Source organism: Microbacterium sp. bgisy203, assembly GCF_965345155.1.
In the GTDB taxonomy this organism is placed as follows: Bacteria; Actinomycetota; Actinomycetes; order Actinomycetales; family Microbacteriaceae; genus Microbacterium.
The window spans coordinates 114,607-339,964 of the sequence record NZ_CBDRLZ010000001.1 but is presented as its reverse complement, the minus strand read 5'-3'; the positions used below and the strand labels follow the sequence as shown (position 1 = coordinate 339,964).

General features: G+C 70.4%; 208 protein-coding genes, 10 tRNA genes, 1 other RNA gene and 7 pseudogenes (2 of these 226 running past the window's edge). 152 read left to right on the top strand and 74 right to left on the bottom strand.

Translation table 11 applies throughout. The features are described from left to right. From ACRVYW_RS01650 to ACRVYW_RS01635, 4 genes and pseudogenes are all read right to left on the bottom strand, one after another. Positions 1-531, bottom strand: the 5' portion of a protein-coding gene (locus ACRVYW_RS01650) for an N-acyl-D-amino-acid deacylase family protein (RefSeq protein ID WP_431801054.1). The gene continues 1,044 nt to the left of window position 1, outside the view; the window shows 531 of its 1,575 coding nt (coding positions 1-531); its start codon is at positions 529-531; the stop codon falls past the left edge of the window. 135 nt (positions 532-666) lie between these two features. Beyond that, positions 667-816: pseudogene (locus ACRVYW_RS01645) on the bottom strand (SDR family oxidoreductase); the annotation flags it as partial. Between the two features lie 15 nt (positions 817-831). Further along, complete coding sequence (locus tag ACRVYW_RS01640; protein ID WP_431801052.1) at positions 832-2,109, bottom strand: DUF222 domain-containing protein; 1,278 nt, start codon at positions 2,107-2,109, stop codon at positions 832-834. Between the two features lie 51 nt (positions 2,110-2,160). Next, entirely contained in the window at positions 2,161-3,216 is a 1,056-nt protein-coding gene (locus ACRVYW_RS01635) for an aminotransferase class V-fold PLP-dependent enzyme (RefSeq protein WP_431801050.1), read from the bottom strand. A gap of 79 nt (positions 3,217-3,295) precedes the next feature. Here ACRVYW_RS01635 and ACRVYW_RS01630 point away from each other — a divergent pair, with 79 nt between their 5' ends. The 4 genes from ACRVYW_RS01630 (at position 3,296) to gltX (ending at position 6,620) form a co-directional block, all read left to right on the top strand. After that, positions 3,296-4,228 (top strand): LysR family transcriptional regulator, encoded by a 933-nt coding sequence (locus ACRVYW_RS01630; protein WP_431801049.1) that lies wholly within the window; start codon positions 3,296-3,298, stop codon positions 4,226-4,228. A gap of 35 nt (positions 4,229-4,263) precedes the next feature. Continuing rightward, entirely contained in the window at positions 4,264-4,410 is a 147-nt protein-coding gene (locus ACRVYW_RS01625) for a hypothetical protein (protein WP_431801047.1), read from the top strand. After that, positions 4,404-5,042: a class I SAM-dependent methyltransferase gene (locus ACRVYW_RS01620; RefSeq protein WP_431801045.1), complete on the top strand. Its 639-nt coding sequence runs from the start codon at positions 4,404-4,406 to the stop codon at positions 5,040-5,042. Before ACRVYW_RS01625 ends, ACRVYW_RS01620 begins: the two co-directional genes overlap by 7 nt. Positions 5,043-5,105: 63 nt before the next feature. Further along, positions 5,106-6,620 (top strand): glutamate--tRNA ligase, encoded by a 1,515-nt coding sequence (gene gltX, locus ACRVYW_RS01615; protein ID WP_431801043.1) that lies wholly within the window; start codon positions 5,106-5,108, stop codon positions 6,618-6,620. A gap of 49 nt (positions 6,621-6,669) precedes the next feature. Here the strand turns inward: gltX and ACRVYW_RS01610 are convergent, their stop codons facing one another. Beyond that, entirely contained in the window at positions 6,670-7,209 is a 540-nt protein-coding gene (locus ACRVYW_RS01610) for a hypothetical protein (RefSeq protein WP_431801041.1), read from the bottom strand. A 160-nt stretch (positions 7,210-7,369) separates the two neighbouring features. On the opposite strand from ACRVYW_RS01610, the gene ACRVYW_RS01605 reads away from it, so the two are divergent. Beyond that, positions 7,370-7,441: transfer RNA gene (locus tag ACRVYW_RS01605), tRNA-Gln, on the top strand. A 49-nt stretch (positions 7,442-7,490) separates the two neighbouring features. On the opposite strand, the gene ACRVYW_RS01600 is transcribed toward ACRVYW_RS01605, so the two are convergent. Together ACRVYW_RS01600 and ACRVYW_RS01595 are read right to left on the bottom strand one after the other, a co-directional pair. Next, on the bottom strand, positions 7,491-7,844 hold the full coding sequence (locus tag ACRVYW_RS01600; protein ID WP_431801727.1) for an acyl-CoA dehydrogenase C-terminal domain-containing protein: 354 nt from the start codon (positions 7,842-7,844) through the stop codon (positions 7,491-7,493). A gap of 118 nt (positions 7,845-7,962) precedes the next feature. Continuing rightward, positions 7,963-9,273, bottom strand: a pseudogene (locus tag ACRVYW_RS01595) (acyl-CoA dehydrogenase family protein); the annotation flags it as partial. An 84-nt stretch (positions 9,274-9,357) separates the two neighbouring features. Between ACRVYW_RS01595 and ACRVYW_RS01590 the strand changes: the two are divergent. Continuing rightward, a complete protein-coding gene (locus ACRVYW_RS01590; RefSeq protein WP_431801039.1) occupies positions 9,358-10,056 on the top strand; it encodes a phosphatase PAP2 family protein in 699 nt (232 codons plus the stop codon). Here the strand turns inward: ACRVYW_RS01590 and ACRVYW_RS01585 are convergent. Together ACRVYW_RS01585 and ACRVYW_RS01580 are read right to left on the bottom strand one after the other, a co-directional pair. Beyond that, a complete protein-coding gene (locus ACRVYW_RS01585) occupies positions 10,028-11,575 on the bottom strand; it encodes a diacylglycerol kinase family protein (protein ID WP_431801037.1) in 1,548 nt (515 codons plus the stop codon). The two genes, ACRVYW_RS01590 and ACRVYW_RS01585, sit on opposite strands and share 29 nt — an antisense overlap. Positions 11,576-11,625: 50 nt before the next feature. Further along, on the bottom strand, positions 11,626-13,659 hold the full coding sequence (locus ACRVYW_RS01580; RefSeq protein WP_431801035.1) for a DUF262 domain-containing protein: 2,034 nt from the start codon (positions 13,657-13,659) through the stop codon (positions 11,626-11,628). A gap of 123 nt (positions 13,660-13,782) precedes the next feature. Between ACRVYW_RS01580 and ACRVYW_RS01575 the strand changes: the two genes are divergently transcribed. Then, a complete protein-coding gene (locus ACRVYW_RS01575; protein WP_431801033.1) occupies positions 13,783-14,556 on the top strand; it encodes a hypothetical protein in 774 nt (257 codons plus the stop codon). Between the two features lie 95 nt (positions 14,557-14,651). Here the strand turns inward: ACRVYW_RS01575 and ACRVYW_RS01570 are convergent, their stop codons facing one another. Continuing rightward, a complete protein-coding gene (locus tag ACRVYW_RS01570) occupies positions 14,652-16,202 on the bottom strand; it encodes a hypothetical protein (protein ID WP_431801031.1) in 1,551 nt (516 codons plus the stop codon). Between the two features lie 357 nt (positions 16,203-16,559). Between ACRVYW_RS01570 and ACRVYW_RS01565 the strand changes: the two genes are divergently transcribed. The 4 genes from ACRVYW_RS01565 to ACRVYW_RS01550 all read left to right on the top strand — a co-directional run bounded on the left by ACRVYW_RS01565 (position 16,560) and on the right by ACRVYW_RS01550 (position 20,736). Further along, positions 16,560-17,342: a DeoR/GlpR family DNA-binding transcription regulator gene (locus ACRVYW_RS01565; protein ID WP_431801029.1), complete on the top strand. Its 783-nt coding sequence runs from the start codon at positions 16,560-16,562 to the stop codon at positions 17,340-17,342. After that, positions 17,339-18,301: a 1-phosphofructokinase family hexose kinase gene (locus tag ACRVYW_RS01560; protein ID WP_431801725.1), complete on the top strand. Its 963-nt coding sequence runs from the start codon at positions 17,339-17,341 to the stop codon at positions 18,299-18,301. Before ACRVYW_RS01565 ends, ACRVYW_RS01560 begins: the two co-directional genes overlap by 4 nt. A gap of 34 nt (positions 18,302-18,335) precedes the next feature. Continuing rightward, entirely contained in the window at positions 18,336-20,402 is a 2,067-nt protein-coding gene (locus ACRVYW_RS01555; protein ID WP_431801027.1) for a PTS fructose transporter subunit IIABC, read from the top strand. A 61-nt stretch (positions 20,403-20,463) separates the two neighbouring features. Then, complete coding sequence (locus tag ACRVYW_RS01550; protein ID WP_431801025.1) at positions 20,464-20,736, top strand: HPr family phosphocarrier protein; 273 nt, start codon at positions 20,464-20,466, stop codon at positions 20,734-20,736. Between the two features lie 86 nt (positions 20,737-20,822). Here ACRVYW_RS01550 and ACRVYW_RS01545 read toward each other — a convergent pair whose 3' ends face one another. Beyond that, positions 20,823-21,455, bottom strand: coding sequence for an MBL fold metallo-hydrolase (locus ACRVYW_RS01545; protein ID WP_431801023.1), 633 nt, complete (start codon positions 21,453-21,455; stop codon positions 20,823-20,825). Between the two features lie 123 nt (positions 21,456-21,578). On the opposite strand from ACRVYW_RS01545, the gene ACRVYW_RS01540 reads away from it, so the two are divergent. After that, positions 21,579-21,654, top strand: a tRNA-Glu gene (locus tag ACRVYW_RS01540). 41 nt (positions 21,655-21,695) lie between these two features. Here ACRVYW_RS01540 and ACRVYW_RS01535 read toward each other — a convergent pair. Both ACRVYW_RS01535 and ACRVYW_RS01530 read right to left on the bottom strand, forming a co-directional pair. Further along, positions 21,696-22,826, bottom strand: coding sequence for a DUF4349 domain-containing protein (locus ACRVYW_RS01535; RefSeq protein ID WP_431801021.1), 1,131 nt, complete (start codon positions 22,824-22,826; stop codon positions 21,696-21,698). Continuing rightward, on the bottom strand, positions 22,823-23,383 hold the full coding sequence (locus ACRVYW_RS01530) for an RNA polymerase sigma factor (RefSeq protein ID WP_431801019.1): 561 nt from the start codon (positions 23,381-23,383) through the stop codon (positions 22,823-22,825). The genes ACRVYW_RS01535 and ACRVYW_RS01530 overlap by 4 nt, the downstream gene beginning before the upstream one ends. Positions 23,384-23,647: 264 nt before the next feature. Here ACRVYW_RS01530 and ACRVYW_RS01525 point away from each other — a divergent pair, with 264 nt between their 5' ends. The 7 genes from ACRVYW_RS01525 (at position 23,648) to ACRVYW_RS01495 (ending at position 31,403) form a co-directional block, all read left to right on the top strand. Next, positions 23,648-24,718, top strand: a complete 1,071-nt coding sequence (locus ACRVYW_RS01525; RefSeq protein ID WP_431801017.1) for a TerC family protein — start codon at positions 23,648-23,650, stop codon at positions 24,716-24,718. A gap of 277 nt (positions 24,719-24,995) precedes the next feature. After that, positions 24,996-26,459 carry a 3-isopropylmalate dehydratase large subunit gene (gene leuC, locus ACRVYW_RS01520; protein WP_431801015.1) on the top strand — a complete coding sequence of 488 codons (1,464 nt, stop codon included), beginning with the start codon at positions 24,996-24,998 and terminating at the stop codon, positions 26,457-26,459. Position 26,460: 1 nt separating this feature from the next. Continuing rightward, positions 26,461-27,057 carry a 3-isopropylmalate dehydratase small subunit gene (leuD, locus tag ACRVYW_RS01515; protein ID WP_431801013.1) on the top strand — a complete coding sequence of 199 codons (597 nt, stop codon included), beginning with the start codon at positions 26,461-26,463 and terminating at the stop codon, positions 27,055-27,057. A gap of 71 nt (positions 27,058-27,128) precedes the next feature. Next, positions 27,129-28,499, top strand: coding sequence for a UDP-N-acetylglucosamine 1-carboxyvinyltransferase (gene murA, locus ACRVYW_RS01510; protein WP_431801011.1), 1,371 nt, complete (start codon positions 27,129-27,131; stop codon positions 28,497-28,499). After that, on the top strand, positions 28,486-29,289 hold the full coding sequence (locus ACRVYW_RS01505) for a lysophospholipid acyltransferase family protein (protein ID WP_431801009.1): 804 nt from the start codon (positions 28,486-28,488) through the stop codon (positions 29,287-29,289). Before murA ends, ACRVYW_RS01505 begins: the two co-directional genes overlap by 14 nt. Before the next feature lie 13 nt (positions 29,290-29,302). Then, positions 29,303-30,409 (top strand): NAD(P)H-dependent glycerol-3-phosphate dehydrogenase, encoded by a 1,107-nt coding sequence (locus tag ACRVYW_RS01500; protein ID WP_431801007.1) that lies wholly within the window; start codon positions 29,303-29,305, stop codon positions 30,407-30,409. Next, the gene (locus ACRVYW_RS01495; protein WP_431801005.1) at positions 30,315-31,403 is read left to right on the top strand and encodes a D-alanine--D-alanine ligase family protein; all 1,089 of its coding nucleotides are present in this window, start codon (positions 30,315-30,317) and stop codon (positions 31,401-31,403) included. The genes ACRVYW_RS01500 and ACRVYW_RS01495 overlap by 95 nt, the downstream gene beginning before the upstream one ends. A gap of 25 nt (positions 31,404-31,428) precedes the next feature. On the opposite strand, the gene ACRVYW_RS01490 is transcribed toward ACRVYW_RS01495, so the two are convergent. After that, positions 31,429-31,911 carry a DUF3515 family protein gene (locus tag ACRVYW_RS01490; RefSeq protein ID WP_431801003.1) on the bottom strand — a complete coding sequence of 161 codons (483 nt, stop codon included), beginning with the start codon at positions 31,909-31,911 and terminating at the stop codon, positions 31,429-31,431. Positions 31,912-31,933: 22 nt separating this feature from the next. On the opposite strand from ACRVYW_RS01490, the gene thiL reads away from it, so the two are divergent. Further along, positions 31,934-32,917 carry a thiamine-phosphate kinase gene (thiL, locus tag ACRVYW_RS01485; RefSeq protein ID WP_431801001.1) on the top strand — a complete coding sequence of 328 codons (984 nt, stop codon included), beginning with the start codon at positions 31,934-31,936 and terminating at the stop codon, positions 32,915-32,917. A gap of 12 nt (positions 32,918-32,929) precedes the next feature. On the opposite strand, the gene rsmD is transcribed toward thiL, so the two are convergent. Together rsmD and ACRVYW_RS01475 are read right to left on the bottom strand one after the other, a co-directional pair. Next, entirely contained in the window at positions 32,930-33,493 is a 564-nt protein-coding gene (rsmD, locus tag ACRVYW_RS01480) for a 16S rRNA (guanine(966)-N(2))-methyltransferase RsmD (protein WP_431800999.1), read from the bottom strand. Between the two features lie 74 nt (positions 33,494-33,567). Beyond that, positions 33,568-34,146 carry a 1-acyl-sn-glycerol-3-phosphate acyltransferase gene (locus tag ACRVYW_RS01475; RefSeq protein ID WP_431800997.1) on the bottom strand — a complete coding sequence of 193 codons (579 nt, stop codon included), beginning with the start codon at positions 34,144-34,146 and terminating at the stop codon, positions 33,568-33,570. Positions 34,147-34,247: 101 nt separating this feature from the next. Between ACRVYW_RS01475 and ACRVYW_RS01470 the strand changes: the two genes are divergently transcribed. The 8 genes from ACRVYW_RS01470 (at position 34,248) to ACRVYW_RS01435 (ending at position 40,532) form a co-directional block, all read left to right on the top strand. Next, entirely contained in the window at positions 34,248-36,410 is a 2,163-nt protein-coding gene (locus tag ACRVYW_RS01470) for an ATP-dependent DNA helicase RecG (RefSeq protein ID WP_431800995.1), read from the top strand. A gap of 28 nt (positions 36,411-36,438) precedes the next feature. Further along, positions 36,439-36,945, top strand: a complete 507-nt coding sequence (coaD, locus tag ACRVYW_RS01465) for a pantetheine-phosphate adenylyltransferase (RefSeq protein WP_431800993.1) — start codon at positions 36,439-36,441, stop codon at positions 36,943-36,945. 83 nt (positions 36,946-37,028) lie between these two features. Next, on the top strand, positions 37,029-37,589 hold the full coding sequence (locus ACRVYW_RS01460; RefSeq protein ID WP_431801723.1) for a YceD family protein: 561 nt from the start codon (positions 37,029-37,031) through the stop codon (positions 37,587-37,589). Between the two features lie 2 nt (positions 37,590-37,591). After that, positions 37,592-37,801 (top strand): 50S ribosomal protein L32, encoded by a 210-nt coding sequence (rpmF, locus tag ACRVYW_RS01455; protein ID WP_040165203.1) that lies wholly within the window; start codon positions 37,592-37,594, stop codon positions 37,799-37,801. 49 nt (positions 37,802-37,850) lie between these two features. Further along, positions 37,851-38,564: a ribonuclease III gene (gene rnc / locus ACRVYW_RS01450; protein WP_431801721.1), complete on the top strand. Its 714-nt coding sequence runs from the start codon at positions 37,851-37,853 to the stop codon at positions 38,562-38,564. Positions 38,565-38,570: 6 nt separating this feature from the next. Beyond that, the gene (gene mutM / locus ACRVYW_RS01445) at positions 38,571-39,533 is read left to right on the top strand and encodes a bifunctional DNA-formamidopyrimidine glycosylase/DNA-(apurinic or apyrimidinic site) lyase (RefSeq protein WP_431800990.1); all 963 of its coding nucleotides are present in this window, start codon (positions 38,571-38,573) and stop codon (positions 39,531-39,533) included. A 36-nt stretch (positions 39,534-39,569) separates the two neighbouring features. Continuing rightward, positions 39,570-40,181 (top strand): hypothetical protein, encoded by a 612-nt coding sequence (locus tag ACRVYW_RS01440; protein WP_431800988.1) that lies wholly within the window; start codon positions 39,570-39,572, stop codon positions 40,179-40,181. Positions 40,182-40,190: 9 nt separating this feature from the next. Further along, positions 40,191-40,532 carry a hypothetical protein gene (locus ACRVYW_RS01435; RefSeq protein ID WP_431800986.1) on the top strand — a complete coding sequence of 114 codons (342 nt, stop codon included), beginning with the start codon at positions 40,191-40,193 and terminating at the stop codon, positions 40,530-40,532. Here ACRVYW_RS01435 and ACRVYW_RS01430 read toward each other — a convergent pair. The 3 genes from ACRVYW_RS01430 to ACRVYW_RS01420 all read right to left on the bottom strand — a co-directional run bounded on the left by ACRVYW_RS01430 (position 40,479) and on the right by ACRVYW_RS01420 (position 42,943). Beyond that, entirely contained in the window at positions 40,479-41,609 is a 1,131-nt protein-coding gene (locus ACRVYW_RS01430) for an N-acetyltransferase family protein (RefSeq protein WP_431800984.1), read from the bottom strand. The two genes, ACRVYW_RS01435 and ACRVYW_RS01430, sit on opposite strands and share 54 nt — an antisense overlap. Continuing rightward, positions 41,606-42,709 carry an N-acetyltransferase family protein gene (locus ACRVYW_RS01425; RefSeq protein WP_431800982.1) on the bottom strand — a complete coding sequence of 368 codons (1,104 nt, stop codon included), beginning with the start codon at positions 42,707-42,709 and terminating at the stop codon, positions 41,606-41,608. Before ACRVYW_RS01425 ends, ACRVYW_RS01430 begins: the two co-directional genes overlap by 4 nt. A gap of 99 nt (positions 42,710-42,808) precedes the next feature. Further along, positions 42,809-42,943, bottom strand: coding sequence for a hypothetical protein (locus ACRVYW_RS01420; protein WP_431800980.1), 135 nt, complete (start codon positions 42,941-42,943; stop codon positions 42,809-42,811). Between the two features lie 484 nt (positions 42,944-43,427). Between ACRVYW_RS01420 and smc the strand changes: the two genes are divergently transcribed. Genes smc through ACRVYW_RS01405 form a run of 3 tightly spaced genes read left to right on the top strand, consistent with a single transcriptional unit; the run spans position 43,428 to position 48,420 of the window. Next, positions 43,428-46,940: a chromosome segregation protein SMC gene (gene smc / locus ACRVYW_RS01415; RefSeq protein WP_431800978.1), complete on the top strand. Its 3,513-nt coding sequence runs from the start codon at positions 43,428-43,430 to the stop codon at positions 46,938-46,940. Positions 46,941-46,996: 56 nt separating this feature from the next. Then, a complete protein-coding gene (ftsY, locus tag ACRVYW_RS01410) occupies positions 46,997-47,869 on the top strand; it encodes a signal recognition particle-docking protein FtsY (protein WP_431800976.1) in 873 nt (290 codons plus the stop codon). A gap of 50 nt (positions 47,870-47,919) precedes the next feature. Next, a complete protein-coding gene (locus tag ACRVYW_RS01405; RefSeq protein WP_431800974.1) occupies positions 47,920-48,420 on the top strand; it encodes a DUF2004 domain-containing protein in 501 nt (166 codons plus the stop codon). A gap of 38 nt (positions 48,421-48,458) precedes the next feature. Here ACRVYW_RS01405 and lipA read toward each other — a convergent pair whose 3' ends face one another. Both lipA and lipB read right to left on the bottom strand, forming a co-directional pair. Beyond that, positions 48,459-49,481 (bottom strand): lipoyl synthase, encoded by a 1,023-nt coding sequence (gene lipA, locus ACRVYW_RS01400; protein WP_431800972.1) that lies wholly within the window; start codon positions 49,479-49,481, stop codon positions 48,459-48,461. Next, the gene (lipB, locus tag ACRVYW_RS01395) at positions 49,478-50,143 is read right to left on the bottom strand and encodes a lipoyl(octanoyl) transferase LipB (RefSeq protein WP_431800971.1); all 666 of its coding nucleotides are present in this window, start codon (positions 50,141-50,143) and stop codon (positions 49,478-49,480) included. Before lipB ends, lipA begins: the two co-directional genes overlap by 4 nt. A 76-nt stretch (positions 50,144-50,219) precedes the next feature. Here lipB and ACRVYW_RS01390 point away from each other — a divergent pair, with 76 nt between their 5' ends. Together ACRVYW_RS01390 and ffh are read left to right on the top strand one after the other, a co-directional pair. Beyond that, the gene (locus tag ACRVYW_RS01390) at positions 50,220-50,771 is read left to right on the top strand and encodes a TetR/AcrR family transcriptional regulator (protein WP_431800969.1); all 552 of its coding nucleotides are present in this window, start codon (positions 50,220-50,222) and stop codon (positions 50,769-50,771) included. 130 nt (positions 50,772-50,901) lie between these two features. After that, the gene (ffh, locus tag ACRVYW_RS01385) at positions 50,902-52,467 is read left to right on the top strand and encodes a signal recognition particle protein (protein WP_431800967.1); all 1,566 of its coding nucleotides are present in this window, start codon (positions 50,902-50,904) and stop codon (positions 52,465-52,467) included. A gap of 80 nt (positions 52,468-52,547) precedes the next feature. On the opposite strand, the gene ACRVYW_RS01380 is transcribed toward ffh, so the two are convergent. Next, complete coding sequence (locus ACRVYW_RS01380) at positions 52,548-53,708, bottom strand: glutamate--cysteine ligase (protein ID WP_431800965.1); 1,161 nt, start codon at positions 53,706-53,708, stop codon at positions 52,548-52,550. 208 nt (positions 53,709-53,916) lie between these two features. Between ACRVYW_RS01380 and rpsP the strand changes: the two genes are divergently transcribed. From rpsP to trmD, 4 genes are read left to right on the top strand one after another with little or no spacing between them, the layout of a single operon-like run. Beyond that, positions 53,917-54,348 (top strand): 30S ribosomal protein S16, encoded by a 432-nt coding sequence (gene rpsP / locus ACRVYW_RS01375; protein WP_431800963.1) that lies wholly within the window; start codon positions 53,917-53,919, stop codon positions 54,346-54,348. Between the two features lie 5 nt (positions 54,349-54,353). After that, positions 54,354-54,584: an RNA-binding protein gene (locus ACRVYW_RS01370; protein WP_431800962.1), complete on the top strand. Its 231-nt coding sequence runs from the start codon at positions 54,354-54,356 to the stop codon at positions 54,582-54,584. Position 54,585: 1 nt separating this feature from the next. After that, positions 54,586-55,227 carry a ribosome maturation factor RimM gene (gene rimM / locus ACRVYW_RS01365; RefSeq protein ID WP_431800960.1) on the top strand — a complete coding sequence of 214 codons (642 nt, stop codon included), beginning with the start codon at positions 54,586-54,588 and terminating at the stop codon, positions 55,225-55,227. A gap of 1 nt (position 55,228) precedes the next feature. Beyond that, positions 55,229-55,924 carry a tRNA (guanosine(37)-N1)-methyltransferase TrmD gene (gene trmD / locus ACRVYW_RS01360; protein ID WP_431800958.1) on the top strand — a complete coding sequence of 232 codons (696 nt, stop codon included), beginning with the start codon at positions 55,229-55,231 and terminating at the stop codon, positions 55,922-55,924. 32 nt (positions 55,925-55,956) lie between these two features. On the opposite strand, the gene map is transcribed toward trmD, so the two are convergent. After that, the gene (map, locus tag ACRVYW_RS01355) at positions 55,957-56,739 is read right to left on the bottom strand and encodes a type I methionyl aminopeptidase (RefSeq protein ID WP_431800956.1); all 783 of its coding nucleotides are present in this window, start codon (positions 56,737-56,739) and stop codon (positions 55,957-55,959) included. Positions 56,740-56,791: 52 nt separating this feature from the next. On the opposite strand from map, the gene ACRVYW_RS01350 reads away from it, so the two are divergent. The 10 genes from ACRVYW_RS01350 (at position 56,792) to ACRVYW_RS01305 (ending at position 64,570) form a co-directional block, all read left to right on the top strand. Then, positions 56,792-57,289, top strand: coding sequence for an MFS transporter permease (locus ACRVYW_RS01350; RefSeq protein ID WP_431800954.1), 498 nt, complete (start codon positions 56,792-56,794; stop codon positions 57,287-57,289). Positions 57,290-57,474: 185 nt separating this feature from the next. Beyond that, positions 57,475-57,822, top strand: coding sequence for a 50S ribosomal protein L19 (rplS, locus tag ACRVYW_RS01345; protein ID WP_431800952.1), 348 nt, complete (start codon positions 57,475-57,477; stop codon positions 57,820-57,822). A gap of 159 nt (positions 57,823-57,981) precedes the next feature. Continuing rightward, on the top strand, positions 57,982-58,746 hold the full coding sequence (gene lepB, locus ACRVYW_RS01340; protein ID WP_431800950.1) for a signal peptidase I: 765 nt from the start codon (positions 57,982-57,984) through the stop codon (positions 58,744-58,746). Then, positions 58,743-59,402: a ribonuclease HII gene (locus ACRVYW_RS01335; RefSeq protein WP_431800948.1), complete on the top strand. Its 660-nt coding sequence runs from the start codon at positions 58,743-58,745 to the stop codon at positions 59,400-59,402. Before lepB ends, ACRVYW_RS01335 begins: the two co-directional genes overlap by 4 nt. Positions 59,403-59,444: 42 nt before the next feature. Beyond that, the gene (locus tag ACRVYW_RS01330) at positions 59,445-59,768 is read left to right on the top strand and encodes a DUF2469 family protein (protein ID WP_431800946.1); all 324 of its coding nucleotides are present in this window, start codon (positions 59,445-59,447) and stop codon (positions 59,766-59,768) included. A gap of 115 nt (positions 59,769-59,883) precedes the next feature. Next, the gene (locus tag ACRVYW_RS01325) at positions 59,884-60,246 is read left to right on the top strand and encodes a YraN family protein (protein ID WP_431800944.1); all 363 of its coding nucleotides are present in this window, start codon (positions 59,884-59,886) and stop codon (positions 60,244-60,246) included. Beyond that, positions 60,243-61,787: a YifB family Mg chelatase-like AAA ATPase gene (locus ACRVYW_RS01320; RefSeq protein WP_431800942.1), complete on the top strand. Its 1,545-nt coding sequence runs from the start codon at positions 60,243-60,245 to the stop codon at positions 61,785-61,787. Before ACRVYW_RS01325 ends, ACRVYW_RS01320 begins: the two co-directional genes overlap by 4 nt. Then, positions 61,784-63,040: a DNA-processing protein DprA gene (gene dprA, locus ACRVYW_RS01315; protein WP_431800940.1), complete on the top strand. Its 1,257-nt coding sequence runs from the start codon at positions 61,784-61,786 to the stop codon at positions 63,038-63,040. The genes ACRVYW_RS01320 and dprA overlap by 4 nt, the downstream gene beginning before the upstream one ends. A 40-nt stretch (positions 63,041-63,080) precedes the next feature. Beyond that, positions 63,081-63,980: a tyrosine-type recombinase/integrase gene (locus ACRVYW_RS01310; protein ID WP_431800938.1), complete on the top strand. Its 900-nt coding sequence runs from the start codon at positions 63,081-63,083 to the stop codon at positions 63,978-63,980. 173 nt (positions 63,981-64,153) lie between these two features. After that, on the top strand, positions 64,154-64,570 hold the full coding sequence (locus ACRVYW_RS01305; RefSeq protein ID WP_431800936.1) for a DUF3060 domain-containing protein: 417 nt from the start codon (positions 64,154-64,156) through the stop codon (positions 64,568-64,570). Between the two features lie 20 nt (positions 64,571-64,590). Here the strand turns inward: ACRVYW_RS01305 and ACRVYW_RS01300 are convergent, their stop codons facing one another. Next, positions 64,591-65,151, bottom strand: coding sequence for a murein hydrolase activator EnvC family protein (locus ACRVYW_RS01300; protein ID WP_431800934.1), 561 nt, complete (start codon positions 65,149-65,151; stop codon positions 64,591-64,593). Positions 65,152-65,469: 318 nt separating this feature from the next. Here ACRVYW_RS01300 and rpsB point away from each other — a divergent pair, with 318 nt between their 5' ends. The 9 genes from rpsB to ACRVYW_RS01255 all read left to right on the top strand — a co-directional run bounded on the left by rpsB (position 65,470) and on the right by ACRVYW_RS01255 (position 72,175). After that, on the top strand, positions 65,470-66,351 hold the full coding sequence (gene rpsB, locus ACRVYW_RS01295; protein WP_431800932.1) for a 30S ribosomal protein S2: 882 nt from the start codon (positions 65,470-65,472) through the stop codon (positions 66,349-66,351). A 124-nt stretch (positions 66,352-66,475) separates the two neighbouring features. Next, positions 66,476-67,303, top strand: coding sequence for a translation elongation factor Ts (gene tsf, locus ACRVYW_RS01290; protein ID WP_431800930.1), 828 nt, complete (start codon positions 66,476-66,478; stop codon positions 67,301-67,303). A gap of 90 nt (positions 67,304-67,393) precedes the next feature. Then, complete coding sequence (gene pyrH, locus ACRVYW_RS01285; RefSeq protein ID WP_431800928.1) at positions 67,394-68,113, top strand: UMP kinase; 720 nt, start codon at positions 67,394-67,396, stop codon at positions 68,111-68,113. 94 nt (positions 68,114-68,207) lie between these two features. Next, a complete protein-coding gene (gene frr / locus ACRVYW_RS01280; protein WP_431800926.1) occupies positions 68,208-68,762 on the top strand; it encodes a ribosome recycling factor in 555 nt (184 codons plus the stop codon). 3 nt (positions 68,763-68,765) lie between these two features. Further along, positions 68,766-69,782 carry a phosphatidate cytidylyltransferase gene (locus tag ACRVYW_RS01275; protein ID WP_431800924.1) on the top strand — a complete coding sequence of 339 codons (1,017 nt, stop codon included), beginning with the start codon at positions 68,766-68,768 and terminating at the stop codon, positions 69,780-69,782. A 12-nt stretch (positions 69,783-69,794) separates the two neighbouring features. Continuing rightward, positions 69,795-70,364 carry a DivIVA domain-containing protein gene (locus tag ACRVYW_RS01270; protein ID WP_431800922.1) on the top strand — a complete coding sequence of 190 codons (570 nt, stop codon included), beginning with the start codon at positions 69,795-69,797 and terminating at the stop codon, positions 70,362-70,364. A 30-nt stretch (positions 70,365-70,394) separates the two neighbouring features. Further along, positions 70,395-71,123: a lytic transglycosylase domain-containing protein gene (locus tag ACRVYW_RS01265; protein WP_431800920.1), complete on the top strand. Its 729-nt coding sequence runs from the start codon at positions 70,395-70,397 to the stop codon at positions 71,121-71,123. 4 nt (positions 71,124-71,127) lie between these two features. After that, on the top strand, positions 71,128-71,409 hold the full coding sequence (locus ACRVYW_RS01260) for a hypothetical protein (RefSeq protein ID WP_431800918.1): 282 nt from the start codon (positions 71,128-71,130) through the stop codon (positions 71,407-71,409). A gap of 1 nt (position 71,410) precedes the next feature. Then, entirely contained in the window at positions 71,411-72,175 is a 765-nt protein-coding gene (locus ACRVYW_RS01255; protein WP_431800917.1) for an alpha/beta hydrolase, read from the top strand. Here ACRVYW_RS01255 and ACRVYW_RS01250 read toward each other — a convergent pair. Then, a complete protein-coding gene (locus tag ACRVYW_RS01250; protein ID WP_431800915.1) occupies positions 72,160-73,239 on the bottom strand; it encodes an AI-2E family transporter in 1,080 nt (359 codons plus the stop codon). The two genes, ACRVYW_RS01255 and ACRVYW_RS01250, sit on opposite strands and share 16 nt — an antisense overlap. A gap of 190 nt (positions 73,240-73,429) precedes the next feature. Here ACRVYW_RS01250 and ACRVYW_RS01245 point away from each other — a divergent pair, with 190 nt between their 5' ends. Then, complete coding sequence (locus tag ACRVYW_RS01245; RefSeq protein WP_431800913.1) at positions 73,430-75,205, top strand: glycosyl transferase; 1,776 nt, start codon at positions 73,430-73,432, stop codon at positions 75,203-75,205. Next, the gene (locus tag ACRVYW_RS01240) at positions 75,205-76,149 is read left to right on the top strand and encodes a tetratricopeptide repeat protein (protein ID WP_431800911.1); all 945 of its coding nucleotides are present in this window, start codon (positions 75,205-75,207) and stop codon (positions 76,147-76,149) included. The genes ACRVYW_RS01245 and ACRVYW_RS01240 overlap by 1 nt, the downstream gene beginning before the upstream one ends. A gap of 67 nt (positions 76,150-76,216) precedes the next feature. Here the strand turns inward: ACRVYW_RS01240 and glgB are convergent, their stop codons facing one another. The 3 genes from glgB to glgX are packed head-to-tail and all read right to left on the bottom strand — an operon-like array spanning position 76,217 to position 82,557. Beyond that, a complete protein-coding gene (gene glgB, locus ACRVYW_RS01235) occupies positions 76,217-78,355 on the bottom strand; it encodes a 1,4-alpha-glucan branching protein GlgB (RefSeq protein WP_431800910.1) in 2,139 nt (712 codons plus the stop codon). Continuing rightward, a complete protein-coding gene (locus tag ACRVYW_RS01230) occupies positions 78,352-80,457 on the bottom strand; it encodes a maltotransferase domain-containing protein (protein WP_431800908.1) in 2,106 nt (701 codons plus the stop codon). The genes glgB and ACRVYW_RS01230 overlap by 4 nt, the downstream gene beginning before the upstream one ends. 9 nt (positions 80,458-80,466) lie before the next feature. Further along, positions 80,467-82,557, bottom strand: a complete 2,091-nt coding sequence (glgX, locus tag ACRVYW_RS01225; RefSeq protein ID WP_431800907.1) for a glycogen debranching protein GlgX — start codon at positions 82,555-82,557, stop codon at positions 80,467-80,469. A 76-nt stretch (positions 82,558-82,633) separates the two neighbouring features. Between glgX and ACRVYW_RS01220 the strand changes: the two genes are divergently transcribed. Genes ACRVYW_RS01220 through ligA form a run of 3 tightly spaced genes read left to right on the top strand, consistent with a single transcriptional unit; the run spans position 82,634 to position 87,316 of the window. Beyond that, positions 82,634-83,833, top strand: a complete 1,200-nt coding sequence (locus ACRVYW_RS01220; RefSeq protein WP_431800905.1) for a cysteine desulfurase family protein — start codon at positions 82,634-82,636, stop codon at positions 83,831-83,833. Between the two features lie 9 nt (positions 83,834-83,842). Further along, on the top strand, positions 83,843-84,940 hold the full coding sequence (mnmA, locus tag ACRVYW_RS01215) for a tRNA 2-thiouridine(34) synthase MnmA (protein WP_431800903.1): 1,098 nt from the start codon (positions 83,843-83,845) through the stop codon (positions 84,938-84,940). A gap of 51 nt (positions 84,941-84,991) precedes the next feature. Further along, complete coding sequence (gene ligA, locus ACRVYW_RS01210; protein WP_431800901.1) at positions 84,992-87,316, top strand: NAD-dependent DNA ligase LigA; 2,325 nt, start codon at positions 84,992-84,994, stop codon at positions 87,314-87,316. A 15-nt stretch (positions 87,317-87,331) separates the two neighbouring features. Here ligA and ACRVYW_RS01205 read toward each other — a convergent pair whose 3' ends face one another. Continuing rightward, complete coding sequence (locus tag ACRVYW_RS01205; protein ID WP_431800900.1) at positions 87,332-89,035, bottom strand: long-chain-fatty-acid--CoA ligase; 1,704 nt, start codon at positions 89,033-89,035, stop codon at positions 87,332-87,334. A 91-nt stretch (positions 89,036-89,126) separates the two neighbouring features. On the opposite strand from ACRVYW_RS01205, the gene gatC reads away from it, so the two are divergent. The 6 genes from gatC (at position 89,127) to ACRVYW_RS01175 (ending at position 94,840) form a co-directional block, all read left to right on the top strand. Next, positions 89,127-89,426 carry an Asp-tRNA(Asn)/Glu-tRNA(Gln) amidotransferase subunit GatC gene (gene gatC, locus ACRVYW_RS01200; RefSeq protein WP_431800898.1) on the top strand — a complete coding sequence of 100 codons (300 nt, stop codon included), beginning with the start codon at positions 89,127-89,129 and terminating at the stop codon, positions 89,424-89,426. Further along, positions 89,423-90,979 (top strand): Asp-tRNA(Asn)/Glu-tRNA(Gln) amidotransferase subunit GatA, encoded by a 1,557-nt coding sequence (gene gatA / locus ACRVYW_RS01195; protein WP_431800896.1) that lies wholly within the window; start codon positions 89,423-89,425, stop codon positions 90,977-90,979. Before gatC ends, gatA begins: the two co-directional genes overlap by 4 nt. Next, positions 90,979-92,493 (top strand): Asp-tRNA(Asn)/Glu-tRNA(Gln) amidotransferase subunit GatB, encoded by a 1,515-nt coding sequence (gene gatB, locus ACRVYW_RS01190; protein ID WP_431800894.1) that lies wholly within the window; start codon positions 90,979-90,981, stop codon positions 92,491-92,493. The genes gatA and gatB overlap by 1 nt, the downstream gene beginning before the upstream one ends. A gap of 185 nt (positions 92,494-92,678) precedes the next feature. After that, positions 92,679-93,938: a DNA polymerase IV gene (locus tag ACRVYW_RS01185; RefSeq protein ID WP_431800892.1), complete on the top strand. Its 1,260-nt coding sequence runs from the start codon at positions 92,679-92,681 to the stop codon at positions 93,936-93,938. 22 nt (positions 93,939-93,960) lie between these two features. Beyond that, entirely contained in the window at positions 93,961-94,278 is a 318-nt protein-coding gene (locus ACRVYW_RS01180) for a hypothetical protein (protein WP_431800890.1), read from the top strand. After that, positions 94,262-94,840 carry a zeta toxin family protein gene (locus tag ACRVYW_RS01175; RefSeq protein ID WP_431800888.1) on the top strand — a complete coding sequence of 193 codons (579 nt, stop codon included), beginning with the start codon at positions 94,262-94,264 and terminating at the stop codon, positions 94,838-94,840. The genes ACRVYW_RS01180 and ACRVYW_RS01175 overlap by 17 nt, the downstream gene beginning before the upstream one ends. Positions 94,841-94,878: 38 nt before the next feature. Here the strand turns inward: ACRVYW_RS01175 and ACRVYW_RS01170 are convergent, their stop codons facing one another. The 5 genes from ACRVYW_RS01170 to orn all read right to left on the bottom strand — a co-directional run bounded on the left by ACRVYW_RS01170 (position 94,879) and on the right by orn (position 96,775). Next, positions 94,879-95,370 carry a DUF2017 family protein gene (locus ACRVYW_RS01170; RefSeq protein WP_431800886.1) on the bottom strand — a complete coding sequence of 164 codons (492 nt, stop codon included), beginning with the start codon at positions 95,368-95,370 and terminating at the stop codon, positions 94,879-94,881. Next, positions 95,367-95,669, bottom strand: a complete 303-nt coding sequence (gene clpS, locus ACRVYW_RS01165; protein WP_431800884.1) for an ATP-dependent Clp protease adapter ClpS — start codon at positions 95,667-95,669, stop codon at positions 95,367-95,369. Before clpS ends, ACRVYW_RS01170 begins: the two co-directional genes overlap by 4 nt. Further along, entirely contained in the window at positions 95,666-96,016 is a 351-nt protein-coding gene (locus ACRVYW_RS01160; protein WP_431800882.1) for a metallopeptidase family protein, read from the bottom strand. The genes clpS and ACRVYW_RS01160 overlap by 4 nt, the downstream gene beginning before the upstream one ends. A gap of 25 nt (positions 96,017-96,041) precedes the next feature. After that, a tRNA-His gene (locus tag ACRVYW_RS01155) sits at positions 96,042-96,117 on the bottom strand. Between the two features lie 34 nt (positions 96,118-96,151). Continuing rightward, on the bottom strand, positions 96,152-96,775 hold the full coding sequence (gene orn, locus ACRVYW_RS01150; RefSeq protein WP_431800881.1) for an oligoribonuclease: 624 nt from the start codon (positions 96,773-96,775) through the stop codon (positions 96,152-96,154). A gap of 59 nt (positions 96,776-96,834) precedes the next feature. Between orn and ACRVYW_RS01145 the strand changes: the two genes are divergently transcribed. Beyond that, positions 96,835-96,906: transfer RNA gene (locus ACRVYW_RS01145), tRNA-Arg, on the top strand. 107 nt (positions 96,907-97,013) lie between these two features. Beyond that, on the top strand, positions 97,014-97,223 hold the full coding sequence (locus ACRVYW_RS01140; RefSeq protein ID WP_431800879.1) for a methyltransferase: 210 nt from the start codon (positions 97,014-97,016) through the stop codon (positions 97,221-97,223). On the opposite strand, the gene ACRVYW_RS01135 is transcribed toward ACRVYW_RS01140, so the two are convergent. After that, positions 97,210-97,830: a YczE/YyaS/YitT family protein gene (locus tag ACRVYW_RS01135; protein ID WP_431800877.1), complete on the bottom strand. Its 621-nt coding sequence runs from the start codon at positions 97,828-97,830 to the stop codon at positions 97,210-97,212. The two genes, ACRVYW_RS01140 and ACRVYW_RS01135, sit on opposite strands and share 14 nt — an antisense overlap. Before the next feature lie 62 nt (positions 97,831-97,892). Between ACRVYW_RS01135 and ACRVYW_RS01130 the strand changes: the two genes are divergently transcribed. Next, entirely contained in the window at positions 97,893-99,323 is a 1,431-nt protein-coding gene (locus tag ACRVYW_RS01130) for a PLP-dependent aminotransferase family protein (RefSeq protein WP_431800875.1), read from the top strand. 42 nt (positions 99,324-99,365) lie between these two features. Here the strand turns inward: ACRVYW_RS01130 and ACRVYW_RS01125 are convergent, their stop codons facing one another. Further along, on the bottom strand, positions 99,366-99,608 hold the full coding sequence (locus tag ACRVYW_RS01125) for a DNA mismatch repair protein (protein ID WP_431800874.1): 243 nt from the start codon (positions 99,606-99,608) through the stop codon (positions 99,366-99,368). A 258-nt stretch (positions 99,609-99,866) separates the two neighbouring features. Between ACRVYW_RS01125 and ssb the strand changes: the two genes are divergently transcribed. From ssb to ACRVYW_RS01105, 4 genes are all read left to right on the top strand, one after another. After that, a complete protein-coding gene (ssb, locus tag ACRVYW_RS01120) occupies positions 99,867-100,442 on the top strand; it encodes a single-stranded DNA-binding protein (protein ID WP_431800872.1) in 576 nt (191 codons plus the stop codon). 73 nt (positions 100,443-100,515) lie between these two features. Further along, positions 100,516-101,010: a DUF6993 domain-containing protein gene (locus tag ACRVYW_RS01115; protein WP_431800870.1), complete on the top strand. Its 495-nt coding sequence runs from the start codon at positions 100,516-100,518 to the stop codon at positions 101,008-101,010. 30 nt (positions 101,011-101,040) lie between these two features. After that, positions 101,041-102,720, top strand: a complete 1,680-nt coding sequence (ettA, locus tag ACRVYW_RS01110; RefSeq protein ID WP_431800868.1) for an energy-dependent translational throttle protein EttA — start codon at positions 101,041-101,043, stop codon at positions 102,718-102,720. A 49-nt stretch (positions 102,721-102,769) separates the two neighbouring features. Further along, the gene (locus tag ACRVYW_RS01105) at positions 102,770-103,231 is read left to right on the top strand and encodes an acyl-CoA thioesterase (RefSeq protein WP_431801720.1); all 462 of its coding nucleotides are present in this window, start codon (positions 102,770-102,772) and stop codon (positions 103,229-103,231) included. 51 nt (positions 103,232-103,282) lie between these two features. Here ACRVYW_RS01105 and ACRVYW_RS01100 read toward each other — a convergent pair whose 3' ends face one another. After that, positions 103,283-104,128 carry an acyl-CoA thioesterase gene (locus ACRVYW_RS01100; protein WP_431801719.1) on the bottom strand — a complete coding sequence of 282 codons (846 nt, stop codon included), beginning with the start codon at positions 104,126-104,128 and terminating at the stop codon, positions 103,283-103,285. A gap of 124 nt (positions 104,129-104,252) precedes the next feature. On the opposite strand from ACRVYW_RS01100, the gene ACRVYW_RS01095 reads away from it, so the two are divergent. Continuing rightward, complete coding sequence (locus tag ACRVYW_RS01095) at positions 104,253-104,921, top strand: hypothetical protein (RefSeq protein WP_431800866.1); 669 nt, start codon at positions 104,253-104,255, stop codon at positions 104,919-104,921. A 19-nt stretch (positions 104,922-104,940) separates the two neighbouring features. Here ACRVYW_RS01095 and ACRVYW_RS01090 read toward each other — a convergent pair. The 6 genes and pseudogenes from ACRVYW_RS01090 to ACRVYW_RS01065 all read right to left on the bottom strand — a co-directional run bounded on the left by ACRVYW_RS01090 (position 104,941) and on the right by ACRVYW_RS01065 (position 113,040). Continuing rightward, positions 104,941-106,620, bottom strand: a pseudogene (locus ACRVYW_RS01090) (FAD-binding dehydrogenase). Positions 106,621-106,668: 48 nt separating this feature from the next. Beyond that, the gene (locus tag ACRVYW_RS01085) at positions 106,669-107,073 is read right to left on the bottom strand and encodes a globin (protein WP_431800864.1); all 405 of its coding nucleotides are present in this window, start codon (positions 107,071-107,073) and stop codon (positions 106,669-106,671) included. Beyond that, the gene (locus ACRVYW_RS01080) at positions 107,070-108,284 is read right to left on the bottom strand and encodes a mechanosensitive ion channel family protein (RefSeq protein WP_431800862.1); all 1,215 of its coding nucleotides are present in this window, start codon (positions 108,282-108,284) and stop codon (positions 107,070-107,072) included. The genes ACRVYW_RS01085 and ACRVYW_RS01080 overlap by 4 nt, the downstream gene beginning before the upstream one ends. Positions 108,285-108,341: 57 nt before the next feature. After that, on the bottom strand, positions 108,342-110,936 hold the full coding sequence (gene pepN / locus ACRVYW_RS01075) for an aminopeptidase N (protein ID WP_431800860.1): 2,595 nt from the start codon (positions 110,934-110,936) through the stop codon (positions 108,342-108,344). Between the two features lie 83 nt (positions 110,937-111,019). Continuing rightward, the gene (locus ACRVYW_RS01070) at positions 111,020-112,669 is read right to left on the bottom strand and encodes a SulP family inorganic anion transporter (protein ID WP_431800858.1); all 1,650 of its coding nucleotides are present in this window, start codon (positions 112,667-112,669) and stop codon (positions 111,020-111,022) included. Next, positions 112,666-113,040, bottom strand: coding sequence for an ArsR/SmtB family transcription factor (locus tag ACRVYW_RS01065; protein ID WP_431800856.1), 375 nt, complete (start codon positions 113,038-113,040; stop codon positions 112,666-112,668). The genes ACRVYW_RS01070 and ACRVYW_RS01065 overlap by 4 nt, the downstream gene beginning before the upstream one ends. A gap of 77 nt (positions 113,041-113,117) precedes the next feature. Between ACRVYW_RS01065 and ACRVYW_RS01060 the strand changes: the two genes are divergently transcribed. From ACRVYW_RS01060 to ACRVYW_RS01045, 4 genes and pseudogenes are all read left to right on the top strand, one after another. Then, positions 113,118-113,663 carry a ribose-5-phosphate isomerase gene (locus ACRVYW_RS01060; protein ID WP_431800854.1) on the top strand — a complete coding sequence of 182 codons (546 nt, stop codon included), beginning with the start codon at positions 113,118-113,120 and terminating at the stop codon, positions 113,661-113,663. Positions 113,664-113,693: 30 nt separating this feature from the next. Next, positions 113,694-114,731 carry an Fpg/Nei family DNA glycosylase gene (locus ACRVYW_RS01055; RefSeq protein ID WP_431800852.1) on the top strand — a complete coding sequence of 346 codons (1,038 nt, stop codon included), beginning with the start codon at positions 113,694-113,696 and terminating at the stop codon, positions 114,729-114,731. A gap of 37 nt (positions 114,732-114,768) precedes the next feature. Continuing rightward, positions 114,769-115,407, top strand: a pseudogene (locus ACRVYW_RS01050) (FMN-binding negative transcriptional regulator); the annotation flags it as partial. 140 nt (positions 115,408-115,547) lie between these two features. Next, positions 115,548-117,056, top strand: a complete 1,509-nt coding sequence (locus tag ACRVYW_RS01045) for an amidohydrolase (protein WP_431800850.1) — start codon at positions 115,548-115,550, stop codon at positions 117,054-117,056. 92 nt (positions 117,057-117,148) lie between these two features. Here the strand turns inward: ACRVYW_RS01045 and ACRVYW_RS01040 are convergent, their stop codons facing one another. Continuing rightward, entirely contained in the window at positions 117,149-117,634 is a 486-nt protein-coding gene (locus tag ACRVYW_RS01040) for a Dps family protein (RefSeq protein ID WP_431800848.1), read from the bottom strand. Between the two features lie 145 nt (positions 117,635-117,779). On the opposite strand from ACRVYW_RS01040, the gene ACRVYW_RS01035 reads away from it, so the two are divergent. Next, on the top strand, positions 117,780-118,319 hold the full coding sequence (locus ACRVYW_RS01035) for a gamma carbonic anhydrase family protein (RefSeq protein WP_431800846.1): 540 nt from the start codon (positions 117,780-117,782) through the stop codon (positions 118,317-118,319). A gap of 204 nt (positions 118,320-118,523) precedes the next feature. Here ACRVYW_RS01035 and ACRVYW_RS01030 read toward each other — a convergent pair. After that, a tRNA-Gly gene (locus tag ACRVYW_RS01030) sits at positions 118,524-118,594 on the bottom strand. Positions 118,595-118,688: 94 nt separating this feature from the next. Here ACRVYW_RS01030 and ACRVYW_RS01025 point away from each other — a divergent pair. From ACRVYW_RS01025 to ACRVYW_RS00985, 9 genes and pseudogenes are all read left to right on the top strand, one after another. Beyond that, positions 118,689-118,765 (top strand) — tRNA-Pro (locus ACRVYW_RS01025). A gap of 73 nt (positions 118,766-118,838) precedes the next feature. Next, positions 118,839-120,335 (top strand): trigger factor, encoded by a 1,497-nt coding sequence (gene tig / locus ACRVYW_RS01020; RefSeq protein WP_431800845.1) that lies wholly within the window; start codon positions 118,839-118,841, stop codon positions 120,333-120,335. 198 nt (positions 120,336-120,533) lie between these two features. Beyond that, positions 120,534-121,127, top strand: coding sequence for an ATP-dependent Clp protease proteolytic subunit (locus ACRVYW_RS01015; protein WP_431800843.1), 594 nt, complete (start codon positions 120,534-120,536; stop codon positions 121,125-121,127). Positions 121,128-121,152: 25 nt separating this feature from the next. Beyond that, positions 121,153-121,842 (top strand): ATP-dependent Clp protease proteolytic subunit, encoded by a 690-nt coding sequence (locus ACRVYW_RS01010; protein WP_431800841.1) that lies wholly within the window; start codon positions 121,153-121,155, stop codon positions 121,840-121,842. A gap of 150 nt (positions 121,843-121,992) precedes the next feature. Beyond that, entirely contained in the window at positions 121,993-123,261 is a 1,269-nt protein-coding gene (gene clpX, locus ACRVYW_RS01005; protein ID WP_431800839.1) for an ATP-dependent Clp protease ATP-binding subunit ClpX, read from the top strand. A gap of 3 nt (positions 123,262-123,264) precedes the next feature. Beyond that, a complete protein-coding gene (locus ACRVYW_RS01000) occupies positions 123,265-123,780 on the top strand; it encodes a GrpB family protein (protein ID WP_431800837.1) in 516 nt (171 codons plus the stop codon). Positions 123,781-123,925: 145 nt separating this feature from the next. Beyond that, positions 123,926-124,522, top strand: coding sequence for a dihydrofolate reductase family protein (locus tag ACRVYW_RS00995; RefSeq protein ID WP_431800836.1), 597 nt, complete (start codon positions 123,926-123,928; stop codon positions 124,520-124,522). Positions 124,523-124,531: 9 nt separating this feature from the next. Next, positions 124,532-124,778 (top strand): annotated as a pseudogene (locus tag ACRVYW_RS00990) (epoxide hydrolase N-terminal domain-containing protein); the annotation flags it as partial. Between the two features lie 36 nt (positions 124,779-124,814). Further along, positions 124,815-125,696: an alpha/beta hydrolase gene (locus tag ACRVYW_RS00985; RefSeq protein WP_431801717.1), complete on the top strand. Its 882-nt coding sequence runs from the start codon at positions 124,815-124,817 to the stop codon at positions 125,694-125,696. On the opposite strand, the gene ACRVYW_RS00980 is transcribed toward ACRVYW_RS00985, so the two are convergent. Continuing rightward, positions 125,671-127,743 carry a M3 family metallopeptidase gene (locus tag ACRVYW_RS00980; protein ID WP_431800834.1) on the bottom strand — a complete coding sequence of 691 codons (2,073 nt, stop codon included), beginning with the start codon at positions 127,741-127,743 and terminating at the stop codon, positions 125,671-125,673. The genes ACRVYW_RS00985 and ACRVYW_RS00980 overlap by 26 nt on opposite strands. 111 nt (positions 127,744-127,854) lie before the next feature. Here ACRVYW_RS00980 and ACRVYW_RS00975 point away from each other — a divergent pair, with 111 nt between their 5' ends. Both ACRVYW_RS00975 and ACRVYW_RS00970 read left to right on the top strand, forming a co-directional pair. Beyond that, positions 127,855-128,487 (top strand): helix-turn-helix domain-containing protein, encoded by a 633-nt coding sequence (locus ACRVYW_RS00975; RefSeq protein ID WP_431800832.1) that lies wholly within the window; start codon positions 127,855-127,857, stop codon positions 128,485-128,487. A gap of 136 nt (positions 128,488-128,623) precedes the next feature. After that, complete coding sequence (locus tag ACRVYW_RS00970; RefSeq protein WP_431800830.1) at positions 128,624-129,922, top strand: MFS transporter; 1,299 nt, start codon at positions 128,624-128,626, stop codon at positions 129,920-129,922. Positions 129,923-129,947: 25 nt separating this feature from the next. On the opposite strand, the gene ACRVYW_RS00965 is transcribed toward ACRVYW_RS00970, so the two are convergent. Together ACRVYW_RS00965 and valS are read right to left on the bottom strand one after the other, a co-directional pair. Next, a complete protein-coding gene (locus ACRVYW_RS00965; RefSeq protein WP_431800828.1) occupies positions 129,948-130,196 on the bottom strand; it encodes a hypothetical protein in 249 nt (82 codons plus the stop codon). Between the two features lies 1 nt (position 130,197). Then, positions 130,198-132,789, bottom strand: a complete 2,592-nt coding sequence (valS, locus tag ACRVYW_RS00960; RefSeq protein ID WP_431801715.1) for a valine--tRNA ligase — start codon at positions 132,787-132,789, stop codon at positions 130,198-130,200. Between the two features lie 393 nt (positions 132,790-133,182). Here valS and ACRVYW_RS00955 point away from each other — a divergent pair, with 393 nt between their 5' ends. Next, on the top strand, positions 133,183-133,344 hold the full coding sequence (locus ACRVYW_RS00955; protein ID WP_431800826.1) for a CopG family transcriptional regulator: 162 nt from the start codon (positions 133,183-133,185) through the stop codon (positions 133,342-133,344). Continuing rightward, on the top strand, positions 133,341-134,048 hold the full coding sequence (locus tag ACRVYW_RS00950; protein WP_431800824.1) for a hypothetical protein: 708 nt from the start codon (positions 133,341-133,343) through the stop codon (positions 134,046-134,048). Before ACRVYW_RS00955 ends, ACRVYW_RS00950 begins: the two co-directional genes overlap by 4 nt. Here ACRVYW_RS00950 and ACRVYW_RS00945 read toward each other — a convergent pair. Together ACRVYW_RS00945 and ACRVYW_RS00940 are read right to left on the bottom strand one after the other, a co-directional pair. Next, on the bottom strand, positions 134,035-134,571 hold the full coding sequence (locus ACRVYW_RS00945; RefSeq protein WP_431800822.1) for a GNAT family N-acetyltransferase: 537 nt from the start codon (positions 134,569-134,571) through the stop codon (positions 134,035-134,037). The two genes, ACRVYW_RS00950 and ACRVYW_RS00945, sit on opposite strands and share 14 nt — an antisense overlap. Next, complete coding sequence (locus ACRVYW_RS00940) at positions 134,568-135,248, bottom strand: pentapeptide repeat-containing protein (protein WP_431800820.1); 681 nt, start codon at positions 135,246-135,248, stop codon at positions 134,568-134,570. The genes ACRVYW_RS00945 and ACRVYW_RS00940 overlap by 4 nt, the downstream gene beginning before the upstream one ends. Positions 135,249-135,500: 252 nt before the next feature. Between ACRVYW_RS00940 and ileS the strand changes: the two genes are divergently transcribed. From ileS to ndk, 4 genes are read left to right on the top strand one after another with little or no spacing between them, the layout of a single operon-like run. Beyond that, positions 135,501-138,896, top strand: a complete 3,396-nt coding sequence (gene ileS / locus ACRVYW_RS00935) for an isoleucine--tRNA ligase (protein WP_431800818.1) — start codon at positions 135,501-135,503, stop codon at positions 138,894-138,896. Further along, positions 138,893-140,251 (top strand): bifunctional folylpolyglutamate synthase/dihydrofolate synthase, encoded by a 1,359-nt coding sequence (locus ACRVYW_RS00930; RefSeq protein WP_431800816.1) that lies wholly within the window; start codon positions 138,893-138,895, stop codon positions 140,249-140,251. Before ileS ends, ACRVYW_RS00930 begins: the two co-directional genes overlap by 4 nt. Further along, positions 140,248-140,688 carry a DUF4233 domain-containing protein gene (locus ACRVYW_RS00925; RefSeq protein ID WP_431800814.1) on the top strand — a complete coding sequence of 147 codons (441 nt, stop codon included), beginning with the start codon at positions 140,248-140,250 and terminating at the stop codon, positions 140,686-140,688. The genes ACRVYW_RS00930 and ACRVYW_RS00925 overlap by 4 nt, the downstream gene beginning before the upstream one ends. A gap of 3 nt (positions 140,689-140,691) precedes the next feature. Then, a complete protein-coding gene (ndk, locus tag ACRVYW_RS00920; RefSeq protein ID WP_431800813.1) occupies positions 140,692-141,105 on the top strand; it encodes a nucleoside-diphosphate kinase in 414 nt (137 codons plus the stop codon). 141 nt (positions 141,106-141,246) lie between these two features. Here the strand turns inward: ndk and ACRVYW_RS00915 are convergent, their stop codons facing one another. Further along, positions 141,247-141,864, bottom strand: a complete 618-nt coding sequence (locus ACRVYW_RS00915; protein WP_431800811.1) for a vitamin K epoxide reductase family protein — start codon at positions 141,862-141,864, stop codon at positions 141,247-141,249. A gap of 283 nt (positions 141,865-142,147) precedes the next feature. Between ACRVYW_RS00915 and ACRVYW_RS00910 the strand changes: the two genes are divergently transcribed. Beyond that, positions 142,148-144,589 (top strand): Rne/Rng family ribonuclease, encoded by a 2,442-nt coding sequence (locus ACRVYW_RS00910; protein WP_431800809.1) that lies wholly within the window; start codon positions 142,148-142,150, stop codon positions 144,587-144,589. Between the two features lie 57 nt (positions 144,590-144,646). Here ACRVYW_RS00910 and ACRVYW_RS00905 read toward each other — a convergent pair whose 3' ends face one another. Further along, entirely contained in the window at positions 144,647-144,925 is a 279-nt protein-coding gene (locus tag ACRVYW_RS00905; protein ID WP_431800807.1) for a DUF4031 domain-containing protein, read from the bottom strand. A gap of 179 nt (positions 144,926-145,104) precedes the next feature. On the opposite strand from ACRVYW_RS00905, the gene rplU reads away from it, so the two are divergent. The 13 genes and pseudogenes from rplU to ACRVYW_RS00840 all read left to right on the top strand — a co-directional run bounded on the left by rplU (position 145,105) and on the right by ACRVYW_RS00840 (position 154,066). Continuing rightward, positions 145,105-145,413 (top strand): 50S ribosomal protein L21, encoded by a 309-nt coding sequence (gene rplU, locus ACRVYW_RS00900; RefSeq protein WP_431800805.1) that lies wholly within the window; start codon positions 145,105-145,107, stop codon positions 145,411-145,413. Between the two features lie 18 nt (positions 145,414-145,431). Next, positions 145,432-145,686: a 50S ribosomal protein L27 gene (gene rpmA / locus ACRVYW_RS00895; protein WP_431800803.1), complete on the top strand. Its 255-nt coding sequence runs from the start codon at positions 145,432-145,434 to the stop codon at positions 145,684-145,686. 166 nt (positions 145,687-145,852) lie between these two features. Beyond that, on the top strand, positions 145,853-147,376 hold the full coding sequence (obgE, locus tag ACRVYW_RS00890) for a GTPase ObgE (protein WP_431800801.1): 1,524 nt from the start codon (positions 145,853-145,855) through the stop codon (positions 147,374-147,376). After that, positions 147,373-148,209 (top strand): glutamate 5-kinase, encoded by an 837-nt coding sequence (gene proB / locus ACRVYW_RS00885; protein WP_431800799.1) that lies wholly within the window; start codon positions 147,373-147,375, stop codon positions 148,207-148,209. The genes obgE and proB overlap by 4 nt, the downstream gene beginning before the upstream one ends. Before the next feature lie 46 nt (positions 148,210-148,255). Continuing rightward, complete coding sequence (locus ACRVYW_RS00880; protein ID WP_431800797.1) at positions 148,256-149,515, top strand: glutamate-5-semialdehyde dehydrogenase; 1,260 nt, start codon at positions 148,256-148,258, stop codon at positions 149,513-149,515. A gap of 40 nt (positions 149,516-149,555) precedes the next feature. Next, positions 149,556-149,783: a hypothetical protein gene (locus ACRVYW_RS00875; RefSeq protein WP_431800795.1), complete on the top strand. Its 228-nt coding sequence runs from the start codon at positions 149,556-149,558 to the stop codon at positions 149,781-149,783. 10 nt (positions 149,784-149,793) lie between these two features. Beyond that, positions 149,794-150,390, top strand: coding sequence for a nicotinate-nucleotide adenylyltransferase (nadD, locus tag ACRVYW_RS00870; RefSeq protein ID WP_431800793.1), 597 nt, complete (start codon positions 149,794-149,796; stop codon positions 150,388-150,390). Then, complete coding sequence (locus ACRVYW_RS00865) at positions 150,387-151,553, top strand: hypothetical protein (RefSeq protein WP_431800791.1); 1,167 nt, start codon at positions 150,387-150,389, stop codon at positions 151,551-151,553. Before nadD ends, ACRVYW_RS00865 begins: the two co-directional genes overlap by 4 nt. After that, the gene (gene rsfS, locus ACRVYW_RS00860; RefSeq protein WP_431800789.1) at positions 151,550-151,924 is read left to right on the top strand and encodes a ribosome silencing factor; all 375 of its coding nucleotides are present in this window, start codon (positions 151,550-151,552) and stop codon (positions 151,922-151,924) included. Before ACRVYW_RS00865 ends, rsfS begins: the two co-directional genes overlap by 4 nt. 75 nt (positions 151,925-151,999) lie before the next feature. Beyond that, positions 152,000-152,072 (top strand) — tRNA-Ala (locus ACRVYW_RS00855). Between the two features lie 315 nt (positions 152,073-152,387). Next, positions 152,388-153,353, top strand: a pseudogene (gene chrA / locus ACRVYW_RS00850) (chromate efflux transporter); the annotation flags it as partial. Positions 153,354-153,420: 67 nt separating this feature from the next. After that, positions 153,421-153,615: a hypothetical protein gene (locus ACRVYW_RS00845; protein ID WP_431800787.1), complete on the top strand. Its 195-nt coding sequence runs from the start codon at positions 153,421-153,423 to the stop codon at positions 153,613-153,615. Positions 153,616-153,631: 16 nt separating this feature from the next. Further along, positions 153,632-154,066: an arsenate reductase ArsC gene (locus tag ACRVYW_RS00840; protein WP_431800785.1), complete on the top strand. Its 435-nt coding sequence runs from the start codon at positions 153,632-153,634 to the stop codon at positions 154,064-154,066. A 342-nt stretch (positions 154,067-154,408) separates the two neighbouring features. Here ACRVYW_RS00840 and ACRVYW_RS00835 read toward each other — a convergent pair whose 3' ends face one another. Continuing rightward, positions 154,409-154,777 carry an ATP-binding protein gene (locus tag ACRVYW_RS00835; RefSeq protein ID WP_431800783.1) on the bottom strand — a complete coding sequence of 123 codons (369 nt, stop codon included), beginning with the start codon at positions 154,775-154,777 and terminating at the stop codon, positions 154,409-154,411. Next, entirely contained in the window at positions 154,725-155,036 is a 312-nt protein-coding gene (locus ACRVYW_RS00830; RefSeq protein WP_431801714.1) for a hypothetical protein, read from the bottom strand. The genes ACRVYW_RS00835 and ACRVYW_RS00830 overlap by 53 nt, the downstream gene beginning before the upstream one ends. A 150-nt stretch (positions 155,037-155,186) precedes the next feature. Between ACRVYW_RS00830 and ACRVYW_RS00825 the strand changes: the two genes are divergently transcribed. Beyond that, a complete protein-coding gene (locus ACRVYW_RS00825) occupies positions 155,187-155,996 on the top strand; it encodes an ABC transporter permease (RefSeq protein WP_431800781.1) in 810 nt (269 codons plus the stop codon). Between the two features lie 141 nt (positions 155,997-156,137). After that, on the top strand, positions 156,138-158,174 hold the full coding sequence (gene nagE, locus ACRVYW_RS00820; protein WP_431800779.1) for an N-acetylglucosamine-specific PTS transporter subunit IIBC: 2,037 nt from the start codon (positions 156,138-156,140) through the stop codon (positions 158,172-158,174). Positions 158,175-158,293: 119 nt separating this feature from the next. Here nagE and ACRVYW_RS00815 read toward each other — a convergent pair whose 3' ends face one another. Genes ACRVYW_RS00815 through ACRVYW_RS00805 form a run of 3 tightly spaced genes read right to left on the bottom strand, consistent with a single transcriptional unit; the run spans position 158,294 to position 160,777 of the window. Next, positions 158,294-159,022: an SOS response-associated peptidase gene (locus tag ACRVYW_RS00815; protein ID WP_431800777.1), complete on the bottom strand. Its 729-nt coding sequence runs from the start codon at positions 159,020-159,022 to the stop codon at positions 158,294-158,296. 41 nt (positions 159,023-159,063) lie between these two features. Next, entirely contained in the window at positions 159,064-160,098 is a 1,035-nt protein-coding gene (locus tag ACRVYW_RS00810) for an App1 family protein (RefSeq protein WP_431800775.1), read from the bottom strand. Positions 160,099-160,102: 4 nt separating this feature from the next. Further along, positions 160,103-160,777, bottom strand: coding sequence for a DedA family protein (locus tag ACRVYW_RS00805; RefSeq protein WP_431800773.1), 675 nt, complete (start codon positions 160,775-160,777; stop codon positions 160,103-160,105). A gap of 35 nt (positions 160,778-160,812) precedes the next feature. Here ACRVYW_RS00805 and ACRVYW_RS00800 point away from each other — a divergent pair, with 35 nt between their 5' ends. The 5 genes from ACRVYW_RS00800 (at position 160,813) to holA (ending at position 169,071) form a co-directional block, all read left to right on the top strand. Then, on the top strand, positions 160,813-162,159 hold the full coding sequence (locus tag ACRVYW_RS00800; protein WP_431800771.1) for an anthranilate synthase component I family protein: 1,347 nt from the start codon (positions 160,813-160,815) through the stop codon (positions 162,157-162,159). 74 nt (positions 162,160-162,233) lie between these two features. Continuing rightward, positions 162,234-164,819: a leucine--tRNA ligase gene (gene leuS, locus ACRVYW_RS00795; RefSeq protein WP_431800769.1), complete on the top strand. Its 2,586-nt coding sequence runs from the start codon at positions 162,234-162,236 to the stop codon at positions 164,817-164,819. Between the two features lie 212 nt (positions 164,820-165,031). Beyond that, the gene (locus ACRVYW_RS00790) at positions 165,032-165,619 is read left to right on the top strand and encodes a helix-hairpin-helix domain-containing protein (protein ID WP_431801712.1); all 588 of its coding nucleotides are present in this window, start codon (positions 165,032-165,034) and stop codon (positions 165,617-165,619) included. Between the two features lies 1 nt (position 165,620). Next, complete coding sequence (locus ACRVYW_RS00785) at positions 165,621-168,005, top strand: ComEC/Rec2 family competence protein (RefSeq protein ID WP_431800767.1); 2,385 nt, start codon at positions 165,621-165,623, stop codon at positions 168,003-168,005. A 10-nt stretch (positions 168,006-168,015) separates the two neighbouring features. Then, a complete protein-coding gene (gene holA / locus ACRVYW_RS00780) occupies positions 168,016-169,071 on the top strand; it encodes a DNA polymerase III subunit delta (RefSeq protein WP_431800765.1) in 1,056 nt (351 codons plus the stop codon). 69 nt (positions 169,072-169,140) lie between these two features. Here the strand turns inward: holA and rpsT are convergent, their stop codons facing one another. Beyond that, a complete protein-coding gene (gene rpsT / locus ACRVYW_RS00775; protein ID WP_431800763.1) occupies positions 169,141-169,401 on the bottom strand; it encodes a 30S ribosomal protein S20 in 261 nt (86 codons plus the stop codon). 256 nt (positions 169,402-169,657) lie between these two features. Between rpsT and ACRVYW_RS00770 the strand changes: the two genes are divergently transcribed. After that, positions 169,658-170,911 carry an MFS transporter gene (locus tag ACRVYW_RS00770; RefSeq protein ID WP_431800761.1) on the top strand — a complete coding sequence of 418 codons (1,254 nt, stop codon included), beginning with the start codon at positions 169,658-169,660 and terminating at the stop codon, positions 170,909-170,911. Between the two features lie 25 nt (positions 170,912-170,936). Here the strand turns inward: ACRVYW_RS00770 and ACRVYW_RS00765 are convergent, their stop codons facing one another. Next, complete coding sequence (locus tag ACRVYW_RS00765; RefSeq protein WP_431800759.1) at positions 170,937-171,662, bottom strand: alpha/beta fold hydrolase; 726 nt, start codon at positions 171,660-171,662, stop codon at positions 170,937-170,939. 113 nt (positions 171,663-171,775) lie between these two features. Continuing rightward, entirely contained in the window at positions 171,776-176,539 is a 4,764-nt protein-coding gene (locus ACRVYW_RS00760; RefSeq protein ID WP_431800757.1) for an ExeM/NucH family extracellular endonuclease, read from the bottom strand. A gap of 239 nt (positions 176,540-176,778) precedes the next feature. Here ACRVYW_RS00760 and lepA point away from each other — a divergent pair, with 239 nt between their 5' ends. From lepA to hemW, 3 genes are read left to right on the top strand one after another with little or no spacing between them, the layout of a single operon-like run. Next, positions 176,779-178,623 (top strand): translation elongation factor 4, encoded by a 1,845-nt coding sequence (lepA, locus tag ACRVYW_RS00755; RefSeq protein ID WP_431800755.1) that lies wholly within the window; start codon positions 176,779-176,781, stop codon positions 178,621-178,623. A 59-nt stretch (positions 178,624-178,682) separates the two neighbouring features. Continuing rightward, the gene (locus ACRVYW_RS00750) at positions 178,683-179,333 is read left to right on the top strand and encodes a DUF1990 family protein (RefSeq protein ID WP_431800753.1); all 651 of its coding nucleotides are present in this window, start codon (positions 178,683-178,685) and stop codon (positions 179,331-179,333) included. 31 nt (positions 179,334-179,364) lie between these two features. After that, positions 179,365-180,582, top strand: coding sequence for a radical SAM family heme chaperone HemW (gene hemW / locus ACRVYW_RS00745; RefSeq protein WP_431800751.1), 1,218 nt, complete (start codon positions 179,365-179,367; stop codon positions 180,580-180,582). A gap of 39 nt (positions 180,583-180,621) precedes the next feature. On the opposite strand, the gene ACRVYW_RS00740 is transcribed toward hemW, so the two are convergent. Together ACRVYW_RS00740 and ACRVYW_RS00735 are read right to left on the bottom strand one after the other, a co-directional pair. Then, positions 180,622-181,494, bottom strand: coding sequence for a carboxylesterase family protein (locus ACRVYW_RS00740; RefSeq protein ID WP_431800749.1), 873 nt, complete (start codon positions 181,492-181,494; stop codon positions 180,622-180,624). Positions 181,495-181,582: 88 nt separating this feature from the next. Then, positions 181,583-182,059: pseudogene (locus tag ACRVYW_RS00735) on the bottom strand (carboxylesterase family protein); the annotation flags it as partial. A gap of 91 nt (positions 182,060-182,150) precedes the next feature. Between ACRVYW_RS00735 and hrcA the strand changes: the two are divergent. From hrcA to leuA, 10 genes are all read left to right on the top strand, one after another. Next, positions 182,151-183,188: a heat-inducible transcriptional repressor HrcA gene (hrcA, locus tag ACRVYW_RS00730; protein WP_431800747.1), complete on the top strand. Its 1,038-nt coding sequence runs from the start codon at positions 182,151-182,153 to the stop codon at positions 183,186-183,188. A gap of 52 nt (positions 183,189-183,240) precedes the next feature. Beyond that, positions 183,241-184,353, top strand: a complete 1,113-nt coding sequence (dnaJ, locus tag ACRVYW_RS00725; RefSeq protein WP_431801710.1) for a molecular chaperone DnaJ — start codon at positions 183,241-183,243, stop codon at positions 184,351-184,353. A 14-nt stretch (positions 184,354-184,367) separates the two neighbouring features. Further along, positions 184,368-185,114 (top strand): 16S rRNA (uracil(1498)-N(3))-methyltransferase, encoded by a 747-nt coding sequence (locus tag ACRVYW_RS00720; protein ID WP_431800745.1) that lies wholly within the window; start codon positions 184,368-184,370, stop codon positions 185,112-185,114. Between the two features lie 71 nt (positions 185,115-185,185). Next, complete coding sequence (locus tag ACRVYW_RS00715; protein WP_431800743.1) at positions 185,186-185,533, top strand: histidine triad nucleotide-binding protein; 348 nt, start codon at positions 185,186-185,188, stop codon at positions 185,531-185,533. Between the two features lie 64 nt (positions 185,534-185,597). Beyond that, a complete protein-coding gene (locus ACRVYW_RS00710; protein ID WP_431801708.1) occupies positions 185,598-186,641 on the top strand; it encodes a PhoH family protein in 1,044 nt (347 codons plus the stop codon). After that, positions 186,638-187,105: an rRNA maturation RNase YbeY gene (gene ybeY / locus ACRVYW_RS00705; protein ID WP_431800741.1), complete on the top strand. Its 468-nt coding sequence runs from the start codon at positions 186,638-186,640 to the stop codon at positions 187,103-187,105. The genes ACRVYW_RS00710 and ybeY overlap by 4 nt, the downstream gene beginning before the upstream one ends. Then, on the top strand, positions 187,102-188,442 hold the full coding sequence (locus ACRVYW_RS00700; protein WP_431800739.1) for a hemolysin family protein: 1,341 nt from the start codon (positions 187,102-187,104) through the stop codon (positions 188,440-188,442). Before ybeY ends, ACRVYW_RS00700 begins: the two co-directional genes overlap by 4 nt. After that, the gene (gene era / locus ACRVYW_RS00695) at positions 188,439-189,332 is read left to right on the top strand and encodes a GTPase Era (RefSeq protein WP_431800737.1); all 894 of its coding nucleotides are present in this window, start codon (positions 188,439-188,441) and stop codon (positions 189,330-189,332) included. The genes ACRVYW_RS00700 and era overlap by 4 nt, the downstream gene beginning before the upstream one ends. A 77-nt stretch (positions 189,333-189,409) precedes the next feature. After that, on the top strand, positions 189,410-190,027 hold the full coding sequence (locus ACRVYW_RS00690; RefSeq protein WP_431800735.1) for a hypothetical protein: 618 nt from the start codon (positions 189,410-189,412) through the stop codon (positions 190,025-190,027). A 174-nt stretch (positions 190,028-190,201) separates the two neighbouring features. Then, positions 190,202-191,962: a 2-isopropylmalate synthase gene (gene leuA, locus ACRVYW_RS00685; protein WP_431800733.1), complete on the top strand. Its 1,761-nt coding sequence runs from the start codon at positions 190,202-190,204 to the stop codon at positions 191,960-191,962. Between the two features lie 199 nt (positions 191,963-192,161). Here the strand turns inward: leuA and ACRVYW_RS00680 are convergent, their stop codons facing one another. Next, positions 192,162-192,857 (bottom strand): trimeric intracellular cation channel family protein, encoded by a 696-nt coding sequence (locus ACRVYW_RS00680; protein ID WP_431800731.1) that lies wholly within the window; start codon positions 192,855-192,857, stop codon positions 192,162-192,164. Positions 192,858-192,934: 77 nt separating this feature from the next. Between ACRVYW_RS00680 and recO the strand changes: the two genes are divergently transcribed. From recO to ACRVYW_RS00660, 4 genes are all read left to right on the top strand, one after another. Then, the gene (recO, locus tag ACRVYW_RS00675; RefSeq protein ID WP_431800729.1) at positions 192,935-193,675 is read left to right on the top strand and encodes a DNA repair protein RecO; all 741 of its coding nucleotides are present in this window, start codon (positions 192,935-192,937) and stop codon (positions 193,673-193,675) included. Beyond that, positions 193,672-194,475, top strand: coding sequence for an isoprenyl transferase (locus tag ACRVYW_RS00670; protein WP_431800727.1), 804 nt, complete (start codon positions 193,672-193,674; stop codon positions 194,473-194,475). The genes recO and ACRVYW_RS00670 overlap by 4 nt, the downstream gene beginning before the upstream one ends. A gap of 40 nt (positions 194,476-194,515) precedes the next feature. Next, positions 194,516-195,202: a DsbA family oxidoreductase gene (locus tag ACRVYW_RS00665; protein ID WP_431800725.1), complete on the top strand. Its 687-nt coding sequence runs from the start codon at positions 194,516-194,518 to the stop codon at positions 195,200-195,202. 115 nt (positions 195,203-195,317) lie between these two features. Next, positions 195,318-196,487 (top strand): hypothetical protein, encoded by a 1,170-nt coding sequence (locus ACRVYW_RS00660; protein ID WP_431800723.1) that lies wholly within the window; start codon positions 195,318-195,320, stop codon positions 196,485-196,487. A gap of 73 nt (positions 196,488-196,560) precedes the next feature. Here ACRVYW_RS00660 and ACRVYW_RS00655 read toward each other — a convergent pair whose 3' ends face one another. Further along, positions 196,561-197,064, bottom strand: coding sequence for a glutathione peroxidase (locus ACRVYW_RS00655; RefSeq protein WP_431800721.1), 504 nt, complete (start codon positions 197,062-197,064; stop codon positions 196,561-196,563). A 62-nt stretch (positions 197,065-197,126) separates the two neighbouring features. Between ACRVYW_RS00655 and dusB the strand changes: the two genes are divergently transcribed. The 5 genes from dusB (at position 197,127) to ACRVYW_RS00630 (ending at position 202,578) form a co-directional block, all read left to right on the top strand. Then, complete coding sequence (gene dusB, locus ACRVYW_RS00650) at positions 197,127-198,347, top strand: tRNA dihydrouridine synthase DusB (RefSeq protein ID WP_431800720.1); 1,221 nt, start codon at positions 197,127-197,129, stop codon at positions 198,345-198,347. Beyond that, on the top strand, positions 198,337-199,725 hold the full coding sequence (locus ACRVYW_RS00645; RefSeq protein WP_431800718.1) for a deoxyguanosinetriphosphate triphosphohydrolase: 1,389 nt from the start codon (positions 198,337-198,339) through the stop codon (positions 199,723-199,725). The genes dusB and ACRVYW_RS00645 overlap by 11 nt, the downstream gene beginning before the upstream one ends. Beyond that, on the top strand, positions 199,725-201,593 hold the full coding sequence (gene dnaG / locus ACRVYW_RS00640) for a DNA primase (protein ID WP_431800716.1): 1,869 nt from the start codon (positions 199,725-199,727) through the stop codon (positions 201,591-201,593). Before ACRVYW_RS00645 ends, dnaG begins: the two co-directional genes overlap by 1 nt. 62 nt (positions 201,594-201,655) lie before the next feature. Beyond that, positions 201,656-202,420 carry an ATP-binding cassette domain-containing protein gene (locus ACRVYW_RS00635; protein WP_431800714.1) on the top strand — a complete coding sequence of 255 codons (765 nt, stop codon included), beginning with the start codon at positions 201,656-201,658 and terminating at the stop codon, positions 202,418-202,420. A gap of 85 nt (positions 202,421-202,505) precedes the next feature. After that, a tRNA-Asn gene (locus ACRVYW_RS00630) sits at positions 202,506-202,578 on the top strand. Here the strand turns inward: ACRVYW_RS00630 and ACRVYW_RS00625 are convergent. Further along, positions 202,540-203,406, bottom strand: coding sequence for a helix-turn-helix domain-containing protein (locus tag ACRVYW_RS00625; protein WP_431801706.1), 867 nt, complete (start codon positions 203,404-203,406; stop codon positions 202,540-202,542). The genes ACRVYW_RS00630 and ACRVYW_RS00625 overlap by 39 nt on opposite strands. Before the next feature lie 353 nt (positions 203,407-203,759). Here ACRVYW_RS00625 and ACRVYW_RS00620 point away from each other — a divergent pair, with 353 nt between their 5' ends. Continuing rightward, positions 203,760-207,101 carry a hypothetical protein gene (locus tag ACRVYW_RS00620; protein WP_431800712.1) on the top strand — a complete coding sequence of 1,114 codons (3,342 nt, stop codon included), beginning with the start codon at positions 203,760-203,762 and terminating at the stop codon, positions 207,099-207,101. A gap of 474 nt (positions 207,102-207,575) precedes the next feature. On the opposite strand, the gene def is transcribed toward ACRVYW_RS00620, so the two are convergent. Next, positions 207,576-208,142: a peptide deformylase gene (gene def, locus ACRVYW_RS00615; RefSeq protein WP_431800710.1), complete on the bottom strand. Its 567-nt coding sequence runs from the start codon at positions 208,140-208,142 to the stop codon at positions 207,576-207,578. A 41-nt stretch (positions 208,143-208,183) separates the two neighbouring features. Between def and ACRVYW_RS00610 the strand changes: the two genes are divergently transcribed. The 5 genes from ACRVYW_RS00610 (at position 208,184) to ACRVYW_RS00590 (ending at position 212,221) form a co-directional block, all read left to right on the top strand. Beyond that, entirely contained in the window at positions 208,184-209,293 is a 1,110-nt protein-coding gene (locus tag ACRVYW_RS00610; RefSeq protein WP_431800709.1) for a DMT family transporter, read from the top strand. 26 nt (positions 209,294-209,319) lie between these two features. Then, a tRNA-Ile gene (locus tag ACRVYW_RS00605) sits at positions 209,320-209,393 on the top strand. A gap of 226 nt (positions 209,394-209,619) precedes the next feature. Further along, positions 209,620-209,835 (top strand): helix-turn-helix domain-containing protein, encoded by a 216-nt coding sequence (locus tag ACRVYW_RS00600; protein WP_431800707.1) that lies wholly within the window; start codon positions 209,620-209,622, stop codon positions 209,833-209,835. Next, positions 209,832-211,241: a type II toxin-antitoxin system HipA family toxin gene (locus ACRVYW_RS00595; protein WP_431800705.1), complete on the top strand. Its 1,410-nt coding sequence runs from the start codon at positions 209,832-209,834 to the stop codon at positions 211,239-211,241. Before ACRVYW_RS00600 ends, ACRVYW_RS00595 begins: the two co-directional genes overlap by 4 nt. A gap of 467 nt (positions 211,242-211,708) precedes the next feature. Beyond that, positions 211,709-212,221, top strand: a complete 513-nt coding sequence (locus tag ACRVYW_RS00590; RefSeq protein ID WP_431800703.1) for a DUF3145 domain-containing protein — start codon at positions 211,709-211,711, stop codon at positions 212,219-212,221. A gap of 177 nt (positions 212,222-212,398) precedes the next feature. On the opposite strand, the gene ACRVYW_RS00585 is transcribed toward ACRVYW_RS00590, so the two are convergent. The 7 genes from ACRVYW_RS00585 to ACRVYW_RS00555 all read right to left on the bottom strand — a co-directional run bounded on the left by ACRVYW_RS00585 (position 212,399) and on the right by ACRVYW_RS00555 (position 220,218). After that, positions 212,399-213,637, bottom strand: a complete 1,239-nt coding sequence (locus tag ACRVYW_RS00585; protein ID WP_431800701.1) for a beta-ketoacyl-[acyl-carrier-protein] synthase family protein — start codon at positions 213,635-213,637, stop codon at positions 212,399-212,401. 70 nt (positions 213,638-213,707) lie between these two features. Then, entirely contained in the window at positions 213,708-213,956 is a 249-nt protein-coding gene (locus tag ACRVYW_RS00580; protein WP_005049448.1) for an acyl carrier protein, read from the bottom strand. Between the two features lie 90 nt (positions 213,957-214,046). Beyond that, entirely contained in the window at positions 214,047-215,048 is a 1,002-nt protein-coding gene (locus ACRVYW_RS00575; RefSeq protein ID WP_431800698.1) for a beta-ketoacyl-ACP synthase III, read from the bottom strand. After that, positions 215,045-215,968 carry an ACP S-malonyltransferase gene (locus ACRVYW_RS00570; RefSeq protein ID WP_431800696.1) on the bottom strand — a complete coding sequence of 308 codons (924 nt, stop codon included), beginning with the start codon at positions 215,966-215,968 and terminating at the stop codon, positions 215,045-215,047. Before ACRVYW_RS00570 ends, ACRVYW_RS00575 begins: the two co-directional genes overlap by 4 nt. Positions 215,969-216,050: 82 nt before the next feature. Then, positions 216,051-217,265 (bottom strand): PucR family transcriptional regulator, encoded by a 1,215-nt coding sequence (locus ACRVYW_RS00565; RefSeq protein ID WP_431800694.1) that lies wholly within the window; start codon positions 217,263-217,265, stop codon positions 216,051-216,053. A gap of 8 nt (positions 217,266-217,273) precedes the next feature. Beyond that, positions 217,274-220,003: a pyruvate dehydrogenase (acetyl-transferring), homodimeric type gene (gene aceE, locus ACRVYW_RS00560; RefSeq protein WP_431800692.1), complete on the bottom strand. Its 2,730-nt coding sequence runs from the start codon at positions 220,001-220,003 to the stop codon at positions 217,274-217,276. Between the two features lie 142 nt (positions 220,004-220,145). Continuing rightward, positions 220,146-220,218: transfer RNA gene (locus ACRVYW_RS00555), tRNA-Val, on the bottom strand. 121 nt (positions 220,219-220,339) lie between these two features. Here ACRVYW_RS00555 and ACRVYW_RS00550 point away from each other — a divergent pair. The 3 genes from ACRVYW_RS00550 to rnpB all read left to right on the top strand — a co-directional run bounded on the left by ACRVYW_RS00550 (position 220,340) and on the right by rnpB (position 223,225). Further along, complete coding sequence (locus ACRVYW_RS00550; protein WP_431800690.1) at positions 220,340-221,071, top strand: zinc ribbon domain-containing protein; 732 nt, start codon at positions 220,340-220,342, stop codon at positions 221,069-221,071. Between the two features lie 13 nt (positions 221,072-221,084). Further along, on the top strand, positions 221,085-222,815 hold the full coding sequence (locus ACRVYW_RS00545; RefSeq protein WP_431800688.1) for a bifunctional 3'-5' exonuclease/DNA polymerase: 1,731 nt from the start codon (positions 221,085-221,087) through the stop codon (positions 222,813-222,815). Between the two features lie 36 nt (positions 222,816-222,851). Continuing rightward, positions 222,852-223,225, top strand: an RNA gene (gene rnpB, locus ACRVYW_RS00540) — RNase P RNA component class A. Positions 223,226-223,280: 55 nt separating this feature from the next. Here the strand turns inward: rnpB and ppgK are convergent. After that, positions 223,281-224,051: a polyphosphate--glucose phosphotransferase gene (gene ppgK, locus ACRVYW_RS00535; protein WP_431800687.1), complete on the bottom strand. Its 771-nt coding sequence runs from the start codon at positions 224,049-224,051 to the stop codon at positions 223,281-223,283. A 67-nt stretch (positions 224,052-224,118) separates the two neighbouring features. On the opposite strand from ppgK, the gene ACRVYW_RS00530 reads away from it, so the two are divergent. Continuing rightward, entirely contained in the window at positions 224,119-224,370 is a 252-nt protein-coding gene (locus ACRVYW_RS00530) for an SPOR domain-containing protein (protein WP_431800685.1), read from the top strand. 73 nt (positions 224,371-224,443) lie between these two features. Further along, positions 224,444-225,358: the 5' portion of a type I glutamate--ammonia ligase gene (gene glnA, locus ACRVYW_RS00525; RefSeq protein WP_431800683.1), read on the top strand. Its footprint extends 423 nt past the window's final position; only the first 915 of its 1,338 coding nucleotides appear in the window; its start codon is at positions 224,444-224,446; the stop codon falls past the right edge of the window.

Here is a 225,358-nt window from a genome sequence, read left to right as displayed (position 1 = left end):
GCGCAGACCCGCCTCGACGAGGTCGACCATCGCGGCGAGCTGTTCGCGGTTCGGCCGTCCGGCATCCATCCCCATGACGGCGTGCCGGACGGTGCCGGCGGGCACGAGGTAGCCGACGTCGAGGGGCGTGGCATCGTCGTACGTCGCGAGGAGGTCGGCGACGGACCCGCCGCGGAAGGTCGGGTGCGGTCCGTTGATCGCGGCGAAATAGCGGGATGCCCAGACGCCGTCGCCGGGAGCGTACGACACGCCGTCTTGGCCGGCGATGACGGTCGTGACGCCCTGTCGGAGGAGCGCGAGCTGCACGTCGGGCCGGAAGACGGCTCCGTCGGCGTGGGAGTGCGCGTCGATGAGCCCCGGGAAGACGAGCCGTCCCGTGGCATCGAGGATGTCGTCGCCGGATGCGGCGCTGACGTGCCCCGCCTCGACGATGCGGCCGCCCTCGATCGCGAGATCGGCGGGTCGCGGGTCGGCGCCGGTGCCGTCCACGAGCACGCCGCCGCGGACGACGAGGCGGGGGGAGGAGGTCACGGCGGCGCTTTCGAAGGGTTTCGCGGGGCGTGGTCCCGCTGCACCTCGCCCGCGATGCGGACATCGCACGCGGGACGCCCGTGCGATCCCCTCGATCCTAGCGAGCGGCGCGCGCCGTCGGGCCGGAGGACGCGCTCAGTAGCGGGCCGAGAACCCGCCGTCGGCGTGGATCAGCTGCCCCGACACCCAACGACCTCCGGGGGAGATGAGGAACGACACGAGTGCAGCGATGTCGTCGGGCCTGCCGAGGCGTCCGAGCGGCTGCGCGACCGTGAGGGCGTCGCGCGTGCGGACAGCGCGTCAGAACGGAGGTGGCGACTCGCTGACGAAGCCTGTCGGTGTGCGTACCTCGACCGATCCGTCGGGTCTCGATCGGAACCAGATCCGCGTGCCGTGTCGCAAGCTGTGTTCGGGCGGGCAGAGCGGCCGGAGCTGTCGGAGGTCGGTCGGACCGCCCCGCGCCCATTCGATGATGTGGTCGACGTCGCAGTCCGCGGCGAGTCGGTCGCAGCCGTCGCGCGCGCACGTGCCGTGCCGCAGCACCAGGAGATCGCGCTGTGCGCGGCTCGGCCGATAGCTGCGACGGTCGAGGTCGACGGGCACGCTCCGTACGGGGTCGACGATGAGCCGGTGGTACGCGTCGGCGTCGAGGAAGAGCTGTGCCGCCGTGAACGGGTCGAGGTCGGGTCCGCCGACGATGCGCGCGTGCTCTGCGAGTCCCGATCCGCCGCACAGCGCGCAGTGCCCGTGCGCGTCGCCCCTTCTCCCGCCGAGCAGTCCCACGGGCACCGTCACGAACACCTTCACCTTCGTCGCTGCCGGCGTTCCTTCGCCGCGCAGCCACGCCGAGGCGAGGTCGGCGCGGATCTGATCGCGCGAGCGCCCGTCGCGCCCATCCTTCTGCACGTTCTTCGCCGTGCTCCTGAGGCGCCGCTTGATCGCGATCGCCTCGATCGCGGGGACGAGCACGTGCACCCACGCCATCCCGTCCTCGGGGTCGTCGACGATCACCCGACGACTCACGCGGGCATCGGCATGCCGTTCCGTCATCGTGTGCGGGTCGAGGCGGTCGACGAGCGTCCGGAGCCTCCGTCGGAACGCCCCTGCCGTGAGCGAGAGTACCCAGTCGGACGTCTGCTGATCGACGAGCGCGATCGCCGCGCGCGAGGCCGTGAGTTCCGCCTCGTCGGCGCCGTATCGCGGACGCAACCGCAGCAGGGCGTCGGTCGTCGCCTCGACCAGCGCGAACGGGGCGAACCCGTCACGTGCCCGCTGCCACAGCAGCGGAAGCGACGCGTCGGCCGTGCGAGCGACGTGCGCGAGATCGCGGAGTCGGCCCTCGGCGATGCGCAGGCGCAGCGTGATCTCGAGCAACGCCGCGCGCTCGGCCGCGCGCTCTCCGTCGTCGCCGTCGTCCGTCGTGTAGATGTGCGGATTGCGCGTCGCGAAATCGAGCGCGCCCGCGATGCCCGACGCCAGGCGAGCGGCCGCCTGGTTCTCGGTCATGCGGCTCGGCGTGAGCGCATCGAGAACGTACCCCATCGCCTCTTCGGCGGTGACCGTCTCGACCTGATCCATACCCCCGACGCTACTCGGGGGGTCCGACATCGCCTTCCGCGACTCCGGAACCTAACTGCCGAGCGCTCGCGCCGCCCGGTCGACGTCGTCCGCGTCGTTGAAGACGTGGAACGCCACCCGTGCGCGCCCGTTGCGCCCCGACGCGACGATTCCCGCCGCGGTGAGGCGCGCGAGGTCGCAGCCCGAGGCATCCGGCCAGGTCACGATCGCGCTCGGCAGCGCGGGGACGGGAAGGCCCAGGCGGGCGCGGAAGGATGCCGCGAGCTCCGTCACGTGCGCGTGCACCGTGTGGAGGTCGGCGGCGGCGAACGCCGCGAGCGCCGGCCGCGCCCCGACGAACGCCTGCCAGGCCGGTGACACGTCGAAGCGGCGCGCGCACCCCGCGAGGTCGGCGTCGCCGCCGTAGCACGACGACCAGGGGTCATCGCCCGCGTACCAGCCGGCCTGCACGGGGCGGAGCGATCGGGCGTAGTCCTCGCGGAGGGTCAGGAACGCGACCCCGCGCGGGCAGCACAGCCACTTGTACGCGTGGCAGAGCAGCGCGTCGACGCGCGTGGCATCCACCGGCATCCAACCGACGGCCTGCGTCGCATCGCACACCGTGCGCGCCCCGACGCGGGCGGCCGCCGCGCAGATCGCGCCCAGGTGGGCGACCTCTCCCGACCCCGACTGTACGAGCGAGAACGCCACGAGTGCGGTGTCGGGGGTCACGGCTGCTGCGAGCGAAGCGAGGGGAGCGGTCCGCACCCGGATGCCGCGTCCCGCGTGCACGAACGGCAGCACGAGCGACGAGAACTCGTCCTCGGGCACGAGCACTTCGGAGCCGTCGGGAAGCGCCGCCGCGAGCAGACCGACCTGCACGGAGGTCTGCGACCCGATCGCGACACGCGCGGCGTCGACGCCGACGAGCGACGCGAAGGACGCGCGCGACGCCTCGACGGCGCGCGAGTACGCCGTGACGTCCGGGCGACCGGCCAGGTCCGCGGCGACCGCGGCGCGCGTGCCAGCCATCGGCAGACCGACCGTGCAGGCGGCGAGGTAGCCGGCCGCGTCCGCGAACTCGGCGCGGAGGTCGAGCAGGGGATCGGGGGCGAGGGTGGTGATCACGGCATCCACGGTCGCTGATGGACACTCATACGTCTACGGCAGGTATCGCATGAAACACATGCGGTGCGATGATGAATGGATGCCGGATGCCTCGCACGACCTCCCTCTCGATCTCGACCTGCAGAGCCTCCGCATCGTCCGCGCGATCGCCGACACGGGGTCCATCACGGGCGCTGCCGACAGCCTCGGCTACAGCCAGCCCGCGATCAGTCAGCACGTGCGGCGGCTCGAGCAGCGTCTCGGTGTGGCCGTCGTCGAGCGCGTCGGGCGCGGCGTGCGCTTGACCGAAGCGGGGCGCGTGCTCGCGAAGCACGCTCCGACCGTCGCGCTCGCGGTCGACGCGGCGGCGGAGGAGCTCGCGCAGCTGCGGGGCCTGCGGACGGGCGTCGTGCGCCTCGTCGCGTTCCCGTCCGCGTCTCCCGTGATCGTGCCGCGCCTGATCGCCGCCCTCGCGGCCTCTCATCCTGGGCTGACGCTGACCTTCGTCGAGGCCGAGCCGCCCGAGGCCGTCGAGGCGATCCGCGAGGACCGCGCAGACATCGCCCTGACCTTCAGCTACCCCGGTGACCGCGACGACCCGCACCGGTCGAGCGCACGCGGTCTCTCGGTGCGCAGTGCCGGTCGCGACGACCTCATGCTCGTCCTCCCGAGCGGGCACGGGGCGGTGGGCGATCTCGCCGAGCTGGCGGACGAAACCTGGATCGCCGGCTGCCCGCGCTGCCGCGGACACCTCCTAGAGCTCTGCGAACGCGCGGGATTCGCCCCGCGCATCGGCTTCGAGACCGACAACGTCGCCGCCGTCGAGGGTCTCGTCGCTCAGGGCATCGGCGTCGCGACGCTGCCGCGCATGGCGGTGGAGTCGTTCCCGCTGCTGCCCGGCATCGTCACCGCACCGCTCCCCGCCGCCGAGGCCCGACGCCTCCACGTCGTCACGGCGCAGGGCGCGGAGCGCGTGCCGTCGCTGGGCGCGGCGCTCGACGCGCTCGGGGCGGTGCTCGCGGCATCCCGATAGTCCGCCCCGATAGTCCCTCCCGATAGTCTCAGCCCGTGTCGGAATGGGATGGGACGGGCCAGGCGTACGCCGTGTCGTTCGCGCAGCTGACGGCGGGCGCGGTCGCGCCGCTTCTGGATGCCGTCGCGCGCGCGTCGCCGGGGGAGCGTTCCTCGATGTCGGCGCCGGATCCGGCGTGCTGACCGACGCGGCGCGTGCCCGCGGCTACGACGTGCGGGCCACGGAGCCCGAGGCATCCATGCGCGCGGTCCTGCGCGCCGCCCATCCCGACCTCGAGGTCGCGGCGGCATCGGTACCGCACCTCCCATACGACGACGGCTCGTTCGACGTCGTCGCGGCGAACTTCGTCGTGAACCACGTCGCCGACCCGCGCGCCTCGGTGCGGGAACTCGCCCGCGTGACGCGGGCGGGCGGTGTGGTCGCGGTCACGATCTGGCCGACCGGCGCGAGCCCCCTCCGTCCCGTCTGGGAGGCGATGGCGGGTGCCGCGGGCGCGCCGCCCTTCGCGAACGCGCTGCCTCCCGAGCACGACTTCCCGCGGACGGAGGAGGGCCTCGCGGCGCTCCTCGCCGCGGCATCGCTCACAGACGTGCAGACGACCAGGCCCGCGTGGATGTGGGAGGTCGCGCCCGGCGTCCTGTGGCACGCGGTCGAGGGCGGCATCGCGACGATCGGCAACCTCTACCGGCGCGTCGACCCCGCCGCGCAGGAGCGCATGCGCGCCGCGTTCGAGCGCGAGACCGACGCGCGCGTCGAGGCATCCGGCCTTCTCGCCCTTCCGCACGACGCGATCCTCGCGATCGGCACACGGTGAACACGCGCGCATCGACATCGCCGCGCCCCGTGCGGCGGCGGCCCGAGAACTAGACTGGTGAGGATGTCTGCAGCGATCGATCCCCGAACCACCACCGCCTCCGGCAGCGACGTCCGCGTGCGCTTCTGCCCCTCGCCGACGGGGCTGCCGCACGTCGGGATGGTGCGCACCGCCCTCTACAACTGGGGGTACGCGCGGCACACCGGCGGCAAGCTGATCTTCCGCGTCGAAGACACCGACGCCGCCCGTGACAGCGAGGAGAGCTACCGCCAGCTCGTCGACGCGCTCACCTGGCTCGAGATCGACTGGGACGAGGGCGTCGAAAAGGGCGGGCCGCACGAGCCGTACCGGCAGTCGCAGCGCGGCCCCATCTACGCCGAGGTGCTCGAGAAGCTCATCGCCTCGGGTGCGGTCTACGAGTCGTACTCAACGGGCGAAGAGATCGACGCGCGCAACGACGCGGCCGGCCGCGCCCGCCAGCTCGGCTACGACAACTACGACCGCGACCTCACCGACGAGCAGGAAGCCGCCTTCCGCGCGGAGGGGCGTGAGCCCGCGTGGCGCCTGCGCGTGCCCGATCACGACCTCACCTACGTCGACCTCATCCGCGGCGAGGTGACCTTCCCCGCGGGATCGTTCCCCGACTTCGTCGTCGTGCGCGCGGGCGGGCAGCCGCTCTACACGTTCACGAACCCGGTCGATGACGCGCTCATGGGCATCACGCATGTGATCCGCGGCGAGGACCTCATGCCCTCCACCGCGCGTCAGCTCGCGCTGTATACGGCGCTCATCGACGCGGGCGTCACCGACTTCCTGCCGCGCTTCGGGCACATGCCCCTCGTGCTGGGCGAGACGGGGACCAAGAAGCTCTCCAAGCGCGACCCGAAGGCTGACCTCTTCCTGCAGCGCGAGAAGGGCTTCATCCACGAGGGGCTCCTCAACTACCTGGCCCTCCTCGGCTGGTCGATCGCGCCCGACCGTGACGTGTTCACCCTCGAGGAGTTCATCGCGGCGTTCGACATCGCCGACGTGAACCCCAACCCGGCCCGCTTCGACCAGAAGAAGGCCGAGTCGATCAACGGCGACCACATCCGCATGCTCGAGGCATCCGACTTCGCCTCACGCCTCGTTCCCTATCTCGCCGCCGCGGCCCTCGTCGAGACGCCGCCGACGCCCGATCAGCAGAAGACGCTGGATGCCGCAGCCCCTCTCGTTCAGGAGCGCATGCAGCTGCTGGGGGAGTCGGTCGGGCTCCTCGGGTTCCTCTTCCGCGACGAGGTCGTCTACGAGGAGGATGCCCTCGCGAGCCTGCCGGAGAACGCAGGACCGATCCTCGTCGCCTCCGCCGGCGCGCTGGAGCTGGTACCCGCGCAGGACTTCACGGCCGCCGCGATCCAAGCTGAGCTGCAGAAGGCGCTCATCGACGATCTGAAGCTCAAGCCGCGGGTCGCGTACGGGCCGCTCCGGGTCGCCATCAGCGGTCGGCGCGTCTCGCCGCCGCTGTTCGAGTCGATGGAACTGCTCGGCAAGGAGGAGTCGATCCGGCGGGTCGGCGCGCTCGTCCAGAAGATCGGCTGATCTCGGTGCGGTGCCGCACCTCTCGCTTGCCGGGGGTCGGCGTCGCGCCTTACTGGGTTGCCCAGGTCATCCAGACGACGGGCTCGCCGCCGATATCGGTGGGCCCGGCGCCCACCGCGTAGGTGGCAGTGGTCGGGCCGTCGCCGCCGAGCCACCAGACGTAGGCGCCGTACGCGTCGGACTGCGCGTATCCCGCGGCGTCGAGGGTCTCGCGGATCGAGGCCATCGCCGCGTCGGTGTCGCCGGTGTAGATCGCGCCCTTACGCACGGCGCCGCCGATGTCGTCGGCGACGTAGCAGGCCGGCTCGACGGATGTCGGACCCGCCTCGGGCAGGGAGAAGTCGGCGACGTCGGCCGGTGTCGGGTCGGCGTACCCGTTCTGGTCCATGAACGACAGCATCGCGTCGGTGCAGCCGGAGTCGGCGGCGGCGTCGCCATCCTCTCCGGTGGGCGTCGACTCGGTCGCGGGAGCGGCGGGCGTCTCGCTCGGCGACGCATCGACGGGCGCGGACGTTCCGTCGCACGCGCTCAGGCTCAGCGTCGCCGCGACGACGACGGCGGCGATGGCGAGAGAACGGGCGACGGTCACCCGTTCAGTGTGGTCGAGCCGCGTGCGGGGGCGCAAGGCGTCCGCCGCATGCCGGTACCGGCAGGGGCATGGATGCCGACGCGCCCGGACCGGGCCGGTTTGGCGACCTCTGACGGGTGGGCTAAGCTTGACCCTCGGTACGACTTCGGTCTGACCCCCTTGGGGTATGGTGTAATTGGCAACACGGCTGATTCTGGTTCAGTTGTTCTTGGTTCGAGTCCAGGTACCCCAGCGAGATGAAACCCCCGCCTGAGCGGGGGTTTTCTCGTTCCCGGAAGCGCTCAGAGCACGCTGTCGTCGAGGTCGACCAGCAGCCGCGAGCGCGCCGCGACGACATCGAACAGCGGAGCGATCTTCGGCACCTCGTAGGCGAAGAAGTAGGAGCACGCCGCGCGTTTGCCCTCGGCGAAGGCATCCTCTCGGCCGTCCAGGGTCGTGATGAGGTCGAGCCACAGCCAGGCGACGACGAGGTGCCCCATCGCCTCGAGGTAAGCCGCGGAGTCGGCGAGCCTCGCCTCCGGGTCGTCGACCGCGAGCACCTCCGCCGTCACGACCTCGGCGCGCGCGACGAGCTCCTCGAGCCGCGCCGCGTCGGCGGCATGCTCGCGCGCGGCGCGGGAGAGGGTGGCCCGGATCGCGGACGTGATCGCCCCGGAGGCCCGCCCCGCCGCCCTGCGCGACCTTGCGGCCCAGCAGGTCGCGGGCCTGGATGCCGAACGTGCCCTCGTGGATGGGGTTCAGCCGGTTGTCGCGGTAGAACTGCTCGACGGGGAACTCCCTGGTGTATCCGTAGCCGCCGTGCACCTGGATCGCGAGGTCGTTGGCGACGAGGCACCACTGCGAGGGCCAGCTCTTGATGATCGGGGTGAGGGCGTCGAGCAGCAGCGCCGCGGCGGCGCGCTCCTCCGACGTTTCGGCGGTCAGCTCGTCATCGAGCAGGCGCGCTCCGTACATCACCAGGGCGACCGCACCTTCGGCGTACGCCTTCGACGCGAGCAGCATGCGCCGCACGTCGGCATGGCGGATGAGCGGCACCATCGCGCTCGCGGGGTCCTGGCCGGCCAGCCGACCCTGCGTGCGTTCGCGAGCGTACGCGACCGCGTGCAGGTGGCTCGTCATCCCGAGAGCGGCCGCACCCGCGCCGACGCCGACGCGCGCCTCGTTCATCATGTGGAACATGTAGGCGAGCCCCTTGCCCTCCTCGCCGATCAGGTAACCGACGGCGCCCGGCGCGCCGCCGGGACGGTGGACGTCGCCGCCGAACTGCAGCACCGTGTTGACGGTGCCGCGGTAGCCCATCTTGTGGTTGACGCCCACAAGCTCGATGGCGTTCCGCTCGGACGGGTCGCCGCCGGCATCCAGCAGATACTTCGGCACGACGTACAGCGAAAGTCCGCGCACCCCGCGGGGGCCGCCGTCGTAGCGGGCGAGGACGAGCGAAACGATGTTCTCGGCCATGTCGTGCTCGCCGCCCGAGATCCACATCTTCGTGCCGAAGACGCGGTGGGTGCCGTCGCCCTGGGGCACGGCGCGTGTCGTCACGTCGCCGAGCGACGAGCCGACATCCGGCTCCGACAGACACATGACGCCGAAGAAACGTCCCTCGGCGAGCGCCGGGACATACCGGTCGACGAGTTCCGGCGACGCGTGCGCCACGAGCAGGTTCGCCGCGCCGACCGTCAGCAGCGGGTAGGCGGCCGTTGCGGTGTTGGCCGCCTGGAACCACATCTGGCAGGCGCGCTCGACCGTCTTCGGCAGCTGCAGCCCGCCGACGCGCTCGTCGAGCGCCGCGCCGATGAGACCCGCGTCCGCGTACGCGTCCAGCGCGCGCTTGACCTCGGGGATGATCGTCACCCGCTCGCCGTCGAACGTCGGCTCGTTGCGGTCGCTGAGCGCGTTGTGCGGCGCGAACTCGCGCTCCGCGAGCTGCTCCGACACCGTGAGGAACTCGTCGAAGGTCTCCCGCGAGTGCTCGGCGAAGCGCGGACGGGACGTCAACGACGTGACATCGAGCCAGTCGAACAGGAGGAAGTCGAGGTCATCGCGGGAGAGGATGGTGCCCACTGCCTCATGGTGTCAGGCATCCCCTCCGCGCCGCGCGGCTCGTGCAGGCGCGTCTTCGGGCGTGTCTTCTGGTAGACGTGGAGGATGCCGAATGCCGCCGCACCGCCGCGTCGCGCCGTGGTGGTCGGCGCGGTGGCCGCAGCGCTGTTCACCGTGATCCTCGTCGCGGTCGTGACCGACTGGACGCCGCTGCGCTCGGTCGACCTCACGGTGTCGGTCTGGGGTGCCGAGCGGGGCCTCGCGTACCCGTGGTGGACGCCGCTGTGGGTGACGATCTCGCTCGTCCTCGGACCGGGAGCCTTCCGCATCGTGGCGCTGGGCGTGCTGCTGTGGGCGACGATTTCCTGGGCGGTGAGGTCCCGGGCGCGGCGCACCGCGACGCTCGCCCCCTCCCGGCCATCCGCCGACCTCGTCGTCGCCGCGGCAGCTGTCCTCGTCGGCGGGCTCGTGCCCGTCGCCGTCAAGGCCATCGTCGATCGGCCCCGCCCTACCGGGGCTCTCGTCGATGCGCTGCAGTCGTCGTTCCCGTCGTCGCACGCGTTCGCCGTCACGGCGGCCGCAGGCTTCGCGATCGCCCTCGCCGCCGCCGGGTCGGAGCGCGTGCGAGGGGTCGTCGCCGTCGTGGCCGTCGCCGCGGTCGTCCTCGTCTGCACGGCGCGTGTCGCGCTCGCGGTGCACTATCTGAGCGACGTCGCCGCCGGCGCGAGTCTCGGCGTCGTGTGGGTGACGGTCGTATGGAGCCTCTGGCGCCGGGTCAGCGCTTCTTCCGACGCGCCGGCGTGATGACGGTGAGGGCGCGGGGGAGGACCTTCGCGCTCAGATGATCGATCTCCTCGCCGAGCTCTCCGTCGCGCGCGATCCGGTACGGCCCGTCGGGCAGTTCCATCTCGTACTCGGCATCCGAGAACTGCTGGTAGCGCTTGTTGCGGGCGACGCGTCCCGTGAACATGTCGAGGATCACCCGGGCGCGGGACGCCAACCGAGTCACGCCCAGTACGCGGAGGTCGAGACGGCTGTCGTCGAGGGTCGCGCGGTGCACCGGCGCGAAGCCGCGCGGCTCGTAGCGCCCGTTGCCGATGAACATGAGGCTGAAGCGCGCGTCGACCGGCTGACCGTCGAGGTCCTTGACGCGCACGTGCACGGCCTTCGCCCGGCCGAGGGTCTTCATGGCGGCGTAGACGGCGGCGAGCGGCTTGCCGATGCGGTGCTCGTACTTCTCGCGGATCGCGACGAAGTCGGTATATGCCCCGACGGACGCCGTATTGACGAAGATCTTGCCGTTGACCTCGCCGAGGTCGACCTTGGCGACCGTTCCCGCGTGGATCGCCTCGATGGCCGTCTTGAGCGGGTACATCCCGAGGTCCTTCGCGAAGTGGTTGAAGGTTCCCGCGGGGAAGACCGCGAGCGGGATGCCTTGGCTCATCGCGGCCGACGCGGCGCGCTGCACCGTGCCGTCGCCGCCCGCGACGGCGAGCACGTCGCAGGTCGTCGCCGCCTCGTCGATCGTCTCGCCGTAGTCGCGGCCCGAGCCTTCGCCGCCGAGTTCGACGATGCGCATCTTCGGGAACGCCTTGCGGACCTCGGGAAGGATCTTCCCCGCCCGGCCGGAGCCGGACTGCGGGTTGATGACGAGCGTGATGCCCTCGCCGTCGGCGGTGGGCTTTCCGGCGCGGACGGTGAGGTCGTCGAGGGTGGCGTCGACGTGCTCGACGGGGACGACCTTCGTCGTGAGCCACGCGATGGTCTCGCCGAGCGCGAAGCCCGCGAGGACGTCGGAGGGATAGTGCGCTCCCGTGGCGACGCGGGAGAAGCCGACGAGACTCGCGAGCACCCGCAGCGGCACCGACAGCACCGGCCACTCCGCCGACGCGCCCGCCGCGAACGCCATCGCGCTCGCGGAGTGACCGCTCGGGAACGAGGTGGACGTCGGGATGCGGTGCGCGAGTCGCTGGACCGGGACCTGCGTGATCGGTGGCCGGGGGCGACGGTGGATGCGCTTGGAGACCTGGTTCGCGACGAGGCTCGTGATCGCGATCGAGATGAGCCCGCGGACGGCGCCGCGCTGCGCGCGTGGACGACCGGTGAGGGCGAGGATGCCGGCGATCACGATCCACAGCTTCGACTTGTCCGCCGCACGCGTCAGCACCGGCATCGTCGCGTCGAGGAGGGGGCTCTTCGTGTTCGCCACGGCATCGTAGATCGCCGTGTCGAGGGCATTCACCTGGCGCCGAACCCCTCGCCAGCGTCGCGCGTCTTCGGGTGACAGGGTGGAGACGGAGCGTTTCGCCGATGCGCGGGCCATGTGCTCCGTTCTATCCGCGTGCGGCGGTACCGGGCAAGCGCGCCGCACCGTTACGCCATCGCGTCGCCGATGTAGCTGTACTTGAGGAAGACCTCGGAATCCCAGCCCGCTTCGCGGAGCACGCCCTGCACGGCCGAGAGCATGTAGCGCGAATCCCAGCCGAGGTAGAGGTACCGACCGGGTGCGATCTCGTCCCAATGACCGTTCCACGCCATCTCCGGGTAGACCGGTCCGCCGCGGCGCGCGCTGAAGTCGACGACGGCCTGACGGGATGCCTCCGATTCCGCCCACAGCCGCTGGAAGATGCGGTGGAAGAGGTACCGGATGTCCTTCACCTCCCAGTGCTCGCCGCGGAACTCGACGTAGTCGAACTCGCGCTCCCAGCCGCGCGGCCACCCGCGGCGCACGCGCGCGTCGAGGATCGGGGTGAGGTTGTCGTCGTCGATGCTGACGACCGCCGGCCGCGGCCAGACCGACAGGAACAAGGTCGTGAGCTCGGCGGTGCGCGCGGCGATCGCGGCGGTGCTCCACCGGTCGGCATCCGCGATCTCCCGCGTCATCGCGAGCGGGCTCTGCGCGTACGCGGCCCGCTTGGCGGGATACGACGCCTCGAACACGCGGTCGGCGGTGGGCTCGTCGAGCAGCGTGAGGTTGCCGAGGGTCGCTGCGAGGGCGCGGAAGCTGTTCTGCTCATCGTCGGAGAGGTCGGCCCAGCGTTCGCCGCCGCCGGGCGACCAGTCGTCCGAGGGCGCGAGGGGAACGACGTGCTCGACGACGAGATCGGCACCGGTCGGTGCGTCGGGTGCGACGTCCGCCAGGCGTCCGAGCACGTACGCCGTGTGGGGGAGTGCTCCGTACTTGAGCCCCACGCGCGTGCGCTCATCCGACGGGGTGATGCGGGCGATCGCGCGCACGAGGTCGTCGCGGCCTCCATCGGCCGCGCGGCACAGGCGCGCCACGAGGCGCTCGGTCGACAGCCCCAGCACCGTCCGGCGCAGCAGCAGCGACTGCAGGTGGTCGAGCGAGGTCAGCAGTTCGGCGCGGTCGAGGACGCCGTGCCGCTGGTCGCGGTACAGGCGCATGACGAGGGGGTACATTCCGCGGCCGAAAGTGCCGAGCTGGGCGAAGGCGCGGGCGATGCCGGCATCCTCCACCGTCGTCGGGTCTAGGAGCGCCCCGTAGATCTCGGCGTACTCGCGCCACTGCGCCGCCTGCGTCTGCAGCGTGTCGAAGCCGAGGCGCGGGAACTGCTCGCGGAACGCGTCGTACACGCCGCGGGCACCGGGGATCGTGACTTCGCGACCGGTCAGCATCACGAGGTAGTGCCGCCAGAACGAGCCGATCTGCTCGCCCGTCGCGCGCTCGATCGGCATCCAGTAGTCGTGTTCGATCGCCGTCTGCTGCGCGTGCGTGAGGCCCATCAGCACGTAGTTGTGGATGAGTTCATGATCTCGCAGCGGCGCCCCGGTGGAGTTCAGGCTCTCGAAGGTCTGCTGGGCGTTCGCGCCGCGCCCGAGAGTGATGGAGACGTGCTCGAGGCGTTGGAGGCCCTGCCAGATGAGTGCGGCCTCGTCGGGGCGGATCTGACTGCGGAAAAACGCGTAGTTGTCGTCGAAGCGCGACTCGCGAGGACCCCCGTCGGCCGGGCGCCGGTCGAGGACGACGTCCTCGAAGACCTCCGCCCACGCCTCGTGCGGGCGCAGCTTCGTGCGCGTCGGGTCGTCGGCGCGCACCAGCACGCGCTGGAGCTCTCTCGCGAGCGCCGGATCGTCGATGCGGAGCGTGTGGTGGAGGGCGGCGACGAGCAGCATCAGAGTCGTGATGCGCTGCTGGCCGTCGATGAGGACGAGCTGCGCGTCGTCGCTGTCGTCGGCGGATGCCGTGGACAGGATCGAGCCGAGGAAGTGCGTGTCGCCGGGCTCGGCCGACGAGACCGCGCGCACGTCCTTGAGAAGCTGTTCGCAGGCCCCGATGTCCCATCGGTACTGGCGCTGGTAGACGGGGACGACGATCGTCGTGTCGGATGCCGAGAGCCACCCGATCGTGCCCACTGCGGTCGCGTCGACGTTCGTGGCGTTGCTCATACTCGTTGGAATCACTCCTCGAAAACCCCGCACGAGTCTATCGGCGCCACGAGAACGCCTAGGTAGGCTGGCCTAAGTCGGGCCTGTAAAAACTTCGCTCGCCCGACGGAAAGGTCAACCCCCATGGGCTACATCAAGAGCGCCGCTCTGGAGGAGACGGGTTACGTCGTCCTCGACATGTACAACAAGCCGATCGATCCGAAGGAGTGGCTCGACGTCGAGTACGTCGACTGGAAGTCCTCCGGCGACACGCGTTTCGCTCCGCTCGCGTCCGCCAAGGGCGAGATCGAGTGCAACGGCTTCTGGAACCACAAACCGCCGCGCACCGACAAGGACGGCGTCTGGATCGACTCGCAGACCGCCATCGCCCCGACCCTCACCGAGCGCGCGCTCGAGCCGGGTGCGAACGTCGGCCGCTGCCGCATCATCGAGCTGCAGCCGAACACGTACGCCGACTGCCTCTACAACCTGCACCAGGACGACAACAACCGTCTGAACCCCGACGGCACCGGCTGGGTCGTGCGCGGCTTCTTCAACCTCACCGACGACAAGACGAGCTACTTCGTGCTGCGCGAGAACCGCACCGACCCGAGCGAGGAGACGCGCATCGCGCTGCCGGCCGGCGCCCAGCTGATCGTCGACACGCAGCGTCTGTGGCACGCCGCCACCCATCCGGGCGACGAGCCCCGCTACTGCCTGATCACCTCGTGGGAGTCGGGCCCGGAGCTGGATGCCTACATCGAGAAGTACCACGGTGTGAACCGTGTCGAGTCGTTCCCCGTCGACCAGGAGGTCCTCGACGCCGGCCAGGTCGAGCAGGAGCGTCGCATCGCCGCCCGCGCCGCCGCTCTCGCGGCGCGCGGTCAGCGCGAGGTCAACGTCATGAGCGAGGCCTGACGCCTCACCGTCGCGACGAAAGCACGACGAGGAAGAGGGTCCCGGCCGATCGGCGGGGACCCTCTTCTTCTTTTCTCTTGTGCGAGGCGCCTCGCTTACGCGGTCGCGTACGCGCGGTTGCGGCTCGACACGCGGTGCGCGGCCCAGGCGGCCCCGGCGATCAGCGCGACGATGAGCGTCCCGAAGATCCAGGGAAGGACCATCGGCGTGAGGCCGGACGTGCCCGACTTCAGCTCGGTCGTACCCGCGGCGATCTCGGAGTTGCCCGACGACAGGGTCTGGGCGCCCGCGAAGAGCTTGTCCGAACCGTCGGCCAGGAGCGTCGCGCCGTCGGAGAGGTCGGTCGACCCGGTCGACAGGTCGGTGAGACCCGTCTTCAGGGAGCCGGCGCCCTCGGCGAGCTTCTGCGTGCCCTCGGCGAGCGAGGTCGCGCCGGCCGAGAGGTTGCCCGCGCCGGTGGCGAGGTTCTGCGTCCCCGAGCTGAGCGACAGCGCGCCGGTCGAGAGGGTCTGCGTGCCCGTCGCGAGGCTGCCCGCACCTGCGGCGAGCTCGCTCGTGCCGCCCGCGAGCTTGGATGCTCCGGCGCTAAGGGTGTTCAGGCCCTGCGAGAGCTCCGAAGCCTTCGCGGCGAGATAAGGCGCACCCTTCTCCTTGTCGGCGAGAGCCACGGTCCCCGGCCACCCGAAGGCGGCGTCACCGTTGATGATGTTCGACACTCCGCCGGTCACCAGCGCCGCGCCGTCCGCGAGCTGCTCGGAACCGCCGATGGCCTGCTGGAGGCCCGCTGCGAGACCCGGAGCGGCCTTCGCATGACTCGACATGGCGTTCACCTGAGCCTGCAGGACAGTTGCCTGCCGCTGAAGGGTTGCCCAGTCGACCGTCGTGCTGGTCGACGCCGCGGTGAGGTCTGCCAGGAGGGTTGCGGCACCGGCCGTGGCCGCATTCGCATTCGCTGTCACTGCGGATGCCCCCGCCTCGGTCGCGAGCGGTGCGGCTTCGGCGGGGAACTTGCTCCTCAACAGCGCCTCGGCACCCTCGGCCTTCGCTTGGAAGCCCTTGACCTTCTCGAGTACGCCACGCGTGTACGTGTCGGCACCCACCACACCGGCGGCGAGGTTGCCCGCGCCGGTCGACAGCTGGCTGCCGCCCTCGGCCGCCTTGCTCGCGCCCGTGGCGAGGTCGCTCGCACCCGTCGCGGCGCTCTGCGCGCCTGCCGAGAGCTTTGAGGCGCCGGCGGCAGCGGATGCTGCGCCGTCGCGCACCTTGGCGGCGCCGGTGGCGGCCGTCTCGGCTCCGGTCGCGAGTGTGCCCGCGCCCGTCGCGAGGGTCTGCGCACCCGTCGCGGCGCTGTCGGCGCCGGTCGACAGGGTCGTCGCACCCGTCGACGCTGCGGCCGCGCCGGCTTCGAGTTTGTCGGCCCCGGCCGCGAGGTCGTCGGTGCCTCCGGCGAGGGTCTCGGCCCCGACGGCGAGCGACTTCGACCCGTCGGCGGCCTTGGCGGCGCCGTCGTTGAGACGCGTCGCGCCGTCGTCGAGCTTCGCCGCGGTGATCAGGAACAGTGCGGTCATCGCGGCCAGCAGCAGGCTGAGCACGATCACCGCGACGCGCATACCCACGCCGTGGGTGTGTGTGCCGGTACTCGTCATTGAGAACTCCGTTGTCTCGCGCCTGCGACAGTGCAGGCGTGCTGTGTGTGTTCCGGCGGGCGCCGGGCGACGGCGGACCTGGTGAAGTCCTCTCTGGCGCCGCGGTCGGATGGTCCGCGTCCCAGATGCGTCGGGAGAGCGTCATGACGGTAACAGCACCGCGCGTGATCCTCCGGGAACGCGTCAGGATCTTCCGGCTGACACCAAGTGTCATCCGCGATGAGTCTGGGTGTCTTGTAGGCATCCCACAACACAGTCGCTCAGGGTCTGGACACAGAGGCTACTGCCGGCCATCTGCGAATGCTTGTGCAGATGTTGAACTGTGTTGTAATGTGTGGATGTCTGAAGGAGGGCGTCATGTACGCGACGGAGCGACAGCAACTCATCGAGAGCCTCATCGCGGCCGAGGGTCGCGTGGTGGTCGTCGACCTGGCGCGCCGCTTCGGAGTGACCACCGAGACGGTCCGGCGCGACCTCGACCAGCTCGAGCAGACCGGAGCGATCCGCCGCGTGCACGGAGGTGCCGTCGCCCGCACCCGCACGAGCACCGCCGAGACTTCCCTCGCTGAGCGCGGCACTCGGCGGAGCGAAGCGAAGCTCGCCATCGCCTCCCGCGCACTCGACGCCCTGCCGGCGGGATTCGAGGGCTCGGTGTACCTCGACGCCGGTACGACGACCGCCGCCCTCGCGACGCTCCTCGGTCGCAGGTCGCAGGGCGCGGGCGTGCTCGAGGTCGTCACGCACTCCATGACCGTCGCGCACCTTCTCGCCGGCGCTCCCGGCCTGTCCCTGACCGCGATCGGCGGGCGTGTGCGCGGACTCACCGCCGCGGCGGTCGGCGCGCAGACCGTCGATGCGATCTCTCGCCTGCGCCCCGACATCGCCTTCATCGGCACGAACGGCCTGTCGGCATCCTTCGGGCTCAGCACCCCCGACCCCGACGAGGCAGCGGTCAAGAGGGCGATCATCGCGGCATCCCGCCGCACGATCGTGCTCGCCGACGCCGAGAAGCTCGATGCGGAACTGCTCGTCTCGTTCGGCGCCGTCGACGAGATCGACGTGCTCGTCTCCGACGCCGCGCCCGGCAGCGACCTCGACGACGCGCTCCGCCTCGCCGATGCGGAGGTGTGGCTCGCATGATCGTCACGCTCACCGCCAACCCCTCGCTCGATCGCACCGTGACCCTCGAGGCGTCGCTCCGGGCGGGAGAGGTGCAGCCCGCGGCGTCCGCACGCGAGGATGCCGGTGGCAAGGGCATCAACGTGACCCGCGTGATCCGCGCCGCTGGCGAGGAGAGCCTCGCCGTCCTGCCCCTCGCCGAGGACGACCCCTTCGCCCTCGTGCTGCGCGCGAGCGCGATCCCGTTCGCACCGGTGCCTCTGCGCGGCGCGGCCCGCGCGAACCTCACGATCGCCGACCCGGCTGGGGTCACCACGAAGATCAATCTCCCCGGCGTCCCTCGCGACGCATCCGACGGCGCCGCGCTCATCGACGCGGTCGTCGCCGCGGCGGCAGGGGCGCGGTGGCTCGTCCTCGCCGGGTCCCTCCCGCCCGGGCTGCCCGACGGCTTCTATGTCGACGTCATCTCGGCGGTCCGCGCCGCGAGCGCGCGAGCGGGTGAGGTCGCACCGCGGATCGCCGTGGACACGTCGGGTGCCGCGCTCGACGCCGTCGTCGCGCAGGGTACCCCCGACCTCATCAAGCCCAACGACGACGAACTGGCCGAGCTCAGCGGACGACGCCTCGATCCCGCCGTGCCGCTCGCAGGCGCCGTCGCGTCGATCGCGGCGGATCTCGTCCCGAGCCGGGTCGGCGCGGCCTTCGTGACGCTCGGTGGGGCCGGTGCCGTGCTCGTCACCGCCGCCGGGGCCTGGTTCGGCGAAGCCCCGCCCACCCGCGTCCGCAGCACCGTCGGCGCGGGCGACAGCGCCCTCGCCGGGTTCCTGCTCGCCGAGAGTCGCGGCGCAGGCCCCGAGGAATGCCTGCGCTCCGGCATCCGCTACGGCTCCGCCGCCGCGGCACTCCCGGGGACGCAGGCTCCCACTCGCGCCCAACTTCCCACCGGCGAGGTGCCCGTGCGCTCCCTTCTCCCGCAGTAGCGAGAACCACCGAGAACGACCACTGGAGGTCACCGTGTCCGACATCATCACGCCGGAGCTCGTCCGTCTCGACGAGCCGCTCGGCACCGACAAGAGAGCGGTCATCGACGCCCTCGCAGCCCGCGTGGCCGCGACCGGACGCGCGACCGACGCCGTCGCCCTCGCCGCCGATGCGTGGAAGCGCGAGGAGACCGACGAGACGGGACTGCCCGGCGGCATCGCGATCCCGCACGCCAAGAGCCCGGCGGTCCGCGAGGCGACCCTCGCCTTCGCGCGCCTGAAGCCGGGCGTCGACTTCGGCGCCCCCGACGGCCCCGCTGACCTCGTGTTCCTGATCGCGGCGCCCGACACCGCCGCGGAGGAGCACCTGGCCGTCCTCTCCCGCCTCGCCCGCGCCTTCATGCGTGACGACTTCACCGCGGGCCTTCGGGCCGCAGCGACGCCGGAGGAGGTCGTGGCCCTCGTGCAGGCCGCCGTCACCGACGCTCCCGCACCGTCGGCCGCACCGGCCGCGGCCGCTGCAGCCGCGGCATCCGCCGACGCCGGCCTCTCCGTCCACGGGCGCCCCGCCCGCATCGTCGCGGTCACCGCGTGTGCGACGGGCATCGCGCACACCTTCATGGCCGCCGACGCGCTGACGGCAGCCGGCCAGAAGGCGGGTGTCGATCTCGTCGTCGAGCCGCAGGGCTCGTCGGGGTACAAGGCACTCCCGCAGGCGGTCATCGACGACGCGGATGCCGTGATCTTCGCGGTCGACGTCGACGTGCGCGACCAGCAGCGGTTCGCGGGGAAGCCCGTGGTGTGCGTGCCGGTCAAGAAGGGTATCGAGGAGCCGCTGCGGCTCATCGAAGAGGCGGTCGCCGCGGTCGACGATCCGCTGGCCGCCCACGTCAGCGGCAACGCCGACACCGCCGCTGCCGCACGCTCCGAGGGTGGTTCGTCGTCGGTCGGAGGCGCGATCAAGCGGTCGCTCCTGACCGGCGTGAGCTACATGATCCCGTTCGTCGCGGGTGGCGGTCTGCTGATCGCCCTCGGGTTCCTGCTCGCCGGCTACGGCATCGCGCTCAGCAACGCCGACGGAGTCTCCAACGCGGTCGCCACCCTGCAGAACTACACGCTGTGGAACCTGCCGCCCGAGGGCCTCGGCTACTACCTCGGCGCCGCCGCGTTCCAGATCGGTGGACTGTCGTTCGGCTTCCTCGTCCCCGCCCTCGCCGGATACATCGCGTACGGTCTCGCCGATCGCCCCGGCATCGCACCGGGCTTCGCGGCGGGTGCGGTGGCCGCGTTCATGGGTGCGGGCTTCCTCGGCGGCATCGTCGGCGGTCTGCTCGCGGGTCTTGCCGCATGGTGGCTCAACAGCCTCGACGTGCCGCGCTGGCTGCGCGGCCTCATGCCGGTCGTGATCATCCCGCTCCTCGCCTCGATCTTCGCCGCGGGACTCATGCTGCTCGTCCTCGGCGGACCGATCGCGTGGCTCATGGGCGTCCTCAACGATTGGCTCTCGAGCCTCACCGGCGTCGGCGTCGTCATCCTCGGCATCGTCCTCGGCCTCATGATGTGCTTCGACCTCGGCGGGCCGGTCAACAAGGTGGCGTACGGCTTCGCGACCGCCAACCTCGCCGCCGGCATCGCGGGCGACGAGCGCTATCTGCAGATCATGGCCGCGGTCATGGCGGCCGGCATGGTCCCGCCGCTCGCTATGGCGCTCGCCTCGACGGTCATCGACCGGAAGATCTTCACCGAGCCCGAGCGGGAGAACGGCAAGGCGGCGTGGCTGCTGGGCGCCGCGTTCATCTCCGAGGGCGCGATCCCGTTCGCCGCCGCCGACGTCTTCCGCGTCATCCCCGCGATGATGGTCGGGGGAGCGGTGACCGGTGCGCTGTCGATGGCCTTCGCCGTGACGAGCAAGGCGCCGCACGGAGGCGTGTTCGTCTTCTTCGCGATCGACAATTTCTGGCTCTGGCTCGTCGCGATCGCCGCCGGCACCGTGGTCTCGGCCTTCACCGTCGTCGCCCTCAAGCGGTTCGCGCGGCGCCGCACGCCGGATGCCGTTACCTCCGGCGCCGAATCGCTATCGCCTGCGGTCGCGACGGCATAGTCTCGAACCGACGACCCTCGTCCCACGAAACACTCGTCTCTCATCAATGGAGGATGATCCCATGGCAGAACGCCAGGCCACCGTCGCCAGCAGCTCCGGACTGCACGCCCGCCCTGCGAAGCTCTTCGTCCAGGCGGTCCAGCAGACCGGCGTGCCGGTCACCATCGCCGTCGAGGGCGGCCCCGACCTCAACGCGGGCAGCATCCTCACGCTCATGGGTCTCGGCGCCACGCAGGGCACTGTCGTGACCCTCAAGGCCGAGGGCGACGGTGCCGACGAGGCCCTCGACACGCTCGTGCAGTTCCTCGAGACGGATCACGACGCCGAGGCCTGAGTCCTCTCGCGACACACGGATGCCGCGGCCGCCCGACACCGGGCGCCGCGGCATCCGTTGTTCCGGCCCGGGAACGGGCGCGGGGCTCAGACCTCGACCGACTGGCCCGGTTCGAGCACGACGAACTCGCCGCCGTGCTGCTCGGTCGCCCACTTCAGCCGCGCGCGGTGCATGTCGAGGCCGATGCGCGAGAGGGTCATGTCGTGCGTCCCGAACGCGCGGTGGGGCTTCGCAGCGAGGACGAAGTCCATCGCCTCGCCGATCTTCAGCCACGGCGCGCCGATCGGCGCGGCCAGCATGCGGATGTCGGCGTCCTTCGGCACGGCGTACGAATCGCCCGGGTAGTAGAAGTCGTCGTTGACGAGCACGCCCACGTTCGCGATCGTCGGGATCGACTCGTGGATGACGTTGTGCGTGCCGCCGTGGAAGGTCATCGTGAAAGGCCCGGCGGTCACCGTGTCTCCAGGGGCGACGGTGATGATGTCGTCGCCCGCCGCTGCCGTCCCCGCGGTGCCGTAGACGGGCACCTCGGGGTAGCGCTTGCGGATGCGCGCGAGGTGTTCGGGCGTCCAGTGGTCGGGATGCTCGTGGGTGATGACCACCGCGACGAGGCCGTGGATGTCTTCGAGGGGGAGGGTGAACGAGCCCGGATCGATCACGACGACGCGGTCCTCGAGCTCCAGTCGCAGGCAGGCGTGCTCGTGCTTCGTGATGCGCATGGCGACAGTCAACGCGCGGGGGGCCGCCCTCGCAAGCCCCGCGCGGTGCGCCGCCGCCTCGATTTGGCGCGGGCATGCACGCCATGGCATAATCGAACGGTTGCTTACGCAGCGAAAAAGTACGGCCCCATCGTATAGCGGCCTAGTACGCCGCCCTCTCACGGCGGTAACGCGGGTTCGAATCCCGCTGGGGTCACCACGGAAGAAGCCCGGTCCACTCGGACCGGGCTTCTTCGTTCGTCAGGCCTCTTCGGAGACCTCGACGCTCCGCGCGCGGCGGCGCCGCAGGGCGCGGCGGATGCCCCACACCACAGCGCCCAGCACGGCGATCACCGCGAGCCAGGGGAGCAGGAAGCCGAGCGCGATCACGAGGCCGTTGAGCGTCGCGACGAGACCGTGCCACCCGGCGGCGACCCCGTCGCCGAACCCGGCCGGATCGGCGGTGGCGGCAGGCTGTGGCTCGGTGAGCGAGACCGTGAGCGTCGACATGGCCACCTGGTCGTCGAGCAGGGTGAGCTGCTGACGCAGAGAGTCGAGCTCGGCCTGCCGCTCCGACAGCGCCGACTCCGCCGCGATCACATCGGAGGTCGACGACGCCTGCGCGACGAGCTCGGTGAGACGGGTGACGGATGCCTGGAGCGCATCGACCCGCGCACGCAGATCGACGGCCTCGGTCGTGACGTCCCGCCGGTCGACCTGCGAGGCGGTCACCTCGCCGAGCTTCGACAGCCCCGACAGGACATCGGTGAGGCGGTCGGCCGGGATCCGGACCGAGATCCAAGCGCCGGTGGGCGCCGGGTAGCTCGACGTGTCGACGAGGGCGCCCTCGGGTGTCACCGCCTGGCCGCCGCCGAGGCTGAGCGCCTCGACGTAGCCGCCCGCGGTCGTCGCCTCATCGGTGATCGCGTCGGCGGCATCCTTCGTGTCGTCCACCGTGAGACTCGCGCTCGCGGTCGCGACGATCTCACGTTTCGCGCCGGCGGCGGTCGCGGCCGCGCCGGTCGCCACGAGCGGCGCGTCCTCGCTCCCCACCTCGGGTACCGAGTACGCGTCGCCGCGCGCGCCGTTGAGGACGAGCGGCTCCGAGGCGGTGCCCACGACGGACCCGCCGCCCAGTTGGGGGGCGATGATCGCCGCGACGGCGACGACGGCCGCCGCAGCGGCGGCGCCCATCCAGATGCGGCCCCGGCGGGCGGCACGCGCCCGCGCCCTCTCGGCATCTGCGACGCGGCGCGCCGCCTCCTGCTCGGCGCGCGCGTCACGGCGCTCGTCGGCGATACGGGCGAACAGCTCCGTCTCGATCTCGTCGAGACGCAGGTCCGTCAGTTCGGGCAGGGTGATGTCGTCGATGTTCATGTCTCCTCCGGTCATGTCGACTCCGGTTCGATGGTGGTGCGCAGACGGGTGCGGATGCGGGACAGACGATTGCGGACGACGGCGTGCGAGACGCCGAGCTCATCGGCGGCAGCCTGGTAGGCATACCCCTCCGCCGCGCACAGGCGGAAGATCTGCTGGTCGAGTGGACTCAGCGTGCCGACCTCGGCGATCACGCGCTCGACGAGAGCGGCGTCGACGACCTGCTTCTCGACGTCGACGGTCGCGGGGATCGTCTCGTCCACCGCGGCCGCCGTGCGGGTGCGGTCGCGGTGCTGCCTGCGGATGCGGTTGGCGCTCTGGAAGCGGCAGATCGTCACGAGCCAGGGGAGGAGCGACTCCCCGGCGAGTTCGAGCCCGGGAAGCTTCCGCCAGGCGGCGAAGAAGGTCTCCTGCAGCACGTCCTCGGCATCCGCCGCCGTTCCCACGAGCGAGTGCGCGAGCCAGTACACGGGGCGCGCGTACGCGCGGTAGAGCGCACGGAACGCGTCGTCGCTGCCGCCGGCTGCGGCGGCGACGAGTTCGGCGTCGCTGGGCGCGGTCGTCTCCGTCATGCTCTCCTCGTCTGTTCCCACCCTGTCAGTGTCCCGCTCCCCGGCATCGTCTCAGGTGCGTGCGGGGCGGGTGCGGGGGAGCGAGGGCCGAGGGCGTGTCGGCGTCCTGTCCGGGGAGTACTCTTGTCGAGCGAGAGGGAGTATCCCGTATCGCGCATCCGTCAGGACGGGCTCCGTCGTCGCAGCCCCGGGTGCGCGCCGCGTCGGCCATCGTCGAGCGGGGGAGAGACTTTCGACCTGACCCGTCCCCTCCGAAAGGCCCGCATGGAGCTCCCTGTCTGGTTCGAAGTCGGATCGCTCATCGTGCTGGTGCTCATCCTCGCCGCCGACCTGCTGCTGATCCTCAAGCGCCCGCACATCCCCTCGACCAAGGAGTCGACCCTCTGGGTCGTGTTCTACGTCGCGTTGGCCCTGATCTTCGCGGGGCTCCTGTGGGTGTTCGCCGGCCACGAATTCGCCGGGCAGTTCATCGCCGGATGGCTCACCGAGTACAGCCTCTCGATCGACAACCTCTTCGTGTTCGTGCTCATCATGAACCAGTTCGCGGTGCCCCGCCGCTACCAGCAGGAAGTCCTGATGGTGGGCATCATCATCGCCCTCGTGCTCCGCGGCATCTTCATCCTCCTGGGTGCCGCGATCATCGAGCAGTTCAGCTGGGTGTTCTACATCTTCGGCGCCTTCCTCATCTGGACCGCGTGGCGTCAGGCGTTCCCCGGAGACGATCACGACGACGAAGTGAAGAAGGAGTCCTTCATCGTCCGGCAGCTGCGCCGCACGATCGACATCAGCGACGGCTACGACGGCTCGAAGATCCGCACCGTCGTGGGCGGCAAGAAGATGTTCACGCCCATGCTCATCGTCTTCGTCGCGATCGGCATGACCGACCTCCTCTTCGCGATCGACTCGATCCCGGCGATCTTCGGCATCACGCAGAACCCCTTCATCGTGTTCACCGCGAACCTGTTCGCGCTCATGGGCCTCCGCCAGCTGTACTTCCTCCTCGGCGACCTGCTCGACCGACTCAAGTACCTGCACTACGGCATCGCGTTCATCCTCGCCTTCATCGGCGTGAAGCTCTTCTTCCACGCGATGCACGTCAACGAGCTCGCGTTCATCAACGGCGGCGAGCACATCGAATGGGCGCCGGAGATCTCGACCTGGATGTCGCTCGGCGTCATCATCCTCTCGATGATCGTCGCGACCGTCGCGAGCCTCATCGCCGCGCGCCGCGAGCGCCGCGCCGCGCCTGCCGGGCAGGTGCCCTCGACTCCCGTCGAGGCCGCCGAAGCCGTCGCCGACGAGAAGGGCACGCCGCCCACCGTCGACGGCCCCTGACGATCCCCTCACACCTCACCTACGCACCGCGAGGGGTCGCGACACGCGGCCGAGCCGAGCGTGCGCGCCGCGTGTCGCGACCCTTCGCGTGATCTCGCGTGTGGGGGAGGGTGCGAGGGCGTGCGGGGGAAGGAGCCCCCCGGGACCGGTGGTAAGGTGACTGCCATGCGGATCGCTCGCCTCCTTCTTAGCGGCCGCGGCGAGATCTCGTTCTGAGCCCTCTCTCGTCGCGGAGTTCGCGCTGGGCTGATCCCCACTCCTGGAGAACGAGACCGACATGACTTCCACTTCTGATCGCCCGCACGAGCTTCCCGATCGCCCGCGCACCCTCGCCGAGAAGGTCTGGGACGACCACCTCGTGGTCAAAGGCGAGAACGGCGAGCCCGACCTCGTCTACATCGACCTGCACCTCGTGCACGAGGTCACGAGCCCGCAGGCGTTCGACGGCCTCCGGGCCGAAGGACGCCCCGTGCGCCGCCTCGACCTCACGATCGCGACCGAGGACCACAACACCCCGACGCTCGACATCGACAAGCCGATCGCCGACCTCACGAGCCGCACGCAGATCGAGACCCTGCGCCGCAACGCCGAGGAGTTCGGCGTGCGCCTGCACTCCCTCGGCGACAAGGAGCAGGGCATCGTCCACGTCGTCGGCCCCCAGCTCGGGCTCACGATGCCCGGCATCACCGTCGTCTGCGGCGACAGTCACACCTCGACCCACGGCGCGTTCGGGGCGATGGCGTTCGGCATCGGCACGAGCGAGGTCGAGCACGTCCTCGCGACGCAGACCCTGCCGCTCAAGCCCTTCAAGACGATGGCGATCACCGTCGAGGGAGAGCTCCGCCCGGGCCTGACGGCGAAGGACATCATCCTCGCGATCATCGCGAAGATCGGCGCCAACGGCGGCCAGGGGTACGTGCTCGAGTTCCGCGGCAGCGCGATCCGCTCCCTTTCCATGGAGGGCCGGATGACGATGTGCAACATGTCGATCGAGGCGGGCGCCCGCGCCGGCATGGTCGCCCCCGACGAGACCACGTTCGCCTACGTGAAGGGTCGCCCGCACGCGCCGACCGGTCAGGACTGGGACGACGCCGTCGCCTACTGGCGCACGCTCCCCTCCGACGAGGGCGCCGTCTACGACGCCGAGGTGTTCCTCGACGCGAACGAGCTCGAACCCTTCGTCACGTGGGGCACGAACCCCGGGCAGGGTGCGTCGCTGAGCGACGTCGTGCCCGACCCGGCATCCTTCGACGACGCGAACGAGCGCGCCGCCGCTGAGCGCGCGCTCGAGTACATGGACCTCGCCCCGGGTACGAAGCTGAAGGACGTGCCGGTGGATGCCGTCTTCATGGGCTCCTGCACCAACAGTCGCATCGAGGACCTCCGCGCGTTCGCGTCGGTGATCGAGGGGCGGACGAAGGCCGATGGTGTTCGCGTCATGGTGGTGCCGGGTTCCGCGCGCGTGCGCCTCGAGGCGGAGGCCGAGGGACTCGACAAGGTCTTCACCGACTTCGGCGCCGAGTGGCGATTCGCCGGGTGCTCGATGTGCCTCGGCATGAACCCCGACCAGCTCGCTCCCGGCGAGCGTTGCGCGTCGACGAGCAACCGGAACTTCGAAGGTCGCCAGGGGAAGGGCGGACGGACGCACCTCGTGTCGCCGCTCGTGGCCGCCGCGACCGCCGTCATGGGCCGGCTCGCGAGCCCCGCCGATCTGCCCGCCCGCGAGACGGTGGAGGCCTGACATGGAGAAGTTCACGACGCACACCGGTATTGCCGCCCCGCTGACCCGTTCGGCGGTCGACACCGACCAGATCATCCCCGCCGTCTACCTCAAGCGCGTGACGAAGACGGGCTTCGAGGACGCCCTGTTCGCCAACTGGCGACAGGACCCGGAGTTCGTCCTCAACCAGCCGGCGTACTCCTCGGCATCCATCCTCGTCGCCGGCCCCGACTTCGGCACCGGCTCGAGTCGCGAGCACGCCGTCTGGGCGCTTCGCGACTACGGTTTCCGGGTGGTGCTCAGCCCCAAGTTCGCCGACATCTTCCGCGGCAACGCCGGCAAGCAGGGGCTCGTCACGGGTGTCGTCTCCGAGAGCGACGTCGAGGCGCTGTGGGCGGCGATCGCGGCCGACCCGGGCGTGGAGATGACGGTCGACCTCGTCGAGCGCACCGCCGCGCTGGGTGACCTCCGCGTCCCGTTCGACATCGACGATTACACTAGATGGCGGCTCCTCGAAGGGCTCGATGACATCGGGCTCACGCTGCGCAGCGAAGACAAGATCGCGCAGTTCGAGGCGCGCCGAGAGGCGTGGCGGCCGCGAACGCTCCCCGTTCGCTAGCCCGAGCCCGGCAGCCCCGCACCCGGGGAAGAGCAGGCCCGCCCTCGATACACAATGTGAGGTCCCATCGAATGAACACCCTCCTCAGCGCTTCGGCAGCGTCTCAGCCCGGCGATAAGGACGACGCGGGACAGCTGCTCGTGATCCGTGGGGGGCGGCCGCTCGTCGGGCGTGTGGAGGTGAAGGGGGCGAAGAACCTCGCCACCAAGGCGATGGTCGCGTCTCTTCTCGGTGAGACCGAGAGTGTGTTGCGCGACGTGCCCGACATCAGCGATGTGAAGGTCGTGCGTTCGCTGCTGGAAGTCCACGGCGTCGCGATCCAGGACGACGGCGACGGCGTGCTGCGGCTCGACCCGCGCGGCGCCGTCTCGGCGCACATGGAGGAGATCGACGCCCACGCGGGCGCCTCGCGCATCCCGATCCTCTTCTGCGGGCCGTTGCTGCACCTGCTGGGGCAGGCGTTCATCCCGGACCTCGGCGGATGCCGGATCGGCGACCGACCCATCGACTTCCACCTCGACGCGCTGCGCGCCTTCGGCGCGACCGTCGACAAGCTGCCGAGCGGCATCCGGCTGTCGGCGCCGCCCGAGGGCCTGCACGGAGCGGACATCAGCCTTCCCTACCCGAGCGTCGGGGCGACCGAGCAGGTGCTGCTCACGGCCGTGCGCGCGAAGGGAACGACGGAGCTGCGCGGAGCGGCGATCGAGCCCGAGATCATGGACCTCATCGCGGTGCTCCAGAAAATGGGCGCGATCATCTCGTACGAGCCCAACCGCGTCATCTTCATCGAGGGCGTCGACTCCCTCCGCGGGTACGACCACCGCAGCATCTTCGACCGCAACGAGGCCGCGTCATGGGCGTGCGCCGCGCTCGCGACCGACGGCGACATCTTCGTCGGCGGCGCGAAGCAGCAGGAGATGCTCACCTTCCTCAACGTCTTCCGGAAGGTCGGGGGAGACTTCGACATCGAAGAGGACGGTATCCGCTTCCGCCGGGGCGGCGAGCTGAAGCCCGTCGTCGTCGAGACGGACGTCCACCCCGGATTCATGACCGACTGGCAGCAGCCGCTGATCGTCGCGCTGACGCAGGCGCATGGCACGTCCACCGTCCATGAGACGGTGTACGAGAACCGTCTCGGCTTCACACAGGCGCTTAACAAGATGGGCGCCGACATCGTCGTGCACCCCGAGGGCATCGCGAGCCCCGAGCGTCGCGTCGCCCGCCGCGCGCTCGAGCAGGCCGCCGTCATCAACGGCCCCACGCCGCTGCACGGCGCCGATGTCGTGGTGCCCGACCTCCGCGGCGGGTACAGCTACGTCATCGCCGCCCTCACCGCCGAGGGGGAGTCGACCGTTCGCAACGTCGAGATCATCCGCCGCGGCTACGAGAAGTTCCTGGACAAACTCACCGCCCTCGGCGCCGACTTCGATGTCGTCGGCTGACCCGGTGGACGAGAGCACCACGGTGGCGCCGCGTCCGCGCCGTCGCGCGTCGGCGGAGAAGCGCCGCCCCAGCGTCTTCTGGCCCCTCGCGGCCATCGTCGTCCCGCTGGCGGGATTCATCACGAAGATCGAGATCGAGGGCGCAGAGAACCTCCCGATCGAAGGCCCCTACGTCCTCGCCCCGAACCACTACAGCGAGTTCGACCCGATCATCGTCGCCGTCGCGACGTGGCGGATGGGGCGCGCGCCGCGGTTCATGGCGAAGGAGAGCCTGTTCCGCGTGCCGGTGCTGGGCGCCGCGTTGCGCGCGACCGGGATGGTGCCGGTGGCGCGCTCCGCGTCGGCCTCCTCCGCCAAGCAGACCATCACCCAGTCGGCCGACCTCGTCGCACACGGCCGCGGCGTCATCGTCTACCCCGAGGGCACGCTCACGCGCGACCCCGACCTCTGGCCCATGTGCGGCAAGACCGGGGCCGTCCGCCTGGCGCTGGCCGGCGGCATCCCGGTGATCCCCATGGCGACGTGGGGGGTGCAGCAGATCCTGCCGCGCTACGGCAAGCTGAGCCTCTGGCCGCCGCGCAAGCGCGTGCGGGTGAAGGTCGGGCCCGCAGTCGATCTCGACGCCTACCGCGCCCTACCTCACGGGAACGCCAACCTCACCGCCTCCACCGACATCGTGATGGCGGCGATCTCGGGGCTTCTCGGCGACCTGCGCCAGGAGCAGCCGCCCGCCGAGCGCTGGGACCCGGCCGTCCACGGCCAGAGCGAGACGGGGCGCCTTGAGTCGTAAGCACGAACCCGGGATGCCTCGCGTCGCCGTGATCGGCTCGGGAAGCTGGGGGACCACCTTCGGCAAGGTCCTCGCCGACGGCGGCGCGCACGTGGTCATGTGGGCGCGCCGCGCCGAGCTCGCGCAGGAGATCCAGGAGGGGCACCGCAACAGCGAGTACCTCCCGGGCGTGAACCTGCCCCGCAACATGTCGGCGACCAGTCACCTCGCCGAAGCGCTCGACGGCGCCTCGCAGGTCTACTTCGCGATCTCCAGTCAGGCGCTGCGACAGAACCTCAAAGCCGTCCGCCCGCTCATCTCGGCCACCGATGCCCCCATCGTCTCGCTGATGAAGGGCGTCGAGAAGCGTACGGGACTGCGCATGAGTCAGGTGCTCGAACAGGAGCTGCACTGCGACCCGGCCCGTATCGCCGTGGCATCCGGCCCCAACCTCGCCCTCGAGATCGCGCGCGAGCAGCCCACCGCCGCCGTCATCTCGTCGACGAGCCGCGAGACCGCCGAGGCCGTCGCGCGGCGCGCACGGAACGCCTACTTCCGCACGTTCGTGAACACCGACGTCATCGGCACCGAGTTCGGCGGCGTCCTGAAGAACCTCATCGCCGTCGCGATCGGGATCGTCGACGGCGTCGGCTACGGCGAGAACACCAAAGCGTCGATCATCACCCGCGGCCTCGTCGAGATGACCGACTTCGCCGTCGCCTACGGTGCCCAGTCCGAGACGCTCCAGGGGCTCGCCGGCCTCGGCGACCTCATCGCCACCTGCCAGTCGCCCCTCAGCCGCAACAACACCGCGGGGCGCCTCCTCGGGCAGGGCTACAGCTTCCAAGACGTCGTCAAGCAGATGAACCAGACCGCCGAGGGTCTCGCCTCCGTCGCGCCGGTTCTGAACCTCGCCCACGCCGCGGGGGTCAAGATGCCGATCGTCGAGCAGGTGAAGATGGTTCTCGACGGCACGATGAACCCGCGCGAGATCGCGCCGCACCTGACGACCGACGACGACAAGCCCACCGGTGAGAGGACCCAGGATGGACAGAACGGTGGTGGCGGTGCTCTTCGGCGGTCGCTCCAGCGAGCACTCGATAAGCTCCGCCACGGCGGGAGGCGTCCTGCGGGCGATTGACCGCGAGCGCTTCGACGTCATCCCGGTCGGGATCACCCGCGACGGTGCGTTCATCCTCGAGGAAGACGACCCCGACAAGTTCGCCCTCGACCCCGCGCGCCTGCCCGAAGTCGTCGACAACGGCACGCGCATCATCTGGCCCGATTCGGTCCTCACCCGAGAACTGAAGGTCGCGGATGCCGACGGCATCCGCTCGCTCGGCGACGTCGACGTCGTCTTCCCCATCCTGCACGGCCGGTTCGGCGAGGACGGGACGATCCAGGGATTCCTCGAGCTCCTCGACCTGCCGTACGTCGGCGCCGGTCTGCTCATGTCTGCGATCGGCATGGACAAGCACACCACCAAGAGCATCCTCACCTCGGCGGGCGTTCCGGTCGTGCCGTGGGTAACCCTCACGCGGCGGGCGCTCGAGCACGACCGTGCCCTGTGGGAGCGCCGCGTCCGCTCGCTCGGACTGCCTGTGTTCGTCAAGCCCGCACGCGCGGGGTCGAGCGTCGGCGTCTCGAAGGTGTCGGAGTGGAGCGAGCTCGACGGTGCCCTCGATGTCGCTTTCGCGGAGGATGAGACCGTGCTCGTCGAGCAGGCCGTCGTCGGCCGCGAAGTCGAGTGCGGTGTCCTGCAGGGCCGCGACGGCGCGCCGCCGCGGGTGAGTGTGGCCGGTGAGATCGTCGTCTCCGGCCGCGATTTCTACGACTTCGAGGCGAAGTACCTCGGCGCCGCCGGGGTGGAGCTGGTGTGCCCGGCGGAGCTCCGCGAGGGAGAACTCGCCGAGATGCAGCGCATCGCGGCGCGCGCCTTCGACGCGGTCGGCGGCGAGGGGCTCTCCCGCGTCGACTTCTTCTTCACCGGCACCGACTTCTTCGTCAACGAGGTCAACACGATGCCCGGCTTCACGCCGATCTCGATGTTCCCGTCGTGCTGGATCGCGTCGGGCCTGTCGTACCCGGACCTCATCAGCGAACTCATCGACCTCGCGATCGAACGCCGAGGCTGACGCGTCGTCAGGATCCGGGTCGCCGTCAGGACGCGGACCGCTCCGTGCAGACCGCGCCGGTCGGCGGCAGCTGCTGCACCGCAGAACCCAGCGCGTCGAGGGCGGCGCGTCCGCTCACGACGTCGGAGTCGAGGTAGACCTCGACGGCCGGCTCGCGACCGAAGGTCGTGAAGCGGTAGTTCGGCGCCTCGCTGTCGTCGATCAGCCAGTCGACGCCGCCGGCCGTCTGGCAGGGGAGCGTCGACGGCCCCGGGACCTCGACGCCGCAGCTCATGACGACCGTCACGCGGCCCGCGTCGTCGACCCACGCGGCCGTCGCCTGCGCGTCGGTCCAGCGGCGCTCGTTGCCGTCGATCGAACCGGGAAAGCCTGCGGCGGTCATGACCTCGGCGCACGCCGGATCGTTGGCGTCCTTCGCCGGCGTGAGGGACACCGTGCTGCTGCAGGATGTGAGAGACAGGGCGGCTGCGCCGAGGACGAGGAGAGCGGCGAGACGCGGGCGGATCACCTCTCCAGGCTACCGTGGAGGGATGGATGCCGAACGCGCGACGACCGTGGGAGACCTCGGGGAGAGAGCTCTTCTCGCGAGGATCTTCACCGCCCTCGAGGGAAGCTCGCGCGCCGACGTCGGTCCGGGCGACGATGCCGCGGTGCTCGCCGTACCGGGCGGTCGCGTGGTCGTCTCGACCGACACCCTCGTGCACGGGCCGGACTTCCGCCTCGCCTGGTCCCGAGGCTACGACCTCGGCTGGAAGGCCGCGGCCGTCAACCTCGCCGACATCGCCGCGATGGGAGCGGCGCCGACGGCGCTGTTCGTCGCGCTCGCCCTGCCCGACGACACCCGCGCCGACGTCGTCGACGACCTCGCCCGCGGGCTCCGCGACGCGTGCGACGCGCTGGCTCCCGGGTGCGCCGTCGAGGGCGGCGACCTCACGGCATCCGACACCCTCACGATCGCCGTGACTGCGCTCGGTGTCCTCGGAGACGATCCGCCCGTCCTCCGTTCGGGCGCCCGGCCCGGTGACGCTCTGGCGGTCGCAGGGACGCTCGGGGCGGCAGCGCGCGGGCTGCGGATCTTGTTCGACCGCTTCCGAGACGCATCCGGAACCCCCGTCGCGGTCGACGACGCGGTTCTGGGTGCCGCTGAGCGCGCGGACCTGGCGGCGCAGCTGCGCCCGTCGCCGCCCATCGACCTCGGCGTCATGGCCGCGCGCGCGGGCGCGACGGCGATGATGGACGTCTCCGACGGTCTGCTCCTCGACGCGACGCGGCTCGCCGACGCCTCCGGCGTCACCCTCGACCTGGACCCCGGCCTCGACGACGACGCGTTGCGCGGGGGAGAGGACCACGCGCTCCTCGCGGCGTTCCCGGCGGGCACGGAGCTACCGCCGGGCTTCCGCGCGATCGGGCTCACTCGCGCTCGCGGGGAGGCGCCCGTCACGATCGCGGGGGCACCGGTCACCGGCCATCTCGGGTGGGACCCGCACCGCGACTGGGATGCGGGGCGCGGCTGAGTCCGCCCGCGCTCACTCCTCGGACGGGGCGATCCACCAGAGCGTCGTGTCGCCGTACCGCTTGTCGCGCACCGGCTCGAGCCCGGGCGGCAGCGTCGGCGGCCCTGAGCGGGTGGCGCGCTCGACGATCACGAGCGCGTCGGGGCGCAGGCGCGCAGCGAGCAGCTCGAGCGCCGTGCCGAGGGCGGCATCGTCGAGGTCGTACGGCGGGTCGACGAACACGAGGTCGTAGGTCGCGCTGGCGGTGCGCAGGTAGGCATCCACCGCCGCACGGTGCACGCGGATCACCGCGCTCGGGACGGCGCGCGCGACGGCCCGTGCGTTCCGTTCGACGACGGATGCCGCGCGCGGGGACTTCTCGACGAGATCGGCCGACGCGGCGCCGCGGCTCGCGGCCTCGAGCCCGAGCGCCCCCGAGCCGGCGTAGAGGTCGAGAACCGCCGCGGCGCGCAGGCGATCGGCGGAGTCGAGGGCTCCGAACAGCGACTCGCGGACGCGGTCGCTCGTCGGGCGGGTGCCGGCATCCGGCACGGTCAGGGTCAACGAGCCCGCGGCCCCGGCGATGATGCGCGTCACACGGTCACCCTACCGATTCGTTTGCCCGGCGATTCGTTGGCGCGGCGATTCGTGCGGCCGGCGATCAGGCGCCCTCAGACGGTCGCGTCGCTCTCGTTCGCCAGGCGCGGCTCGGTGCGCCGCTCGGGGCGCAGCCCCGCCTTGTCGGCGTAGAACGCGCGGATGCGGTCCATGTCGGCCGAGACGTCGCCGGTGAGCTCGATCGTCGGGCCGAGGCCGGTCGTCATCGTCGTGCGGTCGACGTAGCCGAGGGTGACGGGCATGCCCGTCTCGCGGGCGATGCGGTAGAAGCCGCTCTTCCAGTGCGTGTTCCCGCCGCGCGTGCCGTCGGGGGTCACGACGAGGCCGAACACCTCGCCGGAGTGGACGCGCGCCACGACCTCGTCGACGACGCGGCTGGCATCATCGCGCTGCACCGGGATGCCGCCGAGCGCCCGCATGATCGGGCCGCGCCATCCGGAGAACAGGCTCGCCTTGCCGAGCCACCGCACGGGGATGCCGAGACGCCACGCGATCCCGAGCATGAGGACGAAGTCCCAGTTGGACGTGTGCGGGGCGCCGATGAGCACGGTGGGGCGCGTCGGTGCGGGTTCCGTGCGCAGCTCCCACCGGCTGAAGAACCAGAAGATGCGGGCGACGAGGCGGCGGATCACGCTGACAATGTATCCGGGCGCATATGCCGCGCCGGGCGTATGCCGGGCGTATGCACGCGCGCACCGGCACCGCTGTCCGAGGCGGTGCCTAGACTCGTCGCATGCCCTCGCTCACGCTCGACACGTCGCTCGACGACGCGCTCGGCACGAAGACGGCCGGCGTCTTCCACCGGGCGTTCGGCATGGAGAGCGTGAACGATCTCCTCACCCACTATCCGCGCCGCTACGCGCGTCGCGGCGAGCTGACGCCGATCGCGTCGCTCCCGCTGGGCGAGCAGGTGACGATCGTCGCCGAGGTGCGCTCGGTCGCCGAGCGTCCCATGCGTCAACGCAAGGGTTCGATCGTCGAGGTCGTGATCAGCGACGGCGTCGGGGCGTTGACGCTCACCTTCTTCAACCAGAAGTGGCGGGCGACCCAGCTGACCGTGGGCCGGCAGGGGATCTTCTCCGGCAAGGTCGGGCAGTTCAAGGGGGTGCAGCAGCTCGCGCACCCCGATTACGAGCTCTTCGACGATGAGGATGCCGCACGCCTGAACGCCTCCGAGCGCCAGCACACGCCCATCCCGATCTACCCCGCCACCAGCACCGTCGCGAGCTGGCAGGTGCAGAAGGCCGTGGGCGATGTGCTCGCTCGCCTCGCGCCGGTCGCCGATCCGCTCCCGGAGGGCTTCCGCCGTGAGCACGCGCTGCTCGATGCGAATGCGGCCCTCCGCCTCGTGCATGCGCCGCACGACTTCGGCGACGTGGAGCCGGCGCGCGACACCCTCCGCGCGCAGGAGGCGTTCGTCCTCCAGACCGCGCTGCTGCAGCAACGGCAGTTCGTGCGTGCGATGTCGGCGACCTCCCGCCCGGCGGGCGACCTCCTGGCGCGCTTCGACGCGCGGCTCCCGTTCACCCGCACCGACGACCAGGTCGCCGTCGGCGATGTCATCTCCCGCGATCTCGAGGGCGCGTGGCCGATGAATCGGCTGGTCCAGGGCGAGGTCGGGTCGGGGAAGACCCTGGTGGCCCTCCGCGCCATGCTGCAGGTCGCGCAGTCGGGCGGACAGTCCGCTCTCATCGCGCCGACCGAGGTGCTCGCCGCTCAGCACGTGCGTTCGATCGCGCGGATGCTCGGCCCCGAGCTCGCGCCCGAACTCATGCCGACGCTCCTCACCGGTCAGCTCCCCGCCGCCGAACGGCGGAAGGCCGCGCTCCGTGCCGCGTCGGGGCAGGCGCGCATCGTCGTCGGTACGCACGCGCTCCTCAGCGCAACGACCACGTTCGCCGATCTGGGCCTCGTCGTCGTCGACGAGCAACATCGTTTCGGGGTCGAGCAGCGCGAGACCCTCCGCGCGAAGGGCACCTCGCCCCACGTGCTCGTCCTCACTGCGACCCCGATCCCGCGCACGGTCGCGATGACCGTGTTCGGCGACCTCGACGTGTCCACCATCCGGACACTCCCGGCGGGGCGCGCGGGCATCACGACGTTCGTCGCTCCACTGGCCGAGAAGCCCGGATGGTTCGGTCGGGTCTGGGAACGCGTCGCCGAAGAGGTCGCGCAGAGCCATCAGGTCTTCGTCGTGTGCGCCGCCATCGACGCCGAGGCGACGAAGAAGGACGTCGACGCCCCCGACGACGCGCCCGTGCTCGAGGGCGAACAGCCGCGCACACGGTGGGGCGTCGTCCAGGTGCGCGAGCTTCTGGCATCCCACCCCGCCTTCGCCGACATCCGGGTCGAGATCCTCCACGGCAAGATGCCGGGCGAGCAGAAGGATGCCGTCATGCAGGCGTTCGCGCGGGGCGAGGTCGACGTCCTGGTGGCCACCACCGTGGTCGAGGTCGGCGTCGACGTGCCCAACGCCTCGGCGATGGTGATCCTCGAGGCCGATCGGTTCGGCGTCTCGCAGCTGCACCAGCTGCGCGGACGCGTCGGTCGCGGCGCGGTGCCGGGCCTGTGTCTGCTGGTGACGGAGGCGCCTGCTGGCACGCCCGCGCGCTCGCGCGTGGAGGCGGTCGCGTCCACCACCGACGGCTTCGCCCTCGCCGAGGTCGACGTCGAGCTGCGCGGCGAGGGAGATGTGCTCGGCGACGCCCAATCGGGCGCCCGCTCATCGCTCCGCCTCCTGCGGGTCGTCGCCGACGCCGACCTCATCCAGACGGCCCGCGAAGGCGCCGAACGGCTCCTCGCCGACGACCCCGCCCTCTCGCGGCATCCGGGTCTGTCCGACGCTCTGCGACGACGCCTCGGCCAGCAGGAGCGGGCCGCGCTCGCGAAGAACTGACCCGGAACCGACCGATAGGCTGGATGCCATGAACAACCGCATCGCGGTCGTCCCGGGTTCGTTCGACCCGCCGACGCTGGGTCACATCGACGTCATCCGCCGGGCGGCGGCGCTCTACGACGAGCTCCACGTCCTGGTCGTCCACAACCCCGGCAAAGAGGCCATGCTGCCGATCGCGCAGCGTCTGACGCTGCTCGAGCAGTCCATCGCCGAAGAGGGCGTCGTGGGGAACGTGATCGTGGCGTCGTGGAGCGTCGGTCTCCTCGTCGACTACGCGCAGGACGTGAACGCCGGCGTGCTCGTCAAGGGCATCCGCTCGCAGGTCGACGTCGCCTACGAGACGCCGATGGCGATCGTCAACCGCCACCTCGCCGAGATCGAGACCGTGTTCCTCCTGCCCGACCCCGCCCACGCCCTCGTGTCGAGCTCGCTCGTGCGTCAGGTCGCCGCGCTCGGTGGCGACGTCTCGCCGTTCGTCCCGGGTCCCGTCGCACGCTTCCTCGACACCGGCGCGGGAAGCGCACCGCGCGGCTGACGTCCGCGCGGGTGTGCCCGTGTCACCGCGCGCGCCGATGCCGCTCAGTCCGCCGGTACCATGGAAACGTGGTCAGAAAGCATGTGAGCGGTCCGTTCGCTTTCCCTGTGCGCGACATCGCGCACCGCGCGGGCGAGATGCGCGAGTTCGAAGTCGTCGCGCCGGCGCCGGAGAAGTGGGGCGAGGGTCTCGTCGCGGTCGCGGAGGGCGAACCCGTCGATCTGGACGTGCGCCTCGAGGCGGTGCATGAAGGCATCCTCGTCACGGCGGACGTCCGCTCCCGCTACACCGGCGTCTGCGGACGGTGCCTCACCGACATCGCCCAGAGCGTCGAAGTCGAGTTTCAGGAGCTCTTCGGGTATTCTGAGGGGGAAGCGATCGACTTCGAGGTTCAAGACGACCACGTGGATCTTGAAAATCTGGTCAGGGATTCGATCGTCCTGTCGCTTCCCTTCCAGCCGGTGTGCCAGCCGGATTGCCCCGGCCTCGATCCGGTGACGGGCGAGAAGCTGGCAGCAGGAACCGTGCGGGAAACCCCGATCGACGAGCGATGGAGTGCGCTGGCCGCACTGAACACCATCACCCCACCAGACCACGACGACGAGGGCGCGCGCCCCGACGTCTCCCACACAGAGAAGAGCTGATCATGGCAGGTAACCCCCCGAAGCGGAAGGTCTCCCGCTCCAACACGCGTTCGCGTCGCGCCCAGTGGAAGGCGGAGGCTCCCGCTCTCGTCAAGACCGTCGAGAACGGTAAGGTCGTCTACAGCCGCCCGCACCAGGCGAAGGTCGTCACCGACTCGCAGGGCACCGAGCTTTTCCTCGAGTACAAGGGCCGCAAGGTCGCCGACATCTGATCGACGCGGCCTCTTCGTGACGGACGCACAGATCGAGAGCGAGACGCCGATGGCGTCTCGCTCTGTCGTCGGCAAGCCCAGCCTCACCGGCAAGCCCAGCCTCACCGAGAAGCTCGGGGTCCATATCGACCCCGAGCTTCTGTCGCTGGCGCTGACCCACCGCTCGTTCGCCTACGAGGACGGCGGATCGCCGCACAACGAGCGCCTCGAGTTCCTCGGCGACTCGATCCTCGGCCAGGCCGTGACGGTCCACCTGTTCACGACGCACCCCGAGCTCGAAGAGGGTGCGCTCGCGAAGCGCCGCGCCAGCGTCGTCTCGACGGTCGCACTCGCCGAGGTGGCCCGCGGCATCGGTCTCGGCGAGCACATCCGGCTCGGTCGCGGTGAAGACCAGACCGGCGGCCGCGACAAGGACTCGATCCTCGCCGACACGATGGAGGCGGTCATCGGCGCGGCCTTCCTGTCGGCGGGACCCGAGGCATCCACCGCGCTCGTCCTGCGCCTGGTCGCGCCGCTCATGGCCGACCCCGAGCGGTACGGCGCAGCGATGGACCCGAAGACGAGCCTGCAGGAGCTCGCGGCGCGCCTCTCGCTCGCGCCGCCGACGTACACGGTCTCGTCCGAAGGCCCGGACCACCACCGCGTGTTCACGGCATCGGTGACCGTCGGCGACGTGTCGCGCACCGGCACCGGCTCGAGTAAGAAGCAGGCCGAGATGGCCGGCGCCCTCGCCGTGTGGAACGCGCTCTCCGAGCGCGGCTGAGCGCGCATGCCGGAGCTTCCCGAGGTCGAGGTCGTCCGCGCGGGCCTCGAGCCCGCCGTCGTCGGCGCTCGCATCGCGGCCGTCACGGTCGTGGACGACCGTGCCCTCACCCGGCATCCGGGCGACGCGGCATCCTTCGAAACAGCCCTGACGGGACGGACGATCGCGGCCGCGGCGCGCCGCGGGAAATTTCTGTGGCTGCCGCTCCGCCCGCGCCCCCAGGCGGATGCCGTGGCGGCGGGCGGAGATGCCGTCGTCGGGCACCTCGGCATGAGCGGGCAACTGCTGCTTCGGCCCTCCGGTGCGCCGCCCGAGCGCCACGAACGCATCCGGCTCGACATCGCCCACCCCGATCACGGCGATATCGCCGTCGTCTTCGCCGACCAGCGGACCTTCGGCTCCCTCGCCCTCGACCACCTCGTGCCGACGCCCGACGGTGCAGCCGCCGGATGGGGAGCGGATGCCGCGGAAGTGCCTTCCCAGGTCGCCCACATCGCCCGCGATCCGCTCGACCCCGCCTTCTCCGACCGCCGGTTCTCGGCTATCGTCCGTGCGAAGCGCTCCGCGATCAAACGCATCCTCCTCGACCAGACCGTGATCAGTGGAGTCGGCAACATCTACGCCGACGAGTCGCTGTGGGCGGCGCGGATCCATCCCGAGACCGCGGGGGAGGCGCTGTCTTCCCGCGCCGTGACGCGGCTGCTCGCGGAGATCCGCGCCGTGCTCGAGAAGGCCCTCGCCGAGGGCGGCACGAGCTTCGACGCGCAGTACGTCAACGTCAACGGGCAGGCGGGCTACTTTTCCCACTCCCTCAACGCCTACGGACGTGACGGGCAGCCCTGCCCTCGCTGCGGGCGGCCCCTCGTCCGCGCGTCGTTCATGAATCGCTCGAGCCACTACTGCCCGCACTGTCAGCGGCTGCGGCCGGGTTCGGCGATGGGCGACGTGCGGGTCGCACGCCGCCGATGACGTCGGCATCCTCCCCTCCATGGAAGGATGAAGCCGATGAGTTCGATCAAAGTCGTCCTGCGTGAACTGCGGCAAGCCACCCTCGACGGTATGGCCCACTCCAAGGAGAAGCTCCACCAGGTCGCCGACAACCTCGCAGATCACCTCGAAGACCTCATCCGGCGGGTCAGAGCGCAAGACGTCTTCCACGGCCACGGCGTGCCGGGGCCGGGGTCATCGTCTCGGCCGTACGTGCCGAATGCGACGCGCAAGCCGCCGGGGATGGACGACCAGGAGTACGTCGACATCCTCCAGGCGAGCGTGCACAACCCGGACGGCCTCGAGGCGATCCTGGGCAAATTCCGGGTTCCCGGAACCGCCAGCTACATCGACGTGGCTGAGGGCAAGGTGCCGCCGGCCACGTACTTCAGCCTCGGTGACGACTGGGAAACGATCGCCGACGCGCACCAGCTGACGGACCGCGACATGTTCGACTCCTTCAACGTGCCGTTCCTCGAGCGGGTCATCGCCGAAGGCAAGCCGATCACCTTCTCTCACAATCCACTGGACTACCCGGGAAGCGCGCTGGCGGATGAGCTCGACTTCCTGGAGAGCCACGGATACCGATTCGACGCCACGAAGATGCAGGCGATTCTGCGATCGCGCTAAGGAGCGAGAATGCCACACGATGATCTGACAGCGGATGACGTCCTCGACCTCATCGACGCTCACCTGCCCGCCGCGACGCAGGCGCGCAAGCGCTCGGATGTCGAGCTGGGTTTCGTGCTGTACGACGCGTTCGCCGTCCAGGGCGCGTTCGACGACTACGGGCGCGGCAGCTGGGGTTTCAGCATCGCTTTGGGAGGGGACGTGTCCGTGTCCCGGGTGCTCGGCAGGAAGCTGACGCTCTGCGGGACACGGGAGGAAGTGACGGCAGCCCTCGCGACGATCGACGACTACGTGCGGCTACGCCTCGGGTCCGACTACCTCGCTGCCTACGCGCGTGCTTACGAACTCTGAGCCGTCTGACGCGACCCTCTTCTGCCACATCCCCGAGTACTGCAGGGGTGCGAACCCCATCTCCTCGTTGATATCGAGCATGGGGCGGTTCTCCTCCGCGTTGTAGGTCTCGATGCGCGTGACAGCGGGGAAGAGATCGTGCAGGCGCAGGAGCGTCTCGCACTTCACGAGCATGCCGAGGCGGTGCCCGCGGTGCTCGCGGAGGACGAGCGTGTCATTCTGATGCGCCGTCGTCTCCTCGCCCCGCACCGACAGTTCGTTGAACGCGACCAGCCGGCCCGACGCGACATGGCGCGCAGCGCCGATGATCTTGCGATAACCGCTCGTCCGCGACATCTCCTCCCATCGCGCGACACGTGCGGCATCCCAGTCGGACGCGTCCTCCTCGACGCCGGCCGACGGGGCATCCGTCGACATGCGTGCGTGCAGCTCGGCGATGTCGTCCGCATTCTCGGGCGGGGTCGGGGTCTCCCACCATTCGTAGACGTACGCGTCACCTGCCGCCGCGCGCGCCGGCCCCGCGAGGCGTTCGACCTCGGCAAGGCTCTGCGCGTCGATCGTGAATCGGCTCTTGCGGTAGACCTGTTCGAGCGCGTAGCCCTGATCGCGCGCGAACATCGTGGTCGCGTCGCGGGGGACCGAACCCCACCCGCTGATCGCCGGCTCGCGGGCGAGGTCGGCGGGCGGATGCTCCGTCCAGCACTGCAGGACGGAGCGGCCCTCGTCCGCGGCGATCTGCTCGGCGGCCGCGAGCAGCAACCCGCCGATGCCGCGGCGACGCGCGTCCGCGCGCACACGGACGTTGAGCGAGACCGACGCGGCGCCGGCGTCGAGCGGGACGACGACGGCCGCGAAACCGAGCACGCGGCCGCCGTCCTCCGCGATGACGCCGCGCTGGCGCGCGTCCTCATCGTCGGTCCAGGCGATACGGATCTCCTCCGCCGACGAGTCGTAGTCGTGCGAACCGTGGACGACGCGCATGTCGGCGTTCCGGAGTTCGCGCACCGCATCGAGGTCGGAGGGACCGTCCGGTCCGTCCGCCCGGCGCAGCGGCCGAAGGGTGAGCGTCTCGCTCACGAAAGCACCTTCTTCCACGCGCCTTCGTATCCGACCGGGAAGAACCCGATGCGCTCGTTGATGTCGAGCATGGGGCGATTCTCCTCGGCGTTGTAGGTGATGACCTTCGGCGAGAGGGGAGCGATCTCCTCGTGCCAGCGCTTCAGGCCCGCGCACTTGACGAGCTGGCCGAGCCGGTGGCCGCGGTGCTCCTTCAGCACGAGCGTGTCCTCCTGGTGGCTCGGCTCCGCGGGGTCGGCGCCGCCGTGGTCGTCGATCGTCAATTCGTTGAAGGCGACGAGCCGTCCGGACGCTCTTTCGCGGGCGGCGGTCACGAGAGCGGTCGTCCCTCCGTCGACGTAGCGCTGATCGTGACGGGCGATGCGGTCGGCATCCCACACCTCCTCGTCGAAGACGAGGGCTGCGGCGGGAACATCGGTCGACATGCGCGACTTCACCCAGGCGTAGTCGTCGGCGAGCTCGGGCGGAGTCGGCAGCAACCACTGCACGACCTCGTAGCCCGCCGACGCGTCCTCAGCCTCGGCGAGCAGTTCACGGACGTGCTCGGCGGATGCCGCGAGGTCGAGGTTGCTCTGCCGCTCCACCTGCTCGAGGGTGTAGCCGTGCCGCAGGAAGAAGCGCGCGGCGCGGTCGAGCGGGATCGTGCCGAAGCCCGTCGGCGGGTCGAGCCGCTCGCCCGGTTCTTCGGGTTCGACGTGCTGCGCCCACGACTGCAGGACGGTCCGGCCGTGCTCCCGGGCCGTCTTCTCGACGAGCGGATAGGCGGCCGAGCCGATGCCGAGCCCGTGGTGGGCGCCGAGCAGTTCGACGAGCCAGAAGGCGTTCAGCGAGCCGTCCTCCTGCGGAAGATCGACGCCGACGCGTCCGATGATCTCCCCGTCCTTGACGATCACCCAGGCGTACCTGATCTCGTCGGGGTCGTCGTGGTAATGGGGGAGAAGTGCCTCGGGCGTCATCGCGTCGTCGTCGTTGCCGGTGATCTCGCGGTAAATCGCGTTGCGTACGCGGGTGAACTCGCGGAACTCGTCCGCGTCAGCGGCATCCATGGATGCGGGGATGGTGAGAGGCCGGAACTCAACCTCGGTGAGAGTGTTCGACATGGAGGTGTCCTTTCGGGAGAAGCGGCCGGCCGCCGTGTTGTTCCGGGGCCGGGCCGCTCCGCCGCGCGTCAGTGGTGAGTCCGCGACGCGGACTCGGGTTCAGAAAAGGGGCAGGATCATCCGGCGGAGCTGCCAGTCCTGTTCGCGTGCGTCGCGTTCGCGCTGGGAGAGGCGGATGCGGCGGCGATCGGGATCGGGAGCATGCGGATGGCGGGTGGCGAAGTAGCCGGACATGGTGTTGTCTTTCGAGTGCCAGGGGACACGATGGTCCCCGAAACGGAGGTGGCCGGGCTGCGGCGTGGCCGAGTGCGCAGAGAGCGCGAGCGGCGGGAGGCGGAAGAGACACTCAGGCCCAGGAACTCAGAGCCCAGGGACTCAGAACCCAGGGACTCAGAGCCCAGGGACTCAGAGCCCAGGGACTCAGAGCCCAGGGACTCAGAGCCCAGGGACTCAGAGCCCAGGGACGGGCGGAGTTCTCCTGTGTGCGGCTCAGCGGGCTGCCGGGAACGCGCCGACGCGGACGATCCCCGCGCGTGCGCGCACCGGAGCCTGAGTGTTCGCTCCGACGGTGTTCAGCTGCATCATCATTTCGGGGACCTCCTTTCGTACTTCTGACGCGATGAGTGACACTAGCGCCGTCCGACCTCGCGCGTCAAGCGGGTTCTCGATGCGCATTCCGCTAGCGTGGACGGGACACCCTGCCCGCGAAGGACGATGCATGCACCTGAAGAGCCTGACGCTGAAGGGCTTCAAGTCGTTCGCGCAGCCCACGACCTTCGCTCTCGAGCCGGGCGTCACGTGCATCGTCGGGCCGAACGGATCGGGCAAGTCGAACGTCGTCGACGCCCTCGCGTGGGTCATGGGGGAGCAGGGCGCCAAGACCCTCCGCGGCGGCAAGATGGAGGATGTCATCTTCGCCGGCACCTCGACGCGGGGGCCGCTCGGCCGGGCCGAGGTGCAGCTCACGATCGACAACTCCGACGGGGCGCTGCCCATCGAGTACAGCGAGGTGACGATCAGTCGCACGCTCTTCCGCAACGGGACGAGCGAGTACGCGATCAACGGGGAGAGCTGCCGTCTGCTCGACGTGCAGGAGCTGCTGAGCGACTCCGGACTCGGCCGCGAGATGCACGTGATCGTCGGCCAGGGGCGGCTGGACAGTGTCCTGCAGGCCTCGCCGGAGGACCGCCGCGGCTTCATCGAAGAGGCCGCCGGCATCCTCAAGCACCGGCGCCGCAAGGAGAAGACGCTTCGCAAGCTCGAGGCGATGGAGGCGAACCTCACGCGCCTGAGCGACCTGGCGGGCGAACTCCGACGGCAGTTGAAGCCGCTCGGCAAGCAAGCCGAGATCGCGCGCGAGGCGGCAACGATCGCCGCCGTCGTCCGCGATGCGAAGGCGCGCCTCTACGCCGACGAGCTCGTGACGCTGCGCACGCAGCTCGCCGACCACGCACGTGGCGAGCAGGAGCGCCATGCCGAAAGGGTCGTCCTGCAGGATCAGGCCGAGCAGGTGAAGCTCCGGATCGACGCGCTCGAGGCCGAGCAGCGATCGGAGGCCGTCGACGGCGCACGCGCCGTGGCGTTCGCGCTCGAACGGGTGCAGGAGCGTCTGCGGAGCCTCGCCTCCCTCGCCGGGCAGCGCCTCGCGCTCCTCGACGACGACGGGACGCTCGCGATCGAGGTCGCCACGGTGAGCCAGGCGGCGATCGACGAGGCGCGCGCCGAGATCGACGAGATCGCGGCAGGGCTCGGTGATGCGCAGGATGCCGCCGCGAACGCCGGTCGAGAAGTCATCCGTGCCCGGGCGGAGCTCGACGCTCTCGATGTCGACATCGCCGAGCAGAGCGCGCTCGTCTCCCAGCACGACATGCGGCTGACGAAGCTCCGCGGCACTGCGGAGGCCGCCGCGTCGCGCCTCGACGCCGTGCGCGCCGGCGTCGAACGCCAGCAGCGCGCGCTCGACGCCGCCCTGCAGCGCCGGGCCGAGGCGGAAGAGCAGCTGGCGGGCATCGACACGGAGCTCGCCCCCGAGGCGTCGTCGGCGGAGCATGCGGCCGCGTACGAGCGCGCCCAGCGGGACGCGACGGCGGCCGAGGGCGAGGTCTCCGGCATCCGCGAGCGTCTGCACGCCACGGAACGGGAGATCGAATCGCTCACCGCACAGGTGGCCGCCCTCAGTCGTGCCCTCGACGTGCGGAACGCCGCCGCCGCGCTCATCGAACGGGGCGGGCACGGCATCCGCGGTCTGGTCGGCGACGCGGTGAAGGTGACCCCCGGCTACGAGGCCGCCATCGCCGCGGCGCTCGGTGCCCTCGCGGAGGGCGTGCTCGTCGACGACGTCGACGCCGCGCTCGCACTCGCGCGCACGGCGGCCGAGGCCGACCTCGGGCGCGTGGACATCGCGATCGCCGGCGCGCCGACGATGACCCCGACGCTCGCCGGCATTCCGGGAGTGGTCCCGGCCGTAGAGGTCGCGTCGGCGCCGTCCGGCATCCAGGGCGTCCTCGCCTACACCGCGATCGTCGACGATCTCGCGGCCGCCCACGCCGCCGGGCGCGCGCTTGCGGAGCGGGAGGTCGGAGGCCCCGTCACGATCGTGACGCGAGCGGGCGAAGTGGTCACCGAGCACACCGTCCGCGCGGGGTCGGGAGGCGGCCGCTCGCGGCTGGAGCTCTCCGCCGAGCGCGACGGCGCGGCCGATCGCTTGGCCGAGATCACCGTCGTGGCGGACTCGCTGCGTGACGGCCTCGCGGATGCGCAACGCGCGTGGGATGCGGCGCGGGCGCACACCCGCGACACCCTGCAGCGCCTGCGCGAGCACGACGCCGCCCTCGCCGCGCACACCGAGCAGGTGAACCGGGCGACCGTCCGTCATGAGGCGGCGGTGGCGGAATGCGAGCGGCTCGAGGCCGCGCTCGCGCCGGCGCAGGGCGCGGTCGCCGAAGCGGAGAAGGCGGCGCGCGCCGCGGAAGAAGCGCTGACGGCGGCGCAGGAGGCGCCGCGTCCGATCCTCGACGCGTCGGCGCGCGACGGACTCCTCGCCGCTCTCGAGGAGACGCGAGACGCCGAGATGCGCGCCCGACTCGACGTCGAGACGCTCAAGGAGCGCGTACGGGCCGGTGAAGCGCGGGTCGACCAGCTGGTTCGCCAGCGCGAGCGCGAGAAGGCCGCCGCGGCCGAAGCCGCCCGCCGCGCCGTCATCCGCCGCGCCCAGCGAGAGCTGGCCGCGGAGGTCGCCGACACTTTGCCCCCGGTGCTCGAGTCGGTCGACCGCTCGGTCACCCAGGCACGTGTCGAGCTCCACCTCGCCGAGCAGGCGCGGACGGCGCTGAGCGCGGAGCTCGCCGAGCTCCGGACGCAGGATGCCGCCGTTCGCGAGCGTCTTGCGGCGCTCACCGAATCCGTGCACGGCATCGAGCTGCAGATGCACGAGAAGCGCCTGCACGTGACGAGTCTGCTCGAACGCGTCTCCTCGGAGCTCAGCATCGACGAGAATATTCTCGTAGCGGAATATGGTCCCGATCAGCCGGTGCCCGGGGAGTCCGACGACGCGGAGCCGCGCACCTTCGATCGGACCGTCGAGCGCCGCAGGCTGCAGGACGCCGAGCGCAAGCTCGCGCAGCTCGGACGCGTCAACCCGCTCGCCCTCGAGGAGTACTCCGCGCTCGAGCAGCGGCACGCGTTCCTCACCGAGCAGCTCGCCGACCTCGTGCAGACCCGCAAGGACCTCGAGACGATCATCGCCGAACTCGACGAGCGCATGCAGACGATCTTCCTCGCGGCCTTCGACGACACCAAGACCGCCTTCGGCGAGGTCTTCCCGATCCTGTTCCCGGGTGGCTCCGGGAGCATCTCGCTCACCGACCCCGACAACCCGCTCACGACCGGTATCGAGGTCGCCGTACGTCCGGTCGGCAAGAAGATCGAGCGGCTGTCGCTCCTGTCCGGCGGAGAGCGCTCGCTCGCGGCCGTCGCACTCCTCACCGCCATCTTCAAGGCGCGCCCGAGCCCCTTCTACATCCTCGACGAGGTCGAGGCCGCGCTTGACGATGCGAACCTCGGGCGCCTGCTCGGCGTGTTCGAGCAGCTGCGGCAGTCCAGTCAGCTCATCGTCATCACCCACCAGAAGCGCACGATGGAGATCGCCGACGCCCTCTACGGCGTCTCGATGCGACAGGACGGCGTCTCCGCCGTCGTCGGACAGCGGGTCCGCGAGCGCGAGAGCGCGTGAGGCCTCTCGGCGCTCGCGCGCCGGTCGGGCCGCGTCGCGCTGACTAGGCTGGGGCTATGGCTGAGAACTCCTGGTCGCTCGGCCGCGCGCTGCGCGGCATGTTCGTGAAACCGACGATCGACGAGACGACGTGGGAAGACCTCGAGACGGCGCTTCTGACCGCCGATTTCGGCCCCGACATCACCGAGCGGATCATCGACGAACTGCACGAGAAGGTCGACCGCTACCGCACGACCGACCCACGCGACCTGCAGCGCATGCTGAAGGAGACGCTCGAAGAGCACTTCGCGAAGTTCGACACGACCCTCCGCCTCACGGAGCGGCCCGCGGTCGTCCTCGTCGTCGGAGTCAACGGCGTGGGCAAGACGACGACGATCGGCAAGTTCGCGAAGTTCCTCCAGCGCTATGGCCGCTCGGTCGTCGTCGGCGCCGCAGACACCTTCCGCGCGGCGGCCGTCGACCAGCTCGCGACGTGGGCCGAGCGCGGGGGAGCGACGATCGTGCGTCCCCAGCAGGCGGGTCAGGATCCGGCATCCGTCGCCTATCAGACCATCGACTACGCGAAGCAGTCGGGCACCGAGATCGTGCTCGTCGACACCGCCGGGCGCCTGCACACCAAGGGCGGACTCATGGACGAACTCACCAAGATCCGCCGCGTCATCGAGAAGCAGGCGCCGATCAGCGAGGTGCTGCTCGTCCTCGACGCGACGACCGGCCAGAACGGCGTCATGCAGGCCGAGGCGTTCCTCGAGCACGCGGGTGTCACCGGCCTCGTCATCACGAAGCTCGACGGGTCGGCCAAGGGCGGATTCGTCCTCGCCGTGCAGGAACGCACCGGCATCCCGGTCAAGCTCCTCGGCCAGGGCGAGGGCATCGGCGACCTCACCGGCTTCACTCCGCACGTGTTCGTCGAGGCGCTCGTCGGCTGAGTCGGGCCGCGTCGGTGGACGCGAACACGCCGGGGTGGTTGCATAGATCCATGGCGATCGAGCACGACTACTTCGGACTGCTGGAGTCGGGACCCGACGGATCGATCTTCTGGTCGGAGTCCGTCGACTTCGCGGACCAACGGGTGACCGTCGACCTCACCGCGCCCGACCAGGACGACGTGTCGCAAGATGCGCTCGACGTGGCCGCCGCGATGATCTCCTCGCTCGAACAGATCGACCTCACGGCGCGCAACGCGATGGTCTCGGAGCTCGACGACCGCACGAGCGAGGTGACCGAGTACCTGCTGCAGCAGCAGGAGCAGTTCGGCGAGGAGATCGCCGACCTTCTCGTCGACATCTCCGGCGACGTGCACATCGACATCATCCGGTCGCTGCAACTCGTGTCGATGACGATCCTCGCCGACGAACACGGCGGATCCGATCCGTTCGCCGTGCTCGAGTACGCCCTCGACGCGGATGCCGCCGACGACGTCCTCCTCGTGAACCTCACGAGCGACGGCAGCGTCCAGTCGGTGACGAGCGCCGAGTAGCCGCACCCCACACCCCACCCCTGCCGGGAGCGGGGGAGTCACACCGCCTGGGCGAACTCGGCGTCTCGCGCGAGGTGCGTCAGGTGTGCGGGGATCTCCCGGCCCTTCGAGAGCATCGACTGCGCCCACAGGCGCCCGGCCCGGTACGACGAGCGCACGAGGGGCCCCGCGAGGACGCCGAGGAACCCGATGCGCTCGGCCTGCTCTTTGAACTCGACGAACTCCTGCGGCTTCACCCAGCGCGCGACCGGCAGGTGGCGTGGTGTCGGCCGCAGATACTGCGTGATCGTCACGATGTCGGTGCCCGCATCGTGCAGGTCCTGCAGCGCCTGGACGACCTCTTCGGCCTCCTCGCCCATGCCGAGGATCAGGTTGGACTTCGTGATGAGCCCCGCAGCTCGCGCCTGTGTCAGCACGTCGAGCGAGCGCTCATAGCGGAACCCGGGGCGGATGCGCTTGAAGATCCGGGGAACCGTCTCGACGTTGTGGGCGAACACCTCGGGTCGCGCCGCGAAGACCTCGCCGAGAAGGGCCGGGTCTCCGTTGAAATCGGTGGCGAGAAGCTCGACGCCGGTCCCGGGGTTCATGGCATGGATCTGGCGGATCGTCTCTGCGTTCAGCCACGCGCCGCCGTCGGGGAGGTCATCGCGTGCGACGCACGTGACGGTCGCGTACCGCAGCTGCATGCGCCGGACGCTGTCGGCGACGCGGCGCGGCTCGTCCGTGTCGTACGCCGCGGGCTTGCCGGTGTCGATCTGGCAGAAGTCGCACCGCCGCGTGCACTGCGATCCGCCGATGAGGAACGTCGCCTCGCGGTCTTCCCAGCACTCGTAGATGTTGGGGCAGCCCGCCTCCTGGCAGACGGTGTGGAGCTCCTCGCCCTTCACGAGCGACTGCAGCGCCTGGTACTCCGGCCCCATCTTCGCTTTCGTGCGGATCCACTCGGGCTTCCGCTCGATGGGGGTCTGCGCGTTCCGCACCTCGAGGCGCAGAAGCTTCCGGCCTCCGGTATCGACGGAAGAGGATGCCGACGACGCGCCGCCCGTGCCGCAGGCGCTCATACGGCGACCGCCGCAGCGCCGGCGGGCACGGCCGAGGTCGCGAACGAGTCGCGGAACGCCTCCGCGACGGCATCGGCGAGGTCGGCGGGAGAGACGTCTCGGCCGAGCACCTCGCTGATTGTCGTGACCCCGGCATCCGCAATGCCGCAGGGGATGATCTGCGAGAAGGCGAGGAGGGAGTTGTCGCAGTTGAGCGCGAATCCGTGCATGGTCACGCCGCGCTGGACGCGCACGCCGATCGCCGCGATCTTGTCCTCCGACAGCATCCGCCGCACCCACACGCCGCTCCGACCCTCGACGCGGTATCCGTCGACGCCGACTTCGCGCAGCAGATCGATCAGGATGCCTTCGATCCGCCGCACATGGGCGACGACATCGACCGGCTCTGTGAGCCGCACGATCGGGTACCCGACGAGCTGGCCGGGCCCGTGCCAGGTGATCTTGCCTCCGCGGTCGACGTCGACGACGGGGGTGCCGTCGGTGGGGCGCTCGTCGGGCGTGGTGCGGGCGCCGGCGGTGAAGACCGGCTCGTGCTCGAGGAGCAGCAGGGTGTCGGGTCGCTCGCCCTGGACGACGCCGGCGTGCACCTCGCGCTGGAGCGCCCAGGCATCCGTATAGGGGACGTAGTCGGGCGCCAGGCCCACCGTGCGCACGTCGAGCATGACGCTCCTTCGGTGTCGAGTCGGGGTGAGAGTTACTGTACCGCGTCCAACAATACGCCCTCGCTACAGTGAAGGCATGAGCACCGGCCGGCCTCGCGCGACGTCGCGCGACACGATCGCCGAGGCGGCGAGCGAGCTGTTCCTCGAGCAGGGCTACGCCCAGACGACCGTCGCCGACATCACGCAGCGCGCCGGTGTCAGCCGTTCGAGCTTCTTCAACTACTTCTCCTCGAAGGCGGACGTCCTCTGGGCGGGGCTCGACGCACGCATCGAGACGCTCACCGACCGGCTGTCCGGCGGCGCCTCCGTCAGCGAGTCGCTGCAGGTGCTGGGGGATGCCTTCGCACCTGACAGCCTCGCACTGGCGCTCGTGCACGCCGAGGCGATGGGACTCGGCGACGAGCTCGTGCGCGAGGCTGGGGTCCGCCGCTCGCGGATCGCGTCCGCCGTCGCCGCGCGGCTGCGGCTGGACGGCGCCGCGGCGATCTCCGCCGAGGTCGCCGGCGCAGCCCACGCCGGTGCGGTGCTCGCCGCCATCGAGGCGTGGGCGCGCGCCGGCGCCGGACAGGCCCCTCTCGGCCCGCTGCTCGACGAGGCGCTGGACGCCGCGGCATCCACCCTGCCCTGACCCGCACCCGGACGCGTCGTGCAGGTCCGCCGACCGGCGCAGCCCTCCGCTCGGGAGGAACGGGTTCGGAGCCGGTGCGGCCGCGGTCGGCGCGATGAAGGTCGAGGTGCTCCCGTAGAATCGTCGCATCATGGCGACTTTCGGCACCCTCTCCGACCGGCTCACAGAGACCTTCAAGAACCTCCGCACCAAGGGCAAGCTCACGCCCGCGGACGTGGACGGCACCGTCCGTGAGATTCGGCGGGCGCTGTTGGATGCCGACGTCGCGCTGATCGTGGTCAAGGACTTCACCGCGAAGGTGCGCGAGCGCGCCCTGGGTGATGAGGTCAACAAGGCGCTCAACCCCGCGCAGCAGGTCGTGCAGATCGTCAACGAGGAGCTCGTCGCGATCCTCGGCGGCGAGCAGCGTCGGCTGCAGTTCGCGAAGACCGCGCCGACCGTCATCATGCTCGCGGGCCTGCAGGGTTCGGGTAAGACGACGTTCGCCGGCAAGCTCGCGAAGCAGCTCGAGAAGGACGGGCACACCCCGCTCCTCGTCGCCGCCGACCTGCAGCGTCCGAATGCCGTCAACCAGCTCCAGGTCGTCGCCCAGCAGGCGGGCGCCGCGATCTACGCCCCGGAGCCGGGGAACGGGGTCGGAAACCCCGTGCAGGTCGCCCGCGACGGCGTCGAGACGGCGCGCCGCCAGCAGCACGACGTCGTGATCATCGACACCGCCGGCCGCCTCGGTGTCGACGCGGAGCTCATGAAGCAGGCCTCCGACATCCGCAAGGCCACCGACCCCGACGAGGTGCTGTTCGTCATCGACGCGATGAGCGGACAGGATGCCGTGAACACGGCCAAGGCCTTCCAGGAGGGCGTCGACTTCACGGGCGTCGTGCTGTCGAAGCTCGACGGCGACTCCCGCGGCGGTGCGGCGCTGTCGGTCGCGTCCGTCACGGGCCGGCCGATCATCTTCGCGTCGACCGGCGAGAACCTCGACGACCTCGAAGCCTTCCACCCGGACCGCATGGCGAGCCGCATCCTCGACCTCGGTGACATCCTCACCCTCATCGAGCAGGCCCAGCAGGCGTTCGATGAGGAGGAGGCGCGGAAGGTCGCCGACAAGCTCGCCAACGAGCAGTTCACCCTCGAGGACTTCCTCGACCAGCTTCAGCAGATGAAGAAGATGGGGTCGATGAAGAAGATGCTCGGGATGCTTCCGGGCATGGGTCAGATGAAGCAGCAGCTCGAGAACTTCGACGAGAAGGAGATCGACCGCACCGAGGCGATCATCCGCTCGATGACGCCGGGGGAGCGCCGGAACCCCAAGGTCCTCAACGGCTCGCGGCGTCTGCGCATCGCGCGCGGCTCGGGCATGACGGTCACCGACGTCAACCAGCTCGTGCAGCGATTCGAGCAGGCCGCGAAGATGATGAAGACCGTCGCGCGCGGCGGGGTGCCCTCGGTGCCCGGCATGGGCTCGCTCGGCGGCAAGCCCGGCGCGTCCAGCAAGCGCGGCGCCAAGAAAAAGTCGTCGGGAGGATCGCGGTCGGGGAACCCCGCGAAGCGCGCGGCAGAGAACGCCGGCCTCGCCGCGGCCGCCACGACGACCGCTCCCGCCGGATCGGGCTTCGGGCTCGGTGCCGGCGGTGCCGGCGCGCAGCCGAGCGAGGCCGACCTCGCCGAGATCCAGAAGCTCTTCGGCAAGGGCTGAGCGGCAGGCATCCGGTCGCCGACGTGCGGCAGGCATCCGATCCCCGGATGAGCGAATGTCCCCGGATGCGCGGATGCCTCTTACGCGGGTACCGCGAGGTGCTCGCGCAGGCTCGGACCCTCGCGGAACTCGCGCATGAGGTGTTGGACGACGGCGCGGAGGTCTCCGTCCGACGCATCGGCGACGGCGAGCTGACGCTGATAGCTCGCACCTCGCGCGAGGATCGTCTCGAGACCGGCGAACTCGCGCGCGCAGTGGAGCTCCTCGGCGACCGGTCGGAGCGTCTCGATCGTCTCCTCGAGATGGTCGACGACGGCGCGCTCGGTGCCGTCGCGGTCGACGATCGCCCGGGCGTCGAGGCCGTAGCGCGCCGCGCGCCACTTGTTCTCGCGCACGAACCACGGCTGCAGGCGTTCGAGCGAGCCGCCCTCGTCGAGCACACGGGAGAAGTGCTCGACGAGCACCTGCACGAGTGAGGCCACCGCCGCGAGCTCGGGAAGCGTCGACATGCCGTCGCACGCGCGCACCTCGATCGTTCCCCAGTGCGGAGCGGGGCGGATGTCCCAGCGCACCTCCGTCGGATCGGCCATGACGCCGGTGCGCACCATGTCGTCGAGGAACGCCTCGTACTGCGCCCAGTCCTCGAGCGGCCAGGGGAGCCCCGCCGTCGGGAGCTGCTGGAACACGAGAGCCCTGTTCGACGCGTAGCCCGTGCGTTCGCCCGCCCAGAACGGGCTGGACGCCGACAGGGCCTGCAGGTGCGGGAGGTACGTCGAGAGTGCGCCGATGATGGGGAGCACCTTGTTCACGTCCTCGACACCGACATGCACGTGGATGCCCCAGATCATCATGTTCCGCCCCCACCACTGCGTCCGCTCGATGAGCGTGTGGTAGCGGGTCTTGTCGGTGACCTCCTGGTCGAACCACTGCGCGAAGGGATGACTGCCGGCGCACAGGAGCTCGATGCCGCTCGGGTTCGTGAGCTCGCGCACCTGCCCGATCGCGTCGGCGATGTCGTCGACGGCGGCGGCGACCGTGTCGCCCACGCCGCTCGTGACCTCGATCGTGTTGGTGAGGAGTTCGCCGGTGACCGTGTAGCGCTCGTGCTCCGTTCTCTCCTCGAGGTCGGGGAGGATGTCCGGGGCGCGGCCGACGAGGTCGCCGCTGTCGCGGTCGGCGAGCATGAGCTCCCACTCGATCCCCACGGAGGAGCGGGCGGAGGTCGCGAAGGGCACCGTCATGGCGTCAGTTTGACACGCGCGCGGCGCTGCGCCGCGCCGAGAGGCCGCCGGGTTCGCGGCATCCGTCACAATCTGGCAAAATGGACGGTTGGACCGCGTCGCTCGACCCTCTATCCGGCGAAGCCGGTCCACCGCAGAGCTTCCGCCGGGTGTGCACCCCACGCTCCAGGCGACGTTCATCACCTCACTCACACCATTCAGGAGAATTGTGGCTGTCAAGATCCGTCTCAAGCGCCTCGGCAAGATCCGCGCGCCCTACTACCGCATCGTCGTCGCCGACTCGCGCACCAAGCGCGACGGTCGCGTGATCGAGGAGATCGGCCAGTACCACCCCACCGAGGAGCCTTCGGTCATCAAGGTCGACTCCGACCGCGCGCAGTACTGGCTCTCCGTCGGCGCTCAGCCGACCGAGCAGGTCACCGCGCTGCTGAAGCTCACGGGCGACTGGGGCAAGTTCAAGGGCGACAAGAACGCCGTCTCGACCGTCAAGGTCGCGGGCGAGAAGGAAGAGTTCGTCGCCGACTCCGCCAAGAAGTCGGTCATCAAGCCGAAGGCGGAGAAGAAGGTCGAAGAGCCGGTCGCCGAGACCGCCGACGAGGCCGAGGCCCCCGCGGCCGACGCCGAGACCGAGTCCGAGTAATCCCGGTGCTGGCCGCCGCGCTCGAACACGTCGTCAAGGGGATCGTCGATCACCCGGACGACGTCGTCATCCGCTCGTCCACCTCGCCCCGCGGCGAGGTGCTCGAGGTGCGTGTGCACCCCGACGACCGGGGACGGGTGATCGGGCGCGGCGGGCGCACCGCGAAGGCGCTGCGCACCGTTGTGACCGCCCTCGCCGACGGCACGCGCGTGCGCGTCGACGTCGCGGACGACTGACGTGGCCGCCGCCGAACCCGCCCGCACCCAGTTGCGCGTCGGGCGCCTCGTCAAGGCGCACGGGCTCAAGGGCGCCCTCAAGCTCGAGCTGTACACCGACGACCCGGACGGGCGTTTCGTCCCCGGTGCCGTCTTCACCCTGCAGGTGCCGGCGTCGTCGCCGTGGCACGGCAAGACCGTCACGGTGCGCGAGTTCCGCTGGATGAACTCCCACCCCGTCGTCTTCTTCGACGACGTCGACGACCGTGACGGCGCGGAGTCACTGGTCCGCGCGATCCTCTGGATCGACCAAGACGACGACGCTCCGGCCGAAGAGGATGCCTGGTTCGATCACCAGCTCGTCGGCCTCGACGTCGTGCGCGACGGGAAGAGCGTCGGCCGCGTCATCCGCGTCGATCACTTCCCCGCACAGGACCTGTTGATCGTCCGCCCGTTCGGCGGCGACGGCGAGATCCTCGTCCCGTTCGTCGCGGCGATCGTCCCCGAGGTCGACGTCGAGCACGGACGCGTCGTCGTCACCCCGCCCGCGGGCCTGTTCGAGGAGCTGGCAGAGGACGAGACGGACGCTTCGGCGACCGTCGAGCCGGATGCCGGCGACGACCGCGACGTCGAGGGCGCCCCAGCGGAACCGTCCGAGGACTGACGTGCGCATCGACGTCGTCACGATCTTCCCGACCTTCTTCGACGTCCTCGAGGTGTCCCTCCTCGGCAAGGCGCGCGGCGCAGGACTTCTCGACGTGCGCGTGCACGACCTCCGCGATCACACCCACGACCGGCACCACACGGTCGACGACACACCGTACGGCGGCGGCGCCGGAATGGTCATGAAGCCCGAGCCGTGGGGCGAGGTGCTCGACGAGATCGCCTCCGCCGCCGCGGCGGACGGCATCCGCCCCGTGTTCGTCTTCCCCTCTCCTGCCGGCGAGGTCTTCACACAGGCGACGGCGCGGGAGCTGTCCGAGACGCCGCACCTGGTGTTCGGCTGCGGGCGCTACGAGGGCATCGACGAGCGGGTGTTCGACTACGCGCGGACGCTCGGCGAGGTACGCCTCGTGAGTCTCGGCGATTACGTCCTCAACGGGGGAGAGGTCGCGGCGATGGCGATGATCGAGGCGATCGGACGCCTCGTGCCGGGTGTCGTCGGAAACCCCGAGAGCCTCGTCGAGGAGTCGCACGAGGACGGGCTCCTGGAATACCCGTCGTACACCAAGCCGGCATCCTGGCGAGGGTACGACGTGCCGGACGTCCTCCTCAGCGGCCACCACGGCAAGGTGGCGCAGTGGCGCCACGACCAGCAGGTCGCCCGCACGCGCGAGCGTCGCCCCGACCTCCTGCGCTGACCGCCGCCCTCTCGCCGACACGGCACGCAGGTTCAGCGGACGCCGAGGAACGAGCGGTCGGTGAGGATGATCGGGCCGTCGGCGGTGATCGCGACGGTGTGCTCGGCGTGCGCGCCGCGCGAGCCGTCGACGCTCCGGAGCGTCCACCCATCGGGGTCGGTCACGAGCTCATCGGTGGTCTGCAGGAACCACGGCTCGAGCGCAACGACGAGGCCGGGGCGCAACGGGTACCCGCGGCCCGGCTTGCCGTCGTTGGGCACGTGCGGGTCGCCGTGCATCACACGCCCGACGCCGTGCCCGCCGAAGTCGGTGTTGATCGAATAGCCGTCGGCGTGGGCGACGGTTGCGATCGCGTGCGAGATGTCCCCGATGCGGTTCCCCGCCACGGCCGCGGCGATCGCGGCATCCAGTGCACGTTCGGTCGTGTCGATGAGCGCGAGGTCCTCGTCGCGCGGCGTGCCGACGACGAACGAGACCGCCGAATCGGCGACCCAGCCGTCGACCGACACCGCGAAGTCGAGCGAGACGAGGTCGCCGTCGCGGAGGGCGTAGTCGTGGGGGAGACCGTGCAGGACCGCATCGTTGATCGACGTGCAGATGACCTTGCCGAACGGGCTCGCGCCGAACGAGGGGTGGTAGTCGATGTAGCAGGACTCGGCGCCGGCCGCGCGGATCATGTCGTGCGCGCGCTTGTCGATCGTGAGGAGATTCGTCCCGACCTTCGTGTCGTCGCGGAGCGTTGCGAGCACCTCCGCCACGAATCGGCCCGCGGGCCGCATCGCTTCGATCTCGGCCGGGGTGCGCAGTTCGATCATCGTGATCCTTTCCTCAGGTTCCATTCTGGTGCGTCGGCGTACCATCGAGGACATGGGCCTGCGCAGAGCGTTCTATCGATGGATGATCCCCGGTGCGTTCGTGCTGCCGCTGTGGCTGTTCATCGGCTGGATCGTGTCGGGGGCGAGCGCGCTGTCGCTGCTGTGGGTGTTGATCTCGGCGCCGATCGTCTTCGTCGGCCAGCTCGTGCTGTCACTCCTCGTCCGCGCCCGCGGCACCGCGCGCGCCGAGCAGGCCGCCTCGTGGCAGGACGTATGGCTGATCGGCGGCTGGAACGTGCTCATCGTCACCCTCGGCTTCTTCTCGAACCCGTGGTGGTGGGGCCTGTTCGCCCTGACGATCGCGGTCGGGCTCGGGGCTCTGTGGAGCGTGCTCTGGCAGCTCTGGCAGGAGGCGGGGTCGCGCAGCGTCCTCCGCGCCTCGAACGGTGTCGGATACATTCCCGCGCAGGCGACCCCGCGGCAGGGCGCCACGCCCCAGGATGCCGAGGTCATCGTCGTCCGCGAGAAGAGCGATCCTCCGGCATCCTGACGGGCCGCCGCGCGTCGGGCGCACGTTTTGGTCGGAGTGCCCCCGGCATGGCAGAATGGTTGATCGTGCCCTGACCAGGCTCTGCCTCAGGGGAGTACGGTGCCGGCATCCGACACCTCGGGCACACACCACTTTTCCCAACTCATCTCGCGATCGACCTGTGGCGGTCGCAGGAAGTGACGATCATGCAGATCCTCGACTCCGTCGACGCGGCATCGCTCCGCAGCGACATCCCCTCCTTCGGCCCCGGTGACACCGTCAAGGTGCACGTGAACATCACCGAAGGAAGCCGTTCGCGCGTCCAGGTGTTCCAGGGTGTCGTCATCGGCCGTTCGGGCGATGGCGTCCGCGAGACCTTTACGGTCCGCAAGATCAGCTTCCAGGTCGGCGTCGAGCGCACCTTCCCGGTGCACTCCCCGGTGATCGACCACATCGAGGTCGTCACTCGCGGTGACGTGCGCCGCGCGAAGCTGTACTACCTCCGCGAGCTCCGCGGCAAGAAGGCCAAGATCAAGGAGAAGCGCGACAACTGACGCGCTCATCCGAAGGCCCCGGGACGGTTCGCTCCGCCCGGGGCCTTCGTCGTTCCCGGGCGCGCTCGGCGGCGCGGCGTCGTGCGGAACTGCGGCGCGAGTGTGGGATTCTTGAGGGGGCGCGTGACGACTCGCGGCGCGCCGGCGAGAAGGACGTGCATGAGCTCGGAGAACCTGGCCTCCCCGTCGGCGGGGGTGCCCGACACGGGCCTGCGCCCTCGGCCGCGTCGGCGGCGGGGATTCTGGCCGCTCGTGCGGGACGTCCTCGTGATCATCGTCGTGGCCGTGCTCGTCTCGTTCGTGATCAAGACGTTCTTCGTGCGCTCCTTCTACATCCCCTCCGGGTCGATGGAGCAGACCCTCCTCGTGAAGGATCGCATCCTCGTCGACGAGATCACGCCGCGCTTCTCGGGATACGAGCGCGGCGATGTGGTCGTCTTCCGCGACCCGGGCGGCTGGCTGCCGGTCAGCCCGAAGGTCGATCGCGCGCCGGTCGCCGAGGCGTTCGACTGGCTGCTGTCGCTCGTGGGGCTCACCTCGCCCGACAGCGACGAGCACCTCATCAAGCGGATCATCGGGGTGGGCGGGGACCACGTCGTGTGCTGCAACGCGCTCGGCCAGGTGACGGTCAACGGCACCCCCATCGACGAGACGGCCTACCTCAACCTGCCGGACGGCCGGAGCGCGCCCGAGCCGGTGCCCTACGACGTGACGGTGCCCGAGGGGTCGCTGTGGGTCCTGGGTGACAATCGCGACCGCTCGCAGGACTCCCGCTATCACACGGAGCAGCCCTCGCAGGGCTTCGTACCCCTGGAGAACGTCGTGGGACGCGCCTTCCTGATCACGTGGCCGCTGAACCGCTTCGGTCCGATCGACTTCCACCACGACGTCTTCGCCGGCGTGCCGGAGGGGACGGCGCCGTGACCGTCGTCGCTCCGCGTCTGACCGTCGAAAGACGGCTGCTGCGCGAGCACGCCGTCGTCATCGCCTGCGACGAGGTCGGGCGCGGCGCGCTGGCGGGACCCGTCGCGGTCGGCGCGGTGGCGATGGATGCCGCGGGCGCCCGCCGCCGCGTCCCCGACGGCCTGCGCGACTCCAAGCTCGTCGCCGAGCATCGTCGCCCCGCCGTCGCGGAGCGCGCCGCCGCGTGGGTCGGCGCCTCGGCGATCGGATGGTCGAGTGCCGCCGAGATCGACCAGGTCGGCATCATCCGAGCACTCGGACTGGCGGCACTGCGGGCGATCGCGGACCTCCGCGCCGCGGGCGTCGTCCCGGAAGAGGCGATCGTGATCCTCGACGGCAACCACGACTACATCACGCCCGCGGGCGGCACAGATCTCCGGGTCCAGCCGATCGTCAAGGCCGATCGCGATTGCGCATCGGCAGCCGCCGCCTCGGTCCTCGCCAAGGTGGCGCGCGACGCGGTCATGGTGTCCCTCCACGACGAGGAACCGGTCTACCAGTGGGCGCGTAACAAGGGCTACGCCAGCGCCGAGCACCGCGCCGCGATCCGCTCGGTCGGGCTCAGTACACACCATCGTGCGTCGTGGGCGATCGCCGACGCCCCGACGCTCTTCTGACGGGCATCCCGCCCACGAGGACGCGCCTAGACTGGACGCACCATGGATGACGAAGTCTTCGAGGATTACGATCGCGAGCTCGAGCTGGCTCTGTACAAGGAGTACCGCGACGTCGTGTCGCAGTTCGCCTATGTCATCGAGACCGAGCGGCGGTTCTACCTCGCCAACGACGTCAACGTCGTGCGGCGCGACACCGAGCACGACTTCTACTTCGAGATCTCGATGACGGACGTCTGGGTGTGGGACATCTACCGCGCCGACCGCTTCGTGAAGTCGGTCCGCGTCCTCACGTTCAAGGACGTCAACGTCGAAGAGCTACCGCGCCGCGACTTCCAGCTTCCCGAAGAGCTCTCGCTCGACTCCTGACGCGCGCCGCGCGGTGAGTTCATCGACCTCTCCACAACCGGCCTCTTTCCGGATCTCTCCACCGATGCGCTGATCTGTCCTCCACGCTCGCGCGCGGCCGGGCACGCTTGCGCGCATGGCTGAAAAGGACATCCGCGGGCGCGCGGGCGAAGAACGGGCGGCGCGGCACCTGCGCGACGCGGGCTACGAGGTGCTCGACCGCAACTGGCGGTGCCGCCAGGGGGAACTCGACATCGTGGCGGCTCGCGGGCGAGACCTCGTCGTCGTCGAGGTGAAAACCCGGCGCAGCGACGGTTTCGGGCATCCCTTCGAGGCGATCGACGCCCGCAAACGCGACCGGCTGTGGCGCTTGACGTGCGCGTGGGCGGCGGCGCACCCGGAGGCCGCCCGGCATCGACGTCTGCGCATCGACGTGATCGGCATCATCGGTGAGGACCCTCGGACGGCCGTTCTCGAGCACCTCGAGGACCTCCGATGAGCGCGACGGGAACCGTGGCCCGCACGTGGGGCGTCGTCCTCACCGGCCTCCAGGGCGATCTCGTCGAGGTGGAGGCCGATCTCTCTCATCAGACTCCGGGGTTCTCGATCATCGGTCTCGCCGACAAGGCGATCGGCGAGGCCCATCAGCGCGTGTTCAATGCGTGCGCCAACAGCGAGCTCCCACTGTCGCGACGGAAGCTCACGGTGAACCTCTCGCCGGCCAGCCTCCCCAAGCACGGTTCGGGGCTCGATCTCGCGATCGCGGTCGCAGCCCTCGCGACCGAGGCGCCGATGGATCCCGCCTCTCTGCTGGCGACGGCGCATCTGGGCGAACTCGGGCTCGACGGCCGCGTGCGACCGGTGCCGGGCGTCCTTCCGGCCGTCGCGGCAGCCGTGCGCGCCGGCATCCGTCGCGTCATCGTCCCGCACGCGAACGCCGACGAGGCAGCCCTCGTCCCCGGCGTCGAGGTCGTCGGCGCCGTCACGTTGCGCGACGCGGTGCGCCGCCACGGGATCGACCTCGACGCCATCGACGTCGCGCCGGTTCCGCTGGCTGCCGCCGAGCCCGTCGCGGACGCGTCGATCCCCGACCTGCACGACGTGATCGGACAGCGGGATGCCGTCGACGCGCTCGTCCTCGCGGCGGCGGGCGGACACCATGTGCTCATGAGCGGGCCGCCGGGGGCCGGCAAGACGATGCTGGCGCGGCGCCTTCCCGGCATCCTCCCGGATCTCGGTGACGACGACGCGGTGCAGACGGCGTCGCTTCGCTCACTGGCGGGACTGCCGGTGCACACGCTGGAGCGCACGCCGCCGTTCGAAGCGCCGCATCATTCGGCGTCCGTGGCGTCTCTGATCGGGGGTGGAAGCCGCACCGTGCGGCCGGGGGCGATCGCGCGCGCGAGCGGCGGCGTCCTCTTCCTCGATGAAGCCGGTGAATTCGCCGGCTCCGCGCTCGACGCCCTCCGGCAGCCGCTCGAGTCCGGCAGCATCGAGATCCATCGCGCCGGGTTCCGCGCGGTGTTCCCCGCGCGGTTCCAGCTGGTGCTGGCGACGAACCCGTGCCCGTGCGGAAACTACGGTGTGCCGCGGGCGGAGTGCCGGTGTCCGTCGCTTGCGATCCGGCGCTACCTGGGCAAGCTCTCCGGACCGCTGCTGGATCGCATCGACATCGAACTGTCGCTGCAGCGCGTGGCCGTCGCGCGGATGCGGGCGGGGGACGAGTCGCGGGTCTCGAGCGCCGAGGCGCGCGGGTTGGTGGTCGCTGCCCGTGCGCGCGCCGTGCACCGCCTCGCAGACACTCCCTGGCGTACGAACGCCGAAGTCGCGGGCACGTGGCTGCGCGACGGCCCGCTCGCTCCCGCGCCCGAGATCCGACGACCGCTCGACGACGCTCTGCAGCGGGGCGCGCTGACGTTGCGCGGCTATGACAGGGTGCTGCGAGTCGCGTGGACGACCGCCGACCTCGCCGGACGCGATCGCCTCACGGTCGAGGACATCGGCCGTGCGCTCTACCTGAAGAGGGGGACCCGCGCATGAGCGGACTGGACCTGCGCCCCGAGCGGGCCCGTGGCGAGCTCGCGGCGCTCGTGGATGCCGCGGACGACGACGATCTCGTGATCGCGTACGCCCGCGCCGCATGGAGCGCGCTCGTCGAACCGGGCGACCGCGTGGCGGGAGCGCTCGTCGAGGCATTCGGACCCGTGCGCGCGCTGGAGATCGCGCTGTCCGGCGACGGAAGAAGCGGCGACGAATCCGTCGCCGGCCTCGCCCCCGGGGAACTCGCGAAGGGATGCGCACGGTGGCGGCCGCGTCGGGGCGACATCGACGATGCGCTCGCGCGCGGCCGACGCGCCGGGTCGCGCCTCATCACGCCGGAAGACGCGGACTGGCCGACGCCGGTGAACGATCTGGGTCCGTATGCGCCGCTCTGCCTGTGGGTTCGTGGGGAGCCACGGCACCTCGCGGGCGCCCCGTCCCTCTCGATCGTCGGGGCGCGCGCATCGACCGCGTACGGCGAGACCGTCGCCGCGGAACTCGGTGCCGAGTGCGCCGTTGCAGGCATCACGGTGGTCTCCGGCGCGGCGTACGGGATCGACGGCGCGGCCCATCGCGCCGCCCTGTCCGCGGACGGAGCGACGGTCGCGATCATGGCGGGCGGCGTCGACCGGGCGTACCCCGTCGGGCACATCGAGCTTCTGGACGCGATCGTCGACCGCGGGGCGATCATCTCCGAGACTCCATGCGGGACGGCACCCACCAAGCACCGATTCCTCTCGCGCAACCGCGTCATCGCAGCCCTCGGGGACGCGACGGTGGTCGTCGAGGCGGGGTGGCGCAGCGGTTCGCAGAACACCGCCCACCACGCTCAGGCGATCGGTCGCCCCGTCGGGGTGGTTCCAGGCCCCGTGACGAGCGCCGCCTCGATGGGGTGCCACAGGCTCCTTCAAGAAGGTGATGCGATCTGCATCACCGGCATCGCGGATGTGCGCGACTACCTCGGTGTCGGCGGTGTCGGCGGTGTCGGCGGTGCGGGAGGGGTCGGCGGCGCGGGAACGAACGCCGCCGCCGGCGCCGGGGCTGCGGCATCCGAGCGCACCGACGATCGCACACGCGTGCTCGATGCGCTCAGCAGCCGCTCGGCGCGTGTCGTCGACGACATCGCACGACGCGCCGGCCTCGCGGTCGATGAGGCGGCGGGGATTCTCGGACTCCTTGCGCTCGAGGGGAGCGCGCAGCGGCGCCCGACCGGGTGGGTGCAGGCGAAGCCGGGCGCGGCGACACTCTGGTGACCTCGCCCCACCTCGGTTCGGAGCGCGCCATGCTGGACGGATGAGACTGGCCGCTGCCGCCGAGGCGTACGGCGAGCACCTCACCCGGGTGCGGCGCCTGTCGCCGGCGACCGTCCGCGCCTACGGGGCGGATCTGCGCGATCTCGCGGCGGCGACGGCCGACCCGCCCGTTGTCGACATCGACCTCGACATGCTCCGTGACTGGCTGTGGCGCGCGACCGAGCGAGGCGACGCGCGGGCGACGATCGCGCGGCGCGCGGCCTCGACGCGGGGCTTCTTCGCGTGGCTCGTCGACGAGGGCGTGCTCGCCGTCGACCCGAGCCTGCGCCTTGTCGCCCCCAAGCGCGGACGCTCCCTGCCCGCTGTCGCGACCCCTGCCGCACTCGACGGCGTGCTCGCGGCCGCTGCCGATCGTGCCGGCGAAGGCGACCCCGTCGCGCTCCGCGACGCCGCCGTGCTCGAACTGCTCTACGCCGCGGCGCTCCGCGTCGCGGAGCTCTGCGGCGCCGACGTCGACGACCTCGATCGGAATCGACACACCATCCGCGTCGTGGGCAAGGGTTCGAAAGAGCGCGTGGTGCCCTACGGAGCACCCGCGGCGGCGGCGCTCGACGCGTACCTCGTGCGCGGGCGCCCCGCACTCGTCGCGCGTGGGGAGGGGAGCGCCGCCCTCTTCCTCGGCGTCCGCGGCGGCAGGCTCGGCACGCGCGCCGCCTACGACATCGTCTCGCGCGCGGTCGCGCCCGCGATCGGCGCGGAGACCGTGGGTCCCCACGCCCTCCGCCATTCCGCGGCCACCCACCTCCTCGACGGCGGCGCCGACCTGCGGAGTGTCCAAGAGCTCCTGGGACACGCGAGCCTCGGTACCACCCAGATCTACACCCACGTCTCCGCGGAGAAGCTCACCGCCGCCTACCGGCTCGCGCACCCTCGGGCGTGAGCTGCGACGGTCACCGGTAGCCTGGGCGGACGACCCGTCACACCCGTCCCCGCATCGCCCATGTCTTCATCGGGACCTGTGCTCTCGCGGTCCTTCTCGCGGGCTGCACGGGCGCGGCGGAACCGGCGTTCACGGCGCAGCCGCCCGCGACCGCTCCGGCGACGCCCGTCCCCGTGCCGACCGTCACGGGCGACGCCGCCGACGTCGACCCCGCGTGCGTCGGCGGTGTCGCGCGCCTCACCGGGTCGGACCTCGACCTCACCCTCGCCGGAACCTGCCCGCGCGTCGAGATCAGCGGCACCGACCTCGACGTTACCCTCCGCGCCGCCACGTACGACGAGGTGGTCGTCCGGGGCGACCGGAACGACGTCGAAGCCGTGTCGGTCTCGGCCCTGTCGATCGAGGGCACCGAGAACGAGTGGGACGGTCAGGGTGCCGGATCGCTCGCGATCAGCGGCGACCGCAACGAGCTCGACTTCGACGGCACCGTCGGCGCCATCGCCGTCGCCGGGAACGACAACGAGGTCGAGGCCGCGGTGCTCGGCGCGATCGACGACGCGGGCGACCGGAACCGGTTCGAGACGCGCTGACCCGGTGCGCGCGCGGCGCCTCAGCAGCAGGGGAGGAGCACGGCGCGCGGGACCTCGCCGAACAGGAGCATGGGGTTGATGTACGCGCCGTGCTCGCGCACGCCGAAGTGCGCCGAGCCCGGCGGCGTGTGCCCGCCGGCATCCACCGTCCCGACGGTCTGAGCCGCCGTCACGGCCGCCCCGACCGGCACGAGCGCACGGACCGGCTCGAGCGTCGTGACCAGACCCGCGCCGTGGTCGATCGTCACGAGCGGGCGCCCGGCGACCGACCCCGCGAAGGCCACGACGCCCGCGGCCGGGCTCGCGATCTCCGTCCCGAGTGCCGCCCGCAGGTCGATGCCACGGTGTCCGGGACTGTACTCGTGGGCGGGCGCGGCGAATCCCGCCGTCACCTCCGCCGGCGAGACCGGCCACACCCAGTCGTCGAGTGTCACGTGCGGCGCCGGGGGATCGGCGGCAGGCGCGCCGGCGGTGGCGGCCGTCGCTGCGGCGCTCGGCGCGCCGACGAGGGATGCCGCGAGGAGAAGCGCCGCAGAGGCGGCTGCGAGCCGGCCGCGGGAGAGGGCGTGAGTGTGGGGCATCCGTCCACTCTCGCGGCCAGGATCCGCCCGCGGGGCGCCCACCGTGCGATCTGTGGATGATGCCGGAAAACAGCACGCGGGGGAGGAGTCGATGAGCCCGCCGCCGGACCGCTCGGGCGGACGCGTGCTGATACACTGGATGAGCACCTCGCACGTCGAGGTGACTACGCGTGCCCAGAGCGCAGGTCGAGTTCCACTCGACCGCGTGGCATCCACACCCAGAGGTCTCCCCGCTCCGGCGGCGGGCGGGTGTGCGCCGGGCGCCAGGAGCATCGGCCGACCGGCCGAGCGAACAACCCAGAACAAAGGAGAACGGCCATGGCCGTCGTCACGATCCGCCAGCTGCTCGACAGCGGCGTCCACTTCGGGCACCAGACCCGCCGGTGGAACCCGAAGGTGAAGCGCTTCATCCTCACGGAGCGCTCCGGCATCCACATCATCGACCTGCAGCAGTCGCTCGGGTACATCGACAAGGCGTACGAGTACGTCCGCGAGACGGTCGCCCATGGCGGCACGATCCTCTTCGTCGGCACCAAGAAGCAGGCGCAGGAAGTCATCGCCGAGCAGGCCACCCGCGTCGGCCAGCCCTACGTCAACCAGCGCTGGCTCGGCGGTCTCCTCACGAACTTCTCGACCGTCTCCAAGCGCCTCGCGCGCATGAAGGAGCTCGAGGAGCTCGACTTCGACAACCCCGCCGACTCGGGCTTCACCAAGAAGGAGCTCCTCCTCAAGAAGCGCGAGCTCGACAAGCTGCACAAGTCGCTCGGCGGCATCCGCAACCTCCAGAAGACGCCGTCGGCGCTGTGGGTCGTCGACGCCAAGCGCGAGCACCTCGCGATCGACGAGGCCAAGAAGCTGGGCATCCCCGTGATCGGCATCCTCGACACGAACGCCGACCCCGACGAGTTCCAGTACCCGATCCCCGGCAACGACGACGCGATCCGCTCGGTGGGCCTGCTCACCCGCATCATCGCCGACGCCGCCGCCGAGGGCCTCATCCAGCGCCACCAGCCGACCGACGAGTCGGCCGACGCCGAGCCCCTCGCCGACTGGGAGCGCGAGCTCCTCGAGGCGCCCGTCGTCACCGACGTCGCCGAGGTCGAGACCATCGCGACCGAGTCGGCCGCCGATGAGGCCGGCGCCGAGGCGAAGGCCGAGGGCGACGCCGCCGCCGTCGCGGCGGACGCCACCGCCGAGTAAGGCACCGAGCAACACCCTGTCGCCGCGGCGGAGCCGTGCGTCCGCGCACCGGCTCCGCCGCGGCACACCCCCCGTACGACATCCGGATCCGACCGAGGGTCCACAACAGGAGGAGTCGCCACTCATGGCAAACTTCACGATCGCCGACATCAAGGCGCTGCGCGAGCAGCTCGGCACGGGCATGGTCGACACCAAGAAGGCCCTCGAGGAGGCCGACGGCGACCTCGAGAAGGCCGTCGAGATCCTGCGCCTGAAGGGCGCCAAGGGCAACGCCAAGCGCGCCGACCGCTCGACCAGCGAGGGCCTCGTCGCCGCCGCCGAGCACGGTGACAAGGTCACCATCATCGAGCTCAACACCGAGACCGACTTCGTCGCGAAGAACGAGCGTTTCATCGCGCTGGCCGACAAGGTCCTCGAGGCCGCCTCGGCCGTCGACGCGAACTCGGTCGAGGAGGCCCTCGCGGCCCCCGCCGGCTCGCAGACGGTCGCCGAGCTCATCTCTGACGAGGCCGCGATCATCGGCGAGAAGGTCGAGCTCCGTCGTGTGCGCACGCTCTCGGGCGACAAGTTCGAGGTGTACCTGCACAAGACCAGCAAGGACCTGCCCCCGCAGGTCGGCGTGGTGCTCGCCTACGTCGGTGACGACGCCGAGACCGCGCGCTCGATCGCGCAGCACATCTCGTTCGCGAACCCGACCTACCTCGCCCGCGAAGAGGTCCCTGAGGACGAGGTCGAGAAGGAGCGTCAGATCGTCACCGAGATCTCGCGCAACGAGGGCAAGCCCGAGGCCGCCCTGCCGAAGATCGTCGAGGGCCGTGTCAACGCGTTCTTCAAGCAGGTCGCCCTGCTCGACCAGGACTACGCGAAGGACAACAAGGTGTCCGTCGCCAAGGTCGCGAGCGACGCGGGCATCACGCTCGAGGACTTCGCCCGTTTCAAGGTCGGCGCGTAACAGCGCGAGGGGGTCCGCATTCTCACCGGATGCGGACCCCTTTTCCGTGCCTGCTTTTCGATAGTCTGCATCCCGACGAGAGGACCCTCCGTGATCGATGAGAACACCGGACGCCGCCGCGTCCTGCTGAAGCTGTCCGGCGAAGCGTTCGGGGGTGGTCAACTCGGCGTGAACCCGGATGTGGTCGGCCAGATCGCCCGCGAGATCGCGGCCGCGGTCGACCGCGTGGAAGTGGCGATCGTCGTCGGCGGCGGCAACTTCTTCCGCGGAGCGGAGCTCAGCCAGCGCGGTATGGACCGGGGACGAGCCGACTACATGGGCATGCTCGGAACCGTCATGAACGCGCTCGCCCTGCAGGACTTCCTCGAGCAGGCGGGGGCGGCGACCCGCGTGCAGTCGGCGATCTCGATGACCCAGGTGGCCGAACCTTACATCCCACGCCGTGCGGAGCGGCACATGGAGAAGGGCCGCGTCGTGATCTTCGGCGCCGGTGCCGGGCTCCCGTACTTCTCGACCGACACTGTCGCCGCGCAGCGCGCGCTCGAGATCGGCGCCGACGAGGTGCTCGTCGCGAAGAACGGCGTCGACGGGGTCTACACGGCCGACCCGAAGAAGGATGCCTCGGCCACCAAGATCGACACCATCACTTATCAGGATGCCTTGCAGCGCGGCCTCAAGGTCGTCGACTCGACGGCGTTCAGCCTCTGCATGGACAACGGCATCGACATGCGCGTGTTCGGCATGGAACCCGAGGGGAACGTCACGCGCGCACTGCTGGGCGAGCCGATCGGGACGCTGGTCTCCGTCTGAGAGGCCGCCGCGGTGCCGCTGCCCCCCGCCTCCCCGGCGCGGCGAGCGGCCCGCACTAGAATCGTGAACTGACGCAACAACGAATGGAGTGACCGTGATCGCCGAGACTCTGGCAGACACGTCCGGGCGCATGGACCGCGCCGTCGAAGCCGCGAAGGACGACTTCGCCACCGTGCGCACGGGGCGCGCGAACCCCGCGCTCTTCCAGAAGGTCCTGGTGGACTACTACGGCACCCCGACGCCGCTCGCGCAGCTCGCCTCGCTCAACACTCCCGAAGCGCGCAGCCTCGTCGTCACGCCGTACGACAAGTCGGCGCTGAAGGCGATCGAGCAGGCGATCCGCGACATCCCGAACCTCGGCGTGAACCCCACGAACGACGGCAACATCGTGCGCGTGACCATGCCCGAGCTCACGGCGGAGCGCCGCAAGGAGTACGTCAAGCTCGTGCGCAGCAAGGGCGAAGACGCGAAGGTGCACCTGCGCGGCATCCGTCGCAAGGCGAAGGACGAGCTCGATGCGCTCAAGAGCGAGGTCGGCGAAGACGAGCTCGTGCGTGCGGAGAAGGAGCTCGACGCGATCACGCGCTCGCACGTCGACGAGATCGACGAGGCGCTCAAACGCAAAGAGGCAGAGCTCCTCGAGGTCTGAGCGATGACCGACCCCTCCGGCGAACCACCCACGGATGCGCCGCACTCGCGCGCGGCAGCGCGGCGGGCGGCGGAGAACGCGTCGGCCTTCCACGACCACGTGCGGGCCGCGCGCAGCGAGTTCGAGCACCAGATCGATCGCGCGCGCGCCGACTTCGAGCAGGTGAACGACCGGATCAACGAGCGCACCGGTCGCAACCTGCTGATGGCGATCGCGATCGGTCTCGTGGTCGGCGGCGGCGTCCTGGCGATGCTCCTGTTCCTGCCGTGGGGCTTCATGATCTTCGCGATCGCGGTGTGTCTGCTCGGCGTGTTCGAGTTCGCGCGCGCCCTGCAGACGTCCGGTCGGCGCATCGACATCGCCCCGCAGCTGGGCGCCGGTGCGGTCATCATGCTCGCCGCATCCTTCCTCGACGGGTGGACCCTCTGGGTGCTGGTGTTCGCGGGTGTCGCGTTCATCCTGATCTGGCGTCTTCTGGCGCAGATGGTCGCTTCCGACGGTCGGCGCGCCGACGACGTGCTCTCCGACGTGCTCGTGTCGGGCTTCGTGCCGATCTACGTGCCCTTCCTCGCGTCGCTCGCTCTCGTCGTGCTGAGCCGCGAGCAGGGCCAGCTGTGGGTGCTCGGCATGATCATCGCCGTCGTGGCGGTCGACACGGGCGCCTACGCGAGCGGACTCGCGTTCGGCTCGCACCCGATGGCCCCGCGCATCAGCCCGAAGAAGACGTGGGAGGGGTTTGCCGGAGGCGCCCTCGCCGCGCTTCTCGTCGGCATCCTCTACGGCATGTTCGTGCTGCACCTGCCGTGGTGGGCGGGGGCGATCAGCGGCCTCGTCTTCCTGGGGTGCGCCACCGTCGGCGACCTCGGCGAGTCGATGATCAAGCGCGACCTGGGCATCAAGGACATGAGTTCGTGGCTCCCCGGGCACGGCGGCGTGCTCGATCGGCTCGATTCGCTGCTGCCCTCCGCCGCGGGCGCGCTCGCGCTGTACCTGCTGTTCTTCCCCCTGACCGTCTCCTGATCCGGATGATGCATGACTGACGAGACCACGACCGAGGCGACGCCGTTCCCCCGGACCTCGGGCCGCCGCAAGGGGTACCGCCCGGAGGACGTCGACGACTTCCTCGCACGGGCGCGCGCAGCGTTCGAGGCGTCGCCGGGTGACGAAGAGCTCGACGCCGAGGCCGTCCGCACCGTGGCGTTCCCGCTCGTCCGCCGCGGCTACCAGATCGCGGCGGTCGATGCTGCCCTCGGGCGCATCGAGGACGCGTTCGCCGCGCGCGAGCGCGAGTACGCGCTCTCTCGCGCGGGGGCGCGCTCGTGGGTGGGTCAGTCGCGCAAGCTCGCGCAGGAGGTGCTGGACCGCCTCACCCGGCCCGAGGGCAAGCGATTCCGGAGAGTGGGGATGCTCCGCTTCGGCTACCGGATCGACGAGGTCGACCTCGTCGCGGACAAGATCGCCCGGTTCCTCGAGGAGGGGGAGCCCGTCACCGTCGAGCAGGTGCGCAGCGTCGCCTTCCGCATGCAGCGGCGCGGCTACAGCGAGACGCAGGTGGATGCCGTACTCGACGCCGTCGTGAAGGTCATGCTCGCGGTGGTCTGAGCCGCCGCGGCCCGATAGACTCGCAGAACTGTGACATCAGACGCTGAGCTGCATCCGACGGCCGAACGCGAGATCTCGCCGCGTTCCGTCGCCGTCGCGCGCCCGGCGGCCGCGCCGCCCGCACGGTGGTCGCGGCGCCGTGGCGTGATGAGCGTGTTCGCCATCTTCGCGGTCGCCGGATTCGGCGCCGCCTATGTCGGGCCGCTCAGCGCCGTCACTCCCCAGGCCGAGGCCGCGCAGCCCATCTCCGTGTCGCTGTACGCGCACACGCGGCCCGATGCCCAGGCTTTCTCGGCCGAGACGGGCGGCGACGCCGCGCTCGACCGGGGTGGCATGGTCTACACCGTGTACGTCGCGCCGAAGCCCACGCCGACCCCGACGCCCACCGAGACCGTCGCGGGGGAGAGCGCTTCGAGCGAACGCGTCTCCTGGGCGCCGCCGTTCGTGAATCCCGATCCCGGGTCGGCGCAGTCGGTCGCCTACTCGATGGTGCAGGCCAACGGCTGGGGCGACGATGAGTTCGCGTGCCTCGTGGCGCTGTGGAGCAAGGAGTCCGGCTGGCGCGTGAACGCGTACAACGCCGGCAGCGGTGCCTACGGCATCCCTCAGGCGCTTCCCGGTAACAAGATGGCCTCTGCGGGCGCCGACTGGGAGACGAACCCGGCTACTCAGATCGCGTGGGGCCTGGGGTACATCAGCGGCCGCTACGGCACCCCGTGCGGCGCGTGGGGGCACTCGCAGGCCAAGGGCTGGTACTGACCGCATGCCACGCCGTGGGAGGCGTCGTCCGGACCCCGACGACACCTCGTTCGATCGCCTCCTCGCCGGGTGGAAGCGCACCGAGGTGCGGCGCGGTGTGACCTGGACCGTGCAGCCGGTCAGCGGCGCGCAGGCGCAGAAGACCTACACCTGTCCCGGGTGCGGGCGCGCAGTCGACCCCGGCGTCGCGCATCTGGTGGCCTGGCGCGCAGACGGCGTTCTGGGTGACGAGGCCGATCTGGCCGCGCGCCGGCATTGGCACACGAGCTGCTGGAGGATCAGCTGACATGGAGATCCGCGGAGCGGTTCTGCTCCCCGCACGGCGCGAGGACATCGAGCTGCACACCCTGGACGGACTCACCCTCGTGGGCGAGCTCGCGCTTCCCGAATCCGTCGACCCCGTCGCCACCCTCGTGACGCTTCACCCGTTGCCGACGGCCGGTGGGTTCATGGACTCCCACATCCTCCGCAAGGCCGCCGGCCGACTTCCCGCCCTCGCCGATCTCGCGGTGCTCCGCTTCAACACGCGCGGCACCTCGTCGCCGCGTGGAACCAGTGAGGGCGCGTTCGACGGCGGCGCCGCCGAGGCGTTCGACGTCGCCGCGGCGATGGACCTCGTGCGGGAGCGCGGGCTTCCGAGGCCCTGGCTCGTGGGCTGGTCCTTCGGCACCGAGCTCGCCCTCAAGTACGGCCGCGACCACGACTTCGAGGGCGTGATCCTGCTCTCGCCGCCGCTTCACCGGACGACGCCCGGCGAGCTGGCCGCCTGGGCCGGTGACCCTCGGCGCATGGTCGTCGTCGTACCCGAGTTCGACGACTACCTGCGCCCCGACGAGGCCCGCGCACGGTTCGCGGCGGTGCCCGATGCCACGATCATCGCCGTCGACGGAGGCAAGCACCTATGGGTGGGGGAGACCCAGACCCGGCGGGTGCTGACCGAGATCGTCGCGGTGGTGAACCCCGACGCGCTGCCGCTTCCGACCGACTGGGACGAGGAGCCCGCGAGTGACCTGCCGCCCAACCGTGGCGGGCCCGGTCAGCGTTCGTTCTGACGGGGCACGATCACCTGGCGGTAGATGATCAGGATGCTCGCCGCGACGGGGATCGCGACGAGCGCGCCGAGAAGACCGAGCAGCGAGCCGCCGGCGAGGGCGGCGATCACGACGACAGCGCCGGGCACCGACACGGCGCGGTTCATGATGCGCGGCGAGACGATGTACGCCTCGACCTGCATGTAGATCGCGTAGTAGATGAGCGCCGCAAGCGCCGTCGCCGACGAGCCGAGTCCCGGGATGAGACAGACGAGCACGATGATCGTCGAACCCGTCAGGGTACCGACCAGCGGGATCAGCGAGAAGAAGAACGCGATCACGGCGAGGACGGCGGGGAACGGGGCTTTGATGATCGTCAGGAAGATCGCGCTCAGCACACCGTTGATGACGCCGAGCGTCACCTGCCCCATGACGTAGTAGCCGACGGACGCGGTGATCTGGTCGGCGAGGTCGACGAAGCGGGCCCGCTTGGATGCCGGTACGAGCTGCGCGACGGCGAGCTTCAGGTTCGGGGTCGACGCCGTGAAGTAGATCGTGAGGATCAGCACGATGATCGCGCCGGTGAAGCCTGCCACGATCCCGGCGCCGAGGTTGATGATCGCAGCCGTCGCCGCGCCGCCGATCTCGCCGAGGTCGAGCGACTTGTACCAGTTCTCGATGTAGGTGAACACCGCGTCGACGTCGAGGGCCGGGAACAGACCGTGGAGCCAATCGCCGGCGGCTTGGACGGGATTCCAGTCGCCGGCGACGGCGGACTGGACGAGCTTCTGGATCTCGGTGACCAGCTGCGCGATCTGCTGCACGAGCACGGGGATCACGATGAGGATGATGGCGGCGAAGACGGCGAGGACGACCGCGAACGTGATCAGGAGGGCGGCCCAACGCGGCAGCCCGCGCCGCTCGAGCCACGACACCGCCGGGTCGAGGCCGAGCGCCAGGAAGAGCGCCGTCCCGACGTACAGGAGGATCGTCGACAGCGACTGAACACTCGAGATGATGAGGATGCCGACGCCGACGCCGAGCGTCGCGATGAGCGCCGTGCGGAAAGGATGCTGCAGCTTCACGCCTGCCTCCGGAAGTGACGAGCGCTGTCGAGCAGCGACGGGACCGTGGTTGTCAGGATACGCATGTGCAGGCATCCTGCGGGGGGACGCGCGGGAAGTGGCGCCTCCCACGCCACGCACAGGTCGTTGTCGCTAGTCTGGAACGTCGTATGCGTACGGGAGATCGCCCCGGCGCGCAGGGAGGGGAATCGTGCGTTTCGTCTGGGCCGTGGCCGCGTTCGTGTTGGCCGCACTCCTGATCGGCGCCGGAATCGCGCAGCGGACGGTCTTCGAGGGGCCGACGTCGCAGAGCCAGGCCATCGATGTGGCTGGCGATGCGCCGTACGTCCTCCTCGACGGCGGCGTCCTCGCGAGCCACGACGGCGCGCAGACGCTCCGTGTGCAGAGCGACGGCGACATCTTCGCCGCCTACGGGCGGACGGCCGATCTGAAGGCCTGGTTGACGAAGGCCGACTACACGGCGGTGAGCATGGACGGTGACGCCGTCTCGTCGCAGTCGATCGCGGCATCCGTGCCCCTCGCCGACGGCGAGAGCGCGATCACACCGCAGACGTCCGACTTGTGGCTCGATCAGTTCACGAGCGAGGACGTCCTGATCCGGCCGCTCCAGCTCCCCGCGGACATGAGCGTGCTGATCGCGTCCGACGGAATCCAGCCGGCACCGGGCGCGCTCACGATCACCTGGCCCGTGCACAGCACGACGCCGTGGGCGGGGCCGCTCATCGTGGCGGGTGCGCTTCTGCTCCTCGTCGGTATCGTGCTCTACGCCCTCGGCGTGCGGCACGCGCGGCGCTCGCGAGGACCGCGTCGCAAAGGCGTCCCGGTTCCGGTCACCGAGCCGATCGACATCTCCGAGCGGGACGATGAGAAGGGCGTGATCACGGCCTCACCGCCCCGTCGACGCCTCGGCGGCGGCAAGAAGGCGCTGCTCGCCGTGCCGGCCCTCGGGGTGTCTGCACTGCTGTTCACGGGATGCACCGCCGACGCGTGGCCCGATCTCGCCGGGACTCCGAGTCCGACCGCCTCGACCACGGTCGTCGCCCCCGACGATCAGGAGACCCCGGTCGTCACCGAGACGCAGGCGGCGCGGATCGTCTCGCGCATCGCCGACGACGTCGCAGCGGCGGACGAAGCGAAGGATGCCGCGGCGGCGGCCAACCGGCTGGACGGTGCCGCCCTCGCCGTGCGGGAGACGAACTACCGCCTGCGCGCCGCGATCCCGGAGCAGAAGGCGCTGCCCGCCGTGCCGACCGGATCCCTCGAGGTGACGCTGCCCGAAGCGAACGACGAGTGGCCGCGCACCTTCTTCGCCGTCGCGCCGGCGGAAGGCGACGGGGGCGGGTCGGTCGTCATGAGCATGACGCAGCAGGATGCCTGGGCGCCCTACAAGCTGACCTACTATGCCGCCGTGACGTCGGACATCGACCTGAAGCTCGCTCCGACCTACGTCGGTGCGATCTCGATCCCGACCGACTCGCCCTTCCTCGCGATCGCCCCGGAGAACCTGGCAGCGGCGTACGCCGACGTCCTGGACAAGGGTGCGGACAGCGAGTTCGCGAGCCTGTTCGACGCCGACGACGACGCGTTCCAGACCTCTCTCGCCGACAACCGGGCGAGCCGTCTGGCATCCTTCAACGAGACGGGAGCCCAGACGGGCTCGCTCGCCTTCTCCGCTCGACCGGGTTCCCCCGAGCCCATCGCGCTCGCGACGCTGGACTCCGGCGCGATCGTCGCGGTCGCGGTCGAGGACCTCGACACGGTCACGCCCACCAACACCGATGCGGTGATCAAGGTCGACGGCAACCCGGTCGTCCAGACGCTGGCGGGGGTCACGCAGTCGGCATCCGGCTTCGAGACGACCTACGACAACCAGCTGTACTTCTTCGTGCCGAGCAAGAGCTCCAAGGAGCGCATCCGCCTGCTCGGGTTCTCGTCCGACATTCTCAACGCAAAGGTGGTCGGCTGATGAGCGATCCCCGTCCGGGTGCTGTCCTCCGCGGCGCCGTCGACCTGTCCGCCCTCCGTCAGCGCGCGTCCGCGCCCGTCGCCTCTGGGTCGACTGCCGCGGCCGAAGGCTCGGGAGCTGCGCCCTCGCTCGTCTTCGATGCCACCGACGCCAACTTCGGCCAGGTCTTGGAGCTGTCGAAGACGGTCCCGGTCGTCGTCGACCTGTGGGCCGATTGGTGCGGACCGTGCAAGACGCTGAGCCCCGTCCTCGAGAAGGTCATCGTCGAGCTGCAGGGGCGCCTCGTGCTCGCGAAGGTCGACGTCGACGCCAATCCGCAGCTGGCGCAGGGCTTCCGTGCCCAGTCGATCCCGATGGTCGTCGCGCTCGTCGCCGGCCAGCCGGTGCCGCTGTTCACCGGTGCGGTGCCCGAGCAGCAGGTGCGCGAGGTGTTCGGGCAGCTTCTGCAGCTCGCCGCCCAGCAGGGGGTCACGGGGACCGTGCCCACCGGCGGTGCCGACGGCGAGGCTCCCGAGCCCGAGGAGCCCGCCCTTCCGCCGCTGCACCAGGAGGCGTACGACGCGATCGAGGCGGGTGACTACGCTCGCGCCGTCACCGCGTACGAGGCGGCCCTCGCCGAGAACCCGCGGGATGATGAGGCACGCGCCGGACTCGGCCAGGTGAAACTCCTCGACCGCGTGCGGCACCTCGACCTGCAGCAGGCGCGGGATGCCGCGGCGGCGGCTCCGCTCGACCCGGAGGCCCAGTTCGCGGTCGCCGACCTGGACCTCGCCGGCGGGCACGTCGACGACGCGTTCGGCCGGTTGCTCGACCTCTTCGCCGCGCTGCCCGATGACGAGCGTCAGGTCGTGCGCGAGCGCCTTCTCGAGCTGTTCGGCCTCGTCGGTGACACCGACGCACGCGTGATCCGCGCGCGCGGACGCCTCGCGAGCCTCCTGTTCTGACCCGTGAGGTGAAAAGCTGGTTGCGGTGCTACACCGCGGCTGCGCCGCGGCACTCGATCAGCGAGGGTCAGGAGGAGCGGCTGAGCCAGAGGACACCGAGGGGCGGCAGCACCATCGTCGCACGGCCGTTCGCATCGGCGTGGACCGACCCGAGATTCCCGACGCCGGAGCCGCCGTAGGCCTCGGCATCCGAGTTCAGCAGCTCCGTCCACTCGCCGCCGGCGGGCAGATCCAGGGGATAGTCGTGGATCGGCTCGCCGGAGAAGTTGCAGACGACCGCGACCGTGTTGCCGTGGTGGTCGTCGCGTGAGAACGCGATGACGTTGGGGTTCCAGTTCGGAGCCCCGAGGCGCCGAAACGCGCTCTCGTCGGCATCCCGTGACCACAGCGGGGCGTGCTCGCGATACACGCGGTTGAGCGCCCCGACGAAATCGAGGAGCTGACGGTGGGGCGGCTGGTCGAGGATCCACCAGTCGAGGCTGCGGCTCTCGGACCATTCGCCGATCTGCCCGAAGTCCTGTCCCATGAACAGCAGCTGCTTGCCGGGGTGTCCCCACATGTACGCGAGGAACGCGCGCATGTTGGCGAGCTTCTGCCAGTGGTCGCCCGGCATGCGGGAGAAGAGGGTGCCCTTGCCGTGCACGACCTCATCGTGGCTGATCGGCAGGACGAACCGCTCGCTGAACGCGTACACGAACGAGAACGACAGCTCGCCCTCGTGGTGCGCGCGGTACATCGGATCGCGCTGGAAGTAGACGAGCGTGTCGTTCATCCAGCCCATGTTCCACTTGAAGCCGAATCCGAGTCCGCCCGCGGAGGTCGGCGCCGTGACGCCGGGGTAGCTCGTCGACTCCTCGGCGATCATCGCGATGCCCGGGTAGCGCTTGTAGGCGGTGCCGTTGACCTCCTGCAGGAAGCGGATCGCCTCGAGGTTCTCGCGGCCGCCGTAGATGTTCGGCTCCCACTCGCCGTCCTTGCGCGAGTAGTCCAGGTAGAGCATCGAGGCGACGGCGTCGACGCGCAGACCATCGACGTGGAACTCCTCGAACCAGTACAGCGCGTTCGCGACGAGGAAGTTCCGCACCTCGTTGCGCCCGTAGTCGAAGATCAGCGTGCCCCAGTCCTTGTGCTCGCCGCGGCGCGGGTCAGGGTGCTCGTAAAGGGGGCGCCCGTCGAAGCGGGCGAGGGCGAAGGCATCCTTCGGGAAGTGCCCCGGCACCCAGTCCATGATCACGCCGAAGCCGGCCTGGTGGAGCCGATCGATGAGATAGCGGAGGTCGTCGGGCGTGCCGTACCGGCTCGTCGGGGCGTAGTACCCCGTGACCTGGTACCCCCACGACCCGCCGAAGGGGTGCTCGGCGAGCGGCAGGAACTCCACGTGCGTGTAGCCGACCTCGGTGAGGTAGGCGATGAGCGGGTCGACGGCGTCACGGTACGAGAGCCCCTCGCGCCACGACCCGAAGTGCAGCTCGTACGTCGACATCGGCTGGTCGGTGGGGGAGCGGCGTGCGCGCGCGTCCATCCAGGCGCTGTCGCCCCAGGTATACGACGACTCGGTGACGATGGATGCCGTCGCCGGCGGCACCTCGGCGTAGTTCGCCATCGGGTCGGCCTTGAGGATCCACTCCCCGTCGGGCGTGAGGATCTCGTACTTGTAGACGGTGCCGGCTCCGAGGCCGGGGACGAAGATCTCCCACACGCCGCTCGAGCCGAGCGTGCGCATCGCGTGAGACGCGCCGTCCCAGCCGTTGAAGTCGCCGACGGCGCGCACCGCGCGCGCGTCGGGCGCCCACACCGCGAAGGACACGCCGGTGACGCCGTTGTAGTGGTGCACGTGGGCGCCGAGCACACGCCACAGCTGCTCGTGACGCCCTTCGCCGATGAGGTACTGATCGACCTCGCCCAGCGTCGGCAGGTGCCGGTACGGGTCGTCGCTGCGGTAGGCGGACCCGTCGTCATACGTCGCGACGATCTCGTATGCGAGCGGCGGTGACGCGGTCGCGCCCTCCCAGATGCCGCCGCGAACGTGCGCGAGCGGAATCTCGTCGCCGATGTCGGTGACGGCGGTCACGGTCTTCGCGAGGGGCCTGCGGGTGCGGATGACCCAAGTTCCGTCCGGCTGCTCATGCACCCCGAGGACGTCGTGCGGCGCGTGGTAGGCACCGGCGGCGACCGCGTCGAGGATGTCGTCGGACACGGTGCTCATCGGTTCTCCTTGACATGCAGGATGTGGACGGGTTCGACGAACGCGTCCAGGCGGACGAAAGCGTCCTGGTTCCAGGTCCAGTGCGCCCCCGTGATGAGGTCCTCGACCTCGTACTCCGTGCCGCGCGCAAGGCCCCACACCGTCGTGTCGACGTGCACGGTCGTCTGCCGCGCCGAATGCGGGTCGAGGTTCGCGACGACGATGATCGTGTCGGGGCGGCCGTCGGCGGTGAGAGCACCGTCGATGTGCTTCGTGTAGACGAGGATCGCGTCGTCGTCGCTCCAGTGCACGTCGAGCCCGCGCAGCTGGCGCAGCGCCGGGTGCGCGCGGCGGATCTCGTTCAGGCGCGTGAGGTACGGGGCGATCGTGGTGCCGTCGGCATCCGCCTTCGCCCAATCGCGGAACTTGTACTCGTACTTCTCGTTGTCGATGTTCTCTTCCGACCCCGGACGGGCGACGTTCTCGATGAGCTCGTACCCGGCGTACACGCCGTAGGAGGCGCCGGCGGTCGCGGCCAGGGCGGCCCGGATCTTGTACGCCGGGCGGCCGCCGTACTGCAGATACTCGGTGAGGATGTCGGGCGTGTTGACGAAGAGGTTCGGACGCATGATGTCGGCGGTCTCGCCCGAGATCCAGGTGAAGAACTCTTCGAGCTCGGCTTTGGTGTTGCGCCAGGTGAAGTAGGAATAACTCTGCTGGAATCCCGCTTGTGCGAGCGCGAGCAGCGGCGACGGGCGGGTGAAGGCCTCGGCCAGGAAGACGACGTCGGGATGCTCGGCGTTCACTGTCGCGATCAGCCACTCCCAGAATTGCAAGGGCTTCGTGTGCGGATTGTCGACGCGGAAGATCTTCACGCCCTGGGCGATCCAGTGCCGGACGATCCGGAGGACCTCGGCGCGGATGCCGTCGGGGTCGTTGTCGAAGTTGATCGGGTAGATGTCCTGGTACTTCTTCGGCGGGTTCTCGGCGTACGCGATCGATCCGTCGGCGAGGGTCGTGAACCACTCCGGGTGCTCGGTCACCCACGGGTGGTCGGGGGCCGCCTGGAGGGCGAGATCGAGCGCGAGCTCGAGCCCCTCGGCGCGCACCGCGCGGACGAACGCCCGGAAGTCGGCGAGGGTGCCGAGGTCGGGGTGCACGGCGTCGTGACCGCCCGCGGACGACCCGATCGCCCAGGGCGATCCAGGATCGCCGGGACCGGCGACGAGGGTGTTGTTCGGGCCCTTGCGGTTCACCTCGCCGATCGGGTGGATCGGGGGCACGTAGAGGACGTTGAAGCCCATCGCGGCGACGGCGGGCAGGCGCTTCATCGCGGTGCGGAAGGTTCCGCTCTTGACCGTCCCGTCCTTCAGCCGGCGGGCGCCTTCGGAGCGCGGGAAGAACTCGTACCAGGCGCCGACGCCCGCGCGTTCCCGCTCGACGAGCAGCTCGAGATCGGGGCCGAGGGTGACGAGCGAACGCACCGGGCGATCGGCGAGGTACCGGGCGAGCTCGGGGTCGCGGACGATGACGAGCGCCGCCTCGTCGGTCGTGGCGCCATCGCGCAGGCCTGCGGCGGCAACGGTCAGAGCGCGCACCTCCGCGGCATCCCGATCGCCTTCCGCGGCGGCGCACTCGAACAGCAGCGCACCCTCCTCGCGCATCAGTGGCGCGTCGACCCCGGCGGCGATCTTCAGCTCGGCCGCGTGCTCCCACGTCGCGTAGTCGTCGGCGAAGGCCTCGAAGCGGAACGTCCAGACACCTTCCTCGAGCGGGGCGACGAGCGTGCGCCAGTGGTCGTAGCCGTCGTTCACGGCGGTCAGGCGGTGGAGCGACACGGCGCCCGACGGGGAGGTGAGCCGCACGTGCACCCCGATGAGATCGTGACCTTCGCGGAACGCGGTGACCGAGAACGGCACGGCCTCGCCGGAGAACGCCGACGGGCGGAAACCCGGATCGGTGGCCCGCGGGTGGGGCTGCGACAGCGGGATCCGGCCCGTGCGTGTGTCGGGCGCGGTCTGCCACGGCGACGCGGCCCGAACCGGGATCTCCGACGTGCTGCGGAGCGTCGGCGCGTGCGGGGCGGAGTCCGGCGGGGATGCGGGGCGCGTTGTCGAAGCCACGTCTCGAACCTACCGCCGCGCTCCCTCCATGCGGAACAGATGCAGTGCCGTGCCGGGGAGGGTGACCGTCGCTCCGGGAGCGAAGACGGGTTCGTCCTCGTCCGGGCGCTCGGGGACGCTCGACCACAGGGAGACGTACCGCTCGATGCCCTCGATCTGCGGGAGGGTCACGTCCGCAGGCGCCTCATTGCCGTGTACGACCAGGAGGATCCGGTTCGGTGCTTCGTGCTCGGGCGTGGACTGCGCGTCGTACTGCAGCGTGCGGTGGGACGGGTCGTTCCACCGGTCGTGCGCCATCGTGTGTCCGCCGGCGTCGTACCAGTCGATCACCGATGCGCTCGGCACCGACATCTCGGCGTGGGCGAAGCGGATCGGCCGCAGGGCAGGGTTCTCGTGACGCAGCCGGATGAGGCGGCGCACGTGGGCGAGGAGATCCTCCTGCCACTCCGCGTGCTGCCAGTCGAGCCACGTGAGCGGCGAGTCATGACAGTAGGGGTTGTTGTTGCCGCGCTGGGTGCGGCCGAACTCGTCGCCCGCGGTGATCATGGGAACGCCCGCCGACAACAGGAGCGTGCCGAGGAGGTTCCGCATGGCCTTCCGCCGGGTCGCGAGGATCCGCAGGTCGTCGGTCGGGCCCTCCGCGCCGTGGTTGAACGAGCGGTTCGTGTCCGCACCGTCGCGGTTCTGCTCGCCGTTGCCCAGGTTGTGCTTCACGTCGTACGACACGAGATCGCGCAGCGTGAAGCCGTCGTGAGCCGTGACGAAGTTGATCGAGGCGAGCGGTCCGCGCTCGGGGGTGAACGTGTTGGACGAGCCCGCGAGGCGCGTCGCGAACCCGCCGACGCCGGCGGGTGGCGTCGATGCGCGGCGGGCGTAGTCGACGTCGCTGAGCCAGAAGTTCCGCACGCGGTCGCGGTAGCGGTCGTTCCACTCGCTCCACCCGGCCCCGAAGCTGCCCGTCTGCCACCCGCCCATCCCGACGTCCCACGGCTCGGCGATCATCTTGACGCCCGCGAGCGCGGGGTCTTCGGCGATCGCGCGCAGCAGCGGGTGGTCGGGGTCGAACTCGTGGCGAGCGTTCCGCCCGAGGGTAGGGGCGAGGTCGAAGCGGAACCCGTCGACGCGGACCTCGTTCGCCCAATAGCGGAGGGAATCGAGGATGAGGCGGGACGCGGCATCCGTCGCCGTGTTCACGGAGTTGCCGCAGCCGGTGACATCGATGTAGACGCCGTCCTTCGTCTGCCGGTAGTAGGCGGCGTTGTCGATGCCGCGAAAACTCGACCGGGGTCCGCCGATCTCCAGCTCGGAGGTGTGGTTGTAGACGACGTCGAGCAGCACTTCGATACCCGCGGCGTGGAGCGCCTTCACCATGTCCTTGACCTCGCGGAGCACCGCGTCGGGGCCTGCGGCGAGAGATTCGGCGGTCGCGTAGGCGCCGTGCGGCGTGAAGAAGTTCAGCGTGTTGTAGCCCCAGTAGTTCGTCAGGCCGTGGTTCAGAAGCCGGGGTTCGGTCTCGAACGCGTGGATCGGGAGGAGTTCGACGGCGGTGATGCCGAGATCGGCCAGGTACTCGATCATCGCGGGGTGGCCGAGCCCGGCATACGTGCCGTGGAGGGCCGGCGGCACGTCGGGATGCCGTTTGCTCAGTCCCTTCAGGTGCGCCTCGTAGATCACCGTGTGATCGAGTGGCGTCGCGGGCTTCTCCGCCTCGCCCCAGTCGTACGCGTCGTCGACGACGACCGAGCGCCACTCGCCGAGCCGCACCGGCACGAGACCGCGCGCGTAGGGGTCGATGAGGAGCGTCTCGGCGTTGAAGGTGTTCTGCGGACCCGGAGGGCCGTCGATCCGCAGGGCGTAGCACGAGCCCGCCTCGAGGTCGGGCGTCGTGACCTCCCACACGTCTGCGCCGACAGGTGTGAGCGGGTGCGCGGCGATGATCCAGTCGAGGTCGGTCGGATCGACCAGGACGAGTTCGACGCTCGTCGCCGCTTCGCTCCAGACGCGAAGCGTGCCGCCGCCGGGGCCGAGGGTCACTCCCATCCGGTCGTAGGCGGCGCCGAGAAAGGGAGCGGCGGGTGAGGACGGCTTCGGGCGTGCCATGCGATCTACAGTAGTAATGCGGCGAAGTGATCGGCGCACGCCTGCGTGCCGCGAGCTGTGGAGGGGATCGGACGCCATGATCTACCTCGACCACGCCGCGTCGACGCCGCTGCGCACCGTGGCCCGCGACGCATGGCTCGCCGCGTCCGCGCCCGCAGGAAACGCTTCGTCGGTGCACGGCGCGGGCCAGGCCGCGCGTCGCGTGCTCGAAGAATCCCGTGAGCGCGTCGCCGCGCTGCTCGACTGCGAGCCCATCGAGGTCGTCTTCACGGGCGGCGGTACGGAGTCGATCAACCTCGCTCTGAAGGGACTCTGGTGGTCGCGTCCGGCGGGCCGTGCAGCCATCGTCCTGCCCGACGGCGAGCACCACGCGACGCTCGACACGGTCGAGTGGCTGCGGACGCAGGGCGCCGAGGTGCGTCCCGTCGCCCTCGATCCCCTCGGCCGGATTCCGGTGCCGGCATTCGGCGACGCGCTCCGCGGCGCGGATGCCGCAGTGGATGCGGCGGGCGCGGCGCTCGCGACGGCGCTCGTCGTCAACAACGAGGTCGGCACGGTCCAGGATGCCGCGGGGCTCGCCGCCGCGGCGGCGGATGCCGAGGTGCCCCTCCATCTCGACGCCGTGGGCGCCGTCGGACACCTCCCCGTCTCGTTCGCGGGGTGGCGTGGTGCCGCCTCGGGCCCGGTGGGACTTGTGGTGCTGAGCCTGTCGGGGCACAAGTTCGGGGCGCCCGTGGGCACCGGCGCCCTCGTCGTGTCGCGGCACGCGACGCTCACTCCGGTCCTCCACGGCGGCGGGCAGCAGCGGGGTCTCCGCTCCGGCACCCCTGATGTTGCGGGCGCCGCCGCCCTCGCGGCCGCGCTCGGCGAGGCATCCGACGAACTCGCGGGGGAGCAGGAGCGCCTGCGTTCCCTCGGCGCACGTCTTGCCGACGGCATCCGTGCCGCCGTGCCGGCCGCGGAGATCCTCGGCGACCCGGTCGATCGGGTTCCCGGCAACGTGCACGCGCTCTTTCCCGGCGCCGCGGGGGAGTCGCTCCTCTTCCTCCTGGACCGCGCGGGTATCTCCGCGTCGACGGGGTCCGCGTGCCAGGCGGGGGTCGCCGAGCCGTCGCACGTCGTCATGGCGCTCGGGCGGTCCGAGCGCGACGCCCGCTCGGTGCTGCGCTTCACCCTCGGTCGCAGCTCGACGGGCGACGACGTGGATGCCGTGCTCCGCGCGCTCCCCGACGCCTACGCGCGGGCATCCGGGGCTCGCACAGCCGCACGCTCGTAGACTGGACCGATGCGGATCCTGGCGGCGATGAGCGGCGGCGTCGACTCCGCCGTGGCGGCCGCTCGTGCCGTCGAGGCGGGGCACGACGTCGTCGGTGTGCACTTGGCGCTCTCCCGCGCGGGCGGGACTCTCCGCACGGGCAGCCGCGGGTGCTGCACGATCGAGGACGCGATGGATGCCCGGCGCGCTGCCGACCTCCTCGGCATCCCGTTCTACGTGTGGGACTTCTCCGAGCGCTTCCGTGAGGACGTCATCGCCGACTTCGTCTCGGAGTACCAGGCGGGCCGGACGCCGAACCCGTGCATGCGCTGCAACGAGAAGATCAAGTTCGCCGCTCTCCTCGAGCGTGCGCTCGAGCTCGGCTTCGACGCCGTCTGCACCGGCCATTACGCGACCCTCGTGGAGGGCCCGGAGGGGCGAGAGCTCCACCGTGCGAGCGACGAGGCGAAGGACCAGTCGTACGTGCTCGGCGTCCTCACCGCGGAGCAGCTCGCGCACACGTACTTTCCCCTCGGCGACACGCCGTCGAAGGCGCTCGTCCGCGCCGAGGCCGCGGCGCGCGGGCTGACGGTCGCGCAGAAGCCCGACAGTCACGACATCTGCTTCATCCCCGACGGCGACACGCGCGGCTGGCTCGCCGAGAAGGTCGGCACCCAACCGGGCGAGATCATCGACCGTTCCGGCGCGGTCGTCGGGCAGCACGAGGGCGCGCACGCGTACACCGTGGGACAGCGCCGTGGACTGTCGCTCGGCGTGCCCGCACCGGACGGCAAGCCGCGCTTCGTCCTCGAGGTGCGACCGGTCTCGAACACGGTCGTCGTGGGGCCGAAGGAGGCGCTCGCCACCGCCGAGATCGCCGGGTCCCGGTACAGCTGGGCGGGACGCGCTCCCGCGCACGGGTCCTTCGACTGCCACGTGCAGATCCGGGCGCACGCGGAGCCTGTTCCGGCGACCGCCGTGTTCGCGGACGGGGAGGTCACCGTCACCCCCGAGGTGCCGTTCGACGGCGTTGCGCCCGGGCAGACCGCCGTCCTGTACGACGGCACCCGCGTCATCGGGCAGTTCACGATCGCGCGGACGGTATCGGCCGTGCCCGTCCCGGCCTGAAGCGCCGCGCAGACCTCGGCGGATGTCGGAGGCGGTTCGTAGACTGAACCGGTGACAGAGACACTCCCGACGGACCTCACTCTCGCCCAGGCGCGTGCGGAGGCCGACCGGCTCACCGGCCTCATCCTCGACGCCCGCGACGCCTACTACGGTCGTGACGCCGAGCTCGTCGACGACGCGACGTACGACGGCTGGATGCGCGGCCTCGAGGCGCTCGAGCGGGCGTTCCCCGAAGTGCAGGGTCAGGATTCGCCGACGCTCAGCGTCGGGGCTGCCGAGTCCTCGATGTTCGCGCCGGTCGAGCACGCCGAGCGCATGCTCAGTCTCGACAACGTCTTCTCGCCCGAGGAGCTCGACGAGTGGTGTGCGAAGACGCAGGCCGCGGCGGGGCGCGCGGTGCGCTGGCTCCTCGAGCTCAAGATCGACGGGCTCGCGCTCAGCCTCCGCTACGAGAACGGCGTGCTGACCTCTGCCGCCACGCGCGGAGACGGGCGCGTCGGCGAGGACGTGACCATGAACGCGGTGCGGGTCGCCGGCATCCCGACGCGCCTCGCGGGTTCCGGTCACCCGGCGCTCGTCGAGGTCCGGGGCGAAGTGTATATTCCGGTTGCGGCATTCGACCGGCTCAATGAGCTGCAGGCCGAGATGCGCGACACCGTCGTCTCCGAGATGCGGGGGCGCGGGGTCGATGAGGAGCGCGCCGAACGCAGCGCCGCGCGGCGGTTTCCCGCGTTCGCCAATCCCCGCAACGCGGCGAGCGGCGGACTGCGCCAGCAGCTCGACAAGAAGTCCGGTCTGGAGCGGGATGCCGGCCAGGCGCGGCTCGACGCGCTGCGGCTGCTCGTGCACGGCATCGGCGCGTGGCCCGACCCTCCCGTGTCGTCGCAGAGCGAGGTGTACGGCCTCCTCTCCCAGTGGGGTCTGCCGACCAGCCCGTACTTCCGGACCTCCGACGACGCGGCGGGCGTGCAGGATTTCGTCGCCTACTACGGCGAGCACCGCCACGACGTCGAACACGAGATCGACGGCGTCGTCGTGAAGGTCGACGAGCTCGCGCTGCACGACGAGTTGGGCGCGACCAGTCGCGCCCCGCGCTGGGCGATCGCCTACAAGTACCCGCCCGAGCAGGTCAACACGAAGCTCCTCGACATCGTCGTCTCGGTCGGGCGCACCGGCCGGGCGACACCGTTCGCCGTCATGGAGCCCGCGCGGGTCGCAGGTTCGGTCGTCCGTCAGGCGACGCTGCACAACCAGCAGGTCGTGAAGGCGAAGGGCGTCCTCATCGGCGACACCGTCGTGCTCCGCAAGGCGGGCGACGTGATCCCCGAGGTCCTCGGTCCGGTCGTCGAGCTCCGCGACGGTACAGAGCGCGCCTTCGTCATGCCGACGGCATGCCCCTCGTGCGGCGCGACCCTCGCACCCGCGAAGGAGGGCGACATCGACCTGCGCTGCCCGAACACGCGGTCGTGCCCCGCGCAGGTGCGCGGACGCGTCGAGCACATCGGGTCACGCGGCGCGCTCGACATCGAGGCCCTCGGCGAGGTGACGGCCGCCGCCCTCACGCAGCCCTCGGTGCCTGCCGAACCGCCGCTCGAGACCGAGGCCGGGCTGTTCGAGCTGACGCTCGACGAGCTCGTCCCGATCGAAGTGATCGTCCGTGACGCCGAGACCGGCGAGGAGAAGATCGACGAGAAGACCGGGGAGCCGGTGCGGCGTGCCCCGTTCCGCCGGAACCCGACCGCCGCCGAGAAGAAGGACGGCCTCACCGGCCCGCAGCCCTCGGCGCAGGCGCGTACGCTCCTCGAGGAGTTGGAGAAGGCGAAGACGAAGGATCTCTGGCGGTTCCTGGTCGCTCTCAGCATCCGCCACGTGGGCCCCGTGGCTGCGCGTGCGCTCGCGCAGTGGTTCGGCTCGATCGACGCGATCCGTGCCGCGACGAGAGACGAGCTCGCCGCGGTCGAGGGCGTCGGCGGCATCATCGCCGACTCTCTCATCGAGTGGTTCGAGGTGGACTGGCATCAGGAGATCGTCGCGCGCTGGCAGGCCGCCGGTGCGCGCCTCGAGATCCCCGGCCACCCCGGCCCGGGCGCCGCGGTGGCCGCGGGCGGGGTGCTCGACGGCGTGACGGTCGTCGCCACGGGCTCGCTCGAGGGATACACGCGCGAGGGAGCGCAGGAGGCGATCATGGCCGCGGGCGGCAAGGCGGCCTCGAGCGTCTCCAAGAAGACCGACTTCGTCGCGGCCGGCCCGGGGGCGGGATCGAAGCTCACCAAGGCGGAGGAGCTCGGCATCCGCATCATCGACGCCGATCAGTTCCGCATCCTCGTCGAGCAGGGCCCCGCGGCGCTCGACGCCCTCGACCCCGACGCGGGCTGAGATCGTGCGCGGGGGTCAGCTCTCGGGCTGGGTCACGCTCATGAGAGAGTCGCGCACCTGACGGCGCAGGACCTTGCCGATGAGCGAGGTCGGCAGCTCGTCGACGACGAAAATCCGGCGGGGCACCTTGTAGGGGGTGAGGATGCCGCGGGTGAAGTCGCGCATCTCCTCGACATCCACCGCGCCGTCGCCGTCCACGACGACCGCCGCCACGACCTCTTCGCCCGAGTGGTCGCTCGGAAGCCCCACAACGGCGGCGTCGACGACCCGCGGGTGCTGACGCAGCGCGTTCTCGACCTCCGTGGGTGCGACGTTGAAGCCGCCCGTGATGATGAGCTCCTTGATGCGATCGACGATCTTGACGAAGCCGTCGTCGTCGATCTGCACGACGTCGCCGGTGCGGAACCAGCCGTTCACGAACACGCGCTCGGTCTCCTCGGGCTTGCCGTAGTAGCCCTGGAAGACCTGGGGCCCGCGCACGACGAGTTCGCCGCGCTCGCCCGCCGGCACGTCCTGCGTGGGCTCATCGGGATCGACGACGCGGCACTCCGTACCGGGGAGCGGCAGTCCGACGGTGCCGGGCTTGCGGTTGTCGGCGACAGGGTTGGCCATGAGCACCGGGGAGCACTCCGACAGGCCGTAGCCTTCGACCAGGTAACCGCCGGTCGCCTTCTCCCACGGCACGACGAGCTCGTGCGGCAGCGGCATCGCGCCGGAGATCGCGATCTCCGTGCCGGCGAGCGAGACGCCCTCGGCCTGCGCCGCGCGCAGCAGCCGATCGGCGATCGGCGGGACCAGGGGGAGGAAGGTCGCCGGGTGCTTCTTGGTCACTTCGAGCACCATCGCCGGCTCGAAGCGCGGGAAGAGGACGAGCCGGGCGCCCATCGACATCGCGAACGTGAGGCAGAGCGTCAGGCCGTACGCGTGGAACATCGGCAGCACGGCGTACACGACGCACCCCTTGCCGCGCGTGATCGACGGGGTCCAGGCCAGCGCCTGGCGGGCGTTGGCGAGGAGGTTCCGGTGCGTGAGCATCGCACCCTTGGGCGACCCGGTCGTTCCGCTCGTGTACTGGATGATCGCGAGGTCGTCGGTCGTCGGCTTCGGGTAGGACGACGGCAACGGTCTCGCCTGAACGAGCTTCTCCCACGCGATCGCGCCCGTCGTGCGCTCGGTCAACTGCGCGCGCGAGTCACGCGCCTTCGCGACCGGAAGGTGCAGGGCGAACCGCAGCGATGCGGGCATGGCCTTCGTGATGTCGACGCTGACGACGTTGGTGACGGCGAGGTCGGCGGGGAACTCCTGCACGGTCGAGACGACCTTGCTCCACACGATCGCGGTCTTCGCGCCGTGGTCCTCGAACTGCTTGCGCAGCTCCCTCGGCGTGTAGAGCGGGTTGTGCTCGATCGCGACGGCGCCCAGGCGCAGGATCGCGTAGAACGCGATGATGTGCTGCGGGCAGTTGGGGAGGACGATCGCGACGGTGTCGCCCTTCCCGACACCCAGGTCCTTCAGGGCGGATGCCGCGCGCTCGATCGCCGCGAGGAGCTCGCGATACGAGGTGGTGCGTCCGAAGAACTGCAGCGCCGGGGCATCCGGGTAGTCGCGGGCCGATGCCTCGACGATGTCGAGAAGGGAGCCTGTCACCGGTGTCAGGTCTTCGGGGACTCCAGCGGCGTAGCTGCGGGTCCAAGGGCGGGGTGGGTCGTACGAAGTCACGGAGGTCAGCCTAACCCCGTGATCACGCGCCACCGTGCGCCCCGGGCAGGGGCGTTCGAGGGGTCCGCGGGTGCGCCGGTAGAGTATCGGGGTGTCTGAAATCACCCCTGATCTCGTCCGCCATCTCGGCGTGCTGGCCCGGATCGAGCTCGACGACCACGAGGTGGAGCGGCTCACCGGCCAGCTCTCCGTGATCGTCGACAACATCGCAAAGGTGTCCGAGGTCGCCACCCCCGACGTCCCCGCGACGAGCCACCCGATCGCCCTCGAGAACGTCTTCCGTCCCGACGTGGTGGGAGAGACCCTCACCGTCGCACAGGTGCTGCAGAACGCCCCTGACGCGACCGACGACCGCTTCAAGGTCACCGCGATCCTCGGAGAAGAGCAGTGAGCGACGACCTGACCCGCCTGTCCGCGGCCGACCTCGCCGCGAAGCTGTCCTCCGGTGAGGTGTCGAGCGTCGAGGCGATCCGGGCGCACCTCGACCGGATCGCCGCCGTCGACGGCGACGTGCACGCCTTCCTCCACGTCAGCGACCACGCCCTCGACGTCGCGGCGTCGATCGACCGTCGTCGCGCCGACGGAGAAGACCTCGGCGAACTCGCCGGCGTGCCCCTCGCGATCAAGGACGTCCTCGTCACGACCGACATGCCCTCCACGAGCGGATCGAAGATCCTCGAGGGCTTCATGTCGCCGTACGACGCCACGGTCGTCGCCCGCTCGCGTGCGGCCGGTCTCGTGCCTCTCGGCAAGACGAACATGGACGAGTTCGCGATGGGCTCCTCGACCGAGTACTCGGCGTACGGGCCGACACGCAACCCGTGGGATCTCGACCGCATCCCGGGAGGCTCGGGCGGTGGATCGGCCGCCGCCGTCGCCGCGTTCGAGGCGCCGATCGCCCTCGGCTCGGACACCGGCGGCTCGATCCGCCAGCCCGCCCACGTGACCGGCACCGTCGGCATCAAGCCCACGTACGGCGGGGTGAGCCGCTACGGCGCGATCGCCCTGGCATCCTCCCTCGATCAGGTCGGGCCCGTCGCGCGCACGGTCCTCGACGCGGCTCTCCTCCACGACGTCATCGGTGGGTGGGATCGGCACGATGCGACCTCCCTCGAGGATGCCTGGCCCTCCTTCGCCGCCGCCGCGCGCGAGGGCGCGACGGGCGGGGTCCTCGCCGGGCTCAAGGTGGGCGTCATCCGCGAACTCCCCGACACGGGCTTCCAGCCGGGCGTCGCGGAGTCCTTCCGCGCGTCGCTCGCGCTCCTCGAAGCGCACGGCGCGGAGATCGTCGAGATCAGCGCCCCGCACTTCGAGTACGGGGTCGCGGCGTACTACCTGATCCTCCCCGCCGAGGCATCCAGCAACCTCGCGAAGTACGACTCGGTCCGCTTCGGGCTCCGCGTCGACGTTCCGGGTGGCACCGTCGAAGACGTGATGGCGCGCTCGCGCGACGTCGGCTTCGGCGACGAGGTCAAGCGCCGCATCATCCTCGGCACGTACGCGCTGTCGGCTGGCTACTACGACGCCTACTACGGCAGCGCCCAGAAGGTGCGCACCCTCATCCAGCGCGACTTCGCCGACGCGTTCGCCCAGGTCGACGTCATCGCGACGCCGTCCGCCCCGACGACCGCGTTCCGTCTGGGCGAGAAGGTCGACGACCCGATCCAGATGTACCTCAACGACGTGACCACGATCCCGGTGAACCTCGCGGGCGTCCCCGGCATCTCGATTCCGTCCGGGCTCGCGGAGGAGGACGGGCTGCCCGTCGGCATCCAGTTCGTCGCGCCCGCGCGCGAGGATGCCCGGCTCTACCGCGTCGGGGCGGCGCTGGAGGCGCTCCTCGTCGACCAGTGGGGGGGACCGCTCCTCGACCGGGCGCCCGAGCTGGGTGCCGCGTCGAGCTCGGGGAGATCGCAGGGGAACACGCAGGGAGGGGACCGCTGATGGCGAAGGATGCCCTGATGGACTTCGACGAGGCGCTCGAACGTTTCGAGCCCGTCCTCGGCTTCGAGGTGCACGTCGAGCTCAACACCGAGACCAAGATGTTCTCGGCCGCCCCGAATCCTGCGAACGAGAAGAACCACGGCGCGGGCCCGAACACCCTCGTCGCCCCGGTCGACATGGGTCTTCCCGGTGCGCTCCCCGTGGTCAACGAGACGGCGGTCCGCTACTCGATCAGCCTCGGTCTCGCGCTCGGGTGCGAGATCGCGCCCTCGAGCCGGTTCGCGCGGAAGAACTACTTCTACCCCGACCTCGGCAAGAACTACCAGATCTCGCAGTACGACGAGCCGATCGCGTTCGAAGGACGCATCGAGGTGGAGCTTTCCGACGGCACCACGTTCGACATCCCGATCGAGCGTGCGCACATGGAAGAGGACGCCGGCAAGCTCACGCACGTCGGAGGCTCCACGGGCCGCATCCAGGGCGCGGAGTACTCGCTCGTCGACTACAACCGTGCCGGCGTCCCGCTCGTCGAGATCGTCACGAAGCCGATCTTCGGCGCCGAGCACCGCGCCCCCGAGCTCGCCGCCGCCTACGTCCGGGCGATCCGCGACATCGTGATCGGGCTCGGCATCTCCGAGGCGCGCATGGAACGCGGGAACCTCCGCTGCGACGCGAACGTGTCGCTCCGTCCCCGCGGGCAGGAGAAGCTCGGCACGCGCACCGAGACGAAGAACGTCAACTCGATGCGCTCGGTCGAGCGGGCCGTCCGCTACGAGATCCAGCGTCAGGCGGCGATCCTCGCCGCCGGCGGTGCGATCACGCAGGAAACCCGGCACTGGCACGAGGACACCGGTACGACCTCGCCCGGGCGCCCGAAGTCGGATGCCGACGACTACCGGTACTTCCCCGAGCCCGACCTTCTTCCGGTCGCGCCTCCCGTGGAGCTCATCGAGAGCCTCCGCGCTGCGCTCCCCGAGCCTCCGGCGGTGCGCCGCAAGCGGCTGAAGAACGACTGGGACTTCGCGGACATCGATTTCCAGGGCGTCGTCAACGCGGGTCTGCTGAACGAGGTCGAGGCGACGGTCGCGGCGGGAGCCTCACCGGCGGCCGCGCGCAAGTGGTGGATGAGCGAGATCTCGCGCGTCGCGAACGCGCAGGGCGTCGAGGCCTCGTCGCTCGTCTCGCCGGCATCCGTCGCCGCCCTGCAGCAGCTCGTCGACGCGGGGACCCTCACCGACAAGCTCGCCCGCCAGGTGCTCGAGGGCGTCATCGCCGGCGAGGGCACGCCGCAGGAGGTCGTCGACGCCCGTGGACTCGCCGTGGTCTCCGACGACGGTGCGCTCATCGCGGCGATCGACGAGGCCCTCGCGGCGCAGCCGGACGTCCTCGCGAAAATCCGCGACGGCAAGGTGCAGGCCGCCGGTGCGGTCATCGGCGCGGTCATGAAGGCCATGAAGGGTCAGGCGGATGCCGCGCGCGTCCGCGAACTGATCCTGGAGCGCGCCGCCGGCTGACGCAGCCTTGCGCTGCCGCGCTCGCGCAGCGCCCGGACACCGAGTTCGCTCCTCCACTCCCCGAGACCCGCTGTTCTCGACGAGACCCGCCGCAAGAAGCGCGGGTCTCGTCGAGAACAGGCGGTCTCGCGGGAGTGTGCGCGCGGGAAGGGAGCGGTGTCGGTGGGGTGGGGGACAATGGGGGTGTGGGTCGTGGCGACGGATCGGGCAGGCGCGTGTCGGCGCCGGATGCCGACGACACCGGCACCCGCATCCTCCACGTCGACATGGACGCGTTCTACGCGTCGGTCGAGGTGCTCGACGACCCGACGCTCGCCGGAAAGCCGGTCATCGTGGGCGGCATGGAGGGCCGCGGCGTCGTCTCGAGTGCGACGTACGAGGCCCGCCGGTACGGGGTCCGCTCCGCGATGAACGTCGCCCAGGCGCTGCGCCTGTGCCCGACGGCGATCGTCGTTCCGCCGCACTTCGAGCGCTACGCCGCGCTCTCGCGCCAGGTGATGGGGATCTTCCACGACATCACACCGCTCGTCGAGCCGCTCTCGATCGACGAAGCGTTCCTCGACGTGTCCGGAGCTCGGCGACTATGGGGGAGTCCCGGCGAGATCGCGCGGGGGCTCCGCACACGCATCCGCGAGGAGACGGGGCTCGTCGCGAGCGTCGGCGTCGCCGCGACCAAACACGTCGCGAAGATCGCGTCGACGCTGTCGAAGCCCGACGGACTGCTCATCGTCAGCGCCCCCGAGACGCAGACCTTCCTCGCGGGTCTCCCCGTGCGCGCCCTGTGGGGCGTGGGACCGAAGGCCGCCGAGTCGCTCGAGGGCCGCGGCATCCGGTACGTGTCCGACATCCTCGCCGCGCCCCGCCCCGTGATCGAGCGCGCGCTCGGACGCGCCGGCGGAGCGCGTGTCTGGCAGCTCGCGCAGGGGAACGATCCCCGTGAGGTCGAGACCGAGCGCACCGAGAAGAGCATCGGTCACGAGGAGACGTTCCTCGAAGACGTGGCGGATGCCGCGATGCTGCGCAGCGAGCTGCGCCGGCTCGCCGACCGGGTCGCCGGGCGCCTGCGCCGCGGCGGGTGGGAAGCCGGCACGATCTCGCTGAAGCTCCGGTACGCCGATTTCACGACCATCTCGCGCGCGAGCACGCTCCCGGAGCCGACGGACGTCGGCCAGCGCATCGGCGACGTCGCGATCGGGCTCTTCGACGCCGTGGAGCTCTCGCAGCCGGTGCGGCTCATCGGCGTGCGGGCCGAGAAGCTGCGTCCCGGCGGGGGCGCGGCGCTCGCCCTGTGGGACGACGATGAGGACTGGCGCCGCGTCGACGCGGCGCTCGACGACGCCCGCGAGCGCTTCGGCGGCGGCGCGGTCACCCGGGCGAGCGTGCTCGGACCGCGCCGCGACGTCGGGGCGCTGCCGACGAACCCCCGACTCCCTCGCGAGAGCTGACCGCAGCGGCTACGGTGGGGGCATGCCCAACCTCGCACTGGAACTCGGCAAGCAGACCGCATCGCTCGGCGTGAACAGCGTCTACGGCGAACAGCAGGACGTCGACGGGGTGCGCCTCGTGCCCGTCGCGATCTCGTGGAGCGGCTTCGGGGCCGGTGAGAGCCCCGAGGGGAGTGGCGGCGGGGGCGGCGGCTACGCCGCCCCGATCGGCGCGTACATCCGGAAGGGCGACGATCTGCGCTTCGAGCCGAACATCATCTCGCTTCTCGCCGTCGGGATCCCGTTCATCTGGGTCGCCGGACGCGCTCTCAGTCGCGTCATCCGTGCACTCAAGCGCTGACGAGGTCGGTGCCGCGTTAGAGCGGGCGGCCGCGGGGGTGCAGGATGCCGTGGCCGCGCTCGATGCTTCCGCGCGCCCCGCGATCATCCTGATCGATGGTCGCTCCGGGTCGGGCAAGACGACCCTCGCGGCGATGCTCGCCGAGCGGCTCCCGGGCGGGGCGGAAGTCGTCGCGCTCGACGACATCTATCCCGGGTGGGACGGTCTGGCCGACGGTGCCGGCCGTGCACGATCCGAGGTGATCGCCCCGATCCGTGCGGGCCGCGCGGCGCGGTGGCGTCGGTGGGACTGGGCGCGTTCTGCTCCCGGCGACGAGGTCGTCACGCCCGCCGACCGGACGCTGATCGTCGAGGGAGCGGGTGTGCTGACGGCCGAATCGGCGCCCCTCGCCTCCGTGACGGTGTGGCTCGAATCGCCCGAGCCGCAGCGCCGGGCGAGAGCGCTGGGACGCGACGGCGACGCGTATCGCCCGCATTGGGACCGCTGGGCGGCGCAGGAGACGCGCCACCTCGCCGACGACGACCCGCTCGCACATGCCCACATCGTCGTCGACGTGCCGTGAACTGAGCGCGCCACGATGACGCCTGCCCGCGCGGACGCTCAGTCGTCGATCGCCTCGAGCAGCCCCTCGAGGCGGTAGGCGAGCCAGTTGTAGATGCCGAACCGGGGATGATCGAGGCGGTCGGTGTCGTCTGCGATGCCGAGGAGCGTCGCGAGGACCAGGCGGAGGGCGGTGAGGGTGCGCAGCCACGCGGAGACCGCGGCATCATCGAGGGTGATCTCGAACTCGTCCGTCGCGTTCTCTTCGGTGACGGCGTCGGGCCGGAGGATCTCGCCGTCGCACAGGAGCGTCGCGGCGACCGTGGCGGCATCGTCCCGGCGGCGGTCCAGGAGATCGTCTTGGGTGAGGCGGCGGAACTCGCTCGCGGCATCGACATCGTCGCGATAGGCATCGGGCACCAGGCGAGCCAGAGCGGAGTCATCCATCCGCTCGTCGTCGATCGGTTCGTCGAGGAGCGTCTGGAACTGCGCGACGAGGTCGGAGAGGTGCGCCGCCTCGATGACCGACAGCTCCAGCACCACTGCGCTCATGCGCCGGCCTCGCGGACCGTCGCCCACAGCCCGTAGTCGTGCATCGCCTGGACGTGCAGCTCCATCTGCTCTCGCGCGCCCTCCGCGACCACGGCGTGACCATCGTTGTGCACGGCGAGCATGAGCGCCTGCGCCCGCTCCCGGGAGAAGCCGAAGTACGTACGGAAGACGTGCGCGACGTAGCTCATGAGATTGACCGGGTCGTTCCAGACGACGGTCTGCCAGGGGCCGGACGTGGCGGATGCCGAGTCCAGGTCGAGGTCTTCGAGGGGGAGGGTCGCGGCCACGGCATCCATCATGCCCACCCGAGCTCGTGCAGACGCGCATCGTCGATGCCGTAGAAGTGCGCGATCTCGTGGACGAGGGTGGTGTGCACCTCGTCGCGGAGCTCTGCGACGTCGTCGCAGACGTGCAGGTGCGGTTCGCGGTAGACGATGATGCGATCGGGGAGCTCGCCGATGCCGTAGCGGTCGCGTTCGGTGAGCGCCAGCCCGTCGTAGAGTCCGAGCAGGTCGAGCGACCCGTCTTCGGGGCGATCTTCGACGACGAACACGACGTTGTCGAGTCCGTCGATCATCTCGTCGGGGAGCAGATCAAGTTCGTCCGTGACGAGGGCGTCGAACGCCTCGGCATCCATCTCGATCATGCGAACCTCCCGACGGGGAAGTGAGTGGGGTGGCTAACGGGGCTTGAACCCGCGACCCCCGCGACCACAACGCGGTGCTCTACCAACTGAGCTATAGCCACCATGCTCCCGTTTCCGGGCAACCAGACGATTCTATTACACGCCGGAGGCGTATGACGACACGGCCGCTTCGGCTGCCGCGCGCGCCTGGTCGCTCGTGGGGCCGGGCTCGGGCACGAAGACCGCCTGGCGGTAGTAGGCGAGTTCGCGGATCGATTCGCGGATGTCGGCGAGAGCGCGGTGTCCGCCGTCTTTGGTGGGCGCGTTGAAGTAGGCGCGCGGGTACCAGCGGCGGGCGAGCTCCTTGACGCTCGAGACGTCGACGTTGCGGTAGTGCAGCCAGCGGTCGAGGCGTGGCATGTACTTCGCGAGGAACATGCGGTCGGTGCCGATCGTGTTGCCGGCGAGCGGGGCCTTGCCCTCGACGACGAAGCGCTGGATGTACTCGAGCGCCTCGAACTCCGCCTCGGCGACGCTGACGCCGCCCGGGATCTCGTCGAGAAGACCCGACGATCGGTGCATCTCGGTGACGAAGTCGTTCATGTGCTCGAGCGCGGAGTCGTCGGGCTTGATGACGATCTGGTACCCCTCATCGAGCGGGTTGAGCTCGAAGTCGGTCACGATGATCGCGATCTCGACGAGTTCGTCCACCTCGAGGTCGAGGCCCGTCATCTCGCAGTCGATCCAGACGAGTCGGTCGTTCTCCGCGGCGTTCACCATGATCATCATCCTAACGAGCGGCTCCGACACGGCGGGTGGTGACAGTACGCTGGAGGGGCGCCTCCGTAGCTCAGTGGAAGAGCGACGGCCTTCTAATCCGTTGGTCGCAGGTTCGAATCCTGCCGGGGGCACACTCTCTTCGTTCTCGACGCCGTGCGTCGCCACATCTCGCCGCGCCGGTGCGTCCCTGGCGCGAGTGCGCTCGGCGGCGTACCGTCGAATCGACGAAGGAGTCACCATGAGCACATCGACATCGGGTCTGTGGGTCGCCTACGGCTCGGAGGGAAGCGTCGTCGGAACGATCCGCCGCGGCGACGACGGCTACACGGCCACCATCGCCGACGCCGACAGCAGCCTCGGCACGTATCCGACGATGGAGATCGCGAAGAGCGCGCTGCACGGGCATCTGCCGGCGGGGTCCGACTGGCCGCGCTTCACCGAGCATTGACGACGGCGGCGATGGCCGCGCGTCCACGCAGACCGCGACGGTGATCCAGCAGCGGCAGCGTGCGGTCGACGAGCGGTCCGATGCCGACCGCGAACAGGACCGTGCCGATCCCCACGGTGCCGCCCAACAGCCATCCGGCGAGGAGGACCGTCGCCTCGACCCCGAACCGCGCCGCCCAGATGGGCGTGCCGAAGCGCGCGTGGATGCCGGTCATGAGGCCGTCGCGAGGGCCGGGACCGAAGTCCGCGCCGATGTACAGCCCGGAGGCGACCGCGACGACGAGCATGCCGCCGATGAAGGTCAGGAGCTGCAGCGCGAAGCCCTCGACAGCGGGCACCACCGCGAGTGTCGCCTGCATGCTCGTGCCGACGAGCAGGATGTTCGCGACGGTGCCGACGCCGGGGCGCTGACGCAGTGGAATCCAAACGAGCAGCACGAGAAATCCGAGGATGTTCGTCACCCATCCGATTCCGATGCCCGTCTGCAGCGCGATGCCCTGCGCGAACACCGTCCACGGGTCGAGGCCGATGCCCGCGCGGACCATCACGGCGCACCCGGCGCCGAACGCGATGAGGCCGACGAGGAGCCGGAGGATGCGGAGGGTCATGTCCGGAACACTTGTGAGGAATTGGACCTTGCTGAACAGTCCAATTCGGCTATCGTGGCCCGATGGACTCCCGTATCTCCGCGCGCTCGCTCGCCCATGCGCTCGGCGGCTGGCGCACGCGCGAACCGGCCTACGAGGCGCTGGCCGACGGCATCCGCCTGCTGTGCCTCGACAACCGCATCGCCGCGCGCACGGCGCTTCCCGCCGAGCGGGAGCTCGCCGCGGTACTCCAGCTCAGCCGCACGACGGTGGCGGCGGCCTATCGCAGCCTCCGCGACACCGGGCACATCGAGAGTCTCCGCGGCTCGGGGAGTGTGACGCTGCCCCGCCCGGTGCGTGAACCCGGGCGTGTGGATGCCGTCGAGGGAGCGATCGACCTGCAGCAGGCGAGCCCCGCGGCCTGGCCGGGACTCGCGGGCGTGATGAGCGAGGTCGCCGCGGATGCCGCGACCCTCGTCGCGCGGTCGGGGTACGACGGGCGGGGCTCCCTCGCACTCCGCACGGCGATCGCGGCGCGCTACAGCGCCACCGGACTGCCGACCGAGGCCGACGAGATCCTGGTGACCACGGGTGCGCAGTCCGCACTCCACCTGCTCGCCGAGACCCTGCTCGGTCGCGGCGATCGCGCGCTCATCGAGACGCCCACCTATCCGCACGCCGCCGAGGCGCTGCGCGCAGCGGGTGCACGCCTCGTGGGCGTGCCCGTCTCGACGTCGGGCGGGTGGGACCTCGATCGCGCGGTGCAGGCGTTCGCCCACACCCGTCCGCGGCTCGCGTACCTGATGCCGCGCTTCCAGAACCCGACCGGACGCACGATGACGCCCGACGACGAGCGCGTCATCGCGGACGCGGCAGCGCGCGCCGGCACGATCCTCGTGCTCGACGAGACGACCGCCGACCTCGCCATCGACGACATCGACACCGCGCGCGTGGCCGCGCCGGGAATGGGTGCCGGGGCGGGGGTCGTGCGCGTCGGGTCTCTCGGCAAGACGGCGTGGGGAGGCCTCCGGATCGGGTGGGTGAGAGCGGATGCCGAGCTGATCGCACGCCTCATCGCGGCCCGACCGCCGAGGGACCTCGGAACGCCCGAGTTCGAGCAGGCGGTGGCGGTGCGGGTGATGGAGCGCATGCCCGACGTCCTGGAGCAGCGCGCGTCGGTCCTGCGCGCGGGGCGTGACGCGCTGATGGCAGCGCTCCAGGCGTCGCTGCCGTCATGGCGGGTACCCGACGTGGCCGGCGGCGTCGCGATGTGGGTCGAACTCGATGCGCCGCTCGGCTCCGGTCTCGTGATCGCGGCCCGCTCCCGTGGCGTGTACCTGTCCGCCGGCTCTCGATTCGCCGTCGACGGCGCGCACGACCGTCATCTCCGCATTCCCTTCACCGCCCCGACCGCCGACCTCGCCCGCGGCGTCGCGGTGCTCGCGGAGCTGTGGCCCGACGTCCTCGCGGCCGCGCCGACGATCGGGGGCGAGGTGTTCGACGCGCTCGTCTGAGCCCCCGTCCGATCGCCGGGTCGCGCGCCGGTTCCCCACGCCTCACCGCAGGTACCGCAGACAGTCGACGGCTTCGTCGGCGCTCCAGAACGCGCCGAGCTCGCGCATGCGCGCACCGGCGAGATCGAACCGCTCCGCGTAGAAGCGCACGCCGCGTCGCTCCGATTCCGCGCGCAGATGGCCGATGACGCGTCCCATCCGGTCGAGGACACGCCACCGATGCGCCGAGACGGCCCGCAGCACCACGCCGCGTACCGTCGGCGCGGGCACCGTTCCGATGGTCATCCGATCACCTCCTGAATCGTTCCGGCCTCGAACATAGGTGCGACCTCCGACATCGCGTGCGGCGGACGATCTCATCGCCTCCTCCCCAGGTGACCGATTTCGGGATCCATCCACAGATCGGCCCCTCTCCGGCCATGTCCGGTCCACGCGACGACAGGATGAGCAGTGCTCCGGCGTCCGAACGGGCACGCGGGCGCCGGAGCAGACGCCCACCGCGTCACCGCCATTCCGCGGCCCGCCATCGAAAGGATCACCACCATGCAAGACGTCATCGTCGTCACCGGAAACCTGACGGCCGCCCCCGAACCGCGAACCACCTCGAGTGGCGCCGCGATGACCACGTTCACCGTCGCGAGCACCGAACGGCGACTCGACGGCGGCAGATGGATCGACGTGCACACGAACTTCTACCGCGTCTCGACGCACCGCAAGCTCGCCGAGCATGCGCTCGCCTCGCTCACGAAGGGTCAGCGCGTGATCGTCGCCGGGCGGCTTCGCCTCAAGGAATGGGAGGCCAACGGCCGCTCGGGAGTGAGCGCCGACCTCGATGCCACCGCCGTCGGTCCCGACCTGCTGTTCGGCACGACCACGTTCGAGAAGGATGCCGAGATGAGCGGCGCGGCGCAGAGCGGTGGCGTCCACCCGTCGCACTCCGAGAGCACCGGGTGGGCCGCGCCCGGATCGTCGCCGGCCCCGACCGCAGGCACCAGCGGCGACCCCGCGGGCGACGGCACCGGCGTTCGGGACGGCGCCGGCGCGCTCGTCGGAGCCGCGGCGGGTGTCGGAGAGGGAGGCTGGGACGCTCCGGATGGCAGCGACACGACGCCGTTCTGAGCGAGGATGAGCGTTGCCCCGGCGGCCGCGCGGGGCGGCCGGACGCGCTCGGGTGCTGACCTAGACTCGACGGGTGCGTCCTTCCGCCTCCCGCCCGCTCCGCAGCATGACGGCAGTCGCGGTCGTCGCCGGCATCCTCCTCTTCGCGGGCTGCACCCCGACGCCCGAGCCGTCGCCGTCGACATCGGCGTCGACGGCCGCGCCGGCCCCCTCCGCCACCCCGACCCCGACCGGACCGGTGCTCGTACCCGACGGGTCGGCGGCCGACAACCTCCCGCTGTTCACCGCGGTCATGGACCAGGTTGCTGCCACCGACGCCCGTGCGCAGGGCCGCGCGTACGTCGACGCACTCGTCGCCGCCGGCTTCGACAAAGCCGCCATGGAGGTCACGAACGATCAGACGACGGTCGGGAACCCCGCCGACTCCATCCAGTTCTCCGTGAAGTGGGGGGAGGAGTGCCTGGTCGGTCAGGTGGGCCCCTCGACGCCGGTGCCGACGGCGCTCGTGCTGCCGCTGACGCCGAGCGGCACGTGCCTGGTGGGACAGACGCGCCCGATCGACTGGTGAGCCCGGCCGCCCGCGTAGACTTGGCTCGTTATGGCCGAATACATCTACTCCATGGTCCGCGCCCGCAAGGCAGTGGGCGAGAAGCTGATCCTCGACGACGTCACGATGTCGTTCCTGCCGGGCGCGAAGATCGGCATGGTCGGTCCGAACGGCGCCGGTAAGTCCACGATCCTCAAGATCATGGCCGGGCTCGACACGCCGTCGAACGGCGAGGCCAAGCTGACGCCGGGCTACACCGTCGGCATCCTCATGCAGGAGCCCGAGCTCGACGAGACCAAGACCGTCCTCGAGAACATCCAGGACGGGGTCGCCATCAAGGCGAAGCTCGACCGGTTCAACGAGATCTCTGCGCTCATGGCCGACCCCGACGCCGACTTCGATGCCCTCCTCGCCGAGATGGGCGTCCTCCAGGAGGAGATCGACGCCGCCGACGGGTGGGACCTCGACTCGCAGCTCGAGCAGGCGATGGACGCCCTGCGCACGCCGCCGGGCGACGAGCCTGTCACGAAGCTCTCAGGTGGTGAGCGTCGCCGCGTCGCACTCGCGAAGCTGCTGCTGCAGAAGCCCGACCTCCTGCTCCTCGACGAGCCGACCAACCACCTCGACGCCGAGAGCGTCCTGTGGCTCGAGCAGCACCTCCAGTCGTACAAGGGCGCGGTCATCGCGATCACCCACGACCGGTACTTCCTCGACAATGTCGCCGAATGGATCGCCGAGGTCGACCGCGGCCGGCTCATCGGCTATGAGGGCAACTACTCGACGTATCTCGAGAAGAAGGCCGAGCGTCTCGACATCCAGGGCAAGAAGGATGCCAAGCTCGCCAAGCGCCTGAAGGACGAGCTCGAGTGGGTGCGCTCGAGCGCGAAGGGTCGCCAGACGAAGTCGAAGGCGCGCCTGCAGCGGTACGAGGAGATGGCCGCCGAGGCCGAGCGCACGCGCAAGCTCGACTTCGAGGAGATCCAGATCCCCGCCGGTCCGCGCCTGGGCAACGTCGTCATCGAGGCCAAGAAGCTGCAGAAGGGCTTCGGCGACCGCTCGCTCATCGACGGACTGAGCTTCAGCCTTCCGCCGAACGGCATCGTGGGCGTCATCGGTCCGAACGGCGTCGGCAAGACGACCCTCTTCAAGACGATCGTCGGCCTCGAGCCGCTCGACGGCGGCGACCTCAAGGTCGGCGAGACGGTGAAGATCAGCTACGTCGACCAGAGCCGCGCCAACATCGACCCGCAGAAGACCCTGTGGGAAGTCGTGTCGGACGGTCTCGACATCATCACGGTCGGCAAGACCGAGATCCCCTCGCGCGCGTACGTGTCGAAGTTCGGGTTCAAGGGACCCGACCAGCAGAAGAAGGCCGGCGTCCTCTCCGGCGGTGAGCGCAACCGTCTGAACCTCGCGCTCACGCTCAAAGAGGGCGGCAACCTGCTGCTTCTCGACGAGCCCACGAACGACCTCGACGTCGAGACGCTGAGCTCGCTCGAGAACGCGCTGCTGGAATTCCCCGGCTGCGCCGTCGTCATCACCCACGACCGGTGGTTCCTCGACCGCATCGCGACGCACATCCTCGCGTACGAGGGCACCGACGAAGACCCCGACAAGTGGTATTGGTTCGAGGGCAACTTCGAGGCGTACGAGGCGAACAAGATCGAGCGCCTCGGTCCCGACGCGGCGAACCCGCATCGCTCGACGCACCGCAAGCTGACGCGTGACTGACCGAACGCAGCACGAGGCGCCCGGCGGCAACGAACCCGCCGGGCGCCGCATGCACGTCCCCATCCACCTCCGATGGGGCGACCTCGACGCGTTCAACCACGTCAACAACGCGACGATGCTGAAACTCCTCGAGGAGGCACGCGTGCGCGTCTTCTGGACGCCCGTCGTCGGCGACGAGGCCCCCGAGACCGCGGTGATCGACGTCGGCACGGATGCCGCGGTTCTCACCCTCATCGCACACCAGGAGATCGAGTACCTCGCGCCGGTGCCCTACCGTCGCGAGCCCCTCGACGTCCAGCTGTGGTTCGGCAGGTTCGGCGGATCGAGCGTCGAGGTGTACTACGAGGTCTACAGCCCGGCGGGTGATGACCCGCAGACGCTGTACGCGAAGGCATCCTCCACCGTGGTGCTCGTCGACGCTCAGACGTTCCGTCCGTCGCGCCTCAGCGACGCGATGCGGGAGGCCTGGGCCCCCTACGTCGGCGAGCCCGTCACGTTCCGACGCCGCTGACCCGGACCTACACGCAGGGGCACGGACTCACGCACAGATCCCGCGGACCGCTCAGGCCGTCTCGGGCACCCGGATCATGATCTCCTGCGCGACGGTCGCGACCAGCTCGCCCTCGCGCGTGAAGATGCGGCCGCTCGCGAGCCCGCGTCCGCCGAGTGCGCTGGGGGACTCCTGCGCGTAGAGCAGCCACTCGTCCACCCGCGCGGAGCGGTGCCACCACATCGCGTGGTCGAGGCTCGCGACCTTGAGCCCCGGGTGCGCCCACGCGATGCCGTGCGCCCGGAGCACGGGCTCTTGGATGGTCAGGTCGCTCATGTACGCGAGGACCGTGCGGTGCACGACCGGATCGTCGCCGATCGGGCGGCGCGTACGCATCCACACGTTCTGCGACGCGACGTGCGGTCCCTCGACCCGTTCGTAGATCGGCCCCTCGGCGTGGACGACCTCGATCGCGCTGTCGTCGAGCAGGCGCTGCGACAGCGGGTGGAGCATCCTTCCGCTGGAGCGGCGCAGCGCCTCTTCGGGAGATGCGACGCCCTCGGGTGGCGTCGACTGGTGCTCGAGGCCCGGGTCCTCGCGCTCGAAGGAGGCGATCATCGAGAAGATGGGCACGCCGTTCTGGTAGGCCTGCGTGCGTCGCGTGGAGAACGATCGGCCGTCGTGGATGCGGTCGACCGACAGCGTCACCCCCTGGGTGGCGTCGCCGGGGCGCAGGAAGTATCCGTGCATCGAGTGGGGCACGCGGTCGTCACCCGTCGTGCGATCGGCGGCGGCGATCGCCTGGGCGAGCACCTGGCCGCCGAACACGCGCCCCGTCGGCATGGGGTAGGACGCGCCGGTGAAGATGTCCTCGGTGGTCCGTGCCGCGCTCGCGTCGAGGTCGAGGACGTCGAGCATGAGACCGACGGTGTCCAGCGGAGCCGCGACATCGGTCTCGTCGCGGTGCGGGTCGGCGTCGGTCACGGTGCTCCTGTCTGCGGCGCGCTCCGCGTGCGCGGGCTCGCTTGGTAGTTTAGGGCGGATGTCGCAGCGCCTCCTCTTCCCCGATCCCGCCACCGTCTCCGACGTTCTCGTCTTCGCGGGGCGGGCCGTCTCACTCGGCGACGGATCCGTGCGCCTGCAGGCCCGCGACGGGGCGATGGCGCTCACCTCGGCGCCTCTCGCGCCGCGGACGCTCCTCGAGTCGACCCCGACGGTCGTCGGCATGCGCGTCGTCCGGACCGATCCGGAGCTCGTGTGCGATCTCGTCGTCGACGCGTCGACGTTGCAGGCATCCGACGATCCGCTCGCGATCACGCTTCCAGATGTCGCCGTCACGGCGCCGTGGGCGGGCGTCTCACCGCCGCGTGCGGGCTGGAGCGAGGTGGGTGCGCTCCCCGCCGCCACCCTCGCTGCGCGTGCGCAGTGGGGCATCGCGGCCGTCGCCGAGGCGGTGCCGAAGGATGCCGGTGACGACGCCGTCCACGCCGTGCGGTCGGCGGTCTGGGGTGAGGCGGACGACGAGCTCACGGGGCTGCCGCGTGGAGCCGCATTCGCCGCGTTCGCGCTCGGTTTCATCGCCGGCGAGGAGGATGCCGTGATCCGCCGGGCCGGGCCGTGGACGCGGCTCAGCCTCGCACGCGGGCACGTGCTCGTGCGTCAGACCGTGCGGTCGGGTCTCACCGCCGTTCGCACGACCGGCGCGGTCTGATCGCGGCGGGGAACCCGCCTCAGACGCCCGCGGCGGCCGCGCGGCCGGCGATACGGCCGGAGAACAGGCATCCGCCCACGAACGTCCCCTCGAGCGCGCGGTATCCGTGCACGCCACCCCCTCCGAACCCGGCCGCCTCGCCCGCCGCGTAGAGCCCGGGGATCGGCGCTCCATCGGCGCCCAGCGCACGCGAGGACAGATCCGTCTCGATGCCGCCGAGCGACTTCCGGGTGAGGATGTGGAGCTTCACCGCGATGAGCGGACCGTTCGCCGGGTCCAGGATCTTGTGCGGTGCGGCGGTACGGATGAGTTTGTCGCCCCGATACGCCCGCGCGGAGCGGAGCATCGCGACCTGCGCGTCCTTCGTGAAGTCGTTGTCCAGCTCGCGGTCGCGCGCCTCCACTTCGCGTCGCACGCGGTCGGCATCCAGCGCCTCGCCGCCGGGAAGCGCCTGCATGCCCGCGATGAGCTCGTCGAGCGTACGCCGGACGACGAAGTCGGCGCCGTGGTCGAGGAAGGCCTGTACCGGGCTCGCCGCGCCCTTGCCGAGGCGCGACTTCACGAGGAGCGGAACGTCCTTGCCCGTCAGATCGGGGTTCTGCTCGCTGCCGGAGAGGGTGAACTCCTTCTCGACGATCTTCTGCGACAGCACGAACCACGAGTGGTCGTGGCCGGTCTTCCGCAGGTGAGCGAGCGTGCCGAGCGTGTCGAACCCCGGAAAGAGCGGCACGGGGAGGCGCTCGCCCGTGGCGTCGAGCCACAGCGAGGACGGGCCCGGCAGGATGCGGATGCCGTGCTGCGGCCAGATCGGGTCCCAGTTCTGGATGCCTTCGACGTAGTGCCACATCCGGTCGCCGTTGATGAGGCGCGCCCCCGCTGCGGCCAACACCGGCTGCATCGAGCCGTCCACGTACGCGGGGACCCCGGTGATCATGCTCTGGGGCGGGGCGCCGAGTCGCTCGGGCCATTGCGCACGGACGAGGTCGTGGTTGCCGCCGATCCCGCCGGACGAGACGATCGTCGCCCCGGCGACGACCTCGAACCCGCCGACCACCTCACGGGAGGTCGCGACGCCGCGATCCGCCCCCGACGGCGCGAGGATGTCGCCCGTCGCGCCCGTCACGGTGCCGTCCGCCGTCGTGAGCGTCGTCACGCGGTGGCGCGGAAGGATCGTGACGCGTCCTTCCGCTTCACCCTGCTCCACGGCAGCCTGGAAGGGCGCGACGAGCCCGGGGCCCGTGCCTCAGGTGATGTGGAACCGGGGGACGGAGTTGCCCGGCCCGAGGGCCGTGTAGCCGCCCCGTTCGGCCCAGCCGACGACGGGGAAGAACCCCACGCCCTTCTCGCGCAGCCACGCGCGCTTCTCGCCGTGGGCGAAGTCGAGGTACGCCTCCGCCCACCGGCGCGGCCAGTGGTCATCGTCGCGGTCGAAGCCGGCCGTCGAGAACCAGTCCTGCCGGGCGAGCTCGAGCGAGTCGGAGATGCCCATCCGTCGCTGCTCGGGGGAGTCGATGAAGAAGAGGCCGCCGAACGACCAGAACGCCTGCCCGCCGAGGTTCGTGCGCGGCTCCTGGTCGACGATCACGACGCTCCGGCCGGCGGCGGATGCCTCCGCGGCCGCGACGAGCCCCGCGAGCCCCCATCCGATGACGAGCACATCGGCATGGTGGATGTTCGGGTGCGGAGGTATGGCGGTCACGGCGACTCCTTCGTCGATACGGTGATCAGTGCGGGCGATCGGGGCGGGTCAGGTTTTCGGGGTGGGTTCGAACGTGTTCACCATCGCGTACGCGGCCCGCTGCAGGTAGTCCCACAGCGTCGCCTCGTGGAGGGGTGGCAGTTCGAGCTCGTCGACGGCGGCGCGCATGTGCAGGAGCCACCTGTCGCGGGCGTCGGGATTCACGTGGAACGGGAGGTGCCGCATGCGCAGGCGCGGGTGGCCGCGGGTCTCGCTGTACGTCGTCGGTCCGCCCCAGTACTGCTCGAGGAACAGCGTCAGCCGCTCGGCGGCGGCCGCGAGATCCTCTTCGGGGTACATCGGCTTCAGCACGGGGTCGGTGGCGACCCCGCGGTAGAACGCGTCGACGAGGCGGACGAACGTGTCGTGACCGCCCACTTCGTCGTAGAAGCTCAGCGGCTGGGCATCCGTCATGAGGTCTCCTCCGGCGGGGTCTCGGACTCGGGCGGCGCGACCGGCGGAGGAGTCGTCGGCGGCGGAGTGCTCGGGGGCGAAGTGCTCGGCGCGGACGGGGGCGCCGCATCCGTTCGTTTGGGGCGCCACAGGGGACGCGCGTCTGGCCTCGCGCCTCTCGCGGGGGCTTTCGTCGCGCCCTTCTTCGTCTTCGTCTGCGGAGCGCCCTGCGCAGTCACCGGTGTCGGCTTGGTGCGCGGCGGGTTAGCGCCGCGCACACGCTGGGCGCCTTCCAATCCCGTCAGCATGACCGTGTTGAGGTGCGGGAGCGTGACGCCGAGCTCGTCGATCGTGCGCTTCAACCGCATGCGCAGCTCGCGTGCGACATCGTCCTTCGCGTTCGCGCGCGTCTTCATCACGAGGCGGATGACGAGGGAATCGCCGCTGATCGATTCGAGACCCCACACCTCGGGCTGCTCGATGATGCGCGAACGCCACTTGGGGTCTTTCGCGAGCGACTTCGCCGCGTCGAGCATCGCCTGCTCGACGTCGTCGATGTCGGCATCCGTGGCCACGGCGAGGTCGATGATGACGCGCGACCAGCCCTGCGACATGTTGCCGATACGGGTGATCTCGCCGTTGCGGACGTACCACAGCGTGCCGTTGACATCGCGGACGTGCGTCACTCGGATCGCGACGTACTCGACGATCCCGGTCGCGAGTCCGAGGTCGACGACGTCCCCGATGCCGATCTGGTCCTCGGCGACGATGAAGATGCCGTTGAGGACGTCTTTGACGATGTTCTGGGCGCCGAAACCTAGACCCGCGCCGATCGCGGCGGTCAGGAGCGTCAGCGAGCCGAGCGCGTCGGGGTTGATGACGGAGACGATCAGCATGAGCGCGATGATGACGATCGTCACGTTGACGATGTTCTGCAGGATCGATCCGAGCGTCCGCGTCCGTTGCACCACGCGGACGCTCGCCAGCGGCGACCGTTCGAGCGCCTGCGTGTCATCGACGTTCGCCTTGATCTTGGCGCCCTCGACGATGCGCTTGACGACGCGATCGATGACTCGGCGCAGGATCCAGGAGACGAGGATGGCGCCGACGAGGATCGCCACGATCGCCAGCAGATTCCACCCCAGCGCCAAGAGCCCCGCCATGATCTGCGACCAGATCGTCGGATCTGCGTCGGCGGCGGGGGTCTCGGTCACGACAGGAACGTTCGACATCGAGCCGATCTTATGCGCCCTCTCCTCGGTCGTGTCTGTGCGCCGGTGCCGGTCGCGCTACCGCTCGTCGTGCTCCGCGTCCGTCTGCGCGTCCCGTTCCTGGACGGTGAGCGCCCGCTCGACGCCCGCGAGGTTCTCGCGCACGAGGCGTCGCAGTGCCGCCGGGGCGTCGTGGTGCGAGTCCAGCCAGGCGCGCGTCGCGTCGCGCAGATCGACGTTCGCCAGCGGTGCCGGGTAGAGGCCGGTGATGAGGTATTCCGCGATGTGGTAGGTGCGGCTGCTCCACACGGGCAGGAGCATGTCGAAGTAGGGCCCGACGAACGCTCCAAGGTCGTCGACGGTCGCCGGATGTGTGAAGCCCAGCGTCGAGGAGCGCACCACGGTGTTCGGCAGGTCTGACGACTCGACGAGCGACGCCCACGCGGTCCTCTTCGCCTCGACGCCCGGAAGGGCTGCCTTCGCCTGCGCGGCGAACTCTCCGCCCTTCGCCGTGTTGTCGGCGGCGAGGGCCGCATCGATGTCGGATGCCGTGACGAGGCCGCCGGCCGCGAGAGAGACGAGCAGCGCCCACGACAGGTCGGCGTCGATCTCGAGCCCGTCGAGCACCGTCTCACCGTCGCGGAGCGCCCGCACCTGCGCCCACTGAGCGGGCGTCGCCGCCGCACTCGCGAACCCGGTGACGAACTGCAGCTGGCTGTCGCTGCCGGCCTCCGCGGCCTGGGCGAGCGCCCAGAGCCCGTCGGCGACCTTCTCGCGGGTCGCGGCGCGCTTGCCCGGTACGACATAGCTGTTCGCGGCGAGCTGCAGCTGCCCGAGGGTCGTGCGCACGGTCGTCGACTCGGTCTCGGCACCGATGTTGCGGAGCACGAGATCGACGTAGTCGGATGCCGCGGCCTCCGCGTCGCGCGTCTGGTCCCATGACGCTCCCCAGACGAGCGAGCGGGCGAGCGGGTCCCTGATGTCGCCGAGGTGGGCGATCGCGGTCCGCAGGGAGCGCTCGTCGAGCCGGATCTTAGCGTACGCGAGGTCCTGATCGTTCAGCAGGACGAGATCGGGCTGGGCGAGGCCGACCAGCTCCGGCACCTCGGTGAGGTCGCCGTCGACGTCGAGCTCGATGTCGTGCGTGCGCACGAGTGCGGCGCCGTGGCCCTCGTTCTCCAGCGAGTAGAAGCCGACGCCAAGGCGGTGCGGGCGGATCGTCGGGTAGTCGGCGGGGGCGGTCTGGACGATCGCGAATCGGGTGATGGTGCCGTCGGCATCCGTCTTCAGCTCGGGCGCCAGCGTGTTCACGCCCGCCGTCTCGAGCCACTTCTTGGACCACGAGGTGAGTTCGCGGCCGCTCGTGGCCTCGAGCTCGATGAGGAGGTCGGCGAGCTCGGTGTTGGAGAACGCGTGCTTCTGGAAATACGCCGCGACGCCGGCGAAGAAGGCGTCGATTCCGACCCACGACGTGAGTTGCTTGAGGACCGAGCCGCCCTTGGCGTAGGTGATGCCGTCGAAGTTGACCTCGACGTCGTGCAGATCGTTGATCTCGGCGACGACGGGGTGGGTCGAGGGGAGCTGGTCCTGGCGGTACGCCCAGGTCTTCTCCATCGCGTTGAAGGTCGTCCACGCCTCGGTCCACTCGGTGGCCTCGGCGGTGGCGATCGTCGACGCCCACTCCGCGAACGACTCGTTGAGCCACAGGTCGTTCCACCACTTCATCGTGACGAGGTCGCCGAACCACATGTGAGCGAGCTCGTGCAGGATCGTGACGACGCGACGCTCCTTGACGGCGTCGGTGACCTTCGAGCGGAACACGTACGTCTCGGTGAAGGTGACCGCGCCCGCGTTCTCCATCGCGCCCGCGTTGAACTCGGGGACGAAGAGCTGGTCGTACTTCGCGAAGGGGTAGGGGTAGCCGAACTTCTCCTCGTAGTACGCGAAGCCCTGACGCGTCTTGTCGAAGATGTAGTCGGCGTCGAGGTGCTGCCAGAGGCTCTTGCGGCCGTAGACGCCGAGCGGGATGACCCGACCGGACGCGCTCGTCAGCTCGGAGAACACCGATTCGTAGGGGCCGGCGACGATCGCGGTGATGTACGAGGAGATCACCGGCGTCGGCTCGAACGCCCAGGTGGCGGTGCCGGGGGCCGCGGGAACCGGGTCGGGCGTGGGGGAGTTGGAGACGACCTTCCAGGCATCCGGCGCCGTCACGGTGAAGCGGAACGTCGCCTTCAGGTCGGGCTGCTCGAAGACCGCGAACACGCGGCGCGAGTCGGGCACCTCGAACTGCGAGTACAGGTACACCTCGCCGTCGACGGGGTCGACGAAGCGGTGCAGCCCCTCCCCGGTGTTCGTGTAGAGGCAGTCGGCGTCGACGATCAGCTCGTTCTCGGCGGCGAGGTTCTCGAGGGCGATGCGCGAGTCGGCGAAGGCGGATGCGGGGTCGATCGAGATGCCGTTCAGGGTGATCTCGCGGACGTCGCGCGCGATCAGGTCGATGAACGTCGATGCGCCCTCGGTCGCCCGGAAGCGGACGACGGTGCGCGAGCCGAACACCTCCGCACCCTCGTCGGTCGCGTGCGTCAGGTCGAGGGCGACGTCGTAGCTCTCGGTGGAGACGATCGCGCGGCGCTCCTGCGCCTCGATGCGGGTGAGGTTCTGTCCAGGCACTGGCGTACTCCCGAGGGTGAGGGTGTGAAGGCGTGGGGTGGATGACGCGCGGCGCTGCTGGCGGCGGCGGCAACCTCACCAGCCTACGCCGTCGCCGTTTCGCCGCGCACGAGCCGGCGCGCTTGGGCGATCGCGTCGGGCAGCGCGTCGAAGACCCGTGCCTCCTCGTCGCCGCCTCCGAGCGCATCGAGCACGCCGACCGCCCGGAAGAGGTCTTCGTGCTGGGTCTGCATCCCCTTGACCAGCACGGTCACCCCGCGCCGTTCGAGCGACTGGACGATGTCGCCGAGTAGGCGCGCTCCGGTCGCGTCGACGTGATCGATCTTGCTGAGGCGCAGGACGACGACCGAGACGTCCTCCATCGCGGCGATCTCGTCAAGGATCCGGTCGCCGCCGGCGAAGATCAGCGGCCCGTCGAAGCGGAGCACCGCGATGTGGTCGTCGCCCGGCTCCGGTTCGCCGGCGATGTCCTCGCGTCGCACGGCCGACGCGCGGGAGAGTGCGCGCAGCGCGAACACGCCCGCGAGGACGACGCCGATCAGGACGGCGACGATGAGGTCCACCGAGACGGTGACGATCGCCGTCGTGACGAAGGCCACGGCATCGGCCCGCGTGGAGCGGAGCACCGAGCGCACTGTGCGCACATCGACCATGCGGACGGCCGTCACCATGAGCACGCCCGCAAGCGCCGCCAGCGGGATCTCCCCGACGGGGCCGGCGACCGCCACGACGACGAGCAGCAGCACGAGCGCGTGGATGATCGCGGCGAGGCGACTGCGACCACCCGAGCGCACGTTCACCGCGGTGCGCGCGATCGCGCCGGTCGCGGGCATGCCGCCGAACAGCGACGAGGCGAGCGAGGCGAGGCCCTGGCCGACGAGCTCGCGGTCGGCATCGACCGGGCCCGTGGGCGCGAGGGACGCGGCGACGCGCGCGGACAGCAGCGACTCGATCGCCGCGAGCGCCGCGACGGTGGCCGCGGGAAGGATGAGCGATCCGAGCACCGCGGGGTCGATCGCCGGAACGGCGGGCGCGGGGAGCGACGACGGGAGGGCGCCGATCCGGGCGAGCGGCGTCGACAGGAGGAGGGTCGCCACCGTGACGACCACGATCCCGACGAGCGAGCCGGGGATCGCGCGGTGCAGGCGCGGCGCGCCCAGCATGCAGGCGGCGACGACCGCGACCGCCCCGAGCGCCCAGACGAAGTAGGCGCCGTCGAAGTCCGCGAACGACTGCACCGCCGCGGCGATCGCGTTGGAGGAGTGCTCGGATGCCGGGGCGGTGTGCGCCGAGACCAGTGCCGGGATCTGCTGCGCGAAGATGATGACGGCGATGCCGACCGTGAACCCCTCGATCACGGGCCAGGGGATGAAGGACACGGCGCGTCCGAGACGCAGGGCGCCGGCGACGACGAGGATCGCACCCGCGAGGATCGTGACGACGGCCACTCCGCCCGCCCCGTGCGCCGCGACGATCGGGACGAGCACGACGACCATCGCGCCCGTCGGACCCGACACCTGCACGTTCGATCCGCCGAAGACCGCCGCGACCAGACCGGCGACGACGGCGGTGACGAGCCCCGCCTCGGCGCTCAACCCCGAGCTGACGCCGAAGCCGAGCGCGAGGGGCAGCGCGACGATGCCGACCGTGACGCCGGCGAGCAGGTCCCCACGCCAGGTGCGTGGGAGCTGCCGGTAGTCCCGACGCGAGGGGAGGAGCGCGCGGACGTTCATGACCCGGCCGGCACCGCCGCGAGGGCCGGGAGCTCGCGCGCATCCTGCAGCAGCTCGCCGTCGCCCTCCAGGATGCCGAGGAGCAGCTCGCGCGCCGCGGTGAGCAAGCGCGCGACAGCCGGATCGGCGAGCGCGTAGAAGACGTGGCTGCCGCGGCGGTCGGAGACGACGAGGCGGTGGCGGCGGAGCACCGCGAGATGCTGCGACAGGTGGGATGCCTCGAGTCCGGTCTCCGTCTGGAGGTCTGCGACGCTCCGATCGGGGTGTTGGACGAGGAGCTCGAGGATGCGGATCCGCAACGGATGCGCGAGGCCCTTGAAGAGCCCCGCCTTGACCTCATAGAGGGGTCGCTGACGATCATCTAGTGACATGATGGAATCATCATACCGCGCGTCGTGCGCAGCGCTGCTCGGGATCCGGAGCGGTGCGGCATCCCTAGGATGGACGCATGCGCATCCACATCGCGACCGACCACGCCGGCCTCGAGTTCTCCACCCAATTGCAGCACCACCTCGCCGCCCAGGGCCACGACGTCGTCGACCACGGGCCGATCGAGTACGACGCGCTCGACGACTACCCGGCGTTCTGCATCCGCGCCGCGCAGGCGGTCGTCCGCGACCAGGAGGCGGGCATCGACACGCTCGGCGTCGTGTTCGGCGGTTCGGGCAACGGCGAGCAGATCGCGGCGAACAAGGTCCGCGGCATCCGCGCCGCCCTCGTCTGGAGCCTCGCGACCGCGGAGCTCGCCCGCGAGCACAACGACGCGAACGTCATCGCCATCGGCGCGCGCCAGCACACGTTCGACGAAGCGGCGGCCTTCATCGACCGCTTCATCGCGACGCCGTTCAGCGGTGAGGAGCGGCACGTGCGGCGGATCGCCCAGATCGCCGACTTCGAGCGCGACGGGACGCTCCTTCCCGACCCCCGCGCCGGCGTGGCACCGCAGCCGCACGGCGGCGAGTCCTCCGACGCGTTCGACCCCGAAGCCGGCTGATGCCGCTCTCCACGCAGGCCCTCTCCGCTCATGCCTGAGGGTCACTCCGTCCACCGGATCGCCCGGCAGTTCGATCGCAACGTCGTCGGCAAGCGCGTCGCGGCATCCAGCCCACAAGGCCGCTTCGCAGAGGGCGCGGCCGTGCTCGACGGGCGCGAGGTCGTGAGCGTTCGGGCCGTCGGGAAGCAGATGTTCCTCGAGTTCGAGGGCGACCTCTGGTTGCGCGTGCACCTCGGCATGTACGGCGCGTGGGACTTCGCCGGCGAGATCCTCGTCGACCCGACGATCGCCTCGGCGAACGGGCGCATGGGACAGACGAACCAGCGCGGTACCGATCTCCACGACGTCACGGAGACCGACGCTGCGGCCACCGGCGCCGCGGCGATCTTCGACGCCGCGGGGGAGAACTCGCTCAGTTCCATCGGGGCGCCGCGGCGCGCCCGCGGCCGGGTGCGGATGAGCGAGCAGACGCGCGGTCTCGACGACGAGGGCGACGAGGAATGGCCGCCGCCCGTCGTCGGGCAGGTGCGGCTGCGCCTCCTCACCGATGTCACGTGCGCTGACCTCCGGGGGCCCACCGCGTGCGAGCTGCAGACGCCCGACGAGGTCGCCGCGACGATCGCGAAGCTCGGCCCCGACCCCCTCGTCGACGACCCCGAGGAGGGTGAGGAGCGCTTCACCGAGGTCGTCCGCCGCAAGCCCACCGCGATCGGGCTCCTCCTCATGGACCAGTCGGTCGTCAGCGGCATCGGAAACGTCTACCGTGCGGAACTCCTCTACCGGGCTCTCCTCGATCCGCACACGCCCGGCAAGCTCGTTCCGGAGGAGGTCGTCCGCGATATCTGGCGCGACTGGTCGCGGCTGCTCGTGATCGGCGTCGAGACGGGACAGATGATGACGATGGACGACCTCGACCCCGAGGCGTACCGCCGGGCGATGGCGAGCCGCGACGACCGCCACTGGGTCTATCACCGCGCGGGACTGCCGTGCCGCGTATGCGGCACCGAGATCGTCCTCGAGGAGATGGCGAGCCGGAAGCTGTACTGGTGCCCGTCCTGTCAGAAGTGAGGGCGGCAGTCGTGAGGGCGTCGAAAGGGAATCGCGCGTGAGGCAGAACCCGAGTTTCACGATGACGGATGCCGCGGAGCTGCGGCGCGTGATCGACCAGAACCCCTGGGTGACGCTCGTCGCCGAGGGCGAGAACGGGCTCGTCGCGTCGCACTACGCCGTCCTGCTCGATGAGGATCGCGACGACCTCACGATCGTCGGCCACGTCGGAAAACCCGACGACGCGATCCTCGGGCTCGGTGACCGGGAGCTCCTCGTCATCGTGCAGGGGCCGCACGGTTACATCTCACCCGGATGGTACGGCGACGTGCCGGCGGTGCCGACCTGGAACTTCGTCTCCGTGCACCTGAGCGGCGTGCCCGAGATCCTGAGCCCCGACGAGAACCTAAGGGTGCTCGACCGTCTCGTCGCGCGGTTCGAGGCATCCCTTCCCGCCCCGCGGATGATGTGGCAGGCGCCGAACGACGAGGAGTACGTGCGACGCCTCGAGCGGGGGACCGTGGGTTTCCGGCTCACGCCGACGACGGTGGTCGCCAAGCGCAAGCTGAGCCAGAACCGCAGCGACGAGGTCGTCGACACGATCATCGCGGAGCTCGAGGAGGGCGCGAGCCCCTACGCCGACCCGCGCCTGCCGGGCGAGATGCGCCGGGCGCACGAGGCGCTGCGCGTTGCGCGGGGTACGGTTCTCCCGAGATCCGGCGCCGCAGGGCCTGAATCAGCCCCGGCCGCAGGGCCTGAATCGGCCTTGGCCACAGGGCCTCAATCAGCCCCGGCCGCTGGGCCTGAATCGGCCCTGCGTGCGGGGGAGGGCGACCGATGATCCGGAGTTCTGCGCAGCGCGGCGAGCGGCCTCGTGTCATCGCGAACGCCCGCCTGACCGGCGCCGGCCGCCTCGACCCCTTCGGCGACGACCTCGTCGACCTGCATCTCCACGGCGGCGTGATCGCGGACATCGCGCCCGCCGGGACCCTCGCGCACCGCGGCCCCGTCATCGACGCCGACGGCGGCTGGGTGATCCCGGGCCTCTGGGACCACCACGTCCACACCGTGCAGTGGGCGCTCGTCGCGCAGCGCGAGGCGCTCGGCGGCGCGGCATCCGCCGCCGAGGCCGCCGCACACATGGGCCGCGCGCCCGTTCTCGACGACGGGCGACGGATCGGCACCGGATTTCGCGACGCGCTGTGGGCCGACGCGCCGTCGCTCGCGCTCCTCGACGCGGCGACCGGCAACGTCCCGACGTACCTCATCAACGCCGACGTGCACAGCGTCTGGCTGAACTCCGCCGCCTTCCGGCGCGAGCAGTTCGCGCCGAGCCTCGACGGCATGCTCCGCGAGGAGCCGGCGTTCGAGATCTCGCGCCGACTCAACGCCGCCGACCCGGTCGTGGGCGACGTTCTCGTCGCCCGAGCGCTCGAAAAGGCCGCCGCGCGCGGGATCGTCGGCATCGTCGATCTCGACATGGCCTGGAACGCGGATGCCTGGGCGCGCCGCACCGCGGCGGGTTTCGACGCCGTGCGGGTGCGGTTCGGCATCTACCCGGCACAGCTCGAGCGCGCGATCGCCGAGGGACTCGAGACCGGCGACGCCGTGGACCCCGCGGGGCTCGCGCGCGTCGGCTCGCTCAAGGTGATCAGCGACGGATCCCTCGGAACGCGTACGGCGGCGTGTTCGCACAGCTACCCCGGCGACCCGCACAACCACGGCGTCCTCACCGTGCCGCCGCAGGATCTGGTCGCGCTCATGACACGCGCGACGGGTGCGGGGCTCTCGTGCGCCGTGCACGCGATCGGAGACGTCGCGAACTCGTTCGCGCTCGACGCCTTCACAGTCACGGGGGCGACCGGCACGATCGAGCACGCCCAGCTCGTGGCCGCAGCCGACGTCCCACGGTTCGCGCGCCTGGGGGTCGGTGCGAGCGTGCAGCCCGAGCATGCCGTCGACGATCGCGACATGACCGACACGATCTGGGCGGGTCAGACCGCGATCGCCTATCCGCTGCGCGCGTTGGCGGACGCCGCGGCGAACCTCCTCTTCGGGTCGGACGCCCCCGTCTCCCCGCTCGACCCGTGGGCCGCCATGGCCGCCGCCGTCCACCGCACGCGCGACGGACGTCCCGCCTGGCGACCCGAGCAGGCGCTGGATGCCGCGACGGCGCTCGCGGCATCGACGGGGGAGGGCTCGCTCGCCCGCGCGACCCTCGCCCCGGGAGATGTCGCCGATCTCGCGGTGGTGGACCGCGATCCGCTGACCGCGGACGAGCCCTCGCTGCGGGCGACGCGCGCGCTTGCGACGCTCCTGGAGGGGCGACTCACGCACGTCGCGTGAGGGCGCGACCGGCGCGGCGACGCCGGGCGAACGACGGATGCCCCGAGCCAGTCAGTGCTGGCCCGGGGCATCCGGCGTCTGTCGCGTGCGCCTTACTCGGCGAGGTGGGCCGAGAGGAACCAACGGTCCTTCTCGAGCCCCCGCTTGATCTCGATTGCGACATCCTGGCTGCTGAGATCTGTCTCGTCGAGGCCGTCGATCGCGGCCTGCACGTCGGCGATGATCGCATCCATGTCGGTGACGATCGCGACGATCTCGTCCTGCCACTGGGCGAAGCCTGCCGGCACGACGGTCGGGGCGATCTTCTCGGCGATAGCCGTCGTGCGGGCGTCGATCGGCAGGCCGAGGGCCACGATGCGCTCGGCGGCGAGGTCGGCCAAGGCCTGGGCGTTCGCGACGACCGAGTCGAGCAGCTCGTGCACCGAGATGAAGTTCGCTCCGCGCACGTTCCAGTGCGCCTGCTTGCCGTTGGTCGCCAACGCCTGCAGCCCCAGCACGACGGGAGTCAGGAACTGAGCCGTGCTGGCGGATGCCTCGGGGCCGGTCGCCGTCATCGAGATCGTCTGCGTCTTGCCCATGGTCTCTTCTCCTCCTGGTGAGCGTGGAGGCGCCGTGGCCTCACATCTGGTTAAACGCTACTCACGCCCCGGCATTCCGCAAGCAAGACAAGGCTCGGCTTACACGTGCCTGAAGGCGTGCCGGCGGGCGCGATATCGTCGGGGCATGACCATCGCCGACGATGCCTCGATCCTGTCCGTCTCCGGCCTCACGCCGCAGCTCCACGAGAGCGCGTTCGTCGCCTCCGGCGCGCGCATCGTCGGCGACGTCACGCTGGCCGAGGGCGCGAGCGTCTGGTACAACGCCGTCGTCCGCGGCGACAGCGCGTCGATCACCCTCGGACCCGGCAGCAATCTGCAGGACAACGTGTCGGTGCACGTGGATGCCGGGTCGCCCGTCATCATCGGCGAGAACGTGTCCGTCGGGCACAACGCCGTCGTCCACGGCTGCACGATCGGCGACGGCTCGCTCATCGGCATGGGGAGCGTGGTGCTCTCCGGCGCGGTCATCGGCAGCGGATGCCTCGTGGCCGGGGGAGCGTTGGTCCTCTCCGACACGGTCGTGCCCGACGGGTCGCTCGTCGCGGGCGTTCCGGCGAAGGTTCGGCGCGAGCTCACCGACGAGGAGCGCGCCGGCATCCTGCACAATGCGCAGATCTACCGCGCACACACCGCGAACCACGAGGACGCGCGCGACGCGCGCTGACGCGCCCTCCTCGGGGCTGTCCTGGGGTTGGTGCGGGCCCGGCATCCGCCGCTCTTCGGAGATCCGCCGTTCTTCGGAGAGATCCTCCCCGATGCGTCCGCAGAACGCGCGATCTCCGAAGAACCAGCGCACCCTCGGACACCGGGGGCACGCGCGTCGAACGCGAAGAAACCCCCGGCCGGGTCGGGGGTTTCTCGTTCTCGGAGGGGATGACGGGAATCGAACCCGCGCCGTCAGTTTGGAAGACTGAAGCTCTACCATTGAGCTACATCCCCGAGGCCGCTCATCACGGCACTCGGAAGAGTCTACAAGGTCTCGTCGGCTAGACTTGCCCACGGCCGTGAATCGGCGCTCGCTCGCGTGCGCGCCCGGGGCGTAGCTCAGCTTGGTAGAGCGCCCGCTTTGGGAGCGGGAGGCCGCAGGTTCAAATCCTGTCGCCCCGACCACCGGCCCCACCGACATCCGACCCAGACCCCGGCCTCGCTCCCGCGCGGCCGAACACGAGGAGAACGAACAGGCATGGTCACCAGCACCGTCGAGACGCTCAGCCCTACCCGGGTGAAGCTCCACATCTCGGTCACTCCCGACGAGCTCAAGCCGTCGATCACGCACGCGTACGAGCACATCGCGCAGGACATCCAGATCCCGGGCTTCCGCAAGGGCAAGGTCCCCGCGCCGATCATCGATCAGCGCGTCGGCCGTGCCGCCGTCATCGAGCACGCGGTCAGCGAAGGGCTCGACGGCTTCTACCGCGAAGCGGTCCTCGCCAACGAGCTGCGCACCGTCGGCCGGCCCGCGGCCGAGGTCATCGAGTGGCCGAACGAGAAGGACTACTCCGGCGACCTCAAGGTCGAGGTCGAGGTGGACGTCCGCCCCGAGTTCGACCTTCCCGAGCTCTCCGACGTGACCGTCGAGATCGACACGGTCGAGACCGATGATGCCGCCGTCGACGCCGAACTCGACCGCCTCCGCGGCCGCTTCGGCACGCTCGTGACGGTCGACCGCCCCGCGGCGACCGGAGACTTCGTCGAACTGAACCTCGTCGCCACGATCGACGGCGTCGAGATCGACCGCGCCGAGGGCGTCTCGTACGAGGTCGGCTCCGGCGAGCTGCTCGAGGGCATCGATGAGGCCATCGACTCCCTCACCGCGGGCGAGGACACCACGTTCCGCTCGACCCTCGTCGGCGGCGACCGTGCCGGCGAAGAGGCCGAGGTCTCTGTCTCCGTGATGGCCGTCAAGGAGCGCGAGCTCCCCGACGCCGACGACGACTTCGCGCAGATGGCTTCCGAGTTCGACACCCTCGCCGAGCTCCGCGACAGCCTTGCTGAGCGCGTCTCGGAGCAGTCGGTGTTCGTCCAGGGTGCCGCCGCCCGCGACAAGCTCGTCGAGGCACTCATCGAGAAGGCCGAGATCCCCGTTCCCGCCCAGCTCGTCGAGGACGAGGTGCACGCGCACCTCGAGGGCGAGGGTCGTCTCGAGGACGACGAGCACCGCGCCGAAGTCACCGAGGCGAGCGAGAAGCAGTTCCGCACGCAGATGATCCTCGACAAGCTGGCCGAGGCGTTCGATGTGCAGGTCTCGCAGGACGAGCTCACCCAGTACCTCATCCAGTCCGCCGCGCAGTACGGCATGGCGCCGCAGGAGTTCGTCGACGCGCTGCAGCAGGGCAACCAGCTGCCGCTCATGGTCGGTGAGGTCGCCCGCAACAAGGCGCTCGCGATCGCCCTCGGCAAGGTCACCGTGGTCGATGCGAACGGCAAGCCCGTCGACCTCACCGGCTTCATCGCCCCCGAGGACGAGGCCGCCCTCGAGGAGGAGGTCGTCGAGGAGGCTCAGGAGATCGCCGACGAGGCCGCCGACGCAGAGGCCGAGGCCGACAAGCCCGCGAAGAAGGCCACTGAGAAGAAGGCCACTGAGAAGAAGGCGCCCGCCAAGAAGCCGGCGGCCAAGAAGCCGGCGGCCAAGAAGCCGGCGGCCAAGAAGCCGGCCGCGAAGAAGGATGCCGCGGAGTAAGCCGCGATCACCCCGCACCTCCGGTGCGGGCGCTCGACCATCGAGATCGGCAAGGGTCGGATGCCTCGGCATCCGGCCCTTGCCGCATCTTCGGGCGCCCCGCGGTGACACGCGCTCCGCCGACGGCGAACACGGGCGGGGGTGCCTCGGGGCATCGGTAGATTCGAGGCATACCGAAACCCGGAAGCAGGAGTATCCATGGCTGAACCACTGATGGCGACGAGCGTCTTCGACAGGCTGTTGAAGGACCGCATCATCTGGCTCGGGTCGGAGGTGCGCGATGAGAACGCGAACGAGATCTGCGCCAAGATCCTCCTCCTCGCCGCCGAAGATTCCGAGAAGGACATCTACCTCTACATCAACTCGCCCGGCGGCTCGATCACGGCCGGCATGGCGATCTACGACACGATGCAGTTCGTGCCGAACGACATCGTCACCGTCGGCATCGGCATGGCGGCATCCATGGGCCAGCTGCTGCTGACCGCCGGCACCAAGGGCAAGCGCTACATCACCCCGAACGCGCGCGTCCTGCTGCACCAGCCCCACGGCGGGTTCGGCGGAACCTCGAGCGACATCCAGACGCAGGCGCAGCTCATCCTCGACATGAAGCGTCGCCTCGCCGAGATCACGGCCGCCCAGACCGGCAAGTCGGTCGAGCAAGTCAACGCCGACGGCGACCGCGACCGCTGGTTCACCGCCGAAGAGGCCCTCGAGTACGGCTTCGTCGACCACATCCGCGAGTCGGCGACGGACGTCGTCGGCGGCGGCGGCACCGACACCACCTCGAACTGACCCGGGAACTGAAGGAGCACACAGAATGAACACCCCCGCCTTCGGCGCCCCGATGCAGACGCCCATGCACTCGGCCGGCGGCCTCCAGATGCCCTCGAGCCGCTACATCCTGCCGCAGTTCGAGGAGCGCACCGCCTACGGCTACAAGCGCCAGGACCCCTACAACAAGCTGTTCGAAGACCGCGTGATCTTCCTCGGCGTGCAGGTCGACGACGCGTCCGCCGACGACGTCATGGCCCAGCTGCTCGTGCTCGAGTCGCAGGACCCCGACCGCGACATCATCATGTACATCAACTCGCCCGGCGGTTCGTTCACGGCCATGACGGCGATCTACGACACGATGCAGTACGTCTCGCCCGAGATCCAGACGGTCGTCCTCGGTCAGGCGGCATCCGCGGCATCCGTTCTGCTCGCCGCCGGCGCACCGGGCAAACGCCTTGCGCTCCCGAACGCGCGGATCCTCATCCACCAGCCCGCCGTCGGCGAGGCCGGGCACGGACAAGCCTCCGACATCGAGATCCAGGCGGCGGAGATTCTCCGCATGCGCACCTGGCTCGAAGAGACGATGGCGCGCCACACAAAGAAGACGCAGGAAGAGGTCAACAAGGACATCGACCGTGACAAGATCCTCTCCGCGCACGAGGCGATGGAATACGGGATCGTCGACCAGGTGCTGACCTCGCGCAAGCGCACGCCCGCTGCGATCACGTCCTGACATACGAGGCCCTGAAACGCCCCGCCCACCCGGATCTCCGCGGTCGGCGGGGCGTTTCTGTGTTCCCCGCGCGTCGCAATCCGCCGCGATGTCGGGATCAGAGGTTAGGCTCGAAGCGGATTCTCGAGAGTTCTCCTGAGGAGGGGCACCATGGCTCGCATCGGTGAGAGCGCCGACCTGTTCAAGTGTTCCTTCTGCGGCAAGAGCCAGAAGCAGGTCCAGCAGCTCATCGCGGGCCCCGGCGTATACATCTGCGACGAGTGCGTCGAACTCTGCAACGAGATCATCGAAGAGCGTATGGCCGAGTCCGGCGACGGGGTCGTCGCCGACTTCGACCTTCCCAAGCCACGGGAGATCTTCTCGTTCCTCGAGGAGTACGTGGTGGGGCAGGATGCCGCGAAGAAGGCGCTCTCGGTCGCCGTCTACAACCACTACAAGCGCGTGCGTGCACACGGCACCATCCAGCCCGCCGAGCAGCGCGCCGAAGAGGTGGAGATCGCAAAGAGCAACATTCTGCTCCTCGGCCCCACCGGCTGCGGCAAGACGTACCTGGCGCAGACGCTCGCCAAGCGTCTCAACGTCCCGTTCGCCGTCGCCGACGCGACGGCCCTCACCGAGGCGGGATACGTCGGCGAGGACGTCGAGAACATCCTGCTGAAGCTCCTGCAGGCCGCCGACTTCGACGTCAAGCGCGCCGAGACCGGCATCATCTACATCGACGAGGTCGACAAGATCGCCCGCAAGGCCGAGAACCCCTCGATCACCCGCGATGTGTCGGGGGAGGGCGTCCAGCAGGCGCTGCTGAAGATCCTCGAGGGTACCGTCGCCTCCGTGCCGCCCCAGGGCGGGCGCAAGCATCCGCACCAGGAGTTCATCCAGATCGACACGACGAACGTCCTGTTCATCGTCGCGGGCGCCTTCGCAGGCCTCGAGGACATCATCTCCTCACGCGTCGGCAAGCACGGCGTCGGCTTCGGTGCCCCGCTGCAGGAGAAGGGCAAGGAGCTCGACCTGTTCAGCGAGGTCGAGCCCGAAGACCTGCACAAGTTCGGTCTGATCCCCGAGTTCATCGGGCGGCTCCCGGTCGTCACGTCGGTCGCGCCGCTCGACCAGAAGGCGCTCATCGAGATCCTGACCGGCCCGAAGAACGCGTTCGTCAAGCAGTACCAGCGCATGTTCGAACTCGACGGCGCCGAGCTCGAGTTCGAAGACGACGCGCTGCGGGCGATCGCCGACCTCGCCGTCGCCCGGAAGACGGGCGCGCGGGGCCTGCGAGCGATCCTCGAGGACGTCCTCGGCCCGATCATGTTCGAGATCCCCTCGATCGACGACGTCGCGAAGGTCATCGTGACCCGCGCCGCCGTCACCGAGGGGGCCGAGCCGACCCTGGTTCTGGAGCGCAAGCGCAAGAGCGCTTGACCGGTGCCCCGCGATCTCGGGCCCGTGCGGCTCGTCGAACCGCGTGGCGCCGCGTGGGCAGAGCGATTCGCGGCGGTGTCGGCGCTGGTGGGCGCAACACTCCGCGACGCTCATGTGGAGCACATCGGATCCACTGCGGTGCCGGACTTCCCGGCGAAGGATGCCGTCGACGTGCTCGTCGGCGTCGCGGGTGCGGTTGAGGAGGCCGTGAGCGCTCTGCAACGCGCGGGGTTGCAGCTCGACGGCATCCGTCCCGGTCATGCATGGATGTGGGCCGAGGTCGATCTGCGCAGCGAGGATGCCTCGGGCGGCGCGGTCGTGCACGTCGTCCCGCACGGCGGAGAGATGTGGGTCGCACGGCTCGCCTTCCGAGATATCCTGCGCCGCGACGCACGCGCGCGAGCCGACTACCTCGCCGCCAAGCGCGCCGCGGCGTCGGACAACGCCGACTGGCGAGCGTACACCCGGGCGAAGCATGCCACGGTGGTGCGGCTACTCGGCTCCCGACGCTCGGGGTAGGCGCCGGCGCGTCATCTTCGGCGCAGCACGCGGCCTCGAACGCGATTGTCGGCGCACTCCGCGCTCATCTGTCGGAATGGGGACGTTTCGCGCCGACAAGACTGCCGACCCGACCGTGTCCGAGGCTCCGCGTAGCCTGCCAGGCATGACACGGATCATCTTCGACACGGCGACCTCGCTCAACGGCTGGATCGCGGATGAGGACAACTCGCTCGCCTGGCTCTTCGCTGTCGACGGCGAGACGACCCCCGACGACGAAGTACTACCCCAGAACGTCGGCGCGATGGTGGAGGGGTCGACCACGTATGAGTGGGTGCTGCAGGAGTCGGACATTCTCGCCCACCCGGAGAAGTGGCGGGAGTTCCACGGCGACACCCCGACCTTCGTCTTCACCACGCGCGATCTTCCGGCCCCGGAAGGCGCCGACATCACCTTCGTCTCCGGCGACGTGTCCGATGCGGTGCCCGCGCTCCGTGCGGCAGCGGGGGAGAAGGACATCTGGATCGTCGGAGGAGGCGACCTCGCCGGCCAGTTCCTCGACGCCGGTCTTCTCGATGAGATCGCCGTCTCCATCGCCCCCGTGCTGCTGACCGGCGGGGCGCCGCTTCTGCCGCGACGGCTCGAGTCCGATCGGCTGCGGCTGGTGTCGGCGAAGGCCGTCGGCGCGTTCGCGCGGTTGATCTTCGCGATCGAAGCCGCGCCAGCGGACGCGGCCGGACGAGATGTCCGAGGCCCGCAGTAGCGTGCCGAAATGTCCATCCAACCCTTCACCATCGACATTCCGGACGTCGTGGTCGACGACCTCAGCGGCCGGCTCGCGCGGACGCGCTTCCTCGACGACTCCCCGCGCCGCATGCACTCGGGGATGACGGCGGACTACCTGCGCACACTGGTCGATTCCTGGCGGGCGTTCGACTGGCGCGCGGGAAGCCTGGCTGAACAGGCATCCGCAGTTCTTTGCGGACGTGGACGGCGCAACTCTGCACTTCGCCCATCTGCGTTCGGAGCGAACTGGCGCGCCCGCCCTCCTCGTGATGCACGGATGGCCCCACACGTTCGCACTGCAGCTCGACTTCGCAGACCTGCTCCCCGACTTCGACGTCGTGGTGGTGAGCCTCCCGGGGTTCGCCTTCTCACCGCCGCTCGACGAGCCGATCACCGAGGCGCGGTTCGCCGACCTCATGCACCGCCTGATGACCGAGGTCCTCGGCTACGAGCGCTTCCTCACCTACGGCGAGGACCTGACGGCGAACGTCAGCGACCTCATCGCGGCCTCCCATCCCGACACCGTCGCGGGGATCGTCGTGACACACGCCCACTTCCTGGGCGCGGCCGAGCGCGAAGCGACGACCGATGCCGATGCGCGCGCGTTCTACGACCGCGTGGACGCCGAGGCATACGCGATGAGCGGATACGCGCACCTGCAGCACACCCGACCCGACACGCTCGCCGCAGCGCTCCACGACTCGCCCGCCCGGATCCTCGCCTGGATCGCCGAGAAACTCGTCGAATGGAGCGACACTCCGGTCGGCGACCCGAGCGCTGTCGGACGACGCATCTCGCGCGACCGGATCCTCACGGAGGCGACGCTCTACTGGGTGACACAGTCGATCGGGACGTCGTTCCGGCCCTACTTCGACGGCGGCGGCGGGGACGTGCCTCCGGTCGAGGTTCCTGCTGCGGTCTTCATTCAGCGGCACGAACACGACAACCCCGAATCGGTCGCGCGCAGCTTCTATCGTGATCTCCGCGTGTTCGAGCGGCTCGAAGAAGGCGGGCATTTCGCGGTGGCTGAGGTCCCCGCGGCGATCGCAGAGCGGACGCGCGCCTTCGCACGCGAGATCCCTCTGCACGCGAGATCCGTGCGCTCGCCTGAACGCGGAGGTGCGCCTATCCCTCGAGGCCGCGGCGCTTGAGAAGCGGGGCGATCTCGGCGTCGCGCCCGCGGAAGTCGCGGTAGGCCTCGAGCGGATCCTTCGAGCCTCCGACGCCGAGAAGTCGCTCGCGGAAGCGGTCGCCGTTCGCACGCGTCAGGCCGCCGTTCTCGGTGAACCACTCGACGGTGTCGGCGTCGAGCACCTCGCTCCAGATGTACGAGTAATAGCCCGCGCTGTAGCCGCCCGAGAACACGTGCGCGAAGTACGTCGACGAGTACCGCGTCGGGACGACCGGGTTGTCGAGGCCGATGTCGGCGAGGGCGGACGCCTCGAAGGCGGCGACATCATCGACCGCCGCCGCAGCTGAGGCATCCAACGAATGCCAGGCCTGGTCGAGCCAGGCCGCGGCGAGGTACTCGCTCGTTGCGAAGCCCTGGTTGAAAGTCTCCGAGGCGTGCAGGCGGTCGACGACGTCCTGGGGGAGCGGCTCACCGGTCTCGACATGCCGCGCGTAGTGCGCGAGGACCTCGGGCCACATGATCCACATCTCGTTGACCTGGCTCGGGAACTCCACGAAGTCGCGGAAGACGGCGGTCCCGGAGAAGTGCGGGTAGGTCGTGACGGCGAACAGCCCGTGCAGCGCATGTCCGAACTCGTGGAAGAGCGTCGTGACCTCGTCGAGTGTCAGGAGTGTCGGCTTGCCGGCGGCAGGCTTCGGCACGTTCAGGTTGTTGACGACGACGGGCGAGGTGCCGCGCAGGCGCGACTGCAGCACGATCGAGTTCATCCACGCGCCACCCCGCTTCGTGTCGCGGGTGTAGAGGTCGAGGATGAAGAGGCCGAGGGGCGAGCCGTCGGCATCCTTCACCTCGAACACGCGGGCGTCGGGGTGGTAGGCGGGAAGATCGGGCCGCTCGGTGAAGGTGACGCCGTAGAGCTGGGTCGCAGCCCAGAACACACCGTCCTGGAGCACGCGCTCGGCCTCGAACCACGGGCGGAGCGCCGCCGTGTCGATGTCGTAGGTCGCAGTGCGGACCTTTTCGGTGTAGTACGCCCAGTCGCGCGCTTCGAGCGTGAACGGCTCCGTCCCGGTGTCGGCCGCGGTCTCGTCGATGATCTGCTGCAGCGCGGCCTGCTCCCGCCGCGCGTTGGCGGCCGCCGGCGCGGCGAGCTGACGCAGCATGGCGTGGACGGCCTCGGGCGTACCGGTGGTCTCGTCTGAGGTGATGTAAGCCGCGTGCGAATCGTATCCGAGAAGCGCGGCACGCTCGGCCCGCAACCGCACGATCTCGCGCACGATCACGCGATTGTCGTTCGCGCCACCCCGGACGCCCCGCGAGCGCGACGCCTCCAACAGGCGCGCGCGGCTCGCCCGGTCGGTGAGACGCGCGAGGTAGGGATGCCCGGTGAACAGCGTCAGCGTGACGGCGTACTTCCCTTCGAGTCCCCGGTCAGCCGCGGCCTGCGTGGCGGCGGAGAGCGCGCCCTCATCGAGGCCGTCGAGCTCCTCCGCGGTGTCGAAGACGACGGCGAGGTCGTTCGTGTCGGCGAGCAGGTGCTTCTCGAAGGTGTTGCTGAGCGTCGCGAGGCGCCCGTTGAGATCGGTGAGACGAGACTTCGCGTCGTCGTCGAGGGCCGCACCGGCGTGCGTCATCTCGCGGTAGTGGCGTTCGACGAGGTAGCGCGATTCCGCATCGAGGTCGAGATCGTCGAGCTGCGCGTGCAGGTCGGCGATGCGGGCGTAGAGCGCTGCGTCGAGCGTGATCGCGTCGCGGTGTGCGGACATGAGCGGAGCGAGCGTCTCGTCGATCTCTTGGATCTCCGGTGTCGCGTCGGCGGAGCTCACCGTGTAGAACGTCCGGGCGACAGAGCCGAGCAGGTCGCCGCTGCGCTCGAGCGGAATCATCGTGTTCTCGAAGGACGCAGGTTCCGTCTGCGCCGTGATGGCGGCGATCTCGGCGCGGTGCTGTGCGAACGCTTCCTCGAACGCGGGGAGGTAGTGCTGCGGAGCGATCTCTCGGTAGTCGGGGAGCCCGTACGGGAGCGTCGAAGGAGCGAGGAGGGGGTTGGCCGAGGCATCCGTCATGTCTTCAGCGTACGTCCCCCGAACGCATCCTCTGGAGCACCCGCCGTCCTGCAAAGAGCAGGTTGCAAACAAGAGCTTGCAACCTACTATCTGCAAAGGTATCTTTGCAGCATGACCGAGATCGAGGGACCCGACGAGATGTCCGCAGCGCAGATGCCGCACGCGGAGCGGATGCTGGATGCCGGAGCGTTGCGCGCTCTCGCACACCCGCTGCGCGTCGAGATCTACGACATCCTGAGCCAGTACGGTCCGCAGACCGCGAGCACCCTCGCCGCGATGACGGGGGAGTCCTCCGGCTCGACCAGCTACCACCTGCGCGCGCTCGCCAAACACGATCTGATCCGTGAGGTCGCCGACCGCGGAACGGGCCGGGAGCGTTGGTGGGAGCGTCCGCGCGGCGGAATCAGCTTCACGAACCCGGACGCGATGAAGACGCCGTCCGGCCGCGCCGCCACCCAAGTCGTGATGAGCGAGTTCCTCACGCGGCGCCACCAGCAGCTCATGCAATACGTCAACTCGTCCCTCGTCCCCTCGGGCGTCGTCGACCCCCAAGAGGCGATGATCACAACGGCGAACCTCCGGCTCACCCTCCCGCAGACGATCGACCTCATCTCGCGCATGCAGCACGTGATCGACGAGTTCGCCCGCGCGTACCGCGACCAGGATCCGGATACCGAGGGACTGCGGCCGATCAGCATCCGCGCCGACATCTTCCCCCTCCCCGAGCAAGGAGCATCATCATGAAGCGCACCACCCCCTCCACCCGAGTGATTCCTGCGCACGCGGCCGCATGGGCGCAGTTCGACGACGCTCGTCGCGATCACTCCGCCGTGCACGCGCTGCCCCTCCTGCCGCGCTGACCGTGAGCACCGTGACGACCGTGAGCACCGTGAAGACGAGCGCGGCGACGGCTTCCGCTCCGCGGCGGCCGCTGGGGCGCGACTTCGGCAAGCTCTGGACGGCCGCCGCGTTCAGCAATCTCGCCGACGGCATCGGACGCACGGCGGTGCCGCTCGTGGCCGTCACCCTGACGCAGGACCCGCTGGCGATCTCCGTGATCGGCGCGCTCGCGTTCGTGCCGTGGCTCGTCTTCGGCCTCCCCGCCGGCATGATCGTGGATCGCGTCGACCGGCGCTACATCATGGCGACCGCGAACATCCTCCGCGGCGGCGCCGCCGTGTGGCTCGCGGTGCTCGGGACGACCGGATCGCTGACGCTGTGGGCGCTGTTCGTCGCGACGCTCCTCTTCGGATTCGGCGAGACGCTCTTCGACAACGCCACGAACGCGATCATCCCGAGCGTCGTCCGCCGCGATCAGCTCGATCGCGCGAACGGGTGGCTGCAGGCGGCGCAGGTCACCATCGACAACTTCATCGCGACCCCGATCGGCGGCGTCCTGTTCGCCGTCTCGCTGGCCCTTCCGCTGTGGACCGGATCCGCCGGCTACCTCGTTCCCGTCATCCTCGCGCTTCTCCTGCCGCTCAGCGCCGCGCGCGGCATGGCGAAGGCGACGGATGCCGGATCACGTCCGCGCCCGGTGAGCACGCGAGAGGCTCTCCGCTACCTGGTAGGGCACCGATACCTGCGGTCGATGGTCCTGTTCACCGCGCTGATCGGCTGCTCACTGTCGTTCGCCCAGGCGGCGACGGTGCTCTATCTCCTCGGACCGCTCGGTGTTCCGGTCGCGGCGATCGGCTTCGTCACGGCCGGTATCGGTGCAATGGCCCTCGCGGGATCGCTCGTCGCGTCGCGCCTCGTCGACCGCTTCGGACGCGGCGAGGTCATGTTCGTCGCGATCCTCGTCAGCGGCGTCATGATCGCCCTGACGGGTCTCGCCCCGAACGTCTGGACCGCGGTCGCGGCGTTCGCCGTCTCGGCGGGAGCCGTCTCGATCTGGAACGTGCCGTGGGGGAGTCTGCGACAGCAGATCGTGCCGGCGCCGATCTTCGGACGGGTGCTCGGTGTCAGTCGCACCCTGACCTGGGGTCTCTTCCCGGTCGCGGCGCTCCTCGGCGGGTGGGTCGCCCGCATCGACCTGCGCGTCCCCTTCCTCATCGGGGGCGCGATCATCGTGGTCACGACGCTCGTCGCTGCGCGCCTCATCGTGCGCGGCACGCGCGAAGCGGTGGCGGCGAGCGAGACGGAGCACGCGGAGGCCGGCGGCGAGACCGCGAGGTGACGCGCTGGTGACGCCACCAGAGCGCTCAGGCGAACTCGTCGTCCTGGTCGTGACGCACGACGACACCGCCCGACGCCGTCATTTCGACGATCGTCCCGTCATCGAGTTCGGCGATGGGGCGACCCTCCAGGAAGGTCAGCGTCCAGCGGTGCCGGGGTTGACCCAGGTCATCGTCGGGGAGCGCCCGGTCGACCGCGGCGATCTGCGGACGGAGAGAGGCGGGTACGGCCGCGGGCGGTTCGTCGCCGCTCGTCCAACGCGTTCCGAGCTGCATGTCAGACTCCGCTCTGTTCGGGCTGAGGGGCCAGTTCGACGCTCTCGACGGTCAGGCCGTCGCCTCCGGTGAGGAGCTCGAGCGTCTCGATGCGACCGACGGCCTTGAGGTCGCCCTCTGCGAGGGAGAGTGCCGCGACCACGGCATCCGGCGCCCGCAGCACGATTCGCGCGACGGGCGTCTTCTGCGACGCCTTGGCCTCGGTCTTCGCGCGGCGGATGCCGACGAGCGCGGTGCTCGCGGCCGTGAGGACCGCCGGGTCGCCCTCGATGCCCCGCGGCTCGGGCCAGGGAGCGGTGTGGATCGAGCCGTCCTCGAACCACGACCACGCCTCCTCGGTCGCGAACGCGAGCACGGGGGCGAGGAGGCGCAGAAGCGTCGAAAGGGCGAGACGGAGCGCGAGCGCGGCGGATGCCTGCCCGACGTCGTTCTGGTTGTACGCGCGCTCCTTGACGAGCTCGAGATAGTCGTCGCAGAACGTCCAGAAGAACGCCTCGGTGATCTCCAGCGCCCGCGCGTGGTCGTACGCCTCGAACGCGGCGGTCGCGTCGCGGACCACCTGGTCGAGGGTCGCGAGCATCGCGGCATCCAGCGCGTGGGTCACCTCCGCACCCTCGGGGACGGGGAACGACAGCACGAACTTCGCCGCGTTCAGCACCTTGATCGCGAGGCGTCGACCGATCTTCACCTGGGTCGGGTTCTGGATGTCGAAGGCCGCGTCCGAGCCGAACCGGCTGGAAGCCGACCAGTAGCGCACCGCGTCGGTGCCGTGCCGGTCGAGGATGTCGGCGGGCGTGACGACGTTGCCCTTCGACTTCGACATCTTCTTGCGGTCGGGGTCGAGGATGTAGCCCGAGATCGCGGCATCCGTCCACGGAGCGCGGTCGTCCTCGAGAGCGGAGCGCACCATCGTGGAGAACAGCCACGTGCGAATGATCTCCTGGCCTTGCGGGCGCAGGTCGAAGGGCGCGACGAGGTTCCAGAGCTCCTCGTCGCGCTTCCAGCCGCCGGCGAGCTGCGGGGTGAGCGACGACGTCGCCCACGTGTCGAAGATGTCGCGCTCTCCCTCGAATCCGCCCGGCACACCGCGCTGCGACTCGTCGAAGCCGTCCGGAACGTCGATCGTGGGGTCGATGGGCAGATCGGCGGCGTCGGGCACGATCACGCCGGCCTCCACGCGGTCGCCGTTCTCATCGAGCGGGTACCACACGGGGATCGGGACGCCGAAGAAGCGCTGGCGCGACACCAGCCAGTCGCCGGTGAGCCCGTTCGTCCAGTTCTCGTAGCGCACGCGCATGAAGTCGGGATGCCAGGACATCTCGCGACCGAGGGCGATGAGCTTCTCGCGGAACGCCTCGTCGCGCGCCCCGTTGCGGAGGTACCACTGGCGCGTCGAGACGATCTCGAGCGCCCGGTCTCCCTTCTCATAGAACTTCACCGGGTGGCTGAACGGCTTCGAGATCTCGAGCAGTTCGCCGGATGCCTCCAGCAGCTCGACCATCTTCTTCTTCGCGCTGAACACCGTGAGACCCGCGATCTCCGCGTACGCGGCCTTCGCGGCATCCGTCGTCAACGCATCGGGCGCGTCGGGGAGAACGCGCCCGTCCTTGCCGAGGATCGTGCGGTTCGGCAGGTCGAGCTCACGCCACCACACGATGTCGGTCACGTCGCCGAACGTGCAGACCATCGCGATGCCCGAGCCCTTGTCCTGCTGGGCGAGCGGGTGGGGGAGCACCGGCACCTCGACATCGAAGATCGGCGTACGGACGGTCGTACCGAAGTACGGCTGGTAGCGCTCGTCGCCGGGGTTCGCGACGAGAGCGACGCACGCGGCGAGGAGCTCGGGTCGCGTCGTCTCGATGTGGATGTCGCCCGAGCCGTCGCTCTTGTGGAACGCGATGCGGTGGTAGTTCGCCTGCTGCTCGCGGTCTTCGAGCTCGGCCTGCGCGATCGCCGAGCGGAAGTCGATGTCCCACAGGGTCGGCGCGAGCGACTGGTAGGCCTCACCGCGCTCGAGGTTCCGGAGGAACGCCAGCTGGCTCGTGCGGATCGTGTCGTTCGAGATCGTCCGGTAGGTCTGCGTCCAGTCGACCGAGAGGCCGAGCTGGCGGAACAGCGCCTCGAACTGCTTCTCGTCCTCGAGCGTGAGCTCTTCGCACAGCTCGATGAAGTTGCGGCGGCTGATCGGCACCTGATCGGCCGGCTTCAGGCTCTTCGCGTCGCCGTGGAACGGCGGCTCGAAGTCGGCGTCGTAGGGGAGCGAGGTGTCGCAGCGCACGCCGTAGTAGTTCTGCACGCGACGCTCGGTCGGCAGGCCGTTGTCGTCCCAGCCCATCGGGTAGAACACGGTCTTGCCGCGCATGCGCTCATACCGCACCTTCACATCGGTGTGCGTGTAGCTGAACACGTGGCCGATGTGGAGCGATCCCGACGCAGTCGGCGGCGGAGTGTCGACCGAGTAGACGCCACCGCGCCCGGTGCCCTTGGCCGCATCGCGGTCGAAGAGATAGGTGCCGTCCGCGGTCCACGCGGCATCCCACTTCTGCTCGAGGCCTTCCAGGGCGGGCTTGTCGGGAATCTGCGCGTTCGACATATGGGTCTCCTCGAGCGATATGTGCGGCACTGTGTGAGCGTGCCTGAGTGTGGGTTGTGCGCCCAGTCTACCGGGCCGCCCCGCACGCGGTGGCGGCGGGCGCTGCCCGGTGCGCGCGATCCCGGTTCACAACTCAGGCAGAATCCGCGCTCCGGCCGTTCGGGGGCGCGTGGCGTGCAGATCTGCCTGAGTTGTGTTCGGACGGCCGTCGTCGCCGCCGCCGCCGGTCGTCGTAAGCTCCGTCGCCCCCGGCTCACAACTCCGGAGATTCGGTGCTCGCGGCGGCAGGACCTCGCGCGATGGCGCGGCCCGCGCCTCGGCGCACCTCGCATCTCCGGAGTCGTGTACACCGGCTCTTCCCCACAACAGGCTTCTGTATGCTATCTTGCTAGCATGCAAGCAGAGTCAGGCGGCGCCGCGGCGAAGGCGCAATTCAACGTGTACCTGCCGCCGACTCTCATCCGAGAGGTCAAACATCGCGCGATCGACGACGGCGTATCACTGTCGGCGCTGGTCGAGCGAGCCCTGACGAGCTACCTGGAGGAGGCATCGTGAACACCGTCCAAGCCATCCACTACACGACCCAGCCCGAGCGCTGGCACGCTCTCGCAGAGGCGATCGGACTCGCGCCGCACGGCGTGCCGCAGCACATGTGGAGCGAGTTCGACGGCGACGGCATCCTCGCTGTCCATGCTGTGGAGACGGGGGATGCCGCGGCCGACACCACGGAGCTCCATCTCCTCGTCGATGACCTCGACGCCGTCGAGCGGGCTCTCGGCGCAGCCGGCATACCGAACGAGCGGACCGTGCTCGACGACATCGGTCCGCTCCTCACGGCGACCTCCGCCTCGGGAGTACGCGTGTCGGCGACGCAGCCTTTGCGGCGGGCAGCAGACGGCACCGTGGTCCAGCCGATCTGGTACGACACCGACGTCGCGACCGTGCGCCCCGTGCTCACGGCGTTCGGTCTCGTGGAGACGATCGCGGCCGATTCGGGCGCGTGGATCGAGTTCCGCGCCCCGGGCGGCGGATCGATTGCGTTCCATCGGGGCGACACGGCGGGCGTCGTCCTGGGCATGTCGTCGACCGGCGACCTCGATGCACTCACGGAGCGGCTGGCGACGGTGGGGTTTGACGCCGACGTCCACGATGAGGCCTACAACCGCACCGCGCTCGTGACGACACCCGAGGGCTGGCGGCTCTGGATCAACGGCGCCTACGAGGACATGTACGGCTACCGCCGCGTCACCGACGCGTGAGCGCCTCCCACTCGCGGCGCGCCACCGCGAACGCGAGGCGGGGCATGTCGACACCGCGGTAGTGGGTCGTGAAGGTGCGGCGCACCGTCATCCCGAGGCGGATCGCGACGTTCATCGATGCGACGTTCGTCGAGCGTACCTTCGCGTAGAGCTCGTCGATCGGGAGAGTCTCGAACGCCCAGTCGCGGCAGGCGGATGCCGCCTCCACCGCATACCCGCGATGCCAGTGCGCACGCTGGAACAGGTAGCCGACCTCGATCACCTCGTCATCGTCAATGCGCTGCCGCGTGATGCCGCACTGCCCGATCATCTCGCCGCTCTCCCTGAGCACGACCGCCCACAGGCCGAATCCGTCGTCGCGGTAGCGCTCCTGCTGGCGGCGCAGCCAGTCCGCCGACTCGGCGTCGGTGAAGGCGCCCTCGTATGCGGTCATCGCGACGGGGTCGTGAAGGACCTTGCGCAGAGCGGGCAGGTCGGCATCCGTCATCTCGCGCAGCTCGAGGCGCGCAGTCTGAACGATCACGGCGCGACCCGGATGCCGAGCGCGTGCGCCAACGAGACGGCGTGCACCTCGGCCTGCCGCGCCTCGAGCGTCGCCCCGGAGAGTCCGCGCGGGTCGGTGTAGGAGAGCGCCTCGAGGCCGCGAAGATCGAGGTCGGCGGCGCGCAGCCCGCGCGTGTCGACCTCATCGGCGCGACAGTCGACGAAGCGCACGCGCGTGAGCGTCGCTTCGGGCAGATCGAGCGCGCCGATCGTGCAGTCCGCGAAGAGCACGTCGACGAGATCGGCCGAGGGAAGCGTCAGATAGTCGATGCGGATGCCGCGGAGCACGACACCGTCCCATGCGGCGCGCAGGGCGTCGAACGTGCCGATCCGCCCGCCGGTCAGCTCGACATTCCGCCACGTCGCGTCCCGCACGATGAGCTCCGCAGCGCGCGCCTCGGCGAGGACGACGTCGGAGAAGGTGGAGCCCGTGAGGTCCAGACGGTCGACGGCGGGGGAATCGATGCGCGATTCGGCGATGCGGGAGTGGGCGGCCGACACGCCGCCCGCGAGTGCGGTGACGCGGACGCCGATGAGATCCGCACGGGCCGCGAGTCCCTCGAGATCGTCGAGATCGTCGAGGTCGTCCGGGAGGTCCGGGGTCACGGCGCGCGGCGGTGCGGGGGAGCCCGCGGGAGAGTCACTGCGTCGAGGCATCCTCCGACCCTACGCGCATGCGCCACCGGTATGATGGGCGGATCAGCTGCGATCCGGCCATCACCGGGGAGCTCGCGGAAGAACGTCCGGGTCACGACGACCGGGTCACTAGAACCGCGCGGGGCAGGCCCGTGACAGCCGCAGGAGAGCGGGTGGATGCCTCGACATCCGCCAAGCGGGGTGGTACCGCGGTCGGCGCGAAAGCACGGATCGTCCTCGCAGGAACGCACGCAATGCACCTGCTGGAGTGACATGACCTACCCTCGCCCTTCGACTTCCGCTTTCGGTCCCGCCGCCGACAGCGTCTCGCCGAGCCCGCGCTTTCCCGAGATCGAGCGCGAGGTGCTCGCCTTCTGGGCGGCGGACGACACGTTCCGCGCGTCGATCTCGCAGCGCGAGGGCGCCGAGGAGTGGGTCTTCTACGACGGCCCGCCGTTCGCGAACGGCCTGCCGCACTACGGACACCTGCTCACCGGGTATGCCAAGGATCTCTTCCCGCGGTTCCAGACGATGCGCGGCAAGAAGGTCGATCGCGTCTTCGGGTGGGACACGCACGGGCTTCCCGCCGAGCTCGAGGCGATGAAGCAGCTCGGGCTCACCGAGAAGGACGAGATCGTCGAGATGGGCATCGCCGCGTTCAACGAGAAGGCGAAGGAGTCGGTGCTCGAGTACACCGAGCAGTGGGAGGACTACGTCACCCGCCAGGCGCGCTGGGTCGACTTCGAGCGCGGCTACAAGACGCTCGATGTGACCTACATGGAGTCGGTGCTCTGGGCGTTCAAGACCCTGTGGGACAAGAACCTGGCCTACGAGGGCTACCGCGTGCTGCCCTACTGCTGGCGTGACGAGACCCCGCTGTCGAACCACGAACTGCGCATGGACGACGACGTCTACAAGATGCGTCAGGACCCGTCCGTCACCGTCACCTTCCCCCTCGTCGGGCAGAAGGCCGAGGCGCTCGGCCTCACCGGCGTCCGCGCGCTCGCGTGGACCACGACGCCCTGGACCCTCCCGACGAACCTCGCCCTCGCCGTCGGCCCCGACATCTCGTACGTCGTCGTGCCCGCCGGCCCGCTCGGCGCGGCAGACGTCCCCGCGGGCGACGACACCGAGTCCGCCGCCGCGCACCGCTACCTGCTCGCCGCCGAGCTCCTCGCGGGCCACGCGAAGGAGCTCGGCTACGAGAGCGCGGCCGAGGCGGCGGATGCCGTCGAGCGCACGCTCCTCGGAACCGAGCTCGCCGACGTCCACTACGACCGGCTCTTCGACTACTACGCGGACGAGGACGTCTGGGGCACCGGCACCGCGTGGCGCATTCTCGTCGATGACTACGTCACGACGACCGACGGCACGGGCATCGTCCACCAGGCTCCCGCCTACGGTGAGGACGACCAGCGGGTGACGGGCGCCGCCGGCATCCCGCTCATCATGAGTCTCGACGACGGCGGACGCTTCCTGCCGCAGGTCACCGACGTCGCCGGCGAGCTGTGGATGGATGCCAACCGCCCGCTCATCCGACTGCTGAAGGCCGAAGGGCGCCTGCTCCGCGAGGCATCCTACGAGCACTCCTACCCGCACTGCTGGCGCTGCCGGAACCCCCTTATCTACAAGGCCGTGTCGAGTTGGTTCGTGCGCGTCACGGAGATCAAGGACGACCTGCTCGCCTACAACGAGCAGATCACCTGGGCGCCCGAGAACGTCAAGCACGGGCAGTTCGGCAAGTGGCTCGAGGGCGCGCGCGACTGGTCGATCAGCCGCAACCGCTTCTGGGGCTCGCCCATCCCGGTGTGGAAGAGCGACGACCCCGAGCACCCGCGCGTCGACGTGTACGGCTCCCTTGCCGACCTCGAGCGCGACTTCGGCCGCCTGCCGACGAACGAGGCGGGCGAGGTCGACCTGCACCGTCCGTTCATCGACGAGCTGACCCGGCCGAACCCCGACGATCCGACCGGCCAGTCCACGATGCGCCGCATCGAGGACGTCTTCGACGTGTGGTTCGACTCGGGCTCCATGCCGTACGCGCAGGTGCACTACCCGTTCGAGAACCGCGAGTGGTTCGACACGCATTCGCCCGCCGACTTCATCGTCGAGTACATCGGGCAGACGCGGGGCTGGTTCTACGTCATGCACGTGCTCTCCGGCGCGCTGTTCGGGCGCCCCGCGTTCTCGGGCGTCGCCTGCCACGGCATCGTGCTCGGCAGCGACGGGCTCAAGATGTCGAAGTCGCTCCGGAACTACCCCGATGTGAGCGAGGTCTTCGACCGCGACGGCTCCGACGCGATGCGCTGGTTCCTGATGGCCTCGTCGGTCCTCCGCGGCGGCAACCTGATCGTGACGGAGGAGGGCATCCGCGCGGGCGTACGGGAGTTCCTCCTGCCGGTGTGGAACGCGTGGTACTTCTTCGCTACGTACGCCAACGCCGCCGGCGGTTCGGACGGTTCGGGCTACGAAGCGCAGTGGCGCACCGACTCGACGGACGTCCTCGACCGATACATCCTGGCGCTCCTCGGCGACCTCGTCCGCGATGTCGCCGCCGACCTCGACGCGCTCGACTCGACGACGGCGGCCGCGCGCCTGCGCGACTTCGCCGAAGCGCTGACGAACTGGTACATCCGCCGCTCCCGCGACCGGTTCTGGGTGGGGGTGACCGACGACCCCGCGAGCGCCGAGGCCTTCGACACGCTCTACACGGTGCTCGAGACGCTGACCCGCGTCGCAGCCCCCCTCATTCCGCTCGTCTCCGAGCGCATCTGGCAGGGACTGACAGGCGGCCGCAGCGTCCACCTGACCGACTGGCCGGATGCCTCAGCGTTCCCCGCCTCGCCCGAGATCCGTACCGCGATGGATGCCGTCCGTGAGGTGTCGAGCGTCGCGAACGCCCTCCGCAAGAAGGAGGGCAAGCGCGTGCGGCTGCCGCTGCCGCAGCTCACGGTCGCCGTGCACGACGCCGATGCCCTCGCGCCGTTCGAGGACATCGTGCGCGACGAGCTCAACGTCAAGGAAGTGCGCCTCGTTGAGCTCACCGACGGTCTCGCCGAGCAGTACGGCATCAGCCAGCGCCTCTCGGTCAACGCGCGGGCGGCCGGCCCGCGCCTCGGCAAGCAGGTCCAGCACGTCATCGCGGGTGCCCGCTCGGGTGTCTGGAGCGTCGAGGACGGCGTGGTCGTCGTCGACGGCGTCGCGCTGGAGGAAGGCGAGTACGATCTGACCCTCGAGGCCGGCGACATCGCCGAGGGAACAGCCATCGCACTTCTCGCGGACGGCGGCTTCGTGCTCCTCGACACGACGACGACGCCCGAGCTCGAGGCCGAGGGTCTCGCGCGCGACGTGATCCGCGCCGTGCAAGAGACGCGCCGCGCCGCCGACTTCGACGTCAGCGACCGTATCCGCCTGCAGCTGCTCTTCGACGACGACGACGACGCCCGCGCCGTCGCCTCGGCGTTCGACGCGGCCGACGTCGCGGGTGAGACGCTCGCCCTCGACTACGCGGTCGTCGCCCCCGGCGGCGAGGCGCTCGTCGGCGAGGGCTCGCTCCTCGCCGCGGCCGAGACCGTCGATGCGGAGTACACGGCATCCGTCGCCGCACGAACCTACGCCAATGCCGGCGGATTCTCCGTCGCCGTCACCCGGATCGGAGACACCGCATGAGCGATCGCTCCCGCGCCGACGCCGTCTACGAGGCGCTCCTCCTGCGGCAGGGGGAGCAGTGGGTGCAGCCCCGCGTCGAGCGCACGCAGCGCGTCCTCGAACTGCTCGACGACCCGCAGAAGACCTACCGCGTCGTCCACATCACGGGCACCAACGGCAAGACCTCGACGGCGCGCATGATCGAATCGATCGTGCGCGCGCACGGCCTGCGGACGGGCCTGTTCACGAGCCCGCACCTCGAGCGCTTCACAGAGCGGATCGTGATCGATGGCGAGCCCATCGACGACGCGCTCGTCGCCGCGGCGTGGGAGGAGATCGAGCCGTTCGTCGGCCTGGTCGATGCGGAGCTCGAGGCATCCGGCGACGCGCCCCTGACGTTCTTCGAGCTGCTGACCGTGCTCGCCTTCGTCGCGTTCGCGGACGCACCCATCGACGTCGCGGTGATCGAAGTGGGGATGGGCGGGTCGTGGGACTCGACGAACACCGCCGACGGCGACGTCGCCGTGTTCGCTCCGATCGACCTGGACCACGCCGACCGGCTCGGCGACACGATCGGCGAGATCGCGTCGGTCAAGGCGGGGATCATCAAGCCCGGTGCCGCCGTCGTCTCCGCCGTGCAGCACCCGGATGCCGCCCGCGCGATCCTCGCCCGCGCGCAGGAGGTCGACGCCTCCGTCGCGTTCGAGGGCCCGCGGCAGGGGTTCGAGCTCACCGATCAGCGCCTCGCGGTCGGCGGTCAGCAGATCTCCGTGCGCGGGCTCGCCGGTCGGTACGACGACCTGTACCTGCCGCTCTACGGCGCTCACCAGGGGCACAACGCGGCGCTCGCGATCGTCGCGGTCGAGTCGCTCATCGGCGGGGCGGAGCAGGGACTGGCTCCGGATGCCGTGGCCGAAGGCCTCGCCGAGGTCACCTCGCCCGGCCGCCTCCAGCTCGTCGGCGTCGCACCCACCGTGCTCGTCGACAGCGCCCACAACCCGCACGGCGCACGATCACTGGTCGCGGCCCTCGCCGACTCGTTCGACTTCGACGAGTGGGGCATCGTCCTCGGCGCGTTCACCGACAAGGACCTCGCGGGCATCGTGCAGACCGTCGCGCCCGTCGCGACGCACCTCTTCGCCACCGCGCCGGAGTCCGAGCGCGCCGCCGAGCCCGATGCGATCGCCGACCTCGCCGAGGCAGCGGGCGCGCAAGTCACGGTCCACCGCGACCTCGCCGACGCCGCCGACGCCGCGCGCGAGTGGGCAGCGTCGTCCGATCGTCGGGCCGTCGTGATCGCGGGCAGCGTCGTTCTTGCCGGTCAAGCGATGCAGCTTGCGGCGGACGAGGACTGGAAGGACGGGTGGCAGGCGTGAGCGACGCATCCGACGCGCCCCAGGCATCCGGGCCTGCCGCAGCCGCCGGGCGACCCGTCCGGCGCTCGCGTCGCGCCCGCGGCGCCGCGGAGTCTCTCGCTTCGGTCGTCCTCGGTTTCGAGGCGATCGTCGTCTTTCTCGGCGGCCTCGCGCTCTACGGGCTCGACGCGCTGCCCGCCGGCATCCCCGCCTGGTGGGGAATCGTGCTGGGGAGCGTCCTGGCCGTCCTCATGATCGCCACGACGGGCGTCCTCCGGTATCGGTGGGGCATCGCGCTCGGGTGGTTCTGGCAGCTCGTCGTCGTGCTCGGCGCCATCTGGGTGCCCGCGCTCGGGCTCGTGGGCCTCATTTTCGGCGCCATGTACGCGTATGCGACGATCAAAGGCGGAGCGCTCGACCGCCGCAACGCGGCGCGCGCCGCAACGAACGGAGACTGACACATGCCCACCGAAGAGACTCTCGTCCTCGTCAAGCCTGACGGCGTCGCACGCGGCCTCACCGGCGCGATCCTCGCCCGCATCGAGGCGAAGGGCTACGCGCTCGTCGACATCAAGCTCGTCGAGCCCGACCGGGAACTCCTCGAGCAGCACTACGAGGAGCACGCCGGCAAGCCGTTCTACGAGCCGCTCGTCGAATTCATGATGTCCGGTCCGTCGGTCGCCATCCGCCTCGCGGGGAACCGCGTCATCGAGGGCTTCCGCTCCCTCGCGGGCACGACCGACCCGACGACCGCCGCCCCCGGGACGATCCGCGGCGACTTCGGCCGCGACTGGGGCCTGAAGGTCCAGCAGAACCTCGTGCACGGCAGCGACAGCCCGGAGTCGGCGGCGCGCGAGCTGGCCATCTGGTTCTGACACCCGTCGGCGCCTTGTGCCGAGAGGCGCCGACAGGGTCTCGTCGGCGCAGATCGTCGTCACCACGGTGGATGCCGACGATGTGCGCCGACCCTTCCCGCGCACAGCGCGATCTGCGCCGCCGACTCAGACGTCGACGGGTCAGAAGATGACGTCGATGAGCTGGGGAATGGCGTCCAGGCGGAACTGCGCGAGGAGCAGCACGATCGCGTAGGACACGAGCGCCATGAGCGGCACCCACGGCGTCATCGCGCGCCCGGCGGCCCTCGTCTTGGGCGCGTCGGACACGACGCCGGCGCGGAACATGAAGACCCACACGGCGTAGAACGTCGGAATCGTCACGAGCCACGTCACCATGCACCAGGGGCAAAGGGTCCCGAGCACGTAGATCGACTGGCTGATGAGCCACAGCACGAACCCGAACGCGAACGTGATGCCGGCCGCGAACAGCCACCAGAACCAGCGCGCGAAGCGCGCACCGGCGAGCACCGCCATTCCGACGACGATCGGCGCGACCCACCCGGTGAGACCGAGAATCGGGTTCGGGAATCCGAAGACGCTGCCCTGCCACGAGTCGAGGTTCGCGGTGCACTGCACGATGATGCTGAAATCGCAGGATGCCGGCCCCGCGTTCGGGTCGGCGAGGGCGTGGAACTTCTCGACGGTCAGCGCGAAGGCCGCGATCCAGCCGATGACGCCGGCGATGACGAGCCAGACGGCGAGGCCGCGGGGGCGCGCGTCGATGGTGCGGGGAGGCATGCCGCGATTATGGCATCCGCTCCCTATGCCGCCGCCGAGCGGTCGTGATCTGCGCATTTCAGGCGCGATAGTGGAATAATGAGGGCCGATGCTCCTCGCGGCCGCTCCGCAGAGCCGGCATCACAGAAGACTTCGGGCGATGAACGCCCTTGGCAGCACGACCCCCGCCACGGTGCGGGTGAGGCTGCAGACCGTATGAGTTCGCGGTACCTCCGGACCGGAGCGTCACCGCCAGATTTGCCCGGGCAGGCCCGCGGAGCCGCCCGCTAGGAGTAAGCCAGAGATGGCCGATGAGCACAATGAACACACGGATCCCGCACACCTCGACGGCTCCGCTGAGCTGACCGACGGCGTGCCCGCCTCCGGTGCGGACGACGCGCAGGCGGATGCCGACGCGCTGGTCGCCGGCGAGGAGATCATCGACGAGTCCGTGGTCGACGTGGAGATCGCGCCCGACGCCCTCGTCGACGAGGCGCTCGACGCCCTGACCGAGGTTCCCGCGGGCGTCGCCGACGCGACTGCGGAGGCCGCCGAGCCCGAGACTCGGGATGCGGAGGCCGCCGAGCCCGAGCGTCCCGCCGAGCCCGAGTCTCCCGCCGAGCCGGAACCGCTCACGGCGGTCTCGCTCGGCCTGCTCCCTGCCGAGTTCGTCTCGCAGGTGTCGACCCAGCTCATGTTCTACGCGCCCGAAGTCGTGGCCCTCCCCGCCCGCCCGGGTCAGGGCGACGACGCACGCGACGAGCAGGGCGGTGAGTCCGGGTCGAGCGCCCGTCGCCGCAACCGTCGCCGTGGCGGCGGGGGACAGGCATCCGACGGTGATGAGTCCGGCGAGGCCCGCGGGGGTCGTCAGCCGCGTCAGCGCGCGGTGGAGCTCATCACCGAGCCGCAGCGCATCAAGGGCTCGACCCGTCTCGAGGCGAAGAAGCAGCGTCGCCGCGACGGCCGTGAGGCGGGCCGGCGCCGCACGGTCGTCACCGAGGCGGAGTTCCTCGCGCGCCGCGAGGCGGTCGACCGCGACATGATCGTGCGCTCGAAGAACGGGCGCATCCAGATCGCCGTGCTCGAGGACAACGTGCTCGTCGAGCACTACGTTGCGCGCAGCCAGGAGTCCTCGCTCATCGGCAACGTGTACCTCGGCCGCGTTCAGAACGTGCTCCCCTCGATGGAGGCCGCGTTCGTCGACATCGGCCGGGGGCGCAACGCCGTCCTTTACTCCGGCGAGGTCGATTGGGATGCCGTCGAGACCGGCAACCAACCCCGTCGCATCGAGCTCGCGCTGAAGTCCGGCGACCGCGTCCTCGTCCAGGTCACCAAAGACCCGGTCGGGCATAAGGGCGCCCGCCTCACGAGCCAGATCTCGCTTCCGGGCCGCTACCTCGTGTACGTGCCCGGCGGAGCGATGAACGGCATCTCGCGGAAGCTTCCCGACACCGAGCGCGCGCGCCTCAAGCGCATCCTCAAGGAGGTGCTCCCCGAGTCGAGCGGCGTGATCGTCCGCACCGCGGCCGAGGGCGCGACCGAAGAGCAGCTGACGCGTGACGTGCAGCGCCTCACCGCGCAGTGGGAGAACATCTCCAGCCAGGTCGAGTCGATCCAGGCGCCGGCGCTCCTCCACTCCGAGCCGGATCTGCTCGTCAAGATCGTCCGCGACGTCTTCAACGAGGACTTCTCGAAGATGCTCATCCAGGGCGAGGATGCCTACCAGACCATCACGTCCTACCTCGCCGCCGTCGCCCCCGACCTCCTCGAGCGCGTGGAGAAGTACGAGGACGAGCAGGATCCCTTCGACCGCTTCCGCGTGACGGAGCAGATCGAGAAGGCGCTCGACCGCAAGGTCTGGCTGCCCTCCGGCGGCTCGCTCGTCATCGACCGCACCGAGGCGATGACGGTCGTCGACGTCAACACGGGCAAGTTCGTCGGCTCGGGCGGCAACCTCGAAGAGACCGTCACGAAGAACAACCTCGAGGCGGCCGAGGAGATCGTCCGCCAGCTGCGGCTGCGCGACATCGGCGGTATCATCGTCGTCGACTTCATCGACATGGTCCTCGAGTCGAACCGCGATCTCGTGCTACGCCGCCTCATCGAGTGCCTGAGCCGCGACCGGACGAAGCACCAGGTCGCCGAGGTCACCTCGCTCGGGCTCGTCCAGATGACCCGCAAGAAGCTGGGTCTCGGGCTCCTCGAGACCTTCAGCGAGCCGTGCGAAGTGTGCGCCGGTCGCGGTGTCATCGTCCACCACGACCCGGTCGTGAAGCACCGCGGCCCCGCGCAGTCGAACGGCTCGGGTAACGGTCGCCGCTCCCGGCAGGGTTCGTCGCCCTCCGGGTCGAACGGCTCGGGTAACGGCGGCACGCACGTCATCACCGAGGGCGCGAAGTCGGCCCTCGCGGCGATCGCGGCCTCCACGATCCACACCCCCGCCGATGAGGTCGACGCCGTGAACGCCGGCGTCGTCGAGGTGGCCGAGACGCCCGCCGAGCCCGTCAAGAAGCCGCGTCGCAAGCGCGGCGAGGGCCGCCAAGGCGGCGCACGCGGAGAGAAGGCGGATGCCTCGGCATCCGCTCCGAAGACGGAGAAGGACCTGCTGCTCGACTCCGTCCTCAGCGCGCTGCCCGAGCCCAAGGCGCCCGGTCAGGGTCGCGGCCGTCGCCGCGTGACGACGGCGGCGCTCAGCGGCACGCCGGTCGCCGCGACGCCCGGCGAGTCGGGCCCGTCGGAGGCGTAGTCCCGCCGCGGCGATCTCGATCAGCCAGGGGATGCGCGACCCCGCCGGCGCACTCGATCAGCGGCGGGGTGCGCGACGCTCGCGGGCCGTCACCCGCAGCCCCGACGCGATGAGGCGGCGGACGAGCTCGTGACCGCTGACATGCTCAGCGCCGGCGGCGACGAGGCGGGGGAGAGCATCGCCCGGCACGTCGTAGTGATCGAGGTCGAACGCGCGTCGAGGAATGCCGTTCGCCGCAGCGAAGGCGTGCAACTCATCCAGATCGGTGTCGGTGACCAGGTGTGCCCACAGCCGGCCGTGCGCGGGCCAGCGCGCGTCATCGACAAGGATCGCCATCCCTCCATCGTACGAACCCGCGACACGCCCGGGGCGCGCTTTTGCCCCTTGCCCCGGCATCCGGTAGAGTAGTCGCTTGGTGCGTCGAGGTTCTGCCTCCGCGCTCGCAGACTCGTCAGGGACTTTCCGTTCCGCAGGACAACCGGAGCCGTGCGCTCCACAGAAGAAACAGGTGTGAAGTGGTTTACGCAGTTGTGCGCGCCGGCGGCCGGCAGGAGAAGGTCGAGGTCGGCACGATCGTCGTTCTCGATCGTCAGAAGGCCAAGGTCGGCGAGAAGCTCGAGCTGCCCGCCGTGCTGTTCGTCGACGGCGACACCGTCACGACCGACGCGGACAAGCTCGCGAAGATGACCGTCACCGCCGAGGTCCTCGGCGAGGAGCGCGGCCCGAAGATCGTGATCCAGAAGTTCAAGAACAAGACCGGTTACAAGAAGCGCCAGGGCCACCGTCAGGACCTCACGCGCGTCAAGATCACCGGCATCAAGTAAGTCTCGAAAGGCGCAGAGATGGCACACAAAAAGGGCGCAAGCTCCACCCGTAACGGTCGTGACTCCAACGCCCAGCGACTGGGCGTGAAGCGCTTCGGCGGCCAGCAGGTCCTCGCCGGCGAGATCCTCGTCCGTCAGCGCGGCACGCACTTCCACCCCGGCGCGAACGTCGGCCGCGGTGGCGACGACACGCTGTTCGCCCTCGCCGCCGGTGCGGTCGAGTTCGGCGCGAAGGGCGGCCGCAAGATCGTCAACATCGTCACCGCCGAGTGACCCCGCGTACGCGCACACGGTAGTCACTGCGCTCACGCACACACAGCATTCGTGACGGGGCGGGCCCCATCGGAGATCCTCCGATGACCCGTCCCGTCACTTTTTCATAGGCGGACCGTGGGGGAGACCCGACGGCCAGAACCGCCCCGACCGCGAAGGAGAGCTCATGGTCACGTTCGTCGATCGAGTGACGCTGCACCTGCGTGCCGGCAAGGGCGGCAACGGCTGCGTCTCGGTGCGCCGCGAGAAGTTCAAGCCCCTCGCCGGCCCCGACGGCGGAAACGGGGGACACGGCGGTGACGTCGTGCTGGTCGCCGACCCGCAGGTGACGACCCTTCTCTCGTACCACCACTCGCCGCACCGCTCCGCCGGCAACGGTGGCTTCGGCATGGGCGACAACCGCTCCGGTGCGATGGGAGAGAGCCTCGAGCTCGCCGTTCCCGTCGGCACCGTGGTGAAGGATGCCGACGGCGAGACCTTCGCCGATCTGATCGTCCCCGGCATGCGGTTCGTCGCGGCGCCCGGCGGGCAGGGCGGCCTCGGCAACGCGGCCCTCGCGAACCCGAAGCGCAAGGCCCCGGGCTTCGCGCTGCTCGGCACGCCCGGCTGGGAGGGCGATGTCGTCCTCGAGCTGAAGACGGTCGCCGATGTTGCGCTCGTCGGCTACCCGTCGGCGGGCAAGTCCAGCCTCATCGCCGCGATCTCCGCCGCGCGGCCCAAGATCGCCGACTACCCCTTCACGACGCTGCACCCGAACCTCGGCGTGGTGCAGGCCGGCGACGTGCGCTACACCGTCGCCGATGTGCCCGGCCTCATCGAGGGCGCGAGCGAGGGCAAGGGTCTGGGCCTTGAGTTCCTCCGCCACGTCGAGCGTTGCACCGCGCTCGTCCACGTCCTCGACTGCGCGACCCTCGAGCCGGGTCGCGACCCGCTGAGCGACCTCGACGTCATCCTCGAAGAGCTCGGCAACTACCCCGTGCCGGAAGGGCAGATCCCGCTGCTCGAGCGCCCCCAGCTCGTTGCGCTGAACAAGGTCGACGTTCCGGAGGCGAAGGATCTCGCCGATCTGGTCCGTCCCGAGCTCGAAGAGCGCGGCTACCGCGTCTTCGAGATCTCGACCGTGAGTCACGAGGGCCTGCGCCCGCTGACCTTCGCCCTCGCCGACATCGTCGCGCGGCACCGCATCGAGCAGGAGTCCGCGCCCGCCCCCGAGCGCGTCATCATCCGCCCGCAGGGCTCCGAGCGCGAGTTCGAGATCCGCGTCGAGGGCGGAACGTACGGCAACGTCTACCGCATCCTCGGCGCGAAGCCCGTGCGCTGGGTGCAGCAGACCGACTTCCAGAACGAAGAAGCCGTCGGCTTCCTCGCCGACCGGCTCGAGAAGCTCGGCGTCGAAGACGAGCTCTATCGCGTCGGCGCCGTCGCCGGGTCGACGGTCGTCATCGGCGAAGGCGACGCGGTCGTGTTCGACTGGCATCCCTCGCTGTCGTCCGCCGCCGAGCTCATGACGGCCCCGCGCGGTACCGATCCGCGCCTCGACCTCAACCCCCGCCGCACGACCTCGCAGCGCCGTGAGCGCTATCACGAGCGCATGGATGCCAAGGCGGAGGCCCGGGCCGAGCTCGAGAGCGAACGACTCGCCACGACGGCGGACTGGGACGACGAGTGGGTGGAGAGCGACGAGTCGTGAGCATCTCGGATCGTGCGGGCATCGCCGGGGCGCGCCGCGTCGTGGTGAAGGTCGGCTCATCGTCGATCAGCGGCGAGAACGCCGGCAAGATCCAGCCGATCGTCGAAGCGCTCGCGGCCGCGCACGCGCGCGGCACCGAGGTCGTCCTCGTCTCGTCCGGCGCCATCGCGACCGGTATGCCGTACCTCGCACTCGATGAGCGACCCGTCGACCTCGCCACCCAGCAGGCGGCGGCCGCCGTCGGGCAGAACGTCCTCATCTACCGCTACCAGGACGCCCTCCGCCCCTTCGCGATCGTCGCGGGCCAGGTACTCCTCACCGCCGGGGACCTCGAGAACCCGACGCACCGCTCCAACGCGCGTCGCGCCATGGAGCGGCTCCTCGGCCTGCGCATCCTCCCGATCGTCAACGAGAACGACACCGTCGCAACCCACGAGATCCGGTTCGGCGACAACGACCGTCTCGCCGCGCTGGTCGCGGCGCTCATCGGTGCCGATGCGCTCGTGCTCCTCAGCGACATCGAATGCCTGTACACGAGGCCGCCGAGCGAGCCGGGCGCCCGCCCCATCGACACGGTCGCCTTCGGCGACGACCTCGCCGGGTTCGAGTTCGGCTCCGTCGTCGTCAACAGCGTCGGCACCGGGGGAGCGGCGACGAAGGTGTCGGCAGCGAAGCTCGCCGCGGCGGAGGGCGTCGGCGTGCTCGTGACGAGCGCCGACCTCGTCGTCGAAGCGCTCGAAGGTGCACCGATCGGCACCTGGTTCGCCCCCGACCCGCACGCGGTGCCCGCCTCCGGTACCGGCTCCATCCCCGTGGCGCCGGCGCGCGGCTGAGCGACCCGGGCCCCGAGACGCTCCAGGCCCTCGATACACTGACGGGATGACTGTCACCGCGACCACCGCGCGCGAACGCATGGAGCGCGCGAAGGATGCCGCCCGTTCGGTCGCCCTGCTGAGCGACGCCGACAAGGCTCGGGCTCTGCGCGCGATCGCCGCCGCACTAGAGGCATCCTCCGCCGACATCATCGCCGCCAATGCCGACGACCTCGCCCGCGGTACGGAGAACGGTCTCTCCGCGGGTCTGCTCGACCGCCTCCGTCTCGACGAGACGCGCGTCGCGGCACTCGCGCGCGCGGTGCGGGACGTCGCCGAGCTCCCCGACCCCGTCGGTCGCGTCCTCGACGAGCGCACGCTGCCGAGCGGCGTCCACCTGCAGAAGGTCTCCGTCCCGTTCGGCGTCGTCGGATCGATCTACGAAGCCCGCCCGAACGTGACGGTCGACATCGCCGCGCTGGCGCTGCGGTCCGGGAATGCGGTGGTCCTCCGCGGCGGCACCGCCGCACAGTCGAGCAATCGCGCGCTCGTCGACGCGATGCGCGGAGCGCTCTCCGATGAGGGGATCGACCCCGAGGCCATCCAGACGGTCGACGACTTCGGCCGTGAGGGTGCGAACGCGCTCATGCAGGCGCGCGGGCTGGTCGACGTGCTCGTGCCGCGGGGGAGCGCCGAGCTGATCGAGACGGTGGTCACGCAGTCGTCCGTCCCCGTGATCGAGACGGGGGCCGGCGTCGTCCACATCGTGCTCGACGCGTCCGCCCCCCTCGAGTGGGCAGAAGACATCGTCGTGAACGCCAAGACGCAGCGTCCCAGTGTCTGCAACGCCGTCGAGACCGTGCTCGTGGTGCGGGACGCCGCCGAGCGACTGATCCCTCCCGTGGCGGCCGCCCTGACGGATGCCGGGGTCACGATCCACGGCGACGACGCCGTCCGTGCCCTCGTCGCCGCCGCCGTCCCGGCGAACGATGACGACTGGGCCACCGAACACATGAGCCTCGACCTCTCGATGAAGGTCGTCGACGATCTCGACGAGGCGCTCGCCCACATCCGTCGCTTCTCGACGCACCACACCGAATCGATCATCACCGCCGATGATGCGAACGCCGAGCGATTCCTCGCCGAGGTCGACTCCGCCGTCGTCATGGCGAACGCCTCGACGCGGTTCACCGACGGCGGCGAGTTCGGCTTCGGCGCCGAGGTCGGCATCTCCACGCAGAAACTGCACGCGCGCGGTCCGATGGGACTGCCGGAACTGACGAGTACCAAGTGGCTTGCGCGCGGCACCGGGCAGATCCGCGGCTGAACCGCATAAACTTGACTCACCCGAACCGAACGGAGCCCGCATGACCCTCGCCACGATCGTCGCCCTCGCCGCAGAGACGACCGAGCACCACGGCAACGTCCAGGCGGAGACGTTCATCTTCGGCGTCATCGCGTTCGTCGTCTTCCTCGTGCTCGGTGCCGTAACCTTCTCGTACCGCAACGTCGCCAACCGTCACTCTCCCAAGGCCGAGGCGTACGCCAAGGCGCACCCCGTCGACCAGGCGCAGGTGGGCCACGGCCACCACTGAGGCCTGCCCCATGGAGTCCACTCGCGCCCCGCGTATCGGGGTCATGGGCGGTACGTTCGACCCGATCCATCACGGTCACCTCGTGGCCGCGAGCGAAGTCGCGCAGTCGTTCGATCTCGATGAGGTCGTCTTCGTGCCTACCGGTCGCCCGTGGCAGAAGGAGAAGGTCACCGAGGGGGAGCACCGCTACCTCATGACGGTGATCGCCACGGCATCCAATCCGCAGTTCACCGTCAGCCGCGTCGACATCGACCGCGAGGGACCGACCTACACCATCGACACCCTGCGCGATCTCAGAACGGCACGTCCCGACGCGGAGCTCTTCTTCATCACCGGCGCCGACGCGATCGCGCAGATCCTCAGTTGGCGCAACCATGACGAGCTCTGGGACCTCGCGCACTTCGTCGCTGTCTCACGCCCCGGGCACGTTCTCAGCACCGAGGGGTTGCCGACCGAGGACGTGAGCCTCCTCGAGATCCCGGCCCTCGCGATCTCGTCGACCGACTGCCGCGCGCGCGTTCGTGCGGGAAACCCGGTGTGGTACCTCGTCCCCGACGGTGTCGTCCAATACATTGCGAAGCACCACCTCTACCGGAGCGAGGCATGAGCACACCCGATCAGCCCGAGACTCCGCAGCTGACCCGGCGTCAGCTGCGCGAACTGCGCAACACCGCGTCGAATCCCATCATCACCCCTGAGGAAGCCGAGGCCGCAGCTACGGCGGCGCCCGTCGTCGCGCCGCTTCCGCGTGCCGCCGAGCCCGTCGTCGTCGAAGAGGCTCCCGCTGCCGCCGCCGTCGACCTCGATGCGCCGGCCCTGACGCGTCGTGAAGCGCGCCAGCAGGAGCGGCTGCGCACGGCATCCGTTCCGGTGATCGAGGCCGTTCCGTCAGGGGACGGCGCGGAGGGCGACGTCCCCGCGAGTGCGGACGCCGACGAGGCGGCGCAGGGTGAGGATGCCGGTGCGCCAGCTCTCGTCGCCGGGCTTCCGGGGTCGGAGGCCGAGACCGAGACCGAGACGGAAGTCGAGGCTGAGGCAGACGCCGAGGCCGAGGCCGAGGCCCAGGTCGAGGCCGAGCAGGCCGCGAAGGAGCTCGCAGACGCGCAAAGCGAGGCGCCCGACGTCGAGACCACACTCGACGAGGTCACCAACGGCACCTCCGACGCCTCCGACGAGGCAGAACCGGAGGAGATCTCCGCCGAGGACGTGCCCGCTGAAGAAGCGCCTGCCGAGGAGGCGTCCGCTGACGAGGAGTCCGCCGAGCGCCCCGTCGTCGCGCCGACGTTCGGCGCGGGAGTGCTCAAGGGTGAGGGCGTCGAGATCGAACTGCCGGCATCCTTCGACCAGCTCCTGACGCGTGGAAGTGCGACGACGGGTTCGGTAGGCGCCTCGAACGCGCTCATCCTGTCGCAGACGCCCGACACCGGCGCGTTCACCTCGCCGATCGCTGCGACCGGCGAGGTCCTCATCACCGGGACGTACAAGCTGCCGGATTCGTTCGGCTCGACAGGAACATCGCGCGGGTCCTCCGACGGCAAAGAGATCGACGCGATCCTCGTCGACGGCGAGCTGCCCCCGGCATCCTCGCCCACACCGATCGCGGCGAGCTCGGCGATCAGCACGATCAAGAGCGCCGAAGACATCATCAAACCGCCCGCGCCCGAGAAGGGCAGTCGGCTGATGGTCGTCCTCGGCATCACCGCGGGCGCCCTCGCCATCGCGCTGATCGGCGTGCTGATCGTCGGCCTCGTGACAGGAGCCCTCGGATGACGGCGAACGAACGTACGCGCGAACTGGTCCGCATCGCGGCGAAGGCCGCCGACGACAAGGGTGCGGAGGATCTCGTCGCCTTCGACGTCTCCGATCCGCTGCCGCTGGTGGATGCCTTCCTCCTCGCGACCGGAAACAGCGAGCGGAACGTCGCCGCGATCGCCGACGCGGTCGAAGAGGCGATGCTCGAGGAAGGCGTCAAGCGACTGCGGCGGGAGGGGAAGAGCGAAGCGCGGTGGATCCTCATCGACTTCGGCGATCTCGTCGTCCACGTCTTCCACGAGCAGGAGCGCGTGTTCTACGGGCTGGAGAGGCTCTGGAAAGACACGCCGCTCATCGAGACGGGCGTCGTCGCCGACGCGCCCGGGTGAGCGCCGGTTCGTCGCCGCTCACGAGATGTAGTAGCATCGAAGGGTTGCCGCGAGAGCGGTGAACGCCCAGAGAATGGGCCTGTGGCGCAGCTGGTAGCGCACCTGCATGGCATGCAGGGGGTCAGGGGTTCGAGTCCCCTCAGGTCCACCGATCGAACGCCCGATCAGACACGCGAGAGTGTCTGCTCGGGCGTTTGCTTTGGTTGTCGGCACCAGGTTCGATCGCACCCGTCCGCTTCCGTGGGCGCGCCGCGAGAACTGCGGACCGCGCCTTCTCACCTGCTGACCAGGCAATGGGAGCCTGACCCGCTTTTTCGGACACCGGAGTTGAGGCGATGATCGTCTCGGAACGAGTCCGTGAGATGTCTGCTGCCCACCCGCTGGAAAGGCTTCCCTCGCCCGGTGTTCTCCGGCACCTGATAGTCTCCCCGGCCGTGACGACAGTCGAGCGGGAGAGGCGCGGATGACGGAGACGCCCGCGCCCGCTGCGCCCCGCGGCTCTGCGCTCGAGGTGTTCCTCGTGTTCCTGAAGCTCGGGCTGACGTGCTTTGGCGGCCCGATCGCCCACTTGGGCTACTTCCGATCCGAGCTCGTCGAACGACGAGGGTGGCTGGAGGATGCCGACTACGGCGATCTGGTCGCCTTGTGCCAGTTCCTGCCGGGTCCCGCATCCAGCCAGGTCGGCTTCGGGATCGGGCTGCATCGCGCCGGCGGCCGAGGCGCCCTCGCGGCATTCTTGGGCTTCACCGCACCCTCGGCGCTGCTCATGTTCGCCTTCGCCTACGGAGCATCGTTCTTCGATGATCCGACCCTGCGAGGCGTTTTGGCGGGGTTGCAGATCGTCGCGGTAGCGATCGTCGCGCAAGCCGTGTGGGGGATGTCGCGGACCCTGACTCCCGACCGCACCCGGGCCTCCCTCGCCGCCGTCGCTGCGGTGATCGCGCTGGCCGCCCCCGGCGCCATCGGCCAGGTCGCCTCGATTGCCCTCGGCACAATCGCGGGGCTGATCCTGTGCCGCGCGGACGTCACGCCTCTCGGATCGCTTCGATTCCCCGTCCGGCGCGGGGTCGCGATCGCGTGTCTCGTGCTGTGGAGCGCCCTACTTGTCACCACTCCGCTCGCCGCCGGTGCGACCGAGGTCGGCGGCGTCCGCCTCTTCGACGCCTTCTACCGGGCCGGCGCCCTGGTGTTCGGCGGAGGCCACGTCGTGCTGCCGCTGCTGCAGGCCGGAGTGGTCGACCCCGGATGGGTGACGCCGCAGGGGTTCCTGGCGGGGTATGGTGCCGCGCAAGCGGTGCCCGGACCGCTCTTCACTTTCGCCGCCTATCTCGGCGCTGTCTCCGACATCGGCCCGGGCGGCGCGTGGGGAGCGGTCATCGCGCTGGTCGCCAGCTTCCTGCCCGGATTCCTCCTGCTCGTCGGCATTCTCCCGTTCTGGAACGCCTTGCGTGCACGCCGCGGGATGCAGGCGGCGATGCGGGGGGGCAGGTGCCGCGGTGGTCGGCATCCTGGCGGCCGCGCTCTACACGCCGGTGTTTACGACCGCGATCACCGGCCCGGGCCCGTTCTGCCTCGCGCTGATATGCTTCGTCCTCCTGACGGCTTGGCATCTGCCGCCCTGGGCCGTCGTGCTCGTCGGGGCGCTCGGAGGGCCGGTCGTCGCGCTCCTCCCGGCCGCTTCGCCCGCCTGAACGCTCCGGAGTCACCATGTCACGCCCCACCGTCCTGTTCGTCTGCATCCACAACGCCGGTCGATCCCAGATGGCTGCCGGTTACCTCGCGGGGCTCGCCGGCGATCGCATCGATGTTCGATCCGCGGGATCCGATCCCGCCGACCAGCTCAATCCGGTCGCCATCGAGGCGATGCGCGAAGAGGGCATCGACATCACCACCGGCGCGCCCGCGCTACTCACCGTCGACGACGTGCGACAAGCCGACGTTGTCATCACCATGGGATGCGGCGATGCCTGTCCGATCGTGCCCGGCAAACGCTACGAGGACTGGGCCCTGGACGACCCCGCCGGACAACCGCTCGACATCGTGCGACGCATCCGCAACGACATCCGGGAACACGTGGAACGCCTCATCCGAGAGCTCTCCCCGGCGTCGGACGAGCCGAACGCATCCGGCGACGTCTACTGACTGCTCGACGCTCCTGTCCCTCATCTGGCTGGCGACCAGTCGGGCTGCGATGGTTGAACGCGATCGCTCCTGAGTCGGAGGAGAAGCTTGTCCACTTCCGGCGAACAGAGGGCGTGGATGCGGCTCCGCGTTCGCGACTCACGTCTCGCTCGCCATGTGCTTGATCGCCTTCAGACCAGTGTGGGTCGAGAAGCCAAGACGTCGGCCGATACTGGTTGCTCATTCGCCGTGCTCGTAGGCCGTTTGCGCGACGATGTCTCCTGCGGTCATTCGGCGAGTCGTCACAAGGCCGGCCTCAGCGAGATGCCTTCCTGCCGCTGGCCTTCTGTCACATCGCGCGGATCATGGGTGAAGGCGCGTCGCGCTCTCAGGTGCGGATGGCATCTCCAGCTCGACCACAAGGCCGCCGCCCTCGCGCGGTGTCAGACGCAGCTCGCCGCCGAGGGCGCGTGCAACGCTCTTGACGATTGCGAGACCGAGGCCGTGACCTCGATCGCCGGCGATCCGGCCCACACCGCGGACGAACGGCTCGGCGAGCGAATCGACCAGGTCCCGTGTGAGGACGACGCCGGTGTTCTCGATGATCAGGACGCGAACATCTCCGGCCTCGATTGCCCGCAGCCGTAGCTCGCCGCCGTCGAGATTGTGACGCACGGCGTTACGGACCAAGTTCGACACCGCCTGGCGCAGAAGGACCGCGTCCGCCGACATCTGCAGCGAGGGGGGGCAGGTCGTCGAGGACCGTGAGGCTCCTCGCCTCGATCCCCGACTGCTCCTCGCTCAGGGCGGACCGGACGAGCGGAACGGCGTCGACCGGATGATGCCCGATAGCGCGTTCGTCGAGCTCTGCGAGATCGAGGAGGGCCGCAACCGTCTCGATGCTACGCCGATTCGTCTCGAGAACGCGCGACGCCACGGCGCGCAGCTGCACGGCATCCGCGTCGGGGTCGGCGAGAGCGACCTCGAGCATCGTCTGCGTCGCCGCCAGCGGCGTCTGCAGTTCGTGGGACGCATTCGCGGCGAAACGCTGCGAGGCTGAGAAGGACCGATCCACCGGCCTGCTCAAGGGCGTCAACGTCTACCGCTCGGCCCTCACCGACCCCGCCGCGACCGGCGCACGGTGAGCGCCGCCGACCTCGACCTGCTGAAGGTCACCGCGACCGATCTCGCCGTCGGCACGTGGTTCAACGACGCGACCGACACGTACCCCACGGTGGTGCTCGGGGCGGATGCCGCGAAGATCCTCGGTGTCGTCACGACCGGCACCCAGGTGTGGCTGGGCGGACAGTACGTCACGGTGATCGGCATCATGGAGCCGTCGGCGCTCGCGCCGGAACTCGACATGGGCGCGTTCGTCGGCATCCCCGCCGCGAAGGATCTGTTCGGCTTCGACGGCAGCCCGACGACCGTGTACGAACGATCGACGGAGCAGACGATCGCACAGGTGCGCGAACTCCTCCCCGGCACCGTCAGCCCCGAGGCCCCGCAGAATGTGAAGGTGTCACGGCCGTCGGACGCGCTGGCGGCGAAGTATGCCGCCGATCAGGCATTCACGGGACTTCTCGTCGGCCTCGGTTCCGTCGCGCTCCTCGTGGGCGGCATCGGCGTTGCGAACACGATGATCATCTCGGTGCTGGAGAGGCGCCGTGAAATCGGTCTGCGACGCTCGCTCGGGGCAACCCGAGCGCACATCCGACGGCAGTTCCTCGCGGAAGCTCTGTTGCTGTCGGGCCTCGGTGGCGTGCTCGGAGCGGCGATCGGAATCGGCGTGACGGCGACGTTCGCCGCGATCAACGGCTGGCCGCTCGCGGTCTCGCCCGTCGTCGTGGGTGTCGGGGTGCTCGCCACTCTCGTGATCGGCGCGATCGCGGGGCTCTACCCCGCCGTCCGCGCCGCCCGTACGCCGCCGACGGCGGCGCTGAGCAGCTGAGCCCTCCTGGGGCCGGCGTCTCGAGAACCGCCCCGACTCGCAGGCTTTCCTGAGTGATTGCTGTACGTTTTGCCCGCGCATCGCTACCGTCATATCGATGACGGGTGGACCGCACCCGTCCGTTCGACGAGTGGAGTCGGTATGAAGTTCTTCCAACGCCTGGGCCGATCGCTCATGCTCCCGGTGGCGGTGCTGCCGGTCGCGGCGATCCTCTCGGGCATCTCGTACTGGATCTCGAGCGCGACGGGCGGAGACAACGTCGTCTCGGCCTTCCTCGGCGCCGCCGGCGGCGCGCTGCTCGACAACATGCCGCTGCTGTTCGCCGTCGGCGTCGCGATCGGCATGGCGAACAAGACCGACGGCACATCCGCGCTCGCGGGCCTCGTCTCGTGGCTGACGATCACGACCCTGCTGTCGCCGACGACCATCCAGAAGCTCATGGGCATCGAGAACATCGAGGACGTGAATGCGGCGTTCAGTAAGGTCCAGAACGTCTTCGTCGGCATCATCGCGGGTCTGATCGGGGCGTGGTGCTACAACAAGTTCAAACACACCAAGCTCCCCGACGCGCTGTCGTTCTTCTCCGGCAAGCGTTCGGTCGCGATCGTGACCGCCGGTCTCTCGCTCGTCGTCGCCGTTGTGCTGATGTTCATCTGGCCGCTCGTCTACACGGGTCTCGTCACGTTCGGTGAGTGGATCTCGACCCTCGGCCCGTTCGGTGCCGGCCTGTACGGCTTCTTCAACCGCCTGCTCATCCCGACCGGCCTCCACCACGCGCTGAACTCGGTGTTCTGGTTCGACGTGGCCGGCATCAACGACCTCGTGAACTTCCTCGCCGGCGATAAGGGCGACGGCGTGTACGGCGTCACCGGCCAGTACATGGCCGGGTTCTTCCCGGTGATGATGTTCGGTCTGCCCGGCGCGGCACTCGCGATGTACATGACCGCGAAGACGACCCGCAAGAAGGTCACTTACGGCATCATGCTCTCCGCTGCCGTCGCGTCGTTCTTCGTCGGCGTCACCGAGCCGCTCGAGTTCTCGTTCATGTTCCTCGCGCCGTGGCTCTACCTGATCCACGCCGTCTTCACCGGGATCTCGGTCGGACTCGCGGCATGGCTGCCGACGCGATTGGGCTTCGGCTTCTCGGGCGGCTTCATCGACATGGTGCTGCAATGGACGAACCCGCTCGCACAAAACCCGTGGATCCTCCTCCTCATGGGCGTCGCGTGGTTCTTCATCTACTTCTTCACGTTCTACTTCGTGATCAAGCGCTTCAACCTGAAGACACCGGGTCGCGAGGACGACAACGATCTCGAGGTCGCCGCCGAGCGCGCGTCGGACCTCACGGGCTATCACCTGACGGCCGATCAGTTCATCGCGGCCCTCGGCGGCAAGGAGAACATCACCGACCTCGACAACTGCGCGACGCGTTTGCGCATGGAGATCGCCGACACCTCGAAGGTCGACGAGCAAGCGCTCAAGCGCGCGGGCGCTGCCGGGACGATCAAGCCGGGCGGTCACTCGGTGCAGGTGGTCTACGGGCTCAACGTGCAGTTCGTGAAGGATGCCATGGAGGACCTGATGTCGGGACGTACGGACCGCATCGAGGCCCTCGAAGGCGCGACGGCGTCGCAGACCGGCGCTCTCGCCGGCGCGGCGACCATGATCGGCGTTCCGAGCGTGGCCTCAGCGGGGATCGCCGCCGGTGCCGCCGCCGAGGAGAAGGAGCGGGCGACGACACGTCGCGAAGCACGCGCGGCGGCGGCCCCCTCGTCGACTGTCACGCTTCGCCAACCCGTGGAGGGGGCGGTCGTGCCCCTCGCCGACGTTCCCGACCCGATGTTCGCGGCGGGAACGATGGGCCCCGGCATCGCGGTCGACCCGACCGGCGACACGATCGTCGCGCCGGCGGATGCGACCGTCGCGTCGGTGTTCCCGACCGGCCACGCCATCGGGCTCGTGCTCGATGACGGGACGGAACTGCTCATCCACGTCGGCATCGACACGGTGGGCCTCAAGGGAGACGGTTTCGAGACCCTGGTCGAGGCCGGTCAGAAGGTCACGGCGGGCACGCCGCTGATCCGGTTCGATCCGGAGAAGATCCGTGCCGCAGGTCTGTCGGCTGTGACGCCGGTGATCGTCCTCAACAACGAAGACGCGACGGTCACCTTCGAATGAGCTGTCGAGCCGGTGGGTGGGCGCTCGGCGCCGGCCCACCGGCTCGATCAGTTCCTCGATGAGCCTCAGTTCCTCGATGAGCCTCAGTCCCTCGATGAGTCTCAGTCCCTCGATGAGTCTCAGTCCCTCGATGAGTCTCCGCCCACCGGCTCGATGAGCGCGGGGGAGTCGTTCCGTACGTTGCCGACGTCGCGCCCGACCTCGCGCATCGAGAGCGAGTCGACGATGTCGGGCGCGGCGTCGATCGTCGCGTCGAGGAGGTCGCCGACGTTGTCGGTCGTGGGATCGAGCCACACGTCGGCGTAGTCGGCGTCGATGAACAGCGGCATCCGGTGGTGGATCGAGCCGAGCGCTCCGGTCGCCTCACGGGTCATGATCGTGAAGCTCAGGAGCCAGCGACTGGGGTCGTCGTCGGGCTTGTCGGCATCTTTCCACCACTCGTAGAGCCCCGCGAAGTAGAGCGGAGCGTCGTCCGCCGGGTGAATGTAGTACGGCGTCTTCACCCCGCCCTCGGTGTGCCATTCGTAGTAGCCGGATGCCGGGACCACCGCTCGGCGCTTGATGAGCGCCTGGCGGAACATCGGCTTGTCCTCGACCTCCTCCGCACGCGCGTTGAAGGCCTTCGCCCCGATCGACGGGTCTTTCGCCCACGCCGGGACGAGCCCCCAGCGCGCCGCCTCGAGCCGCCGCGTCGGAGGCTCGGTCTTCGCGGAATCGAGGACGATCGCCACCCGCGCGGTCGGCGCGATGTTGTACGACGGCGCGGGGAGGTCATCGCCTTCGACGTCCACCCTCAGGACGCCGACGAGCTCCGAGCCGCTGGCTGCCACGACGAATCTTCCGCACATGGCGCCAGCCTACGCGGGGCCTCCGACACGAAGCCCGCGCCTCAGTCGGACTCGATGACCCCGGCGTCGGCGAGCTGCTCGAGGATGCCGGCGCCGTTCTCATCCGACACCCACGGCACACCCGCCGCCGAGTGGTCGTTGACCGCGGTGCGGCCCCCCGCGAGCACGGCCTCGGCGGGGGAGAGCCGGCGGATGGCTACGGCGCGCACGCTGCCCGGGAACTCGCTGGTGAACGCCGTGTACAGGTCGTCGTCGTGCTGGCCGTCGTCGCCGAGCAGCATCCACTGGATGTCGGGGAACTCCCGCTGCAGGCGCCGCAGGTTCAGCTCCTTGTGCTCCTTGCCGCTGCGGAACCAGCGATCGTGCGTGGGCCCCCAATCGGTGAGGAGCAGCGCCCCGGGCGGGAAGAGGTGCCGGCGCAGGAACCGCTGCAGCGTCGGCGCGACGTTCCACGCCCCCGTCGACAGGTAGATCACGGGGGATCCGGGGTGGTCGCGGACGAGGCGCTCGAGGAGCACGGCCATGCCCGGAACCGGCTGGCGGGCGTGCTCGTCGAGGACGAACGAGTTCCAGGCGGCGACGAGCGGCCGCGGGAGGGCCGTCACCATCACGGTGTCGTCGACGTCGGAGACGATGCCGAACCGGACCTCCTTGCCGACGACGAACACCCGCGTCTCCGTCGGCTCCGATCCCTCGACCGACATCGTGACCGGCTGCCAGCCGGGGGCGAGCCGCGCCGGCAGCACCGTGTCGATGACGCCGCCGCGATCGGCGACGACCTCGTGGCTGACGCCGTCGATCGTGACGGTGACCTGTGCGTAGCCGACCGGGACCGACGCGAAGGCCCGCCACCCGCGGACGCTCGCGTATTCGCCGCGATTGCGCGTGGGCACCGGCGGGACGATGAGGGCGCGGCCGAGGACGCGCACCCATTCCTCGCTCCCGTAGCCGGGGTACGCGGCGACGGTGGGGCGGTTGCCCCGCGCGCGGGCGCGACGCTCGCGCCACGCGTGGAAGCGGTATTCCAGTCGGGCGAGCCAGAGCACATTCGTGCGCGGCTCGGGCTCAGCAGACATCGCCTCAGTCTTTCACGTCGTCAGCCGCGGCGGCGTCGTCGGCGCCGTGCATGTGACGGGCCTCGCTGCGGCCGATGAGCTTCTTCGCAAGCAGCGCGAGACCGAGGAAGACCGCGATGATCGCGACGAAGATGTATCCGGCGGAGTGCAGCCGGTCGGAAAGTTCGCGGTAGGTTCCCGCGGCCGCGGCTCCCACACCCACGTAGGCGGCCGCCCAGAGGACGCAGGCGGGCGCCGTCCACGCGAGGAACCGGCGGTAGGCGAAGCCACTCATCCCGACGGTCAACGGCACGAGGGAGTGAAGAACAGGCAGGAAACGCGAGAGGAAGATCGCCGGGCCGCCGCGTCGGCGCAGGTACATCTCCGAGCGCGCCCAGTTGTGTTCGCCGATCTTCGCGCCGAGCTTCGAGAACCGGATCCGGGGGCCTAGCCACCGTCCCAGCCAGAAGCCGATGCTCTCGCCGATGAGGGCGCCCACGATCACGGCCAGGACGAGCCACGCACCCTCGGCGAACGTGTCGACGGCGGTGGCCGCGACGATCACGACCGTGTCGCCGGGCACGATGAGCCCCACCAGCACGCTCGTCTCCAACATGATCGCGACGCCTGCGAGGATCGTGCGAAGCACGGGATCGACCGACTGCACGGCATCCAACAGCCATGTCAGAACGTCGTTCACGCGTCCAGACTATTGCCACCCCCTAGCCTGAACCTGTGACTGTCCCGCCCATCTTCGAGCGCGTCGCGTGGGTCGATCCCGAGGCGCTGTTCCTCGCCGGGCCGGCGCGCGAAGAGCACGCTTTCTGGCTCGACGCCGGGCCCGCCGCCACGACGGGGTGGAGCTGGATGGGTGTCGGTGATCGCGTCGCCGGGTGGCCGGGAGACGTCCTCCTCGACGACGACCCGCACACCCGCGTCCCCGGCGGGTTCGGCGGCGGATGGGTGGGCTGGGCGGGCTACGACGGCGGCGCGCGGCGGGCGGGTGCACCCGCAGATGACGACCCGACGGCACCGGACAGCGCCGCTCTCGCCGTCTCGCGGCTCATCGCTTTCGATCACGGCGCGCGCGAGGCGTGGCTGATCGCCCCGGAGTCGGAGATGACGGATGCCGCGGCGGACCTCCGGCGCTGGAGCGAGGCCGCCGCCTCGCACGCGTCACGGGCCGCCGGCCCGCACCCGGCGCCGGCCGCCCGGCGGCGTGACGCGCACGCCCGACACGACCCGGGGCAGTACGCGGCTCTCATCGCGCAGTGCCGGGCGGCGATCCGTGCGGGGGATGCCTACCAGCTGTGTCTCACGACGCGGTTCGACGTCGCGGCATCCGACGAGCCGTTCGACGCCGTCGACACCTACCTGCGCCTGCGGGCGGCGCTGCCCGCCCACCACGGCGGCATCCTCCGCATCGGCTCACACTCCCTGCTCAGCGCGAGCCCGGAGCAGTTCCTGCAGGTCACGGGTGGGATCGTCCGCACCCGCCCGATCAAGGGCACCCGGCCGCGCGGCGCGGACCCGGAGACGGATGCCGCGCTGGCGCGCGACCTCGCCGCATCCGAGAAGGAGCGCGCCGAGAACGTCATGATCGTCGACCTCATGCGCAACGATCTGCAACGGGTCTGCGCGCCGGGCTCCGTCGCGGCGGAGCGGCTGCTCGAGGTCGAGTCGTATCCCGCCGTGCACCAGCTCGTCAGCACCGTCGCGGGGCGGCTGCTGCCGGGCATCCGTCTCGCCGACCTCTTCGACGCCGCCTTTCCCGCCGGCAGCATGACGGGGGCGCCCAAGCTCTCCGCGATGACGATCCTCCACCGCCTCGAGGGCGGGCCCCGCGGCGTGTACGCCGGGTGCTTCGGCTGGGTGGGCGCACACGGCGCGCTCGATCTCGCGATGACGATCCGCTCGATCGTCGTGCACCCCGCCGGCGCGTATGTCGGCGCCGGCGGTGGCATCACGTGGCTCTCGGATGCCGACGACGAGGTCGCCGAGGTCGCGCTCAAGGCGCGCGGCCCGCTCGCCTCCCTCGGCGCACGGCTCCCCGCCGCCTGGCTCGGCGTCGACGGCGGGTGAAACGGCCGTTCCGGTAGCATTGATAGACGCGTTCTCGCGTCTTCCCGAACCCGCACGATTGGCTTTCCCTTCGCATGAGCAGCACCGTCGACACCGCCCCCGCCGCTGACAGCGGCGCGCCGGACACGCACGCCATTCAGGAGAAGTGGCAGCGCCTCTGGGCCGAACAGGACCCGTTCCGCGCGGGCGGCGACGACGACACCCGCCCCCGCAAGTACGTGCTCGGGATGTTCCCGTACCCGTCCGGCGACCTCCACATGGGCCACGCCGAGAACTACGCCTACGTCGACGTCGTGGCGCGCTTCTGGCGGCACCGCGGGTACAACGTGCTGAACCCCATCGGGTGGGACAGCTTCGGCCTTCCCGCCGAGAACGCCGCCATCAAGAGTGGGGCCGGGTCGGACCCGCGCGAGTGGACGTACGCGAACATCGACCGGCACAAGAAGAGCTTCCGCGAGTTCGGCTCGTCGTACGACTGGAGCCGCGTGCTCCACACGAGCGACCCGGAGTACTACCGGTGGAACCAGTGGCTGTTCCAGAAGCTCTACGAGAAGGGCCTCGCGTACCGCAAGGACGGCGTCGTGAACTGGGATCCGGTCGACCAGACCGTCCTCGCCAACGAGCAGGTCCTGCCCGACGGCACGTCGGAGCGCAGTGGCGCGGTCGTCGTGAAGAAGAAGCTCACCCAGTGGTACTTCAAGATCACCGACTACGCGGACCGCCTGCTCGACGATCTGAACCAGCTCGAGGGCTTCTGGCCGCACAAGGTGCTGCAGATGCAGCGCAACTGGATCGGGCGTTCGGTCGGCGCCGACATCGATTTCGAGATCGAGGGCCGCGGCGAGAAGGTCACCGTCTTCTCGACGCGCCCCGACACCCTGCACGGCGCGACCTTCATGGTCGTCGCGCCCGACTCCGACCTCGCGGCGGAGCTCGCGGCCGGAGCATCGGCCGACGTGCGGATGCGCTTCCAGGACTACCTCGACACCGTGCAGAAGACGAGCGAGATCGAACGGCAGACCACCGACCGTCCCAAGACCGGCGTCTTCCTCGACCGGTTCGCGATCAATCCGATCAATGGGGAGCGCCTGCCGATCTGGGCCGCCGACTACGTCCTCGCCGACTACGGCCACGGCGCCGTCATGGCCGTCCCCGCCCACGACCAGCGCGACCTCGACTTCGCGCGCGCGTTCGACCTGCCCGTCAGGATCGTCGTCGACACGACGGCGCCCGTCACCGGCGCGATCCCCGTCATCGAGCTCGACGACGAGGGCGTGCCGATCGATCCGGGTCCGCAGCTCGACGACGTCGACCCCGCGCGCACGGGCATCGCGCTCACGGGCGACGGCCGCATGATCAACTCGGGTTCGCTCGACGGCCTGAGCAAGCGCAACGCCATCACCCGGGCCGTCGAGGAGCTCGAGGCATCCGGAAACGGCCGCGCCGCGAAGACCTACCGCCTGCGCGACTGGCTGATCTCGCGCCAGCGGTTCTGGGGTACGCCGATCCCGATGATCCACACCGAGGACGGACGAATCGTCCCGGTGCCCGACGACCAGCTCCCGCTCGTTCTGCCCGACGCGCGCGGCCTCGACCTGAAGCCCAAGGGCACCTCGCCGCTCGGCGGGGCGACCGAGTGGATGCAGACGGTCGACCCCGAGACGGGCGAGCCCGCGCTCCGCGACCCCGACACGATGGACACGTTCGTCGACAGCTCGTGGTACTTCCTGCGCTTCCTCTCGCCGAACGACGCGAGCGAGCCGTTCTCGCAGCGCGAGGCGGCGCGGTGGGCGCCCGTCGATTCGTACATCGGGGGCGTCGAGCACGCGATCCTGCACCTGCTCTACGCGCGGTTCATCACGAAGTTCCTCTTCGACATCGGGATGATCGACTTCACCGAGCCGTTCTCGTCGCTCATCAACCAGGGCATGGTCCTGCTCGGCGGATCGAAGATGTCCAAGAGCAAGGGCAACCTCGTCGAGTTCGCCTCGAGCATGGTCGACCCCGGCGCCGACGCGAGCCGCGTCGCGATCGTCTTCGCCGGCCCCGTGGAAGACGACATCAACTGGGAGGACGTCTCGACGACCGGCGCCCAGAAGTTCCTCGCGCGTGCCCTCCGCATCGCGAGCGAGGTCTCCTCGTCGCCCGACGTGGTCTGGGCCGAGGGCGACACGGCGCTGCGCCGTGTCACGCACCGCCTGTGGGCGGACGTTCCCGGCCTCATCGAGCAGACGAAGTTCAACGTCGTCATCGCCCGCCTCATGGAGCTCGTGAACGCGATCCGGAAGACCATCGACTCCGGCCCCGGAGCGGGCGACCCCGCCGTCCGCGAGGCGGCCGAGGCGCTCGCGATGATCCTCGATCTGTTCGCGCCGCACACCGCCGAGGAGATGTGGGAACGCCTCGGCTACGAGCCGTTCGTCGGCCTGGTGACGTGGCGTCAGCCCGACCCGACCCTCCTCGTGGAGGATTCGGTGACCGCGGTCGTCCAGATCGACGGCAAGGTGCGCGGCACGCTCACCGTGCCCGCGCGGATCTCGCCGGAGGAGCTCGAAGCGCTCGCCCGCACCGACGAGAAGGTCGTCCGCTCGCTCGCCGGGCGCGAGATCGCGCGCGCGGTCGTCCGGGCACCGAAGGTCGTGAGCTTCACCACCGCGTGAGACGCGCGGCGCCGGGCCCGACCGGGTCCGGCGCGGAGGGCGTCATCGGCTCCTCCACAGGCGGCTGATTTCGGCATCCGTCCACCGATCGGACCAATCGTCGACCGCGGGAAGCGGTGTGCTGTGAGGGTGGGCGGGTGGCATCCGCACCCTCCGACTCCGCTGCTCAGCACACGGCTGCGCCGGACAGAACCGTTCAGGACGCCGCCGCGCTGGATCGGCCCGCGCGACGGCGCCTTGGTGTGGGAGCCGCGATCGTCCTCGTCCTCGCGGCGGCGGTGGTCTCGGTGGTCATCGGCATCGTGCGGGCGGGCGAGGCGCCGGATGCCGACGGCGGCAGCGTCGTCGTGGCGACCGGCTCCGCCGAGCTTCCGGCGATCTACGTCCACGTGTTCGGGGCCGTCGCCGAACCCGGTCTCTACCGACTCGAGGACGGCGCCCGCGTCATCGACGTCGTCGCGGCGGCCGGCGGCCTGACCGACGATGCCGACGAGACCGCGATCAACCTCGCACGGCGGGTGACCGACGGCGAGCAGCTGCAGGTGCCGGTCGTCGGCGCGGCGCCCGCGGATGGCTCTGCGGGAGCGGGAGGCGCGATCGCGTCGGACGGGCGTGTGAACCTCAACACCGCCGACGTCGCGGACCTCGACACCCTGCCGCGCGTGGGACCGGCGATCGCCGAACGCATCATCCAGTGGCGCGAGGAGAACGGTCGGTTCACGAGCGTCGACGACCTCCTGTCGGTCCCGGGGATCGGCGAGAAGATGCTCGCCTCCCTCCGCGATCTCGTGACGGTGTGACGTGCCGGCCCGGCCCAGCCTGCGACGTCTCCGCCGCCGCGACGCACGGCTCGTGCCGGTCGCCGCAGCGGCATGGGTCGCCGCGAGCCTCGCGATCCTCCACCCCGAGGGCGCCGGTGTCGCCGCCACGGCGCTCTGGGCGTCTACCGTCGTCGCGCTCGTCGTAGCGGTGCGCGTGCGCGACCCAGGCCGCACCGTCGTCGCGCTCCTCGCCGTGGCCCTCGCCGTCGCCGCGGGCGCGGTCACGCACGTCGCGCTCGCGCACCCGGCGCGCGCCGCCGCGGCCGCCCTCGAGATCGACGGAGGTCGCTCGCTGACGGTCGAGGCGACAGCCGTCGGCAAGATCGAGCCGAGCGCGACGGGGTGGCGCGTCGACGCGCTCGTGGAGCGGGTGCAGCGCGGCCACGACCGCGCCGGCGCCACCGCGTTCCCCGGAGGCGGCGTGCCGGTAGTCCTGCGCCTGGCCGACGTGCCCGCGGGCCTCGATCTCGGTGCGCGGGTGCGCGTGACGGGCACCGCGTGGCGGACGGAGTCCGGTCAGCGCGCCGTGCTCGTCGTCGACGCGGTGGGCGACGCCCAGGTCCTCGCGCCGGCAGCGGGGCCACTCGCGGCGGCATCCGCGCTCCGGCACGGTCTGCACGACGTCACCGCGGGGCTTCCGGCGCCCGGTGCGGGCCTGGTGGCGGGACTCGCGGTCGGCGACACGGCGGGCGTCTCACCCGAGTTGGATGCCGCGATGAAGGCCTCGTCGCTCTCGCACCTCACGGCGGTGTCGGGGGCGAACTGCGCGCTCGTGGTGGCGGGCGCGTTCGGCCTCGCCGCGCTGTGCCGCGCGCGACGCGGCGTGCGGGTCGCGTGCGGGATCGGCGCCCTCGCGGCGTTCGTCCTGCTCGTCTCACCCGAGCCGAGCGTCGTGCGGGCGGCGACCATGGCCGCGATCGCAATGCTCGGCATCCTCCTCGGCCGGCCGGGAGCGGGGCTGTCGCTCCTCACGACGGCGGTGGTCGTCCTCCTCGTCGCCGACCCGTGGCTCGCGCTCTCGCTCGGCTTCGCGCTGTCGGTCGCCGCGACGGGCGCGTTGCTCGTCGGCGCGGGGCCGCTCGCGGACGGGCTGGCGAGATGGATGCCGCAGCCGCTCGCCCTCGCCGTCTCCGTGCCGCTCGCCGCACAGCTCGCGTGCGGGCCGCTCATCGTCCTCATCTCGCCGCAACTGTCGGTCTACGGGGTCGTGGCGAACATGCTGGCGGCTCCCGCGGCGCCGCTCGGGACGATCATCGGGCTCGCCGCGTGCCTGGGCGCCGGCATTCCGTACCTCGGCGCGGGACTCGCCGCCCTCGCCTGGCTCCCCGCCGCGTGGATCGCGGGCACCGCGTCGACCTTCGCCGACCTCCCGGGCAGCGTCGTGCCGTGGCCGGAGGGTCTCGGCGGGTTCGTCGCCCTCGCGGTGGTCGGCGCTGCCCTCGCGGCGTGGCTCGTCCCCGCCCGCGCGAGCGTGCGGGTCGCGGGAGCCTGGGTCCTTGCGGGAGCGCTCGGTGTCGCCCTCGCCCTCGGCCCCGTCGCCGACGTGACGGATCGGTCGAGGATGCCGACCGGCTGGGCGATCGCGGCGTGCGACGTGGGTCAGGGAGATGCGGTGCTCGTCCAGTCGGCCGGAGGGGTGGCGCTCATCGACACGGGGCCCGACCCTGCACTGCTGACGAGGTGTCTCGACCTCCTCGGCATCCCGCAGATCGACCTGCTCGTCCTGACCCACTTCGACCTCGATCACCGCGGGGGTGTCGACGCGGTCGTCGGGCGCGTCGGAACCGTGCTGCACGGCCCGGCCGGCACGGCGGACGACGTCGCTCTGCTTGACCGGCTCGCGACGGAGGGCGCGCAGCTCCAGGAGGTGACGAGTGGAGTGAGCGGCGACCTCGGCGATGCGCGGTGGCGCGCACTGTGGCCTCGGGCGGGCGCACCGCCCGGCAACGACGCGAGCGTCGTGGTCGAGGTCACCGGCGGGGGAGTGCCGACCTCGCTCTACCTCGGCGACCTGTCGGCCACCGCCCAGCAGTCGCTCCGTGCCTCGAGCGTGCTGCGCAGCGGCTACGACGTCGTGAAGGTGGCCCATCATGGCAGCGCCGACCAGGACTCCGCCCTGTACCAGCGACTCCGACCCGCGGTCGGGCTCATCACCGTGGGCGAGAACGACTACGGCCACCCGCGGGCGGAGATCATCGCGACGCTGGTCGCGGTCGGCGCCCGTGTCGAGCGCACCGACCAGGACGGCGCGATCCTCGTCTGGCGGGACGACGACGGACTGCGCCTCTGGCGGCAGCGCGCGCCGGCCGCCGGCGGTGTTCCCGAAGGCCCGCCGACCGGGGGCGATGTCGGTCCCGACGGATAGGCTGGATGCCATGACACCCGCGCCGCGCCGAGGAGCCTCCAGAGGGTCTTCAGGGTCGTCGCGGACCGCGTCGGTCATCCCGCAGATCTCCTGGCGGGCGCCGCAGCCCGCCCCGATCGTGCTCGTGTCGGGTCCGGAGGAGGTCTGCGCCGAACGCGCGACCGCGGGCATCCGCGAGTTCCTTCGCGCCGAGGATGCGAGCCTCGAAGTCTCCGACCTCCGCGCCGACGACTACACCTCGGGCACGCTCCTCGCCCTCACCTCTCCCTCGCTGTTCGGCGAGCCGCGGCTTGTCCGTGTCTCGGGCGTCGAGAAGTGCTCCGACGCCTTCCTCACCGAGGCTCTCGCCTACCTCGACGCACCGCAGGACGGGGCGACCGTGGTCCTCCGGCACACCGGCGCGAGCGTCCGCGGGAAGAAGCTCCTCGACGCGATCCGCGCGGGAACCGGCGGCGGCGTCGAGATCGCCTGCCCGGCCGTCAAGCGCGACTCCGACCGCTTCGACTTCGCGGCGGGGGAGTTCCAGGCGGCGCACAAGCGCATCGCCCCGGTCGCCCTCCGCGCCCTCGTCGGCGCGTTCACCGACGACCTCACGGAGCTTGCCGCCGCGTGCCAGCAGCTGATCGCCGATGTGCCCGGCGACATCACCGAGCAGGTCGTCGAGCGGTATTACGGGGGCCGCGTCGAGACCTCGGCGTTCACCGTCGCCGACACGGCGATCGCCGGGCGCTACGGCGACGCCCTCGTCGCCCTCCGGCACGCCCTCGCGAGCGGCGCCGACCCGGTGCCGCTGGTCGCGGCCATCGCCTCGAAGCTCCGCACGATGGCGCGCGTGGCCGGGTCGCGCGAGCCCGCCGGTGCGCTGGCCGCTCGCCTCGGCATGAAGGACTGGCAGGTCGACCGTGCCCGCCGCGACCTCTCGGGCTGGAACGAGGCCTCACTGGGCACCGCGATCCAGGCGGCGGCGCGGGCGGATGCCGAGGTGAAGGGCGCTTCGCGCGACCCCGTGTTCGCCGTCGAACGTCTCGTCACCGTCATCGCGACGCGCGCCCCCTACGGCGCCTGACGTCCGGCATCCCGCGCGACGCGAAAAGAGCCCGCCCCCACCGGGGACGGGCTCTTCACTGCGTGCGGCTCAGAGAGCGGCGACCTGCTTCGCGATGGCCGACTTGCGGTTCGCGGCCTGGTTCTCGTGGATGACGCCCTTGCTCACGGCCTTGTCGAGCTTCTTGGTCGCCTTGGCGAGCGCCTTCTCGGCGGCGGCCCTGTCGCCGGCGGCGACGGCCTCGCGGGTGCGACGCACCTCGGTCTTCAGCTCGCTCTTGACGGCCTTGTTGCGCTCGTGCGCCTTCTCGTTGGTCTTGTTGCGCTTGATCTGCGACTTGATGTTCGCCACGTTCGACGGCTCTTTCGTTCGGAGTTTTCGATGGATGTGCCGGACTGGCGGTAGAGGGGCGCCTCCGGCGCGTACGAGGTGGGACCCATACGCAAGCCAATCACCGACTCTACCAGGTCGGTCCACGTCGCCCCCAATCGCCCGCGTACCGCTCCCTCAATACCGATTCCCCGCACCGGGGTGGTCCATGATCGGATCAGCACGGCGTCCCGCCCGCGGAGGGGCGGGCGGCGACCGAGGCTACCGAGGAGCCCGCGTGTCCGCATCCACCACCCCCCTCCGGGCCGGCGCCCGGTGGTTCACCCTCTTCTCGCTGGCCTGGCTCGCACTGTGGATGGCGCAGCTGACGCCCCTCCAGCTGCTGATCCCCCTCCAGCTCGACAGCCCGGAGGACGCCGCCGGGTGGATCTCGGGCATCGTCTCGTCCGGTCTCGTCCTCGCGACGGGAGGACTCGCCGGCGTCATCGCGGCGCCGCTGGCCGGGGCCATGAGCGACCGCACCCGCGGACCGTTCGGGCGCCGCCGACCGTGGGCGCTCGGCGGCGTCGTGCTCGGCGCGCTCTCCCTCGCCGGCCTCGCGGTCGCCGCAGGCCCGTGGCCGGTGGGAGCCGCGTGGGTGGGCGTGTCGGTGGGCGTCGCCGTGGCATCGGCCGCGTTCACCGCGCTGATCGCCGACCAGCTCACCGATCAGCGCGGCGCCGCGTCGGGCGCCGTCGCCTCGACGCAGGCGCTCGGCATCGTGGTCGGTGTGGGCGTCGTGGTGTTGCTCGGGCTCGGTGTCACGGCCGGCTATCTCCTTCTCGCGGGCATCCTCCTCGCGTGCGGCGTCGCCGCGGCCGTGTGGCTGCCCGATCCGCCCGCCCCGGCCGCGTCTGCGTCGGCGCGCGCCGTGCACCGCACACGCGACCGACTCGCCGCGTTCCGCGACCGCGACTTCGCGTGGCTTCTGTGGGGACGCCTCGTGGTGAACGTCGGCAACGCGCTCGGGACGTCACTCCTCCTGTTCTTCCTCCTCTACGGACTGCACCGCCCGGCGGCGGGTGCGGAGGACGATCTGCTGCTCCTGATCGTCGTCTACACGGTGCTGGTCGTCGTGGCGGCGACGCTCGCGGGGCGTCTGTCCGATCGGCGCGGCCACCGCGTCGCGGTGACGGTGACGGCGGCCGCCGTGCAGGGTGCGGCGTCGCTGCTGCTCGCGGCGGTGCCGACGTTCGAGGTCGCCCTCGTCGCGGCGGGGCTCCTCGGCGCCGGCTACGGCGCGTACATGTCGGTCGGTCTCGCGCTTGCGACCGACCTCCTGCCCTTTCCGGAGGACAGTGCCCGCGACCTCGGTCTGGTGAACACCGCCGCCGCCCTCGGGCAGCTGCTCGGCCCGCTCATCGGCGCCGCACTCGTCGCGGCGGTCGGCGGGTTCTCGCTGCTGTTCACCGTCGGCGGGGTGCTGTCTCTCATCGGGGGAGCGATGACCCTCGCCGTCCGCGACCCCGCGCCGCCCGGCACGGCGCACTGAGCCGGACGGGACGCGTCGGCGCAGGTCAGCCCGCGTCGGCATCCATCGTCGCGAGTGCGAGGTCGAGGAGCGCATTGAAGACCTGGGGGCGCATGGCCGTCACGAGATGGGTCGTGCGCGGAACGACGACGAGCTCGGAGTGCGGCACGAGCGACACGAACAGCTTCTCGTTCACACGCAGCTGGTCGTACTGGCCGTTGATGAACCACGTCGGCACGTCGATACGGCGAAGCGCTGCGAGCAGGTCGAGCACCGACAGGCTCCGCAGCGCGACATCCTGCATGTCGTAGGCGTATCCGCCGGCCCCGAAGTCGTCCCGCGTCTCGGTGGGGAGCGTCCGGTCGAGCACCCACTCGGAGATCAGGGAGCCCCGCCCCGGGAGGCGGTTGAACCCGCGCGCGAGCGCCCGGTAGGTCGCGAGCCCGATCCCGCGGGGGATGGCCGTGCAGGATGCCGCGATGAAGGCATCCACCGGCGGGCGGTCCTCCGCTCCCACGTAGTCGATCGAAAGGAGCCCGCCCATCGAGTGCCCGACGAGGAGGACGCGACCCTCCTCGGCGGCGGCACGCACGGCGGCGTCGATGGTCGCGAAGGCTCCGTCGAGGGTGAACGTCTCGTCCATCCGCGTCCCGTGCCCCGGCAGGTCGAGCGCGACCGTGCGCACGCCGCGCTCGTGCAGGTGTGCGACCTGCGAGCGCCACATAGACGCGGATGTGCGGATGCCGTGCACCATCACCACCGTCGTCGTCACGGTGTCAGCCTAGGCATCCCACCGCCGTGCCGTGCGACCGCGGCGGGTGTGTGCGCACGAACACGTGCGGTGCGATCGCCGAGGAGACGCCCGACGACCGCACCGCACGTCGCTCAGAACAGGACCCGCACCCGGACCGGGTCGCTGCTCGAGGCCGACACGAGGTCGGAGTCTGCCGGCACGAACGTCGCCGTGTAAGCGTGCGTGCCGCGATCCAGTCGCCCCAGCGTGTACGCCGCGATCCCGCGACGCACCGGCACCGTGGCGACGAGCCTGTCGCCCTCGCGGAACTCGACCACGCCCTGAGCGCGGGCACCGTCGCTCTGCTGGACGGTCGCCAGGAGCGTCGCCGGCAGGAGGCGGTTGATGTGCACGGGGGGCAGCGCGATCAGGCGGGTGGTGGTCGTGACGGCGGGGACCGCGGCCTCGACCTCCAGCGGAACCTGCACGACCGTCCCCGACGCCGGCGCCGTGAGCGTCAGCGTGGCGGCGCCCGCGGGCAGGCCCGCCGGAAGGGTGACCGTGACCGTCGCGGCACCGGCGGTGACCGGAACCTCGCCCAGCGCCGTGTCGCCGAGAGACACCTGCAGCGAGGTGTTCTGCGGGGCGCCGCGGCTCGTCATGTCCAGGCGTCCCACCTGGAACGTGACGCTCTCACCGGCGGTGACCGTCTCGGGCACGCCCGTCACCTCCAAGCCCTTCTTGGCGAAGTCGGGGGTGAGCGGCGAACCGTCGGCGATGTAGTCCATCCACGCCTCATAGTCGAGCAGACCCGTGTCGACGTAGTCCGTGCCCTCCGTGAAGATCCGGAAGTTGTCGCCGCCGGTCGCGAGGAACGAGAACGTGCCGATCCGGTAGGTGGCCTGCGGGTCGAGCGGCTCGCCGTCGATCGTCACCGACGTGATGCGCTGCCCCTCGGGGAGCGTCGCGTCGAAGGTGTAGGTGACGTTGTCGGAGAGGCCGAGCTGCAGGTACGGACGCTGCGGCACGGTGCCGTCGGCGGCACGCTGCCACTGCTGCTCGAGCATCGTGGTGAACTGCGCGCCGGTGAGGCTCACGAGCGCCAGCGTGTTGTTGAACGGCAGCACCGCGTTCGCCTGCGAGAACGAGACCGTCCCGTCGGGGAGGCCCGGAACCGCGGCCGCGCCGAACTCGGCCTGCGTGTCCCAGAGCTCCGCGCGGAGACCGCCGGGGTTCGTCACACCGATGTCGGCACCGTTCGGCAGGGTCGACAGGCTGTCGCGCAGCATGTTGCCGACCTCGCCGGCGAGGGCCGACTCGCTCGCACGGTCGTCGCGCGTGCCGCCGGTCCAGACGCCGTCGACGAACGATCCTCCGGAGAAGGCCGTCGTGATGTCGGCGGCGACCTCTCCGATCGCCGTGTTGCCGACCTCCGCCGCGGCGGCGAGGGCCTGCTTGACGATCGCATCGACCGCGGCGACCTTCGGGTATGTCGCGATGAGCTCCGCGGTCGGCGTCGTGGTGCGCTTGACGATCTCCTCGGTGTGCGCGGTGACCTCACCGGTCGCGCCGTCGATCGACAGCGTGATCTTGCCGAGGTTCGCACCGTACGAGCCGGTCTGGACGACCGGTCGTGTGCGGTCCGTGCCCGGGACGGGCGCAGACCAGGCGTACTCCTTGTGGGTGTGCCCGGTGAAGATGGCGGCGACCTCCGGAGCGGTCTCGTTCACGAGCTTCGCGAACGCACCGCCGGCGGCGAGCTCCTCCTCGAGGGTGGCGCCGTCGGGCGTGCCCGCGCCGGCGCCCTCGTGGTAGAGCGCGACGATGACGTCGGCCTCGCCGTTGGAGGGGTCCCCGTCGGTGAGCTGGCCGGCGACGCGGTTGACCGCGTCGACCGGGTCGCCGAAGTCGAGGGACTCCACACCGGCGGGGGAGACGAGCGTCGGGGTCTCCTCGGTGACGGCGCCGACGACGCCGACCGTGAGGGATCCGGCATCCACCAGCGCATACTCGGGGAGCGCCGGCGTCGTCGTGCCCTTCAGGTACACGTTCGCGCCGAGCTGCGGGTAGTCGGAGGCATCGGTCACACGACCGGCGAGGTCGTCGAAGCCGCGGTCGAACTCGTGGTTGCCGACGGCGGTCGCCTGCAGCCCGAGGGCGTTCAGGACGTCGATCGTCGGCTGGTCCTTCGCGACCGACGACGCGAACAGCGAGGCGCCGATGTTGTCACCCGCAGAGAGGAACAGCGTCGGTCCGGAAGCCGCGGCGCGCTGCTGCTCGACCGTGCCCGCGAACGCGACGGTGTTGCCGTCGATGCGCCCGTGGAAGTCGTTGATCCCGAGCAACGTCAGCTCGACCGGTGCCGCCTCGGCCGACAGGCCGACGAGCACGGGGTCGTGGTCGCTCGAGCGGTAGGCATCCGGGGCGTAGAACTCCGTGCCGTGGCTGCGGAAGCGGCTGTACTCGAGGGCGACCGACTCACCGGAGTTGATGTTCCAGATGTCGGCGCCCGTCGCGCGGTCCTTCGCGGCGCCGCTGAGCAGGATGTGGTCGAGCGAGCCCGACAGGCCCGAGAAGCTGTACGACGACGTGTCGACCTCGAAGGCCTGCGCCGCGTCGACGTAGCCGGCGTCGTAGAGCACCTGGAGCGGGTCCTCCTGCGTGTAGGAGTTGAAGTCGCCCGCGAGCGCGACGGTGTCGACGTCGCCCTGGATCTGCGCGACCCAGTCGCGAAGAGCGGTCGCCTGACGCACGCGCGACTCGTTGGACGAGCCCTGGCCGTCGCCCGCGTCGGCGTCGCCCGGCCAGGGGCCTGCCGAGCCCTTCGACTTGAAGTGGTTCACGACGAAGAGGAACGGGTCGCCGCCCTCCTTCGCGGTGAACACCTGGCCGATCGGCTCGCGTGCGTTGACGAACGCCTCGCCCGTGCCGCTCTGGTCGCCGAGGGCACGGGAGTCGCCCACACGCTCGACGGCCGCGGTGCGGTAGATGATCGCGTTCGTGATGACGTCCTGCTCGGATGCCGCGGGCAGCTCGCTCGAGGAGGGGACGTACGCCCAGACGGTGGAGCCGGCGGCGGCGGCGTTGAGCGCGTCGACGAGCGTGGCGGTCGCCTCGTCGGGAGTCTCGCCGAGGGCGGCGGAGTTCTCGATCTCCATGAGGCCGACGACGTCGGCGTCGAGGGCGTTGATAGCCGCTACGATCTTGTCCTGCTGACGCGTGAGGTCTGCGCTGTCCCAGGCGCCGCGCTGGTCGCAGCCCTCGCGCACCGTGACGCCGTCGCCGAAGCGATCCTTGTAGGCGACGCAGGAGGCCGAGTCGGTGCCGAGCGTGGTGAAGTAGTTCAGGACGTTGAACGACGCCAGCCGCACGTCGCCGCCGACCTCGGCGGGAGCCGCGGTGCGCGGGTTCGCGAAGGCGACGCCGTCGGTGCCCGTCCCGTCACCGGAGAGCGGGGTGGTGGCGTTGAGCTTCCACGCGTTGTTGCGCCAGTCCACGATCACCGGGTCGGTGAAGGTGACCGAGGCGCCGACCACGACCGGCTCGGTGAGCGAGACGTACGCGGGCGTCAGAGCGCTGTTCGCGGCGCTGAGGTAGTTGATGCTCGTACCGTCGTCGAGAGTGACGCCGCGCGCCGCATTGTCGGCTGTGACGGCCGCGCCCTCCGGCGAGCCCGGGCGTCCGGCGTCGGTGGGCTGACGCAGCGGGGTCGTCCCCGAAGCGAGACCGACCTCGCCGTACTGGTTGGTCGCGTACGTGTTCGAGACGGTGAAGTCTCCCTGCGGGGCGACGAGCATCGACTCGAGGCTCTCGCGCTGCGCGGCATCCGCGGGCCACCCGACCGATGCCGGCGTCGGCGCGGCCTGCGCGTCGATCCGTGTCGCGGCGCCGGGCGCTGCGGTGATCTGGGTGAGGCCGTAGTACTCCGACACGGCGCCGGTGACACGGACGGTGTCGCCGAGCGCGACCTCGCCCGTCGCGTTCGGGGCGTAGACGAAGATCGCCTGCGACGCCGTGTGCGTGGCGAGGTCGAGCGCACCGCCGGTTCCCGGCGTCTGGATGACGTAGCCCTGGAAACCGCCCGTCGGGTAGTGCGCCGTCACGACGCCCTCGGTGGTGACGGTCTGGCCGACGAGCGGCGACGCATCCCCGGTGCCCTGGATGTCGGAGATCGCGACGATCGCGGGGTCGACGGGCGGATCGGTGGGGTCGACCGGCGGGTCGGTCGGGTCGACGGGCGGCGCGGTGAGGCCGGTCGGCGTCGGAGCGCCGACGGTGAAGTCCGCACGGTTGTCCCCGGTGTTCGCGAAGGACGCGGAGCGGGCAACGCTCGTGCCGTTGGCGGTGGAGGGCGCCGCCGCGGCCCCGGCGAAGTGCGTCGCGCCGCCCCAGCCGACGAGGTCGACGACCTGGGGGAGGGCGGCGATGCCGGACGCCCCGCTCAGCGCAGTCGCGTCGGAGACGAGCGCGACCTTGCCCTGGGAGCCCGACATCGGAATCGAGCCCTCGACGTCGGCGGTGAAGCCGGGCTGGGTCGTGTCGGCACCGGTGGCCTGCCCGACGAGCACCTGTCCGCCGGCAGGGACGGTGATGCCCGTGAGCGGAGTGACCTGCCACGCGCTTCCGGTTGCCGAGGCATACTGCACGCTGTACGCCGAGAGATCGACAGGCGCGTCGGAGACGTTCGCGAGCTCGACGAAGTCACGGTTGAACGCGCCGCCGGCGTTGCCGCCTCCTCCGTAGACCTCGGAGATCACGACGGGCGCGTCGGGACCGACGGCGGCGACAGCGGCCGTCGGGGCGACGACGGCGCCGGCGAACGCGGTCGCGAACGCCGCCGTCACGGCGAGGGCGCTGCGCGAACGGCGGCGGGGGGTGGATTCGGGCAGGGCAGGTGGAACGGGGTGCTCGGGCATCACGATCGTCTCTCCGGTGACGACCGCGCGCGGCTGGGGGAATCGCGCAGAGGACGGTCGCCAGATTGAGCATTCTTCGTCGCCCGGCGCCCTGGCAAGTGTCAGATCGGTTAACTCTTTCTCATCGGAGCGATCTCTGGCGTGTCCCGCCGGATGCCGGTTATGGTTCGCGCCGCGTCGCGCGAGCCCGCGGCATCCGCCGTTCGCACCACCCGTGCGCCGGTAGACTTGCCTGCGACATGTCACCGCGCGCCCTGAAGCCTCTCGAGCCGTCTGCGACCCCTCCTGAGCTGATCCGCAACTTCTGCATCATCGCCCACATCGACCACGGCAAATCGACCCTGGCCGACCGCATGCTGCAGATCACCGGCGTGGTCTCGGATCGCGACATGAGGGCGCAGTACCTCGACCGCATGGACATCGAGCGCGAGCGCGGCATCACGATCAAGTCGCAGGCGGTCCGGATGCCGTGGTCCGCAGGCGCGGGCACATACGCGCTCAACATGATCGACACGCCCGGACACGTCGACTTCACCTACGAGGTGTCGCGCTCGCTCGCGGCGTGCGAAGGTGCGATCCTGCTGGTGGACGCCGCGCAAGGGATCGAAGCGCAGACCCTCGCGAACCTGTACCTGGCGCTGGAGAACGACCTCCAGATCATTCCGGTCCTGAACAAGATCGATCTGCCGGCCGCCGACCCGGAGAAGTACGCCGCCGAGCTCGCCAACCTCATCGGCGGGTCGCCCGACGACGTGCTGCGCGTCTCGGGCAAGACCGGCGTCGGCGTCGAAGAGCTGCTCGACCGGATCGTAGAGCAGATCCCCGCGCCGACCGGCGATGCGTCGGCGCCCGCCCGCGCCATGATCTTCGACTCCGTGTACGACGCGTACCGCGGTGTCGTCACCTACGTCCGCATGGTCGACGGCAAGCTCGAGCCGCGCGAGCGCATCCAGATGATGTCGACGCGCGCGACCCACGACCTCCTGGAGATCGGGGTGTCGAGCCCGGAGCCCGTCCCGACGAAGGGGCTCGGCGTCGGTGAGGTGGGCTACCTCATCACGGGTGTGAAGGACGTCCGCCAGTCGAAGGTCGGCGACACGATCACGAATCAGCGCAAGCCGGCCGCCGAAGCGCTCCCCGGGTACACCGACCCGAAGCCCATGGTGTTCTCGGGCATCTACCCGATCGACGGCAGCGACTACGCGGACCTTCGCGAAGCGCTCGACAAGCTGAAGCTGTCGGATGCCTCGCTGCAGTACGAGCCCGAGACCTCCGTCGCCCTCGGCTTCGGGTTCCGCGCCGGCTTCCTCGGGCTCCTCCACCTCGAGATCATCACCGAGCGCCTCGCGCGCGAGTTCGGCCTCGACCTCATCACGACCGCGCCGTCGGTGACGTACGAGGTCACGACCGACACGGGCGACACCGTCGTCGTCACGAATCCCAGCGAGTACCCCGACGGCCGCGTCGCCTCCGTCTCCGAGCCGGTCGTGAAGGTCGGCATCCTGCTGCCGAAGGACTACGTCGGCACCGTGATGGAGCTCTGCCAGTCGCGCCGCGGCACGCTCCTCGGCATGGACTACCTCTCCGAGGACCGCGTGGAGCTGCGGTACAACATGCCGCTCGGCGAGATCGTCTTCGACTTCTTCGACCAGCTGAAGTCGAAGACGCAGGGCTACGCCTCGCTGGACTACGAACCCGCCGGTTCGCAGGAGGCCGACCTCGTCAAGGTCGACATCCTGCTGCAGGGCGAGAAGGTGGATGCCTTCTCGTCGATCGTCCACCGCGAGAAGGCCTACGCCTACGGCACGCTCATGACCGAGCGCCTGCGCAAGCTCATTCCGCGCCAGCAGTTCGAAGTGCCGATCCAAGCCGCGATCGGAGCGCGGATCATTGCGCGCGAGAACATCCGGGCGATCCGCAAGGACGTGCTCGCCAAGTGCTACGGCGGTGACATCACCCGCAAGCGCAAGCTCCTCGAGAAGCAGAAGGAGGGCAAGAAGCGCATGAAGATGGTGGGCCGCGTCGAGGTTCCGCAGGAGGCGTTCATCGCCGCCCTGTCGGGAGACGTCGAGACCAAGAAGTAGCCTTCAGACATGGGCCGCCCGGTGACAGGCGGCCCGAGAGAACGCGACGGGAGGTGCACATGCGCCGCGGGAACTTCCAGGAAGACACGGTCGACTACGCCGCCGTGGGTGCCACGCACGCCCACGACCTCATGAGCTACCCGCCCGAACGGAGCATCCCCGCGGAGGCCTCGTGGCGGATCGGCAGCGGTCAGGCGCGCTTCGAGTCGTCCGCCGACGCGCTGCTGTCGTGGGGCGCGCTCCGCGGCGCGGGTCTGCAGATCACCGACGTGCGTCCGGCCGCCGGACCCATGTACTCCGGTGTGGGCTTCGACGCCGAGGGCGCGCCGGTTGCTCCGTCGCGCCTCGAGGCCGATCAGCGCTTCGACGCCGACGGCACCCCGTACGTCGCCGCCGGCACCACCATCCGCGTGCGCGGCCGCGTCAAGGGCATGAACGCCGACGGCGAGCTGCGCGTCATCTCCGCGACGGAGGAGGCCCGGCGCGTGGGGTTCGCCCTGGGCACCGTCGGCGGCTCGGTCGTCAGCGGCGAGGAGTCCTTCACGATCGAGTGGGACGAGAGCGACGAGGTCCGCTTCGTCGTGCGCGCCTTCGACCGGCCGACCGCCTTCCTCTACCGCCTCGTCCCGCCGCTGGTGAAGCGTCGTCGCCGCGAGCTGTTCCAGGGATACCTGCGGGCGATCTCGCCGCTGTTCGCCACCGGCTCGTGAGCGGGCCGGTCACGATGTCGGCGACATCCTGATGGGATCCGCCCTCCCGCTCGGCGACCCGGCGCCCGTCGACGGCGCGCTCCCCGACGACATCGCCGTCGACGCGTCGACCGACTTCGGCGTCTACCTGCACGTGCCGTTCTGCCGCGTGCGATGCGGCTACTGCGACTTCAACACGTATACGGCCTCCGAGCTCCGCGGCGCCCGACAGGACGCATACGCCGACGAGGTGCTGCGCGAGATCGCCCTGTCCGAGAACGTGCTCGGCGCGAGGGGGCCGCTGCGCCCGGCATCCACCGTCTTCTTCGGCGGCGGGACGCCCACGCTCCTTCCCGGCGATGATCTCGCGCGCATGCTCGCCGGCGTCCGCGACACGTTCGGACTCACGCCGGATGCCGAGGTCACGGTCGAGGCGAACCCCGACACCGTGACGCGTGAGCTCGCGGAGCGGCTGGCGGATGCCGGGGTCACGCGCCTCTCGATCGGGATGCAGTCGGCCGTGCCGCACGTGCTGCACACGCTCGATCGCACACACGACCCCGCGAACGTCGCCGTCGCGGTCGCCGCGGCGCGCGCGGCCGGCCTCGCCGTGAGCGTCGACCTCATCTACGGGGCACCGGGGGAGTCGCTCGCCGATTGGGAGGCGTCGGTGCAGACCGCCGTCGCCCTCGGCCCCGACCACATCTCGGCGTATGCGCTCATCGTCGAGGAGGGCACGCAGCTCGCCCGCCAGATCCGCCGCGGCGAGGTGCCGGGGCCCGACGACGACCTGCAGGCCGACATGTACGAGCTGGTGGACGAGGCCCTCGCCGCCGCGGGCTTCGACTGGTACGAGGTGTCGAACTGGGCGACCTCGCCCGCACAGCGATCGCGGCACAACCTCGCGTATTGGCGCGGCACGGACTGGTGGGGCTACGGACCCGGAGCGCACAGCCACGTCGCGGGCCTGCGCTGGTGGAACGTCAAGCATCCCGCGGCGTACGCGCAGCGCCTCGCCTCGGGGGACTCGCCCGCCGCGGCGCGTGAGCGCCCTGATGAGAGCGCGCGCCGGCTCGAGAGCGTGCTGCTGCGTTCGCGCATCGCGGAGGGGCTGCCGGTCTCGGAGCTGCAGGGCGAGGGCCGCCACGCCGTGGCATCCCTCATCGCGGACGGCCTGATCGAGGGGCCCGCGGCGCTCCGCGGGCGCGTCATCCTCACGCGGCGCGGTCGGCTGCTGGCCGATGCCGTCGTCCGCGCCCTCACGGCCTGAGAAGCGTCGGGCGTCAGCCGGCCTGAGAAGCGTCGGGCGTCAGCTCGCGAGCGCGTCGAGCGCGGCCGCGCGGCGCAGCGGCTCGTCCTGCACGGGCACATCGTAGATCCGGGTCACACGGTCGGGCGAGAAGCGCGGCCAGCCCGGCCCTCCCGAGGCGACGAACCTCACCCAGTCGGCGTGCATGCGGGCCGCGAGCTCACGCGGAGCGCCGGGACCGACGATCTGCTGCCAGTCGGAGGCCTCGACCCGATCGAACACGAATCCGATCTCGATCGCGTGCGCGGCCCGCAGCTCCCGCACGGGGCTCCGCCACGCGAACTCGTACACGTAGGTGGGCGCGCTGCGGGCGGATGCGACCGCGACCGCCGGCCCCCGCAGCACGCGGTCCGTCACGATCTGGCCCAGGATCTCGCCCGCACTCGCACCCGGCAGAGCGTCGCGGTACGCGCGCACCGCCGCGCGCGGCACACGTGCCGCCAGGCGCGCGAGCGCGAGCCGGAACGGGCTGATGGCAACCAGCTGCGCGGGCGTGAACCACAGTCGGTACTCGTCTGTGTTCGTGCCGATCACGAGAGGGATCCCGAGCGTGCGCAGGGCCTGATCGGGCGAGACGGGAAGGCTGTCCGGGTCGAGGGCGAGCGCGTAGCCCGGTGTCCCCGACAGCGGCGAGGATCCCTCCGCGAGGCGGCGGCGCGCGTCGAGCAGGTCACGCGGCGACAGCGCGGCGAACGCGTCTCGGGTCGGCGGCACGCCCAGTGCCTTCGCCATCGCACGGGTCACACGGCCCGCACGCTCGGCGGGCTGTGCCTCCAGCGGCCCCGATTCGATGATCGCGCCGACCGGGATGTCGGCCGTGTCGGGGCGCGCGAGGAGCGCCGCGACGAGCGATCCGCCCGCCGACTCGCCCACGATCGTGATGCGCTCCGGGTCGCCCCCCGAACGCGGCGATCTCGCGCCGAACCCATTCGAGGCCCGCAGCGGCGTCGGACAGACCCAGGTTGCGTGGAGCGCCCTCGAGCACGGAGAAACCCTCCGCCCCGACGCGATGGTTCACCGAGACGTAGACAAGCCCGTCGCGGGCGAAGGTCGTCCCGTCGTACGCCGGCAGCGCCGCACTGCCGCGTTCGAGCGCCCCGCCGTGGTACCAGACGAAGACGGGCAGCGAGCCCGGCGCCGCTCCCGACGGGGTCCAGACGCCGACGGTCAGGATGTCATCGCCCGCGATCTCGACGGAGCCGAGCAGCTCGCCGATCGCGCCGAAGTACGGATCCTGCGGCGCGGTTGCGGCGTGGGCCGAGGCATCCCGCGCCTCGGTCCACGCCGGGGGAGCCACCGGCGGGGCGAAGCGGCGCTCACCGAACGGCGGGAGGGCGTAAGGGATGCCGAGGTAGCGGTCGATGCCGTCGGAGGTGGTGCCGACGACGTCGCCTCGGGTGGTCGTGACGACAGGGCGAGGGGAGGCATCGGCGCGCATGCGGCTCATCCTAGGGTGCTCGCGCTAGGATTGGCACTCGAACACCTGGAGTGCCAGATCGGCGCCTGTCACGTGTGCAGAGGAGGAAGCGATGGTCTCGGAACGCGGCCTGCGCGTCCTCCGCGCGATCGTGCAGGACTACGTCGACACGAACGAACCGGTCGGCAGCAAGGCGATCGTCGATCGCCATCAGTTCGGGGTGTCCGCCGCCACGATCCGCAACGACATGGCCCTCCTCGAGGACGAAGAGCTGATCGCCGCCCCGCACACCTCGTCCGGGCGCGTCCCGACCGACAAGGGCTACCGCGTCTTCGTCGATCACCTCGCCGAGCTCCGTCCCCTCTCGGGCGGGCAGCGCGCCGCGATCTCGACGTTCCTCACCGAGGCGGTCGACCTCGACGACCTGCTCACCCGCACCGTCCGCGCGCTCACGCAGCTGACGGGCCAGGTCGCGATCGTGCAGTACCCGTCGGTCGCGCGCGCGAGCGTGTCGCACGTCGAGTTCGTGCACCTGGGCGGCACGCGCGTCGTCGTGATCGTCGTCACCGACACGGGGCGCGTCTCACAGCGCGTCGCGTTCTTACAGGGCGAGCTGGATGCCGAGGAGGTCGCGCAGGTCAAGGCATCCATCGCCGCTCTCGTCACCGGCAAGCCCGTCGCCGACGCGGCGCAGGCGATCGCCGACCTGACGGCCTCGGCGCCCGCGCACACGCGCGTCGACGAGGCGGTGCGCACCGTTGCCCGCATCGTCGCGGAGGAGCTCGACGACTTCCGCCAGGACAAGCTCGTGATGGCCGGAAGCGCGACCCTCGCCAAGCGTGAGGGCGACTTCCGCGGCAGCATCTACCCGCTGCTGGAGGCCATCGAGGAGCAGGTGACCCTGCTTCGCCTCATGGGGGAGATGGTCGCCGACGAGCAGGGGCTCGCCGCGTCGATCGGGCGCGAGAACGCGCCGTTCGGGCTCGTTGAGGCATCCGTCGTGACGAGTGACTACGACGGCGCCGGGACCCGCTCGCGCGTGGGTCTGCTCGGCCCCACCCGCATGGACTATCCCACCAACCTCGCGGCGGTCCGCGCCGTCGCGCATTATCTGAGCCGCCTGCTCGACGAGGACGACACGTCCCGCTGACAGGCGCGCCCGACAGACACCCATCGTGCCCTCCGGGGCAGGAAAGGCGATCGTGGCCGACCACTACGAAGTACTCGGCGTCTCGCGCGATGCGAGCCCCGAAGAGATCAAGAAGGCGTACCGGCGTCTCGCACGCGAACTCCACCCCGACGTGAATCCCGGCGCGGACGCATCCGAGCGCTTCAAGCTCGTCACCCACGCCTACGACGTCCTCAGCGACCCCGAGCAGCGTCAGCGCTATGATATCGGCGGCGACGGGTCGCCGTTCGGCGGCGCAGGCGCAGCGGGCTTCGGCGGGTTCGGCGACATCTTCGAGACGTTCTTCGGAGGGGGCGGCTCACGCCAGGGCCGTCCGCGCTCGCGACGCGAGCGGGGCCAGGATGCCTTGGTGCGCGTCACGTTGGACCTGAAGGACGTCGTCTTCGGCACGCACCGCGACATCGAGGTCGACACCGCGGTGCTCTGCGAGACGTGCGAGGGCTCGTGCTGCCAGCCGGGCACCCAGCCGGTGACGTGCGACATCTGCCACGGCTCGGGCCAGGTCCAGCGCACGGTCCGGAGTCTCCTCGGCAACGTCGTCACCTCGCAGCTGTGCACGACGTGCCAGGGTTACGGCACGACGATCCCGTACCCCTGCGCGACGTGCCAGGGGCAGGGCCGCGTGCGGGCACGCCGCACCGTGTCGGTCGACATCCCCGGCGGCGTCGAGACGGGGCTGCGCCTGCAGCTGCCCGGCTCGGGCGAGGTCGGCCCCGCCGGCGGTCCGAACGGCGACCTGTACCTCGAGATCACCGTCGCCCACGACGACGTCTTCAGCCGCGACGGCGATGACCTGCTCGCAACGCTCGAGGTCTCGATGCCCGACGCGATCCTCGGCGCCGCGACGACCATCTCGTCGCTCGACGGCGAAGTCGACCTCGAGGTACGCGCGGGTGTGCAGTCGGGCGACGTGCTCACGATCAAGGGTCGCGGCATCACCCCGCTGCGCGGCGGCAACCGCGGCGACCTGCGGGTCGGCGTGCAGGTCGTGACGCCCACGAAGCTGGATGCCAAGTCGCGCGCCCTCATCGAGGACTTCGCGAAGAAGACGAAGGCGCCCGCGCCGCAGCTGGCCCAGTTCCACCAGGGCTTGTTCTCGAAGCTCCGCGACCGCTTCCGCGGCTGACCCCGGAAGACATCATGGCGCTGCACTTCCTCGTCGACGATGCGCAGGCGGCGCATGTCGCCGGCGCCGTGGCCGGTTCGACCGTCGAGCTGTCGGGCGGCGAGGCGCACCACGCCGCCGTCGTCCGCCGCGTGCGCGTCGGCGAAGAGGTCACGGTCGGCGACGGCCGTGGGGTCTGGCTGAGCGGCGCGGTGACAGAGGTCGCGCCGAAGCGCGTCATGGTCCGGGTCGACGCACGCCGGGACGTGTCCGCGGCGTCCCCCCGGCTCGTGCTCGTGCAGGCGCTCGCGAAGGGCGACCGCGACGAGCTCGCGATCCAGGCGGCGACGGAGCTCGGCGTCGACGAGGTCGTGCCGTGGCAGGCATCGCGGAGCGTCTCGCGCTGGTCGGCCGAGAAGGCGCTCAAGGGCGTCGCCCGCTGGCAGCAGATCGTGCGCGAAGCGGCGAAGCAGGCCCACCGTGCGTGGGTTCCCGCCGTCTCGGAGCCGGTCACGTCAGCGCAGCTTGCGCGGCGCGCGGACGCGCGCCTGCTGGTGCTGGAGCCGACGGCATCCACCCCGCTGTCCACGCTGGTCCTCGACGACGTCGAGCGCGACATCGTGCTCGTCGTCGGCCCCGAGGGTGGCATCACCCCGGAGGAGCTCGACGCGCTGCAGGATGCCGGCGCTACGCTCGTACGCCTCGGCGACACCGTCCTGCGCACCTCGACGGCAGGGCCCGCCGCGCTCGCACTCCTGAACGCCCGCCTCGGCCGCTGGTAGCCGCCGCTCCGGAGCCCGCTGAGCGAGGGTGCCCCGCCACCGGCCGGGCACCGGCCCATAGACTGGGAGGCATGAGCGAGCCGTCGATCTTCACCCGGATCCTCGAGGGGGAGATCCCCTCTGAGATCATCGCCGAGACCGAGAACGTCTTCGCGATCCGCGACATCGCGCCCAAGGCGCCGGTGCATTTGCTCGTCATCCCGAAAGACCCGCAGTACCGGAACGTCGTCGAGCTCGCCGCGGGAGACCCGGCGCTCCTCACGGAGATGGTCGGGCTCGCGAACACCGTCGCCGCCGAGTACGGCGACGGCGATTTCCGCCTCGTGTTCAACACGGGCGAGGGCGCCGGGCAGACGGTGTTCCATGTCCACGCCCATGTCCTCGCCGGCGGCCTTACCGAAGGGAGCCTGGGTGGCTGACGCTCCCGAGACCGGGCCCGACACCGCCGAGGTCGTCGAGCGCATCTACGCCGACGGCGTCGCGATGGTCCAGCTGCTCGGGCCGCAGGACCGGCTCCTGCGCGTCGTCGAGCGAGAGCACCCCGACGTGCAAGTGCACGTGCGCGGCAACGAGATCACTTTGAGCGGGCATGCGGATGCCGTCGCGCGCGCGCGAGCGCTCGTCGAAGAGCTCATCGCCCTCTCGCGGACCGGTCACGGACTCGACCCCTCCGACGTCGCCTCGAGCGAGCGCATCCTCCGGGGTGACACCGGCCAGCGCCCGTCGGAAGTGCTGGGCGAGGCGATCCTCTCGTCGCGCGGCCGCGTCATCCGCCCGAAGACCCTCGGTCAGAAGGCGTACGTCGATGCGATCGAGGAGAACACGATCACGTTCGGCATCGGTCCCGCCGGCACCGGCAAGACCTACCTCGCGATGGCGAAGGCCGTCCAAGCGCTCCAGCGCAAGGAGGTCAGCCGCATCATCCTGAGCCGCCCGGCGATCGAGGCCGGTGAGCGGCTCGGGTTCCTCCCCGGCACCCTCACCGACAAGATCGACCCCTACCTGCGTCCGCTCTACGACGCGCTCAACGAGATGATGGACCCCGAGATCGTGCCGAAGCTCATGGCATCCGGCACCATCGAAGTCGCCCCGCTCGCCTACATGCGCGGGCGGACGCTCAACGACTCGTTCGTCGTGCTCGACGAGGCGCAGAACACCACGCCCGAGCAGATGAAGATGTTCCTCACCCGTCTCGGCTTCGGCACGCGCATGGTCGTCACCGGCGACATCACGCAGATCGACCTGCCGCAGGGGGCATCCGGGCTCCGCCTCGTGACGCGCGTCCTCAAGGACATCGACGACATCCACTTCAGCTACCTCACGAGCGACGATGTCGTGCGGCACACGCTCGTCGGCCGCATCGTCGACGCCTACACGGAGTACGACGAGCAGCGGCTCGCCTCGCGGCGCGAGCGTGACGAGGCATCCGCTATGAACGCGCAGCGGCAGGGTAACCGCGCCGAGCGCCGCGGACAGTCCCGCCCCGGCGGCCCCCGGGACCACCTTCCGAAGCGAGGCATGTCATGACGATCGAGATCACGAACGAGTCGGGTGTCGACGTCGATGAGACGGTGCTCCTGCGCCTCACCGAGCACAACCTCGCAGAGCTGCACGTGAGCCCGGATGCCGACGTCGCGATCCTCCTCGTCGACGAAGGCGCCATGGAAGCCCTCCACGTGCAGTGGATGGACGAGCCGGGTCCCACCGACGTGCTGAGCTTCCCGATGGACGAGCTGCGCCCCGGCACCCAGGAGCAGCCGACGCCCCCGGGCCTGCTCGGCGACATCGTCCTCTGCCCGCAGGTCGCCGAGACGCAGGCGCAGGCGGCGAAGCACTCGACCCTCGACGAGCTCATCCTCCTGACGACCCACGGCACGCTGCACCTCCTCGGCTTCGACCACGCCGAGCCCGAGGAGGAGCGCGAGATGTTCGGCCTGCAGCGGGAGCTCATCGCCTCGTTCGCGGCCTCCGAACGCCGCCGACGCGCATGACCGAGGCCCTCCTCCTCATCGCGGCGGCGCTCCTCGTCGCCCTCGGCGGACTCATGGCCGCGCTCGACGCGGCGCTCGGGGTCACCTCGCGCGGCGACCTGTACGACATGTCGGCGACGAACCCCAACGGTCAGGCGCTCGCCAAGATCGCCGACGACCCCGCCGCGCACGGCAACGCTGTCGTCTTCATCCGCATCCTCGCCGAGACCACCGCCGCCGTGCTGGTCACGGTCGCCTTTCTCCTCATCTTCGACAACATCTGGCTCGCGATGCTCGCCGCGGCGATCCTCATGACCGTCGTCTCCTTCGTGCTCGTCGGCGCGAGCCCCCGGGCCGTCGGCCGCGAGCACGCGCGCGGGCTTCTCCGCGCGTGCGCACCGGTGATCCGCGGCGCGCGAATCCTCCTCGGACCGCTCGCGCACCTGCTCGTGCTCCTCGGCAACCGCGTCACGCCGGGTGTCCACCGTGGCGCCTCGTTCGCGAGCGAGGAGCAGCTGCTGTCGATGGTCGACGAGGCCGCTTCGCAAGACCTCATCGAAGAGGACGACCGCGAGCTCATCCATTCCGTGTTCGACTTCACCGACACCTTCGTCCGCTCGGTCATGGTTCCGCGCACTGACATGGTGACGATGGACGGCGCCGACACGACGCAGGAGGCGATGCGGCTCTTCCTCGACAAGGGCGTCTCGCGCGTGCCGATCGCCGACGGCGAGGCCGACGACATCACCGGCGTCGTCTACCTCAAAGACCTCGTGCAGTTCGCGTTCCGCGACGAGTCGGCCTGGCGCGACGCGCCCGTCGCGCAGATCGCCCGCCCCGCAGTCTTCGTGCCCGAGTCGATGAAGGCCGAGACACTCCTGCAGCAGATGAAGCGGGATGCCGTGCACGTGTGCCTCGTCGTCGACGAGTACGGCGGAGTGTCGGGACTCGTGACGCTCGAGGACCTCATCGAAGAGCTCGTCGGTGAAATCTCCGACGAGTACGACCCGCGCTCGAACGAGGTCGTCGACCTCGGCGACGGGCGCTACCGCGTCAGCGCGCGCCTGGGCCTCGACGAGGTGGGCGACCTGTTCGGCATCGACCTCGAAGACGAGGACGTCGACTCGATCGGCGGTCTCCTCGGCAAGCAGCTCGGCCGCATCCCCCTTCCCGGCGCGACCGCCGAGTACGGGGGCATCCTCATGACCGGGGGCACCTCGCGCGGACGAGGACGCGGCCTTGCGACCGTTTTCGTCGAGGCGACACCCGCGCTCGAGGCCGCCGACTCGGCGTTCGGCGGACGCCATCCGCGCACCGGGAGCATCCCGACGCAGAAGCAGAAAGGGGAGGACCGATGACGGAGTTCCGATCCGGATTCGTGACCTTCGTCGGGCGCCCGAATGTCGGGAAGTCGACGCTCACCAACGCACTCGTCGGCGAGAAGGTCGCGATCACCTCCGACAAGCCGCAGACGACCCGTCGCGCGATCCGCGGCATCGTGAACCGTCCGGGCGGCCAGCTCGTCATCGTCGACACTCCCGGCATCCACAAGCCACGGACACTTCTCGGTGAGCGCCTCAACGACCTCGTCGAGCAGGTGCTCGGCGACGTCGATGCGATCTGCTTCCTCGTGCCCGCCACCGAGAAGGTGGGCCCCGGCGACCGGCGCATCGCGGCATCCCTCGACGGATACCCGCGCGCGAAGAAGGTCGCCGTCGTCACGAAGACCGACCTCGCCTCACGCGACCAGATCACCGAACGCCTCATGGAGGCCGACAGCCTTCGGGAGGACTGGGATGCCGTCATCCCGATCTCCGCCGTGGCGGGCGAACAGCTCGACGTCCTCGCCGACGAGCTGCTCTCCCTCATGCCCGAGGGCCCCGCGCTCTACGAGGAGGGCGTCGTCACCGATGAGTCCCTCGAGGACCGGATCGCCGAGATCATCCGCGAGTCGGCTCTCGAGGGCGTCCGCGACGAGCTGCCGCACTCGATCGCCGTGACGATCGAGGACATCTCCGAGCGCGACACGGGCTCGATGACCGACATCCACGCGAACGTCGTCGTCGAGCGCGACAGTCAGAAGGCGATCATCATCGGGAACAAGGGGTCGCGCCTGCGTGACGTCGGCGCCCGCGCCCGCGCCCAGATCGAGCCGCTCGTCGGCACGAAGGTGTTCCTCAAGCTGCACGTGCGCGTCGCCAAGGAATGGCAGCGTGACCCGAAGCAGCTCGGACGGCTGGGCTTCTGAGCGACATGGCCCTTCCCGACCCCCGCATTCCCGTGATCCCGTCCGGCTGGGCGGGCCCACGCGCCTCGCGAAAGCCGATGCTCCTACTCCCGGCGGAACTGTTCAATCGCACGTTCCGGCGCGCCCCCGACGGGACGGTGCACGTCGCCCTCCTGCGCCGTCCGCCCATCGTCCTCGTTGTCGCGCTGGGCGTCATCGCCGTGTTCTTCGGCGCGCTCGTGTGGATGGTCCTCGCCCAGGCCGGCACGACCGCCGCGACGCAGGGACCGGTGCCGTATGTCATCGCTGTCGTCTTCGGACTCCTCGGCCTCTTCTTCCTCGCGACGTTCGTCAATGCGCTCACCGCGATCCGCTCCCGCGGGTCCTGGGGCAACCGGGAGTGCGTGGCGCTCGGCCCGACCGGGATCTTCCTGCGGATGCAGAAGGCGGACGTCGACGTGCCGTGGAACGAGGTGACCGCCGTGCGCGCGACACACACGAACGCGGGCAACGCCGTCCGGAAGGCCCGCGCGCACGTGCCGATCCTGCGCATCGAGACGGCGCACCGGCACTGGGATATCGCCACCTCAGTACTCGACGCGTCGCCGAACCTCGTCTACACCGTCCTGCACTTCTACTGGACCCACCCCGGTGCGCGCGTCGAGCTGGGCACCGCCGCCGCGCAGCACCGGATGGATGCGCACGCGGCGTCCTGAGGTTCTGCACCCTCGGCATCCGGGTGTACTCTGTCCCCATGCGCTTCGGCCAGCTTCTTCTTAGCTGCCGCGACGAGGCCTCGATCTAGGGCCTTCCTCGTCGCGGCGCTTCGCGTTGGTTCGCACCCCTCGCACCCTGGCCCGCACTCAGCAGACGAGAGAAGCGACCCCATCATGGACAACAACCAGAAGCCCTCCACCGCGCCGGTCCACAAGTACCGCCCGTACCACGAGCAGATCCGCGTCCACCTACCCGATCGCACGTGGCCCGACGCCCGCATCACGACCGCGCCGCGCTGGTGCGCCGTCGACCTCCGCGACGGCAACCAGGCGCTCATCGACCCGATGAGCCCCGAGCGCAAGCGCATCATGTTCGACCTGCTGGTCGGCATGGGGTACAAGGAGATCGAGGTCGGCTTCCCGTCGGCCTCGCAGACCGATTTCGACTTCGTGCGCCAGCTCATCGAAGACGGCGCGATCCCCGCTGACGTGACGATCCAGGTGCTGACGCAGGCGCGCGAGCACCTCATCGCCCGTACCTACGAGGCGATCGCGGGCGCCAAGCAGGCGATCGTGCACCTGTACAACTCGACGAGCGTCCTGCAGCGCGAGGTCGTCTTCCGCACCGATCAGCAGGGCATCGTCGACATCGCTCTCGAGGGCGCGCGCCTGTGCCGCCGGTACGAGAAGTCGATCCCCGAGACGACCGTGTACTACGAGTACTCGCCCGAGTCGTACACGGGCACCGAGCTGGAGTTCGCGGCCGACGTCTGCAACCAGGTGCTCGAGATCTTCGAGCCGACGCCCGCGCGGAAGGTCATCATCAACCTGCCCGCGACCGTCGAGATGGCGACCCCCAACGTCTACGCCGACTCCATCGAGTGGATGAGCCGGCACCTGAACCACCGCGAGAACGTCATCCTCTCGCTGCACCCGCACAACGACCGCGGCACCGCGATCGCCGCCGCCGAGCTCGGCTACATGGCCGGCGCCGACCGCATCGAAGGATGCCTGTTCGGCAACGGTGAGCGCACCGGCAACGTCGACCTCGTCGCCCTCGGGATCAACCTGCTGACGCAGGGGATCGACCCGCAGATCGACTTCAGCGACATCGACCACGTCAAGCGGACGGCCGAGTACTGCAACCAGCTGCCCGTGCACGAGCGCAGCCCCTGGGCGGGTGACCTGGTGTTCACGGCGTTCAGCGGCTCGCACCAGGACGCGATCAAGAAGGGCTTCGAGGCGATGGATGCCGCAGCCCAGGCATCCGGTGTCACCGTCGACGACATCGAGTGGGCCGTGCCGTACCTGCCGATCGACCCGAAGGATCTCGGGCGCTCGTACGAGGCGGTCATCCGCGTCAACTCCCAGTCGGGCAAGGGCGGCGTCGCGTACCTGCTGAAGACCGACCACGCGCTGGACCTGCCGCGAAAGCTCCAGATCGAGTTCTCCGGCGTCGTGCAGGCGAAGACGGATGCCGAAGGCGGTGAGGTCTCGAGCGAGCAGATCTGGGCCGCCTTCACCGACGAGTACCTGCCCGCCGAGGTCGCCGACGAGAAGTGGGGCCGGTACGAGCTGCTCTCGACCCGCACGCAGAGCGACATGTCAGGCGAGGTCTCGCTCGAGGTCACGCTGCGCGACGGCGACCGCGAGGTCGCGACCCGCGGCGTCGGCAACGGTCCCGTCTCGGCGTTCATCGAGGTCGTCCGCGCGCAGGGCTTCGACATCACCCTGTATGACTACGTCGAGCACACGCTTTCGGCCGGAGGCGACGCGCAGGCAGCGGCCTATGTCGAGCTTCAGGTCGACGGCGAGCGGCTGTGGGGCGTCGGGATCGACGGCGACATCTCCACGGCATCCCTCAAGGCGATCGTGTCGGGCGTCAACCGCGCAATCCGCACCCGCGAGAGCGCCGGCGCCCTCGCCGCCGCCTGACGCGCGCTGCGGCACCCCGCCCCACCAGCCCGCGAGACCGGCCTGCGGCACCAGCCCGCGAGACCGCGTTCTCTCGACGAAACCCCCGATCTCTTCGCCGGGTCTCGTCGAGAACCGGCGGTCTCGCGGGCGGAGGGCGGCCCAGAGGCGCTGGGGGCAGGTGCGCGACGCGCGCAGCGGCGCGTCGGTGCGACGCGGGTCAGTCCTCGGTCGGCTTGATGATCGGGATCGCGGTCGTCTCGATCGCGACCTTCCGACGGTGGAGCGCGCGCTGCTCGGGGAGCGAGATGTCGAAGATCACGGCGAGCAGCCGGATGACCGTCGTCACGATGACGGTGACCACCGCCGCGACCGGAAGCGGTGCGCCGAGCCAGACCGCGAACGGCAGCACCGAGCAGCCGACGAACGCGGCGACACCGTACAGCGACCCCACGTGCATGATGGCCACGGGCAGCCCCATGATGACGTCGCGCAGGATGCCGCCGCCGACGGCGGCGCACACGCCGATGAACACGGCGGGCACGACGGGAAGCCCGAGGACGAGCGCTTTGGAGGTGCCGAATGCGCCGAACAGTCCCACCACGACGGCGTCCAGACCGACGATCAGCTTGTTCAGGCGTTGGAAGAAGCCGGCCAGCAGCATTCCGATGATCGCAGCGCCGACGGCGGTGATCAGGTACCAGTTGCTCTGGAGCGTGGTCGGGTTCACATTCAGCAGGAAATCTCGGATGAGACCTCCGCCCATCCCCATGACGATGCCGATCACCGCGACCCCCATGAGGTCGAGGCGTTGGCGTCCGATGAAGCCCGACGCGAACAGCGCACCTTGCACACCGCCCAGACCGACGGCGAGAAGATCTGCCCAAAGGGGGATCACGAAGACTTCGTTCGGCACGTGTTCCATTGTCGTGGTATCCGATCGAACGCCGCGCCCCTACGTCCCGTGTCGGGGCGGGCGGGGATAATGGAGCGGTGCCGACATACCGCGACGAAGTCGTGGTCCTGCGTACCCACAAGCTCGGGGAGGCGGACCGCATCGTGACGATGCTGAGCCGTCGCCACGGCAAGGTCCGCGCCGTCGCGAAGGGCGTGCGCCGCACCTCGTCGCGCTTCGGGGCGCGGCTCGAGCCGTTCATGGTCGCCGACGTCCAGCTCTACCAGGGGCGCACCCTCGACATCGTGCAGCAGGCGGAGTCGCTCGGCGCGTACGGCGCTCCCATCGCCGCCGACTACGACCGCTACACGTCGGCGCACGCGATGGTCGAGACGGCCGACCGCCTGAACGAGGCTGAAGCGACGCCGCAGCAGTACCTGCTGCTGGTCGGCGGACTCCGGACGCTCTCGCAAGGCGGCCACGCGCCGCGCTCCGTCCTCGACTCGTACCTCCTGCGCGCCATGGCGCTCTCGGGCTGGGCCCCCGCCCTCACCGACTGCGCGCGCTGCGGAGCCCCCGGCCCGCACGAGTGGTTCGTCGCGCAGCTCGGCGGCGCCGTGTGCTCCGCGTGCGCACCGGCCGGATCGGCGCGGGTGCATCCCGAGACCGGGTCGCTGCTGCGGGCGCTGATCGCGGGGGAGTGGGATGCCGTCGACACCGCGCACGATGCGGCATCCGCCGCGGCCTCCGGCCTCGTCGCCGCGTACACGCAGTATCACCTCGAGCGCGGCATCCGTTCGCTCTCGCACGTCCACAACCGTTCGGAGCGCCGCGCGTGAGCCCAAAGCCCTACACCCACCGCGACGCCGTCCCCTACCGCCCGATCGACTGGACCGGTCTGTCCTCGCCCGCATTCCCCAAGAACCGCGTGCCCGGGCACGTCGCGATCGTAATGGACGGGAACGGCCGCTGGGCCAACCGTCGGGGCCTCACGCGCATCGAGGGTCACCGGGCCGGAGAAGAGGTCCTCCTCGACGTCGTCGCGGGGGCGATCCAGGCCGGAGTGAAGCACCTGAGCGTCTACGCCTTCTCGACGGAGAACTGGGCGCGTTCTCCCGACGAGGTCCGCTTTCTCATGGGCTACAACCGTGACGTGCTGCACCGTCGCCGCGATCAGCTCAACGAGTGGGGCGTGCGCATCCGGTGGGCGGGTCGGAAGCCACGCCTGTGGGGTTCGGTGATCAAAGAACTGCAGTTCGCCGAGCAGCTCACCCGCACCAACGACGTGCTCACCCTCACGATGTGCATCAACTACGGCGGGCGGCACGAGATCATCGACGCGATGCGCGCGATGGGCGAGCAGATCGCGGCGGGAAGGCTCAAGCCGTCGGCGATCACCGAGAAGACGATGCGCAAGCACCTGTACGTCCCCGACATGCCCGACGTGGATCTGTTCCTCCGTTCGAGCGGCGAGCAGCGCACCTCCAACTTCCTGCTGTGGGAGTCGGCGTATGCCGAGATGGTCTTCCTCGACACGCTCTGGCCCGACTTCTCTCGCGTCGACCTCTGGAACGCGATCCAGATCTACCTCGATCGCGACCGCCGCTTCGGAGGCGCGGTCGACGCCCCCACGGCGTGAATCGGGAATACCCCCGCACCGCCCGGCGGTTGTCACTGAGGTGACAGACAAGATCAAGATCGACGTGTGGAGCGACATCGCCTGCCCGTGGTGCTACATCGGCAAGCGGAACCTCGAGAAGGGGCTGGAGGTCGCCGCGAGCGACGAGGACGCCCCCCAGGTGGAGGTGACCTTCCACTCGTTCGAGCTGTCGCCCGACACGCCCGTCGACTTCGACGGCGACGAGCTCGACTTCCTCGCCGGGCACAAGGGCATGCCGCGCGAGCGCGTCAGCGAGATGCTCGAGAACGTCACCGGCGTCGCCGCGAACGCGGGGCTGGAGTACCGCTTCGACCTCCTCAAGCACACGAACACCGTCAAGGCGCACGAGCTCCTGCACTTCGCCAAAGCGCAGGAGGCCGCGGGATCCGAGGGCGCGCAGCGGGCGATGACCGAGCGCCTGATGGCCGCCTACTTCACCGAGGGACGCCATGTCGGTCGCATCGACGACCTCGTCGACCTCGCCGCCGAAGCGGGACTCGACGCGGATGCCGCACGCACCGCGCTCGAGTCGAACCGGTACCTCCCGGACGTCCGCGCCGACCAGGCGCAGGCGCAGGCCTACGGCATCCAGGGCGTCCCGTTCTTCGTCATCGACGGCACGTACGGCGTCAGCGGAGCGCAGCCCCCGGAGGCGTTCGCGCAGATCGCCCGTCAGGTCTGGGCGGAGAAGACCGCGCAAGGCTGAGCGCCCCGCCGTCGCCCCGCGGTGCAGTCTGGCCGTCGCCGTGCCCGGTGCCGTACAGTCGGAGCGTTGCGCGTTCGCGCGGCGCATCCCGATGATCCCCCGGAAAGAGTGACCGATGACGGCACCCCTCACGCACGCCCGGCGCACGATGATCGCCCTGTTCGCCGCGCTCCTTCTCGCCCTCGGCGCTCCGCTCGCGGCATCCGCCGACGTGAACGACGACATGGTGGCCATCGACGCCGACCTCGGCACCGCGCTCGACGACTTCACCTCGGTCTACAGCGACCAGTCGACCTCGAACGAGGAGGTCATCGCCGCCGCGCAGACGTTCGAGACGGAGGCGACGAACGCGCAGGATGCCTTCACCAAGATCGCGTCCGAGCAGAGCGGCGACGTGGCGGGTTTCGCGGAGAGATTCGCATCGGCCTCGGGCGACATGGCGACCGCGGCCGCCGGAATCGCCGATGCGTTCACCGCGCAGGACGACGCCGCCCTCGCCACCGCGGAGAACGATCTCACGGCGGCGATCAACGCTTACACGTCGACCGTCGACGACTACAACGCGTACCTGAAGACCGCCGGCGACCCCGCGTACGGCCTGTGGCTCACGGTGCTCATCATCGCGATCGTCTTCCTCGTGCTCGCCCTCGTCTTCGCGCTCGTCACCCGCAAGCAGAGCGGGTACCTGCCGCCGAAGACCGACAAGAAGGGCAACGTCCACCAGGCCTCCCTGCAGCGCATGCGCTGGATGGTCGTCGTCTGGGCCGGCCTCTTCGTCGTCGGCGCGGCGATTCCGTTCTTCCAGGTGATCAGCGCAGAGCCGGATGCCAGCGGTGAGTACACGTATCGGGTGTTCTGGTACCCGCTCGCGGCGGGTGCGATCCTCACGATCGTCAGTGCGGTGCAGTATTTCATCGCCGCGGCGAAGGTGCGCACGGAGGGTTCGGCGGCGCCCGTCACGGGCGAGCACAACGCCCCGGTGAACGGCGCGGCTCAGCCCGAGGCGGTCTGGGCTCAGCCTCAAGCTGCACCGGTCCAGGGCGCACCGGCCCAGGCTGCACCGGTCCAGGGCGCACCGGTCCAGGGCGCACCGGCCCAGGGCGCGCCGGTCCAGGGCGCGCCGGTCCAGGGCGCGCCGGTCCAGGGCGCGCCGGTCCAGGGCGCGCCGGTCCAGGGCGCGCAGCCGACGCAGTCGCAGGGCGCTCAGGCTCCGTGGCAGCCGTCCGCGGCGCCGCAGCAGCCGGGGCCGGGCGACGCTCCCGCGTCGTCGGAACCCACGCGCTGACCCCAGCCGCACAACGATTCCCCGCCTGCGCCGGCGGACACTGTCCTTCGCCGTTCCGGCGGGGAGCCGGGGCTCAGGCCGGGAGGCTCGCCTCGATCGCGGCGATGATCTCGGGCGCGTCGGGCTTCGTCTGCGGCCGGAAGCGGTGCACGGTGCCGTCGGGGGCGACGAGGAACTTCTCGAAGTTCCACATGACCGGGCCCTTCGCCCCTTCGGCGTTCTTCGCCTTCTTGAGCGCCTTGTAGAGGGGCGCGGCGTGGGAGCCGTTCACCTTGATCTTGTCGGCGATCGGGAACGACACGCCCCACGTGACGGCGCAGTAGTCGAGGATCTCGTCCATCGATCCGGGTTCCTGGCCCATGAACTGGTTGCACGGGAACCCGACGACCTGCAGACCCCGATCGCCGTAGCTCCTCTGCAACTGCTCGAGCTGCTCGTACTGCGGTGTGAGTCCGCACTTCGACGCGACGTTGACGACGAGCACCGCTTTGTCACCGAACTCGGCGAGCGTGTGCTCGGCGCCGTCCGCGCCCACATAGCTGATGTTGCGGATGTCCACAGTGGTCGCCTCGGTCATGTTGTCCACGATAGGCCCGTGCGGGCGTCCCCGGCACGACGGAGTCTGGGAGAATGGGAGGGATGTCCACGCTCACCGCTCCCACCTCCGCGCCCGGCGTACCCGGCGCGCCCCCCGCGGCGTCGCTAAGCACGGCGTCGCTGAGCACCGGGGCGCCGCTGCGGATCGGGCCGATCACCTTGGACGCCCCCGTCGTGCTCGCGCCGATGGCCGGGATCACCAACACGGCGTTCCGGCGTCTGTGCCGTGAGTACGGCGCCGGGCTCTACGTGAGCGAGATGATCACGACCCGTGCCCTCGTCGAACGGAACGCGACCACGATGCGCCTCATCACGCATCACGAGTCCGAGACGCCGCGCTCGATCCAGCTCTACGGTGTGGACCCCGCGACCACCGAGGCCGCCGTGCGCCTTCTCGTCGACGAGGACCGCGCCGATCACATCGACCTGAACTTCGGCTGTCCCGTGCCGAAGGTGACGCGCAAGGGCGGGGGAGCGGCGCTTCCTTGGAAGACCGAGCTCTTCCGCGACATCGTCACGCGCGCCGCGCGCGCGGCGGGCGACGTGCCTCTCACCGTGAAGATGCGCAAGGGCATCGACTCCGAGCATCTGACGTTCCTCGACGCGGGCCGCATCGCCGAGGATGCCGGGGTCGCCGCGGTCGCCCTGCACGCCCGCACGGCCGCGGAGTTCTACTCCGGCCAGGCCGATTGGAGCGCGATCGCCGAGCTGAAGCAGGCCGTGACGAGCGTTCCGGTGCTCGGCAACGGCGACATCTGGTCGGCCGACGACGCCGTACGAATGATGGCCGAGACCGGATGCGACGGCGTCGTGGTCGGTCGCGGCTGCCTCGGGCGCCCGTGGCTGTTCGGCGACCTCGCGACCGCGTTCGGAGCGCCCGGCATCCGTCCCGACGCCACCCTGGGCTTCGTCGCCGGCGCCTTCCGCCGTCACGCCGAGCTGCTCGTCGAGTTCTTCGAGGACGAGGGGCGCGGATGCCGCGACATCCGCAAACACGTCGCGTGGTACTTCAAGGGCTATCCCGTCGGTGGCGACACTCGCGCGGCTCTCGCCACCGTCTCGACCCTCGCGGAGATCGACGACCTCATCGCGACGCTCGACCTCGCCGCGCCCTACCCGGGAGCCGCGGCCGAGGGGCAGCGCGGCCGCGCCGGCACGCCGAAGCGACCGGCCCTGCCCGATGGGTGGCTCTCGACCCGCGAGATGTCGGGCGACGCCTCGCGGACCCTCGCCGACGCCGAACTGGACACCAGTGGCGGGTGACGGCGGCGCGGTCGGCATCGCGCCCGGCCGGCCTGCCGGATACGACGACCACGACGCCGAGCGATTCCTGCCCGAGACCCACCGCTCGCGCCGCGACAGCTTCGCCCGCGACCGCGCGCGCGTGCTGCACTCGGCAGCCCTGCGCCGCCTCGCCTCGAAGACGCAGGTGCTGAGCCCCGCGAGCCCCGCCGACTTCGCGCGCAACCGGCTCACGCACTCCCTAGAAGTCGCCCAGGTCGGTCGAGAGCTCGCGATCGCCCTCGAGCTCTCACCCGACGTCGTCGACACGGCGTGCTTGAGCCACGACATCGGTCATCCGCCGTTCGGACACAACGGCGAGCGGGCGCTCAACGAATGGGCATCCGACATCGGCGGCTTCGAGGGAAACGCGCAGACGCTCCGCATCCTCTCCCGACTGGAGTCGAAGGTCGTCGACGACGAGGGCCGCAGCGTCGGACTCAACCTCACCCGGGCGAGCCTCGACGCGACGTGCAAGTATCCGTGGACCGTCGAACACGCCGTGCCCGACCCCGGCGGACGCGACAAGTTCGGCGTCTACCGCGACGACGAGCCGGTGTTCCGGTGGATGCGCGAGGGCGCGCCCGGGCGCCTGCGCTGCATCGAAGCCGAGGTCATGGACCTCTCCGACGACATCGCCTACTCCGTGCACGATTTCGAGGACGCCGTGCTGAACGGCTACCTCGATCCCGCGCGCCTCGCCGATCCCCGCGAGCGCGAGGCTCTCCTCACTGCGATCCAGACATGGGTGGGCTACGGCTTCGACCGCGACGAGCTCGCCGACGCGCTGTACCGTCTCACCCGCATGCCGGAGTGGCTCACCTGGTTCACCGGCGACCGGGCATCGGTTGCGCGGCTCAAGAACCTCACCTCCGACCTCATCGGGCGCTTCGCCCGCGCCGCGACGACCGCGACGCGCGAGCACTACACCGCCCCGTCGCTGACGCGCTACCGCGGCCGCGTGGTCGTGCCCCGCGTCATCGAAGCCGAGATGGCGGTGCTGAAAGGCATCATCGGCGCGTTCGTCGTCTCGATCGACGGCCGCAAGGGGCTCTACAAGGAGCAGCGTCGCGTGCTGAAGCGCCTCGCGACCGCTCTGTGGGAGCGCCCCGAGCTCCTCGACCGCGTCCACGCGGAAGACTTCGGTGCGGCCGAGACGGATGCCGCACGCAAGCGCGTCGTCGTCGACCAGGTCGCGACCCTCACCGACCGCTTCGCGATCGAGTGGCACGCGCGTCTGGTGGGGCCCGTCGACCTGCGCGAACTGGGTCTGTGGTCGAGCGACGGGCGCGCCGTCGCGCATCCCGGATTCGCGCTCCCCGAGCCGATCCCCGGCATCTGGCCGATCGAGGCGACCTGATGGCGCGCATCGCCCAGGCCGACGTCGAAGAGGTCAAGGCTCGCACCAACATCGCCGACATCGTCGGCGAACGCGTCGCGCTGAAATCCGCCGGCGTCGGTTCGCTGAAGGGGCTGTGTCCCTTCCACGATGAGCGCAGCCCCAGCTTCCACGTTCGGCCGCAGGTGGGGTACTACCACTGCTTCGGATGCGGAGAGTCGGGCGATGTGTACTCGTTCCTCCGCGCGATGGACCACCTCTCCTTCACCGAGGCCGTCGAGCGGCTCGCGGCGCGGATCGGCTTCACGCTGCACTACGAGGACGGCGGCGCCGCTCCCGAGACGAGCGGGCGCACGCGCCTCTACCAGGCAAACACCGCGGCCGCCGAGTGGTACCGGGCGCAGCTGGCCACGGCCGAAGCCGACGCCGGCCGCCGCTTCCTCGGGGAGCGCGGCTTCGACGCTGGCGCGGCGGCGCATTTCGGCGTGGGGTACGCGCCTAAGGGCTGGAACGGACTGCGCGACGCGTTGAGGTCGCAGGGGTTCACCGACGAGGAGCTCGTGGCGGCGGGGCTCCTCTCGCAGGGGCAGCGCGGCGTCTACGACCGATTCCGCGGTCGGCTCGTCTGGCCCATCCGCGACGTGACGGGGCAGACGATCGGCTTCGGCGCGCGACGCCTGTACGACGACGACCAGGGCCCGAAGTACCTGAACACGCCCGAGACGCCCATCTACAAGAAGGCGCAGGTCCTCTACGGGCTCGACCTCGCCAAGAAGGACATCTCGCGCTCGCATCGCGTCGTCGTCGTCGAGGGCTACACCGACGTCATGGCCTGCCACCTGGCCGGTGTCACGACCGCCGTCGCGACGTGCGGCACCGCCTTCGGCGCCGAACACATGCGTGTCGTCGGCCGCATCGTCGGAACGGAGGCGACGGGGGAAGTCGTCTTCACGTTCGACCCGGATGCCGCGGGACAGAAGGCCGCGGTCCGCGCGTTCGCCGAGGCGCGCACGTCAGCGCTGCAGAGCTACGTCGCCGCGGGACCGGAGGGTCTCGACCCGTGCGATCTCCGGCTGAACCGCGGCGACGCCGCCGTCCGCTCGATGATCGAGACCAAGTCGCCGCTGTTCGAGTTCGTCATCGACCAGCGCATCGCCGGGCACGACCTGGCATCGGTGGAGGGCCGCGTCGCCGCTCTCGCGGCATCGGCACCCATCGTCGCCGAGATCAAGGACTCCGGCATCCGCAGCCGCTACGAGCACGTCCTCGCACGCCGGCTGGGGGAGGACCTCGGCGAGGTCCACCGGGCCGTCGAGCGGGCCGCCCGGGCGGCGCGCAGTCCCCAGGCGCCCGCCGCACCCGGCGCGCGACGAGGCGACCAGGGCTCCGAGCAGGAGAGTGCGCCCCCGCCGGCGACGCGCGTGACGCTCGCGTCGCTGCCGCGCACGGCCGACGCCGCTCTCGAACGCGACGCCCTCATGGGCGTGCTGCAGTACGGGCACCTCGTCGACGCCGCCGAGATCGATGCGGCGCTCGCGCTGCCGATGCAGGTGCCCGCGCTCGACGCCGTGCGACAGACGCTCCAGGCACAGCCCGATCGCGTCCGCGTCGGATGGGCGGCGCAGGCCGCCGAGTCGGTGCGAGAGCCCTACCGGTCGCTCGCTGTCGAACTGCTCACCGCCTCGTTCCCCGCGCTGACCGAGGCCGAGGCGCAGGTTTCGACCCGCTCACTCGCGCGGCGGCTGCGGGTGCGCGCGGTCGACCGCGACAAGCACGAGCTCATCGGCGCCATCCAGCGACTGCCCGCCGACTCCGAAGAGGGTCGTGCCGTGCGCCTGCGGCTGCGGGACCTCGACGCGTTGCGCCGAACCTTGACCGAAGCGTTCTGACCCTGCGCCGGTTCTGTCCCTGTCGCTGGCGTCCGCCGCGCGAACCGGGCAGGATGATCGGCATGGCCCGATCCACTCCGACCGACGTCGTCGTCCGTACCGATGACCTCTCCGTCGCCCGGTCGGGCACCCGCGTCGTCGAGGGGATCACCGTCAGCCTCGGCGCCGGCCGCGCTCTCGCGCTCATGGGCGCGACGGGTTCGGGGAAGTCGAGCCTCGCCGCCTTCCTCGCCGGCGCCGACGACGCGACGCTCTCCGTCGTGGGCGGCGATGCGGCCGTGCACGGCATCCCCGTCCGAAAGCGCGGGCGCGCCCGCCGCACCCGGGAGTACCTCACCGGCTATCTCGCGCAGAACGGCGGACGCGACCTGCCCGCTCGTCTCACGGTGGGGGAAGTCATCGCCGAACCGGTCACCTCGCGCGACCGTCGCGTCAACCAGCGCGCCCTCTCCCTCCAGATCGCGGGGCTCCTCGATGAGCTGCAGCTGCCGCTGGGCGCGGCGTCGAAGTACCCGTACGAGCTGAGCTCCGGAATGCGTCAGCGCGTCGCGCTCGCCCGTGCCCTGGTGCTGCACCCGCGCCTGTTCATCGGCGACGAGCCGTACTCCAACCTCGATCTCGAGGTGCGCCAAGCAGCCCGCGACGCGCTCCTGCGACGCCGCGACGAGCAGGGGATGGCCCTTCTTCTCGTCACCAACGACGCGCCCGCCATCGGCGAGCTCGACGCCGACGTCCTCGTGCTCCGGGCCGGCCATCCCGTCGGCTTCGGGCACGGCACGTCCGACGTGCTGTGGACGCCCGACGGGGGAACGCGCCTCGCCTCCTGAGGGGTTCATCGAGGGGGTGCCGATGTGCACGAGCACCCTTGCGGCTTTGCTAGTATGGACGGGTTGCCCGCTCGCGGGTGACTGATCCTCGGTAGCTCAATTGGCAGAGCAGCCGGCTGTTAACCGGCAGGTTCTTGGTTCGAGTCCAAGCCGGGGAGCGAACGCCCCAGGGCTCCACCCCTGGGGCGTTTTGCGTCGTCTCGCTCCGCTGACACCGACCTCTCGTGCGTACGCGCGCGAGTGGTCGCCGTCGCCGGCCATTGACTCTGCAGGTGCGCCGCTGTGGCCCGCGCCGCGCGCGAGACCCGGTCGTCGACGAAGCGGGGGGTGCGGTCGATGACGCCGACGACGGCGACGGTGCGCCCCGTCGCTCGGTCGGCGATCGGCACCGCGAGGCAGGACCACCCGGGCCACACGCGTCCGTGCTCGATCAGCTGTCTCTCACCGACAGCGCGATCGAGCGTCGCGATCACCCGGAGCGGAGCGGTCTCGGTATAGGGCGTCAGGCGCGGGACCCCGCGGGAGAGGAGCCGGTCCACAAGGTCCGGCCGATCGGCGAGCCCGATGTACCCGAGGGCGGTGGCCAGGATGGCCGGTTTCGCGGGATCGTGCGCCCACTGCTCGGAGTACTGATTCTGCAGCGCCGCGCGGTCGTAGATCTGACCGATGATCGTCCACCCGCTTTCGCGACTGACATCCACCGCCCAGACGGCGCCCCCGGTACGGTGGTGAAGCTCGACGAGCTCGGGCAGCGCGATCGCCCGAAGTGCCCTCTGGTGAGCGGCGCGATCGCCGCGCTCGATCAGGCCCGGGCCGACGACATAGCCGTCGTCGGTGCGCGCGAGCAGGTCCGCCTCGACGAGGCCCGCCGCGATCCGCCAGGCGGTGGCGCTGGGCAGACCCGTCGCACGTACCAGATCGGACAGTCGTACAGGTGCGGCGGAGTCCAGGCATCCGTCGGGCACCGCGAGGATGCGCCCGAGCATCGATGTGTCTCCCATGTGCGCGCTCCGATCGCTCCGGTGCTGCCGTCCCATCTGCCCGCCGGAGGCCGCTCGATCGGCTCTCATTTCGGGAGGACCCCATTGTCGCGCCGACTCCCCGTCCTGCGCCACCATTTCGTGCCCCTCCCGCATGCTCCTTCTCGACGCATGCGGGCGCGCGGCCGACACGGCACACCGCGACGCCGTCTCACTCAGCGGGACGCGCCCCACCCGCATCGACTCCCGGCTCGCTACGCTCATGGGCGCGCCACGGGAACGTGGTGCACGGGGACCGCGCGGCACAGCGCGCGGATGATCGCCGGGCGCACCGACAGTGCATCCGTATGGGGGGGATCGTGGACTTTCTGACGAGGCTCGTCGCACTGTTCACCGATGCCGTGGCGCCCGGCGACACCCGGCGACCGCTCCCGACGATCCTCAACGGGACCGAGGCCAAGGTCGCGAAGCTCGGGGATGTCACGCTCGACGGCGCGTCGTTCGACGCGTGGCTGTCACGCTTTCGCTCCCTGCTCGACGACGCGGCGTTGCGCGAGACACTTCTCGTCCGCGTCCTGCAGCTGAAACTCCCGCGCATCGCAGGGCCCGCGGGCGTCTGGCTGCCCTCGGGCGCGGCGATGCCCGCCCTGCTTCCTCTCGTGCAGCCACCGTGGAGGGGGCTGTGGGTCTACGCGGAAAACCAGTGGTACACCTTCCCGCTTCCGCTCCTCATGGACGTGCTCCTTCAGCGCGAGGGATACACGAGGGGGCGGCTCACGACCCTCGCGGCGGCGTACTTCCGCTCCTACGAGCCGGTGACGCTCGTGCCGCAGGCGGTCTACCGGGGAGATCCCGTGCCGATCGATGACCGACCTGCGCCGGACGACGCGGTCGAGGGCTGGCTCCGCGTCCTGCCCGACTCGCTTCTCATCCGGCTCCTGGTGCAGTCCGCACTCACGTCCAACGCCTGGCGCATCCGTCAGGGAGGCGGAGAGCTGGGAGACCTCGCCGTCCGCCGGATCATCACACCGCCGCAGGGAGATCCCGGCAGCGCCGACGCGCAGACACAAGCGAGCTGGCGGCTCGCGACCCTCATCGATCCGGGCGGTATGCGTTCCGCCGACGGGGTCCCTCCCTTCGTCGCCTCGACGGACACGCCCGCGGTGCCGTTCGACATGGACGAGGGCCTGCGCGCGCGGCTGGAAAGGGCGCTCGGCGCCACGCTCGACGCGGTCACGACGCGCATCGACCCCTGGGTGTCCTCCTTCGCCTGGGCGACCTTGAGCTCCGTCGGCAACCCGGCCGTGACCGCCCGGCGACGGCTCGGCGCGTACGGGTGGGCGCACGGGACGTTCGTCGGCACGCCCGGCCCGACGCCCTCGGGCCTGCTGCACACGCCGTCGCCGGCGAAGACGACCGTCGCGACGATCCTGCGCGACAAGTACCGCACGGCGGCCGAGAGCGGCGAGCTCAACGAGCGCGGCACCGAGCCCTGGGACATGCGGCTCACGAGCGCGCACGTACGGCTCGCGAATGCCTTCGCCGACGACCTGCGTCTCGGCGGCGATCTCACCGAAATCGTCGGCGCCGAAGTGGAGCGCCTGATCGGGGAGGGCCCCGATGCGTATGCGCGCGTGCGCGGCCTGCGCGCCGCCTTCCCCGTACACGCCGACCGGCCCACGCCCTTTCGGGTCTGCGACGGGCTGGCGGCCCTCGCCGCACTCGTCCCCGACGATGGCACCGCGCCCGACCCGCTCTTTCCCCTGCGCGCGGGAGAGTCCGAGCGCCTGCTCCAGCTTCGTGACGCGCTCGATGCGCTCGCGGACCTCCTCGCGGCCGACGGGCTCGTGCACGCGGTCGACCGTTCCCTAGGGCGGGCCGCGGGCGCCATGGATGCCGCGGCGGGGGAGGCGATCATGCCGGAGCTCGCCTTTCCCCGCACGGATCCCAGCGGTTTCGCAACGGAGACCACCGTGCTCTCCGTGCTCCCCGCCGCGGCGGCCGCGCCCGGTGCGCAGGGCGGAGCGCTCGCGTCGCCCGAGGTCGCCGCCGCTCTCGTCGCCCGCTTCGGCGACGACTGGGCGTTCGTCGCGACGCTCGAGGACGGATCGACGCGCACGGTAGGTCTGGACGAGCTGGGGCTCGAACCCGTGCACGCGCTGACCTGGTCGACACGACAGCTCGACGAACTCGTCGCCGTCGGCGGTCCGCCGCTCGCCGTCCGCGAAGAGGAGATCCGGGTGTGGGCGGTGCGCGATCCGTCCGGCGCCAGCGCAACGGTGTCGAGCGTGGATCTTCCCCTGCCGCCGTCGCGTCTCGCCGATAAGTCCGAGAGGCAGGTGCGGACCGCCGTGATCGCCGCGGCCGGGCTGTCGCCGGCATCCGCCGTGGAGGTACAGGCGCCGCCGGAGGACGCACGTCTGTGGACGCCCTGGAGCTCCGTCGGAGAGCCCGTGGCGATGGTGCCGGCATCGCTCATGACAGCGGATGCCTCAGACCCGGCGGACCTGCATCGGCTCGTTCGCATCGCCGCGGGACGACCCGAAGTGATCGGTGTGGTCCCGCCCCCACAGCTCGGCGGCGCGCGCGCCTTCTGCGATGCGCTGGGTTCACCGGCGAGCGAGCGGGATCTGGCGGTGCCGGGCTCGCCGGCTCCCGCGACGGACGCGGCGTACGCGACGCTCGTCGCCCGGTACCGGGCAGTCTTCGCGGCCCTGGCAGCAGCACGCACGGCAGCGGGGTCGGCCGCGGCGCTCGGCGTCGGCGGCGCGGGCGCGCAGCGAGCCGCGATCCGCGTCGCGGCGCAGTGGGGTGTGACCCCGGACTCCGACCCCGCCGATGCCGCGACCTTCCGGGCGGCGATGTGCGGACAACCGGTCCCGCCAGGCGCCACCTCGCTCCGTGATCTGACCCGCACCGTGCGCTCGGTGCTCGCGGAGCGCCTCGCCGCGGCGCCGAGCCCGGGGTCTCTCCGAAGTCCCGCGAAGATGGCGACCCCGCAGAAGGAGGATGCCGTCGACCGGCGTGCGACCGGGATCCCCGACGGTGTGCCCTCCCTGGCGCGTGCGCTCTCGACGCTCGCCGCTCCACAGGGAAACCTCCCGATCCTCATCGAGTGGAGCCTCGCGCGCTTGAACGAGGCCACCGGCATCGCTCCGCAGCCGCGCCCCGGACTCGACGAGGCCTGGCTCTCGATCGCCGCCGCCGTCCGTCCGCCCCTCGCCCGTATCGAGGCCGTGCAGCTGGATGCGCTCCGAGGCGGTGCCGCGCCGCTGACGATGTGGGCGAGCGGCCCGGACCCGTGGCTGGTCGACGAGATCTCAGCCGTGCAGGTGGCGCGCGCAACGGAACCGATCGAGCAGACGCCCACACCCCGATTCCGTGCGGCGTTCGGGCCGCCGACCGCGTTCGACGGTACGAGCGTCGCCGTCGGCGTCGTCGACGCCTATACCGAAATGGTTCCCGTGCCCCAGCGCACCACGAACGCCGCGTTCGGATTCAACGCACCGGCTGCGCGCGCTCCGCAGGCGATTCTCGTGGCCGTGCCGCCGTCGGAGGGCGTCAGGCTCGAGGACGACCTCCTGCATGAGATCCTCGCCGAGACGCGCGAGCTGCTGGTGGCCCGCACGGCGACGGGCGAAGATCTCGCGGAGCTCGGCGACCTTCTTCCCCGGGGCGCCTGCCAGCATCCCTCCCCGTAGACATCCTCTCCGGCCGCGCCTACATCTCCCGGCTGGTCACGCCATGACGACCTCGCCCACTGCCCGCCGCAGCATCTCCGCGGTCACGGAGCCGCACATCGACGACGCCGTGGCCGCTGTCGTCCACGACCCCCTGTGGTTCCTCGCCCGGCAGTGGCAGCTCGGCGAGACCCAGGGGGAGAACGCGACAACGCCGGTGGCGCGCCGAGACGCTTCGCGCCGCCGACGGCGCCGTGCACCGGCTCATGCCCTCCGCCGTACCGCAGAGCGGGGTCGAGCTCGAACGGCGCTACACCTTGGCACGCGACACGGCCGGAAGACCCGTCCTGTGGGTGCAGCGCCAGCGGCGCCCGCTCGTCGCGCCGCCGGCGCGCACCCTCTTTTACGACGTGGCAGAGCCGACGGACGCGCCCGCACCGTCCACCCCGCCGCCCGCGTGAGGCGCCGGAGGCGTCGGTCCGAGCGGGCGAGCGCTCAGGCGTCGAGGTCGTCGATTCCCGGGGTCCACGATGCGCCCGGACGCCCCCACCCGCGCTTGCGGGCGATCTTCTGCACGGTCTTCCAGTCGCGGTCATCGAGACGATCGATGTAGAGGATGCCGTCGAGGTGGTCGAACTCGTGCTGCATGATGCGCGCGCGCCAGCCGTCCACCTCGATGCGGACAGGTGAGCCGTCGAGGTCGGTCCCGGTCACGATCACCCGATCGGAGCGCCGCAGCGGGAACCGCTCACCGGGGAACGACAGGCACCCTTCCGATTCCTCGTCGGGGTCGGGTGCGCCCGGCTCGAGCGGCACCATCCACAGCTCGGGGTTGATGACGACACCGCGCCACGGAGCGCCGTCATCGTCGGCGTACGTGTACGTGTAGATGCGCAGGCCGACGCCGACCTGGGGGGCGGCGAGACCGACACCGGGTGCGGCATCCATCGTCTCGAACATGTCGGCGACGAGTTCGCGGATCTCGTCGGTGATCTCGGCGACGGGGGAGGCGGGAGCGTGCAGGACGGGATCGCCCATGATGCGAATCGGAAGAACGGCCACGCCTCGAGCCTATCGAGGACCCGTGGCGTTAGTGTCGGAGGGTGGATGCCGTGGGCCTGTCACTCGATGACGTCACCGACCAGCTGGTCGGCGTTTTCAAGGACCCCGCGATCCTCATCGGCATCCCGCTCGCCCTCCTCGGCGCGGTGTTCATGTCCTTCGGTGCGCAGTACCAGCACCGGGGCGTGCAGAAGGTCGAGCGGCTCACCAAGACCGACGGCGGCTCGGGGCTCACCGGGGCCCAGATCTGGAACCTCCTGCGTCGGCCCTCGTGGGTCGCGGGCACCGTCATGCTGGGCCTTGCGATCGTCTGCCAGCTCGCCGCCCTCTCCTTCGCACCGCTCATCCTGGTCCAGCCGCTGGGCGCCGTCTCCCTCGTGCTGACGACGCTCCTGAACGCGCGGATCAGCGGTCACAAGCCGACGAGGCGCTCGTTGCTCGCGATCGTGCTGTGCATCGCCGGCATCCTCTTCTTCGTGACGATCGCGGCCATCTACGCGACCGAGACGCCCGTGAGCGACCAGCAGATCCTCATCATCCTGGTCATCCTCGCCGTCGTCGCCCTGACCCTGACGGGGCTGTGGGTCTGGCGGCGCGGCCGCATCGGCGCGCTCTTCTACATCTGCGCCGCCGGCGTCATGTACGGCTTCGTGGCCACCCTCGCGAAGGTCGTCATCAGTCGCATCAACTCGGGCGACGTCGAGTGGCTCACGGTGATCTGCGTCGTCGCCCTCATCGCGGGCACCGCGATCGGGGCGTACTTCGTGCAGACCGCCTACGCCTCCGGCCCGCCCGACCTCGTGATCGCGGGGCTCACCGTCATCGACCCGATCGTCGCGGTGCTCATCGGCCTCATCGTGCTGCGCGAGGCCGAGCACGCCCCGTGGCTCGCCTACGTCGGCTTCGCCCTCGCCGGGGCGCTCGCGGTCGTCGGTGTGTTCCAGCTCGCGCGCTACCACCCGGAGGTGGTCAGCAACAGCCAGGAGCTGCCCATCACCCGCGGGAGCTCCGGCACCGACGGAGACACACCGCGGTCGAACTCGGAGCGTCTCACCGACGCCGTCGCGCGGGTGTGGCCCGACCCACCGGTCCGCGACCGCGAACCGGGCTCGAAGGCCAGCGAGGCGGGCGACGGCGACCGACCCCGGTAAACTCTCTCTCGCCGGGCTTCCGGCGCGGGGCGGTGGCCAAGCTGGTCAAGGCAGCGGGCTCATAACCCGACGATCGTGGGTTCAAGTCCCACCCGCCCTACGACTGATCTCCCGTTCTCCCGTGGAAGTACGCGGGAGATTGCGATGAATGAGCTGAGAGCACACCTGGGAAGCGGCCGGTCCAGGTCCACGTCCTGGGTGGAGGACAGCGCCGGGCGGATCCCCGCCGGGTATGTGAGCGTCAGAGAAACCTGACACGCAAAGCCCATGTCAGTCTTGACGGACATGCCTGATCGTGTCAGGCTTGACGGACACGGGAGGTGAGCATGATTGCTGTCACCGAAGTCGACTTCGGCAACATCATGCGGGACCGCCGCGTCGAGCTGGGGCTCACGCAGGCGCAGCTCGCTGAGCGCATCGGCACGAGCCGCCAGTGGGTTGTCGGGTTCGAGGGCGGCCGTGCGGCCACCGCGACCATCGGACATCTTGTCCGCCTGGCCGACGAACTCCGCCTCGACATCGACCTGACGGCGGCCCCGTGAGCACCGCGCTGACCGCCTACATCGACGGTCGCCGCGTCGGCCGTTTCGCGAGCGACGGCGGCCGGGTCGACTTCACCTTCGACGACGACTGGCGTCGCGGCGCTCGACGCATGGAGCTGTCGCTGTCGATGCCGAAGAGCCGCCAGCACCATGAGGGGCACGCGCCGGCGAACTTCCTCTGGAACCTCCTGCCGGACAGCGAGGCTGTCCTGGAGCGGTGGGGGCAGCGATTCCAGGTCAGTCTCCGCAATCCCATGGCGCTCCTCGAACATGTCGGGATGGACACCGCGGGCGCGGTGCAGCTGAGCGTGCAGGACGCTCCGACCCTCGATGCGGCCGGTGCGCTCGACCCGATCTCGACGGCCGAGATCGCCGCGCACATTCGGCTGCTACGCGATGACCCGGAAGCGTGGCTGATCGCTGGGCACGGCGACGGCTACTTCTCGCTCGCTGGTGCGCAGTCGAAGTTCGCGCTCGCGCGGTCCGGTGACGGGTGGGCTGTACCGACGGGGCGTGCCGCATCCACACACATCTTCAAACCGGGCATCCGCGGTCTTGACCGCGGCGACCTCAACGAGCACCTGTCCCTGTCCGCCGCAGGGCGGCTGGGGCTCGAGGTTGCGGGATCCGCGATCGAACGGTTCGAGGAAGAGACCGTGATCGTCGTCGAGCGGTACGACCGGACGGTCGATGCCGACGGCACGGTGCGTCGCATCCACCAGGAGGACATGGCGCAGGCCACGGGCATCCACCCGTCTGTGAAGTACCAGAACCAGGGCGGACCGGGGTTCCAGCGGGTGACGCAGATCATTCGGTCCGCGCGCGGACGTGACCGGGGGAGCGCGAACAGGTTCTTCGAGGCGGTCCTGTTCAACTGGGCGGCGCTCGGCACCGACGCTCACGCGAAGAACTATTCACTGCTGCATGACGCAGACGCAGGTCCCAGGCTCGCGCCCCTCTACGACATCACGACCGCCCTGCCGTACCCGGACATCAACAACCGCAAGGCGAAGCTGGCGATGTCGATGGGGAAGCACTACCTTCAGCACGAGATCGAACCGCGCCACCTCTTCGATGAGGGCGCGAGGGGCGGGTTCGACGACGAGTGGGTACGCGGCGAGGCGTCCCGCATCGTCGACGGCCTCGCAGACGCCTACTCCGATGCGGCCGCGGATGCCGACCTGACCGACGGGGACGCCGAGTTTGCCGCCCGGATCGTCGACGAGGCCGCTGACCGTGCCGCGCGCCTGCGGCGTGAGCTGGACCGTGCGGAGCGCTCCACCCTCAGCGCGCCGACCGAGACTCGTCAGAGGATCTCTCAGCCGCGAGGGAAGACGAGCGCCGCCTCCAACTCAGGGTCGTTCGCGAAGCGGCGGAACACACCGCCGAGCGACGCGCTCCGGTAACGCGCGGCGTGCGACGCGCACGGACTGGACGCCCTGACCGTAGAAGCCGAACGCGGCCGCCTCGACCTCATCGTCGGCGCCGAGAACCGACGCACGATCCAGCGCCCCGGCGATCGCCGGGTGCTCCGCGGTGCCGGCAGGGGTGCGATCGAGACACCGGTGCAGACGAGGGCGTGGGCGCCCACCTCGAGGAAGACATGCTCGTTGCCACACAAGTCGAAGCCGGCGTCGCCGTCGTGCGCGCGGGCGGGCGGGGTCAGGGCAGATCGAAGGCTGAGCCGCAGACCGACGATCGTGGGTTCAAGTCCTACCCGCCCTACCGTGACGAGATCCGGAATCACACAGTTGTCATTCCGGGCCTCGGTCGGTCATAATGGCCCCATAACCGCACACGCAACTGCATAGTCGCCACGGGTCGGTCCGTTCAGGTCGTAGGGGAAGACGTACCTGAAGAAACGGAGAGAACGATGGCGACGACGTCGACCACACTGGCGCGCGGAGTGATCTTCATCCACTCCGCGCCGCGAGCGTTGTGCCCCCACCTCGAGTGGGCGGTCGGGCGCGCCCTCGGGCGCGCGGTGAACTTCGATTGGGCCGACCAGCCGGTGCTCGCCGGAAGTCGCCGCGCGGAGTTCTACTGGGAGGGCCCGGTCGGTACCGGGGCTGCCCTCGCGACGGCGATCCGCGGCTGGGAGCACCTGCGGTTCGAGGTGAGCGAAGACCCGACCCCGCGCTCCGACGGCGGGCGCTGGCTGCACACCCCCGGGCTCGGCATCCACTTCGCGCAGACCGACACCGCCGGCAACGTCGTCATCGGCGAAGACCGCATCCGCTACGCGATGGAGATCGCCGCCGGTGACATGACGGAGCTGCAGCGCGAGCTGCAGGTCGCGCTCGGGGCCGCCTGGGATGAGGAGCTCGAGCCGTTCCGTCACGCGAGCGACGACGCGCCCGTCGTCTGGCTCCACAAGGTCGGCTGACCCCGTCGGCCGCGACCCCCGCACAGACTCAGGAGGTGAGGCGCCGGTACCGGCTTCGGACGGCTTCCCGGACACCGAGAGAGCGCATCGCTCCTGACACGACAGACGCCCCCGCGATCCGCCAGGATCCGGGGGCGTCTGTCACGCGTGCGGACGTGCGGGCGCTAGGTCGCTCGATCAGACCGAGGCGAACGCGACGACCGCGTTGTGCCCGCCGAATCCGAACGAGTTGCTGATCGCGAGCTGGTCGCCCGAGCCCAACGGCATCGGCTCGCCCGAAAGACGGAAGGGGACCGCCGGGTCCTGCTCGGTGAGGTTGATGGTCGGCGGCGCGAGGCGGTCACGCAGGGCCAGAACGGTGAAGATCGCCTCGAGCGCACCCGTGCCGCCCAGGAGGTGACCGGTGGATGCCTTGGTGCCCGACACCGGAATCTCCTCGACCCGGTCGCCGAACACGCCCTTCAGCGCGGTGTACTCGTTGGGGTCGCCGACGGGCGTGGACGTCAGATGGGCGTTGACGTGCGTGACGTCGTCGGGGGAGGCCCCCGCCATCTCGAGGGCCTGGCGGACGGCTCGAGCCGCGCCCGTCCCCTCGGGATCGTTGGCGGTGATGTGGTACGAGTCTGCCGTCACGCCGCCGCCGACGACGGAGGCGTAGATCTTCGCACCGCGGGCGCGCGCGTGCTCCTCGGTCTCCAGGATGAGGACGCCGGCGCCCTCGCCCATGACGAAGCCGTCGCGATCGATGCTGCCAGGCCGCGACGCGGTCGCCGGGTCGTCGTTGCGCTTGGAGAGCGCCTGCATGGAGGAGAACGACGCGATCGTCACGGGGTGGATGACCGATTCGGTGCCACCGGCGATGACGACGTCGGCCAGTCCGTCGCGGAGGTGCTCGATCGCGTTGACGATCGACTCGGTGCTCGAGGCGCACGCGCTCGCCACGGTGCGGGCATAGGCGCGCGCATTGAAGTGGAGCGAGAGGTTCCCCGCGGCCGCGTTCGGCATGAGCATCGGGACGGTCATGGGGAGCACTCGGCGCGGACCCTTCTCGCGCAGGGTGTCCCAGGCATCCAGCAGCGTCCAGAGTCCGCCGATGCCGGTCGCGAAGTCGACACCCAGCCGCTCGGGATCGACCTCGGGGCTTCCGGCGTCCTCCCAGGCCTCGAGCGCGGCGACCATCGCGAACTGCGACGACGGGTCGAGGCGCTTGGCGACGGGGCGCTCGAGGACGGTGTCGGGCCGGACGGCCGCCTGCGCGGCGAACGTCACCGGCAGGCTGTACTCCTCGACCCAGTCGTACTCGAGGGTGCGGGCGCCCGACGCGCCGGCCAGGAGTGCCGACCAGCTGTCAGGGGCCGTGCCGCCGATGGGGCTCGAAGCGCCGATGCCGGTGACGACGATGCGGGGAGTGCTCATGATGTCCTCGTGCTGCTCCGGTGGGGGCGTGGCAGCCCCCACCGGGGGGCGGGTGTCAGGAGAGCGGTGCTCAGGCCTGGTTGGTGGTGATGAAGGTGACGGCGTCGCCGACGGTCTTGAGGTTCTTGACCTCTTCGTCGGGAATCGTGACGCCGAACTTCTCCTCGGCGTTCACGACGATCGTCATCATCGAGATCGAGTCGATGTCGAGGTCGTCGGTGAACGACTTCTCGAGCGCGACCTCGTCGGCCGAGATGCCCGTCTCGTCGGTGATGAGCTCGGCGAGCCCGGCGAGGACCTCGTCGTTGCTGAATGCCATGGGATTCTCCTTGTGTTGGCGGTGTATCGGGTGGTTCGGGCAGGAGCCCTGCCCGGGTCGGGGTTCAGTCTAGGTGCGGGGTGCGCACCCTCACGGGAGCACGACGACCTGCGCGCCGAACACGAGTCCTGCGCCGAAGCCGATCTGGAGGGCCAGGCCGCCGCTGAGCTCGGGGTGCTCCTCGAGCAGACGGTGGGTGGCGAGGGGGATCGAGGCGGCGGAGGTGTTCCCCGTCGTCTCGATGTCGCGTCCGATGACGACGGTCTCGGGCAGGCCCAGCTGCTTGGCGAACTCGTCAATGATGCGCATGTTCGCCTGGTGCGGCACGAAGGCCGCCAGATCGGATGCCTCGACGCCCGCTGCCTCGAGGGCCTTACGGGCGACCTTGACCATCTCCCACACGGCCCAGCGGAACACGGTCGGCCCCTCCTGACGGAGGGTCGGCCACGGCGCGGTGCCGTCGCGGAACTCGATGAGGGTGTGGTCCATGCCGACGGCGTCGGCTTTGGAGCCGTCCGAGCCCCACACGGTGGGTCCGATGCCCGGGGTGTCGCTCGGGCCGACGACCACCGCGCCGGCACCGTCGCCGAGGAGGAAGGAGATCGACCGGTCGGTCGGGTCGACGACGTCGCTGAGCTTCTCGGCGCCGATGACGAGGGCGTAGTGTGCCGCGCCGGAGCGGATGAGGGCATCGGCCTGCGCGACGCCGTAGGCGAAGCCGGCGCAGGCGGCGTTGAGGTCGTACGCGGCGGCGGGGTTCGCCCCCACGCGGTCGGCGACGACCGCCGACATCGACGGGGTCTGCCGCGGGTTCGAGATCGTCGCGACGATGACGGCGTCGATCTGGTCGGCGGCGACCCCCGAGCGGGCGATCGCCTCGGCGCCGGCCTCGGCCGCGAGGTCGAGCGCGGAGGTCTCGGCGTTCGCGCGGGTGCGGGTGACGATGCCGGTGCGCTGGCGGATCCACTCGTCGCTCGAGTCGATGGGACCCACGAGGTCGTCGTTGGGCACGGCGTTCTCACCGCGCGCGGCGCCGTACGAGTAGATGCGGGTGTGCGCCGCTCCGGTGGACTGGGTCAGGGTGGCGGTCACGCGTCTTCTCCTGTCAGCAGAGCGGCCGCGGCCGCCAGGTCGTCGGGCGTCTTGACCGCGACGGTCGGCACGCCGCGCAGCGCGCGCTTGGCGAGTCCGACGAGGGTGCCCGCGGGCGCGAGTTCGATGATGCCCGTCACCTCATGCGCCGCGAAGGACTCCATGTCGAGATCCCATCGGACCGGCGAGGCGACCTGCGCGACCAGGAGGTCGAGCGCGGCGCGTCCGTCCGCGACGGTCGATCCGTCGCTGTTGGTCCAGAGCGTGAGAGCGGGCTCGGATGCCTCGACCTCCGTGGCCGCCGCGCGCAACGTATCGACGGCGGGAGCCATGTACGAAGTGTGGAATGCTCCCGCGACCTGCAGCGGAATGACCCGTGTGCCGGCGACGGGGCTCTCCGCGAGCGCCGCGAGAGAGTCGAGAGCGCCCGCGGCGACGATCTGACCGGCGCCGTTGTGGTTCGCAGGGGTGAGACCGAGCTCGTCGAGGCGGGCGAGCACGGCATCCCGGTCTCCGCCGATGATCGCGCTCATGCCCGTCTCGGCCGCGGCGGCGGCCTCGGCCATCGCTCGACCGCGGATGCCGACGAGGCGCATCCCCTCGTCGTCGGTCAGGACGCCGGCGGCGACCAGCGCCGCGACCTCGCCGACGGAGTGGCCCGCGACGCCTCCCGGCGTCGTCCCGTCCGCCGTCTCGAGCAGCGCCGCGTACGAGACGAGACTCGCGGCGACGATGAGGGGTTGGGCGACCTGCGTGTCGCGGATGCGGTCGGCATCCCACTCCGTGCCGGCGGCGATGAGGTCGACGCCGCTGTCGGCGGAGTAGCGCTCGAGCCGCTCGCGGACGCCGTCGACGGCGAGCCACGGGGTGAGGAACCCGGGGGTCTGCGAGCCCTGTCCGGGGAAGACGGTGATGATCACTGCTCTATCCTGCCAAGATCTCGCGCCGCGCGCTGGGGGTGGTGTCACAACAAAGCCGGAATGCTCTGTGTGTGTCCCACAATCAACCCGCTCGGCGCGCGCCCGCCGACCGCCGCCGGGTGACCTCCGTGCCGATGGAGCCGATGATGAGCGCGGTCTGCAGGATGAGCGCCTCGCGCGGTCCCGTCGCGTCCCAACCGATCACGTCGGAGACGCGCTTCAGGCGATAGCGCACGGTGTTCGGGTGCACGAACAGCTCTCGCGCCGTCGCCTCGAGGGAGCGTCCGTTGTCGAGGTAGGCCCACAGCGTCGTGACCAGATCGGAGGAGTGCGCCAGCAGGGGGCGGTAGATGCGCTCGACGAGCGTCGCCTTCGCGGCGGAATCGCCCGCGAGCGCACGCTCGGGGAGGAGATCGTCGGCCTCGACCGGACGAGGCGCATTGCGCCAGGCTCCCGCGACCGCGAATCCGGCCAGGGCGGCCCGAGCGCTCTGGCTCGCGTCGATCAGCGCCGGCACGGTCGGCCCGAGCACGAGGTGCCCCGCCCCGAAGCCCGGCTCCAGTCGCTTGGCGATGTCGATGAACGCCAGCTCCGCCGGGGCCTCGTCGCCCACGGGTGCGTCAGCACGACCGATGACGAGCACGAGCCGCGACCCCTGCACGCCGATGAGGACGTCGACGCCGAGTTTGCGCGCGAGGCGGCGCAGCTGATCGACGTCGAGCTGGGGGGGAGTGGTGCCCACGAGCACCGCGACCTCGCCGTGGCCGTGCCACCCGAGGGCGGCGATGCGGCTCGGCAGCTCCTCGTCGGCCTCGCCCGTGAGGATCGAGTCGACGACGAGGGCCTCGAGGCGCGCGTCCCAGAGTCCACGCGCCTCGGCGGCCCGCGCGTACACGTCGGCGGAGGCGAAGGCGACCTCGCGCGAGAACAGCAGGATGCTCTCGCGCAGGTCCTCCGCGCGGCCCGCGACGCGCTCCTCGGTGACGGCGACCGTCACGCGGATGAGCTGCAGCGTCTGCGTCAGGCTGACGCTCCGGAGCAGCTCACGCGGCGCCGCCGCGAAGATGTCGGCCGCGATCCAGGGTGTCGAGGTGGGGTCCTCGTACCACTGGATGAACGAGGCGATGCCCGCCTGCGCCACAAGTCCCACCGCCGATCGCCGTGCCGGCGGCATGTCGGCGTACCACGGCAGCGTCTCTTCGAGCCGCTTGATCGTCGTCGTCGCGAGGTCTCCGGAGATCCGTCGCAGCCAGGCGAGGGTCTCCGCCTTCTCCTGCGGGGTGGGGCGGGCGGGCATCGAGTCGATCAGCTCTCGCCGCCGGCGTTCCCGGTGGTGCCGGCGGTCACGTCGTGCAGGCGGTACTTCTCGATCGCCTGCGCCGAGAGGTGACGATCGACGACGCCGTCCTCCGCGAGCGCCTGCAGGGCGCGCACGACGACGGACGGACCGTCGATCTTGAAGAAGCGGCGTGCCGCGGCCCGCGTATCGGAGAAGCCGAAACCATCGGCGCCGAGCGTCGCATACCGGCGCGGCACCCACTGCCGGATCTGGTCCTGCACCGCGTGCATGTAGTCGCTGACCGCGACGACGGGGCCCTCGGTGCCGGCGAGCTTGTCGGTGAGGTAGGCCGTGCGCGGCTCGTCGGCCGGGTGCAGGAAGTTGTGCTCGTCGGCGGTGAGCCCGTCGCGGCGCAGCTCCGTCCAGCTCGTGACCGACCAGACATCGGCGACGACGCCCCAGTCATCCTTCAGCAGCTGCTGCGCCTCGAGCACCCACGGCACCGCGACACCCGACCCGAACAGCTGAACGCGAGGGCCTTCGCCTTCGCCCTCGGAGATGCGGTGGAGGCCGCGCACGATGCCCTCGACGTCGACACCCTCGGGCTCGGCGGGTTGGATGATCGGCTCGTTGTACAACGTCACGTAGTACGTGACGTTCGGGTCGGGATGGTTCCCGCCGTACATCCGCTCGAGACCAGACCGCACGATGTGGGCGATCTCGTACCCGTAGGCGGGGTCGTAGGAGATCGTCGCGGTGTTGGTGGATGCCAGCAGATGCGAGTGCCCGTCGGCGTGCTGCAGGCCCTCCCCGGTGAGCGTCGTACGCCCGGCGGTGGCGGCCATGAAGAACCCGCGCGCCATCTGGTCGGCGGCCGCCCACTGGGCGTCGCCCGTGCGCTGGAAGCCGAACATCGAGTAGAAGAGGTACACCGGGATGAGCGGCTCGCCGTGCGTCGCGTACGCCGTACCCGTGCCGGTGAACGCGGCGACGGCGCCCGCCTCGTTGATGCCGACGTGCATGATCTGGCCCTGCGGGCTCTCCTTGTAGGCGAGCAGCAGGTCGCGGTCGACCGACGTGTAGTTCTGGCCGTGCGGGTTGTAGATCTTGGCGGTGGGGAAGAAGGCATCCACACCGAACGTGCGCGCCTCGTCGGGGATGATCGGGACGATGCGGTTGCCGAAGTCCTTCGAGCGGAGCAGGTCCTTCAGGAGGCGCACGAAGGCCATCGTCGTCGCGATCTCCTGGGTGCCCGACCCCTTCTTCGGCAGCGAGTAGGCGCTGTCATCGGGGAGGGTGATCGGCACGTGGTGCGTGCGGCGCTCCGGCAGGAAGCCGCCGAGCGCACGGCGTCGCTCGACCATGTACTGGATCGTCTCGTCCTCGGCGCCCGGGTGGAAGTACGGCGGCAGGTACGGGTTCTCCTCGAGCTGCGCGTCGCTGATCGGAATGCGCATCGAGTCGCGGAAGTGCTTCAGGTCATCGAGCGTCATCTTCTTCATCTGGTGCGTGGCGTTCCGCCCCTCGAAGTGATGCCCGAGCCCGTAGCCCTTGATCGTCTTGGCGAGGATGACGGTCGGCTGCCCCTTGTGCTCGGTCGCCGCCTTGTAGGCCGCGTAGAGCTTCTGGTAGTCGAGACCGCCGCGGCGCAGGCCGCCCCAGATGTAGTCGTCGGAGAGGTCCTTCACCATCGCGGCGGTACGCTCGTCGCGCCCGAAGAAGTGGTCGCGGATGAACTTGCCGTCCTCGGCGCGGTACGTCTGGAAGTCGCCGTCGGGAGTGGTGTTCATCAGGCGCACGAGCGCGCCGTCGTGGTCCTGCTGGAGGAGCTGGTCCCAGCCGCGGCCCCAGACGACCTTGATGACGTTCCAGCCCGCGCCGCGGAAGAACGCCTCGAGCTCCTGGATGATCTTGCCGTTGCCGCGCACCGGGCCGTCGAGACGCTGCAGGTTCGCGTTGACGACGAAGGTGAGATTGTCGAGACCCTCGTTGGCGGCCACCTGGAGCTGACCGCGGCTTTCGACCTCGTCCATCTCGCCGTCGCCGAGGAACGCCCACACGTGCGAACCCGAGACGTCCTTGATGCCCCGGTTGGTGAGGTACTTGTTGGTCATCGCCTGGTAGATGGCGTTGATCGGTCCGAGACCCATCGACACCGTCGGGAACTGCCAGTACTCCGGCATGAGCCGGGGGTGCGGGTAGGACGGAAGGCCGAGCGGCGCCTTCGACTTCTCCTGGCGGAAGCCGTCGAGCTGGTCGGCGGAGAGACGCCCCTCGAGGAACGAGCGCGCGTAGATGCCGGGGGAGGCGTGCCCCTGGATGAAGATCTGGTCGCCTCCGCCGGGGTGGTCGGGACCGCGGAAGAAGTGGTTGAAGCCGACTTCGTAAAGGGATGCCGACGAGGCGTACGTCGAGATGTGGCCACCCACGCCGATGCCGGGGCGCTGGGCGCGGTGCACCGTGACGGCGGCGTTCCAGCGGATCCAGCGGCGATAGCGTCGCTCGAGCTCCTCGTCACCGGGGAAGTCGGGCTCGTTCTCGGGGGCGATCGTGTTGATGTAGTCGGTGACCGGCACCTGCGGCACGTTGAGCTGCAGCTCGTGCGACTTGTTCAGCAGGCTCAGCATGATCTCGCGGCCACGCCCTGCGCCCTTCGCCTGAACCAGCTGGTCGAGCGATTCCGCCCACTCCGCCGTCTCTTCTGGGTCGCTGTCCTGGGGACCCTGCGAATACGGATCCTGATCGTTGACCGTCACGGGAGACCTTTCGTCGTCTGGCAGATCATGCCAGGTTCGGGGCTGAGAATGCGCGCGGCTTTGTGAGGCGGCGACAACGCATCCTGGATCAGCCTAGTCACATCCGGACCCGACGGGCTCGCCGAGGAGCGGGAGAAAGCGGTGGGCCCTGCCGGGATCGAACCGACGACATCCACGGTGTAAACGTGGCGCTCTACCAGCTGAGCTAAAGGCCCTGATCCCTCGAGTCTACGATCCCGGCGGAGCGGCGACGTCCCGTACCGCTGTCGGCGGCGCCGCGGAAGATGGTGCGGCTGTGGCCGGACCGCTGCGGGCGGCGCGCGGTAGGTTGGTCTCGTGAAAGCTCGCCCCGCCGACCAGCTCCTTCTGATCGACCTCGCCCGCCTCGACGGCACGATCCGCGCCGCCGACACCGCGCGGCGGAACCCCCCGCAGGGCGCCCGGGTGACCGAGCTCGTCGCACAGCGGCAGGCGCAGTCCGCGGAGCTCACGACTCTTCTCGGCGACCGCGACGACGCCCGCGCCGAGCTCGCCCGCCTCGAGTCAGACGTCGCCCTCGTCGACGCCCGTGCGGCGCGCGACACCGAGCGCCTGGCCGCGACCTCGAACGTCAAGGAGGCCCAGGGGCTCGAGCACGAACTCGCCTCGCTCGCCGCGCGCAAGAGTGCGCTCGAAGACGCCGAGCTCGAGATCATGGAGCGGCTCGAGGCCGCCGATGCCGCGGTCGCCGCGCAGGAAGCCGTCATCGCGGCCACCAACGACGAGGGTGCGCGGGTCAGCGCCGAGGGGAAGGCCGCCGTCGCCGGTGCGACTGCGACGTGGGAGTCGGCGACCCGCGACCGCGCCGCGATCGCCGAGCGGGTCCCCGGCGACCTGCTCGCGGTGTACGACCGCATCGCCGCGCGCGGCGTCGGTGCCGGGCTCCTCCGCGCTCGCACCTGCGGGGCGTGCCACATGGTTCTTTCCGGCACCGACCTGTCGTCGCTCCGCCAAGCGGCCGACGACGACGTGGTGACCTGCCCCGAGTGCGGCGCGATCCTCGTCCGCACCGCCGAGTCCGGGCTGTGATCCGACGGCGGCCGTGACCGCGCGTCCGCGCTGGCGGGCGGTGGGACGCGACGGCGAGGAGATCGTCATCGTCGAGGTGGCCGCCGATCTCGGCGAGCTCGCACGACGGCGCGTGCCCGCCCACGCCTGGGCGACGCTCGTCGCCGAGATCGAGGCATCCGCCGACGACGTGCCCGCACGCTGGGTGTGGAGCGACACGACGCGCTGGTACCAGGCGCTCCTCGCCGCCGGCGTGATCGTCGCGCGGTGTCATGACCTGAGGCTCAGCCACGCGATCCTCCGCGCGAGCGACCTCGTCACCGACGCGCACGATCTCCGCGCTGCCGAGGAGTGGGATGCCCCGCCTTCCGCGCCGACCACCGCGGCCGCGCCCGCGCTGTTCGACCTGGGGGAGGCATCCGGTCGGGTCGGCGTCCCCGACGACATCGACGCCGTGCTCGCCGAATTCCGGCGCGAGGAGCGCGCTGTCGCGGAGACGTCGGAGCCCGGTCGGCTGCGCCTTCTGCTCGCCGCAGAGTCGGCGGGCGCGCTCCTTGCGGAGGAGATGCACGCGGCGGGGCTTCCGTGGAGCCGGGCCGTGCACGAGGAGATCCTCGAGCGAACTCTCGGAGCGCGGCCCGCGCCGGGCACGCACGCGCCCCGCGTCCAGGAGCTCGCAGCCGCGATCCGCACCGCGCTCGGCGACCCGGCCGCGAGCCTCGATTCGCAGCCGAAGCTCCTGCGGAGCCTCCACCGGGTCGGGGTGACCGCGGCATCCACCAGCCGGTGGGAGCTGGCAGAGTACGACCACCCGGTCATCGCCCCGCTCCTGCAGTACAAGAAGCTCACGCGCCTGGCGAGCGCGAACGGCTGGGCGTGGCTCGACGAGTGGGCGGGGGGCGGCCGGTTCCGCCCCGTCTACGTGCCGGGCGGCGTCGTCACCGGCCGCTGGGCGTCATCAGGCGGGGGCGCGCTCCAACTGCCCCGCCAGCTGCGCGCCGCCGTGCGGGCCGACCCGGGCTGGACACTCGTCGTCGCCGACGTCGCCCAGCTCGAACCGCGCGTGCTCGCGGCGATGTCCGGCGACACCGCCCTCGCCGACGCGGCGCGGGGACGCGACCTCTACGAGGGCATCGTCGCGGGCGGTGCGGTGCCCACCCGCGCCGACGCGAAGATCGCGATGCTCGGAGCCATGTACGGCGCGACGACCGGCGACAGCGGACGCCTCGTGCCCGCACTGCGCCGCACGTATCCGCGCGCGATGGGCCTCGTCGACGACGCCGCCCGGGCGGGGGAGGCGGGCGGCACCGTCCGCACCTGGCTCGGCCGCACGAGCCCGGCGTCCTCCGCCGACTGGCGCGAGACGCAGAGCCGCGCGGGAGCCCCCGAGGCGACGGCCGCCGACCAGAGCTCGGCGCGGCGGTCCGCGCGCGACCGCGGGCGGTTCACGCGCAACTTCGTCGTGCAGGGGACCGCAGCGGAGTGGGCACTCGCGTGGCTCGCCGATCTGCGGGGAGCGCTCCTCGCGATGCCCGAAACCTCCCCGAGCAGTGCTGCCGCGGCATCCGGCGCCGCCTTCTCACGCCGTCCGCACCTGTGCTTCTTCCTGCACGACGAGATCATCGTGCACACGCCGACCGACCAGGCGAACGAGGTCGCCGAGGCGGTCGCGCGCTCCGCCGCGAACGCCGCGACGCTGCTGTTCGGCCGCTTCCCGATCGACTTTCCGCTGGATCTGCGCATCACCGACGACGCCGCGAAGTGAGCGGCCCGCGCTCCCGCGTAGACTCGAGCGCGCGAATGGGTCGGCTGGACGGTCGCGTTGCGGGTTCGCCCGCACCGAGGAACGTCCGGGCTCCACAGGGCAGGGCGGTGGGTAACACCCACCCGGAGTGATCCGCGAGACAGTGCCACAGAGAGCAGACCGCCGACGCGAGTCGGTAAGGGTGAAAGGGTGGTGTAAGAGACCACCGGGGTCGTGGTGACACGACCCGCACGGTAAACCTCGCCCGGAGCAAGGTCAGACAGGGGATGCCGACGCGGCCCGCCGAGTCCCCGGGTAGACCGCTGGAGCGGCACGGCAACGTGTCGCCGAGAGAGATGACCGTCCACGGGGCTTCGGACTCACCGTCCGAGGCCCCCGGACAGAACCCGGCGTACAGGCCGGCCCATTCGCCTTCTCGACCCGCACCGTCTCAGCCCTCCTGTGCGGCGAGCCGCGCGACCGGAGTCAGTAGGCGTCGACGATCGACAGCGACGCGGCGCCGATGATCCCGGCGTTGTTGCGGTGCGTGGCCGGGACGATCGGAGTGTTGAGGTCGAGCAGCGGCAGGAACTTGTCCGAGTGCTTCGACACGCCCCCGCCGACGACGAACAGGTCGGGGCTGAGGAGGAACTCGAGGTACGAGTAGTACCACTGCAGGCGCTTCGCCCACTCCTTCCAGGAGAGCTCCTCGCGCTCGAAGGTCGAGTACGCGGCCCACTCCTCGGCATCCTTCTTGTGGTTCGCGCGCTGCAGGTGACCGAGCTCGGAGTTGGGGATGAGGTGGCCGTCGTAGAGGATCGCGGTGCCGATCCCCGTGCCGAGCGTCGTGAGGATCGTGAGGCCCTCGACACCCTTCGCCGCGCCGTAGCGCGCCTCGGCGAGCCCGGCGACGTCGGCGTCGTTGGCGAAGTGGATGGGGCGGCCGAGACCCTCCTCGAAGAACTTCTCGGCGTCGAAGCCGATCCACGTGTCGGCGACGTTCGCGGCCGACAGCGTCTTGCCGTGCTTGACGATCGCAGGGAACGCGACCCCGAGCGGCATGTCGGTGTCGTTCACCTCGAGAGTCGCGAGCACCTGGCGGACGGCGGTCAGCACGTCGTCCGGCTCCGCACCGGAGGGCGTCGCCACCTTCACGCGCTCGCTCACGAGCGCCCCCGCTTCGAGGTCGACCACCGCACCCTTGATGCCTGTGCCGCCGATGTCCACACCGACCGCACGCGTCACGTTCTCCGTCATGGCCACAGCATAGCCAGACACCCACTCCCGGTCGTTAGGATCGGACACATCCAACGGAGGGAACACGATGTCCAGCGGTGAAGACAAGTACTGGTACAACCTCACGACGGGAACCGTCGAGCGCGGTTTCGAGTCGCCCGCGATCGATCGGGCGGGTCCGTTCGACACCGCCGAGGAGGCCGCGAACGCGCCGAAGCTCCTCGCCGAGCGCTCTCGCGCGTGGGCGGACGAGGACGCCGCCGAGGACGCGTGGGTCGATGACGCCGGCCAGGGCGGCGCGGCCACCGGGAATGAAGGAGACTCGGCCCCGGGCCGATAGTCTGATCAGGGCCGTGCTTCTGGCGAAGTCGCGGCGTTTCACGGGATCTGCGCAGCGCAGGTGAGAGGACGCGATGGACAAGCAGCGGGACTTCGTACTGCGCACGATCGAGGAGCGCGGCGTCAAGTTCGTGCGCCTCTGGTTCACCGACGTGATAGGCACGCTCAAGTCGGTCGCGATCGCGCCGGCGGAGGTCGAAGGCGCCTTCGCGGAGGGCCTCGGCTTCGACGGCTCGGCGATCGAGGGCCTGACGCGCTCGTACGAGTCGGACCTGCTCGCGCACCCCGACCCCACGACCTTCCAGACGCTGCCCTGGCGCGGGGAGATCGACCCCACTGCCCGCATGTTCTGCGACATCACGACGCCGGACGGCCAGCCGGCGGTCGCAGATCCGCGGAACGTCCTCAAGCGCACGCTCGCGAAGGCGGCGGATGCCGGGTTCACCTTCTACACGCATCCCGAGATCGAGTTCTACCTGCTGAAGTCGTCGACTTACGGCCCCGACGGCCCCGAGCCGGTGGACTCGGCCGGCTACTTCGACAACGTGCCCGGCGGGACGGCGCACGACTTCCGCCGCCGGAGCGTCCGGATGCTCGAGGACCTCGGCATTTCGGTGGAGTACAGCCACCACGAGGGCGGCCCGGGGCAGAACGAGATCGACCTGCGCTACGCGGACGCGCTCGCGACGGCCGACAACATCATGACGTTCCGCACGGTCGTCAAGGAGGTCGCGATCGAGCAGGGCGTCTACGCGACGTTCATGCCGAAGCCACTCTCCGGCAAGCCCGGCAGCGGCATGCACACCCACATGTCCCTGTTCGAGGGTGACCAGAATGCGTTCTACGAGGAGGGCGCGCAGTACCAGCTCTCCAAGGTCGGTCGTCAGTTCATCGCCGGGCTCCTCACCCACGCGAACGAGATCTCCGCCGTGACGAACCAGTTCGTCAACTCCTACAAGCGTCTGTGGGGCGGCGACGAGGCGCCCAGC

Excerpts from the sequence above, each read along its gene's own strand:
- ACRVYW_RS01640 (WP_431801052.1), bottom strand. The coding sequence starts at position 2,109 with ATGGATCAGGTCGAGACGGTCACCGCCGAAGAGGCGATGGGGTACGTT.
- ACRVYW_RS01630 (WP_431801049.1), top strand. The coding sequence starts at position 3,296 with ATGCCGGATGCCTCGCACGACCTCCCTCTCGATCTCGACCTGCAGAGC.
- gltX (WP_431801043.1), top strand. The coding sequence starts at position 5,106 with ATGTCTGCAGCGATCGATCCCCGAACCACCACCGCCTCCGGCAGCGAC.
- ACRVYW_RS01590 (WP_431801039.1), top strand. The coding sequence starts at position 9,358 with ATGCCGAATGCCGCCGCACCGCCGCGTCGCGCCGTGGTGGTCGGCGCG.
- ACRVYW_RS01585 (WP_431801037.1), bottom strand. The coding sequence starts at position 11,575 with ATGGCCCGCGCATCGGCGAAACGCTCCGTCTCCACCCTGTCACCCGAA.
- ACRVYW_RS01580 (WP_431801035.1), bottom strand. The coding sequence starts at position 13,659 with ATGAGCAACGCCACGAACGTCGACGCGACCGCAGTGGGCACGATCGGG.
- ACRVYW_RS01575 (WP_431801033.1), top strand. The coding sequence starts at position 13,783 with ATGGGCTACATCAAGAGCGCCGCTCTGGAGGAGACGGGTTACGTCGTC.
- ACRVYW_RS01570 (WP_431801031.1), bottom strand. The coding sequence starts at position 16,202 with ATGACGAGTACCGGCACACACACCCACGGCGTGGGTATGCGCGTCGCG.
- ACRVYW_RS01565 (WP_431801029.1), top strand. The coding sequence starts at position 16,560 with ATGTACGCGACGGAGCGACAGCAACTCATCGAGAGCCTCATCGCGGCC.
- ACRVYW_RS01560 (WP_431801725.1), top strand. The coding sequence starts at position 17,339 with ATGATCGTCACGCTCACCGCCAACCCCTCGCTCGATCGCACCGTGACC.
- ACRVYW_RS01550 (WP_431801025.1), top strand. The coding sequence starts at position 20,464 with ATGGCAGAACGCCAGGCCACCGTCGCCAGCAGCTCCGGACTGCACGCC.
- ACRVYW_RS01545 (WP_431801023.1), bottom strand. The coding sequence starts at position 21,455 with ATGCGCATCACGAAGCACGAGCACGCCTGCCTGCGACTGGAGCTCGAG.
- ACRVYW_RS01535 (WP_431801021.1), bottom strand. The coding sequence starts at position 22,826 with ATGACCGGAGGAGACATGAACATCGACGACATCACCCTGCCCGAACTG.
- ACRVYW_RS01530 (WP_431801019.1), bottom strand. The coding sequence starts at position 23,383 with ATGACGGAGACGACCGCGCCCAGCGACGCCGAACTCGTCGCCGCCGCA.
- ACRVYW_RS01525 (WP_431801017.1), top strand. The coding sequence starts at position 23,648 with ATGGAGCTCCCTGTCTGGTTCGAAGTCGGATCGCTCATCGTGCTGGTG.
- leuC (WP_431801015.1), top strand. The coding sequence starts at position 24,996 with ATGACTTCCACTTCTGATCGCCCGCACGAGCTTCCCGATCGCCCGCGC.
- leuD (WP_431801013.1), top strand. The coding sequence starts at position 26,461 with ATGGAGAAGTTCACGACGCACACCGGTATTGCCGCCCCGCTGACCCGT.
- murA (WP_431801011.1), top strand. The coding sequence starts at position 27,129 with ATGAACACCCTCCTCAGCGCTTCGGCAGCGTCTCAGCCCGGCGATAAG.
- ACRVYW_RS01505 (WP_431801009.1), top strand. The coding sequence starts at position 28,486 with ATGTCGTCGGCTGACCCGGTGGACGAGAGCACCACGGTGGCGCCGCGT.
- ACRVYW_RS01500 (WP_431801007.1), top strand. The coding sequence starts at position 29,303 with ATGCCTCGCGTCGCCGTGATCGGCTCGGGAAGCTGGGGGACCACCTTC.
- ACRVYW_RS01495 (WP_431801005.1), top strand. The coding sequence starts at position 30,315 with ATGGACAGAACGGTGGTGGCGGTGCTCTTCGGCGGTCGCTCCAGCGAG.
- thiL (WP_431801001.1), top strand. The coding sequence starts at position 31,934 with ATGGATGCCGAACGCGCGACGACCGTGGGAGACCTCGGGGAGAGAGCT.
- ACRVYW_RS01470 (WP_431800995.1), top strand. The coding sequence starts at position 34,248 with ATGCCCTCGCTCACGCTCGACACGTCGCTCGACGACGCGCTCGGCACG.
- coaD (WP_431800993.1), top strand. The coding sequence starts at position 36,439 with ATGAACAACCGCATCGCGGTCGTCCCGGGTTCGTTCGACCCGCCGACG.
- rpmF (WP_040165203.1), top strand. The coding sequence starts at position 37,592 with ATGGCAGGTAACCCCCCGAAGCGGAAGGTCTCCCGCTCCAACACGCGT.
- rnc (WP_431801721.1), top strand. The coding sequence starts at position 37,851 with ATGGCGTCTCGCTCTGTCGTCGGCAAGCCCAGCCTCACCGGCAAGCCC.
- mutM (WP_431800990.1), top strand. The coding sequence starts at position 38,571 with ATGCCGGAGCTTCCCGAGGTCGAGGTCGTCCGCGCGGGCCTCGAGCCC.
- ACRVYW_RS01440 (WP_431800988.1), top strand. The coding sequence starts at position 39,570 with ATGAGTTCGATCAAAGTCGTCCTGCGTGAACTGCGGCAAGCCACCCTC.
- ACRVYW_RS01435 (WP_431800986.1), top strand. The coding sequence starts at position 40,191 with ATGCCACACGATGATCTGACAGCGGATGACGTCCTCGACCTCATCGAC.
- ACRVYW_RS01425 (WP_431800982.1), bottom strand. The coding sequence starts at position 42,709 with ATGTCGAACACTCTCACCGAGGTTGAGTTCCGGCCTCTCACCATCCCC.
- ACRVYW_RS01420 (WP_431800980.1), bottom strand. The coding sequence starts at position 42,943 with ATGTCCGGCTACTTCGCCACCCGCCATCCGCATGCTCCCGATCCCGAT.
- smc (WP_431800978.1), top strand. The coding sequence starts at position 43,428 with ATGCACCTGAAGAGCCTGACGCTGAAGGGCTTCAAGTCGTTCGCGCAG.
- ftsY (WP_431800976.1), top strand. The coding sequence starts at position 46,997 with ATGGCTGAGAACTCCTGGTCGCTCGGCCGCGCGCTGCGCGGCATGTTC.
- ACRVYW_RS01405 (WP_431800974.1), top strand. The coding sequence starts at position 47,920 with ATGGCGATCGAGCACGACTACTTCGGACTGCTGGAGTCGGGACCCGAC.
- lipA (WP_431800972.1), bottom strand. The coding sequence starts at position 49,481 with ATGAGCGCCTGCGGCACGGGCGGCGCGTCGTCGGCATCCTCTTCCGTC.
- lipB (WP_431800971.1), bottom strand. The coding sequence starts at position 50,143 with ATGCTCGACGTGCGCACGGTGGGCCTGGCGCCCGACTACGTCCCCTAT.
- ACRVYW_RS01390 (WP_431800969.1), top strand. The coding sequence starts at position 50,220 with ATGAGCACCGGCCGGCCTCGCGCGACGTCGCGCGACACGATCGCCGAG.
- ffh (WP_431800967.1), top strand. The coding sequence starts at position 50,902 with ATGGCGACTTTCGGCACCCTCTCCGACCGGCTCACAGAGACCTTCAAG.
- ACRVYW_RS01380 (WP_431800965.1), bottom strand. The coding sequence starts at position 53,708 with ATGACGGTGCCCTTCGCGACCTCCGCCCGCTCCTCCGTGGGGATCGAG.
- map (WP_431800956.1), bottom strand. The coding sequence starts at position 56,739 with ATGATCGAACTGCGCACCCCGGCCGAGATCGAAGCGATGCGGCCCGCG.
- ACRVYW_RS01350 (WP_431800954.1), top strand. The coding sequence starts at position 56,792 with ATGGGCCTGCGCAGAGCGTTCTATCGATGGATGATCCCCGGTGCGTTC.
- rplS (WP_431800952.1), top strand. The coding sequence starts at position 57,475 with ATGCAGATCCTCGACTCCGTCGACGCGGCATCGCTCCGCAGCGACATC.
- lepB (WP_431800950.1), top strand. The coding sequence starts at position 57,982 with ATGAGCTCGGAGAACCTGGCCTCCCCGTCGGCGGGGGTGCCCGACACG.
- ACRVYW_RS01330 (WP_431800946.1), top strand. The coding sequence starts at position 59,445 with ATGGATGACGAAGTCTTCGAGGATTACGATCGCGAGCTCGAGCTGGCT.
- ACRVYW_RS01325 (WP_431800944.1), top strand. The coding sequence starts at position 59,884 with ATGGCTGAAAAGGACATCCGCGGGCGCGCGGGCGAAGAACGGGCGGCG.
- ACRVYW_RS01320 (WP_431800942.1), top strand. The coding sequence starts at position 60,243 with ATGAGCGCGACGGGAACCGTGGCCCGCACGTGGGGCGTCGTCCTCACC.
- dprA (WP_431800940.1), top strand. The coding sequence starts at position 61,784 with ATGAGCGGACTGGACCTGCGCCCCGAGCGGGCCCGTGGCGAGCTCGCG.
- ACRVYW_RS01310 (WP_431800938.1), top strand. The coding sequence starts at position 63,081 with ATGAGACTGGCCGCTGCCGCCGAGGCGTACGGCGAGCACCTCACCCGG.
- ACRVYW_RS01300 (WP_431800934.1), bottom strand. The coding sequence starts at position 65,151 with ATGCCCCACACTCACGCCCTCTCCCGCGGCCGGCTCGCAGCCGCCTCT.
- rpsB (WP_431800932.1), top strand. The coding sequence starts at position 65,470 with ATGGCCGTCGTCACGATCCGCCAGCTGCTCGACAGCGGCGTCCACTTC.
- tsf (WP_431800930.1), top strand. The coding sequence starts at position 66,476 with ATGGCAAACTTCACGATCGCCGACATCAAGGCGCTGCGCGAGCAGCTC.
- ACRVYW_RS01275 (WP_431800924.1), top strand. The coding sequence starts at position 68,766 with ATGACCGACCCCTCCGGCGAACCACCCACGGATGCGCCGCACTCGCGC.
- ACRVYW_RS01270 (WP_431800922.1), top strand. The coding sequence starts at position 69,795 with ATGACTGACGAGACCACGACCGAGGCGACGCCGTTCCCCCGGACCTCG.
- ACRVYW_RS01260 (WP_431800918.1), top strand. The coding sequence starts at position 71,128 with ATGCCACGCCGTGGGAGGCGTCGTCCGGACCCCGACGACACCTCGTTC.
- ACRVYW_RS01255 (WP_431800917.1), top strand. The coding sequence starts at position 71,411 with ATGGAGATCCGCGGAGCGGTTCTGCTCCCCGCACGGCGCGAGGACATC.
- ACRVYW_RS01240 (WP_431800911.1), top strand. The coding sequence starts at position 75,205 with ATGAGCGATCCCCGTCCGGGTGCTGTCCTCCGCGGCGCCGTCGACCTG.
- glgB (WP_431800910.1), bottom strand. The coding sequence starts at position 78,355 with ATGAGCACCGTGTCCGACGACATCCTCGACGCGGTCGCCGCCGGTGCC.
- glgX (WP_431800907.1), bottom strand. The coding sequence starts at position 82,557 with ATGGCACGCCCGAAGCCGTCCTCACCCGCCGCTCCCTTTCTCGGCGCC.
- ACRVYW_RS01220 (WP_431800905.1), top strand. The coding sequence starts at position 82,634 with ATGATCTACCTCGACCACGCCGCGTCGACGCCGCTGCGCACCGTGGCC.
- mnmA (WP_431800903.1), top strand. The coding sequence starts at position 83,843 with ATGCGGATCCTGGCGGCGATGAGCGGCGGCGTCGACTCCGCCGTGGCG.
- gatB (WP_431800894.1), top strand. The coding sequence starts at position 90,979 with ATGGCGAAGGATGCCCTGATGGACTTCGACGAGGCGCTCGAACGTTTC.
- ACRVYW_RS01180 (WP_431800890.1), top strand. The coding sequence starts at position 93,961 with ATGCCCAACCTCGCACTGGAACTCGGCAAGCAGACCGCATCGCTCGGC.
- ACRVYW_RS01170 (WP_431800886.1), bottom strand. The coding sequence starts at position 95,370 with ATGAGCGCAGTGGTGCTGGAGCTGTCGGTCATCGAGGCGGCGCACCTC.
- clpS (WP_431800884.1), bottom strand. The coding sequence starts at position 95,669 with ATGATGGATGCCGTGGCCGCGACCCTCCCCCTCGAAGACCTCGACCTG.
- ACRVYW_RS01160 (WP_431800882.1), bottom strand. The coding sequence starts at position 96,016 with ATGATCGAGATGGATGCCGAGGCGTTCGACGCCCTCGTCACGGACGAA.
- orn (WP_431800881.1), bottom strand. The coding sequence starts at position 96,775 with ATGGTGAACGCCGCGGAGAACGACCGACTCGTCTGGATCGACTGCGAG.
- ACRVYW_RS01140 (WP_431800879.1), top strand. The coding sequence starts at position 97,014 with ATGAGCACATCGACATCGGGTCTGTGGGTCGCCTACGGCTCGGAGGGA.
- ACRVYW_RS01135 (WP_431800877.1), bottom strand. The coding sequence starts at position 97,830 with ATGACCCTCCGCATCCTCCGGCTCCTCGTCGGCCTCATCGCGTTCGGC.
- ACRVYW_RS01130 (WP_431800875.1), top strand. The coding sequence starts at position 97,893 with ATGGACTCCCGTATCTCCGCGCGCTCGCTCGCCCATGCGCTCGGCGGC.
- ACRVYW_RS01125 (WP_431800874.1), bottom strand. The coding sequence starts at position 99,608 with ATGACCATCGGAACGGTGCCCGCGCCGACGGTACGCGGCGTGGTGCTG.
- ssb (WP_431800872.1), top strand. The coding sequence starts at position 99,867 with ATGCAAGACGTCATCGTCGTCACCGGAAACCTGACGGCCGCCCCCGAA.
- ettA (WP_431800868.1), top strand. The coding sequence starts at position 101,041 with ATGGCCGAATACATCTACTCCATGGTCCGCGCCCGCAAGGCAGTGGGC.
- ACRVYW_RS01105 (WP_431801720.1), top strand. The coding sequence starts at position 102,770 with ATGCACGTCCCCATCCACCTCCGATGGGGCGACCTCGACGCGTTCAAC.
- ACRVYW_RS01100 (WP_431801719.1), bottom strand. The coding sequence starts at position 104,128 with ATGCTCGACGTCCTCGACCTCGACGCGAGCGCGGCACGGACCACCGAG.
- ACRVYW_RS01095 (WP_431800866.1), top strand. The coding sequence starts at position 104,253 with ATGTCGCAGCGCCTCCTCTTCCCCGATCCCGCCACCGTCTCCGACGTT.
- ACRVYW_RS01085 (WP_431800864.1), bottom strand. The coding sequence starts at position 107,073 with ATGACGGATGCCCAGCCGCTGAGCTTCTACGACGAAGTGGGCGGTCAC.
- ACRVYW_RS01080 (WP_431800862.1), bottom strand. The coding sequence starts at position 108,284 with ATGTCGAACGTTCCTGTCGTGACCGAGACCCCCGCCGCCGACGCAGAT.
- ACRVYW_RS01070 (WP_431800858.1), bottom strand. The coding sequence starts at position 112,669 with ATGAACGTCCGCGCGCTCCTCCCCTCGCGTCGGGACTACCGGCAGCTC.
- ACRVYW_RS01065 (WP_431800856.1), bottom strand. The coding sequence starts at position 113,040 with ATGTCACTAGATGATCGTCAGCGACCCCTCTATGAGGTCAAGGCGGGG.
- ACRVYW_RS01060 (WP_431800854.1), top strand. The coding sequence starts at position 113,118 with ATGCGCATCCACATCGCGACCGACCACGCCGGCCTCGAGTTCTCCACC.
- ACRVYW_RS01055 (WP_431800852.1), top strand. The coding sequence starts at position 113,694 with ATGCCTGAGGGTCACTCCGTCCACCGGATCGCCCGGCAGTTCGATCGC.
- ACRVYW_RS01045 (WP_431800850.1), top strand. The coding sequence starts at position 115,548 with ATGATCCGGAGTTCTGCGCAGCGCGGCGAGCGGCCTCGTGTCATCGCG.
- ACRVYW_RS01040 (WP_431800848.1), bottom strand. The coding sequence starts at position 117,634 with ATGGGCAAGACGCAGACGATCTCGATGACGGCGACCGGCCCCGAGGCA.
- ACRVYW_RS01035 (WP_431800846.1), top strand. The coding sequence starts at position 117,780 with ATGACCATCGCCGACGATGCCTCGATCCTGTCCGTCTCCGGCCTCACG.
- tig (WP_431800845.1), top strand. The coding sequence starts at position 118,839 with ATGGTCACCAGCACCGTCGAGACGCTCAGCCCTACCCGGGTGAAGCTC.
- ACRVYW_RS01015 (WP_431800843.1), top strand. The coding sequence starts at position 120,534 with ATGGCTGAACCACTGATGGCGACGAGCGTCTTCGACAGGCTGTTGAAG.
- ACRVYW_RS01010 (WP_431800841.1), top strand. The coding sequence starts at position 121,153 with ATGAACACCCCCGCCTTCGGCGCCCCGATGCAGACGCCCATGCACTCG.
- clpX (WP_431800839.1), top strand. The coding sequence starts at position 121,993 with ATGGCTCGCATCGGTGAGAGCGCCGACCTGTTCAAGTGTTCCTTCTGC.
- ACRVYW_RS00995 (WP_431800836.1), top strand. The coding sequence starts at position 123,926 with ATGACACGGATCATCTTCGACACGGCGACCTCGCTCAACGGCTGGATC.
- ACRVYW_RS00985 (WP_431801717.1), top strand. The coding sequence starts at position 124,815 with ATGCACGGATGGCCCCACACGTTCGCACTGCAGCTCGACTTCGCAGAC.
- ACRVYW_RS00980 (WP_431800834.1), bottom strand. The coding sequence starts at position 127,743 with ATGACGGATGCCTCGGCCAACCCCCTCCTCGCTCCTTCGACGCTCCCG.
- ACRVYW_RS00975 (WP_431800832.1), top strand. The coding sequence starts at position 127,855 with ATGACCGAGATCGAGGGACCCGACGAGATGTCCGCAGCGCAGATGCCG.
- ACRVYW_RS00965 (WP_431800828.1), bottom strand. The coding sequence starts at position 130,196 with ATGCAGCTCGGAACGCGTTGGACGAGCGGCGACGAACCGCCCGCGGCC.
- valS (WP_431801715.1), bottom strand. The coding sequence starts at position 132,789 with ATGTCGAACGCGCAGATTCCCGACAAGCCCGCCCTGGAAGGCCTCGAG.
- ACRVYW_RS00955 (WP_431800826.1), top strand. The coding sequence starts at position 133,183 with ATGCAAGCAGAGTCAGGCGGCGCCGCGGCGAAGGCGCAATTCAACGTG.
- ACRVYW_RS00940 (WP_431800820.1), bottom strand. The coding sequence starts at position 135,248 with ATGCCTCGACGCAGTGACTCTCCCGCGGGCTCCCCCGCACCGCCGCGC.
- ileS (WP_431800818.1), top strand. The coding sequence starts at position 135,501 with ATGACCTACCCTCGCCCTTCGACTTCCGCTTTCGGTCCCGCCGCCGAC.
- ACRVYW_RS00930 (WP_431800816.1), top strand. The coding sequence starts at position 138,893 with ATGAGCGATCGCTCCCGCGCCGACGCCGTCTACGAGGCGCTCCTCCTG.
- ndk (WP_431800813.1), top strand. The coding sequence starts at position 140,692 with ATGCCCACCGAAGAGACTCTCGTCCTCGTCAAGCCTGACGGCGTCGCA.
- ACRVYW_RS00915 (WP_431800811.1), bottom strand. The coding sequence starts at position 141,864 with ATGCCTCCCCGCACCATCGACGCGCGCCCCCGCGGCCTCGCCGTCTGG.
- ACRVYW_RS00910 (WP_431800809.1), top strand. The coding sequence starts at position 142,148 with ATGGCCGATGAGCACAATGAACACACGGATCCCGCACACCTCGACGGC.
- ACRVYW_RS00905 (WP_431800807.1), bottom strand. The coding sequence starts at position 144,925 with ATGGCGATCCTTGTCGATGACGCGCGCTGGCCCGCGCACGGCCGGCTG.
- rpmA (WP_431800803.1), top strand. The coding sequence starts at position 145,432 with ATGGCACACAAAAAGGGCGCAAGCTCCACCCGTAACGGTCGTGACTCC.
- obgE (WP_431800801.1), top strand. The coding sequence starts at position 145,853 with ATGGTCACGTTCGTCGATCGAGTGACGCTGCACCTGCGTGCCGGCAAG.
- ACRVYW_RS00880 (WP_431800797.1), top strand. The coding sequence starts at position 148,256 with ATGACTGTCACCGCGACCACCGCGCGCGAACGCATGGAGCGCGCGAAG.
- ACRVYW_RS00875 (WP_431800795.1), top strand. The coding sequence starts at position 149,556 with ATGACCCTCGCCACGATCGTCGCCCTCGCCGCAGAGACGACCGAGCAC.
- nadD (WP_431800793.1), top strand. The coding sequence starts at position 149,794 with ATGGAGTCCACTCGCGCCCCGCGTATCGGGGTCATGGGCGGTACGTTC.
- ACRVYW_RS00865 (WP_431800791.1), top strand. The coding sequence starts at position 150,387 with ATGAGCACACCCGATCAGCCCGAGACTCCGCAGCTGACCCGGCGTCAG.
- rsfS (WP_431800789.1), top strand. The coding sequence starts at position 151,550 with ATGACGGCGAACGAACGTACGCGCGAACTGGTCCGCATCGCGGCGAAG.
- ACRVYW_RS00840 (WP_431800785.1), top strand. The coding sequence starts at position 153,632 with ATGTCACGCCCCACCGTCCTGTTCGTCTGCATCCACAACGCCGGTCGA.
- ACRVYW_RS00835 (WP_431800783.1), bottom strand. The coding sequence starts at position 154,777 with ATGTCGGCGGACGCGGTCCTTCTGCGCCAGGCGGTGTCGAACTTGGTC.
- ACRVYW_RS00830 (WP_431801714.1), bottom strand. The coding sequence starts at position 155,036 with ATGCTCGAGGTCGCTCTCGCCGACCCCGACGCGGATGCCGTGCAGCTG.
- nagE (WP_431800779.1), top strand. The coding sequence starts at position 156,138 with ATGAAGTTCTTCCAACGCCTGGGCCGATCGCTCATGCTCCCGGTGGCG.
- ACRVYW_RS00815 (WP_431800777.1), bottom strand. The coding sequence starts at position 159,022 with ATGTGCGGAAGATTCGTCGTGGCAGCCAGCGGCTCGGAGCTCGTCGGC.
- ACRVYW_RS00810 (WP_431800775.1), bottom strand. The coding sequence starts at position 160,098 with ATGTCTGCTGAGCCCGAGCCGCGCACGAATGTGCTCTGGCTCGCCCGA.
- leuS (WP_431800769.1), top strand. The coding sequence starts at position 162,234 with ATGAGCAGCACCGTCGACACCGCCCCCGCCGCTGACAGCGGCGCGCCG.
- holA (WP_431800765.1), top strand. The coding sequence starts at position 168,016 with ATGACACCCGCGCCGCGCCGAGGAGCCTCCAGAGGGTCTTCAGGGTCG.
- ACRVYW_RS00760 (WP_431800757.1), bottom strand. The coding sequence starts at position 176,539 with ATGCCCGAGCACCCCGTTCCACCTGCCCTGCCCGAATCCACCCCCCGC.
- lepA (WP_431800755.1), top strand. The coding sequence starts at position 176,779 with ATGTCACCGCGCGCCCTGAAGCCTCTCGAGCCGTCTGCGACCCCTCCT.
- ACRVYW_RS00750 (WP_431800753.1), top strand. The coding sequence starts at position 178,683 with ATGCGCCGCGGGAACTTCCAGGAAGACACGGTCGACTACGCCGCCGTG.
- hemW (WP_431800751.1), top strand. The coding sequence starts at position 179,365 with ATGGGATCCGCCCTCCCGCTCGGCGACCCGGCGCCCGTCGACGGCGCG.
- hrcA (WP_431800747.1), top strand. The coding sequence starts at position 182,151 with ATGGTCTCGGAACGCGGCCTGCGCGTCCTCCGCGCGATCGTGCAGGAC.
- ACRVYW_RS00720 (WP_431800745.1), top strand. The coding sequence starts at position 184,368 with ATGGCGCTGCACTTCCTCGTCGACGATGCGCAGGCGGCGCATGTCGCC.
- ACRVYW_RS00715 (WP_431800743.1), top strand. The coding sequence starts at position 185,186 with ATGAGCGAGCCGTCGATCTTCACCCGGATCCTCGAGGGGGAGATCCCC.
- ACRVYW_RS00710 (WP_431801708.1), top strand. The coding sequence starts at position 185,598 with ATGGTCCAGCTGCTCGGGCCGCAGGACCGGCTCCTGCGCGTCGTCGAG.
- ybeY (WP_431800741.1), top strand. The coding sequence starts at position 186,638 with ATGACGATCGAGATCACGAACGAGTCGGGTGTCGACGTCGATGAGACG.
- ACRVYW_RS00700 (WP_431800739.1), top strand. The coding sequence starts at position 187,102 with ATGACCGAGGCCCTCCTCCTCATCGCGGCGGCGCTCCTCGTCGCCCTC.
- era (WP_431800737.1), top strand. The coding sequence starts at position 188,439 with ATGACGGAGTTCCGATCCGGATTCGTGACCTTCGTCGGGCGCCCGAAT.
- ACRVYW_RS00690 (WP_431800735.1), top strand. The coding sequence starts at position 189,410 with ATGCTCCTACTCCCGGCGGAACTGTTCAATCGCACGTTCCGGCGCGCC.
- leuA (WP_431800733.1), top strand. The coding sequence starts at position 190,202 with ATGGACAACAACCAGAAGCCCTCCACCGCGCCGGTCCACAAGTACCGC.
- ACRVYW_RS00660 (WP_431800723.1), top strand. The coding sequence starts at position 195,318 with ATGACGGCACCCCTCACGCACGCCCGGCGCACGATGATCGCCCTGTTC.
- ACRVYW_RS00655 (WP_431800721.1), bottom strand. The coding sequence starts at position 197,064 with ATGACCGAGGCGACCACTGTGGACATCCGCAACATCAGCTATGTGGGC.
- dusB (WP_431800720.1), top strand. The coding sequence starts at position 197,127 with ATGTCCACGCTCACCGCTCCCACCTCCGCGCCCGGCGTACCCGGCGCG.
- dnaG (WP_431800716.1), top strand. The coding sequence starts at position 199,725 with ATGGCGCGCATCGCCCAGGCCGACGTCGAAGAGGTCAAGGCTCGCACC.
- ACRVYW_RS00635 (WP_431800714.1), top strand. The coding sequence starts at position 201,656 with ATGGCCCGATCCACTCCGACCGACGTCGTCGTCCGTACCGATGACCTC.
- ACRVYW_RS00625 (WP_431801706.1), bottom strand. The coding sequence starts at position 203,406 with ATGCTCGGGCGCATCCTCGCGGTGCCCGACGGATGCCTGGACTCCGCC.
- ACRVYW_RS00600 (WP_431800707.1), top strand. The coding sequence starts at position 209,620 with ATGATTGCTGTCACCGAAGTCGACTTCGGCAACATCATGCGGGACCGC.
- ACRVYW_RS00590 (WP_431800703.1), top strand. The coding sequence starts at position 211,709 with ATGGCGACGACGTCGACCACACTGGCGCGCGGAGTGATCTTCATCCAC.
- ACRVYW_RS00585 (WP_431800701.1), bottom strand. The coding sequence starts at position 213,637 with ATGAGCACTCCCCGCATCGTCGTCACCGGCATCGGCGCTTCGAGCCCC.
- ACRVYW_RS00580 (WP_005049448.1), bottom strand. The coding sequence starts at position 213,956 with ATGGCATTCAGCAACGACGAGGTCCTCGCCGGGCTCGCCGAGCTCATC.
- ACRVYW_RS00565 (WP_431800694.1), bottom strand. The coding sequence starts at position 217,265 with ATGCCCGCCCGCCCCACCCCGCAGGAGAAGGCGGAGACCCTCGCCTGG.
- ppgK (WP_431800687.1), bottom strand. The coding sequence starts at position 224,051 with ATGACGGAGAACGTGACGCGTGCGGTCGGTGTGGACATCGGCGGCACA.
- ACRVYW_RS00530 (WP_431800685.1), top strand. The coding sequence starts at position 224,119 with ATGTCCAGCGGTGAAGACAAGTACTGGTACAACCTCACGACGGGAACC.